This is a genomic window from Arthrobacter sp. TmtSoilC51, assembly GCF_055388015.1.
In genome coordinates this window covers 4,073,105-4,302,657 of sequence record NZ_AP035877.1, presented here as the reverse complement: position 1 = coordinate 4,302,657, position 229,553 = coordinate 4,073,105, and the positions used below count along the sequence as shown (strand labels likewise).

206 protein-coding genes, 1 tRNA gene and 2 pseudogenes (2 of these 209 running past the window's edge) are annotated in these 229,553 nt (G+C 62.2%); 118 read left to right on the top strand and 91 right to left on the bottom strand.

Features of this window, described 5'->3' with window-relative positions; all coding sequences use genetic code 11:
- On the bottom strand, positions 1-1,217 hold the 5' portion of the coding sequence (locus ACZ5G6_RS19590; protein ID WP_223934480.1) for an 8-oxoguanine deaminase. 127 nt of this gene lie to the left of the window's left edge; the window shows 1,217 of its 1,344 coding nt (coding positions 1-1,217); it begins with the start codon at positions 1,215-1,217; its stop codon lies beyond the left edge, outside the window.
- A 401-nt stretch (positions 1,218-1,618) separates the two neighbouring features.
- On the opposite strand from ACZ5G6_RS19590, the gene ACZ5G6_RS19585 reads away from it, so the two are divergent.
- The 5 genes from ACZ5G6_RS19585 (at position 1,619) to ACZ5G6_RS19565 (ending at position 9,057) form a co-directional block, all read left to right on the top strand.
- Complete coding sequence (locus ACZ5G6_RS19585; RefSeq protein ID WP_223934479.1) at positions 1,619-2,113, top strand: nucleoside deaminase; 495 nt, start codon at positions 1,619-1,621, stop codon at positions 2,111-2,113.
- 6 nt (positions 2,114-2,119) lie between these two features.
- Positions 2,120-3,694: an NCS2 family permease gene (locus ACZ5G6_RS19580; protein WP_223934478.1), complete on the top strand. Its 1,575-nt coding sequence runs from the start codon at positions 2,120-2,122 to the stop codon at positions 3,692-3,694.
- A 353-nt stretch (positions 3,695-4,047) separates the two neighbouring features.
- Positions 4,048-5,304, top strand: coding sequence for an XdhC family protein (locus ACZ5G6_RS19575; RefSeq protein WP_498687451.1), 1,257 nt, complete (start codon positions 4,048-4,050; stop codon positions 5,302-5,304).
- On the top strand, positions 5,295-6,230 hold the full coding sequence (locus ACZ5G6_RS19570) for an FAD binding domain-containing protein (RefSeq protein WP_498687449.1): 936 nt from the start codon (positions 5,295-5,297) through the stop codon (positions 6,228-6,230). Before ACZ5G6_RS19575 ends, ACZ5G6_RS19570 begins: the two co-directional genes overlap by 10 nt.
- Positions 6,220-9,057 (top strand): molybdopterin-dependent oxidoreductase, encoded by a 2,838-nt coding sequence (locus ACZ5G6_RS19565; protein WP_498687448.1) that lies wholly within the window; start codon positions 6,220-6,222, stop codon positions 9,055-9,057. The genes ACZ5G6_RS19570 and ACZ5G6_RS19565 overlap by 11 nt, the downstream gene beginning before the upstream one ends.
- Positions 9,058-9,105: 48 nt before the next feature.
- Here the strand turns inward: ACZ5G6_RS19565 and ACZ5G6_RS19560 are convergent, their stop codons facing one another.
- Together ACZ5G6_RS19560 and nboR are read right to left on the bottom strand one after the other, a co-directional pair.
- Positions 9,106-9,573, bottom strand: a complete 468-nt coding sequence (locus tag ACZ5G6_RS19560; RefSeq protein ID WP_223934474.1) for a GNAT family N-acetyltransferase — start codon at positions 9,571-9,573, stop codon at positions 9,106-9,108.
- 28 nt (positions 9,574-9,601) lie between these two features.
- Positions 9,602-10,270: a nicotine blue oxidoreductase gene (nboR, locus tag ACZ5G6_RS19555; protein WP_498687447.1), complete on the bottom strand. Its 669-nt coding sequence runs from the start codon at positions 10,268-10,270 to the stop codon at positions 9,602-9,604.
- A 128-nt stretch (positions 10,271-10,398) separates the two neighbouring features.
- On the opposite strand from nboR, the gene ACZ5G6_RS19550 reads away from it, so the two are divergent.
- Positions 10,399-10,590, top strand: a complete 192-nt coding sequence (locus ACZ5G6_RS19550) for a YegP family protein (protein WP_223934473.1) — start codon at positions 10,399-10,401, stop codon at positions 10,588-10,590.
- 112 nt (positions 10,591-10,702) lie between these two features.
- Here the strand turns inward: ACZ5G6_RS19550 and aceE are convergent, their stop codons facing one another.
- The gene (gene aceE / locus ACZ5G6_RS19545) at positions 10,703-13,474 is read right to left on the bottom strand and encodes a pyruvate dehydrogenase (acetyl-transferring), homodimeric type (RefSeq protein ID WP_498687445.1); all 2,772 of its coding nucleotides are present in this window, start codon (positions 13,472-13,474) and stop codon (positions 10,703-10,705) included.
- Between the two features lie 291 nt (positions 13,475-13,765).
- Between aceE and ACZ5G6_RS19540 the strand changes: the two genes are divergently transcribed.
- The 4 genes from ACZ5G6_RS19540 (at position 13,766) to ACZ5G6_RS19525 (ending at position 18,773) form a co-directional block, all read left to right on the top strand.
- A complete protein-coding gene (locus ACZ5G6_RS19540; protein WP_498691963.1) occupies positions 13,766-15,331 on the top strand; it encodes an NCS1 family nucleobase:cation symporter-1 in 1,566 nt (521 codons plus the stop codon).
- A 76-nt stretch (positions 15,332-15,407) separates the two neighbouring features.
- Positions 15,408-16,214 carry an aspartate/glutamate racemase family protein gene (locus ACZ5G6_RS19535; RefSeq protein WP_498687443.1) on the top strand — a complete coding sequence of 269 codons (807 nt, stop codon included), beginning with the start codon at positions 15,408-15,410 and terminating at the stop codon, positions 16,212-16,214.
- A gap of 49 nt (positions 16,215-16,263) precedes the next feature.
- Positions 16,264-17,031, top strand: coding sequence for an SDR family oxidoreductase (locus ACZ5G6_RS19530; protein WP_498687441.1), 768 nt, complete (start codon positions 16,264-16,266; stop codon positions 17,029-17,031).
- Between the two features lie 254 nt (positions 17,032-17,285).
- The gene (locus ACZ5G6_RS19525; protein ID WP_223934469.1) at positions 17,286-18,773 is read left to right on the top strand and encodes a cation:dicarboxylate symporter family transporter; all 1,488 of its coding nucleotides are present in this window, start codon (positions 17,286-17,288) and stop codon (positions 18,771-18,773) included.
- Positions 18,774-18,843: 70 nt separating this feature from the next.
- Here ACZ5G6_RS19525 and ACZ5G6_RS19520 read toward each other — a convergent pair whose 3' ends face one another.
- Positions 18,844-19,227 carry a sterol carrier family protein gene (locus ACZ5G6_RS19520; RefSeq protein WP_498687438.1) on the bottom strand — a complete coding sequence of 128 codons (384 nt, stop codon included), beginning with the start codon at positions 19,225-19,227 and terminating at the stop codon, positions 18,844-18,846.
- A 44-nt stretch (positions 19,228-19,271) separates the two neighbouring features.
- Entirely contained in the window at positions 19,272-20,288 is a 1,017-nt protein-coding gene (locus tag ACZ5G6_RS19515; RefSeq protein ID WP_223934467.1) for an asparaginase, read from the bottom strand.
- 136 nt (positions 20,289-20,424) lie between these two features.
- Here ACZ5G6_RS19515 and purD point away from each other — a divergent pair, with 136 nt between their 5' ends.
- Positions 20,425-21,735, top strand: a complete 1,311-nt coding sequence (purD, locus tag ACZ5G6_RS19510) for a phosphoribosylamine--glycine ligase (protein WP_223937651.1) — start codon at positions 20,425-20,427, stop codon at positions 21,733-21,735.
- A gap of 2 nt (positions 21,736-21,737) precedes the next feature.
- Positions 21,738-22,676 carry a phosphoribosylaminoimidazolesuccinocarboxamide synthase gene (locus ACZ5G6_RS19505; protein ID WP_223934466.1) on the top strand — a complete coding sequence of 313 codons (939 nt, stop codon included), beginning with the start codon at positions 21,738-21,740 and terminating at the stop codon, positions 22,674-22,676.
- Between the two features lie 66 nt (positions 22,677-22,742).
- On the opposite strand, the gene ACZ5G6_RS19500 is transcribed toward ACZ5G6_RS19505, so the two are convergent.
- From ACZ5G6_RS19500 to ACZ5G6_RS19475, 6 genes are all read right to left on the bottom strand, one after another.
- Positions 22,743-24,029, bottom strand: a complete 1,287-nt coding sequence (locus ACZ5G6_RS19500; RefSeq protein WP_498687433.1) for a helix-turn-helix domain-containing protein — start codon at positions 24,027-24,029, stop codon at positions 22,743-22,745.
- A gap of 590 nt (positions 24,030-24,619) precedes the next feature.
- A tRNA-Pro gene (locus tag ACZ5G6_RS19495) sits at positions 24,620-24,696 on the bottom strand.
- Positions 24,697-24,771: 75 nt separating this feature from the next.
- The gene (locus tag ACZ5G6_RS19490; protein ID WP_498687431.1) at positions 24,772-26,604 is read right to left on the bottom strand and encodes an ABC transporter ATP-binding protein; all 1,833 of its coding nucleotides are present in this window, start codon (positions 26,602-26,604) and stop codon (positions 24,772-24,774) included.
- Positions 26,601-28,400 carry an ABC transporter ATP-binding protein gene (locus ACZ5G6_RS19485; RefSeq protein WP_498687429.1) on the bottom strand — a complete coding sequence of 600 codons (1,800 nt, stop codon included), beginning with the start codon at positions 28,398-28,400 and terminating at the stop codon, positions 26,601-26,603. Before ACZ5G6_RS19485 ends, ACZ5G6_RS19490 begins: the two co-directional genes overlap by 4 nt.
- Before the next feature lie 151 nt (positions 28,401-28,551).
- Positions 28,552-29,499 (bottom strand): metallophosphoesterase, encoded by a 948-nt coding sequence (locus ACZ5G6_RS19480; RefSeq protein WP_223934461.1) that lies wholly within the window; start codon positions 29,497-29,499, stop codon positions 28,552-28,554.
- 2 nt (positions 29,500-29,501) lie between these two features.
- Positions 29,502-31,799: a transglycosylase domain-containing protein gene (locus ACZ5G6_RS19475; protein ID WP_498687427.1), complete on the bottom strand. Its 2,298-nt coding sequence runs from the start codon at positions 31,797-31,799 to the stop codon at positions 29,502-29,504.
- A 37-nt stretch (positions 31,800-31,836) separates the two neighbouring features.
- Here ACZ5G6_RS19475 and sp36 point away from each other — a divergent pair, with 37 nt between their 5' ends.
- Genes sp36 through ACZ5G6_RS19460 form a run of 3 tightly spaced genes read left to right on the top strand, consistent with a single transcriptional unit; the run spans position 31,837 to position 33,460 of the window.
- A complete protein-coding gene (gene sp36 / locus ACZ5G6_RS19470) occupies positions 31,837-31,992 on the top strand; it encodes a Sp36 family protein (RefSeq protein ID WP_011775990.1) in 156 nt (51 codons plus the stop codon).
- Positions 31,993-31,994: 2 nt separating this feature from the next.
- Complete coding sequence (locus ACZ5G6_RS19465) at positions 31,995-32,531, top strand: RidA family protein (RefSeq protein WP_223934459.1); 537 nt, start codon at positions 31,995-31,997, stop codon at positions 32,529-32,531.
- Between the two features lie 17 nt (positions 32,532-32,548).
- Positions 32,549-33,460, top strand: a complete 912-nt coding sequence (locus ACZ5G6_RS19460) for an NUDIX hydrolase (protein WP_223934458.1) — start codon at positions 32,549-32,551, stop codon at positions 33,458-33,460.
- A 238-nt stretch (positions 33,461-33,698) separates the two neighbouring features.
- On the opposite strand, the gene ACZ5G6_RS19455 is transcribed toward ACZ5G6_RS19460, so the two are convergent.
- Complete coding sequence (locus tag ACZ5G6_RS19455; protein ID WP_011775987.1) at positions 33,699-34,376, bottom strand: Crp/Fnr family transcriptional regulator; 678 nt, start codon at positions 34,374-34,376, stop codon at positions 33,699-33,701.
- Positions 34,377-34,611: 235 nt separating this feature from the next.
- Between ACZ5G6_RS19455 and ACZ5G6_RS19450 the strand changes: the two genes are divergently transcribed.
- Positions 34,612-35,796: a MarP family serine protease gene (locus tag ACZ5G6_RS19450; protein WP_223934457.1), complete on the top strand. Its 1,185-nt coding sequence runs from the start codon at positions 34,612-34,614 to the stop codon at positions 35,794-35,796.
- Between the two features lie 50 nt (positions 35,797-35,846).
- Positions 35,847-36,311 (top strand): type II 3-dehydroquinate dehydratase, encoded by a 465-nt coding sequence (aroQ, locus tag ACZ5G6_RS19445; protein WP_223934456.1) that lies wholly within the window; start codon positions 35,847-35,849, stop codon positions 36,309-36,311.
- 85 nt (positions 36,312-36,396) lie between these two features.
- On the opposite strand, the gene ACZ5G6_RS19440 is transcribed toward aroQ, so the two are convergent.
- The 4 genes from ACZ5G6_RS19440 to ACZ5G6_RS19425 all read right to left on the bottom strand — a co-directional run bounded on the left by ACZ5G6_RS19440 (position 36,397) and on the right by ACZ5G6_RS19425 (position 42,060).
- On the bottom strand, positions 36,397-38,613 hold the full coding sequence (locus ACZ5G6_RS19440) for an alpha-galactosidase (protein ID WP_498687424.1): 2,217 nt from the start codon (positions 38,611-38,613) through the stop codon (positions 36,397-36,399).
- Positions 38,614-38,726: 113 nt separating this feature from the next.
- Complete coding sequence (locus ACZ5G6_RS19435) at positions 38,727-40,067, bottom strand: ABC transporter substrate-binding protein (protein WP_498687422.1); 1,341 nt, start codon at positions 40,065-40,067, stop codon at positions 38,727-38,729.
- 43 nt (positions 40,068-40,110) lie between these two features.
- Positions 40,111-41,058 carry a carbohydrate ABC transporter permease gene (locus tag ACZ5G6_RS19430; protein ID WP_498687420.1) on the bottom strand — a complete coding sequence of 316 codons (948 nt, stop codon included), beginning with the start codon at positions 41,056-41,058 and terminating at the stop codon, positions 40,111-40,113.
- 27 nt (positions 41,059-41,085) lie between these two features.
- Positions 41,086-42,060, bottom strand: a complete 975-nt coding sequence (locus tag ACZ5G6_RS19425) for a carbohydrate ABC transporter permease (protein ID WP_498687418.1) — start codon at positions 42,058-42,060, stop codon at positions 41,086-41,088.
- A gap of 202 nt (positions 42,061-42,262) precedes the next feature.
- Between ACZ5G6_RS19425 and ACZ5G6_RS19420 the strand changes: the two genes are divergently transcribed.
- The gene (locus tag ACZ5G6_RS19420; RefSeq protein ID WP_498687416.1) at positions 42,263-43,462 is read left to right on the top strand and encodes a Gfo/Idh/MocA family protein; all 1,200 of its coding nucleotides are present in this window, start codon (positions 42,263-42,265) and stop codon (positions 43,460-43,462) included.
- Between the two features lie 14 nt (positions 43,463-43,476).
- Positions 43,477-44,496, top strand: coding sequence for a LacI family DNA-binding transcriptional regulator (locus ACZ5G6_RS19415; protein WP_498687413.1), 1,020 nt, complete (start codon positions 43,477-43,479; stop codon positions 44,494-44,496).
- Positions 44,497-44,784: 288 nt separating this feature from the next.
- On the opposite strand, the gene ACZ5G6_RS19410 is transcribed toward ACZ5G6_RS19415, so the two are convergent.
- The 4 genes from ACZ5G6_RS19410 to acs form a co-directional block, all read right to left on the bottom strand.
- Positions 44,785-46,164: an FtsX-like permease family protein gene (locus ACZ5G6_RS19410; protein ID WP_498687410.1), complete on the bottom strand. Its 1,380-nt coding sequence runs from the start codon at positions 46,162-46,164 to the stop codon at positions 44,785-44,787.
- The gene (locus ACZ5G6_RS19405) at positions 46,157-46,906 is read right to left on the bottom strand and encodes an ABC transporter ATP-binding protein (RefSeq protein WP_498687408.1); all 750 of its coding nucleotides are present in this window, start codon (positions 46,904-46,906) and stop codon (positions 46,157-46,159) included. The genes ACZ5G6_RS19410 and ACZ5G6_RS19405 overlap by 8 nt, the downstream gene beginning before the upstream one ends.
- Positions 46,907-46,993: 87 nt before the next feature.
- Entirely contained in the window at positions 46,994-47,782 is a 789-nt protein-coding gene (locus tag ACZ5G6_RS19400; RefSeq protein ID WP_498687406.1) for a DeoR/GlpR family DNA-binding transcription regulator, read from the bottom strand.
- A gap of 168 nt (positions 47,783-47,950) precedes the next feature.
- Complete coding sequence (acs, locus tag ACZ5G6_RS19395; protein ID WP_498687403.1) at positions 47,951-49,996, bottom strand: acetate--CoA ligase; 2,046 nt, start codon at positions 49,994-49,996, stop codon at positions 47,951-47,953.
- Positions 49,997-50,454: 458 nt separating this feature from the next.
- On the opposite strand from acs, the gene ACZ5G6_RS19390 reads away from it, so the two are divergent.
- From ACZ5G6_RS19390 to ACZ5G6_RS19380, 3 genes are read left to right on the top strand one after another with little or no spacing between them, the layout of a single operon-like run.
- A complete protein-coding gene (locus tag ACZ5G6_RS19390; protein ID WP_498687401.1) occupies positions 50,455-51,873 on the top strand; it encodes a hypothetical protein in 1,419 nt (472 codons plus the stop codon).
- Between the two features lie 10 nt (positions 51,874-51,883).
- The gene (gene nth, locus ACZ5G6_RS19385; protein WP_223934445.1) at positions 51,884-52,678 is read left to right on the top strand and encodes an endonuclease III; all 795 of its coding nucleotides are present in this window, start codon (positions 51,884-51,886) and stop codon (positions 52,676-52,678) included.
- Positions 52,675-53,352 carry an NUDIX hydrolase gene (locus tag ACZ5G6_RS19380; RefSeq protein ID WP_498687398.1) on the top strand — a complete coding sequence of 226 codons (678 nt, stop codon included), beginning with the start codon at positions 52,675-52,677 and terminating at the stop codon, positions 53,350-53,352. Before nth ends, ACZ5G6_RS19380 begins: the two co-directional genes overlap by 4 nt.
- A 21-nt stretch (positions 53,353-53,373) precedes the next feature.
- On the opposite strand, the gene ACZ5G6_RS19375 is transcribed toward ACZ5G6_RS19380, so the two are convergent.
- From ACZ5G6_RS19375 to ACZ5G6_RS19365, 3 genes are all read right to left on the bottom strand, one after another.
- A complete protein-coding gene (locus tag ACZ5G6_RS19375) occupies positions 53,374-53,574 on the bottom strand; it encodes a YegP family protein (protein ID WP_223934443.1) in 201 nt (66 codons plus the stop codon).
- Between the two features lie 222 nt (positions 53,575-53,796).
- Positions 53,797-54,717, bottom strand: a complete 921-nt coding sequence (locus ACZ5G6_RS19370; RefSeq protein WP_498687396.1) for a CHAD domain-containing protein — start codon at positions 54,715-54,717, stop codon at positions 53,797-53,799.
- A gap of 43 nt (positions 54,718-54,760) precedes the next feature.
- Positions 54,761-56,452: a bifunctional 3'-5' exonuclease/DNA polymerase gene (locus ACZ5G6_RS19365; RefSeq protein WP_498691961.1), complete on the bottom strand. Its 1,692-nt coding sequence runs from the start codon at positions 56,450-56,452 to the stop codon at positions 54,761-54,763.
- A gap of 124 nt (positions 56,453-56,576) precedes the next feature.
- Between ACZ5G6_RS19365 and ssd the strand changes: the two genes are divergently transcribed.
- From ssd to ACZ5G6_RS19330, 7 genes are all read left to right on the top strand, one after another.
- On the top strand, positions 56,577-57,695 hold the full coding sequence (gene ssd / locus ACZ5G6_RS19360) for a septum site-determining protein Ssd (RefSeq protein WP_498687394.1): 1,119 nt from the start codon (positions 56,577-56,579) through the stop codon (positions 57,693-57,695).
- An 89-nt stretch (positions 57,696-57,784) separates the two neighbouring features.
- Entirely contained in the window at positions 57,785-58,990 is a 1,206-nt protein-coding gene (locus ACZ5G6_RS19355; protein WP_498687392.1) for a TadA family conjugal transfer-associated ATPase, read from the top strand.
- The gene (locus ACZ5G6_RS19350) at positions 58,987-59,805 is read left to right on the top strand and encodes a type II secretion system F family protein (protein ID WP_498687388.1); all 819 of its coding nucleotides are present in this window, start codon (positions 58,987-58,989) and stop codon (positions 59,803-59,805) included. Before ACZ5G6_RS19355 ends, ACZ5G6_RS19350 begins: the two co-directional genes overlap by 4 nt.
- Positions 59,805-60,404 (top strand): type II secretion system F family protein, encoded by a 600-nt coding sequence (locus tag ACZ5G6_RS19345; protein ID WP_223937648.1) that lies wholly within the window; start codon positions 59,805-59,807, stop codon positions 60,402-60,404. The genes ACZ5G6_RS19350 and ACZ5G6_RS19345 overlap by 1 nt, the downstream gene beginning before the upstream one ends.
- A gap of 187 nt (positions 60,405-60,591) precedes the next feature.
- Positions 60,592-60,996, top strand: a complete 405-nt coding sequence (locus ACZ5G6_RS19340) for a DUF4244 domain-containing protein (RefSeq protein WP_498687386.1) — start codon at positions 60,592-60,594, stop codon at positions 60,994-60,996.
- A gap of 8 nt (positions 60,997-61,004) precedes the next feature.
- A complete protein-coding gene (locus ACZ5G6_RS19335; RefSeq protein WP_498687384.1) occupies positions 61,005-61,481 on the top strand; it encodes a TadE family type IV pilus minor pilin in 477 nt (158 codons plus the stop codon).
- Between the two features lie 74 nt (positions 61,482-61,555).
- Positions 61,556-61,870 carry an Rv3654c family TadE-like protein gene (locus ACZ5G6_RS19330; RefSeq protein WP_498687381.1) on the top strand — a complete coding sequence of 105 codons (315 nt, stop codon included), beginning with the start codon at positions 61,556-61,558 and terminating at the stop codon, positions 61,868-61,870.
- Positions 61,871-61,913: 43 nt separating this feature from the next.
- Here the strand turns inward: ACZ5G6_RS19330 and ACZ5G6_RS19325 are convergent, their stop codons facing one another.
- Positions 61,914-64,256, bottom strand: coding sequence for a DEAD/DEAH box helicase (locus ACZ5G6_RS19325; RefSeq protein ID WP_498687377.1), 2,343 nt, complete (start codon positions 64,254-64,256; stop codon positions 61,914-61,916).
- 82 nt (positions 64,257-64,338) lie between these two features.
- Positions 64,339-65,034 carry a GNAT family N-acetyltransferase gene (locus ACZ5G6_RS19320; protein ID WP_223934435.1) on the bottom strand — a complete coding sequence of 232 codons (696 nt, stop codon included), beginning with the start codon at positions 65,032-65,034 and terminating at the stop codon, positions 64,339-64,341.
- A 158-nt stretch (positions 65,035-65,192) separates the two neighbouring features.
- Between ACZ5G6_RS19320 and trhO the strand changes: the two genes are divergently transcribed.
- A complete protein-coding gene (gene trhO, locus ACZ5G6_RS19315; protein WP_498687375.1) occupies positions 65,193-66,089 on the top strand; it encodes an oxygen-dependent tRNA uridine(34) hydroxylase TrhO in 897 nt (298 codons plus the stop codon).
- 12 nt (positions 66,090-66,101) lie between these two features.
- Here trhO and ACZ5G6_RS19310 read toward each other — a convergent pair whose 3' ends face one another.
- Positions 66,102-66,635: a DUF6023 family protein gene (locus tag ACZ5G6_RS19310; protein WP_498687373.1), complete on the bottom strand. Its 534-nt coding sequence runs from the start codon at positions 66,633-66,635 to the stop codon at positions 66,102-66,104.
- 51 nt (positions 66,636-66,686) lie between these two features.
- A complete protein-coding gene (locus ACZ5G6_RS19305) occupies positions 66,687-67,130 on the bottom strand; it encodes a DUF6023 family protein (RefSeq protein WP_498687372.1) in 444 nt (147 codons plus the stop codon).
- Between the two features lie 93 nt (positions 67,131-67,223).
- On the opposite strand from ACZ5G6_RS19305, the gene ACZ5G6_RS19300 reads away from it, so the two are divergent.
- From ACZ5G6_RS19300 to proC, 7 genes are all read left to right on the top strand, one after another.
- Positions 67,224-68,873: a DUF7059 domain-containing protein gene (locus ACZ5G6_RS19300; protein ID WP_223934431.1), complete on the top strand. Its 1,650-nt coding sequence runs from the start codon at positions 67,224-67,226 to the stop codon at positions 68,871-68,873.
- Positions 68,870-69,580 carry an ArsR/SmtB family transcription factor gene (locus ACZ5G6_RS19295; protein ID WP_223934430.1) on the top strand — a complete coding sequence of 237 codons (711 nt, stop codon included), beginning with the start codon at positions 68,870-68,872 and terminating at the stop codon, positions 69,578-69,580. Before ACZ5G6_RS19300 ends, ACZ5G6_RS19295 begins: the two co-directional genes overlap by 4 nt.
- A 113-nt stretch (positions 69,581-69,693) precedes the next feature.
- On the top strand, positions 69,694-72,417 hold the full coding sequence (topA, locus tag ACZ5G6_RS19290; protein WP_223934429.1) for a type I DNA topoisomerase: 2,724 nt from the start codon (positions 69,694-69,696) through the stop codon (positions 72,415-72,417).
- Between the two features lie 75 nt (positions 72,418-72,492).
- Positions 72,493-72,927: an SseB family protein gene (locus ACZ5G6_RS19285; RefSeq protein ID WP_223934428.1), complete on the top strand. Its 435-nt coding sequence runs from the start codon at positions 72,493-72,495 to the stop codon at positions 72,925-72,927.
- 89 nt (positions 72,928-73,016) lie between these two features.
- Positions 73,017-74,138, top strand: a complete 1,122-nt coding sequence (locus ACZ5G6_RS19280; protein ID WP_223934427.1) for a Ppx/GppA phosphatase family protein — start codon at positions 73,017-73,019, stop codon at positions 74,136-74,138.
- Position 74,139: 1 nt separating this feature from the next.
- On the top strand, positions 74,140-74,973 hold the full coding sequence (locus ACZ5G6_RS19275) for a sugar phosphate isomerase/epimerase family protein (protein ID WP_223934426.1): 834 nt from the start codon (positions 74,140-74,142) through the stop codon (positions 74,971-74,973).
- A gap of 246 nt (positions 74,974-75,219) precedes the next feature.
- Positions 75,220-76,050: a pyrroline-5-carboxylate reductase gene (proC, locus tag ACZ5G6_RS19270; protein WP_223934425.1), complete on the top strand. Its 831-nt coding sequence runs from the start codon at positions 75,220-75,222 to the stop codon at positions 76,048-76,050.
- A 246-nt stretch (positions 76,051-76,296) separates the two neighbouring features.
- Here proC and ACZ5G6_RS19265 read toward each other — a convergent pair whose 3' ends face one another.
- Genes ACZ5G6_RS19265 through ACZ5G6_RS19255 form a run of 3 tightly spaced genes read right to left on the bottom strand, consistent with a single transcriptional unit; the run spans position 76,297 to position 78,591 of the window.
- A complete protein-coding gene (locus tag ACZ5G6_RS19265) occupies positions 76,297-76,935 on the bottom strand; it encodes a potassium channel family protein (protein WP_377652913.1) in 639 nt (212 codons plus the stop codon).
- Positions 76,936-76,975: 40 nt separating this feature from the next.
- Positions 76,976-78,409, bottom strand: coding sequence for a TrkH family potassium uptake protein (locus tag ACZ5G6_RS19260; RefSeq protein ID WP_223934423.1), 1,434 nt, complete (start codon positions 78,407-78,409; stop codon positions 76,976-76,978).
- A gap of 44 nt (positions 78,410-78,453) precedes the next feature.
- The gene (locus ACZ5G6_RS19255) at positions 78,454-78,591 is read right to left on the bottom strand and encodes a hypothetical protein (RefSeq protein WP_223934422.1); all 138 of its coding nucleotides are present in this window, start codon (positions 78,589-78,591) and stop codon (positions 78,454-78,456) included.
- Here ACZ5G6_RS19255 and ACZ5G6_RS19250 point away from each other — a divergent pair.
- Positions 78,590-79,738 carry an acetoin utilization protein AcuC gene (locus ACZ5G6_RS19250; RefSeq protein ID WP_498687368.1) on the top strand — a complete coding sequence of 383 codons (1,149 nt, stop codon included), beginning with the start codon at positions 78,590-78,592 and terminating at the stop codon, positions 79,736-79,738. The two genes, ACZ5G6_RS19255 and ACZ5G6_RS19250, sit on opposite strands and share 2 nt — an antisense overlap.
- Before the next feature lie 49 nt (positions 79,739-79,787).
- Here the strand turns inward: ACZ5G6_RS19250 and ACZ5G6_RS19245 are convergent, their stop codons facing one another.
- Positions 79,788-80,264 carry a hypothetical protein gene (locus tag ACZ5G6_RS19245; protein WP_223934420.1) on the bottom strand — a complete coding sequence of 159 codons (477 nt, stop codon included), beginning with the start codon at positions 80,262-80,264 and terminating at the stop codon, positions 79,788-79,790.
- 156 nt (positions 80,265-80,420) lie between these two features.
- Between ACZ5G6_RS19245 and ACZ5G6_RS19240 the strand changes: the two genes are divergently transcribed.
- The gene (locus tag ACZ5G6_RS19240; protein ID WP_498687366.1) at positions 80,421-80,999 is read left to right on the top strand and encodes an ArsR/SmtB family transcription factor; all 579 of its coding nucleotides are present in this window, start codon (positions 80,421-80,423) and stop codon (positions 80,997-80,999) included.
- A 222-nt stretch (positions 81,000-81,221) separates the two neighbouring features.
- Positions 81,222-82,559, top strand: a complete 1,338-nt coding sequence (gene gdhA / locus ACZ5G6_RS19235) for an NADP-specific glutamate dehydrogenase (RefSeq protein ID WP_223934418.1) — start codon at positions 81,222-81,224, stop codon at positions 82,557-82,559.
- A 79-nt stretch (positions 82,560-82,638) separates the two neighbouring features.
- Here gdhA and ACZ5G6_RS19230 read toward each other — a convergent pair whose 3' ends face one another.
- On the bottom strand, positions 82,639-83,970 hold the full coding sequence (locus ACZ5G6_RS19230; protein ID WP_498687363.1) for an alpha-hydroxy acid oxidase: 1,332 nt from the start codon (positions 83,968-83,970) through the stop codon (positions 82,639-82,641).
- Positions 83,971-84,060: 90 nt separating this feature from the next.
- On the opposite strand from ACZ5G6_RS19230, the gene ACZ5G6_RS19225 reads away from it, so the two are divergent.
- The gene (locus tag ACZ5G6_RS19225) at positions 84,061-84,759 is read left to right on the top strand and encodes a FadR/GntR family transcriptional regulator (RefSeq protein ID WP_498687361.1); all 699 of its coding nucleotides are present in this window, start codon (positions 84,061-84,063) and stop codon (positions 84,757-84,759) included.
- Positions 84,760-84,800: 41 nt separating this feature from the next.
- Here ACZ5G6_RS19225 and ACZ5G6_RS19220 read toward each other — a convergent pair whose 3' ends face one another.
- Entirely contained in the window at positions 84,801-85,832 is a 1,032-nt protein-coding gene (locus tag ACZ5G6_RS19220) for a LacI family DNA-binding transcriptional regulator (RefSeq protein ID WP_498687360.1), read from the bottom strand.
- A 179-nt stretch (positions 85,833-86,011) separates the two neighbouring features.
- On the opposite strand from ACZ5G6_RS19220, the gene ACZ5G6_RS19215 reads away from it, so the two are divergent.
- Genes ACZ5G6_RS19215 through ACZ5G6_RS19195 form a run of 5 tightly spaced genes read left to right on the top strand, consistent with a single transcriptional unit; the run spans position 86,012 to position 91,927 of the window.
- Positions 86,012-87,433 carry a Gfo/Idh/MocA family protein gene (locus tag ACZ5G6_RS19215; RefSeq protein ID WP_498687358.1) on the top strand — a complete coding sequence of 474 codons (1,422 nt, stop codon included), beginning with the start codon at positions 86,012-86,014 and terminating at the stop codon, positions 87,431-87,433.
- 28 nt (positions 87,434-87,461) lie between these two features.
- Positions 87,462-88,460, top strand: a complete 999-nt coding sequence (locus ACZ5G6_RS19210) for an NAD-dependent epimerase/dehydratase family protein (RefSeq protein WP_223934414.1) — start codon at positions 87,462-87,464, stop codon at positions 88,458-88,460.
- Complete coding sequence (locus ACZ5G6_RS19205; protein WP_498687357.1) at positions 88,457-89,362, top strand: 5-dehydro-4-deoxyglucarate dehydratase; 906 nt, start codon at positions 88,457-88,459, stop codon at positions 89,360-89,362. Before ACZ5G6_RS19210 ends, ACZ5G6_RS19205 begins: the two co-directional genes overlap by 4 nt.
- Positions 89,362-90,495 (top strand): mandelate racemase/muconate lactonizing enzyme family protein, encoded by a 1,134-nt coding sequence (locus ACZ5G6_RS19200; RefSeq protein ID WP_498687355.1) that lies wholly within the window; start codon positions 89,362-89,364, stop codon positions 90,493-90,495. The genes ACZ5G6_RS19205 and ACZ5G6_RS19200 overlap by 1 nt, the downstream gene beginning before the upstream one ends.
- Positions 90,476-91,927, top strand: a complete 1,452-nt coding sequence (locus ACZ5G6_RS19195; RefSeq protein ID WP_498687353.1) for an aldehyde dehydrogenase (NADP(+)) — start codon at positions 90,476-90,478, stop codon at positions 91,925-91,927. The genes ACZ5G6_RS19200 and ACZ5G6_RS19195 overlap by 20 nt, the downstream gene beginning before the upstream one ends.
- A gap of 89 nt (positions 91,928-92,016) precedes the next feature.
- On the opposite strand, the gene ACZ5G6_RS19190 is transcribed toward ACZ5G6_RS19195, so the two are convergent.
- Genes ACZ5G6_RS19190 through ACZ5G6_RS19180 form a run of 3 tightly spaced genes read right to left on the bottom strand, consistent with a single transcriptional unit; the run spans position 92,017 to position 96,181 of the window.
- Positions 92,017-93,129, bottom strand: coding sequence for a M24 family metallopeptidase (locus tag ACZ5G6_RS19190; protein ID WP_498687350.1), 1,113 nt, complete (start codon positions 93,127-93,129; stop codon positions 92,017-92,019).
- Complete coding sequence (locus ACZ5G6_RS19185; protein WP_498687347.1) at positions 93,126-95,198, bottom strand: DUF6807 family protein; 2,073 nt, start codon at positions 95,196-95,198, stop codon at positions 93,126-93,128. Before ACZ5G6_RS19185 ends, ACZ5G6_RS19190 begins: the two co-directional genes overlap by 4 nt.
- Positions 95,195-96,181, bottom strand: coding sequence for a dienelactone hydrolase family protein (locus ACZ5G6_RS19180; protein WP_498687345.1), 987 nt, complete (start codon positions 96,179-96,181; stop codon positions 95,195-95,197). The genes ACZ5G6_RS19185 and ACZ5G6_RS19180 overlap by 4 nt, the downstream gene beginning before the upstream one ends.
- Before the next feature lie 373 nt (positions 96,182-96,554).
- Here ACZ5G6_RS19180 and ACZ5G6_RS19175 point away from each other — a divergent pair, with 373 nt between their 5' ends.
- The 3 genes from ACZ5G6_RS19175 (at position 96,555) to ACZ5G6_RS19165 (ending at position 99,955) form a co-directional block, all read left to right on the top strand.
- Positions 96,555-97,499, top strand: a complete 945-nt coding sequence (locus tag ACZ5G6_RS19175; protein ID WP_223934407.1) for a carbohydrate ABC transporter permease — start codon at positions 96,555-96,557, stop codon at positions 97,497-97,499.
- Complete coding sequence (locus ACZ5G6_RS19170) at positions 97,492-98,424, top strand: carbohydrate ABC transporter permease (protein WP_498687342.1); 933 nt, start codon at positions 97,492-97,494, stop codon at positions 98,422-98,424. Before ACZ5G6_RS19175 ends, ACZ5G6_RS19170 begins: the two co-directional genes overlap by 8 nt.
- A 154-nt stretch (positions 98,425-98,578) precedes the next feature.
- A complete protein-coding gene (locus tag ACZ5G6_RS19165; RefSeq protein ID WP_498687340.1) occupies positions 98,579-99,955 on the top strand; it encodes an ABC transporter substrate-binding protein in 1,377 nt (458 codons plus the stop codon).
- Between the two features lie 141 nt (positions 99,956-100,096).
- Here ACZ5G6_RS19165 and ACZ5G6_RS19160 read toward each other — a convergent pair whose 3' ends face one another.
- On the bottom strand, positions 100,097-102,148 hold the full coding sequence (locus ACZ5G6_RS19160; protein WP_498687338.1) for a beta-galactosidase: 2,052 nt from the start codon (positions 102,146-102,148) through the stop codon (positions 100,097-100,099).
- A 197-nt stretch (positions 102,149-102,345) separates the two neighbouring features.
- On the opposite strand from ACZ5G6_RS19160, the gene ACZ5G6_RS19155 reads away from it, so the two are divergent.
- The 5 genes from ACZ5G6_RS19155 to ACZ5G6_RS19135 are packed head-to-tail and all read left to right on the top strand — an operon-like array spanning position 102,346 to position 107,597.
- Positions 102,346-103,629, top strand: a complete 1,284-nt coding sequence (locus ACZ5G6_RS19155; RefSeq protein WP_498687335.1) for an ABC transporter substrate-binding protein — start codon at positions 102,346-102,348, stop codon at positions 103,627-103,629.
- Positions 103,630-103,642: 13 nt separating this feature from the next.
- Positions 103,643-104,596, top strand: a complete 954-nt coding sequence (locus ACZ5G6_RS19150) for a carbohydrate ABC transporter permease (protein WP_498687333.1) — start codon at positions 103,643-103,645, stop codon at positions 104,594-104,596.
- Entirely contained in the window at positions 104,593-105,519 is a 927-nt protein-coding gene (locus ACZ5G6_RS19145; RefSeq protein WP_498687331.1) for a carbohydrate ABC transporter permease, read from the top strand. Before ACZ5G6_RS19150 ends, ACZ5G6_RS19145 begins: the two co-directional genes overlap by 4 nt.
- Positions 105,520-105,549: 30 nt before the next feature.
- On the top strand, positions 105,550-106,230 hold the full coding sequence (locus ACZ5G6_RS19140; RefSeq protein WP_498687329.1) for a Poxvirus protein I5: 681 nt from the start codon (positions 105,550-105,552) through the stop codon (positions 106,228-106,230).
- A gap of 38 nt (positions 106,231-106,268) precedes the next feature.
- Positions 106,269-107,597: an MFS transporter gene (locus ACZ5G6_RS19135; RefSeq protein WP_498687327.1), complete on the top strand. Its 1,329-nt coding sequence runs from the start codon at positions 106,269-106,271 to the stop codon at positions 107,595-107,597.
- A gap of 305 nt (positions 107,598-107,902) precedes the next feature.
- Here ACZ5G6_RS19135 and ACZ5G6_RS19130 read toward each other — a convergent pair whose 3' ends face one another.
- Together ACZ5G6_RS19130 and ACZ5G6_RS19125 are read right to left on the bottom strand one after the other, a co-directional pair.
- Positions 107,903-109,357: an NCS1 family nucleobase:cation symporter-1 gene (locus ACZ5G6_RS19130; protein ID WP_498687326.1), complete on the bottom strand. Its 1,455-nt coding sequence runs from the start codon at positions 109,355-109,357 to the stop codon at positions 107,903-107,905.
- A 206-nt stretch (positions 109,358-109,563) separates the two neighbouring features.
- Positions 109,564-111,663, bottom strand: a complete 2,100-nt coding sequence (locus ACZ5G6_RS19125) for a DUF6807 family protein (protein WP_498687324.1) — start codon at positions 111,661-111,663, stop codon at positions 109,564-109,566.
- Positions 111,664-111,996: 333 nt separating this feature from the next.
- Here ACZ5G6_RS19125 and ACZ5G6_RS19120 point away from each other — a divergent pair, with 333 nt between their 5' ends.
- The 11 genes from ACZ5G6_RS19120 to ACZ5G6_RS19070 all read left to right on the top strand — a co-directional run bounded on the left by ACZ5G6_RS19120 (position 111,997) and on the right by ACZ5G6_RS19070 (position 120,837).
- The gene (locus ACZ5G6_RS19120; protein ID WP_498687322.1) at positions 111,997-112,686 is read left to right on the top strand and encodes a YesL family protein; all 690 of its coding nucleotides are present in this window, start codon (positions 111,997-111,999) and stop codon (positions 112,684-112,686) included.
- Positions 112,679-112,909, top strand: a complete 231-nt coding sequence (locus ACZ5G6_RS19115; protein ID WP_498687320.1) for a hypothetical protein — start codon at positions 112,679-112,681, stop codon at positions 112,907-112,909. The genes ACZ5G6_RS19120 and ACZ5G6_RS19115 overlap by 8 nt, the downstream gene beginning before the upstream one ends.
- A complete protein-coding gene (locus tag ACZ5G6_RS19110) occupies positions 112,906-114,441 on the top strand; it encodes an extracellular solute-binding protein (protein WP_498687317.1) in 1,536 nt (511 codons plus the stop codon). Before ACZ5G6_RS19115 ends, ACZ5G6_RS19110 begins: the two co-directional genes overlap by 4 nt.
- Positions 114,438-115,412 carry an ABC transporter permease gene (locus tag ACZ5G6_RS19105; RefSeq protein ID WP_223934395.1) on the top strand — a complete coding sequence of 325 codons (975 nt, stop codon included), beginning with the start codon at positions 114,438-114,440 and terminating at the stop codon, positions 115,410-115,412. Before ACZ5G6_RS19110 ends, ACZ5G6_RS19105 begins: the two co-directional genes overlap by 4 nt.
- Before the next feature lie 2 nt (positions 115,413-115,414).
- Positions 115,415-116,287 (top strand): carbohydrate ABC transporter permease, encoded by an 873-nt coding sequence (locus tag ACZ5G6_RS19100; protein WP_498687314.1) that lies wholly within the window; start codon positions 115,415-115,417, stop codon positions 116,285-116,287.
- 47 nt (positions 116,288-116,334) lie between these two features.
- Positions 116,335-117,006, top strand: coding sequence for a rhamnogalacturonan acetylesterase (locus tag ACZ5G6_RS19095; protein ID WP_498687312.1), 672 nt, complete (start codon positions 116,335-116,337; stop codon positions 117,004-117,006).
- On the top strand, positions 117,003-117,692 hold the full coding sequence (locus tag ACZ5G6_RS19090; protein ID WP_498687310.1) for a DUF1961 family protein: 690 nt from the start codon (positions 117,003-117,005) through the stop codon (positions 117,690-117,692). The genes ACZ5G6_RS19095 and ACZ5G6_RS19090 overlap by 4 nt, the downstream gene beginning before the upstream one ends.
- 125 nt (positions 117,693-117,817) lie before the next feature.
- Positions 117,818-118,825: an acetylxylan esterase gene (locus ACZ5G6_RS19085; RefSeq protein ID WP_498691957.1), complete on the top strand. Its 1,008-nt coding sequence runs from the start codon at positions 117,818-117,820 to the stop codon at positions 118,823-118,825.
- Between the two features lie 219 nt (positions 118,826-119,044).
- Positions 119,045-120,202 carry a 3-deoxy-7-phosphoheptulonate synthase gene (locus ACZ5G6_RS19080; RefSeq protein WP_223934391.1) on the top strand — a complete coding sequence of 386 codons (1,158 nt, stop codon included), beginning with the start codon at positions 119,045-119,047 and terminating at the stop codon, positions 120,200-120,202.
- A gap of 152 nt (positions 120,203-120,354) precedes the next feature.
- On the top strand, positions 120,355-120,567 hold the full coding sequence (locus tag ACZ5G6_RS19075; RefSeq protein ID WP_223934390.1) for a helix-turn-helix domain-containing protein: 213 nt from the start codon (positions 120,355-120,357) through the stop codon (positions 120,565-120,567).
- A gap of 171 nt (positions 120,568-120,738) precedes the next feature.
- Positions 120,739-120,837: a 30S ribosomal protein bS22 gene (locus tag ACZ5G6_RS19070; protein ID WP_003792170.1), complete on the top strand. Its 99-nt coding sequence runs from the start codon at positions 120,739-120,741 to the stop codon at positions 120,835-120,837.
- A gap of 220 nt (positions 120,838-121,057) precedes the next feature.
- Here ACZ5G6_RS19070 and ACZ5G6_RS19065 read toward each other — a convergent pair whose 3' ends face one another.
- A complete protein-coding gene (locus tag ACZ5G6_RS19065; RefSeq protein ID WP_498687307.1) occupies positions 121,058-122,023 on the bottom strand; it encodes a DUF559 domain-containing protein in 966 nt (321 codons plus the stop codon).
- Between the two features lie 151 nt (positions 122,024-122,174).
- Complete coding sequence (locus ACZ5G6_RS19060; protein WP_223934387.1) at positions 122,175-122,990, bottom strand: HAD family hydrolase; 816 nt, start codon at positions 122,988-122,990, stop codon at positions 122,175-122,177.
- Positions 122,991-123,185: 195 nt separating this feature from the next.
- Here ACZ5G6_RS19060 and ACZ5G6_RS19055 point away from each other — a divergent pair, with 195 nt between their 5' ends.
- Together ACZ5G6_RS19055 and ACZ5G6_RS19050 are read left to right on the top strand one after the other, a co-directional pair.
- Positions 123,186-123,440, top strand: coding sequence for a glutaredoxin family protein (locus ACZ5G6_RS19055; RefSeq protein ID WP_223934386.1), 255 nt, complete (start codon positions 123,186-123,188; stop codon positions 123,438-123,440).
- Between the two features lie 82 nt (positions 123,441-123,522).
- Entirely contained in the window at positions 123,523-124,230 is a 708-nt protein-coding gene (locus ACZ5G6_RS19050) for a redox-sensing transcriptional repressor Rex (protein ID WP_223934385.1), read from the top strand.
- A 42-nt stretch (positions 124,231-124,272) separates the two neighbouring features.
- On the opposite strand, the gene ACZ5G6_RS19045 is transcribed toward ACZ5G6_RS19050, so the two are convergent.
- The 3 genes from ACZ5G6_RS19045 to ACZ5G6_RS19035 all read right to left on the bottom strand — a co-directional run bounded on the left by ACZ5G6_RS19045 (position 124,273) and on the right by ACZ5G6_RS19035 (position 126,870).
- The gene (locus ACZ5G6_RS19045; protein ID WP_498692019.1) at positions 124,273-125,157 is read right to left on the bottom strand and encodes a hypothetical protein; all 885 of its coding nucleotides are present in this window, start codon (positions 125,155-125,157) and stop codon (positions 124,273-124,275) included.
- A gap of 263 nt (positions 125,158-125,420) precedes the next feature.
- Positions 125,421-126,137 carry a hypothetical protein gene (locus ACZ5G6_RS19040; protein ID WP_498687300.1) on the bottom strand — a complete coding sequence of 239 codons (717 nt, stop codon included), beginning with the start codon at positions 126,135-126,137 and terminating at the stop codon, positions 125,421-125,423.
- A gap of 181 nt (positions 126,138-126,318) precedes the next feature.
- Positions 126,319-126,870: a YceI family protein gene (locus tag ACZ5G6_RS19035; RefSeq protein ID WP_498691954.1), complete on the bottom strand. Its 552-nt coding sequence runs from the start codon at positions 126,868-126,870 to the stop codon at positions 126,319-126,321.
- Positions 126,871-127,085: 215 nt separating this feature from the next.
- Here ACZ5G6_RS19035 and ACZ5G6_RS19030 point away from each other — a divergent pair, with 215 nt between their 5' ends.
- From ACZ5G6_RS19030 to ccsB, 5 genes are read left to right on the top strand one after another with little or no spacing between them, the layout of a single operon-like run.
- Positions 127,086-127,751 (top strand): histidine phosphatase family protein, encoded by a 666-nt coding sequence (locus ACZ5G6_RS19030; RefSeq protein ID WP_223934382.1) that lies wholly within the window; start codon positions 127,086-127,088, stop codon positions 127,749-127,751.
- A 4-nt stretch (positions 127,752-127,755) separates the two neighbouring features.
- Positions 127,756-128,361: a TlpA family protein disulfide reductase gene (locus ACZ5G6_RS19025; RefSeq protein ID WP_223934381.1), complete on the top strand. Its 606-nt coding sequence runs from the start codon at positions 127,756-127,758 to the stop codon at positions 128,359-128,361.
- 5 nt (positions 128,362-128,366) lie between these two features.
- The gene (locus tag ACZ5G6_RS19020) at positions 128,367-129,122 is read left to right on the top strand and encodes a cytochrome c biogenesis CcdA family protein (RefSeq protein ID WP_223934380.1); all 756 of its coding nucleotides are present in this window, start codon (positions 128,367-128,369) and stop codon (positions 129,120-129,122) included.
- Positions 129,122-130,840, top strand: a complete 1,719-nt coding sequence (gene resB / locus ACZ5G6_RS19015) for a cytochrome c biogenesis protein ResB (RefSeq protein ID WP_498687296.1) — start codon at positions 129,122-129,124, stop codon at positions 130,838-130,840. The genes ACZ5G6_RS19020 and resB overlap by 1 nt, the downstream gene beginning before the upstream one ends.
- On the top strand, positions 130,840-131,907 hold the full coding sequence (ccsB, locus tag ACZ5G6_RS19010; RefSeq protein ID WP_223934378.1) for a c-type cytochrome biogenesis protein CcsB: 1,068 nt from the start codon (positions 130,840-130,842) through the stop codon (positions 131,905-131,907). Before resB ends, ccsB begins: the two co-directional genes overlap by 1 nt.
- A 14-nt stretch (positions 131,908-131,921) precedes the next feature.
- Here ccsB and ACZ5G6_RS19005 read toward each other — a convergent pair whose 3' ends face one another.
- Positions 131,922-132,434 (bottom strand): hypothetical protein, encoded by a 513-nt coding sequence (locus ACZ5G6_RS19005; protein WP_498687294.1) that lies wholly within the window; start codon positions 132,432-132,434, stop codon positions 131,922-131,924.
- A 104-nt stretch (positions 132,435-132,538) separates the two neighbouring features.
- Positions 132,539-132,982 (bottom strand): PLD nuclease N-terminal domain-containing protein, encoded by a 444-nt coding sequence (locus ACZ5G6_RS19000; protein ID WP_223934376.1) that lies wholly within the window; start codon positions 132,980-132,982, stop codon positions 132,539-132,541.
- Between the two features lie 87 nt (positions 132,983-133,069).
- Here ACZ5G6_RS19000 and ACZ5G6_RS18995 point away from each other — a divergent pair, with 87 nt between their 5' ends.
- Positions 133,070-133,381 carry a DUF4229 domain-containing protein gene (locus ACZ5G6_RS18995; RefSeq protein WP_223937641.1) on the top strand — a complete coding sequence of 104 codons (312 nt, stop codon included), beginning with the start codon at positions 133,070-133,072 and terminating at the stop codon, positions 133,379-133,381.
- 16 nt (positions 133,382-133,397) lie between these two features.
- Here ACZ5G6_RS18995 and ACZ5G6_RS18990 read toward each other — a convergent pair whose 3' ends face one another.
- The 4 genes from ACZ5G6_RS18990 to ACZ5G6_RS18975 form a co-directional block, all read right to left on the bottom strand.
- Entirely contained in the window at positions 133,398-134,279 is an 882-nt protein-coding gene (locus ACZ5G6_RS18990; protein ID WP_223934375.1) for a 1,4-dihydroxy-2-naphthoate polyprenyltransferase, read from the bottom strand.
- Between the two features lie 60 nt (positions 134,280-134,339).
- Entirely contained in the window at positions 134,340-135,479 is a 1,140-nt protein-coding gene (locus tag ACZ5G6_RS18985; RefSeq protein WP_498687291.1) for an AMP-binding protein, read from the bottom strand.
- A 9-nt stretch (positions 135,480-135,488) separates the two neighbouring features.
- Positions 135,489-136,451 (bottom strand): 1,4-dihydroxy-2-naphthoyl-CoA synthase, encoded by a 963-nt coding sequence (locus ACZ5G6_RS18980; protein ID WP_223934373.1) that lies wholly within the window; start codon positions 136,449-136,451, stop codon positions 135,489-135,491.
- 97 nt (positions 136,452-136,548) lie between these two features.
- Complete coding sequence (locus ACZ5G6_RS18975) at positions 136,549-137,277, bottom strand: CPBP family intramembrane glutamic endopeptidase (RefSeq protein ID WP_223934372.1); 729 nt, start codon at positions 137,275-137,277, stop codon at positions 136,549-136,551.
- A gap of 51 nt (positions 137,278-137,328) precedes the next feature.
- Between ACZ5G6_RS18975 and ACZ5G6_RS18970 the strand changes: the two genes are divergently transcribed.
- The 15 genes from ACZ5G6_RS18970 to ACZ5G6_RS18900 all read left to right on the top strand — a co-directional run bounded on the left by ACZ5G6_RS18970 (position 137,329) and on the right by ACZ5G6_RS18900 (position 152,645).
- On the top strand, positions 137,329-138,273 hold the full coding sequence (locus tag ACZ5G6_RS18970; protein WP_498687287.1) for a metal ABC transporter substrate-binding protein: 945 nt from the start codon (positions 137,329-137,331) through the stop codon (positions 138,271-138,273).
- Complete coding sequence (locus ACZ5G6_RS18965) at positions 138,270-139,004, top strand: metal ABC transporter ATP-binding protein (protein WP_498687286.1); 735 nt, start codon at positions 138,270-138,272, stop codon at positions 139,002-139,004. The genes ACZ5G6_RS18970 and ACZ5G6_RS18965 overlap by 4 nt, the downstream gene beginning before the upstream one ends.
- A 3-nt stretch (positions 139,005-139,007) precedes the next feature.
- A complete protein-coding gene (locus ACZ5G6_RS18960) occupies positions 139,008-139,871 on the top strand; it encodes a metal ABC transporter permease (protein WP_223934370.1) in 864 nt (287 codons plus the stop codon).
- 144 nt (positions 139,872-140,015) lie between these two features.
- Entirely contained in the window at positions 140,016-141,665 is a 1,650-nt protein-coding gene (locus ACZ5G6_RS18955) for an ABC-F family ATP-binding cassette domain-containing protein (RefSeq protein WP_223934369.1), read from the top strand.
- A 131-nt stretch (positions 141,666-141,796) separates the two neighbouring features.
- Positions 141,797-142,144: a molybdopterin oxidoreductase gene (locus ACZ5G6_RS18950; RefSeq protein ID WP_223934368.1), complete on the top strand. Its 348-nt coding sequence runs from the start codon at positions 141,797-141,799 to the stop codon at positions 142,142-142,144.
- Positions 142,144-144,612: a nitrite reductase large subunit NirB gene (gene nirB, locus ACZ5G6_RS18945; RefSeq protein WP_223934367.1), complete on the top strand. Its 2,469-nt coding sequence runs from the start codon at positions 142,144-142,146 to the stop codon at positions 144,610-144,612. The genes ACZ5G6_RS18950 and nirB overlap by 1 nt, the downstream gene beginning before the upstream one ends.
- A complete protein-coding gene (locus ACZ5G6_RS18940; protein WP_498687283.1) occupies positions 144,609-144,917 on the top strand; it encodes a Rieske (2Fe-2S) protein in 309 nt (102 codons plus the stop codon). The genes nirB and ACZ5G6_RS18940 overlap by 4 nt, the downstream gene beginning before the upstream one ends.
- Before the next feature lie 278 nt (positions 144,918-145,195).
- Positions 145,196-146,659, top strand: a complete 1,464-nt coding sequence (locus tag ACZ5G6_RS18935) for an amino acid permease (protein ID WP_498687281.1) — start codon at positions 145,196-145,198, stop codon at positions 146,657-146,659.
- 163 nt (positions 146,660-146,822) lie between these two features.
- Positions 146,823-147,281 (top strand): SRPBCC family protein, encoded by a 459-nt coding sequence (locus tag ACZ5G6_RS18930; RefSeq protein WP_223934359.1) that lies wholly within the window; start codon positions 146,823-146,825, stop codon positions 147,279-147,281.
- Positions 147,281-147,937, top strand: coding sequence for a pentapeptide repeat-containing protein (locus ACZ5G6_RS18925; protein WP_498687279.1), 657 nt, complete (start codon positions 147,281-147,283; stop codon positions 147,935-147,937). Before ACZ5G6_RS18930 ends, ACZ5G6_RS18925 begins: the two co-directional genes overlap by 1 nt.
- Positions 147,938-148,068: 131 nt before the next feature.
- Positions 148,069-149,295 carry a thiolase family protein gene (locus ACZ5G6_RS18920; protein WP_223934357.1) on the top strand — a complete coding sequence of 409 codons (1,227 nt, stop codon included), beginning with the start codon at positions 148,069-148,071 and terminating at the stop codon, positions 149,293-149,295.
- Positions 149,296-150,099: an enoyl-CoA hydratase/isomerase family protein gene (locus tag ACZ5G6_RS18915; protein ID WP_498687275.1), complete on the top strand. Its 804-nt coding sequence runs from the start codon at positions 149,296-149,298 to the stop codon at positions 150,097-150,099.
- Positions 150,096-150,959, top strand: coding sequence for a 3-hydroxyacyl-CoA dehydrogenase family protein (locus ACZ5G6_RS18910; protein ID WP_498687271.1), 864 nt, complete (start codon positions 150,096-150,098; stop codon positions 150,957-150,959). The genes ACZ5G6_RS18915 and ACZ5G6_RS18910 overlap by 4 nt, the downstream gene beginning before the upstream one ends.
- A 27-nt stretch (positions 150,960-150,986) precedes the next feature.
- Entirely contained in the window at positions 150,987-151,583 is a 597-nt protein-coding gene (locus ACZ5G6_RS18905; RefSeq protein ID WP_223934354.1) for a GNAT family N-acetyltransferase, read from the top strand.
- Positions 151,584-151,739: 156 nt separating this feature from the next.
- Positions 151,740-152,645 carry an SGNH/GDSL hydrolase family protein gene (locus ACZ5G6_RS18900; protein WP_498687269.1) on the top strand — a complete coding sequence of 302 codons (906 nt, stop codon included), beginning with the start codon at positions 151,740-151,742 and terminating at the stop codon, positions 152,643-152,645.
- A 68-nt stretch (positions 152,646-152,713) separates the two neighbouring features.
- Here the strand turns inward: ACZ5G6_RS18900 and ACZ5G6_RS18895 are convergent.
- The 7 genes and pseudogenes from ACZ5G6_RS18895 to ACZ5G6_RS18865 all read right to left on the bottom strand — a co-directional run.
- Positions 152,714-152,852 (bottom strand): annotated as a pseudogene (locus tag ACZ5G6_RS18895) (gfo/Idh/MocA family oxidoreductase); the annotation flags it as partial.
- Positions 152,852-153,982, bottom strand: a complete 1,131-nt coding sequence (locus ACZ5G6_RS18890) for a Gfo/Idh/MocA family protein (RefSeq protein WP_498687268.1) — start codon at positions 153,980-153,982, stop codon at positions 152,852-152,854. The gene ACZ5G6_RS18890 and the pseudogene ACZ5G6_RS18895, both read right to left, overlap by 1 nt.
- Positions 153,979-154,755 carry a ThuA domain-containing protein gene (locus ACZ5G6_RS18885; RefSeq protein ID WP_498687266.1) on the bottom strand — a complete coding sequence of 259 codons (777 nt, stop codon included), beginning with the start codon at positions 154,753-154,755 and terminating at the stop codon, positions 153,979-153,981. The genes ACZ5G6_RS18890 and ACZ5G6_RS18885 overlap by 4 nt, the downstream gene beginning before the upstream one ends.
- A gap of 27 nt (positions 154,756-154,782) precedes the next feature.
- Positions 154,783-155,646: a carbohydrate ABC transporter permease gene (locus ACZ5G6_RS18880; protein ID WP_498687264.1), complete on the bottom strand. Its 864-nt coding sequence runs from the start codon at positions 155,644-155,646 to the stop codon at positions 154,783-154,785.
- Between the two features lie 7 nt (positions 155,647-155,653).
- Positions 155,654-156,667, bottom strand: a complete 1,014-nt coding sequence (locus ACZ5G6_RS18875) for a carbohydrate ABC transporter permease (RefSeq protein ID WP_498687262.1) — start codon at positions 156,665-156,667, stop codon at positions 155,654-155,656.
- Positions 156,668-156,677: 10 nt separating this feature from the next.
- Positions 156,678-157,913: a sugar ABC transporter substrate-binding protein gene (locus ACZ5G6_RS18870; protein WP_498687260.1), complete on the bottom strand. Its 1,236-nt coding sequence runs from the start codon at positions 157,911-157,913 to the stop codon at positions 156,678-156,680.
- A 100-nt stretch (positions 157,914-158,013) separates the two neighbouring features.
- A complete protein-coding gene (locus ACZ5G6_RS18865) occupies positions 158,014-159,036 on the bottom strand; it encodes a LacI family DNA-binding transcriptional regulator (RefSeq protein ID WP_223934347.1) in 1,023 nt (340 codons plus the stop codon).
- Between the two features lie 225 nt (positions 159,037-159,261).
- Here ACZ5G6_RS18865 and ACZ5G6_RS18860 point away from each other — a divergent pair, with 225 nt between their 5' ends.
- Positions 159,262-159,966: a tyrosine-protein phosphatase gene (locus ACZ5G6_RS18860; RefSeq protein ID WP_498687259.1), complete on the top strand. Its 705-nt coding sequence runs from the start codon at positions 159,262-159,264 to the stop codon at positions 159,964-159,966.
- A 214-nt stretch (positions 159,967-160,180) separates the two neighbouring features.
- Positions 160,181-162,280: a phenylacetic acid degradation bifunctional protein PaaZ gene (gene paaZ, locus ACZ5G6_RS18855; protein ID WP_498687257.1), complete on the top strand. Its 2,100-nt coding sequence runs from the start codon at positions 160,181-160,183 to the stop codon at positions 162,278-162,280.
- 135 nt (positions 162,281-162,415) lie between these two features.
- Here the strand turns inward: paaZ and ACZ5G6_RS18850 are convergent, their stop codons facing one another.
- Genes ACZ5G6_RS18850 through ACZ5G6_RS18835 form a run of 4 tightly spaced genes read right to left on the bottom strand, consistent with a single transcriptional unit; the run spans position 162,416 to position 168,018 of the window.
- Positions 162,416-163,441 (bottom strand): LacI family DNA-binding transcriptional regulator, encoded by a 1,026-nt coding sequence (locus tag ACZ5G6_RS18850; protein ID WP_223934344.1) that lies wholly within the window; start codon positions 163,439-163,441, stop codon positions 162,416-162,418.
- Entirely contained in the window at positions 163,428-164,399 is a 972-nt protein-coding gene (locus ACZ5G6_RS18845) for a nucleoside hydrolase (protein WP_498687254.1), read from the bottom strand. The genes ACZ5G6_RS18850 and ACZ5G6_RS18845 overlap by 14 nt, the downstream gene beginning before the upstream one ends.
- A gap of 9 nt (positions 164,400-164,408) precedes the next feature.
- Positions 164,409-166,625, bottom strand: a complete 2,217-nt coding sequence (locus ACZ5G6_RS18840; protein WP_498687253.1) for an arylsulfatase — start codon at positions 166,623-166,625, stop codon at positions 164,409-164,411.
- A 37-nt stretch (positions 166,626-166,662) separates the two neighbouring features.
- On the bottom strand, positions 166,663-168,018 hold the full coding sequence (locus ACZ5G6_RS18835) for an MFS transporter (protein ID WP_498687252.1): 1,356 nt from the start codon (positions 168,016-168,018) through the stop codon (positions 166,663-166,665).
- A 163-nt stretch (positions 168,019-168,181) separates the two neighbouring features.
- Here ACZ5G6_RS18835 and ACZ5G6_RS18830 point away from each other — a divergent pair, with 163 nt between their 5' ends.
- The gene (locus tag ACZ5G6_RS18830) at positions 168,182-168,589 is read left to right on the top strand and encodes a VOC family protein (protein ID WP_223934340.1); all 408 of its coding nucleotides are present in this window, start codon (positions 168,182-168,184) and stop codon (positions 168,587-168,589) included.
- A 247-nt stretch (positions 168,590-168,836) separates the two neighbouring features.
- Here the strand turns inward: ACZ5G6_RS18830 and ACZ5G6_RS18825 are convergent, their stop codons facing one another.
- The 3 genes from ACZ5G6_RS18825 to ACZ5G6_RS18815 are packed head-to-tail and all read right to left on the bottom strand — an operon-like array spanning position 168,837 to position 171,328.
- Positions 168,837-169,439, bottom strand: coding sequence for a TetR/AcrR family transcriptional regulator (locus tag ACZ5G6_RS18825; protein ID WP_223934339.1), 603 nt, complete (start codon positions 169,437-169,439; stop codon positions 168,837-168,839).
- Between the two features lie 53 nt (positions 169,440-169,492).
- Complete coding sequence (gene paaK, locus ACZ5G6_RS18820; RefSeq protein WP_223934338.1) at positions 169,493-170,854, bottom strand: phenylacetate--CoA ligase PaaK; 1,362 nt, start codon at positions 170,852-170,854, stop codon at positions 169,493-169,495.
- Positions 170,855-170,863: 9 nt separating this feature from the next.
- The gene (locus ACZ5G6_RS18815; RefSeq protein ID WP_223934337.1) at positions 170,864-171,328 is read right to left on the bottom strand and encodes a hotdog fold thioesterase; all 465 of its coding nucleotides are present in this window, start codon (positions 171,326-171,328) and stop codon (positions 170,864-170,866) included.
- Positions 171,329-171,447: 119 nt separating this feature from the next.
- Between ACZ5G6_RS18815 and ACZ5G6_RS18810 the strand changes: the two genes are divergently transcribed.
- Complete coding sequence (locus ACZ5G6_RS18810) at positions 171,448-172,011, top strand: GNAT family N-acetyltransferase (protein WP_223934336.1); 564 nt, start codon at positions 171,448-171,450, stop codon at positions 172,009-172,011.
- 78 nt (positions 172,012-172,089) lie between these two features.
- Here ACZ5G6_RS18810 and ACZ5G6_RS18805 read toward each other — a convergent pair whose 3' ends face one another.
- Both ACZ5G6_RS18805 and ACZ5G6_RS18800 read right to left on the bottom strand, forming a co-directional pair.
- Positions 172,090-173,646, bottom strand: a complete 1,557-nt coding sequence (locus ACZ5G6_RS18805) for a putative bifunctional diguanylate cyclase/phosphodiesterase (protein WP_223934335.1) — start codon at positions 173,644-173,646, stop codon at positions 172,090-172,092.
- A gap of 2 nt (positions 173,647-173,648) precedes the next feature.
- Entirely contained in the window at positions 173,649-174,701 is a 1,053-nt protein-coding gene (locus ACZ5G6_RS18800; RefSeq protein WP_223934334.1) for a hypothetical protein, read from the bottom strand.
- A 105-nt stretch (positions 174,702-174,806) separates the two neighbouring features.
- Between ACZ5G6_RS18800 and ACZ5G6_RS18795 the strand changes: the two genes are divergently transcribed.
- Positions 174,807-174,980 carry a hypothetical protein gene (locus ACZ5G6_RS18795; RefSeq protein ID WP_216926367.1) on the top strand — a complete coding sequence of 58 codons (174 nt, stop codon included), beginning with the start codon at positions 174,807-174,809 and terminating at the stop codon, positions 174,978-174,980.
- Between the two features lie 286 nt (positions 174,981-175,266).
- Here ACZ5G6_RS18795 and ACZ5G6_RS18790 read toward each other — a convergent pair whose 3' ends face one another.
- Positions 175,267-176,910, bottom strand: a complete 1,644-nt coding sequence (locus ACZ5G6_RS18790; protein WP_223934333.1) for an ATP-binding protein — start codon at positions 176,908-176,910, stop codon at positions 175,267-175,269.
- Between the two features lie 239 nt (positions 176,911-177,149).
- On the opposite strand from ACZ5G6_RS18790, the gene ACZ5G6_RS18785 reads away from it, so the two are divergent.
- Together ACZ5G6_RS18785 and ACZ5G6_RS18780 are read left to right on the top strand one after the other, a co-directional pair.
- On the top strand, positions 177,150-177,533 hold the full coding sequence (locus ACZ5G6_RS18785) for a DUF7793 family protein (protein ID WP_223934332.1): 384 nt from the start codon (positions 177,150-177,152) through the stop codon (positions 177,531-177,533).
- 19 nt (positions 177,534-177,552) lie between these two features.
- Positions 177,553-178,356: a class I SAM-dependent methyltransferase gene (locus tag ACZ5G6_RS18780; RefSeq protein WP_498687244.1), complete on the top strand. Its 804-nt coding sequence runs from the start codon at positions 177,553-177,555 to the stop codon at positions 178,354-178,356.
- 35 nt (positions 178,357-178,391) lie between these two features.
- On the opposite strand, the gene ACZ5G6_RS18775 is transcribed toward ACZ5G6_RS18780, so the two are convergent.
- Positions 178,392-179,264: a nuclear transport factor 2 family protein gene (locus tag ACZ5G6_RS18775; RefSeq protein WP_498687243.1), complete on the bottom strand. Its 873-nt coding sequence runs from the start codon at positions 179,262-179,264 to the stop codon at positions 178,392-178,394.
- 51 nt (positions 179,265-179,315) lie between these two features.
- On the opposite strand from ACZ5G6_RS18775, the gene ACZ5G6_RS18770 reads away from it, so the two are divergent.
- A complete protein-coding gene (locus tag ACZ5G6_RS18770; protein ID WP_498687241.1) occupies positions 179,316-179,954 on the top strand; it encodes a TetR/AcrR family transcriptional regulator in 639 nt (212 codons plus the stop codon).
- Positions 179,955-180,004: 50 nt separating this feature from the next.
- On the opposite strand, the gene ACZ5G6_RS18765 is transcribed toward ACZ5G6_RS18770, so the two are convergent.
- From ACZ5G6_RS18765 to ACZ5G6_RS18745, 5 genes are all read right to left on the bottom strand, one after another.
- Positions 180,005-182,230 carry a S9 family peptidase gene (locus ACZ5G6_RS18765; protein ID WP_498687239.1) on the bottom strand — a complete coding sequence of 742 codons (2,226 nt, stop codon included), beginning with the start codon at positions 182,228-182,230 and terminating at the stop codon, positions 180,005-180,007.
- A 63-nt stretch (positions 182,231-182,293) separates the two neighbouring features.
- Positions 182,294-183,223, bottom strand: coding sequence for a GGDEF domain-containing protein (locus ACZ5G6_RS18760; RefSeq protein WP_498687237.1), 930 nt, complete (start codon positions 183,221-183,223; stop codon positions 182,294-182,296).
- Positions 183,220-186,597 carry a hybrid sensor histidine kinase/response regulator gene (locus ACZ5G6_RS18755; protein ID WP_498687235.1) on the bottom strand — a complete coding sequence of 1,126 codons (3,378 nt, stop codon included), beginning with the start codon at positions 186,595-186,597 and terminating at the stop codon, positions 183,220-183,222. The genes ACZ5G6_RS18760 and ACZ5G6_RS18755 overlap by 4 nt, the downstream gene beginning before the upstream one ends.
- 250 nt (positions 186,598-186,847) lie before the next feature.
- Positions 186,848-188,515, bottom strand: coding sequence for an alkaline phosphatase D family protein (locus tag ACZ5G6_RS18750; protein ID WP_498687232.1), 1,668 nt, complete (start codon positions 188,513-188,515; stop codon positions 186,848-186,850).
- Between the two features lie 219 nt (positions 188,516-188,734).
- A complete protein-coding gene (locus ACZ5G6_RS18745; RefSeq protein ID WP_498687230.1) occupies positions 188,735-189,340 on the bottom strand; it encodes a TasA family protein in 606 nt (201 codons plus the stop codon).
- A 481-nt stretch (positions 189,341-189,821) separates the two neighbouring features.
- On the opposite strand from ACZ5G6_RS18745, the gene ACZ5G6_RS18740 reads away from it, so the two are divergent.
- Complete coding sequence (locus tag ACZ5G6_RS18740; RefSeq protein WP_498687228.1) at positions 189,822-190,766, top strand: LysM peptidoglycan-binding domain-containing protein; 945 nt, start codon at positions 189,822-189,824, stop codon at positions 190,764-190,766.
- Between the two features lie 12 nt (positions 190,767-190,778).
- On the opposite strand, the gene ACZ5G6_RS18735 is transcribed toward ACZ5G6_RS18740, so the two are convergent.
- Entirely contained in the window at positions 190,779-191,375 is a 597-nt protein-coding gene (locus ACZ5G6_RS18735) for an arsenate reductase/protein-tyrosine-phosphatase family protein (RefSeq protein ID WP_223934322.1), read from the bottom strand.
- 200 nt (positions 191,376-191,575) lie between these two features.
- Between ACZ5G6_RS18735 and paaA the strand changes: the two genes are divergently transcribed.
- The 6 genes from paaA to ACZ5G6_RS18705 are packed head-to-tail and all read left to right on the top strand — an operon-like array spanning position 191,576 to position 196,425.
- A complete protein-coding gene (gene paaA, locus ACZ5G6_RS18730) occupies positions 191,576-192,571 on the top strand; it encodes a 1,2-phenylacetyl-CoA epoxidase subunit PaaA (protein WP_223934321.1) in 996 nt (331 codons plus the stop codon).
- Positions 192,571-192,957, top strand: a complete 387-nt coding sequence (gene paaB / locus ACZ5G6_RS18725; RefSeq protein ID WP_223934320.1) for a 1,2-phenylacetyl-CoA epoxidase subunit PaaB — start codon at positions 192,571-192,573, stop codon at positions 192,955-192,957. Before paaA ends, paaB begins: the two co-directional genes overlap by 1 nt.
- Positions 192,957-193,874 carry a 1,2-phenylacetyl-CoA epoxidase subunit PaaC gene (gene paaC / locus ACZ5G6_RS18720; RefSeq protein WP_498687225.1) on the top strand — a complete coding sequence of 306 codons (918 nt, stop codon included), beginning with the start codon at positions 192,957-192,959 and terminating at the stop codon, positions 193,872-193,874. Before paaB ends, paaC begins: the two co-directional genes overlap by 1 nt.
- Before the next feature lie 5 nt (positions 193,875-193,879).
- The gene (gene paaD, locus ACZ5G6_RS18715; RefSeq protein ID WP_498687223.1) at positions 193,880-194,422 is read left to right on the top strand and encodes a 1,2-phenylacetyl-CoA epoxidase subunit PaaD; all 543 of its coding nucleotides are present in this window, start codon (positions 193,880-193,882) and stop codon (positions 194,420-194,422) included.
- Positions 194,423-194,430: 8 nt separating this feature from the next.
- A complete protein-coding gene (gene paaE, locus ACZ5G6_RS18710) occupies positions 194,431-195,636 on the top strand; it encodes a 1,2-phenylacetyl-CoA epoxidase subunit PaaE (protein ID WP_498687221.1) in 1,206 nt (401 codons plus the stop codon).
- A gap of 9 nt (positions 195,637-195,645) precedes the next feature.
- Positions 195,646-196,425, top strand: a complete 780-nt coding sequence (locus tag ACZ5G6_RS18705; protein ID WP_498687219.1) for an enoyl-CoA hydratase/isomerase family protein — start codon at positions 195,646-195,648, stop codon at positions 196,423-196,425.
- 13 nt (positions 196,426-196,438) lie between these two features.
- On the opposite strand, the gene ACZ5G6_RS18700 is transcribed toward ACZ5G6_RS18705, so the two are convergent.
- From ACZ5G6_RS18700 to ACZ5G6_RS18675, 6 genes are all read right to left on the bottom strand, one after another.
- Complete coding sequence (locus tag ACZ5G6_RS18700) at positions 196,439-198,790, bottom strand: thiamine pyrophosphate-binding protein (RefSeq protein ID WP_498687217.1); 2,352 nt, start codon at positions 198,788-198,790, stop codon at positions 196,439-196,441.
- 65 nt (positions 198,791-198,855) lie between these two features.
- Complete coding sequence (locus ACZ5G6_RS18695) at positions 198,856-200,136, bottom strand: amidohydrolase family protein (protein ID WP_498687216.1); 1,281 nt, start codon at positions 200,134-200,136, stop codon at positions 198,856-198,858.
- A gap of 1 nt (position 200,137) precedes the next feature.
- Positions 200,138-201,232 (bottom strand): threonine aldolase family protein, encoded by a 1,095-nt coding sequence (locus ACZ5G6_RS18690; RefSeq protein WP_498687215.1) that lies wholly within the window; start codon positions 201,230-201,232, stop codon positions 200,138-200,140.
- Positions 201,229-202,332, bottom strand: a complete 1,104-nt coding sequence (locus ACZ5G6_RS18685) for an ABC transporter ATP-binding protein (protein ID WP_498687213.1) — start codon at positions 202,330-202,332, stop codon at positions 201,229-201,231. The genes ACZ5G6_RS18690 and ACZ5G6_RS18685 overlap by 4 nt, the downstream gene beginning before the upstream one ends.
- The gene (locus tag ACZ5G6_RS18680) at positions 202,325-204,079 is read right to left on the bottom strand and encodes an ABC transporter permease (protein ID WP_498687211.1); all 1,755 of its coding nucleotides are present in this window, start codon (positions 204,077-204,079) and stop codon (positions 202,325-202,327) included. Before ACZ5G6_RS18680 ends, ACZ5G6_RS18685 begins: the two co-directional genes overlap by 8 nt.
- Positions 204,076-205,182 carry an ABC transporter substrate-binding protein gene (locus ACZ5G6_RS18675; protein ID WP_498687209.1) on the bottom strand — a complete coding sequence of 369 codons (1,107 nt, stop codon included), beginning with the start codon at positions 205,180-205,182 and terminating at the stop codon, positions 204,076-204,078. Before ACZ5G6_RS18675 ends, ACZ5G6_RS18680 begins: the two co-directional genes overlap by 4 nt.
- Positions 205,183-205,541: 359 nt before the next feature.
- On the opposite strand from ACZ5G6_RS18675, the gene ACZ5G6_RS18670 reads away from it, so the two are divergent.
- From ACZ5G6_RS18670 to ACZ5G6_RS18660, 3 genes and pseudogenes are all read left to right on the top strand, one after another.
- On the top strand, positions 205,542-206,717 hold the full coding sequence (locus ACZ5G6_RS18670) for a TetR/AcrR family transcriptional regulator (RefSeq protein ID WP_498687206.1): 1,176 nt from the start codon (positions 205,542-205,544) through the stop codon (positions 206,715-206,717).
- Positions 206,718-207,063: 346 nt separating this feature from the next.
- Complete coding sequence (locus tag ACZ5G6_RS18665; protein ID WP_498687204.1) at positions 207,064-207,861, top strand: aspartate dehydrogenase domain-containing protein; 798 nt, start codon at positions 207,064-207,066, stop codon at positions 207,859-207,861.
- Positions 207,862-207,908: 47 nt separating this feature from the next.
- Positions 207,909-209,371, top strand: a pseudogene (locus tag ACZ5G6_RS18660) (protein adenylyltransferase SelO).
- A gap of 59 nt (positions 209,372-209,430) precedes the next feature.
- Here the strand turns inward: ACZ5G6_RS18660 and ACZ5G6_RS18655 are convergent.
- Entirely contained in the window at positions 209,431-209,742 is a 312-nt protein-coding gene (locus ACZ5G6_RS18655) for a hypothetical protein (protein ID WP_498687201.1), read from the bottom strand.
- 174 nt (positions 209,743-209,916) lie between these two features.
- On the opposite strand from ACZ5G6_RS18655, the gene ACZ5G6_RS18650 reads away from it, so the two are divergent.
- On the top strand, positions 209,917-210,963 hold the full coding sequence (locus ACZ5G6_RS18650) for a LacI family DNA-binding transcriptional regulator (protein ID WP_498687199.1): 1,047 nt from the start codon (positions 209,917-209,919) through the stop codon (positions 210,961-210,963).
- A 30-nt stretch (positions 210,964-210,993) separates the two neighbouring features.
- A complete protein-coding gene (locus tag ACZ5G6_RS18645; RefSeq protein WP_498687197.1) occupies positions 210,994-211,992 on the top strand; it encodes an aldo/keto reductase family protein in 999 nt (332 codons plus the stop codon).
- Here the strand turns inward: ACZ5G6_RS18645 and ACZ5G6_RS18640 are convergent.
- The 8 genes from ACZ5G6_RS18640 to ACZ5G6_RS18605 form a co-directional block, all read right to left on the bottom strand.
- Positions 211,979-212,305, bottom strand: coding sequence for a hypothetical protein (locus ACZ5G6_RS18640; protein ID WP_498687195.1), 327 nt, complete (start codon positions 212,303-212,305; stop codon positions 211,979-211,981). The two genes, ACZ5G6_RS18645 and ACZ5G6_RS18640, sit on opposite strands and share 14 nt — an antisense overlap.
- A 119-nt stretch (positions 212,306-212,424) precedes the next feature.
- On the bottom strand, positions 212,425-213,411 hold the full coding sequence (locus ACZ5G6_RS18635) for an ornithine cyclodeaminase family protein (protein ID WP_498687193.1): 987 nt from the start codon (positions 213,409-213,411) through the stop codon (positions 212,425-212,427).
- Between the two features lie 28 nt (positions 213,412-213,439).
- Positions 213,440-214,147 (bottom strand): GntR family transcriptional regulator, encoded by a 708-nt coding sequence (locus ACZ5G6_RS18630; RefSeq protein ID WP_223934301.1) that lies wholly within the window; start codon positions 214,145-214,147, stop codon positions 213,440-213,442.
- Between the two features lie 57 nt (positions 214,148-214,204).
- Positions 214,205-214,984, bottom strand: a complete 780-nt coding sequence (locus tag ACZ5G6_RS18625; RefSeq protein ID WP_275959792.1) for an amino acid ABC transporter ATP-binding protein — start codon at positions 214,982-214,984, stop codon at positions 214,205-214,207.
- Positions 214,981-215,955 carry an amino acid ABC transporter permease gene (locus ACZ5G6_RS18620; RefSeq protein ID WP_223934300.1) on the bottom strand — a complete coding sequence of 325 codons (975 nt, stop codon included), beginning with the start codon at positions 215,953-215,955 and terminating at the stop codon, positions 214,981-214,983. The genes ACZ5G6_RS18625 and ACZ5G6_RS18620 overlap by 4 nt, the downstream gene beginning before the upstream one ends.
- Positions 215,952-216,875 (bottom strand): ABC transporter substrate-binding protein, encoded by a 924-nt coding sequence (locus tag ACZ5G6_RS18615; RefSeq protein WP_223934299.1) that lies wholly within the window; start codon positions 216,873-216,875, stop codon positions 215,952-215,954. Before ACZ5G6_RS18615 ends, ACZ5G6_RS18620 begins: the two co-directional genes overlap by 4 nt.
- Positions 216,876-216,971: 96 nt before the next feature.
- Positions 216,972-218,657 (bottom strand): amidohydrolase family protein, encoded by a 1,686-nt coding sequence (locus ACZ5G6_RS18610; protein ID WP_498687191.1) that lies wholly within the window; start codon positions 218,655-218,657, stop codon positions 216,972-216,974.
- A 291-nt stretch (positions 218,658-218,948) separates the two neighbouring features.
- Complete coding sequence (locus tag ACZ5G6_RS18605) at positions 218,949-220,553, bottom strand: sensor histidine kinase (RefSeq protein WP_498687189.1); 1,605 nt, start codon at positions 220,551-220,553, stop codon at positions 218,949-218,951.
- Positions 220,554-220,831: 278 nt separating this feature from the next.
- On the opposite strand from ACZ5G6_RS18605, the gene ACZ5G6_RS18600 reads away from it, so the two are divergent.
- The 10 genes from ACZ5G6_RS18600 to ACZ5G6_RS18555 all read left to right on the top strand — a co-directional run bounded on the left by ACZ5G6_RS18600 (position 220,832) and on the right by ACZ5G6_RS18555 (position 229,106).
- Positions 220,832-221,218 (top strand): hypothetical protein, encoded by a 387-nt coding sequence (locus ACZ5G6_RS18600; RefSeq protein WP_223934296.1) that lies wholly within the window; start codon positions 220,832-220,834, stop codon positions 221,216-221,218.
- 222 nt (positions 221,219-221,440) lie between these two features.
- Positions 221,441-221,686: a Flp family type IVb pilin gene (locus tag ACZ5G6_RS18595; protein ID WP_498687187.1), complete on the top strand. Its 246-nt coding sequence runs from the start codon at positions 221,441-221,443 to the stop codon at positions 221,684-221,686.
- A gap of 88 nt (positions 221,687-221,774) precedes the next feature.
- Positions 221,775-222,149, top strand: a complete 375-nt coding sequence (locus ACZ5G6_RS18590) for a TadE/TadG family type IV pilus assembly protein (protein ID WP_498687185.1) — start codon at positions 221,775-221,777, stop codon at positions 222,147-222,149.
- On the top strand, positions 222,137-223,165 hold the full coding sequence (locus tag ACZ5G6_RS18585) for a Tad domain-containing protein (protein ID WP_498687184.1): 1,029 nt from the start codon (positions 222,137-222,139) through the stop codon (positions 223,163-223,165). Before ACZ5G6_RS18590 ends, ACZ5G6_RS18585 begins: the two co-directional genes overlap by 13 nt.
- A gap of 32 nt (positions 223,166-223,197) precedes the next feature.
- Complete coding sequence (gene cpaB, locus ACZ5G6_RS18580) at positions 223,198-223,974, top strand: Flp pilus assembly protein CpaB (RefSeq protein WP_223934292.1); 777 nt, start codon at positions 223,198-223,200, stop codon at positions 223,972-223,974.
- The gene (locus ACZ5G6_RS18575; protein ID WP_498687182.1) at positions 223,971-225,167 is read left to right on the top strand and encodes a CpaE/TadZ family protein; all 1,197 of its coding nucleotides are present in this window, start codon (positions 223,971-223,973) and stop codon (positions 225,165-225,167) included. The genes cpaB and ACZ5G6_RS18575 overlap by 4 nt, the downstream gene beginning before the upstream one ends.
- Positions 225,168-225,340: 173 nt before the next feature.
- Entirely contained in the window at positions 225,341-226,681 is a 1,341-nt protein-coding gene (locus ACZ5G6_RS18570; protein WP_498691950.1) for a TadA family conjugal transfer-associated ATPase, read from the top strand.
- Between the two features lie 7 nt (positions 226,682-226,688).
- Positions 226,689-227,621 (top strand): type II secretion system F family protein, encoded by a 933-nt coding sequence (locus ACZ5G6_RS18565; RefSeq protein ID WP_498687181.1) that lies wholly within the window; start codon positions 226,689-226,691, stop codon positions 227,619-227,621.
- A gap of 8 nt (positions 227,622-227,629) precedes the next feature.
- Entirely contained in the window at positions 227,630-228,514 is an 885-nt protein-coding gene (locus ACZ5G6_RS18560; RefSeq protein WP_223934288.1) for a type II secretion system F family protein, read from the top strand.
- 118 nt (positions 228,515-228,632) lie between these two features.
- Positions 228,633-229,106 (top strand): Hpt domain-containing protein, encoded by a 474-nt coding sequence (locus ACZ5G6_RS18555; protein WP_498687179.1) that lies wholly within the window; start codon positions 228,633-228,635, stop codon positions 229,104-229,106.
- Here ACZ5G6_RS18555 and ACZ5G6_RS18550 read toward each other — a convergent pair.
- Positions 229,103-229,553: the 3' portion of a response regulator transcription factor gene (locus tag ACZ5G6_RS18550; protein WP_498687178.1), read on the bottom strand. Its footprint extends 323 nt past the window's final position; the window shows 451 of its 774 coding nt (coding positions 324-774); its start codon lies beyond the right edge, outside the window; its stop codon occupies positions 229,103-229,105. The genes ACZ5G6_RS18555 and ACZ5G6_RS18550 overlap by 4 nt on opposite strands.

Sequence of the window (229,553 nt, the reverse complement as noted above, 5' to 3'; positions counted from 1 at the left end):
GCCCCGCAGAGCAGCAAGGCGGCGACGGGGTCGTGGCTGCCCGAAAACCGCAGGGAGTCGGGCTTGAACAGGGCAAGGTCGGCTTGAAGGCCAGGAGCCAACTGCCCAATGTCGGAGCGGCCCAGGACGGCAGCGGACCCACGTGTTGCCCAGCCAAGGGCCCGCTCCACAGGAACGGAAGCCCCGTAGCGGAGTCGTTGCAGATACAGTGCCTGGCGGGCTTCGAGGATCATGTTGGAAGCATCGTTCGACGCCGATCCATCCACGCCCAGCCCCACGGGCACACCCGCTGCCTCAAGTTCCAGGACCCGCGCGGTCCCGGATGCCAGCCGCATGTTGGAGGTTGGGCAATGCGCGACGGCGGTGCCCGCGGCTCCCAGGCGAGCGATCTCGTCGTCGTTGAAGTGGATGCCGTGTCCGAGCCAAGTTCGGGATCCCAGCCAGCCCACACTTTCCAGGTAGTCAACGGTCCGCAGCCCAAACATGGAGCGGCAGAAGTCTTCTTCGTCAATCGTTTCGGCCAGGTGGGTGTGTAGCCGGACGTCGTAACGCTCGGCCATGGCGGCGCTCTCGGCCATGATCTCCTTGGTCACGGAGAACGGCGAGCAGGGGGCAAGGGCAATCTGCACGGCAGCCCCATCGCCTGTCTCGTGGTACTCACGAATCAGCCGTTCGCTGTCCGCAAGGATCGTCTCGGGTGACTGGACGGTGGTCCGGGGCGGCAGCCCGCCGTCGTCCTCTCCCAAAGTCATGGATCCGCGGGTCAGCGTGGCCCGCATCCCCATGGACCTCACCGCAGCCACTTCGATGTCAATGGCGTCTTCCATGCCCTCGGGGAACAGATAGTGGTGGTCGGCGGCGGTGGTGCAGCCGGAAAGCAGCAGCTCCGCCAGTGCAACCTGCACTGCAAGCTCAAGGCTCCGTGGCGTCAAACGTGCCCACACCGGGTACAGATTCTGCAGCCACGGGAACAGGGGTGCGTTGGCCACCGGACCCCATGCCCGGGTGAGCGTTTGATAGAAGTGGTGATGCGTGTTGATGAGGCCGGGTAGGACCACGTGCCCCGAAGCGTCAAAAACGGAAGCAGGAGTAGAGGGTTGCCCGCCCGAGGGCACGAGCTCCACAATTTTCCCGTCAGAGATCACCAAGCCGCCGCCGGCGTCGAGGTCGTTTGCGGTGAAGATGCCCAGCGGATTCTTGATCCAAAGAGGGGTCATGACAGGTTCCTTGTCTGGTCGGCATGTATGCGTTCCAGCTCAGTTAGGCCCTGTCTGCTGATCCAGGAGCCAGGCGCCAACGGGAGCGCCTGGTGCAAAAAGCGTAAAATGCTCGACGGCGGCCGTCAACGTCACGGAGCGTCCCACGGTCACATCCCGCTGCCAAGAATGAATTTCGTATGACGAAATTAAATTTTCAAAAAACTATGGCGCGGCTCACAAACCTGGTGCTACGCTCTAACTGCCAAAGGCGGGCACCCGGACCTCGGGAAGCTATCTACCAGGCGCAACTTAACCTTCATCGCACATGCTGAAGCCTGGTAACCAAGCTAACTGGAGCTCCTCTCCATAGCGCCCCCCAACAGGTCACCTGGCTTCCTCAGCACTAAGGAAGTCGCAACATGAGTACAACCGTCACGGCCGAGCAATTCCTGGCCACATCCATTGAGCTGGCAACAGCCAATGTCCTCAACAGTGGTGGCCCCTTCGGCGCCGTCATTGTCACCGCGGACGGACAAGCCTTCGAAGGCGTCAACCGCGTTACCGCCACGAACGATCCCACCGCACACGCAGAAGTCACGGCCATCCGTAACGCCTGCCGCGAACTGGGAACCTTCGATCTGAGCGGAGCAACCCTCTACACCAGCTGCGAGCCATGCCCCATGTGCCTGGCCTCCGCACTCTGGGCACGCATTGACCGCGTGTTCTTTGCCGCAGACCGTCACGACGCCGCATCCGTCGGCTTCGACGACGCCGTCTTCTACGAGTACTTCGAGAACGACAACCGGGACGCGCTGATGCCGGTAGCCAAGCTGGAACTGGGCGACCCCCAGGCACCAGCGGCCCTCCAGCCGTTCAACACATGGAACACGCTTGATTCCAGGATCGACTACTAGGGCCCGGTGGCTGACATGACAATCCTGGATCCCGCAGAAATGCAGACAGCAGCTGAAAAGCAGGCTGCGCTCCTCCCTAACGGGGGAAACAGCGCAAAGCACACGGCAACCGGCCTGGCAGGCGGCAATAGCAACAGCAAGCCCCCGGTGTCGAACTCCTTCCTGGATAAGTTCTTCCAGATCACCAAGCGTGGCTCCACCCTGGCCCGCGAATTCCGCGGCGGCTTGGTCACGTTCTTCACTATGGCGTACATCGTCATCCTCAACCCGCTCATCCTGGGCGGATTCTCGGCAGACAATGCCCCGGTGGATGTGGCCGGCGGCTGGCTCTCGGCAGCACAGGTGGGCGCAGTTACCGGCCTGACCGCAGGGGTCATGACCATCGTCTTCGGACTCGTCGCCAACCTGCCCTTCGGCCTGGCAGCAGGTCTGGGCATCAATTCCTTCCTCGCCGTCGCGGTCATCCAGGAAGTCACATGGCCAGAAGCCATGGGCCTGGTGGTCATCAACGGCATCCTGATCGTACTTTTCGGCGCCACAGGTGCCCGGACAGCGATCTTCAAAGCAGTCCCCAAGGAACTCAAGGCCGCCATCACCGTTGGCATCGGCCTGTTCATCGCCTTCATCGGCTTCGTCGACTCCGGGTTTGTCCGCCCCACCAAGGGCGGCCCTCCGGTCCAGCTCGGCACGGACGGTTCCATCACCTCCATCCCCACCCTCGTCTTCATCATCGGATTGCTCGTCATGGGTATCCTCGTGGCGCGCAAGATCCAGGGCGGCCTGCTGATTGGCATCGTCGCCACCACAGTCCTCGCCGCCGTAGCCGAGGCCGTGTTCCACATTGGCCCGGGCTCCGCCGACAACCCCGGCGGCTGGCACCTCAACGTGCCTATCCTGTCCAGCCAATTGGTGTCCGTCCCGGACCTCAGCCTGGTAGGCCAGTTCGATCTCTTTGGTTCGTTCGCCAGGATCGGCGGATTGGCTGCGACCATGCTGGTCTTCACCTTGGTGTTCACCAACTTCTTCGATGCCATGGGCACCATGACAGGCCTGGCCAAGAGCGCAGGTGTGGCACACAAGGACGGTACGTTCCCCAAGCTGAAGTCTGCCTTCATCGTTGAAGGCATGGGCGCAGTGGTGGGGGGCGCAACGTCCGGTTCCTCCAACACCGTCTACATCGACTCCGCAGCAGGAATCGGCGAAGGCGCCCGCACAGGCTTGGCCTCGGTTGTCACTGGCCTGCTGTTCCTGGGTTCGATGTTCTTCACTCCGCTCACCTCGGTTGTCCCGCTGGAAGTAGCAGCAGCGGCGCTGGTGGTGGTGGGCGCGATGATGATGGCACAGATCCGCGAGATCAAGTTCACCAAGTTCGCCATCGCGTTGCCGGCGTTCCTTACCATCGTGACCATGCCCCTGACATACTCCATTGCCAACGGCATCGGCGTCGGGTTCATCTCCTTCGCGGTAATCAGTGCGGCGTCAGGCAAGGCCAAGAAAGTCCATCCGCTGATGTGGGTGGTCACGGCTGGCTTCATCATCTACTTCGCCCGTGGCCCGATCAACGCCCTGATGGGCGTCTAGCCGGAGCCCACCCCGAGCCGGTGGGTCCCATTCCGGCACTTCGAACGGCGGTCCATCCGCACCCACCGCACGAATAGGCGCCTGCCGTCGTGGTCCCTTGGGAACGGGCACGACGGCGGGCGGCGGGACGGTGCTGTTGCTCCGCTACGGAGCGGACTGCTCCAAAGCGAGCAGACCGCCCAACGGGAGTGGGGCAGGGAGATGAAGCCCTGCCCCACTCCCTACAAATCTGTTGAAACCAATAAGCCGCGACTCCCTCCGCATCCTCCGGAAAATGAGAATATGAGGGCAAGATCGCGCACTGCTCCGGCCGGGCCACCTGGCCGGGACACCTGGAAAAAGGACGTGTTGCCATGCTGGATCTAATGCCTTCACTGGGCAGCTGGCGGCCTGCGGTCTCTGGCCAACTGTGCGCTGTGGCCACGATCGTAGGGACTGGCGGCTCAGTGCCGCGCCCCACGGGGACTTCCATGATGGTCTCCGAAGACGGCGAAATCCTGGGCAGCCTGTCCGGGGGCTGCGTGGAAGGCGCCGTCGTTGAGGCGGCCTTGGAAGCAATGCGCGACGGCGGACCACGCCTAGAGTCTTTTGGCTACAGTGCCGAGGACGCATTCGCCGTCGGACTCACCTGTGGAGGAGAACTGGAAGTCCATATCCAGCCACTCGGGGAGGGATCACCGGAACTCGCTGTGTTTGCAGAAACCCAGCCACCTGCGGCCCTTATCCGCAGGCTCGGCGGCGGCGGGGGAGTAGTGGTGGTTGATGATCCTGTGCGGTTCCGCGCCATGGAATCAACGCAGCTGGCGCACCTGGTGGGGGATCATCCCGCTACTCTTTTCGCCGCCGCGGCACAGGTTGAGCCGTTGCTCCAAGGCGGGCGCGCAGGGTTGGTCCGCCTGGCACCTCCCGAGGGCTGCATTGATGGCTGGGTTACCACCGAAAGGTTGGCGTTGCCCAAGCAGGAGGAACCCCAACCGGAACCCATCACGTTGTTCGTCGAAAGCCGTTTGCCTGCCGCGCGCATGTTGATCTTCGGCGCCAACGACTTCGGAGCCGCGTTGCTCCCCGCCGGACAATTGCTCGGCTACAACGTCACGCTATGCGACGCCCGGCCCGCGTTCGCCACGCAAAGCCGTTTCGCGGGTGCTGACCAAGTGGTCACCGACTGGCCCCACCGGTACCTCGATGCCGAGGCAGCGGCGGGACGCATCGATGCCCGGACCGTGGTGTGCATCCTGACCCACGATCCAAAGTTCGACATTCCCCTGCTTGAAACAGCCCTCCGCTTGAACCTGGCTTACGTTGGCGCAATGGGATCGCGTCGTAGCCACCGGCAACGGATTGACGCCTTGATGGAAGCCGGCACGCCCCCCGAAGCCCTTGAACGGCTTCATTCCCCGATCGGACTAAACCTTGGTGCAGTGACACCAGCAGAAGTCGCGGTCTCCATCACTGCGGAAATCATCGCCGAGCGGGGAGGCATTGCCGGCACGGCCCCCGGCCGAAAAAAGGCCCATCACAACGTAACCGGCTTCCCCTCGCTGAAGGACAGCACCGGGCCGATCCACCCTGCACCTCAACACCTCACCCAGGAGGACCCATGGACATGAACACCATCGAGGCCGTGGTCCCCACCACGGATCCTTCGCAATGGCGCGACGGCGATGCCTGGCTCGCCGGAGGAACCGTCCTTTTCTCCTACGGCAGTACCGAGCTCAAGCGGCTCCTCGATTTGGGCCAGACGGGTTGGCCGGCCATTACAGTAACCGACCAAGGAATTGAACTCGCCGCAACCTGTACTGTTGCCGAGCTCTACGCGTTGCCTCAGGACCCAACGATGAACCACCGCGAATGGCCGGGGCTGGCCTTGATCCGTCCGTGCTGCGACTCTTTCGTGGCATCGTTCAAGATCTGGAACATGTCCACGGTAGGCGGCAACCTCTGCACGTCTTTGCCGGCGGGCCCCATGATTTCGCTGTGCGCAGGGCTCGATGCCGTGGCCACCATCCAGAGCCCTGACGGCAACAGCCGCAGCGTATCTGTGGCCGATTTCGTCACCGGAGACATGGAGAACGTGCTGGCCCCAGGGGAGCTCCTCCGCAGCATCCACCTGCCGGCTGTGGCGCTCTCGGCGCGCGTTGCCTTCCGGCGTTTGTCGCTGAGTAACCTTGGCCGCTCCGGCGTGCTGTTAATCGGACGCCTCGACCCCGACGGCGGTTTGGTCATCACGGTGACAGCCTCCACCAAAAGGCCTGTACAACTGCGGTTCCCCGCCGGGCAGGTTCCGGACGCAGGGATGCTGGCCGACGCCGTCGGGGATTCCATTCCCTGGCCGCTGTACCACGATGACATCCATGGGCTCCCCGCGTGGCGCCGGGACATGACGTTCAAACTGGCCGAGGAAATCCGGGCCGAGCTGCTGGGCGAGTCGATGGGTGTGTCGGGCGACTTCTGGCCGCCGCATGACACCTCGCCGCAACCGTCCACGCAACCCGAAACTCCAGGCGCCCAGAAGGAGGCCTCCCATGGCAATTGAGATCAACGGCTCTGCCTCGCAGGCCGCACCCCGCCCCGGCCAATGCCTGCGCACTTTCCTGCGGGAACAGGGCAACTTCGGCGTTAAGAAAGGCTGCGACGGCGGCGACTGCGGGGCCTGCACCGTTCACGTCGACGGCACCCCCGTGCACAGCTGCATCTACCCGGCCGTCCGTGCCGAGGGCAAAGCGGTCACCACCATCGAGGGCCTCTCCACCGGCGAAGGCCTGCACCCTGTGCAGGAGCAGTTCCTTGAGGCCCAGGGGTTCCAATGCGGTTTCTGTACGGCTGGCATGATGATGACCGCAGCCACTTTCGATGACGAGCAGCGCGCCAACCTCCCTCGCAACCTGAAGGGCAATCTGTGCCGCTGTACCGGTTACCGCTCCATCGCCGACGCGATTTGCGGTCACGGCGGCGAACACAAGAGTGGCGAGCAAAAGCACGACGCCGCAGCTGACGTTTCCGGGGCACAGTCGCCTGCCGCCGGACATCCTGTCGCTTTGGAAGCCACTCCGGGCCAGCTCGGGGACAATGTGCCCGCACCCGCCGGCCAGGCCGTGGTTACCGGAACTGCCCGGTACACCCTGGATGTCCCGGCCGACCAGCTGCCGGGCCTGCTGCACCTCAAGCTGTTGCGTTCCCCGCATCCCCACGCCCGGATCGTATCCATCGACAAGAGCGCGGCACTCGCAGTTCCTGGCGTCGTCGCTGTTTTCACGCACGAAGACGCACCAGCACAGTTGTTCTCAACTGCACAGCATGAGCACTTCACTGACGATCCCGACGACACTCGAGTCCTGGACAACGTGGTGCGGTTCATTGGGCAGCGCGTCGCCGCAGTCGTGGCTGAGTCCGTTGGCGCCGCAGAGGCCGGAACCCGGGCGCTTGCCGTGGAGTACGAGCTTTTGGAGCCGGTGTTCACGCCAGAGGAGGCCATCTTGCCCGGCGCCCCGGCCATCCATGGCGACAAGGACGCGGACTATTCCAGGATTTCCCGGCCCCTTGAAAACGTGGTGGCCGAGGTCCACGCCGAGTTGGGCAGCGTCGCTGAGGGCTTCGCGGCCGCCGACTTCATTCACGAGCACACGTACAAGACGCAACGGGTTCAGCACGTCGCCATGGAAACGCACGCGTCCATTGCCTGGATGGATGAGGATGGCCGGCTTGTGGTCCGTTCCTCCACGCAGGTTCCCTTCCTGGTGAAGCGCACCTTGATGCGTTTGTTTAACCTGCCGGAGGAGACCGTTCGCGTGGTGGCCGGCCGCGTCGGCGGTGGTTTCGGCGGCAAGCAGGAGGTCCTGACCGAGGATCTTGTGGCCTTGGCAGCCCTGACCCTGCGCCGGCCTGTGCAATTGGAGTTCACCAGGACCGAACAGTTCACATCGACCACAACGCGCCACCCCTTCACTATCAAGCTCAAGGCGGGAGCCGACCGGGACGGATACCTGACCGCCCTGCAATTGGACGTCATGACCAACACCGGCGCCTACGGCAACCATGCGCCAGGCGTGATGTTCCACGGTTGCGGCGAATCGCTGGCCGTCTATAAATGCGTCAACAAGAAAGTGGATGCGCAGGCCGTCTACACCAACACCGTTCCCGCCGGGGCTTTCCGAGGTTATGGGCTGAGCCAGATGATTTTCGCGATCGAGTCGGCCATTGATGAGCTTGCCATCGGAATTGGCATGGATCCTTTGGAATTCCGGCTTAAGAACATGGTCCGGCCCGGGGATCACATGTTGTCTACTACACCCGAACCTGAGGAAGACGTCCACTACGGTAGCTACGGTTTGGACCAGTGCGTGGCCTTGGTGCGGGACGCCCTGGACCGTGGCAAGGAGCGTTACCGGGCCGCCGGGCTCGAGGACCTCGGCCCGGACTGGGTCACCGGTGAAGGCGCGGCATTGTCCATGATCGACACCGTTCCGCCGCGCGGCCACTTCGCCCACGCCCGGGTGAGCCTGGAAGCGGACGGAAGGTTCGCCGTCGACGTCGGCACTGCAGAGTTCGGGAACGGCACCACAACCGTTCATGCGCAACTGGCTGCTACCGCGCTGGCGACGGAGGCGTCGAAAATTACCGTCCGCCAGTCCGATACCGACCTCGTGGAGCACGATACCGGGGCGTTCGGTTCGGCCGGAACCGTGGTTGCCGGCAAGGCGACGCTCGGCGCAGCCCTTGAACTCGCCACGAGGATCCAGACCGTCGCCGCTTCGCTGACGGGGGCACCGTTGGCGGAGTGCCGTTTGGTGGGCGGGGCTGTTCAGTGCGGCGACCGTACGGTGCCGCTGACGGACGTTGTCGACGCCGCCCGCCTGCAAGGCGTTCGGCTCGCCACTGATGGCAACTGGGGCGGAACCCCGCGGTCAGTTGCCTTCAACGTGCACGGATTCCGGGTTGCCGTGAACACTGGAACGGGAGAGCTGCGGATCCTGCAGAGCGTGCAGGCCGCAGATGCTGGAGTTGTGGTGAACCCGCGTCAGTGCCGTGGGCAGATCGAAGGCGGCATCGCGCAGGCGCTTGGCGCCGTGCTGTACGAGGAAGTGAAAGTGGACGACGCCGGACGCGTTACCACGGACATCCTGCGGCAGTACCACATTCCGTCCTTCGCGGACGTGCCCCGGAGTGAGGTCTATTTCGCGACAACGAACGACAGCACAGGGCCCCTCGGGGCAAAGTCCATGAGTGAGAGCCCGTTCAACCCAGTGGCAGCTGCCTTGGCCAACGCAATCCGCAACGCCACCGGGGTTCGTTTCGGAGAGCTGCCCATTGCCCGCGACAAGATCTACCTTGCCCTCCGGGACCGCACCCTCATCCCCAACTGAGTCGCAGCTGAGCGCGTTTTGAGCCGTCAAAACGCGCTCAGCTGCTACCTACTTGGGTGAAAGGGTGAGCTCCATGAACACGCTGTTCGGGTCCAGGGTGTAATCCGCGAAGGGCGGGCACTCGGTGAATCCGTGCCGTGCATACAAGCGACGCGCCGGCGCAAAGTACTCTTCGGTTCCCGTTTCCAGGCTGATGCGTTCGTAGCCCCGCTCGGACGCCTGGGCAACGATGTGCTTGAGCACCAGGGTGGCCACTCCGCGCCCACGGGCATTGGTGGTGGTGCGCATCGACTTGATCTCGGCATGCCCGTCGGTAAGCTCCTTCAGTGCGCCGCAACCCAGCAGCACGCCGTCCTCGCGGGCTGTCCAGAACGTGATCGCTTCATGCGACAACGCCGAATGGTCCAACGCATGGACGCTTTCTGCCGGCGACGTGGCGAACATATCGGCCAGATGCTCGCTGAGGAGCTGGTGGACATCAGGACGCGTGGGATCGTCAGGTGCAATCTGGATCATGGATCCAAATTTACCGGCACTTGATTGGTCAGCCCTCCAGCAAATGCAACTGGTCCTTGGTATCCAGGTCCTCGCCCGAGCAGAGGTCGCTGCAATCCACCAGATCCACAAGGCCCGGGTGCGCCTTCAGGAAGGATCGTGCGCCCGTGTCACCGTTGGCGGCCTCCGCCGCCTGGGATCGGAGCTCGACGTCGAAAATCACTGGGTGCCGACGCTTAAGGTGGCCTGACTCGTCAGGGTAGGCGGCTGCCGTGACCCGACCAGGACGGTGGCTGCCCAGCAACCTGCTGACCGCCGTCGGGGTTAATCCAGGCTGGTCCACCAGCGCCACCATGATGCTGTGACCCGGCGAGGCCGCCTCGATTCCTGCGCGGAAAGAGCCAGCCATGCCCTTGGCCCAGTTTTCGTTCTCGACGACGATGTAGGTACCCAGATCGGTGGTGCTTCGAATGAGATCCGCCTCCGCCCCGACCACCACCACAACCTCCCGGCAGCCGCCGTCGAACAGCGTATCGGCGAGCACCTCAACCAGCGTTCGGCCGCGGTAGGGGAGCAGCGCCTTGGGTCCGCGGCCCAAGCGCGTACCGGCCCCCGCAGCAAGCAAGACACCCGTGGTGGGCGCCACGCCGGATTCAGTCATATCCTCACGATACGCGCGGGCATCCGTGAGGTCTGTAGCTCCTTCAGGGCTTTCCATGACATCTACCAAAATCGGTTGCAAACTACTCCTCAGTAGGTCTGTTGGTAGGTTCCGACGGCCATTAGTGTCTGTAGGGAATTGTTCAAATCGCTCTAATGCAATGATGCGTGGAGGAAAAGGGGAAGATGGCGGGCAGTTTCGAAATACTCAAGGCCGGGACGAACACGTTCAGGTTCCGACTCACAGCCGATGACGGCACAGTTGTGGCAGTGTCGCCACAGTTTCCCAATTTGAAGGCCGTAGTGGCCGGTATCAACGCAGTCCGCGAAAACGCGGCAACCGGATTCGTAGTAGACCGGAGGAATCTGGGCACCTAAGCCACCCCGGTAGTACAGCAAAAATACAGTTGGCGGCAGTGTTCTTCATGAACACTGCCGCCAACTGTATTTCCCTACCTTGGCTTGCCCGGGTTCCTGGGCGTCGCCGTTCTTAGGCGTCGCCGCCTGCTCCGCCGGTGGTGCCGGCGTTCACGTCGAGCAGTTTGTAGCGGTCAATGGCGTACGACGGCGCACCCTCCTCGACCTCGCCCCTCGCCGCCAGCAACTGCAGGGTTTTGGCGACGATGGAGTGGGTGTCGTTTTTGAAGTAGCGGCGGGCGGCTTGGCGGGTGTCGGAGAAGCCGAAGCCGTCTGCTCCGAGGGAGGCGAAGTCGTTGGGGATGAATTGGCGGATTTGGTCGGGGACGGCTTTCATGTAGTCGGACACGGCGATGACGGGTCCGGTGGTGCCGGCGAGTTGTTCGGTGATGAACGGGGTGCGGGCGGGTTGGCCGGGGTTGAGGAAGGCGTGTTCCTCGGCGGCGAGGCCGTCGCGGCGTAGTTCGTTCCAGGAGGTCACGGACCATACGTCGGCTGCGACGCCCCAGTCCTCGTTGAGGATGCGGGCCGCTTCGATGGCCCAGGGCACGGACACGCCGGAGGCGAGGATGTTCGCGGTGGGCCGGTTGGTGTCGCCTTCGGGTGCGGGGGCGAGGTGGTAGATGCCCTTGATCAGCCCGGTGGTGTCCAGGTTCTCGGGTTCCGCGGGTTGGGTGATGGGTTCGTTGTAGACGGTGAGGTAGTACATCACGTTTTTATCGGACGCGGTGCCGGTGCCGTCGGTACTGTTTTCGCCGTACATTTCTTCGAGGCCGTGGCGGATGATGTGGCCGATTTCGTAGCCGTAGGCGGGGTCGTAGGTTTTCACGGCGGGGTTGGTGGAGGCCAGGAGGGGGGAGTGCCCGTCGGCGTGTTGGAGTCCTTCGCCGGTGAGGGTGGTCCGTCCTGCGGTGGCGCCGATGATGAAGCCGCGGGTCATTTGGTCCGCTGCTGCCCAGAAGGAATCTCCGGTGCGTTGGAAGCCGAACATGGAGTAGAAGACGTAGATCGGGACCAGGGGTTCGCCGTGGGTGGCGTACGCGGTTCCGGCGGCGGTGAAGGCTGCGACGGCGCCGGCTTCGTTGATGCCGGGGTGGATCAGTTGCCCGGCGGGGGATTCCTTGTAGGCCAGGACGAGGTCCCGGTCCACGGAGAGGTAGTTCTGGCCCTTGGGGTTGTAGATTTTCGCCGTCGGGAAGAACGCGTCCATGCCGAAGGTGCGGGATTCGTCCGGGACGACGGGCACGAACCGGGCGCCGAAGTTTTTGTCCCGCATGAGGTCCTTCAGGAGCCGGACGAAGGCCATGGTGGTCGCGGCTTGTTGTTTGCCGGATCCGCGTTTGGCGACTTCGTAGGATTTGGCCTCGGGCAGGGTGACGGGGGTGTGGGTGCGGCGGCGTTCGGGGACGAACCCGCCCAGTTCGGCCCGGCGTTCCATGAGGTATTTGATTTCCGGGGCGTCCATGCCGGGGTGGTAGTACGGGGGCCGGTAGAGGTCCGCGTCGAGCTGGTCATCGCTGATGGGGATGCGCAGGTGGTCACGGAAGGCCTTGAGGTCTTCCATGGTCAGCTTTTTCATCTGGTGGGTGGCGTTGCGGCCCTCGAAGTGCGGGCCCAGTCCGTAGCCCTTGACGGTTTTGGCCAGGATCACGGTGGGTTTGCCCTTGAACTCGGTCGCTGCCTTGTACGCGGCGTAGACCTTGCGGTAATCGTGCCCGCCGCGTTTGAGGCCCCAGATCTGGTCATCGGTCAGGTCAGCGACCATGTCCTTGGTCTGCGGGGACTTGCCGAAGAAGTGGTCCCGGACGAACCCGCCGGACTCGGCCTTGTAGGTCTGGTAGTCACCATCGGGGGTTTCGTTCATGATTTTCACCAACGCCCCGTCGGCGTCCGCTTCCAGCAGGGAGTCCCATTCCCGGCCCCAGACGACCTTGATCACGTTCCAGCCCGCGCCGCGGAAGAAGGCCTCCAGTTCCTGCATGATCTTGCCGTTGCCGCGCACCGGCCCGTCCAGGCGCTGGAGGTTGCAGTTGATCACGAAGTTCAGGTTGTCCAGGTTCTCGTTCGCCGCGAGCTGGAGCAGGCCGCGGGACTCGGGCTCGTCCATTTCCCCGTCACCCAGGAACGCCCAGACCTGCTGGTCCGAGGTGTCCTTGATCCCGCGGTTGTGCAGGTACCGGTTGGACTGGGCCTGGTAGATCGCGTTCATCGGCCCGATACCCATCGACACGGTCGGGAATTCCCAGAAGTCCGGCATCAGGCGCGGGTGCGGGTACGAGGACAGCGCGTGGCCTTCCCGGGACTTTTCCTGGCGGAACCCGTCCAGGTCCTCCTCGGTCAGCCGGCCTTCCATGAACGCCCTGGCGTACATGCCCGGGGACGCGTGGCCCTGGAAGAACACCTGGTCCCCGCCCGAGGGGTGGTCCTTGCCGCGGAAGAAATGGTTGAACCCGACCTCGTACAGCGTCGCCGCGCCGGCATAGGTGGAAATATGCCCGCCCACCCCGATATCGGACCGCTGCGCACGATGGACCATGACCGCGGCGTTCCAACGCATGTACGCACGGTACCGGCGCTCGAACTCCTCGTTCCCGGGAAACTCTGCTTCCTGGTCCACCGGGATCGTGTTCACATAATCAGTGGTCGTCACCATCGGCACACCCACCGACCGGGCACCGGCACGCTGCAACAACGAACGCATAATGTACTGGGCACGCTCCGTGCCCTGCTCCGCGATCAACGCATCAAGTGACTCAATCCACTCCGCGGTCTCTTCCGGATCACGATCAGGCAGCTGGGCAGTCAACCCGCTGAGGATGTGTGAGGTCTCTTCTCCTGCAGCCACGTCCAACCTCTCTTCATTGAATGTCTGGGCGCTTGCTCTGTGGGGGCGCTCAAGGAATTTCGTATTGTGAGAATAAAATTCTGCAATTCGAGATTACGTCTGCCGATGGGCAGCGTCAACACGGATTACGTAACCGCAACAGTCAACTGGGAAACACCCGGCCAATCAACCGAATGTGACCCTCCATACAGTTGTGACGCCTTGACGTGACGTGACCTAGGTCATAAAGTGTTTTCACTATTCAATAACTTGTTTCCGCAATGTGGAAACAGTACGAAGTGGAGATCCATGATGCAGACGACTTCATCAGTCGGCGTCACTGAGGCTCCGGGAGACATAGCAGCAGGTGGCCCCCACCACCCGGCCGTGGGCAACACGGACCTTTGCGCTATTGCTTCCGAAGCGGCAGGCCGTACCATCAGCCCGAGTCTTTACAACATCGACCTCGCACCCACTAAGGCAGCCGGCCGTAAGTGGACGAGCTACAGCATCTTTACCCTCTGGGCCAATGACGTCCACAGCCTGGGTAACTATGCCTTTGCCATTGGTTTGTTCTCCCTCGGACTGGGTGGCTGGCAGATCCTCGTGGCACTGGGAATCGGGGCAATCCTTCTCTTCGCCCTCTTGAACTTCTCGGGATTCATGGGCCAGAAGACCGGCGTTCCCTTCCCTGTCATGAGCCGCATCAGCTTCGGCATCCGGGGCGCCCAAATCGCCAGCCTGGTCCGCGGCGCGGTGGCTGTCGCCTGGTTCGGCATCCAGACGTACCTGGCATCTGTGGTGCTTCGTGTCATGCTCGTCGCCATGGCCCCTGGCCTCAAGGACCTGGACAGCAACTCCATCCTTGGCCTTTCAACGCTGGGCTGGCTCTCCTTCGTGGCGCTCTGGATTGTCCAGCTCGTCATCGTCAGCTTCGGCATGGAAATGATCCGGAAATACGAGGCCTTCGCGGGTCCCATCATCCTGGTGACCATGGCTGCGATTGCAGTGTGGGTCTTCATCGAGGCTGGCGGAGCAATCCAATGGAGCGGCATCAAGGGACTCGAGGGTGCGGACATGTGGCTCACAATCTTCGCCGGTGGCGCATTGTGGGTTTCCATCTACGGAACGTTCGTCCTGAACTTCTGCGATTTCACCAGGTCCTCTGTCTCCAGGAAGTCCATCGTCAAGGGCAACTTCTGGGGCATCCCCATCAACATGCTGGTATTCGGCGCAATCGTGGTGGTCATGGCAGGCGGGCAGTACAAGATCAATGGAACAGTCATCGAGAGCCCGTCGGACATCGTCCAGAGCATTCCTAATACTCTGTTGCTGGTCCTGGCTTGCCTTGCCCTGCTGATCCTAACCATCGCCGTGAACCTGATGGCCAACTTCGTGGCACCCGTCTACGCGCTGACCAACCTTTTCCCGCGGCATCTGAACTTCCGCAAGGCAGCCTGGGTCAGCGGCACCATCGGCCTCATCATCCTGCCGTGGAACCTCTACAACAACCCGATCGTCATCGTGTATTTCCTCGGTGGCCTGGGCGCTCTTCTCGGTCCGCTGTTCGGTGTGGTCATGGCCGATTACTGGCTGGTCCGTCGAGGCAAGGTCAATGTCCCAGAGCTCTACACCGATGATCCCAAGGGCGCGTACTTCTACAAGCGTGGCGTGAACCCCAAGGCCATCATCGCCATGCTTCCTGCGGCCGCCCTGGCCATTGCCATTGCCTTCATCCCGGGACTGGCTGCCGCGGCACCATTCGCCTGGTTCATCGGAGCCGGCGTCGCCGCGCTCACGTTCTTCGCTGTTGCTGACAAGAAGCACATCCACGAGGACGTCTCCGGCGAGCCGATCGCCGTCGCCAGCACTCACTAGCCCACCCTATGATCAGGCACCACCCGTCCTCCCCGGTCCAAGGGGCAAGGGCGGGCGCTGCCGTTGAGAGGAAACCATGCGCATTCTTGTGGCAAACGTGAACACCACCCAGTCCATGACTGATTCCATTGCCGCCCAGGCCCGGGCTGCTGCAGCTCCCGGCACTGAGATCGTCGGCATCACTCCGCGTTTTGGCGCCGATTCCTGCGAGGGCAACTTCGAGAGCTACCTTGCCGCTATCGCCGTGATGGACGCGGTGGTCAACTATCCCGAACCCTTCGACGCCGTCATCCAGGCCGGCTACGGCGAGCACGGCCGCGAAGGGTTGCAGGAGCTCCTCGATGTCCCGGTCGTGGATATCACCGAGGCTGCTGCAAGCACTGCGATGTTCCTTGGCCACAAGTACTCCGTGGTTACTACATTGGACCGAGCCGTCCCCTTGATTGAGGACCGCCTCAAGCTTGCTGGGCTGGAGGCGCGCTGCGCTTCAGTCCGCGCCAGCGGCATGGCCGTGCTGGAACTCGAGGAACATCCGGACCGTGCCGTCGAGGCAATCGTGGGCCAGGCCGAGCAGGCTGTTCTTCAAGACAAGGCCGAGGTGATTGTCCTTGGCTGCGGTGGCATGGCTGGCCTCGATGAGAAGGTCCGGCAGCGCACTGGCGTCCCGGTGGTCGATGGGGTGGCGGCGGCCGTTACCATCGCTGAGTCCTTGGTCAGGCTTGGCCTCACGACGTCCAAGGTCCGCACCTATGCAACGCCGCGTCCGAAGACTGTCATAGGCTGGCCAATAACTGGAGCCCAGCCCCCTGCAGCCCAGCCCCCTGCAGCCCAGCCCCCTGCAGCCCAGCCGCCTGCACAGCAGTCCGCAGAAGCAGCGCACTGATTCTGCTTGCAGAGGCTGTGTTGAACGCGATTCCCCGAAAGGCGACCACATGACTGACCCACGCCCGCCCGCAGACCAGAAGGTCGCCGTCGTAACCGGTGCCGGTTCCGGCATTGGGAGGGCCGTTGCGCGGCTCATGCTCGCCGAGGGATACCGCGTGGCGTTGGCAGGCCGCCGCGAGGCGCAACTGCTTGAGACGGCTGGTGGCCACACGGACGCGCTGGCGGTGCCATGCGATGTGACGGTGCCCGACGACGTCGCCCGCCTTTTCGCCGCGGTCCGCGAGCGCTGGGGCCGGGTTGATGTGCTGTTCAACAATGCGGGCATCTTCGGGCCTGCCGGCGACGTGGGCGAGATCAACGTCGACGAGTGGGAAGCCACGCTGCGCGTCAATGTCACGGGCTCCATGCTCTGCGCCGCGGAGGCTGTGAGGACCATGAAGGCACAGGAGCCGCAGGGTGGCCGCATCATCAACAACGGCTCCATTTCTGCGCATTCGCCCAGGCCCAGATCCGTGGCGTACACGGTGACGAAGCACGCGATGACCGGTTTGACCAAGAGTATTGAGCTGGATGGTCGCGGGTTTGGCATCACGTGTGGGCAGATCGATATCGGAAACACCCGGACCGAGATCATGGACACCATCGGAGTCGGCTCAGGCGCGCTCCAGGCGGACGGCAGCCGCCGTGTGGAGCCGATGTTCCCCGTGGAGGACGCTGCGCGTGCGGTGCTCATGATGGCCAACATGCCTGCATCGGCCAACGTTGGTTCCCTGGTGGTGACAGCCGCCGGCATGCCGTTCGTAGGCCGCGGCTAGGTTGAGTGGCGCCTGCGTGTGCCGTCCTGACCTTCTTTGCTTCAAGTTCGCCCACGGCACGCCCATATTTTGGGCGTGCCGTGGGTTTTTCCATGTCAAAAGAGGTCAGGAAGCCACTTTCATCCGGCTTCGCAGCAAAATGTGACTTTCCGCAATATGGAAATTCAATTTCCCCTTGCGGAATGATGTGAGCGGGATTACATTGAAAACAACCCCCAAATGTGGGGCTGTTCCCAACTGATTGGTTCAGATCAATGAAGATCCCAGACTCTGCGGCGCTGAAGGCGAGTTCGGCCCCGCTGAAGAAGAAGCCACTGTACAAGTCGCTCTTTTTTCAAATCCTGATCGCCGTCGTCGCAGGTGTGCTTATCGGTCATTTTTGGCCGAACATCGGGTCCACCCTCCGGCCGCTGGGTGATGGATTCATTCAACTCATCAAGATGATCATCGCCCCGCTGATTTTCCTCGTGATCGTCACGGGCATCTCGGCAGTCGGCGACGTCAAGGCGGTCGGAAGGGTCGGAGTCAAAGCACTCCTCTACTTCACCTGCGCCACTCTCTTCGCCCTGGTCTTCGGACTCATTGTGGGCAACATCGTTCAGCCCGGTGCTGGCCTGAACATCGATCCCTCCACGCTCTCCCAGGAAGCCGTTGATGCAAAGACAGGCCACGCGGTTCCCAAGGACGCTGCTGCCTTCCTGCTGGACGTCATCCCAAGCAGTGTGATCGGTGCCTTTGCCAGCAACAGCCTGCTCCAGGTGCTGTTCTTCTCCGTCTTCTTTGGTGCCGCGATCGTGGTCATTGGCCGCCAGCGTTGCCTGCCGGTGATCAGCCTCATGGAGACCGTTCTGGAGCTGATCTTCAAGATCATGTCCTGGATCATGAAGGTCGCTCCCATCGGTGCCTTCGGCGCCATGGCCTTCATCATCGGCCAGTACGGGCTTGGCACGCTTGGCACGTATGCGCTTCTCATCGCATCCTGCTACGGAGCCGCCGTCGTCTTTATCGGCCTGCTGTTCCTGGTGGCCTGGGGCTTCGCCCGCGTTCCGCTGTGGCACTTCCTGAAGTACACCCGCGAGGAATTCCTGCTTGCGCTTGGCACCGCCTCCACTGAAGCGGTCATGCCGCGTATCATGACCAAGCTGACCAATGCCGGCTGCTCCCGGGCAACCACCGGCCTGGTGGTCCCCACGGGCTACTCCTTCAACCTAGACGGTGCAGCGATCTACCTTTCCATATCGCTGCTGTTCCTGGCGCAGGCGTTCGGCCACCACCTCGACCTCGGCCAGCAACTGGCTGCGCTGGGTGTGCTGCTGCTGACCTCCAAGGGCATGGCAGGCGTTCCGGGCTCATCGTTCCTGGCCCTCTCGGCCACGGCTGCGGCCCTCGGCATCTTCCCCGTGGCCGGCGTCGCGCTCCTCCTCGGAGCCGATCGCCTCATGGACTCCATGCGCGTGGTGGTCAACCTGCTGGGTAACTGCGTAGCCACCTTCGTGGTAGCCAAGTGGGAAGGCCAGTTCGATCGCAGCGTCATGGTCCGTGCCTTCAATGGCGAGATTACCAACGAGGATTCGGCCATCATGCTCGGTCAGGAGGAAGTCTTCGAGGAACAGGAACTCGAACGCCTCAGCGAAGGCCATCACCCCTCACCGAAATTCCGTGGCGGTCCAACCGCGGACGAAATTCCGCAATTCGAGATGAGCAAGCCCGGGCAGCCAACCAACCCGGTCTGCCCGGACTAATTACATAGTTTTGTGTATGGCTGATGCCCTTAAGACGCGGTCTTGAGGGCATCAGCCGTACACAAACCCGTTAAAGGGGGAGCAGTTCAGAGAGGTCGGCGCGCAGCCCGGACGCGGCAACCCGCCCGGCGTCGACGGCGTCCGCCCACGAAAGCTGGCCGGTTACCAGCTCAAGCCAGGTTGCGGCGTCGCACTCTATGACGTTCGGGGGCGTGCCACGCGTGTGGCGGGGCCCCTCCACGCACTGGGTGACGCCGTAGGGCGGGACGCGGACCTCCACCGAGTTGCCGGGCGCACGGGCGGTGACTTCCTCGAGTGAGTAGCGGACCGCCGTCGCAATCAAAGAGCGCGACGGCGGGGTCGCGTCTTCAACCGCGGGGCCGACGGCGGATTGCCAGGCTGCCAGCGCTGCGCGGCCCTCGTCGACGTCGATGCGGCGTCGTGCAACTGCCATGGTTTCTTTCCTTATATAACTAGGTGGGTCAGTAACTGGCCGGCTTAGTCGAGCATCGCGGACACGGCGTGGCCCAGACGGATCTTGCCCACTGGCCGGCCGCCGCCCAGCACGGGTTCAACCACGCGTTCCAGGACGTTGGAAACCGCGGGAATGTCCACCGCGCCACTGACGGCAAGAAGGGTCAAGCCAACCAGGGACGTAGCGCGTAGGTTGCCGTCCAGCATCTTGACCGCCACTGTAGCGCCGGTGGAAGTGGCAAGGACCAGGACCCCTTCGGCGCCGATCTTTGCCAGGACGTCCAGCTCTTCCATGACGATCGTGTTTGACTCGCCCTTGCCCTGAACCGCCCACGGGTAGTCCAGCATGGAGGTGGCGATCGTGGCGGCGCGTGCGTTCGAGGAGGAATCGCCGGGTGACTTCGCCAACCGGGAATACGCCCGGGCCAGTCCGGTCAGCGAGATCGCCGCAACTGGTGCCCCGCAGCCATCGATGCCCAGGTGGGAGATCGTTTCGCCGCTGTATTCCTCGATCACGGACCGGACGCGCTGCTGGAGTGGGTGATTCGGCTCAAGGTAGCTGCGAAGGTCCCAGCCGTTTTCCGTGCATGCCCAGAGGAAAGCCGCGTGCTTCCCGGAGCAATTGAAAGCGAGCTTGGTCTGGCCGCGCTCAGAGCGGACCAGCCAATTGCGGGCGGTTTCGTCCTGCGGCCAGGCTGTGGGGCACTGAAGCTGATCCTCGCGCACGCCTGCCGCTTTAAGCATTCCCTCCACGACGTCCATGTGGTCCAGTGAACCGGTGTGGCTTCCGCACGCGACAGCCACCTGCGCGCCCCGGAGCGGGACACCGGACTGCATGGCGGCGAGGGTTTGGAATGGTTTCAGGGTGGACCGGGCCAGGATGGGAGCGTCGATATCACCCAGCCGGGTGACCACGCTTCCGTCACCGGCAAGGACGACGGCAGCACCGATGTGCCGGGACTCGATAAAGCCACTGCGTTCGATGACTGCCAGTTCGACGGCGGACTCAACCTTGAACGTTTCATGCGAACTCATGGGCATGAGCCAAGTCTAGGGCGCGACGACTGTGTTACCCGGTCACATGCGAGGTCCGGGCGCGGTCCCGGATCCGGTCATCCGTTGCCGGGGGACGACACAGCTTAGGCCCCGCGCCCTACACAAAGTACCCTTGAAGACTGTGAAGGTACTCGTCATTGGCCCAGGCGGCCGCGAACACGCCATTGTCCGCTCTCTGCTTGAAGATCCCAACGTTTCCGAGGTCCATGCGGCTCCGGGCAACGCGGGCATCAGCAAACTCGTTCCCACGCACGCAATTGACGGGAACAACCCGGAAGCCGTGTCCGCACTCGCCACCAAGCTGGCCGTGGACCTGGTTGTCGTCGGTCCGGAGGCTCCCTTGGCCGCCGGTGTGTCGGACGCCGTCCGTGCAGCCGGCATCCCGGTCTTTGGACCCAGCAAAGAAGCAGCCCAGCTCGAAGCGTCCAAGGCCTTCGCCAAGCAGATCATGGCTGAAGCCGGTGTTCCCACGGCCATGGCCCGTGTTGCCACCAATGCCGAGGAAGCCGCCGATGCCCTGGCTACGTTCGGCGCCCCGTACGTTGTTAAGGACGACGGCCTCGCCGCGGGCAAGGGCGTTGTAGTCACCAACGACCGCGAGGAAGCACTCGCTCACGCGCAGGCTTGCTTCGACGCCGGTGGAAGCGTGGTCATCGAGGAGTTCCTCGACGGCCCCGAGGTCTCCCTGTTCGTCCTCTGCGACGGCCGCACTACGGTTCCGTTGTCTCCTGCACAGGACTTCAAGCGCATCTTCGACAACGACGAAGGCCCCAACACCGGCGGCATGGGTGCCTACACCCCGCTCGAGTGGGCACCGGCAGGCCTGGTCCAGGAAGTCATCGACCGCGTGGCCCAGCCCACCGTGGATGAGATGGCCCGCCGCGGCACCCCCTTTATCGGTGTGCTCTACTGCGGCCTCGCCCTTACCTCGCGCGGAACGCGCGTCATCGAGTTCAACGTACGCTTTGGCGATCCCGAGACGCAGGCAGTCCTTGCACGCCTCAAGACCCCGCTAGGTGCCCTGCTTCTGGCAGCTGCCAAGGGCGAACTGGACACCGCTGAAGAGCTGCGCTGGTCCAAGGACACGGCAGTCGCCGTCGTCGTGGCCGCCGAAAACTACCCTGACGCTCCCCGCACTGGCGATCGCATCCGCGGACTGAAGAAGGTGGACGAGCTCGATGGCGTCCACGTTGTCCATGCAGGCACCAAGCTGGACGAGGAAGGCAAAGTGGTTTCGGCCGGCGGCCGCGTCCTCGCGGTGGTCGCGCTCGGTTCAGATCTGGTGGAGGCCCGCGAAAAAGCGTACGACGGCGTGGAGCTGGTTCAGCTTGAAGGCGCACAGTTCCGCACGGACATCGGAGGCAAGGCCGCCCGCGGCGAAATCCGCGTGCCCTATGCAGCCACCGGAACCATCCCGAAAGTACAGGCCTGAGCATGACTGATTCCCTGCCCACAGGCGGTTTCAAAACCGAGACCCTGCAGCTTCCCGGCTGGACTCACGTGTATTCCGGCAAGGTTCGCGACCTCTACGTCCCAACCGATGAATCCATCACGGAAAAGGTCGGCCAGGAATGCGTACTGGTGGTTGCCAGCGATCGCATCAGTGCTTATGACCATGTCCTGAGCAGCGAAATCCCGGACAAAGGCCGCATCCTTACACAGCTGAGCCTGTGGTGGTTCGATCAGTTGGATGTTGAGCACCACGTGCTGGCGTCAACCGTTGAGGGTGGCGTTCCCGCGGCCGTCGAGGGCCGCGCCATGATCTGCAAGAAACTGGAGATGTTCCCGGTGGAGTGCATCGCCCGCGGCTACCTCACGGGTTCCGGCCTGGCGGAGTACAAGGAGTCCCGCACGGTCTGCAACATTCCGCTTCCCGAAGGGCTTGTTGACGGTTCCCGCTTGGAGAAGGCCCTGTTTACGCCATCTGCAAAGGCCGACGTGGGCGAGCACGACGTCAACATCACCTATGACGACGTCGTGGCCATGGTCGGCGACGACATCGCGGCCCGTCTCAGCGAACTCACGCTGAAGATCTACACCCGCGCCGAGGAGATCGCCCGTGAACGGGGCATTATCCTGGCCGATACCAAGGTGGAGTTCGGCCTCGATACATACACGGGCATCATCACCTTGGGCGATGAAGTCCTCACCCCGGACTCCTCCCGTTTCTGGGACGCCTCCACCTATGCGCCGGGCAAGTCGCAGCCGTCGTATGACAAGCAGTACGTCCGTGACTGGCTGACCTCCGCCGAGTCCGGTTGGGACAAATCCTCGGACACGCCACCGCCAGCCTTGCCTGCGGAAGTCGTGGAGCGGACCCGTGCCCGCTACGTGGAAGCCTACGAGAAACTGACGGGGCGCACGTTCGCCTAAGCTTCACAACGTTCATAACGCAGGCAGCCCCGGACCGCGAAGGTCCGGGGCTGCCTGCGTTGGACGCTAACTGGCTTCGGAGTGCTCCGTGTGCTCAGGGTACGTGGCTGCGGCGCGGCGTTCCGCGAGGCGGATCTCCAGGACCGCATCCATGGCTTGCTGCACCCGGTCCGATGCGCCGGCTGCACTGAAGTCGTTCTGGGCCTCTTCCAGATAGTGCAGCGCTTCCGTGGTTTCACCGGCGGCCTTCAAGGACTTGCCCAGCAGCAGCGAAACTTCACCAGCCGTGTGGCGGGCCAACACCTTGCGGTCCTTGTAGATCTCGCGAAGCTTGTCCACCGCGGCCGGAATATCGCCCGTCAGGTATAGCCAACGGGCGCGGATGAAGGCCACTTCCAACTGGTCCGTCTTGTTTCCGCCGACGATGGATAGCGCGAGCTCGGCACGTTCAATCGCGGACAGGGTTTCGGGCTCAACAATGCCGGAGGACAACCTGACAGCAGCCGATGCCTTGTTGAAACGGGCCCACAGTTCGATGTCGTTGGCGGGGGAGAGCAGCTTGGCCGCGCGCTCGTGGTGTTTGATGCCCTCCACGTAGTCGTGGCGCATGAAAGCAACGTTGCCCACCACCCACGCGACTTCGCCGGCCAGCTGTGACATGGAGTGCTCGTCCATGTGCTCGATCATCGTAAGGCAGTACTGCCATGCTTCGTCCAGCTTGCCGCTCTCCGCGAGGGCGCCGATCAGCGCGCGGTGCGCACCGATGATCAGCGTGGATCCCTTGGGCAGCTGCTCGCTCAGCTGCACGGCTTTCTTTGCATGCTCGACGGCGGTGGCCAGCTGACCTTGTCCGTGACAGACTGCGGCGAGCATCTGCCAGGCCCGCACGCCAAGGCCCGCGGATTCCGTGGCCATGGGATGTTCCAGCAAGTGCTCAACAATCTGCTGGCATTCCTTGAGCTGGCCTTGCTTCATCACACACTCGGCCTGCATGTAGGTCATATTCCACCAGGCGCTGTTGTTCTTTGCCTCGAGGGCGATCTGTGCGGCGGTGGCTGCATGGCTTGCTGCGAGCTGGTAATCGCGTAGGTCCCAGGCTTGCCGTGCGTACAAGCCGGCCAGCACGTACTCGGCATCGCTAACGGAAACGGGTTGGCTCCAGGCTTCCAGAGCCTTTGGAGCCAGCTCCAGCCTGCGCGCCAGCTCTTCGATGACCTCGGCAGTAGGCTCGCGCCTACCTGTTTCAAGCAGCGAAATGTAGCTCGGGGAATACAGGTTTTTGCCCAGTTCTGCCTGCGTCAACCCGCGTTCGAGCCGTTCGGCACGTAGCTTCTCGCCGAATCCGTTTCCCACGGGGTCCTCCTACAGGTGTCTTTTCACCAAAACCTTGACAGTCTCTGTGGAAAACATTTTACAATGTATGTCAACAGGGACCGTGCAATTTCCGTAACGAATCCGACTCGCATTGGGGAACAATATGTTCAAGAAAATGGCCGCTTCTGTGGCCTTGGCAGGCGCTCTCGCTTTTACGGTTGCGGCTCCCGCAGTCGTCTCGGCTGCTGCGGCGGCAGACTCCAGCACGGTAAGTGCTATTGGTAACTGGCCCGATCCTATGCGGTCCGGCACCACAACGGTACCTACCACGTCTTCCATCGGCAATTGGCCGGATCCTATGTAAATCAGTAGTACTGCTGGAAACCCCGGAGCGTGACGAGCGATGCTCCGGGGTTTTCTTTTGCCCCTTTACAAGGGGGCAGGTTAACAGGCCGGTGGCGGCGACACCCATATTCGCCCAAGCACCAGAAACGGGTTGGCGACACCCGTATGTCGGTGTCGCATGCAGGGATGTGTGGCGGTTGTGAAGTTGCGCGTCATTGGTAGAAGCTCGAATAGATCCGGACAAACGAAAAATGGCGCCGATTCCTCGGCGCCATTTTCGTGTTTGGTCGGGATGACAGGATTTGAACCTGCGACCTCTTCGTCCCGAACGAAGCGCGCTACCAAGCTGCGCTACATCCCGATCCGCTGCGAAAGCAACTGTTCAAGGATAGCTGAATCACTGCGGGATGCGAAATCGAGGAGGGGGTGTCACTCCTCACACGAGCGAGTCCCGCCATGCTCCGTGGAGCCGGGCAAACTGGCCGCCACCAGTGATCAGTTCCGCCGGTGTTCCGTCCTCAACAATCCGTCCATCGTGGACCACCAGTACCCTGTCTGCCGTCTCCACAGTGGAGAGACGGTGGGCAATGATGATGGCGGTGCGGGCAGCGTTCTGGCCAGCGACACCCTCCAGAAGGTGGGCGAGCCCTGCCTGAACCATCCGTTCGGAAGGAATATCCAGGGAGGATGTTGCTTCATCCAGGATCAGGACAGCAGGCGCGGCGAGGAAAGCCCGGGCGAATCCGATCAGTTGGCGCTGGCCCGATGAGACGCGCCCTCCGCGCTTATTGACATCCGTGTCATATCCCTCGGGCAAACTCATGATGAATTCATGCGCGCCCACTGCTTTAGCCGCAGCCTCCACTTCTTCACGCGAAGCTTCGGGCCGGCCCAGCGCAATGTTCTCAGCCACGGAGCCGCTGAAAAGGAAGGCTTCCTGCGTCACCATGACCACTGCCCGGCGAAGGTCGGTAGTAGCAAGGTCGCGGAGGTCAACGCCGTCCAAAGTGATGGCGCCGGACGTGACGTCGTAGAAGCGCGCAACGAGTTTGGCCAAGGTGGATTTACCGGCGCCCGTCTGTCCAACCAAGGCAACAGTTTGGCCAGCCGGAATGTGCAGGTCCAGTTTGGGCACAACCACCTTGCCATCGCTGTACCCGAACTGCACGCCCCTGAAGTCGATCTCGCCGCGCGAACTCTTCAGCGGGACAGGATTCTTTGGCGGCCGGACGGTGGGCACTTCCTCCAGGAGCCCGGATACTTTTTCCAGTGCCGCCTGTGCGCTCTGGAAGGAGTTGTAGAACATGGCCATCTGGTCCACCGGCTGGAAGAAGCGCTTGGTGGACAGGATAAGGGCCAGAAGGACGCCTACGGCGAGGTCACCGCTGAGCACCCTGAACCCGCCGAACAACAGGACCGCCGCCACACACACGTTGCCGATCAGCACCAGTCCAGGCTGGAAGATGCCGTTGAGGTTGATGGAGCGGACGGTGTTCTTGCGGTAGTCCTCAGCCAACGCACCATAGCGGTCAGCGTTCTCGCGCTCCTTGCGGAAGGCCTTCACTGCACGGATGCCGGTCATGGTCTCCACGAAGTGTACGATCAACCGCGCTGAAACAACCCGGGATTCCCGGAACGCGATCTGTGAATGCTTTTGGTACCAGCGCGCGAGCAAGAACATGGGCACACCCGCCGCAAGCATGATCAATCCACTGCGCCAGTCCAAGGCAAACACCGTGAAGGCAGTGAAGAGCATAAACAGCATGCCCGACGCCAGGGAGCTCACACCGGAGTCCAACAATTCCCGGAGCGCCTCAAGATCCGAGGTTTGACGGGCGATGATGCGGCCGGACGTGTACTTCTCATGGAATTCCAGGCTCAACCGCTGGGTGTGCCTGAACACGCGGACCCGGAGGTCCAACAGCATGGCCTGGCTCAGTTGGGCCGTGGACGTTACATACAGGGCTGTCATTGCGGCCGTGGCGACCGCTGCGGCCAAGTACAACGCACCGGCGAGTACAAGCGGGCCGTTGTCACCGGCTTGCAAAGCGGGCAACGCGGCGTCGATGCCAAAGGCGATCAGGGCTGGCCCGGCCACCCGGGTGAGCTGCGAAACCACCACCATCACGATCGTCATCCAGAAACGCAGCCGCACCGGGCGGATCAGCGAGGCAAGCAAGGTCAGCGACCGGCGTCGTACTGCTTTGCTGTCCGCTTTGGTCAGGAGCGTGTTGTCCTCGTTGGCAGTTCCAAAAGTTGTGGCGCTCACCGGCGGGCCTCCTGGGCGTCTTCGAGCTCGTCCAGTTCACTGTCCAGGTCCCTCGGACCCGTATCCAGGCTTGCGATGACGTAACGGTAATGTGGGTTTTCAGCCAACAGTTCCGTGTGGGTCCCGACGGCGGTGATGGTTCCGTTTTCGAGCAAGGCGACCCGGTCCGCCAATGCCACCGTGGAAGGACGGTGCGCGACGATCAGCGTGGTCGTCTTGTGCAGGACCTCACGCAGACGGGCTTCCACGCGCTCTTCGGTGTTCACGTCCAGCGCGGAGAGGGGATCGTCCAGGACCAGGACTTTCGGCTTCGCGGCGATGGCCCGGGCGAGGGCGATGCGCTGCCGCTGGCCACCGGACAGGCTCAAGCCTTCCTCGCCAATCAGCGTGTCTACACCTTCCGGCAAAGAGTACGCGAAGTGGGCCTGGGCTACGTCCAAGGCTTCATCCAGGGCTGCGTCGCTGGGCTCAGGGGCGCCGAGCAGGACGTTGTCCCGTACTGAGCTGGAGAACAGTGTGGTGTCCTCGAAAGCGACCGCCACGATCCGGCGGAGTTCCTCAATGTCGTAATCGCGGACGTCGACGCCATCGATGCTCACGACGCCCTCCGTGACGTCGTATAGACGCGGCACCAGTTGGAGTAAGGCGCTCTTGCCACTGCCGGTAATGCCCACCAGCGCCATTGTTTCGCCCGGCCGAATGTCCAGGGTGACGTCGTGCAGGAGCGTCCCGCCGTCGTCGAATCCGAAGCCCGCATGCTCAAAGCGGAGGGCGCCCTTCACGGTCAACGGCACTACGGGCTGGGCCGGCGAGGTGATGGTGTTCTCGGTATCCATGACTTCGAAGTGTCGGTCCAGCGCAGTCTTGGCAGTGAGCGCCATGGCCAGGAGCATGCCCGAAAATTCCACGGGAGTAGCCACGACGGCAGCAGTCGCGAAGAACGCAACAAGCGAACCGATACTCAGCTGGCCGCTGGCCGCGAGCATGATGCCCACCACCAGGCCGACGCCCAGCGCCAACTCAGGCAGCAACGTGACCACCAGCGTGAAACCGGCTTGCTGCTTGGCCTTGGCGATTTCGGTCTGGCGCAGCTCTTCTGCCTGGCCGTTGAAATTCTCCAGCGCTTCGCGGCTGCGGCCGAAAGCCTTCAAGACGCGGATGCCGTGAACGGACTCTTCCACGGTGGTAGCGAGGTCGCCCGCCTGGTCCTGACTGAGGCGCGTGACCAGGCTGAAGCGGCGGCGGAAGCGGAAGGAGTTGACCATGATCGGCACCGCCGCGCCAAGGAAGATCAGCGCCAACTGCCAACTCATGGAGAACATAACTCCGACGCCAATGATCACCGTCAACGTGGTGACCACCAGCATGATTGCCCCGAACGCCATCCAGCGGCGCAAAAAGCTCAGGTCCGTCATGGCCCGGGACAGCAACTGCCCGGAACCCCAGCGGTCATGGAAAGACACTGTGAGTTTCTGGAGGTGACCATACAGCGATACGCGCATCCTGGTCTCAACCGTGGTGGCCGGGTTGATCACGAACTGCCGCCGCAAGGCCACAAGTCCGGCCTCAGCCACACCAAGCGCAAGAATCACGACGGCGGCAATCCAGACGGCGCCTGGGTCACCGCCGGGTTGCAGCGAGTTGTTGACCAAAACACGCAACACTTGCGGGATGGTCAGCGCGACGATGCTGGCGAGCAGGGCGCAGAGGAGGCCCATGAAAAGCCGGGGGAGGATGGGCCGCACATGAGGGTACAGGCGGCCGACGGATGTGAAGAATGACGTTTGTTTGGACATGCCCGCTTCTCAACAGCTGGATCTTCAGATGGTGCGGAGGTAGTTTCCCGTAGCAACTACCCTATGCCATGCCGTGATTCGTTTCACAGGACCACACTTTGCTATGTGGAAAGTTCCCCAGTTATTGAGGTTCGTAATGGTCCGTGAGGTTTTAGCTGCGGGCCGTGAGGGTGAGCAGTACCGCTTCCGGGCGGCAAGCGATCCGAACGGGGGCGTAGCGCGAGGTGCCAATGCCGCCTGAGACGTTCACCGGCGTCGTGAATCCGTCGCTTTCCCAATCGTGGAGGCCCTTGGCCCGCCAGGTCGGGAGATCGCAATTGGAGACGAGAGCGCCGTAACCAGGGATGCAGATCTGGCCGCCGTGGGTATGACCGGCGAGGATCAGATCGGCCTCGGCTTCGGTGAAGTGGTCCAGCACGCGTTGGTACGGCGCATGGATAACGGCGACCCTGAGGTGCGGACGGGCATCCTGGTTCACGGTGCCACGGGGCCAACCGGCATAACGTTCGCGCTTCAAGTGGGGATCATCGACGCCCGAGAAATCGAAACGCAGGCCATTCAGCACCACCGACTGGGCGCGGTTTGTGAGGTCGATCCAGCCTCCCATGCCGAACGCAGACCGCAACCTGGGCCAGTCGAGCTTGATCGGGTCGGTCCTGAGCTTCGACGGTCCGCGGAAGTAGCCGGCAGGGTTCTTGATTCTGGGCGCGTAGTAGTCGTTGGAGCCCGGGACGAAGACGCCGGGAAATTCCATGAGGGGCCGGAGCGCGGTAATCAGCGGATCGACGGCCTGTGCGTGGCTGAGGTTGTCGCCTGTGTTGACCACAAGATCGGGCTTCAAATCGACTAAAGACTGCAGCCACTGGGTTTTCTTGTCCTGTCCCGGAACGAAATGGATATCGCTCAGGTGCAGTACGCGGAACGGCTCCGAACCTTCGGGGAGGATGGGGAGAGTCTCATGGCGGACTTCGAACTGGTCCTTTTCCCACCAACCGTATGCAGCAGCTGCCGCGCCGGCAGTGGCACCGAGGGCCGTAGTGACGGCGAAACCGCGCCCGATAGTGCGGACGCGGTTTGCCAGGGAATCACCGAAGGTCACGGCTAATCCTTGCCAGGGCCGTTGCCGTTGCCATTCCCGGTATTGCCACCGTTGCCGGTAGGGGCAGGCGAGGGGGCGGGATTGTTCTGCGTGGGTGCTGGCGCCGTACTGCGCTGTGGAGCAGGGGCTCCGAGGAGGTTGGACGGCGGCTGCTGGAACGGGTTGGTTCCATATGCAGGGGCTACGGACAGCATGTAGTTGGTGAACTGCGGACCAGCAATCATGTAACCGTCGATGGACTGGTAGAACTTGCCGTTGACGGTCAGGTTACGACCGGGACGCTTCTGGTCGCCCAGGGGGTCACCGAACCAGGAAGCCGTTGCCAACCCGGTGGTGTAGCCGACGACCCAGGTGGAACCGTTGGTGTCGTTGGTACCGGTCTTGGCGGCTACCGGGAAGTTGTTTCGGGTGGAAAGAGCCGGCCGGATCAGTGAACCCGAACCGGCGTTCAAGACTTCCTGCATGGCATACGCCACGCCCCGGGCAACTTCAGGTTTGACGGCATCCTTGCAGTTGGACGATTGCGCCGGGAGATCGGCACCCGACTGGTCCTTTACCGAGGTGATGGCGATTGGCTGGCAGTACTTGCCATCGGCAGCGAACGTGGCGAAGGCGCTGGCCATGGTGAGGGGCGCAGTCTGGGTGGAACCAATGAGGTTACCCAGAGTGGTCATGGGCACCTTCGGATTGGGATCCGTGATCTTGCCGGCATCATCCCGGGCGGGCAGGCCGCCATGGATGCCCGTGGCATCAACAATGCCCTGGATGCCACACAGGTCCAGCTGGGAAGCCGACGCAAAGGTGGCTGTGTTGATGGAGTTCATGAGGCCGTAGAGGACCGTCATGTTTCTGTAGTAACCCTCGTCGGAGTTCTGCAGGTCGAAAGTGCCGTTGGTGGCGTCATACCAGCCAACAGTGGGGGCAGGACAGGTGTTTCTCCACCGGAAGTTCTGGGGGTACCTACGGACCGAAGCGTTGATGGTCGTATTCATTGACTTGCCCTCGTTCAGCCATTCAGCGAACGTAAACGGCTTCATCGTAGAGCCGGGCTGGAAGCCACCAATGCCGTTGAGGTCGTTGCCCTCGGCATCGAGCACGTCCACATTGAAGTTCTGGGTCTGATCGAACTTGCCCTCTTGAGGGAGCCAAACAGTGTTCTGGGCCATGCTTACGATCTGGCCGGTGCCCGGCTGGACCGAGACGATCGAGGCACCCCACTTGTCCGGATTGGCGCCCGCTGTCCCGTCAACCTGCTGCTGGGCAACGGTCTGCGCGGTGGGATCGAGGGTTGTCCGGATGGTAAGGCCGCCACGCATGACCCGCTTCTCGCGCTCGTCCGAAGTCTCGCCGTACGCAGGGTTGTTCAAGAGCAGGTGCAGCACGTAGTCGCAGAAATACGGAGCCATGGTGGCGTACGCGCAACCCTGGCGTGCGGGGGTGACCTTGGTGGTGACAGGCGTGGCCACCGCTTCGTCGTACTCGGCCTGGGTGATCTTGTGCTGGTTGACCATGGCGGCCAGCACAAGGTCGCGGCGCTTCTTCGAGTTATCCGGGTTGGTGATCGGATCGAAGGCGGACGGGCTGTTCACCAAACCGGCCAGCAAGGCTGCCTGCGGAAGTGTCAGATCCTTGGCAGAAGTGCTGAAGAAGAACTTGGAGGCAGCTTCAATGCCGTAGGCGTCACGGTTGAAGAAGACGATGTTGAGGTAGCCCTCAAGGATCTGCTCCTTGGAGAACTTCTTCTCCAGGGCGATAGCCAACTTCATCTCGCGGAGCTTATCGCCGACACCCTTGTTCAGGCCGTTCAGCTTGACGTCTTCGTCCTTGCCGGACGCGACCAGCGATTCGTTGATGACGTTGTTAACGTATTGCTGCGTAATGGTGGAAGCGCCCTGCTTGTTGCCGCGGGCGGTGCTCACGATGGCTCGCATGATGCCGGTGGTGTCGATGCCGCCGTGTTCATAAAAACGGCTGTCCTCGATAGCGATGACAGCGTCCTTGATGAACGGGCTCATTTGATCCAGCGGAACCTTGGTCCGGTTCTCAGCGTAGATCGATGCAATCGGTGTACCGTCCTTCGCCAGAATCGTTGTGTTCTGGCTCGGCGGGTCCACCTGCAGCTCTGCCGGCAGAGTGTCAAAGAACTGGATTGAACCACTTGCGGCACTGCCCGAAACGGCGGCTGCGGGGACCAAAAGGCCCGCCACCAGGACGCCACAAATCGCGCTCACGCCAAGGAAACCTAAAATCTTTCCGAGGGTGGTGGCAGTGTCGAATATGGGGTTCTTGCGAGTCACCATGTTTTCCACTTTACCGGCAAGGGCTAGGCTTTCTGTCATGACCAAATGGGAGTACGCCACGATTCCGCTCATTATCCACGCCACGAAGCAGATCCTGGACCAGTGGGGCGAGGACGGTTGGGAGCTTGTCCAGGTCGTCGGTGGACCCGATGGCAAAGGCCTTGTTGCATACCTGAAGAGGGAGAAGCAGTAACTATGACAACCCCCGCAGAAACCACGTCTGCCGCGGAATCCGGCGCTCCGACGTCGGCTGTTGAGCAGCGTCTCGCCGAGCTCGGCTTGACCCTTCCAGAGGTCGCCGTACCTGTTGCCGACTACGTGCCGGCCATCGTCTCCGGCAACTACGTTTACACGTCCGGCCAGCTGCCCTTTATTAAGGGCAAACTCGAAGCTACGGGCAAGGTCTCCCTCGGCGAGCTGGGTGCCTCCGACGAGCCCACCGTCGATCCCGAGGACGCCAAGCGTTACGCCGCTATTTGTGCGATCAACGCCCTCGCCGCCGTCAAGAGCGTCATCGGCGACCTCGACCGCATCACCCGCATCGTCAAGGTAGTGGGCTTTGTTGCATCCGAGCCCACTTTTACCGGCCAGCCCGGAGTCATCAATGGTGCCTCCGAACTCCTGGGCCAGGTATTGGGCGACGCCGGCAAGCATGCACGCTCCGCCGTCGGCGTTTCCGTCTTGCCACTCGACTCTCCCGTCGAAGTCGAGCTCATCGCTGAATTCAGCTAAGGAACCGGTTCACACAATTGCCGCAGCTTGCCCGCCGCCTGTTCGCACTCCCTCCGGCACTCGAAGGGGCGGCACGAAACTGGCTTGAGCTCGGCGAGCGGACCCCCAGGGCCGCCCGCTACGCATCATCGGTTGTCCTCTTGCGGGACTCACCCACCGGCCTGGAGACCTGGCTTGGTTACAGGCCAGGCTCCTCGCCGCTGGGTGTCGTTGCGTTCCCCGGTGGGTCCCTGGACCCGTCCGACGACGACCCCGTCGGTTGGTTGGGTCCCTCACCGCAGTATTGGGCCGAGCACTTGGGAACGGACGACGTCGGACTCGCCCGCCGTCACGTGGTGGGCGCCATCCGCGAACTCTTCGAGGAAACCGGCGTCCTCCTTGCCGGCCCCGACGCTTCCTCTACGGTGGAGGCCAACTCCACGGTGGAGTGGATGAAAGCCCGGGAAGCTGTGTCCAGCCAGGAGAAGTCCTTCAGCGAAGTGCTCGCCAAGCGTGGCCTTTCACTGCGCACGGACCTCCTGAAGCCCCTGGTCAACTGGCTTAGCCCCGACTTCGCGCACACCCGTTTCAACACCCGCTATTTCGCCGCTACCGTCCCGGTGAACCAGCAGCCCAGCATCCTGGGCAGCAAGGGGGTCTGGGGTCGCTGGGTGTGCGCCGCGGAAGCCATCGCCCTCCGCGATACCACGGCCCTCGGCGACGAAATAGCCCAGGAAAACACCGTCGGACTCACCCTCGGCCAACTTCTGGTCCCCGGGTCCGAAATCATGCTCGAAAAAATGGCCCATGCCAACGGCTGCATCGCCTACCTGAGCTACAAGCGCAAGGCCCACGTGTACCAACCCAACCTGGTAGACGAAGGCGGAGTGCTGATGCTCGAGGTCGAAGCCGCCAGAACCGTAGCCGGAGAACCGCAGCGGGAGCGCTAGGCCAGTCCGCTGAGCTAGTCAGTCCGTCACCACCCTTTCGGATGTTCTCTCAGATCCTGACGGGTTTTGGACGATGTTCTCTCAGATCCTGACGGGTTTTGGACGATGTTCTCTCACGTCCTGACCGGTTTTGGACGATGTTCTCTCACGTCCTGACCGGTATTGGGCGATGTTCTCTCACGCACGAAGAAAAAAGCCGCCCCAGTTCATCACTGGGGCGGCTTTTCGCTTCGATAAATCAGCGCGAACGCTGACGGAGGCGCTGCATGTCGAGAATGACGACGGCGCGAGCTTCCAGGCGCAGCCAACCGCGCTGGACGAACTCGGCCAGTGCCTTGTTGACGGTTTCGCGGGAAGCGCCAACCAGCTGGGCCAGCTCTTCCTGGGTAAGTTCATGGGCAACCAGGACTCCGTCGGTGGCCGGACGGCCAAAGCGGTCAGCCAGATCCAGGAGTGCCTTGGCAACGCGGCCCGGGACGTCCGAGAAGACGAGGTCGGACAGCGAATCGTTAGTGCGGCGGAGCCGGCGGGCGAGGGCCTGCAGCAGCTGCGCGGAAACCTCGGGACGTGTGCGGAGCAGCGCGTTGAGGCTTTCGTTCTTCAGTCCGGCCAGGCGCGTTTCCGAGACGGCGGTGGCCGTGGCGGTGCGGGGGCTGGGGTCGAACAACGCCATTTCGCCGAAGAGTTCTCCCGGGCCGAGGATGGCCAACAGGGACTCTCGGCCATCGGGGGAGGTGCGGCCGAGCTTTACCTTGCCGGAAACGATGAAGTAAAGCTGGTCACCCTGGTCGCCTTCGCGGAACACCGATGCCCCACGTGAGAGGTCCACCTCGGTGAGTTCGTCCGTCAGCAAGCGGAATGCGTCGTCGTCAAGGGTGGCGAAGAGGGGTGCGCGGCGCAATACCTCGATGTCCATGAAATCTCCTGAATATAAGTTTCGGTCGTGGCGCTCCAGCCATTGTTTCAGAATTTTTAAGCTTCTGTGACGTACTTGGCAGGCGAAACGCTGAAACGGCGCGGTTTTTGTCCTCATTGGCCCCGGTTTGAGGGGCGATTAGACCCGGAGGGCGGACCCATATGGTGACGGGACTAACGGTTTCCTGTCAGGGTGCCCAACTACAATTGGCGCTACCCGGCTACAAGGAGCATTGGTGTTTGGCTTGACCATTTTGGATTTGGCATTGATCTTGATGCTGCTGTCCTACCTGATCTATGGCCTCCGCAATGGCTTCCTGGTGACACTCGGCGGAATTGCCGGTTTTGTGGTTGGTGCGATTGCTGCTTTTGTAGCAGTTCCGCTCGTGAGCGGCTGGGTGAGCGATAGCGGCTGGAGGCTGACCGCCACGGTGGGTGCCGCCGTCGTACTCATTGCTTTAGGCCACGGGCTGGGAACCATGATCGGGCGAAAAGTCCGCCATGCTGTGCGGATCAAGCCGTTGCACGCCGCTGACCGGTTGATTGGTGGCGTTGTCAGCGTGGTGGTTTCGGCGCTGGTGATGTCCATGCTGGCGTTCAGTATCAGTTCGCTGGGCGTGCCGTTCGTCTCGCAGCAGCTGGCTGAATCACGGGTCATTCGATACATCGATTCCTTGACTCCTACGCCGGTCAAAACCACTATGGCCCAGTTGCGATCTACGGTGATCGGCGACGGTATTCCCAAGTTGATTGAAGGCTTCGGCCCAGCGACGCCGGTTCCGGTTCCCAACGAGTCCACTGATACTCCAGCCCTGAACCAGGCTGCCGAGTCCGTACTGAAGATCGCGGGCACGGCCTTTGAATGCGGCCAGAACCAGACGGGTTCCGGATTTGTGGTCTCGCCCGGGCGCGTCGTGACCAATGCGCACGTTGTTGCGGGCGTGTCGCAACCGGTGGTGGAAATTCCCGACGGCGGCGCGTTGCCGGGTCGGGTGGTCTACTTCGACTCCCAGCGGGATATCGCGGTTTTGGCCGTGGACGGACTTTCATCCGCTCCGCTTCCCTTGAGCACCGACCTGGCCGCTGGCAGCCCTGCAGCCTTTGCGGGCTACCCGCACGGTGGTCCGTTCCAGTCCAAACCGGCAACTGTCCAAGGGATTTCGACCATCCTTGTTCCTGATATTTATGGCAGCAATCCTTCCCCGGAATTGGTCTACAAGCTCGCAGGCGACGTCCAACCGGGCAATTCCGGTGGACCACTGCTCACCATGCAAGGGCAGGTAGCCGGTTTGATCTTTGCCAAGACCACCACCGATGCTGCACTTGGCTTTGCACTCACCATGGAGGACATCCAGCCGGTGGCTGCCCAAGCTCCGGGACTTAGCGCTCCGGTTTCGCCCGGGCAGTGCACGCGCAAGTAACTTTGACGGCAATTCCCGGACAATCTCCCAACGCCTATAGATTGGGAGCCATGACTGAAGCCACCCCCGCCACCGAATCTGGTCGCGGCACCATCCTTGTGATCAACGGACCGAACCTTAACCTTTTGGGAACCAGGGAGCCCGAGAAGTACGGGACTTCCACGCTCGCCGACGTCGAGCAGCTTGCCATGTCAGCTGCGGCCGCCCACGGCTTCACGGTGGACTGCGTTCAGTCCAACCACGAAGGGGACCTCCTCGACGCCATCCATGCAGCGCGCGGAACCGCGGCGGGAATCGTCATCAATGCCGGTGCCTTCACACACACGTCAGTGGCACTTCGTGACGCCCTCGCCGCAGTTCAGCTGCCCGCCGTCGAAGTACACATCACCAACGTTCATCAGCGCGAAGAGTTCCGGCACCACTCGTACTTGTCCGGCGTGTGCAACGCGATCATCGTGGGCGCGGGCGTGCTTGGGTACAAGCTGGCCATCGACTACCTGGCTGAAACGGCGTAGTTCGGCGGATGTGATTGAGGATTCCCGGGAACCCGTTGGGATGTGATTGAGGATTCCCGGGAAGCCCTTGGGATGTGAGAGAAGGTTAGAGGGCTGTGAACCGCAGCAAAAGCGCGTGCTCGGGGTTCAACACGGGCATGGGCAGTCCCACCTCACCCAGGAAACGTCCCGTTGCCACAGCACCGTTGGCCAGCCAGGCAACCGGCTGAGCCTCGATGACCGTGTGCCCGTAGTCGGCATCCACCGGGGTCGGGAAGATCGCTTCCACGCGATAGGAACGGGAGGCTTCCAGCCCCGGAATGGCTACACGTCCGGGCTGCTCCGCAAAACCAGTCCTGGTCTTGACCACGGCGAAGAGGGCTGCCGTGGCGCCCACTGCAGTACCGTCGTCGTGCACTCCGGCGTCGGCCACAACACCGTGCAGCATCATCGACTCGTCCGGCACATCTGCCCGCACCATTTTTCCGCTGTGGATCAACCCCCGGTGCTCCTTGTAGAGGGCGATAAAGCGCTTGAGTTCTTCGCGCTCAGCTCCCTGGACTTCGCGGATGTCCCATTCCATGCCGAAGTGCCCGAACAGTGCCGTGATCGCGCGGAACGACAAATCATGCGTGCGGGCCGTGGTGTGCGAGGTGGTGGGTCCAATGTGCCCGCCCACCAACTCCGGGGGTACCACAATGCCGGTCCAGCGCTGGATGGTTTGCCGCTCCAGGGCGTCGTTGCAGTCCGAGGCCCAGATCCGGTCGGTGCGTTCCAGGATCCCGAGGTCCACTCGTGCGCCGCCGGAGGAGCAACTCTCGATCTCGACACCCGGGTGCGCTGCGCGGAGGGCATCGAGGAGCCGGTAGGCGGCAAGGGTTTGTTCATGCACCGACGAACGGCCCGCATGGCCGTGCTCCACGAGGTCCCGGTTTTGGTCCCATTTGAGATAGCTGATGTTGTTTTCCCGCAGCAGGGTGTCCATACGATCAAAAATGTACTGCCAGGCCTCGGGGTTCACGAGGTCGATGATGTGCTGGTGTCGCCATTCAAGCGGCAGCCGGCCTCCGTCCTTGAATGACAGGGCAGATGGCCCAACGATCCACTCGGGATGTGCGCGGGCGATGTCGGAATCGAGGTTCACCATTTCCGGTTCAACCCACAGCCCGAACTCGATCCCGCGGGAGGTCACCGCATCAATCAGGGGTGTCAGGCCTGAAGGCCAGACTGCCTCATCCACGTACCAATCGCCCAGCCCTGCGTGGTCGTCGCGGCGTCCCCGGAACCACCCGTCGTCGAGCACGAACCGCTCAACGCCAAGGTCCGCGGCGGACTCAGCCAGCTCGATCAGGGTCTCCAGGTTGTGGTCGAAGTACACCGCTTCCCAGGTGTTGAGGACAACTGGCCGCGGCTTTCCAGCGACGTCCACGTGATGCGGGCGGGAGCGGAACCAGCTGTAGAAGGCTTCACTGATGCCGTCCAGACCGCGGTCCGAGTAGGCGGCAAACAACGCAGGCGTCGTGTAGCTTTCACCGGGCTGCAGCACTACTTCTGCGGGACCAAGGAGTTCGGACCCGCCGATCATTGTTCGGCCATCGGCCACGTTGTCAGCGAATTGCTCGTGGTTTCCGCTCCACGCCAAGTGTGTGGCCCAGACCTTGCCCTGCCGGTTGCCAAAGCCTGCGGTTCCGGCCGCGAGCAGCAGCGAGGAATCGTGTCCGGTGCGGCCATGCCGGCCAGTGCGGACCCAGGTTCCTTGCTGGATGGCCCTGCGTTGTGGGTGCCGTTCGCGGCACCAGCGGCCAGTGAGGTCCAAAAGCTCGACGGCGTCCGGCGCCACCGGGAGCATCGTTGCCAATTCATCCACTTGGAAGGGCGACGTGGCGTCGTTGGTCACTGTGTGCCGCAGTTCCAACAGCCCGCCCGGGTGCAAGGTGAGGTTGCTCGTGACGGTGATACCGGCGTCGGGATCTGACTGAACGATCACCGCTGACGACCCGTCTTCGGCCGACCCGACGGCGGCGCTGCCGTCCGCCGTCGCACTCACCACGCGCAGCCGTACAGAGAAGTCGTAGCCGGGGACGCCGTCCGTGAAACGGTGTCCGCGCAACCCCGTCCGGCCTTGCCACGAGGAGGAGGCCTGGGGGAGGAGTCCTGCGGGTACGTTGGCATCGATTGCAGAGGGAGGGATGGGCTCATTAAGGATGGAAAGGTCGGGAAGGGCGTCGCCCAGGTCTGCTCCCCAGTGGGATATTTCGGCCTCTCCTCGGTGAGTGCTGATCACCAGGCTGGTACCGGCGGAACGGAGATGGAGCGGGTGCATGGGTTGAGTCGCTTTCAAAGATGGCGGGTGGGGCGCTGGGTGGACTTGTGAGGCCTGCTTTGCGGCCCGAATGGGTATTTATTCGCGCAGGGCAGGCCTCACAACGGGACGTTTTACTTGAAGAGGGCGTTCACCTGGTTGTTGGCTTCCGTCAATGAAGACGCAGGCTTCTTGCCGGAGAGCACTGCATCCATGGCGGGCTTCATGATGCCATCGACCTTTGCAGCCTTGTCCGCGATCGGGAAGAGGAACGTGGTGCCCTCCTTCACGTGTGTGGTGAAGGCGGAAACGTCGGTGCCCTTGTCGGCGAAGGCCTTGGCGGCGATTTCCGAAGAGCTGCTGATGGCAGGGAAGACTACGGCCTTGCTGGCTACAACGTCCTGGCAGGCAGTGGAGCCGAGGTACTCCACCCACTTCACGCTGGCGGCAGGGTTCTTGGTGCCGGCCCAGATGGAGTCAGCCAGGCCATTGAACATGCTGGCACGCTTACCGTTGGGGCCCTTGGGTGTTGGCGCAAAGGCGGTCTCGATGCCCTTGTACGTTTTGTACTGGCCGATCAACCAGTCACCGTTGGTGTTGATCGCGGCCTTTCCTGCGCCGAAGCTGTCCGGCATGCTGGCTCCAACAGTGGTCTCAAGCTTGGGCATGTAACCCTTGTCCACCAAGCCGGCCCACCATGCGATGGTTTCCTGGAAGCGGGGATCGTCGTAGTTGAATTTGCTGCCCCAGGGGTTCTTGTCGGTCGAGCTCCAGCCGGTGGTCGCCGTGAGGAAGCTCCACTCCGTCTGGCCTTGACCGGAGCCGCTACCGGTCAAGCCCAATCCGTACGTGGCTACGTTGTTCTTGTCGAAACCTGCCTCATCCCCGCGCTTGCCGTTCTTGTCCACGGTCAAGTGCGCGATCGTCTTTTCGTAGGTGCCGCCGTCCTTAGGGTTCCAGTCAAGGTTGGCCATCTGCTCCGCGCTGATACCTGCGGCGTCAGTCATCGCCTTGTTGTAGAACAGGCCAACGGTGTCCCAGTCCTTCGGCAGGCCGTAGCGCTTGCCGTCCTGGCCCACCCAGAGCTCCGGAAGGCCCTTGGTGTACGCGTCGAGCTTGATCCCGTCCTTCTCCACGGCCTCGTCCAATGACAGAAGCTGCTTCTTCGCGGCGTATTCAGGATATTTGGAGAGGTGGTCCGTGAAGACGTCCGGCGCTGTTCCAGCAACGAAGCCGTTGGTCAGGGTGGTCCAGTAATCGTCCCAGCCGCGCTGGGTGATCTTGACCTTGATGTCCGGGTTGGCCTTGGTGAAATCGTCCGCGCACTGTTGGTAGGCGGGGAGCTGGTTGGCGTCCCAGAGCCAGTAGTTGATTTCTCCCTTGGCCTCGGAGGAAGCAGGGGCGGAGCCGCCACAGGCGGACATTGTTAGGGCGATGGCGGCGGCAGCAGCGGCGACGCCGAGGGTTTTCTTCATGACGAACCTTTCAGGGTGACTTCAGGACTTTTCAAGGGGGGGACTACTTGATTCCGGAGAATCCGATGGAGTTGACTACCTTCTTGCCGAAGGCAATGAACAGAAGGAAGATGGGCAGCGCTGCAACGAGCGTTCCGGCCATGAGCCCGGACCAGTCGAGGGCGCCCTGTGGGGACTGGGACTTGAAGACGCTGAGCCCCACGGTGAGGACGCGGACGTTCTCGTCCTGGCCCACCAGCAGTGGCCAGAAATATTCGTTCCACTGCCCGATGAAGGTCAGCAGGGCCAGGGTGGCGATGGGTGCGGCGGCGTTGGGGAGCACGATCTGGAAGAAGATCCTGAGGTGCTTGGCGCCATCCAGCATTGCCGCTTCCTCTACCTCACGGGACATGCTCAGGAAGAACTGGCGCAGGAAGAAGATGGCGAACGGGGTCATGAACAGGAATGGCAGGGACATTCCCGCCATGGTGTTGAGCAGGCCAAGGTTCTTGATCATGAGGAAGTTGGGCAGCGCGGTGAAGATCGGCGGGACCATCATGGTGGTCAGGAAGACGGCGAACACCTTGTTTCGTCCCGGCCAGCGCAGCCGGGAGAATGCGTAGGCGGCCATCGCACTGAAGAACACCTGGCCTGCGGTGGTAACCGTGGCGAAGATGATGGAGTTGCGGAGGTAGAGCCAGAAATTGATGGCGGCGCCGGAGCCGCCGTCGGCGATGGCTTCCTCGGTGGTCTGCAACCCCAGTACGCGCTTGAACGCGCCCCAGCTGAAGTCGGCCGGGAGGAGGTTTCCGGCGTTTGATGCGAGCGCACTGTTGCTGGACAGGGCAGTCCGCAGCATCCAAAGGAACGGGGCAATGGTCACGGCGACGGCGACGGCGACCAGCACCCAGGCGCCAACCCGGCGCCAATTGATGGGCTTCTTGGGGGACAAACCGGAGCTCCGGGAATTCTGGCGGGAGGCATTCTTGCGGGGTGCGGTTGAGGTGGTCATGGCGGCTCTCCTTATTCCAAATCCGGCTTAGTCCAGGTCCGATTCGTTGCCCTTGAGGAACTTCATTTGCACGAAGGCCACCAGGGCGAGAATGACGAACAGGATCACGGACAATGCGGAGGCGTAGCCGAAATCGGATTCGCCGAAGGCTTTTTGGTAGATGTACATCTGGATCACGCGGGAGGCGTTGACGGGTCCACCGTTGGTTGTCACGGCAACAGTGTCAAAGACTTGGAAGGAACCGATCACGGTGACCACGAGCACCAGTACCAACACGGGGCGCAGCAGCGGCATGGTGACGCTCCAGAACGTCCGGGCCGGGGACGCGCCGTCGAGGTTTGCTACCTCATACAGGTGGTTCGGGATGGCTTGGAGGCCGGCGAAGATCAGGAGGGCCGTGTACCCCATGTGGCGCCATACGTTCACGAAAGCGATGGTGGGAATCGCCCATTGCTCACTGCCGAAGAAGGCGACGCGGGGGAGGCCCACCCAGCTCATGATCTCGTTGACGATGCCCAGCTGGTAGTCCAGCATCCAGAACCACAGCAGGGCGACGATGACGTTGGCCACCAGGAAGGGCAGCAGGAGTGCGCCTCGGATGAACGTGGATTTGGCCACCCGGTGCATTAGAAGTGCGAGGCCCAGCGCGATCACCGTCTGGAAGCCGATGTTCAGGACAACGTACTGGATTGTCACCCCCATGGCGTTCCAGAACAGTTCGTCGGCGAAGATCGCGGTGTAGTTCTCCAACCCGATCCAGGTGGGTTCGCCCAGGATGCTGTACTCAGTGAAGCTGAGGTAGATGCCGCGAATTGTGGGGATCAGAAAGAACGCCACGAAGCCGATCACGGCGGGGAAGATGAAGAAGAGTGCGATCTTCAGGTCACCGAGGCGGCTTGTCATGCTGCGCTTGGCAGGTTTCAGCTTGCGGGGTTGCCGGCCTAGGAGGTTCCTGGCTGAGCGCCGTGCGGCGTTGCCCGGTTGCTTGGTTAGCGTGGTCATCGTCGACCCTTTCCTGACTGTGATGGGGGTAACAACTGGACTAGAATCTACACGAGTAGATCCGAAGGAATCAAGCTTTTTGGGAATATTTGTTCGTTTATATCCAATTTGTTGACTCGTGTAGATCGTAGTGAAAGACTCAAGCGAGCCCACTGAGGGGCCACTACAACTGCTGCCGAGTCAGCTTCAAGGAAGGCAAACGATGACGTTTTCGATCGGTGTTCTAGGTGTCGGGCAGTTCGGCAGCCAGTTCGCGCACCTCTTCAAGCTCCACCCCGGGGTCAGTGCCGTTTACGCGGTGGATGAACTACCCGAGCGTGCCGCAGCGGCTCAGGAACGCTGGGGCCTTGATGGTGTGTTGGGAAGTTTTGAGGAACTCCTGGAGTCCGACGTCGATGCTGTCGCCATCTTCACGCAACGGTGGACTCACGGACCCCTCGTCGAGCGGGCCCTTCGAGCGGGCAAGCACGTGTATTCAGCCGTCCCGATGGCGATCTCCGAAGAAGAAATCGAACGGATCATACAGGCCGTGCGGGAAACCAAGCTTGTTTATGCCATGGGTGAGACCAGCTACTACAACCCCGCAACGGTCTTCGCCAGGCAACAGCATGCTGCCGGGAAGTTTGGCCGGATCTTCTACACCGAAGGCGACTACGTCCACGACATGGACTTGGGTTTCTACGAGGCCTACCAGTACAGCGGTGGCGAACGATGGAAGGAAACGGCGAGCTATCCGCCCATGCTGTATCCGACGCACGCTATCGGTGGTGTACTCGGCGCAGTGCCAGCCCACGCGGTCAGCGTCAGTTGCATTGGGGTTAAGGACGATCGCGGAGATGGCGTCTTCGATAAAGACGTCAGTATGTTCGCCAACGATTTCTCGAATGCTACTGCCTTGTTCGAAATGAACGACGGCGGTGCGATGCGCACCAATGAGATGCGCCGGGTCGGCTACCCCTCGCACCTGCGTGAATCCCGCTTCCGCTTCTTTGGCACCGAAGCCAGTTTCGAGCAACTGGCAACCACCACGGTGTGGCAGGACAAATCTTCTGTGCAGGACGTGTCTGAGCAAGTGGAGACCAAGCCAACCATGTCCGCAGATGACCCGTCCCTCGCGGACGTCGCACCCGAACTGCGGGACGCCTTCATCTCGGGCCTGGCACCCGTGCACGACCAGTCACGGCTTCCGGAAGAATTCCTCGGGGCACCCAATGGCCATGAAGGCAGCCACCAATTCCTGGTGGACGACTTTGTCACTGCGGTCAACAACCGGACCTTGCCGCCCGTGAACGCTTGGGTTGCGGCCCGGTTCACCTTGCCCGGAATCGTCGCCCATGAATCCGCCCTCCGCGGTGGCGAACGCCTTCCTATCCGCGACTTCGGCGACGCCCCCTCGGAATAGCTAGCATTTACCTCATGACAACTTCGGCAGTACAAACCCCGCGCGGACCGGTAACACGCAAGGACGTGGCCCGGTACGCCGGGGTGAGTACCGCCGTCGTGAGTTACGTAGTGAACGGGGGGCCCAAGAACGTGGCCCCGACGACGGAAGCCAAAGTGCGCGACGCCATCCGTATCCTGGGCTACCGTCCCAACGCTGCGGCCCGGGCGCTGAAGCTCGGCTCAAGCGAAACCGTCGGCGTGATTGTTCCGGACAACACCAATCCCTTCTTCTCGCAGCTCGCCCACGCTGTTGAAGATGCTGCGGCAGAACTTGGGTACGGCATGGTTCTCACCAACTCAGGCGGCAGCCTGGCCAAGGAGCGGCAGAACATCCGCAACCTGGCCGCACGGCAAGTGGACGGAGTGTTCCTGGCAAGCTGCGTGTTCGATCCCGATCTGACAGACCTTGAAGCCTCGGAAATCCCGTCCGTGTTGCTGAACAATGCCGGTTCGCCCCCGGGATTTACCAGCGTTGGCGTGGACCTTGAAGCAGGCGCGCGCGCAGCTGTCGAGCACCTCATAGGCCATGGCCACACAAACATCGGACTGGCCATCGGAACAAATACAGGCAACCAACTCGACGGACGTGAAGTGGGCTGGCTTAGAACTTTGCGTGGCGCAGGACTGCCGGATGGCCCCATGCTCCACGGCGAATTCACCCGGCCGGGCGGCTACGAGGTAGGCAAGCGTTTCCTCGCCATGGCCAATCGGCCCACTGCGATCTTTGCCAGCAACGACATGCAGGCCATCGGAATCCTCCGCGCCCTCCACGAGGCGGGCGTTCGGGTGCCTGATGACATGGCCTTGGTGTCCTTCGACGGTTCCCTTGATTCCGAATACAGTTGGCCGGCGTTGACCACCGTGGCGCAACCCGTGGAGGCCATGGCTGAAGCCGCCGTTCGGGCGCTGGTGGGGGAGGGCCGGGGCGAGGCACTGCAGCACAGCATCCTGCCCACCGAGTTGATCGTGCGCCAGTCCTGCGGCTGCACGTAGGCTTCCAAAGTTCTCTCTCACATCCTGCCGGGTTGGCGCGGATGCTCTCTCACATCCTGCCGGGTTGGCGCGGATGTTCTCTCACATCCTGCCGGGTTGGGCTTGGATGTGAGAGCGCATCGCCTGAAAGGCGTCCGGATGTGAGAGTGCATCGCCTGAAAGGCGTCCGGATGTGAGAGTGCATCGCCTGAAAGGCGTCCGGATGTGAGAGAGCATCGCTCTGAAAGGCGTCCGGATGTGAGAGAGCATCGCCTGAAATGCGTCCGGATGTGAGAGAGCGACCGGGGGCTATGAGTCCATGTTGGCGTAGCGTTCGGGACGGGCAAGTACCTGGCTGATCTGGGCGGTGCCAGCGGCGATGGCCAGCCGGACCAGCAGAAATCCGGCCGCAAAAACTCCCCCGACGGTCAGGAAAACCACGGGCTTGGTCAAGAAGGCAGGGCCCGCCAACGGCAGAACCAGTACACCTGCAGCGGCTGAGGAGATTCCGGCCACCAGGAACAGCGGTGACATCACAGCCTTGACGCGCGCAGCCACCATGACTTTCGGCGGCATCCCCACACGGTCCAGTGCCACAATGCTCGCGGCACGATCGAGCACGGCCGCGGCCTGGTTCACGCCGGCGGAACACGCCACCATCAAGAACGAGCCCAACAGGGTGATCATTACCCCAGTGTTGATATCGCGGACGAGCAGCGTGGTTTCATCCGCCGGGCTCCCGCCCATCGTGTCAGCCACGGCCATGCCGACGCCCACGAGCACTCCCACGAAACTGGTCATCGCGACGCCCCCAACCTGTCGCCACGATTCCTTGGGACTCTCCAGCACGGTCCGTGCTGCCAGCAGTTGTTCGGGCCGCTTGGCCCGCTTGAGCTGCGCGGACGCCCGCAACCGCAGGATCCAAGGACCCATGAGGTTCAGCGCCAGCAGTGCCAGGCCAAAGCAGCCACCCATGACGGCGATGATCACAATGAATGCGCCAAAGCTGCTGAGCATGCCCATGGCCACTACTCCGAAAACCACCACCACAGCCGCGATGAGCCCACGGACCCAGTGCGCGCCGTCGGCCGTTTGCCTGGTCCGGACGCCAAGCGGCGTTACCACCACCTTGCGCAAGCCAAGCGCCGCGCTCGTTGCGGCAAGCAGGCAGACCGCCAGGATGCAGGCCAGGATGGACGGCACTGACAACCACGCGTGACTGCCGATCGCTTGGCCACGGAACTGGAGCAGCCCGAGGAACGGTGCCGCGCAGGCGTACAGCCCCGCGCCCGCCACAGCGCCGACAGCAGCCAGGACGGTCGATTCAATAACGGTCATCCAGACGACCGTTGCGCTATTGGCGCCCAGCAGGCGGAGGGACGCTAAACGGTCATCACGACGCCGGGCGGCAAGTCGCGCCGCTGACGCGCCGAGCGTCAGCAACGGAATGACGAGCAGGACCACGGCGACGACGGCCAAGGCTTGGTAGGTGCCGGCGATATCGTCGGACCAGGACCAGAAAACCTGTGAACCGCCCGCCACGGTGAGCAGCAGCGCGGTGACCGTCCCAAACGCGAGGATCGGCAACCCTGCGTCGCGCAGTCTGGGTTGGTGCAGGCCGGCTTCGCGGATGCTGTTGCTCCGGGCGAGATAGGGCGTGAGCCGCAGGGCCATGCTGAGGCTAGACATTGAAGGCTCCCTTGAAACTGGTGGTCGCGGGAGCCGCCTCGACAGGAGCGGCAACCGCGGTGCCGCTGTCCGCCACGATCCTTCCGTCGCGCAACTCCACTACGCGTTGGCAGCGTGCGGCCACGTTGGGATCGTGCGTCACAACCAGCAGGGTCCGCCCATTGGCTGCAACCGAGCCAAGCAGCACGTCCAGGACTTCGTTGGACGTTGCCGAATCCAGGGCGCCCGTGGGTTCATCCGCAAACACAACCCGGGCACCAGTGACTTGGGCACGGGCGATGGCGACGCGTTGGACTTGCCCGCCGGAGAGCTCGCCCAGCCGGCGCTGTTCCATTCCTGCCAGTCCAAGGGCACCGAGCCACTCTGCGGCGCGGGTTTCGGCCGTAGTGCGGTCGGTGCCGTTCAGCATGAGCGCCAGGGCGACGTTCTCCACGGCAGTCAGTTCCGGCAGCAGCATGCCCTGCTGGAAGACGAAACCGAATTCCTCCCGGCGGAGGCGGGAAAGCGCCCCATCTCCGAGGGAATCCAAGCGGAGGGGCCCGGCGGCCGAGCCCAAGGTGACGGCACCGGCGTCGGGCCTCAAGATCCCGGCGAGGCAGTGAAGAAGGGTGGTCTTACCGGAACCCGATGGCCCGATGATGGCAATGGACTCGCCCGCGTTCGCTGTGAAGTCGACGTGGTCCAGGGCGATGCTGCCGGGGTAGTGCTTGGTGAGTTGCTGAGCGTGGAGGATGGCGTTCATAAATCCAGCATCCCCAAAGGCCCCATCCCCCGGCGTCAGTCCACTGGTTGAACTCCGGGGGCCCGACTCCACCCAAGGTATGAGAGCCTACGCCTCCGCGATCCTCAGCTTCGCAACGTTCTCGGCGAGCACGCGGCGGGCATCTTCACCCAGGTTCGAATCAGTGATGAGCTCGTCGGCTTCTTCCAACTGGGCAATGGAGGCTATGCCAACAACGCCCCACTTGCTGTAGTCGGCCAGGACCACAGTGCTGCGGGCCGATGCCATGAATGCCCGGTCCGTTTCGGCCTCGAGCAGGTTGGGAGTTGTGAAACCGGCCTGTGCGTCCATACCGTGGACACCCAGGAACAGGACATCCAGATGAAGCTGCTTTAGTGAGGACGTGGCGATCGGCCCCACTAGTGCGTCCGATGGCGTGCGCTCGCCACCAATCAGGATCACGGTGGAGCCGAACCGGGCCGGCCCTGATGAAGATCCGTGGTGGAAGAGATCGGCGATCCGTACGGAGTTGGTGACCACGGTGATTCGGGGACCATGGACGAGCTCCTGCGCCAGCGCCCACGTGGTGGTTCCGGCGCTCAGGCCAATCGCCATGCCTTCCTGGACAAGCGAGGCAGCCTCGACCGCAATGGCGTGTTTTTCCGCCGTCAGCTGGGTGGACTTGAGCTCGAAGCCAGGCTCATGAGTGCTGGCATCGCCGGGAAGTTTGGCCCCGCCGTGGATGCGTTCCACCCGGCCGGTTTCCTCGAGGGCTTCGATATCGCGCCTCACCGTCATGGGAGAGACTCCCAACAACTGGGCGAGGTCCGATACCCGGACAACGCGCTCGCGCTGGACGGCATCGATGATGGCGGAGTGGCGTGCTGCCTGAAGCATCAGGGCCTTTCTGGAGAGCCTCATCAAACATGAGGCTGATTCTGGCTCCAGTCTAGGACGCGTTGCTGCTGCCGGGTGGCAAATGCGGTCGCGGCGTCGTCATGCAACACGCTTGAATGCACGACGGCGCCGCTCGCCTCGGAAGGGAGCGGCGCCGTCGTGAACTAATTACTTGCGGAGGGACTCCGCGATCTGGGTCATGATGCCGGGGTCGGCCAGGGTGGTGGCGTCGCCGGTGTCCCGGCCTTCTGCGATGTCTTTCAGGAGGCGCCGGACGATTTTGCCGGAGCGGGTCTTGGGCAGTTCCGGGACGATGAGTAGTTGCTTGGGCTTGGCGATCGGGCCGATTTCCTTGCCCACGTGGTTGCGGAGTTCCAGGATGGTCTCCTCACCGTTGTTCACGGCGTCACCGCGAAGGATGACGAACGCGACGATGGCCTGGCCAGTAGTCTCGTCAGCGGCACCGACCACGGCCGCTTCGGCGACGGAGGGGTGCGAGACGAGGGCGGACTCGATCTCTGTGGTGGAGAGGCGGTGGCCGGAGACGTTCATGACGTCGTCCACGCGGCCCAGGAGCCAGACGTCGCCGTCTTCGTCCTTCTTGGCGCCGTCGCCGGCGAAGTACATGGCTTCGAACCGGGACCAGTAGGTGTCCTTGAAGCGCTCCGGATCCCCCCAGATGCCGCGGAGCATGGATGGCCACGGTTCACGGACCACGAGGTAGCCGCCTTCGCCGTTGGCCACGGACTCCCCGGTTTCGTCCACCACGTCCACGGCGATGCCGGGCAGCGGAACCTGTGCGGAGCCGGGCTTGGTGGCGGTGACGCCGGGCAGCGGGGCGATCATTTGCGCGCCGGTTTCGGTCTGCCACCAGGTGTCCACGATCGGGGCGGGGTGCTCCTTGCGTTCGCCATTCTTGCCGGCGTTGCCGCCGATGACTTCGCGGTACCACATCCACGCTTCGGGGTTGATGGGCTCGCCCACGGAGCCCAGCACACGGATGGAGGAAAGATCGTACTTGCCCGGGATCTCCCGTCCCCACTTCATGAACGTGCGGATGGCCGTGGGGGCGGTGTACAGGATGGAGACTTTGTACTTCTCCACGATTTCCCACCAGCGGCCCTGGTGCGGGGAGTCCGGAGTGCCTTCGTACATGACCTGGGTGGCGCCGTTGATCAGCGGTGCGTAGGCGACGTAGGAGTGGCCGGTGACCCATCCGACGTCGGCGGTGCACCAGTACACGTCCGTTTCCGGGTGGAGGTCGAACACGGCCTTGTGCGTGTACGCGGTCTGGGTGAGGTAGCCGCCGGTGGTGTGCAGGATGCCCTTGGGCTTGCCGGTGGTACCGGAGGTGTAGAGGATGAACAGCGGGTGCTCGGAGTCATGCCCGACGGCGGTGTGCTCGGTGGAGGCTTTATCCACCGTGTCGCTCCACCAGAGGTCGCGGCCTTCTACCCAGTTGACGTCCTCGCCGTTGCGCTTGACCACCACGACGTTGTTCACAGTGTGACCCGCTTTGGACAGGGCTTCGTCTACGGCGGGCTTCAGCGCGCTGGGCTTGCCGCGGCGGTAGGTGCCATCGGCGGTGACAACGAGCTTGGCTTCGGCGTCCTCGATCCGGGAACGCAACGCGTCAGCGGAGAATCCACCGAACACGACCGAGTGCACGGCCCCGATCCTGGCGCAGGCCAGCAGCGTGATGACGGCTTCGGGAATCATGGGCAGGTACACGGCCACGCGGTCACCCTTGGCAACACCGAGCGACTCGAACGCATTGGCGGCCTTCTTGACCTCTTCGGTCAGCTCCGCGTAGGTGTAAGTGCGGGTGTCGCCGGGTTCACCTTCGAAGTAAATGGCGACGCGATCGCCCAAGCCGTTTTCCACGTGCCGGTCCAGCGCGTTGTACGCAGCGTTGACCTCACCGCCCACGAACCACTTGGCGAACGGCGGGTTGGACCAATCAAGGGCCTCGGTGAAGTCTTTGTCCCAGGTCAGCAGTTCACGGGCCCGCTTGGCCCAGAACGCGGGACGGTCCGCTTCGGCCTCTTTGTAAACATCTGCGGTGGCCACGGCATTGGCGGCGAACTCTGCCGACGGCGCGAACTTGCGGTTCTCGTGAAGAAGATTCTCGAGGGCCTCGACGTGTGGGGCGTCACCGTTGTGAGCAGTTGAAGCTGCAGCGGTGGCCGTGGATCCGGGGGTGTCCTGGGACATGGTGAACCTCATTATTCATCGATCTTTGCCGCCGCGGACGCCGCCTGCAGGATGCGCACCCCAGCCGTTAACCGGCCTTGTGCGTCCCGCGCGGAGGATCCGCAGAGTGCTGTCCGCCTTCAACCCTATCGCTTCGGGAGGTCCTACGTGTGCGTGGTCACAAAACGGTCAGCGAGCGGTACGGATTCGGCGACGAATGGCGGGTTGGACCGTCAGGAACCGTTTACATTACGGCAGCTGCCGTTGCTTGGCTGTAAGGCGGCCCGGAACTGTAAGGCACCTTGGAGTTTGCTGTGGACGGAGCAGCTTGGCCGTTTTCAGCTAGAAGACTGTCAGTGGGGTGGCATAGGCTGAATAAGTCTTGGGACGCATCTTCAGGTGTGTCCGGTTTTCCGTGGAAGCACGCGGAGAATACCGGTCCGGATTGTCCAAGGCGCCGCCGTACGAAGGAGAAATAGATGAACCAGCTGAGCCCAGGCCCGCACGACTCACATCCGACGGGACCGGACACTGCGGCTGGAAAGGCGCACGACGCCGGTGCCACCACTGCATCGAATCCCGCGTCAGGCGCGCCCACCAAATACGACGCCGTCGCCGGCCCTTTCACCATCCGGGACCTCACGGTTTTCGGTTCCGCACTCCTGATGTTCATCGCATCGCTCCTGCCAATGTTCGGTGGTCGTTTCAATCTTTGGAACGTGGGCAGCCTTTTCTTCCTGCTCCTGGGGATCATCCTGCCGTTGGTGGTGGTGGCGTTGTTCATCGCCCGTCGGTTGCAGCCGGGGACAATCGTCCGCGTTGGCTCGCTCTCGATTGACCAGTTCGCTTCAGTGACCGCTGCCTTCGCGGTGGCGCTGTTCTTCCTGACAATCGTCGATTCCTTCAACGGCAGTGTCCTGCTGGGGTTGGTAGGTTCCGTGGCCTTGCTGGCGGGCACCGTTTTGGCCCCGCACCTGCCGTGGTTGTCGGCCGATTTCAAGGGTCGCCCGGAAACTCCGGCCCACGTTGTAGCCCGCCAAGCCGCGATTCCCACCCGCAAGCCCGCTGCTCCCAAGCCTCCCAAAGAACCTAAGGCGACCAAGCCGTCCACCGGACCCTCGACGCCGGCGTACCAGGCGCAAGGCCCCCAGGCGCCCGGCTCACAGGCGCGGGGATACCAGGCTCCGGGTGCGCAGGGGTACGAGGCGCCGGGTTATCAGGCACCGGGTGCAGGTCCTTCCAGCGCCAGCCCATATGCTCCGCCAGCCACGTCCGAGCCCGTTGCTCCGGCGCCCACTGGTGGCCCCGCCGTCGTGCACCCCGCCGTCGTGCACCCGGCTGACGGCAAGCCTGCTGCGGAACCCCAGGCTGCCGCCCCCGCACCTGCTGCCCCAGCCTCAGCCCCGGCTGCGCACGCCGAGCCTTCGCCTGCCGAGCCCGACGTTCTCGTGAGTGAACCTGGAGAAAGGCGGTCACCGGCACAGGCACCCGCCACGAGCCAGCACCCGCAGCAGCCAAGTGCCGCGCAGCCTGCCCAGCAGCCCGCAGCCCAGCAGCCAAGTGCCGCGCAGCCCGCTAATGAGCGTGCATGGGCTGCCACTATGGCCACGCCCATCGTGTCTGCGGATACGCGCACGGTCAGCGACTCCATTGGCGCCACCGTTGATCCGTCCAGCCGTTCGGATGATTCCGACTCCTCGCCCGCCTACGAAGCCTTTTGGTTTGCCGTAGCCCAGCCCCGAACCGCATATGACGAACGGACGGGTGCTCCGGCCTTCACCATTGAGCCAGGAGGTTGGGTCCTCGCACTGGAGGACCGTGGCCACGAATTCCTGGTTCAGGATACCGACGGCAAGGTTGGGGTCCTGCGGGAGCTCAGCAACATCGAACGCGGCTGAGAACGACGCTGTGACCATCGCTGAAGCTGGTTCCCCGCTCGCCGTAAAACGCCGGGCACGCAGGATCAACAGGGTCCTGGCTGACAAATACCCTTATGCTCACGCCGAGCTGGATTTCCGGAACCCGTTTGAGCTTGTGGTGGCCACGGTGCTCTCAGCCCAGACCACGGATGTATTGGTCAACCAGGTCACCAAGATCCTGTTTGCCCGCTACCCTGACGCCCGTGCCTTGGCGGAAGCGGACCCTGCGGAGTTGGAATCAATCCTGCAACCCACGGGATTCTTCAGGGCAAAGGCCAGGAACATCCTGGCTCTCAGCACACGATTGGTTGACGAGTACGACGGCGAGGTTCCAGGCCGCCTCGAGGACCTTGTGACACTGCCCGGTGTCGGCCGTAAAACAGCCAACGTGGTCCTCGGGAACGCTTTTGGTGTCCCCGGAATTACCGTGGACACCCACTTCGGCAGGCTGGCTCGCCGTTTTGGGTGGACGGTATCCGACGATCCCGTCAAGATCGAGTTCGACGTCGCAGAGCTCTTCGAACCACGGGACTGGACCATGCTTTCGCACCGCGTGGTCTTTCATGGCCGCAGGATATGCCATGCTAAGAAACCCGCATGTGGCGCGTGTCCTGTCGCGAGTTTGTGTCCCAGCTATGGCGAGGGCGAGACAGACCCTGTTAAGGCCGCAAAGTTGTTGAAATACGAGCTCGCGCCGGGCAATGAGGCACTGTTGGAGAAGTTGCTCGCCGAGACGCACAGGGCTGCGGAGATCCGGATGGAATCGCAGAGGAGGCCCGGGTGACCGCGTTCGAGGACCTCGCCAAATTAGTAGCCCGTTTTGAGGCCGGCGAGCAGCAGCATTCTTCACACTGGGCGCAGTTGCCCGTCACGCCCGAAACCAACCGCGCCGCAGCCGTGCTCATGCTCTTTGGTGTGCTGGACAACGTCCCCGCCGAATCCGGACGCCCTTTTGCCCCGGCTGACCTCGATGTTCTCCTGCTTGAACGGGCTCACACCCTGGACGACCACCCCGGCCAAGTAGCTTTTCCCGGCGGCAGCGTGGATCCGGAGGACGACTCCGTGGTGTCTGCCGCCTTGCGTGAGGCAGTGGAAGAGACCGGGCTGGATGTCAGCGGTGTAAAGGTGCTGGGCGTCATCCCCGAGCTTGGACTCATCCGCAGCAATTTTCGGGTGACACCCGTACTTGCATGGTGGGACTCGCCATCGCCAGTTCGCGTAGTCGATTACGCAGAGTCAGCCCAGGTGTTCCGGGTACCGGTCAGGGATCTCCTGGACCCCGTCAACAGGGTAACCGCCACTATTTCCCGATTCGGCCGCACGTTCTCAAGTCCAGGCTTCACCGTCAACGGACTCGTGGTCTGGGGCTTCACCGGGATGGTCCTCAGCGGGTTGTTCGATGAACTCGGCTGGACGGTCCCCTGGGACCAGGACAAGCTACACGAGATCCAGCTTTAGCAGCTCCGCCGCAGGTGCCCCTCAGGCGGCCCTGCGGTTCGCCGTCGAGCGGTCCACGATCAGCCCCGTTGCGGCGTTTTCACGCACTGCATTGATGCCATCCACCACGCCCTTGAGATGTTTGAACGTTGGTGACTCCGCTACAACCGTTCCGTCCGCCGCGGTAAGGCGGAACCGGTACGAGCCGTCGCTGTCTTTGAGAATTTCGAACCTGCCAGCCATTTTTTTTGCTGTCCCCCTTGGTGCTTCCTTGCAACAGTGCGGGGCCGGTGTGCAGGGCCCACGTAGAGAACGTATCCAGAAGCCAGCGGGAAATAAAGTTACTCGGTGGTACCTGTCATGCAAGGGTCATCCACCATCACACTGCGAGATATGACTGGCTTGAGCGGAGGGTGGCAGCTAATCTGCGGCGCTTGCGGGTTCATGACCAATCGCGCCGGATGATCAACCCAGCAGCACTTGGCGGGGCTCAGGGATGGGGGAGCTAAGTAAGGCTGCCCGGAGACCCACTTCGGCCTCTGCGAGCCGACGCTGTTCCATGCTTTGAAGGGCCTCAATATCCAAAAGCTCGACACCGGGCATTTCTGCAAGGTTCCTTATCCATTCCTGGCCAGTCACGCTGTCGTGCTGTTCACCGAGAAGGCGCTGCAGGACCATGGACGGTTGGATGATGGCCGTGGCACCTGCCCCCAGGACATTGGCCACCGCCTCCACAGAGTACCGCAATACCTTGATGTCCTTTCGCGCGCCATGGAGCAGTTCGTTGTCCTCCGCTTGAACGGCATGCGCGCCCGCCGTGTCCAAGCTTCCCTGCGCAGCCTTCAAACTTCCCTGCGCAGCCTCCAAGCTTTTCTGTACCGTCTCCCAGAGCGGCTGGAGGAGGTTGACCACTTCGAGAAGACTGGGACGGTTCTCATTTTCGGCTACCGCCGAGGGCTCGGTATTGGGAAGGAAGGTCTGACGGGTCGCACGGACGATGCCCTGCCATCGCCTTCCCGTCCCTACACGCGTTGCCATCCCATTACTGCTGGCCAGGAGCTGGTCAACGGCTTCTTGGATGGCGTCCGGCGACAGCCAGTGCTCTGAGGCAGCCAGCCACAACATCAAACGCTGGGACAGAACGTATGCATCACGGGCTTCGCCGAGGGATCGCGCCAGCCATCGGATATCCCGACCGGTGGCCTCCTTGAGGTCGGGTAGAACGGATTTGTAGCATGAAAGGACAGAACGGAGCCGCCGAAGTGCCAGCCGGGCGCCGTGGACGGCTTCCTGGTCAGCGGCGGCAACCAGCGGCAAGCAGCCCTCCAGCTCTGCAAGTTGGAAGGCTATGTACGATTCCAGGGAATCACGCACCTCGGAGCCCACGTGGCCAGTTTCCCCCTGACAGCCGGGGTGGACAAGCAGGTGCCTACTTCGCTTTGTCGTAAGAATCGACGACGGCGACACTCACCGGGAATTCGACCGGAATCCGGCCGAACATGAGCTCTTTCGCTGCGTTTGCGGACTCCTCGATCGCTTGGATGCAGGCATCCACGGCTTCGTTCGGGGCATGGACCATCACTTCGTCGTGGAGGAAGAAGACGAGTTCCCCTGAGGGTGAGCCTTCGGCGCGCAAGGCCCGCAGCCGTCGTCGTAATTCCGCCAACCAGCACGAGGCCCATTCCGCGGCGGAGCCCTGAACTACGAAGTTCCGCGTGAACCGGCCACGGGAGCGCGCCAGGTTGTCGGCTCGCCGCTGTTCCTCGGCAGTGGTGGACTGCTGGCTTCGCAACCAGCCGGTGGACGGTGGTGGGCTGCTTCGTCCCAAACGGGTGGTGACGGTCCGCCCGGCTTCGCCTTCCCTGGCTGCCTGCTCCACAAAGCCCACGGCACGCGGATAAGTACGTGCCAGCTGCGGCATGAGCCTGCCCGATTCACCGGTGGTTGCGCCGTAAATGGCGCCGAGCAGCGCAACCTTCGCCTTGGACCGATCCCCACCGAAGCCTTGGGCCGCGATACCGGCGTAAAGGTCCTTGTCGCGGGCGGCCTCGGCCATTTTTGCGTCCTGGGCAAGCGCTACAAGGACGCGCGGTTCCAGTTGCGAGGCATCGGCGACGATGAGCTTGTGGCCAGGGTCCGCATGGACTGCGGCACGGATATTCCTGGGAATCTGCAGCGCACCGCCACCACGGGAAGCCCACCTGCCGGACACTACGCCCCCCACCACATATTCGGGGTGGAACCGGCCATCGTGGACCCAGGCATCCAGCCAGGCCCAACCATTTGCGGTGTGCAGCCGGGACAGCTTCTTATATGCGAGCAGGGGCTGGATCGCGGGGTGTTTGGACTCTTGAAGCTCCCATTGCCGTGTGCTTTTGACCTCGATTCCGTTCCGATGCAGCGCCCGCATCAGGTCCTGGGGGGAGTCCGGGTTCAGGCCCGGTGAATTGAGGATATTCCGCAGTTCGTTGCACAGCACCTCAAGTGCCCGGGGCCTATGGCCAAGTGGCGGACGGGGCCCGAGTACGTCGGCAAGAATCTGCTCGTGCACCTCCTCCCGCCACGGGACACCGGCGTGTTGCATTTCCACCGCAACGATGGCACAGGCGGACTCGGCCGCAAGCAGCAATTGCAGGCGTTGCTTCCGTTGGTCGTCTGCGGTGACCTGGGCAATCGCGTGCTGTTGCGCTGCAAACTCATCCCGCAGTTCGGCGAGCCCTGGACTTGTGGATGTCGGCCTGAAGTCGTCGAAGAGCGCCCCTTGATCGGAGGGTGGGGGCGGGGGCTGCAGCGCGCGGGGCGGCGTCGTGTCATCGTCCTGCGTGAGCTTTTCAGCGTTCCTTGCGTAGTCTGTGTGTGCCGTGAAAGAGGAGTGCGCCAGGATAGCTCCGCAGAGAGCGAGATCGTGGCAACGCTCCAGCTTCAGGCCGTGCATCAGGAGCTCCGGGTAGCAGTCCTGCGCACGATGCCACACCCAGCGGGGCCGCTGGCTTTCCAGTTCACGGACGACGCCGGGCAGCTCATCCCTGGTGACCACGCGCGCATCCGTCGTGGCCTTCCCTGTGGGAGAGACTCTTTGTATGGCTGCGCCGTCCGGATGGGCGGCGAGCAGCAAATACATGGTGTCCATTCTGCCCTGTGCGAGTGCATCAACTGTTCCTCCACACCCCCTGCTTGGGCTGGATTGTCCACATGGGTTGATTGGGAGCTTATGTCATGGCCATCTACGCCGGGAAAGTGGCTTCATGACCAAGCGACATCTTCGGCACAGACGGTCCAGCAACCAACCTATGCGGCAGGCCACGGAGGACTCATGGACGCCGCGTGAAGCTGCCGGCATCCTCCTCGTCACCGGCGACGCCTACCTTCAGGAGGAGGCGCGACGGATCGTCGCGGCAGCAGGTGGCAGCCTCCAGGTGGCCACCGACGTCGGAGAGGCACTGCACGTTTGGGATGGCGCCGACGTCGTCCTGGTAGGCAGCGACATTCGCGAGCTGCCGCCACGAAGACAGGCGCCCACGGTCTTATTGGGCAGGTCCATTGAAGGCGATGACCTTTGGCGACTGGCCGCTGCGTTGGGCGCAGAGCGCGTAGCTGTCCTTCCAGAGGCGGCGAACTGGTTGGCCGAGTACCTGAGTGTGTCCGGATCGCCGGAACCTGGCGGAATCGTTATGGGGATCGTGGGAGGCTGCGGCGGGGCCGGGGCTTCGACGGCAGCCATTTGGCTTGCCCAGGCAGCGGCGGGCCATGGCATCAGCACCATGCTGGTAGACGGCGACCCGTGGGGCGGGGGCCTGGAATTGGCAATCACTGTCCAAGAGCCGGCTGGCTTGCGCTGGCCGGATTTCGCCGAAACACGGGGAAGTATTGATCCCGTCCAATTCCGCGATTCCCTGCCCGTGGCGGGAGGCTTCGCATTCCTTTCGTGGCCGGGTACACGGGAAGCGTTCACTGCACCGGATGCTGGTTCTGTGGCCGCTGTCATGGATTCCGCGCGACGCAGCTTCGAACTCATCGTGGTGGACATCGGACGAAGCGGGGAGGGCCTGCGGGCATTTGCCTGGGACTGCGAGAAGATCCTGTTGGTGACCCGAGCGCACCTCAAGCCAGCCGTCGCCGCGGCACGCATCCTCAACGAACTGCCACCCGTAGAGGCGGGATTGGTGCTCCGGGCCAGCGGCCCCTCGGCCGTTGACGCACAACTCATTGCCGAGTCACTTGCGCTGCCACTATTGGGGATCGTGCCGGAGATTCGCGGAGTGGCAGCAGGGACGGAACTCGGGCGGCTGCTTGAAATGGGCCGTCGCAAGTCCGTGAACCGTTTTGCCCAGGGCGTCCTCGAATTGAACGGCGCTTTTGAATGAGCAGTCCGGAGAAGGGCGCTCAGGGATGGCCGCGGACGGGCACGCCGCTGAGAGGAGGGCGCCGCAGCCAAAGCCGCCGGTTGGACTCCATGCTTCTCGAAACCGTGCGGGAGTCTGTCCTTGCCGGGAATGGGCCGGTCACACCATCTGCCGTTGCTGCCGCCGTCCAGGCAAGTGGCAAGCTGCTGGGTACTGCCGGAGCATTGGCGGCCGCGGAGTCCATCAATGCGGAATTGAATGGCCTCGGGCCGCTCCAGCAGCTTGCCCATGACCCCTCTGTCACAGACATCTTCGTCAACGGTCCAGACTCTGTATGGATGGACCGCGGGCAAGGCCTGGAACGGTCTTCCGTGCAGTTCGATTCTGAAGGACAGATCAGGGCGCTTGCCGCCAGACTGGTCTCGGCGGGTGGCCGCCGCTTGGACGATGGTTCTCCATGCGTGGATGTCAGGCTCAAAGGTGGCTATCGCGTACATGCAGTGCTGGCGCCGATCTCGACCTCAGGGACTCTGCTGTCCATTCGAATTCGACGCGAAGAAACCTTCACTATGGCTGAGCTGCGCGAAGGTGGCATGTTCAACGAGCACATCGAGGCCCTTCTCCATGCCATCGTGGAGCGACGGCTGAGCTTCCTGATCAGCGGCGCCACTGGATCCGGGAAAACAACGCTCCTGTCCACCATGCTCGGATTGAGTCACCCATCCGAGCGCTTGGTATTGATTGAGGACGCCGCTGAGCTCAACCCGGTCCATCCGCATGTGGTAGCGCTTGAATCCCGCCACGGAAACCTTGAGGGAGGTGGGGCCCTGGACCTTGGCGAACTGGTCCGTCAGGCCTTGCGTATGCGACCGGACCGGCTGATTGTGGGGGAGTGCAGGGGCGCCGAGGTCCGCGAACTGCTCACGGCGCTCAATACGGGACACACAGGCGGTGGAGGAACAATCCACGCCAACACCGCTGAAGCTGTGCCGGCGCGGCTGACAGCCCTCGGCGCGCTCGCAGGATTGAACGCTGAGGCCGTGAAGTTGCAGGTCTCAAGTGCACTGGACGTTGTGATTCACGTGGAACGCACGCCTTTGGGGCGAAAAGTCGGCTCAATCGGGGTACTGACGGAGTCCTTGGATGGCCAAAGGGTTGTTACGGCATTGAGATGGGGGCCCGAAGGTCTGGTGCGTGGACCAGCCTGGCCGGACCTGAATGCGAGGCTCCCTGCCAGTTCACCCCGGGAGGAGGATACGACTGCATGGTGTTTGCCCGTTGGCTTTGATGCACCCACAATGATCGGCTACGAATGATCCCCTCCCTTGTTCTCGCGCTGGCGGTGGCGGCATGGATCGAGCTCAAGCTGCCGCTGGCCGACGCCCGGAGAAAGCGGGCAAGGCTCGCCAAGCCTTCAACCATGGGCGGCACCGGGGTCCGGAGAGGCCATGGTGCCCAAGGAGCCAGCAAAGGGCCGTGGGCCGGGCTTTGGTGGTCGAAACGGGTGGAAACCCTACCCCTTGTGGTGTTGGTACAACAGCTCGCTGCCCTCCTGCGGGGAGGACGCGGACAGTCACGGCTCTGGGAAGAGTTGTGGCTCGTCCATAGCTCCTGGCCCGGCCTGGATGCTACGTCAAGGGTCCCACCCCACCACGCGGCTCCAGTAGTTTCTGCAGAAGCTATCAAGGTGCTGGCCGCGGCGCGGGCAGGCTCAGCCATGGGAAATTCCCCCGCTGAAGCTATTCGCACGACGTCCGCAAAGGTCTATCCAGGCCGAGGCAGCACAGAACGCCGAATCTGGATGGAACTTGCTGCATGCCTGGATGTAGCCGAAACCAGCGGCTGTCCACTTGCAGATCTCCTCACGCGCTTCGCAGCACAACTCGAAGCCGAGGAGGATTCAGAAGCAGCACGTCAAACCGCCCTCGCTGGACCCAAAGCGACTGTCAGGCTGTTGTCCTGGCTCCCGGTCCTTGGCCTGGCCCTCGGGATGGCTTTGGGCGTTGACCCTTTGGGAATCCTGCTGGGTAACTTCCTCGGAGTGGCCACCTTAATCATGGGCCTCTTGCTGACCGTGGCAGGGCGGGTATGGTCCTCCCGGCTCGTCGCCTCCGCTGTAGGGGCCACATGATGATGGGATTTCAGTTGCTTGCGCTGGTAGGTGTACTGGCTCTGGCAGCCCTTGCCGGATTCACCAGGCCAGCGACGCTTCGCGGCCAACTGCAGGCGAGACTGACTGGGGACCGCGACTCCAGGGGTGATCCCCATGAGCAACCGGATACCCTCACCGCTGGGGACGGGCTTAGGGACACGGCTATGATGCTCGAGCTCGTAGCTTCCATGCTGGATGCAGGTGCCGGGATAGGGCGGGCGCTGGAATTGATTTCCTATAGCTCCACACCGAAAATCAGTCAGGATCTCCGACCCGTCGTCGCCGCGCTCGCCATGGGGGCTGATTGGGACACCGCGTGGCGAACCCCTACGCAGCATGAGCCGGAAGTAGCGCGTTTGAAGGATGCGCTTGCTTTCGCCGCCTTGACCGGTGCGCCCTCTGCTTCCATTCTCTATGCACAAGCGGCCAGAGAACGCCGCGAGCAATTCCGTGCCGCGGAGAAGCGGGCCGCCGCCTTGGGAGTAAAGCTTGTGGTTCCCCTTGGACTGTGTTCCTTGCCAGCCTTTATTTGCCTTGGAATCGTGCCCGTACTCATCGCCATGCTGCCGGCTGGATGAGCCGCCAGGGCCAGCGTCTGCAGGATAGCCAGCGCCTGCAGGATAGCCAGCCCTCTTTTCCTCCACAAACCGTCAAAGCAAGGGTTTATCCACTTGGCGGAACCCGTCCCTTCAGAGTTGGTCCCACTCACGGAAGAGTCGTTTTCATCCGGCGGATCTGCCGGGCTTCCCGCGAAAGGAACACACTATGGAAACTCGATCCAACACGCTTCCCGGCCGCCGCAATACCGGACAGAACGGTTCGCTTGCGCTCGCAGCAACTCCTCCCGGAGTGGTATCCCCGGGGCACGGGAGTGGCAAGCCTGGGGGCGCACAACACGAGACCGGTATGTGCGTGCAGTTGGACAACCTGTGGCGTGGGATAACCCGGACCAAAAACGTGCGCAGGCGCGTCCGCAACGGTGTACGGCGGCAGACCAATCTCAGACAGACGCGTCTCATAGGCTCCGAAGGCGGAATGGCAACAGCGGAGTACGCCATAGCGACGCTCGCGGCGGTGGGCCTTGCTGGTTTGCTGGTGGTTATCCTCCGCAGCGAGGAAGTCCGGGGGTTCCTGCTCAACCTTGTTCGCACGGCGTTGTCCTTGCCATGACCTTGTTGGTGCCGGTCACGACAGAAGCGGCCACAGGGGAGAGGGAAGGAGGTGCCGTAACAGCTGAGTTCGCCGTTGCCCTGCCAGCGGTGATTTTGTTGCTGGCCTTCTTGTTGGCGGCCGGTGCAGCAGGGATAACCCAGCTCAGGTTGGAGGAAGCGGCCAGGGCCGGTGCTCGAGGCATGGCGCGGGGCGAGACCACCGTCCAAGTTCAGGGAATCGTCAGGCGCTTGGCCGGTGAAGGTGCCACCACAGGTGTCACAAGCGACGGGCGTTGGGTGACGGTGACAGCCTCCGCAGCCGTAGGAGGCTCGCTGGGGTCATTGATCCCCTGGACACTGACGGCTTCGGCATCGGCTCGCGGTGAAACGCCCGAGGCCTCAGTAGTACGTGGAACGCCGGGAGCAGCGGCGCGCGGTGTTCCGACGGAGGATGCCGCTGTGGGAGCTGTGGGAGCTGTGGGGAGCCGATGGGTTCCGTCGTGACGGGCCGCAGCTTGCGGATATCCACCATGGAGGGTCCTCCTCAAGAGCCACAACCTGAGAAAGGATCCGGCACGGTGCTGGCGCTGGTACTGTCGTTCGCAGTTATGGCCTTGCTTGCCGGGGTGCTCCTCCTGGCCCAGGCGGGGGTCCTTGCGTCGCGGGTTGCCTCTGCAGCAGACCTTGCAGCACTCGCAGCAGCGGATGCAGCGCGCGGAATATCTTCGGGTGAACCCTGTGCTGTGGCGGCCAGCGTGGTGGAACAGCACGGTGCCACGTTGACTGCCTGCGAGGTCGTCGGGGGTGAGGTCGCGGAAGTCGCCACCGAGTTGGAGCGGCCGTTCCTACTCGGCGTGGCTACCGGCAGGGCACGTGCTGGTCCGCCGCCTTAGCCAAGCATGCGTGGGCCGCGGAGTTGGCAGGGATAGCCCAAACCTAGATGGCGTCTTTCAAGAGGACATCAAGGAGTGTGATGGCGGCTGCCTTGTCCAGTGGGTTGTTCTTGTTGCCGCATTTGGGCGACTGCACACAGGACGGGCAGCCGGCTTCGCATTCGCAGGACTTGATGGCCTCCCGGGTCGCCGTAAGCCAGACCTTGGCCTTTTCAAAGCCGCGCTCGGCAAATCCGGCGCCGCCGGGGTGCCCGTCGTAGACGAAGATAGTCGGTACCCCGGTGTCGGCATGCAGGGCAGTGGAGACACCTCCAATGTCCCAACGGTCACTGGACGCCACCAACGGAAGGAGGCCGATTGCCGCGTGTTCCGCGGCATGCAGGGCACCGGGAAACTGCGCTTCCACCAGCCCTGCACCGTGCAGTGACCGGTTGTTCACCACGAACCAGACGGCCTTGGTGAACAGATCCCTGGCCCCGAGATCGAGCGGTTCCTCGCCCAGGATCTCGTTGGAAATCAATGCCTTGCGCTGAAAGGAAACCACTTGGGTTGTGACCTTTACGTCCCCGAAATGCGCAGTGATGTCGCCCCACTGGACCGAGCGCGAGGTCTCCAGGACCTCGATCTGGGTTACATCCCTCGCCGTGGTGTAAAAGTCCGGATTCACGCGCCTCACCATGACGCAGTGGTCGGCCTCGTTGAGTTCCTCCACCAGGTAGCTATCGCCCTGGTGGACATAGATCGCCCCGGTGTGGGCCTGGTAGTGGGTCTGCGGCGAGTCCATCGTCCCCAGAAGGGAACCTGTCTCGGCGTCGACGATGCTCACAGGGCCCCCTCCATCGGCGCGCAGGTTCACCATCCCGGCTGCGCTCTCCGGGTGGGTCCAGAACCAGCCCGCAGGCCGTTTGCGGAGATAGCCCTGAAGAACCAGCCGGTCAAGGAGGCTTTCGGCCGTGGGCCCGAAGAGTTCGAGTTCAGCGGGACCCACTGGCAACTCGGCTGCTGCGGCGCACAGGTGTGGCCCCAGAACGTAAGGGTTTCCCGGATCAAACACAGTGGCTTCGACGGACACATCGAAGATGGCTTCCGGATGGTTCACAAGGTATGTGTCCAAGGGGTCATCGCTTGCCACAAACGCCGCGATGGCGTCCTGGCCTGCTCTTCCAGCTCGTCCAATCTGCTGAAAGAGCGAGGCCCTGGTCCCGGGCCAGCCGGCAACCAAAACCGCGTCAAGCCCGGAGATATCGATGCCGAGTTCCAAGGCAGAGGTACTGGAAACCCCCAACAGCTGTCCGGACCGCAAGGCCTGTTCCAGGGCACGCCGCTCTTCGGGAAGGTAGCCGGAACGGTAGGCGGCCACACGGCTGGGCAGGCTGGGATCCACCTCGTCCAGCAGCCGTTTGGTGATGGACGAAATCGACTCAGCGCCACGCCGGGACTTGATAAAGGCAATGGTCCGTACACGGGAGGAAACAAGGTTTGCCAGGATGTCAGCAGTCTCGGCCACCGCGGTCCGCCGTTGCTTGGCCCCGTTTTCACCCTTGACGTCTGTCAAGGCGGGCTCCCAGAACGCCACGGTCGTAGAGCCATGCGGAGAACAGTCTTCCGAAACTTCCCTGACCGGGGCACCGATGAGCCGTCCGAAGGAGACGCCCGGCTCGGAGGCAGTGGCAGAAGCGGCGATAAATACGGGTTCAGGAAAGGAGGTTCCGGCGCCGTAGTAGGCGCAGATCCGTCGAAGACGCCTCATGAGGTTGGCTACGTGCGAGCCAAACACGCCGCGGTAACTGTGCGCCTCGTCCACGATCACATAGCGCAGCCTTCGGAAGAAGCGTGCCCACCACGTGTGGTTTGGCAGGATCCCAAAGTGCAGCATGTCCGGGTTGGCAAGGATGAAATTGGCGTGATCGCGGATCCAACGGCGCGACGCGACGTCGGTGTCGCCGTCGTACGTTTCTGCGCGGACTGTAGGAAGCTTCAGGGAACGAATTGCTGCCAATTGGTCTGCGGCCAGTGCCTTGGTGGGGGACAAATACAGTGTCACCGCGCCGTCGTCGTGGATCTTCCCGGGCTCGGACAAGACACGGAGCTCGGAGCGGTGGATGGCGTCCAGCGCCGGCAATTGATAGGCGAGCGATTTTCCGGAGGCAGTGCCGGTGGCGATCACCACGTGCTGGCCTGAGTGGGCAAGTCCTGCCGCCTGGATCTGGTGACGGTACGGTTCATGGATACCCAAAGTGCCGTAAGCCTGGACGATATCGGGGTGAACCCAATCGGGCCACGGTTCGTTGACGGCCTTGCGTGCAGGAATGGTGTGGACGTGGCGCAACTGCTCCGGGTCCGGAGTCCGGCCCAGCAGTGAGATCAGCGAATTGGGTGCAGCCACCAAATCATTCTGTCACTGTGCCGGGCAGGCCGACGGCGGCACGTGTTGGCCGCCGTCGTAAACGACCGCCCAACAACGGGTGTCAGGCTACGGAAAGGTCCGAACCCTCACCGGCGCTGACTGACATCATCAGAACGTGGCACACAACGTCCCATCCCAGGTGGGAATAGAGTTTCTGGCCGTCCAAGGAAGCGAGGAGGAGGCCATTTTCGACGTCGTGCTCGAAGGCCTGGGCGGCGAGGGCTTTCATGATGAAGCTTCCCAGACCACGCCGCTGAAATGCAGGCTCAGTAACGATCTTGTCGAAGACTGCCGTGCCGTCCACCACGAACACCCGGCCGCTGGCAGCAACTTGCTCTCCCGAGTGGACCACGGCGTGGTGGACTCCGTTGGATTCTGAAGTGGTAACTTCCAGATCGTCATCCGGGAGCCAAGGATCCTCTGCATCCTGGGTCTCCATGTCCACGATCATCATGGTCTGGGAGGCCGAGTTGACGTTCAGCCCATGCTGTTCGGCCAGGTACTTATAACGCTGGACGTCATTGGTAAGTATCGTCAGAATCCGTGTATCGGCTTCGGCGGTCTTCGCAGCAAGGGCGGCGAACTCTTCATCGGACGGATCATGGGCGAAGTACTCCCAGTCACCGGTTTTATCGGCGCGCAGCGCGGCAGGGAAGCGTCCCTCTTGTCGCGACTCATAGCCCCGGCAGCCGGTCCAACCGGCTACCCAGACTTCCAAGAGGTGCGCGATGTCTTCAACCAAGGCGTCTGGACTCATGTAGAGAGACTATGCCAGCGCTCGTTCTAGCAACAGAGCCCGGTCAGCGGAAGAATCCTTGCTTATGAAATTGTGACTTCGACGACTGGAACGCACCCATGGGCGTTGAACTAGTCGCGGGCGGGCGGCGATTTTAGTACAGCAAGTACCCTTTAACAGTGGCTTTGAACCGAATTGTTCTCTTTTATGGCTTTACCCCGATCGCCGATCCCGACGCCGTGCGTCTGTGGCAGCGTGCCCTCTGCGAGAAATTGGGCCTCAGGGGCCGGATCCTGATCTCGAAGGACGGCATTAACGCCACGGTTGGCGGCGAACTGAACAACATGAAGCAGTACGTGAAAACCACCCGCGAGTACAAGGGCTTCCACGACATCGATTTCAAGTGGTCCGAGGGCGGGGCTGCCGATTTCCCCCGCCTCAGCGTTAAGGTCCGCGACGAAATAGTTTCCTTCGGGGCTCCCGGCGAGCTGAAGGTCGACGAAAACGGTGTGGTGGGCGGAGGCCAACATCTGCAGCCCGAGGAACTTCACTCACTGGTGGACGCGAAGAAAGCGGAGGGCGAAGAGGTGGTGTTCTTCGATGGCCGCAACGCTTTTGAAGCGCAGATCGGCAAATTCAAGGATGCCATCGTCCCGGATGTCGCTACGACCCACGACTTCATCAAGGAACTCGAATCCGGCAAGTATGACGCTCTCAAGGACAAGCCGGTGGTTACTTACTGCACGGGCGGCATCCGTTGCGAGGTGCTCTCAAGCCTGATGGTCACCCGGGGTTTCAAAGAGGTGTACCAGCTCGACGGCGGGATAGTCCGCTACGGCGAAACGTTCAAGGACAAGGGCCTCTGGGAGGGCTCGCTCTACGTTTTCGACAAACGCATGCACGTGGAGTTCAGCGAAGATGCAAAGACCATTGGCGAGTGCGTTCGCTGCGCCGCGCCCACCAACAAGTTCGAGAACTGCTCCAACCTGAGCTGCCGCACACTGACTCTTTACTGTGCAGAGTGTGCCTCGAGTCCTGAAACCCTTCGTTGCCCCGGAGGCTGCGAAGCCGCCTGAGGTGCAGCGCAATCAAAGCCGGCTGACCCGATAGGCGAAGTTCGCGTCGGATCTGGCGCCCACTGTAATGGCCAGGATGGCGTCCTTTTCCAACTGCACCACGCTCACCCGGGCATTCGCGCATCCCAAAGTCAGGTCAACCAAATCGGTCTCACCCACGCTGACGGCGAAGGAAACCCGCCTGGTGCCGCGGCATGCCAGTGTCACCGCGTACGTTCCGCCGGGCAACTGCACGGTTTGTTCAGTTCTGGATTCGCCGGACTTCAGGAAGCCGCTGCTCGAATAGAACGATTGCCCTTGCGATTCCGGCAAGGCGGCTTTGGCCCACTCTTCGAGGGCCTGGCCTGTGACGGTTTGCTCCAAGGCTGGGTCGGGAGGAAGCACCACGTTGTTGCCGGTGCCCTCCGTGGGGCTGGAATCTGCCCGCCCGCCTTCGTCGTAGGTGTACTCGCACGCCGTCAGTGAGCCACACAGCACGAGCAGCAGTCCGACGGCGGCACTTGCCAGCCGTCTGGACATAACCGAGCCAGCCACCTTGCTGCCCATACGTTGACTTTACGCTGGCCTGGAGGCCCGCCAAAGGGGTGCGGGACAGGTCTAATTTGCGGACGGCACCAGCTGATAGGCGAAAATCAACGGGGCGTCCACGCTACTTGTGGAGATGCTGAGGCCAGCCGTGGCGGGGACTTTGATCTTCACCACTTCAAGGCTGCCGTTGCATGCGGCTCCCGCGTCGGCGATTTGCTTTCCACCGGAAGAGACGGCGAAGAAAACCTTTCCTCCGCCGTCACAAGCCATGGTGAGCGTGTAGTTACCGGCGGGAACGCTGGGTGACTCCTTGACCAGCGGGTCCCGGTTCAGGATCTTGCCGGAATCCTCCAATGTCACTGTGCTGGCGGCGGGAAGGACTTTGTCTTTCCATGCCGGTACATCCGCATGTTCGATGCTGACAGGACCCTGGCAAGCTGAGGCGGCCAGCAGCGTCCCCGCAGCAATGACAACAAGGCCTGCGCGACGCCCTGTGGAGGAGAGGTTGAGCATGCTTCAACGCTACCGGGTCCCACACCAAGGTTTTGTCCACATAGTCCCAACGGCGGATGTCTGCCACCAAGTGGCCCCCCATAGACTTGCAATGTGACTCAAACCCCTCAAACATTCACCGCCGGCACTACAGACAACGCCCCGCGGAGCGACCATCCGGAGCTCCTGGTGTCGCTCGCCTCTGACCTTCGCGCCATCTCATACACGGTCGACGGCGTGGCGGAACTTTTGGGGGAATCCGCCTCCGCGGCACTGAGCAGGGACCAGATCATTCCAGCGTTGCTGGTCAGCGAACGGTTATCCAAGGACGGCGGGGAATCCGCCCGTGCGCTGTCCGTCATAGTTCGGCTGTGGTTGCTTGCTGTCCCGCAATCCCCGTCCGATGTTGACTTTGCGTTGCCCACCGTGGGCGCCCAAGGCCTCGCCCGGCTGGGACTCATCACCTTGGAAGCCGGTGTTGCCCGGGCCAAGGTGGACTTGCGTCCTTACGGCTGGGAGGCCAATGAAGACGGCAGCGCGGGAGCTGAGCTCTGGGTGGCCAGCGATCTCGCTGCCCACCAACAAGACGGGGTTTTGAGGCACGATCACGTGCTGGGGATAGGGCGGGCTTCAACAACCCTTGTCCAAACCACCATCAGGCAGCACACACAGCGTGCGCTGGATCTCGGGACAGGGTGCGGCATCCAGACGTTCCACTTGCTGCACCACTGCGAACACGTGACGGCAACAGACATTTCTGACAGGGCGCTGGCCTTCACCCGTTTCAATCTGATGCTCAATGCTCCGGAACTGGACCTGGATCCGGACAACCTGGAAGAGCGCGTCAGCCTGCGCCTGGGCTCGCTGCTGGAACCGGTGGCCGGGGAACGCTTCGGCCTCGTTGTCTCCAACCCGCCCTTTGTCATTACCCCCCGCAGCACTGGCGAATCCTCCGCTGATCAATTCACCTACCGGGACGGCGGTCTCCCGGGCGATGAGATCGTCGCTTCCTTGGTGCGGAACCTGGCTGACATCCTGGAACCTGGCGGCACAGCCCAGATGTTGGGAAATTGGGAGATCGTTAAAGGGACAGAGTGGCATGACCGGCCCTCGTCGTGGCTTCATGGTTCGGGTATGGATGTTTGGTTCATTCAACGCGAGCAGGTGGGCCCGGAGCAGTACGCAGAGACCTGGTTGCAGGACTCCTCGGAGAACCGGGACCGCAGTCACTATCAAGAGTCGTACGCTGCATACATCGACGACTTCGCCTCAAGGGACGTCGAGGGCATCGGCTTTGGCATGATCTGGCTGCGTCGCCCACAAACTTCGAACGGAACACGCCTCAGCCGCTTTGAGGAAATTACCTACCCCATTGAGCAGCCCATCGGACCGCATTTAAACGCGGCCGTGGAGCGCGCTGATTGGCTTGCCGGCAGCAGCTTGCCTGATGCGCACCTTGTGGTGGCCGATGACGTCACAGAAGAGCGCCACCAGCGTCCTGGAGCTGTGCATCCAGGCGTGATCCTCCTGCGGCAGGGGGCTGGCCTTCGCCGAACAAACTTGCTCAGCACCGAGCTGGCGGGCTTTGTTTCTGCTTGTGATGGCCAATTGTCCGTTCGGCAGATAATCGGAGCCTTGGAGGCACTGCTGGGAGGTGCAGACGACTTCGACTCAGTGGCCTTCCGCGAAGGGCTTCTTGCCGAAGTGCGGAATCTCGTCCTGGATGGCTTCCTCCTTCCCGATGCCAAGGAGGCGTCCGCATGAACAGTGCACGGCCCCCGCGCGCACCCCGCACCAAGCCCGCAGTTAGTGACCCTGATTACACTGGTGAAGTGATTGCGAACAACGAGGCACCCCAGGCGTCAGGCGATGCCCCGCGGCGCAAGAGGGCTGAGAAGACGGTTGAGATTACCGATCCCAAGGCTATCCGCGCGTTGGCGCACGCTGCCCGTCTCGAGGTCATTTCCGAGCTCTACGCCACGCAGGTAAGCCACACGGCCACTGAGCTCGCGGCCCGCACGGGGCTAACCCCGAGCGCCATGAGCTACCACCTCCGTGCGCTCCAGAAATGGGGCATCGTTGCCCCTGCGGAAAATGCCGGCGACGCAAGGGAACGCCGCTGGAAAGCCGCCGGAACCGACTTCACGATTTCAGGCGGCAGCGTGGCCAGTCCGGAGATCGCGGTGGTCGATCTTGAGCTGGATGCCTTCCGGCGCAGGGCCTCCGCTTTCGCCAGGGCACGGGGAGAGCGCCGGCAACGTGGCGAAGCGGCGGAAGAGCCGGTGTCGGTGGTGCTGGCGAGCAATCTGCTGTACTTGACCAACCAGCAGCGCAAGGAGCTTTCAGAGCGGATCCGGGAGGTCCTGCGGGAGTATGAACTCGATGACCCAACCCAGATCCCGCAAGGTGCCGAGCGAGTTGCTACTCTTTGGTCGATGATCCCGGATGACCGCCTGGCACCTGGGCATTAGGGGCCTGGCCAGGCCCTCGGATTTCCACGCCAAAACGCAGGATTCTGCAATCTATGGTGAACTAGGCCAATATGGGCACCAGCCCAATTACACATTTTTTCTGTAGGAGCACCGTGCCCAGCAAGGCAAAAACCGGCAAGAAACTCGTGATCGTGGAGTCTCCGGCCAAGAGCAAGACCATCGCCAAGTACCTTGGCGAGGGCTTCATCGTCGAGGCTTCCATCGGCCATATCCGGGACCTCCCGCAGCCATCAGACCTCCCTGCAGAACTCAAGAAGACCTCGCTGGGCAAGTTCGCCGTCGATATCGAGAACGACTTCAAGCCGTACTACGTCGTATCGCCGGACAAGAAGAAGAAGGTCGCCGAGCTCAAGGCCCAGCTGAAAGACGCTGACGCGCTCTATCTCGCAACCGATGGGGACCGCGAGGGCGAGGCCATCGCATGGCACCTCCTTGAGGTGCTCAAACCCAAGGTTCCCGTGTATCGCATGACCTTCGGCGAAATCACCAAGGAAGCGATTCACCGTGCCATGGACAACCTGCGCGACGTCGACACCGCCCTGGTTGATGCCCAGGAGACCCGGCGTATCCTGGACCGGCTCTACGGTTACGAAATCTCGCCGGTTCTGTGGCGGAAGGTTGCCAGAGGACTCTCCGCTGGCCGTGTGCAGTCCGTGGTCACCCGCATGGTGGTCGATCGCGAACGCGAACGTATGGCTTTCCGGGCGGCGTCCTATTGGGACCTGACCGGCCAGTTCGGCGCCGACTCGGGATCGTTCAAAGCGAAGCTCGCCGCGGTGGACGGTTCCAAGGTGGCCAGCGGTCGTGACTTTAACGACAATGGTCAGCTGACATCCTCCAACGTGGTGCACCTCAACGAGGAACTCGCCACGTCTTTGGCTGCTGGGCTGCAGGACGCCGATTTCCGCGTTCGCTCTGTAGACACCAAGCCATACACCCGCCGTCCTGCCGCACCGTTCACCACCTCCACGCTGCAGCAGGAAGCTGGCCGAAAGCTCAGGTTCTCCTCGAAGAGCACCATGCAGGTAGCCCAGCGCCTGTACGAAAACGGCTATATCACCTATATGCGTACGGACTCCTCTGCCTTGAGCGATGAAGCTGTGACAGCAGCCCGCCGGCAGGCCGCGGAGCTCTACGGCCCCGAGTACGTGCCCCAAAGCCCCCGCGTGTACGCCAACAAAGCTGCAAACGCGCAAGAGGCCCACGAAGCCATCCGTCCGGCAGGTGACTCGTTCCGCACTCCTGCCCAAGTGGCCAAGCAGCTCAGCGGAGACGAATTCCGCCTGTACGAGCTCATCTGGAAGCGCACGGTCGCATCGCAGATGGCCGACGCCAAGGGCTCGACGGCCACCATCCGCCTGGGTGCCGTGGCAACTGACGGACGCGACGCCGAATTCTCGGCGTCGGGTACCGTCATCACCTTCCCCGGCTTCCTCGCCGCTTATGAGGAGGGCAAGGACGAGAGCCGCGGAGACGACGACTCCGATGAAGCCCGCCGTCTGCCCAACGTGGCCAAGGATGACTCCCTGAAGGCCTCGGACATCGTGGCTGTGGGCCATGAGACGTCGCCGCCCCCGCGCTACACTGAAGCCTCGTTGACAGCTGAGCTGGAAAAGAAGGGCATCGGCCGTCCGTCCACATACGCCTCCACGATTTCCACCATCCAGGATCGCGGTTATGTTCGGAAGCAAGGTTCCGCGCTGGTTCCCAGCTGGATCGCTTTCTCGGTGATCCGCTTGCTGGAGCAGCACTTCACGGACTACGTGGACTACGAGTTCACGGCAGACATGGAAGGCGACCTTGACAAGATCGCCAATGGACAGGCTGTTGGCGCTGCTTGGCTTAAGCACTTCTACTACGGTGAAGACGCAGACCCAGGCCTGCTGAGCATCGTGAACAACCTCGGCGAAATCGATGCACGCGAGATCAACTCCGTGCCGATCGCGGAAGGCATCACCCTGCGTGTGGGCAAGTTCGGTCCGTACCTGGAAAGCAGCATCCCCACCATTGATGAGAAGACCGGCGAGGTGGTGGAATCCGCACGGGCCAATGTCCCCGAGGAACTGGCTCCTGATGAACTGACGGCCGCCAAGGCCATTGAACTCATGGAAACGGCTGCTCCCGAGGAACGGGTCCTCGGAACGGACCCCCACACAGGACACACGGTGGTGGCCAAGAACGGCCGCTACGGCGCTTACGTCACCGAGATCATCCCCGAGATGACAGAGGAACAGCTGGCAAACCAGCCAGTTGAGTACTACAAGAACGGCAAGCCCAAGCCGCCCAAGAAGCCGGTGAAAGCCAAGCCACGCACAGGCTCGCTGTTCAAGTCCATGACCGTGGACAGCGTCACTTTGGATGAGGCCCTGCAACTCATGAGCTTGCCCCGGGTCCTTGGTGAGGATGCCGAAGGAAACGTCATCACGGTCCAGAACGGCCGGTTCGGACCTTACCTGAAGAAGGGCACGGACTCCCGCTCCATCGGATCCGAAGAAGAGATCTTCACCATCACCCTGGAACAGGCCTTGGAGATCTATTCACAGCCCAAGCAGCGTGGTGCCCGTGCCGCCGTGCCGCCGCTCGCCGAGTTCGGCCCGGACCCCGTCTCGGAGAAAAACATCGTCGTGAAGGAGGGCCGTTTCGGTCCGTACATCACTGATGGCGTCACTAACATCACGGTCCCGCGCTCAACCTCCCTTGAGGAGCTAACACGGGAACGCGCCGTCGAACTTCTTGCCGAGAAGCGGGCCAAGGGTCCCGTCAAGCGGACCACCACCCGCAAGGCGCCAGCCAAGAAGGCCACCGCCAAGAAGTAGGGCAGCAACAAGGCAGGGTGCCGCCCGGGAAGCTAGCGAATTGCGTCCCGGACGGCATCGTGGTCGAGTAGAAGCATGACTGAACAGACGGTTTCACCGGACAACGAACCCTTGAACGACCTCGAAGCCAAGCTTGCCTTGGCCGAACATCCGGACGCCAACCCGGTAGACGTCATCCTTGCTTTCCTGAACAACGAGGTCTACCTGGTCAGTTCAGAAGCGGTGGACGGACCGGATTCTGCCGTAGAGCCATTGGTCCTCTCAAACGCCGATGGCCAGCCAGTCCTAGCGGTTTTCAGCCACCCGAGCCGCGTGGACGCACGTTTCCTGGAAGCTGCCCCGCATGTTCTGGGCACCATGGGCTCGGCGATCCTCGGTAACATCGGCGACGAACTGGGTATGGTCATCAACCCCGGCAGCGAATTTGGCTTCGAAATCGATCCTGAAGGGATCGCCAACATCCGGCGCGACTTCAAACGGGCAGACGAAGCCGGGGAGCCAACAGAATAGCTGGCATCCAGGACGCGAGGCGCGCACGTGTCCGCGAAACGTGGACGCCAAGTTGCTTTCCCGGCTTCGAATCGGTGAATAATGGCAGAATGCGTCTTGGCGTTCTCGACATCGGTTCAAACACCGTCCACCTGCTGCTTGTGGATGCCCATCCCGGCGCACGCCCCGTGGCTTTCGCCTCCCACAAGCGCCCCCTTTCCCTGGTGCAATACCTGGATGGTGATGGCAACATCAATGATGACGGCCAGAACGAGCTGATTGAGTTCGTCCTGGAGGCGTGGGAATTCGCAGCACGCCACAAGGCCGAGGATCTGCTGGCCTTTTGTACGTCGGCAATCCGTGAGGCAACCAACGGCGCCGAGGTCCTGGCACGGGTCAAGCATGAGACCACGGTGACTCTCCAGGAGCTCACGGGCAGCGAAGAAGCCTCCATGACCTTCTTTGCCGTTCGCCGTTGGTATGGGTGGGGTGCCGGTCCCATTCTGGACCTGGACATCGGCGGAGGCTCGTTCGAAATGGCCTACGGTACGGACGAACTCCCGGAGTTTGCTACGTCTGTTCCCCTGGGGGCAAGCCGGCTCACACGGGATTGGCTCCATGACGATCCACCCAGTGCCAAGAGTGTCAAGGAGTTGAGGCGTTACATCCGTTCCACGCTCAAACCGGTTGTCCGTAATTTTCACGAGCTCGGCCGCGCCAACCTGGTGGCCGGGACCTCCAAGACGTTCCGCTCGCTTGCACGGATCGCTGGTGCAGCCCCCAGCGGAGCTGGTCCTTACGTGAAACGGGAACTCCACGCCGCCGATCTTGGTCTGTGGGCCCAGCGCATATCCGCCATGAAAGTTGAGGACCGCTTGTATCTCCCCGGCGTTTCGGACGCGCGGGCCCGCCAATTGCTGGCTGGTGCCTTGGTGGCAGAAGCCGCGCTGGAACTCTTCGAATTCCCTAAAATGGAAATCTGCCCGTGGGCTCTGCGCGAAGGGCTGATCCTTCGCCGACTGGACCAGTTGGTCTTCGAAGAAGCCGTGGATCCCGCGCCGCACGTCGGGAAGCGCAAGAAGGACAAGTCCAAGAAAAAAGCAGGCAAGGAAGGCGACAAGAAGACGGACAGCGACGAGCCCCAGACCACCTTTGAGGAATTCCCTGTGCCGGTAAATAACCCTGCACCCGCACCAATCCCGGCCCCTATGGCAGGCGGGCTGGCTTCCTGAGATGAGCACCGACGTCGAGCCTGTTGAAAATAACCGCCATATCCCGGTGGCGCTGTCCAGCGCGTCCGTGTATCCGTTGAGCGTCCATGACGCTTTCGCTGTGGCCCAGGACCTCGGTTATGAAGGCGTGGAAGTCATGGTCACCAACAACGCCGTGAGCCAGAATCCTGACGCCCTCATCCAGTTGAGCCATCGGTACCACCAACAGATCGTTTCCATTCACGCGCCCACGCTGCTGCTGACCCAGCAAGTGTGGGGAGCGGCATGGAACAAGATCGAGAAATCCTGCCAGATGGCAAGGGAGGTGGGCTGCGACACCGTGGTGGTCCACCCACCGTTCCGCTGGCAATCGAACTACGCCGAGAACTTCGCTGCCGGTGTTCGGGAGATCGCTGCGATGTACCAGGTGCACATCGCAGTAGAGAACATGTACCCCTGGCGCGTCCGTGGACGGGAGGCTGTTGCCTACCTGCCGCACTGGGATCCCTTGGGACAGGATTACGACGACGTCACTTGGGATTTCTCGCACGCGGCCACTGCGGGGGCCAACAGTTTGGAAGCAATCCAGGCGTTGGGGAACAAACTCCGCCACGTTCACCTCACGGATGGTTCAGGTTCCGGCAAGGACGAACACTTGGTTCCGGGCACTGGCACGCAGCAATGTGCAGATGCCCTCCAACACCTTGCATCCAATGGCTTCAACGGTGTTGTGGTGGCGGAGATCTCTACCCGCAAGGCCAAAGTGGCTGGTGAACGCGAGGAAATGTTGGCGGAGACGCTTCGTTTCGCACGGCAGCACCTCAGCATCCCGCTGGTGCGTTCGCACGACAACTAGCTAGTACGCTCCCACAATCATTAAAAGCGAAAGCACCGGCGGCCGAATCGGGAAATGGGGGAAAACCCGCCCGGCCACCGGTGCTGCTGGCGGACATCCCCATGCCCGCCTCATCACTCGCACCCTCAATGAGGTAACTACTAAGTTACGGACCAAGGATGGGTGCTGCCTGCAATAATCTTGGGAACCAGCTGTGAATGTGGATGCCGTTCGACCCCTCCATGGGCAAACTGCCATGATGGTGCAATGAGCAACCGAATCGCATTCCTTGGCTGTGGATCCATGAACGAAGCAATCCTGGCAGGTCTCCTTGCCGCCGGGACTGACCCATCCGACGTCGTCGCCACCGTCCGACGAACCGAGCGCGCAGAAGAACTTGCGCAGCGCCATGGCGTTATGGCGATCGCCGGCGAGGAAGAGCCGGAAAACAATAAGCTTGCCACCAAGGGTTCAGGCATGGTCATCCTTGGCGTCAAGCCAGTTGGCATTGCAGACCTTGCACGGGAAATCAGCCCGGCACTCGCCAAGGACACTGTTGTTGTGAGCGTGGCCGCTGCGGTTTCCATCGCACAGCTTGAAGCCGCCCTCCCGGAAGGGCAGCCGGTGATCCGAGCCATGCCGAACACCCCCGCCAGGCTGGGCCGCGGCGTCGTTTCCGTCTCGCCCGGAACTCACTGCACGCCCGAACAGCTTGAACGGGTGAAGGCTGCGCTGGCAGGTGCCGGCACGGTTGTGGAGGTGCCCGAAGAGCAGGTGGACGCTTTGTCCGCCATCAGCGGTTCCGGCCCCGCATACGCGTTCTATTTGGCTGAGGCCATGGCAGCTGCGGGCGTCGAGCTGGGACTGGACGCCGAATTGTCCCTCATGCTGGCCCGCGAAACGGTGGCAGGCGCCGGGTTCATGCTGGCGGAGCCTGGTGCGGACCCCACTGCGCTGCGCGTCGCCGTGACCAGCCCGAACGGCACCACCGAGCGGGCTATCGCAGCTTTCGACGACGGCGGGATCCCCAGGATCATCGCCGATGGCGCCCGTGCGGCTGCCAACCGCGCAGCAGAGATCACTAAACAGCTGGGCTAATCCCCAACCGCACCCTAGCCTCGCAAGCTCGGCCAGGGAACCCTGCGGTCGTGGGCCCAAAGCAACCGCACCCTAGCCTCGCAAGCTCGGCCAGGGAACCCTGCGGTCGTGGGCCCAAAGCAACCGCACCCTAGCCTCGCAAGCTCGGCCAGGGAACCCTGCGGTCGTGGGCCCAAAGCAACCGCACCCTAGCCTCGCAAGCTCGGCCAGGGAACCCTGCGGTCGTGGGCCCAAAGCAACCGCACCCTAGGGCCGTGCCGCGAAGCGCTCCAGGAGATCGACGTGCCCGGACACGATCAACATGTCGTGCCCGGACACCTTGGTCTCGGGCCGCGCGTAGGTGAAGTCCTCCCCGGGGGTCTTCACGCCTACGATCGTCACGCCGTATTTGGAGCGGACCTTGGACTCTTCCAGCGTGAAGCCCACGGTCTCCTTGGGCGGATACATCTTGACGATTGCGTAATCGTCATCGAACTCGATGAAGTCCAGCATTCGCCCGGATACCAAGTGTGCTGCCCGGACGCCGGCATCGGCCTCCGGGTAGATCACGTGGTTGGCGCCGATCCTGCTGAGGATCTTTCCGTGCGAAGGCGTGATCGCCTTGACCCACAGATGCTGGATCCCCAGGTCCACCAGGTTCACCGTGATGAGCACCGAGGATTCGATCGATGTGCCCACACCCACCACGGCCGAGCTGAACTCCTGCGCCCCCAGTTGGCGCAGGGCATCGATGTTGGTGGCGTCTGCCTCCACCACGTGGGTGAGTACGGGCGCCCATTTCTGGACGAGAGTGCGGTCGCGCTCGATTGCCAGGACTTCCCGGCCTTGCTTGACCAGTTGCTCGGCAGTGGCCGATCCAAACCGGCCAAGGCCAATGACCAGCACTGGTGCGTTGTGGGCGGGGCGGTTCGCCGCCCCTGTGGTACTAGCCAATGATTGGCCTCTCTTCCGGGTAGTGGTAAAGCTGGCTGCGTTGGCGCAGGGCCAGGCCGGCAGCGAGGGTTACGGTGCCGACGCGGCCTGCGAACATCAAGGCGGTCAGGACGTAAACGCCCGACGGCGGCAGCTCGGCGCTGAGGTTCGTGCTCAATCCCACGGTGGCAAAGGCGGAGATGGTTTCAAAGAGCACCCGGTCCAGTGATGCGCCGCTGATGGACAGCAGCAGGAACGCCGCGACCGAGACAAGGGTGGCGCCGGCAACAATCACCGAAATAGCCACCCGCATGGTGCCTTGGGGAATAGTGCGGCCGTATACCTTCACGTCGGCATCGCCACGGGCCTCGGCAACGATGGCGAGGAACATGACCGCAATCGTGGTGACCTTGATGCCGCCCGCCGTGGACGCCGAGCCGCCACCGGCAAACATGAGGGCATCCGTGAGGAGCATCGTGGTGGATTCCATGTGGTTCTGGTCCACCAGATTGAACCCGCCTGAACGCGTCATCACGGAAGCAAAGAGGGAATGAATAAGCTTGTCGCCGAATTCCATGTGCGCGATGGTCCGCACGTTGTCCCATTCCATGAGGGCCCATAGGACCGTGCCGGCGAGCAGCAGGATGAAAGACACCTGGATGGTGAGCTTGGTGTGGAGGTTCCACTTCTTCCAGTTCAGGCCGTTCTGCTGGAGCACCATCACTACCGGGAAACCGAGGCTGCCAAGGAACACGCCGAGCATGAGCGGTACCAGGATCCAGAGATCGGTCTCGTAGGGGACAATTCCGTCCGAGTGCGGCGTAAAGCCGGCATTGTTGAAGGACGAAATCGAGTAGAAGACTCCGTGCCAAACCGATTGCCAGAAGGGCTCCCCAAGGAGCATGAAGCGTGGGACGAGGGCCAGCGCCAAGGCACCCTCGATCACCACGGAGGTCACGATGACGATGCGTAGCAGGGTACCCACTTCACCCAGCCTGCCAGCATTGTTCATGGCCTCCTGGGCGATGAGCTTGCCCCGGACACCAAGCCGCTTGCTGACCATGAGCGCCAGCAGGGACGCCAAGGTCAAGGTGCCGAGGCCGCCCACAAAGATGCCCACCAAAATAATGAGCTGGCCGAGGAAGGACCAGTGGGTTGCGGTGGAAACCACGGTCAGGCCGGTCACGCAGACACTCGAAACGGCCGTGAACATGGACTGGTGCAGAGGGGTAGGTTCGCCGGAAGCCGAGGAAAACGGCAGGGACAACAACCCTGTGAAGAGCAGGATCACCACGGCGAAAGCGACCAGGGCCAAACGGGCCGGGGATGTGTTGGCGATGTTGTCGATGAAGTCGCGCGCACGTGTGAAAATCCACAGACCTTCACGTTCCTGCTGGCCGGGATGCCAGTTGGCCGGGCTCGTGGAGCGCGTCTGGCTTTGAGACATGGGGTTCTTCCTCGGTTGAACATGCTTTCCTGAGTAGTAAACCACTATTCCTGCGGCGTAACCGGGCGGTGGTCCAGTGCGGCCTCAGGTAGCCTGTTCTGGATGAACTCCGGGCTTGGAACAACTGCTTCCAGCATTACGCGATCCGCACTGCCAACGACGGTGGTGTGGGACCCAGCCATGACTGCTTACAACTTTGGTCCCAGCCATCCTATGGCCCCGCAGCGGTTGGAACTGACGGCCAGGCTCGCGGAGTCCCTAGGCCTTTTCGACCACAGCCATGTGGCGGTGGAGGCGCCTGAGTTGGCCACCGACGTCGAACTTTGCTCGGTGCACAGCGCGGAGTACGTCGAGGCGGTGCGCCGCGTCAGCCAGGATCCGTCCATGCCCGAGGAAGACCGGGGCCTCGGAACCGAGGATGATCCCGCATTTGCCGGCATGCACGAGGCCAGCGCCCGACTCGCTGGCGGTTCCCTGTTGGCTGCTGAATCCCTCCTCTCTGGCCAAGCCGTCCGCGCCGTGAATTTCAGCGGTGGATTGCATCATGCCGCGCGGGAGCGGGCCAGCGGCTTCTGCGTCTATAACGACGTCGCGATCGCCATCCAGCGGCTTCTGGACGGCGGTGTGCGGCGCGTCGTGAGTATCGACGTCGACGCCCACCACGGCGATGGGACGCAAAGCATTTTTTGGAATGACCCCCGCGTTATGACCATTTCATTGCATGAATCGGGGCTCACCCTCTTTCCGGGCACGGGTTTCGCCAATGAAACGGGGGGCCCGGATGCGCCCGGGACGGCTGTGAACGTGGCGCTGCCGGCGTTCACCGGGGATGCCGCGTGGCTGCGCGCTTTCCATGCGGTGGTGCCGCAGTTGGTGGGCGCGTTCAAACCGGAGGTGATTGTCAGCCAGCACGGCTGTGACTCGCACCGCCTGGATCCGCTGACGCACCTCAACCTCAGCGTCGACGGCCAGCGGGAGGCGGCCAGCGCCGTCGCCAGCCTTGCCGCCAGGTACTGCGAAAACCGGTGGATAGCCACCGGCGGAGGCGGCTATGACATCACGGGTGTTGTGCCGCGCGCGTGGAGCCATCTGATCGGGATGGTGACGCAGCGGCCGGTCCCGTTGAGCACGCCCGTTCCCGAGGCCTGGCGGACCTATGTCAGGGAGGCTTACGGCGTTTGGGCGCCGGAGTCGATGAGCGATGACGTGGACGTCTGGTGGCGTTCCTGGGAAGTTGGATACGACCCCGCAGACGAGGTGGACCGGACCGTCATTGCTACGCGCAAGGAGATATTCCCCTTGTACGGGCTGGATCCCTGGTTCGACTAGCTGTTCGTGGACCAGGCTGTTCGGGGTCCATTCGTCCGTCCCAACGCTGCTACGGCCCGGTCTTCTCCGTCTGGAACACCACGCCCGCTGCCCCCACCAGCCATCCCAGCAAAGACAAGGCAAACGCGCCGATGAGGTCCGTGGAGGCTTGCCCTTTGAACAGCCACAGCACCAACACCAGCATGCCCATGGTCATGTAGACCATGATCGCGAAGATCACCCGGCCAGAGAGTCGGTTGGCCACCTCGGTGGGGCTGACAAGAGGGCTGGGCTGGCCAGCCTCGGCTTGGTCCCTTTTAACCTCGGAAATCGTAAAGCCCAGTGCGGATGCCGTCAGGGAACTCAAGGACGTGGCGAGGACGCCTGCAGCTGTCACAAGGGCACCATTGAGTTCAGGGGCAACCGCACCGCCGGTGGGCACCCAGGTTCCGACGCGCAACAGGACGGCAGCCCAAACGAACACGAAAAGTGCCAGGAATACCGCGGCGATGATGTTAAACATTTGACGTCGGAAATAGTCAGTCATGGCCTTGCACCCCGAGCGATTGGCGGCCGGGGCCTGGCAGCCCGGACGGACCGTGACTCCGTTGTAGCACCGGCCCCATGTTGGGTCAACGATCCGTCCCCGTCGCGGCACGAAACAGGGATGCCATTTGGCGTATATGTCGCTAGGGTGGGAGGCATGGTGACTGACGACGTATTTGCCGTCATAGCTGAGGCAACCAGGCGAGATATCCTGGTTTCACTCCGCTCTGGGGATAAAGCTGTAGGCGAACTGGTGGAAGAACTGGCTGCAAGCCAGCCCACGATCTCCAAGCATCTGAAGGTGCTCCGCGAGGCTGACCTCGTCAGCATGCGCGCCCAGGGACAGAAGCGCTACTACGCGCTGAACCCCAAGCCGCTTGCCGGCGTCGCCAGTTGGCTGGAAACTTTCGACGTCGGACCCTCGGCTTCCGCCGCCGTCGGACCTTCCGTGGACGCAGCCCAGGAACCGATGGCCGCCCCTGAAGCAGTGGCCGCTGCGTCGGTTGTGAAACCTGCCGACACAATGCCGGATGTCATCCCAACGCGGGCCGACGCCATTGGCCAGGCCGTGAAAGTCCACTCGAGTGGGACGCCACTCTCCGTCGATCCGGCATCGGATGACACCGTCCCGCAGCAGATTGGCCGGACTGTGGGCCGCGCTGCCACCAAAGCCGCAGATCTGCTGGCCAACCTCCCGAACCTTCCCAATCTCCCCAAGTTCGGTCGAAAGCGCTAGGAACCGCCCCACCCAGTAGGGTCGACTAACGTGATCTTCGACACCTTGTGAGGTGTTGTTAAGGTCAAATTTCCCTGCGTTTCCGGGGTTTTTCTACGGTTGTGTTAACTCCGTCCAAGGGTCACATTTTCACCGGATGGAGATCCTACGTCCAATGATGCAACCATGAGCGGGACTGGATCGTCTCGCCGCGGGTCGGCGCATGGATGGATTGGAAGACGCATGGATTCGAGGCTCGAAGCTGTCCGGAACACCGTACTGGCGCGGAATCCCGGTGAGAAGGAGTTCCACCAGGCTGTCACCGAGGTCTTCGAAAGCCTGGGGCCTGTTCACGATCGGCATCCCGAATTCCTTGAGGGAGCCGTGCTGGAGCGCCTATGCGAGCCGGAGCGTCAGATCATCTTCCGCGTGCCGTGGACGGACGACTCGGGCCGCGTGCACGTCAACCGTGGATTCCGCGTGGAATTCAACTCCGCCTTGGGCCCGTACAAAGGCGGACTGCGGTTCCATCCGTCGGTCTACCTGGGCATCGTGAAGTTCCTCGGTTTTGAGCAGATCTTCAAGAACGCCCTCACCGGCATGCCGATCGGGGGCGGCAAAGGCGGCTCCGACTTCGATCCCCGTGGACGTTCGGATGCCGAGATCATGCGGTTCTGCCAGTCGTTCATGACTGAGTTGTATCGCCACATCGGCGAGTACACGGACGTCCCAGCAGGCGATATTGGCGTTGGAGGCCGCGAAATCGGCTACCTCTTTGGCCAGTACAAGCGCATCACCAACCGCTACGAATCCGGGGTCCTCACCGGCAAGGGGATTTCCTGGGGCGGCTCGTTGGTCCGGCCGGAGGCTACCGGCTACGGCACCGTGATCTTCGCCCAGGAGATGCTCAAGACCCGTGGTTCTTCCTTTGATGGCCAGCGCGTTGTGGTGTCCGGTTCGGGAAACGTGGCCATCAATGCGATTGCCAAGGCACAATCCCTCGGTGCAACAGTGGTGGCCTGTTCCGATTCCGCCGGTTACGTCGTGGATGAGGCGGGAATCGACGTCGCGCTTCTCAGCCAGATCAAGGAAGTGGAGCGCGGGCGCCTCACGGAGTACGCCGCGCGCCGTTCCGGAACCAGCCACGTTGCGGGCGGTTCCGTGTGGGATGTCAACGGTACCGTGGCGCTGCCATGCGCCACGCAGAACGAGCTCGACGGCGATGCTGCCGCCAAGTTGGTCAGCAACGGCCTGATTGCTGTGGCTGAAGGCGCCAACATGCCCTCCACGCGCTCAGCCGTTTCGGTGTTCCAGGAGGCCGGCATACTCTTCGGGCCGGGCAAAGCAGCCAACGCTGGTGGCGTTGCGACGTCCGCGCTGGAAATGCAGCAGAACGCCAGCCGGGATTCGTGGTCGTTCGAGCACACGGAACAGCGCCTCACTGAAATCATGGTGGGCATCCACGATCGCTGCGCAGCTACAGCCGATGAATACGGCTCGCCTGGAAACTACGTGGTTGGCGCCAACATCGGCGGCTTCGTCAAGGTTGCCGACGCGATGCTGGCCCAGGGCCTGATCTAACCCCCATACCCAACTAATACGCAGCTAAGCGCGTTTTGAGCCCGCAAAACGCGCTTAGCTGCGACCTGCATGGGCGCCTTTAGCGCTGCAGAAGCCGCACGTGGTCCGGGTTCAGTTCCGAGATCTTTGTGACGCCCAGCAGTGCCATTGTCCGGGTCATGTCCTTCTCCAGGATCTGGATGGTACGGTCCACGCCTTCGCGTCCGCCGGCCATGAGTCCGTAGAGGTATGCGCGGCCGATCAAGGCGAAGTCGGCGCCCAAGGCCAGGGCTGCCACGATATCCGCGCCGCTCATGATGCCCGTATCCAACATGATCGCGGCCTTGCTGTTGTCCGCCTTCAGGGCAGCCGAAACTTCAGGCAGCAAATGGAACGGGATAGGCGCCCGGTCCAGCTGACGGCCGCCGTGGTTGGACAGGACGATGCCATCGGCGCCGTGGTCCACCACCTTGCGGGCGTCCTCCACGGTCTGGATGCCCTTGACCACGAGCTTGCCCTTCCAGGTTTCGCGCAGCCAGTCGAGGTCCTCGTAGGTCAGCGTGGGGTCGAACATCGAGTTGATCAGGTCCGCCACTGTTCCCGTATACCGCGAGAGCGAGGCGAAGGTCAGCGGCTCATGCGTCAGGAAGTTGAACCACCATGCCGGGCGGTACGACGCGTCAAGGACTGTCTTCAGGGTCAATGCCGGCGGGATGGTCATGCCGTTGCGGACATCGCGCAGGCGGGCGCCGGCAACCGCGGTGTCCACGGTGACCATGAGGGTATCGTTGCCTGCTTTGGCGGCGCGCTCAATCAGCTCCAGCGAGCGGTCACGGTCCGTCCACAAATACAGCTGGAACCAGTTCCGGCCATTCGGAGCGGCAGCCGCGACATCTTCGATCGAGGCCGTGCCCATCGTGGACAGCGTGTAGGGGATGCCCGCTGCTTCCGCAGCCTGCGAGCCTGCGTATTCGCCTTCGGACTGCATCATGCGCGTGAATCCGGTGGGTGCGATCCCGAAGGGGAGGCGCGATTCCTTACCCAGGATGTCGGTGCGGAGGTCGATCCTGGAAACGTTGCGAAGGATCCCGGGTCGGAACTCAATGTCCTGGAACGCCTGACGGGCCCTGCGCAGCGTGATCTCGGCTTCAGCGGCGCCGTCGGTGTAGTCGAAGGGGGCCTGCGGAGTGCGGCGCTTGGCGATGTCGCGCAGCTCCCAGATGGTGCTGGCGCGCTTCAGTCGGGCGGCCTTGCTGAATTCGGGCTTCTTGAACTGCATGAGCGGCGCCAGGTCCGACACTTTGGGGATGCGCCGCTTCAGTGCAGGAGGACGCACGACGGCGGGCGTCGGCTGGGGTGGGCGGCTTACGTTTTGGTCGCTGCCGGCATTGGCCGGGGCGGCTGTGAGCTTCGGATCGAGGGTGTCGGTCATGCGGTTCTCCCTTGAATTCTGTGGTCCTACCACTGTGGTCTAACCACACTGTAAGCCATGTGGTTGGACCACATCAACTAGTATTCCGTTATGCGTACCCACGAACTAGTCCTGCAGTGGATAGAAGAGCAGCTATCCGATGGCCACCTCGCCCTCGGAGGACGACTCCCGGGCGAGCGGGCCCTGGCGGAGCAACTGCAGGTTTCGCGGACCTCCGTGCGTGAGGCCGTGAGGATTCTCGAGGCAATGGGTGTTGTCCGTGCGGGCGTTGGTTCGGGAAAGGACGCAGGGACCGTAGTGATTGCTGAGCCCGGCTCAGCGTTGGGCTCCACGCTCCGCCTCCACGTGGCAACGCGCCACCTTCCAGTGGCCGACATCGTGGAGACCCGCGTGCTGCTCGAATCATGGGCAGCGGCGCGGGCCAAGGTTGGCGCCCCGGCCCTCGATGAGGCTGCTGCCCTGCTCGAGCAAATGGACCATAGTCCGGACATCGAAACTTTCCTGGCGCTCGACGCCCGCTTCCACGTCGCCCTGGCACAGGCTGCCGGGAATACCGTGGTCAGCGCCATGATGGCGTCACTGCGTGGGGCAATCGAAAACTACGCCGGGAAGCTCACTGGAAACCTGCCCGACTGGAATGCCACTTCAGGCAGGCTACGAGCGGAACACCACGCGATTCTTGCGGCTGTGAACGCGAACGACGGCGGCCGGGCGGCGGAGCTTGTGGCCGCCCACATCGAAGGCTTCTACAAAGAGGCCGGACTGGGGTCGGAACACGCGCCGAGATGACACTTAATGCCAATGTTCCTCGGGAACATTGGCATTAAGTGTCACCTCGCGGGGTTGAGTGCCGGGGCTGCAGTGCTCTTGCGGATTTCCATCCGCGGGGAAAATTCATCCTGGGCCTGCGTGGTCGACTCGCCTGCTTGCTGGATCTGCTCCCGCATCCTGCGCCACGCCAGGCTCCCGAGCTCGTTGATGGGCACGGCGGCGGTGGTCAGTGGGGGAGTTGTGTACTTGGCGAACGGGATATCGTCGAAGCCCGTCACCGAGATGTCCTGCGGTACCCGCACTCCACGCTCGTGCAGGCCGCTCAGCAAGCCCATGGCGACGAGGTCGTTAAAGGCCAGGATGCCCGTGGCCCCACTGGCGATGATGGCCTCTGTTGATTCATGGCCGGAATCGAAGTTGGATCCGCCGTGGAGCATCTGGAGCTCGATCTCCGGGTGTTCCTTCCGGAATTGCTCCAGGCCAACCAGCCGCTGGCGGTTGGATGCGCTGTGCTCCGGGCCGGAGAGGAAGGCAAGGCGTCGGTGACCCAAGGTCACGAGGTGCTGTGCCAGTTCCTGGATGCCTTGGCCGTAGTCGACGCTGAGGCTTGGAGTGTTGGTGGCCACCGTGGTGCGGTTGATCAGTACCAAGGGGTGCAGGGTAGGTGCCAGTTCTTCAAGTTCGGCATCGCTCATGCGGGGTGCACAGAGCACTACTCCATCACAGCGGCGACGGGCTTCTCCGGCAAGGATTGCTTCCTCGCTGGTTACCTCGGAGGAGTCCGCGATCAGAACGCGGTAGCCGTCCTGGGCTGCTGCAATGCTGAGCCCGCGCAGGATGGCCTGGAAGGTGGGGTTGGCCAGATCCGGGACAACAATGCCGATGGTGTCGGTCTTGCCCAAGGCCAGGCTTCGTCCGACGGGGTTGGGCTGGTATTTGAGTTCGGTTGCTGCGGCCCGGACGCGGGCGGCGATGCCGGGATCCACGGCGGCGTTACCGTTCATGACGCGGGACACTGTGGCGTGCGAGACGCCGGCTTTCTCCGCGACGTCGGCGATGCCAACGCGCCGATTGGTGTTCCTCCGTGCCATGCTGCCCCTTCCGGTTGGCTGTCCGCGTGCTGCCCCTGCGTTGGGGCAATGGTTGACGGAACCGCCAGAGTCTTGATACAAAGCTTATAACGCTCTGAGAAAACGCTTTCTCATGATTCTTCCCAGATCACGCCGGGCCGTCAAGCGGTTCACTTCTGCCTTTTGAAAGGGGCATTCCCATGGTCAACGTCGACACCGCCGAGACCCATTCATCCGCGGCCGAGACTTCCGCCTCGCCCGACGCAGGCACTGTCCGTCATCGGACCCGTATTGCCCTTATCGGCACCGGTGGCCGCTCCGAAATGTACATTCGCGCGATCTATGGGCAGCACGCAGACGTGGCTGACCTCGTGGCGCTCTCAGACGTGAACCAAGGCCGCGTGGAGTTTTACCAGGAACTCATCAAGGAATTGGGCGGCGCCGGGCCAGTAGCATCCTTCGAGCCGGCAAAGCTAACGGAGTTTATCCAAGCCAACGGCATCGAGCGCGTCATTGTCACAACGCCCGACTACACCCACGCGGACTACATCGTCGAAGCGCTCGAGGCGGGTGCCGACGTCGTGGTTGAAAAGCCGTTGACGATCGATGTTGAGGGCTGCCGCCGCATCACCGCCGCCGTGGCAGAAACCGGTCGGAACGTCGTTGTCACGTTCAACTACCGTTACTCGCCCCGTAACACCGCGCTCAAGGAGATCATCCAGAACGGCGTGATCGGCAAGGTCACGTCCATCGATTTCAGCTGGGTGCTGGACACTGTGCACGGCGCGGACTACTTCCGCCGCTGGCACCGTGAGAAGAAGAACTCCGGCGGCCTGCTCATCCACAAAGCCTCCCACCACTTCGACCTCGTCAACTGGTGGATCAACGATGTCCCCGAGCGCGTATTCGCCTCCGGGGGGCTTCGCTTCTATGGCGACAAGAACGCTGCCGAGCGCGGACTGGGTGCCCGCCCGGAGCGCGGCACCGTTGATGGCCTGACGCCGGATCCATTCCGCCTGGACATGCGGGAAGACGAACGCCTGAAGGCCTTGTACTACGACAACGAAAAATTCGACGGCTACCTCCGCGACCAGGACGTCTTCACGGAAGGCATCACCATCGAGGACAACCTGGCCCTCGTGGTGGACTACCAGGGCGGCCCCACGCTGAGCTACTCGCTGAATGCCCACAGCCCGTGGGAGGGCTACCGGGTCAGCGTCAATGGTACGGAGGGCCGGGCCGAACTCGAAGTGGTTGAGCGCGCGGCGGTCCACTTCAGCACCGACAAGAAGACCGTGGTGGACCCCAGCGCGACGCCGATCGAGGAAGACGACGCCGTTCGACGCAACGGTGAGCGCCTCATTGTCCAGCGCCATTGGGAAGCGGCCTATGAAGTCCCGATCGTCAATGGCGAGGGAGGACACGGAGGCGGCGACAACCTGCTGCTCTCGGACCTCTTCAACGGACCGGGCGTAGACCCCCTGGGCCGCCCGTCGGGGTACATCGATGGCCTCCGTTCCGTCTCAGTCGGCATCGCCGGCAACCAGTCCCTGGACACCGGGCTCCCAACCCGCATCAGCGAACTTGGCCTTGGCGTCGACCTTAGCCGCGGCCAGGCTTGACGGCCCACCACCACACAAGGACAACACCATGAGCAGGATTTTCGTCACCGGCGGTTCCGGCCGGCTCGGCCGCAGCGTGGTGGCAGGCCTCACGCAGGCCGGCCACGAGGTGGTCTCGGTTGACCGCGACGCCATCCCGGCGGAGCAGTTGCCGTCCGGCGCCGTGCAGTACGCGGCGGACCTTTTGGCCCCGGGAGAAGCGGAGCGGCTTCTCCGGGAAACAAACCCCGACGCCGTCATCCACCTCGCCGCCATCGCCGTACCTTTCAGCGCGCCAGAGGACGTCATTTTCAGTACCAATACCCGGCTCGCCTACGCGGTCATCAGTGCTGCGACTGACGCCGGTATCCCGAAGATTATTACGGCAAGCAGCCCCACCGCCCTGGGCTATGGCTCACCGGCCGGTTGGTTGCCGCCGTCGTTCCCCTTGGACGAGCAGACGCCGCCCAAGCCGTGGAACGCCTACGCGTTGTCCAAGCTGATCGCCGAGCAAACCGTGCAAATGTTCGCTGCGGCGCAGGGGGATAAGATCCGCTACGCAGCGTTCCGGCCGTGCTACGTCATATCCCCCGAGGAGTGGCAGGGCGCGCCCACGCAGCAGGGGCACACCGTTCGCCAGCGGTTGGAGGACCCCTCCCTGTCGGCGCCGGCTCTGTTCAACTACGTCGATGCCAGGGACGTGGCCGACTTCCTGGACGTGCTGCTGGACAAGATGGACGCCATCCCCAATGGCCAGGTCTTCTTTGTGGGAGCGAAGGATGCCCTGGCCACTTCCCCGCTCGCTGAACTGTTCCCGCGTTTCCTGCCCGGCAGCGCCCCGCTCACCCGGCACCTGACCGGTACCAGCCCCGCGTTCTCCATCGGGAAAGCGCGTGAGCTTCTTGGCTGGGAGCCCAAGCGCAGCTGGCGTACCGAACTTTCGCCGCCCTTCGAAGGCGAAGATTCAGCAGCATCAGACCAAGCACTACTCAACGACGAGAATCACGCCGGCTTGGTTCCGGCGGGAGCAACCAAGGAGACACCATGAACTTCGACGGCGTACTGTTTTTCCCCGTCACCCCCTTTGCCGAAGACGGCTCGGTGGATGTAGCCCTTCTGAAGGAGCACATCACCTCGCGCCTTTCTTACGGCCCCGGCGGAGTGTTCCCGGCGTGCGGCACTGGTGAATTCCATGCGCTGTCCATCGATGAGGTCCGCACCGTGGTGACTGCCGCCGTCGAAGCTGTTGCCGGAGCTGTTCCGGTAGTGGCAGGCGCTGGTGGCCCGCTGGGGCACGCACTTGCTGCCGCCAAGGTTGCCGAGGAGGCCGGAGCCGACGCCTTGCTGGTTCTCCCGCCGTACCTCGTCACTGGGCCCACAGACGGCGTGGTTGCGTACGTCGAAGCCATTGCCGCAGCCAGTAGCCTGCCCGTGATCGTCTATCACCGTGGCACGGCTAAGTTCACCGCCGCGGCCATGACCCGCCTTACGGCCAATCCCAAGGTAATCGGCTTCAAAGACGGTATCGGGGACGTCGGCCTGGCGCAGGAAATCGTATCGGCCATCAACGCCAGCGGCCGCACTGACTTCGCACTCTTCAACGGGCTCCTCACGGCGGAGCTGACACAGGGCGCCTACCGCGGCCTCGGCATCCCGCTCTACTCCTCGGCGGCATTTGCCATGGCTCCCGAGATCGCCAAAGCCTATTACGACGCCTACGTCTCAGGTGACGAGGAACGGCGCAACGCCCTGCTTGAGGGCTTCTACGGCCCACTCGTGCGTCTTCGCGACCAGACGCCCGGCTTTGGCGTCTCGCTGATCAAGGCAGGCCTTCGCCTGGCAGGGCTCCCGGTTGGCTCCGTGCGACCGCCGCTGGTGGACCCCACTGAGGAACAGCTGCTGGAGCTGAAGGCGATCCTGGCCAAGGGCCACGAGCTGGCCGGCAGTTGATGGCTGCCCGCATCACGGGCCTCACAACCCGCCTGATCACGGTTCCGCTGCTGCGCGGCTGGGGTGCTGAAGCCCCCGAGAACCACGTGATCGTCACCGAACTGACCACTGACGACGGCGGCGTGGGCCACGGTTTCTCGTGGACACCCACAATTGGTCCCCAGGCTGTGAAGGCCCTCCTGGATCACGACATCGCACCATTCATCCTCGGTCTGGATGCCAATCCGGAGCTGGTCTGGGACCAGCTGTGGAAACGGCTGCACGAAGCCGGCGGGGGAGGCCTGACCACCATCGCCATGGCCGGCGTCGACCTCGCCCTGTGGGATCTCAAAGCGCGGCAGGCGAGTACATCCGTCACCGGGCTCCTGGGTCAACGCCAGGAATCAGTGGAGGTCTATGGCTCGGGCGTGAACCTGCACTACTCCTTGGAGCAACTCGTGGAGCAGGCACAGCGCTGGGTGGCCGCTGGTCATAGGGCTGTGAAGATCAAGGTGGGAAAGCCTGAGCTACGGGAGGATGCCGAACGTGTTGCAGCCGTCCGGCAAGTCATCGGGCCGGACCGGCTGCTCATGATTGATGCCAACCAACGCTGGGACCTGGCGCACACTTTCCTCGCCTTGGATGTTTTGGGGGAGTACGGACTGGAATGGCTCGAAGAACCAATCCGTGCTGACGACCTCTGGGCTTACCGGCGCCTCCGTAAACAGTCCCCGGTGCCCATCGCGCTGGGCGAGAACGTCCACACCATCTACCGTTTCCGTGACTTCATCGAAGCCGAAGCCGTGGACATCATCCAACCCAACATTGTCCGGGTGGGCGGCATTACGCCGTTCCGCAGGATCGTCGAGTTGGCCCGTGCGCACAGCATCAGGGTGGCGCCCCACCTGCTTCCGGAGCTCTCGGGGCAGTTGGCGCTCACCCTGGCTGAAGCCGTGAGCGTGGAAGACGTTGAAGATGCTTCCTTCGAGCAGCTCGGCATCCTCGCAGAGCCCTCTCCCATACAGATCCGCAACAGCAGGCTCAGCTCCGCGGGCCGTGCCGGCCTTGGCTTCAACTTTGCCGCGAAGCTGACCGCAAGTGAGAGCTCCGCCCCTGAGAGTAAAGGAAACCACATTGAGTACAGCAACTCTTGACCTAACCGCGGTTACAGCCGCTGCCGCCGCAGCGTTCAAGGTAACGGCAGCAGCGTCCGACGCCGAGCGCGCAGCCTGGCTGACCGCCGTCGCCGACGCCTTGGACGCCAACGTGACGGAACTGGTGACCATAGCCGACTCCGAGACCAGCCTTGGCACGGTTCGGCTCACCGGCGAGGTGGCAAGGACCAGCGGCCAATTGCGGTTGTTCGCGAAAGTCATCACCGAGGGCTCATACCTTGAGGCCGTCATCGATCACGCGGATCCTGCTGCCACCCCGCCCAAGCCTGACTTGCGCCGCATCCTGCGTCCGATTGGCCCGGTGGCCGTGTTCTCGGCGTCGAACTTTCCATTCGCGTTCTCGGTGGCCGGTGGCGACACGGCGTCGGCGCTGGCTGTCGGTTGCCCAGTGATTGTCAAAGCCCATTCCGGCCACCTCCGCTTGTCCGAGCGCACTGCCGGGATCGTGACCGAGGCCCTGGCCAAGGCCGGCGCTCCGGACGGAATCTTCGCGCTGGTGAGCGGACGTGAGGCCGGGACCGCATTGGTGCAGGATCCCGCCATCAAGGCCGTGGGCTTCACCGGCTCCATCCCTGGTGGACGCGCGCTGTTCGACCTCGCGACGTCCCGCCCGGACCCGATCCCCTTCTACGGCGAACTCGGCAGCCTGAACCCGGTGGTCATCACCGATGCCGCCCTGGCTGACCGCGGCGAGGAACTTGCTGCTGGCCTTGCTGGTTCCTTCACCCAAGGAGCAGGACAGTTCTGCACCAAGCCGGGGCTCGTCTTCATCCCCGCTGGAACCGACTTCGCTGCCCAGGTGGCTGAGGCGAGCAAGGACAAACCGACGGCAGCCATGCTCACCGAGCGCATTGCTGAGGCCTACCCGTACGGCCTGCGCAGCGTTGCAGAGCAGCCGGGTGTCGCGGTGGTGAGTGGCACAGTGGATCAGGATAGCCTGGCCGATGGTGCCGCCCCGGTGGTGTTCTCTACGAGCGCCGCCAACGTGCTGGAGCGTCCGGATGAGCTGCTGGAAGAGTGCTTCGGCCCCACCACTCTCCTCATTGAGTACGCCAACGACGACGAACTGTCGCAGGCCCTCACCAAGGTTCCGGGCAGCCTCACCGGCACCGTACACGCGCAGCCGGGCGAGGACGTTTCGGCACTCGTGCAGCAGCTGAGTGAGCTTGCTGGCCGCGTCCTGTTCGATGGTTGGCCTACCGGCGTCGCAGTGAACTGGTCCCAGCAGCACGGTGGACCGTACCCTGCCACAACATCGCTGTTCACCTCAGTGGGCGCCACCGCGGTCCGCCGCTTCCAGCGTCCGGTCGCCTACCAGGACGCCCCGGAAAGCATCCTGCACCCGGCCCTGCGCGAGGCGAACCCGTTGGGCATCCCGCGTCGCGTGGACGGCGTGCTGACGCTCAGCTAGCGGGGTAGGCACACAGGAAAGGGCGGTTCACCGTGATGGTGAGCCGCCCTTCGCGTTTGTTATTGCGTTGTGAGGCCCGCTTTGGGGGCTTACGGCCGCAGCGTGATTGGACGAGGACGGCCGTCCACTTCCGTTGTCGGCCAGCGGTCGTCCACGGTCAGCACGCGGAGCCCGGAGTCTGTGAGCAGCACCGTGTCTTCGATCTTCACACCAGGACCCGAGGGGTTCCACGTGAACGGCTGGTTGAGGACGATTCTGTCCGTCACGTCCGCAGTCACCCGGGGATCACGTCCCGCATAGCCCGCGGGCCCGCCTTGGTGGTGAAGCGTCCATTGCGCGGACCCAAATCCGTGGCGCACATACGCAGCCTGGATCTCGGCGAAGACCTCATTGAGCTTGGCACCCGGCACGGTGGCTCGAAAGATGTCCGCTTCAACTGCCGCGATGCGGGCCTCGGCGTCGAGCTCCTGTGCCGTTCCCGCGTCGAATGCTACCCATCGGGTCACGTTTGCCACCAAGCCATGACGGCGCGCGCAAACCACCGCCATGGCCCTGCGGCCGATGGGGGCGTGCGTTGCCAGCGGGTGGCGGAAGCCGCTCCGGGCAGCACCGTTGCATAGCAGGACCAGCGGCTCGGCGCCGACCGCGACGATCCTCGCAGCCAGGTTTGAGACCAGCTCAAATTCCGTTGTCCCGGGCGTAGCTGCCATGAGGGCGTCCGTGATCGCGGTTGCTGCGTCGCGGGACAATTGGGCGTAGCGGGCTGTTTCCGCAGGTAGGAGTTGTTGCCGCGCTGCCCGTAGTTCCCCTGCGACGGCGGCTTCCATCAGCGGGCTTCCATCTGCGGCCAGGCCAGCCGCAGAGGCATGCAATTGGCCATGCCACGGAATACTGTGCAGGTTCACGCCCTCCGGCAGTTCCTCTGCCGCGATCCGCCCGGCTTCATTATTGAACGTCACCAGGTGATCACCCTTTCGATCCACCAGAAGGGCGGCGATGGGGTCGCCTGCCAGGCTGATGTGGACTCGACTGCCATCCAAGTACCAGGTGAGCGCCGTGTTGCTGGTGAGCAGAAGCGAGTCGCGGCCCGAACGGTCCAGAATGTCCATAAGCCGGCGGCGCTTCACGGCACGGTCGGCGGCGTTGCCGGGTGCCAGCGACGTGGTGCCGGATGTTGGTGCGGATTGAGTCGGAGCGGTCATGCTGGGTCCCCCTGGGTTGAAATGAGCTGTTCAATGTCTTCAGTGGCACGGAAGCCGTCAGCGATGAGCACCTTGACCGTGCGATGTACAGGGCGTCCGGGTTCTACCGCCACTGGCGATTCCCATGCCAAGGACAGCCCCACACCCGGATAGCCCGAGTGGCGAACGAACCAGGGGTCCGGTGCTTGGGGGGACGCAAGGAATACGAGTGTGGCCGGGTGGCCCAGGCCCGGACCGCCCGCAGCAAGACTGCCGCCCGTTCCGGCGTCGAAAGTTCCTGACCAAGCCAACCAAGGCGCGACGCTGCCATGGACGGCATCTTCACCACGCAAATCAGGGGTCCAGATGGTCGCATCGCTGACCTTCGGCAGCCGCCAGAAGAAACCACCGTAACCGCCTTGCGGCCTTCCGTTGGAGCCGGGGCTGCCCAGCAGCACGGGACGTCCGGTAGCGGATTCAAGCGCGAAGTCCAGCGTTAACTGCCAGACGGAATTCCCGACGGCGGCCCAACGCCACCCGCGCTGTTCGCGGAGGAGGGGCTTGCCGTCGGGGCCTATCCAGTTCAGCCGTTCGTCCCTTGCCCCTTCAACGTCCTCGGCGGATTCGAGGACGATGCGGCCGTGGTCCTTGCGCCAGACGTAGGCTCCGGCGTCGCGGGTGTAGGTTCGGCCACCCCAGAAGTTGATACCGTCGACGTCCTGGATAGCGACTCCCGCGCCAAGGTGCCACACGTGGTCTTCCGGGATGTGATCGGTCACTACGGTGCCGGCAAGAGTGCGGACGGGATGGAGGTAGGGGCGGGGCGAAGATGTTGACCGGATGCCCGAGCCATCCTGCATGGTGGCAACGGCTGTGCCATTGACTTTCAGCTCTGGCTTGGCTGCTCCGGCAGCATCCCCCGACCTTTCAGCCCACGGAGTCCCGAGTTCCGAGAACGTGGCTTGGCCCAAGGTTGCCCGGCGGATCCACGATTCGATGCCATGCACCACGGCGTGGGCGTCGTCGCCTTCACCCAGCCATGTCACATGGTCCGGATGAATGAGACGGGGTGCGTCCGCGGTTCGGACCGCTTCCAGCACGGACACGTAGGCGCCGGATCCACTGAGTGGGCTGAGCAGATCCTGTTCCGTTCGTGCTGCAAGGAGGTTCTCCAACAGGTCCGTCCGCCCAAACGCCTCGTTCCGGGTTCCGCCAGGAGTGGTGATCTCCAATCTGTCTTCTGTGTATGAGAGCGTGACGTGCCCCAGTGTGCCGTAGATGGTGACTTTGGGCGCCGATTGCAAGGGTGCGCACAACGTCAGGGCACACGTCAGCACTGTGCCCGCCGCGGTGCGGATCCTGATCACGGAGGTGTCATCGCTTTCAGTGTCATTGGCCCGGTAAAGGTCGGTTTCCACCAATTCGACGTCCGCAAGGGTCCTGGCACCAGCGAGTCGCAGCCCAGTAGCCACGGCATGTGCCAATGCATTGGTCGCTACGCCGTCCACCACATCCGTGCCATTCAGGCTTCGCTTGCCAGCCCAGCGGGACCGCTTGAAGTAGCCCTTGGTCCGGAGCCATTGGCCGGAGGCGCTGATGCCGCGGACCTCGCCGATTTCGCCCGATGCCACAATTTTTTCCACGACTGGAAGGGCGTGCGAACCAAGGCTCTGGAAACCGACTTGCACCAGCCGCCCGGCGCTCTCTGCCGCTGCCAGCACGCTTTCGTATTGCGCCTGGGAAGCCACGGGAGGCTTTTCGAGGTAAACGTTGGCGCCAGCGCCCAAGGCGGTGAGGGCGAGCGGGGCGTGTGTCTGGATAGGAGTAGAGATGATGACGACGTCGGGGGCGATTCCCGCAGCCAGAAGCGCATCCAGGGAAGTGTGGACGCCAACCTCGGGCGGCAACTGGCCCTGGGCGGGTGGCCGTGGATCTGCAACAGCTACCAGCTTGAGCATTCCTGCGGACCCAAGGCGATCAAGGTTTTCAAGGTGTCGTTCGCCGAAGCCGTGCACGCCCACGAGCGCTACCCTGGGCAATTGGTTGTGGCTGGCCACCCTGGTGCGGGCGGTGGTTGAGGGCAGAGTCATTGTGCTGTCCTAGCGGGATCAGTTGCGGGGGAACGATGGCGTTTGTTGGCCTGGAGGTTGGAGGCGAGGAAAGCTGCCGCCTGCTCCTGCATGGCGGGGGAGAAAACATGGGGTTCGGACCAAGAGCTGCCTGTGTACCGCCCTGCCCGCACCCGCTGCGAGAGGTGGGCATCGGCGTCGCGCATTCCTGCCTCACGAAACAGTGCGTCGGCAAGGGCGTACTGGACCAGGACCGCCCCGGCAGTGGAACGCACCACAAGATCCGGCCAATCCCCGAGCTTCGACAGGCCGGGGGAGTGGAGCAGCCAGGAATGTGCATCGAGGTAGGCGGGAAGCAAGGAGGCGAAGGTGGTCATCATGCACGTGACCACGTAACTCCGGACCAGGGGACTCAGGGCAGCGAGCACAACGGCCCGGCCGCCTCCGCCTGAAAATCCCGTGCATCCGAGGCGTTCCGCATCCACTCCCGGGAGGGACGCCAAAATACCAAGAGCGGAGAGGTCATCATGCGCGACCGTCCCGGCGATGCTGGTGCCCAGGAGCGTTGCGGCTTTGGCCACGGTTTCTTCATGGCTGGCCGCAGCTGTGTTGTACAGATCAGCCTGGGAAGGCTCGACGCCGGCCTCCCGCCACAGTGCCTGCCTACCGTTGACGGCGTCGGCGGTCCGCCAAGGCGGGGTTTCGAGACCGAAGCGGCGGCTTCCCCACATGAAGGCATCGTGTGCCAGAACGGCGAAACCCTGCTGGGCAAACCACGTAGCCACAAGCCGCCCGCCGTAGAGCCTTTCCCGCAACCCAGCCGGTACGGGACCAAAGCCGGCCGCCATGGTGGCACCGCCGTCGTTCTCTTCGTCTTTTGGAAGCTGCTGGGCGCCCGGAGAGGCTGCCGCGAAGCGATGCCGGACGGCAAAGCCCGGCCAGTCTTCATAGCGGCCAAGAGCGCTGGGGCGGGCGGGCGTCCCTGCCATGTCAGCAGTGGTCATGGCAGTCGCAGTGCTTGGGGAACAATGGTGTCCTGCCTTATCGGTGCGGAAGGTGTGCGAATGCGCACGCCGGGCTTCTTCAGCGTGGGGAAACGGGTATCGGCGGCTTCGCAAGAAAACGCTTTCTCAAAAATTAGCAAAAGGCTGTACATGGGTCAAGAAAACGTTTACTTTGGTACGGAGCCGCTGATCACCAGGATGCATATCCCGGCGGGTCGGAGGGTGCCGCCGGGCGAACGGCGGACTCCTGGACGGCAAGCATCAAGCACACTCGTACTCCGTGGATGGCCACGATGACCAAAGGAGACCACATGGCCGCATATGAACACACGGGGACGCCGGAAGGCGTTCGCGGTCAGGCAGGGAGGAAGCAATGAGCGCCATTGGCGAACTCTCCACAATGACCCGCCGCAAGGGGCCCATGACCAAGGAGGAGAAGAAAGCGAACGGCCGTGACAACAAGGCCGCGTACGTATTCCTCCTGCCATGGCTGATCGGCCTCGTTGTCATCACCGTGGGTCCGATGCTGATGTCGTTGTACTTGTCCTTCACGGACTACAACCTCCTGCAACCTCCGCAATGGGTGGGAATCGACAACTTCGTCCGCATGTTCGGCGATGCCCGTCTCCACAATTCCTTGCGCGTTACTTTCACATATGTGCTGGTGGGCGTGCCGCTCCAGTTGGCTGTAGCGCTAGTGATCGCGCTCGTCCTGGACAAAGGGCTCCGTGGCCTTCCGTTCTATCGCTCCATCTTCTACTTGCCGTCGCTGCTGGGCGGATCTGTCGCTGTTGCCATTCTTTGGAAGCAGATCTTCGGCACCACCGGCCTTGTGAACCAGGTGTTGGCCATGATCGGCATTCAAGGTCCCGGCTGGATCTCGGATCCAAACACTGCCCTTGGCTCCATCATCCTTCTGCATGTCTGGACGTTTGGCAGCCCCATGATCATCTTCCTGGCGGGCCTGCGCCAGATCCCGAACATGTACTACGAGGCCGCCGAGGTTGATGGCGCCACCACTTTGCAGAAGTTCTGGCGGATCACCCTGCCGATGCTTAGCCCCATCATCTTCTTCAACCTGGTGCTGCAAATCATTGGCTCGTTCCAGTCGTTCACGCAGGCGTTCATCGTCTCCGGCGGCAACGGTGGTCCGTCCGACTCCACCATGTTCTTCACGTTGTACCTGTACCAGAAGGGCTTCGGTCAGTTCGATATGGGCTACGCCTCGGCGATGGCCTGGTTCCTGCTGGTCATCATCGGTGTCTTCACTGCCATCAACTTCATCGCTTCAAAGTATTGGGTGTTCTACGATGACTAAAATCCAGACCCTCCCGGCCGCCACGGAGGCCGAAAGCAGCAAGAACAGCAAAAGCCCGCGGCGCCGCGAATCACCGGGCAACCTGGCCTTCAGCCGCAATGCCCGCATCAAGGGACTTATCAAGCATGCCATCCTGATCCTCGTGGGCGGCATCATGATCTACCCACTGCTGTGGATGGTTGTTTCCTCCCTGCGGCCCAACGACCTCATCTTCCGTGAACCCGGCCTTTGGCTGAACAACCTGGAAATAAGCAACTACACCGATGGTTGGTCTGCGCTGACCCACCCCTTCGGGCATTACATGATCAACTCTGCAATCGTCGTACTCGGCTCGATCGTCGGAAACCTGATCTCGTGCTCCATGGCTGCCTATGCCTTCGCCCGGCTCCAATTCAGTGGCAAGAAGCTGTTCTTCGGCATCATGCTGCTGACCATCATGTTGCCGTTCCACGTTGTGATCGTGCCGCAGTACATCCTGTTTTCACAGATCGGTTGGGTGAACACCTTCTGGCCGCTCATCGTCCCGAAGCTCCTGGCCACGGACGCGTTCTTTGTGTTCCTCATGGTCCAGTTCATCCGCGGTATTCCCAAGGAACTCGATGAAGCCGCCCGCATTGACGGCGCCGGGCACCCCAGGATCTTTCTGCGGGTCATCCTGCCCCTCATGGTTCCCGCTCTCGCCACCACTACCATCTTCACTTTCATCTGGACGTGGAATGACTTCTTCGGCGCCCTCATCTACTTGACGGACCCGGACATGTTCACTGTCCCCGTAGCGCTCCGCGCTTTCGTTGACTCGCAGTCCGCCACGAGTTGGGGATCACTCTTCGCGATGTCCATTGTGTCCTTGTTCCCTGTGTTCCTTGTCTTCCTGTTCGGCCAGCGGTTCCTCATTAAGGGCATCGCAACTACCGGCATCAAGTAGGACCTCGGCGTCCTCAAGAGAAGTCCAGGGCTTTCGCCCGACAAGTAATACAAGCAGAGATCTTGTCATACAAGGTTGTGACTTGTAGCATAAAATCCATGCGAGAAAACGCTTTCTCACTTCGCATCAAGATCAAAGAGGATCGGAGACAACAGTGCCGGTATTTCCAAAGGGTGAAGCAGTCGCCCCCGAAGATGCTTCCAAAGCCCGGGCATCGGAACCCAAGGCCAAGCGGTCCAAGCGGCGGCTGCGCGCCTCGGCCATTATCGCTGCCACAGCTGCTGCCGTTCTGGCGCTTAGCGCTTGCGGCGGTGGCGCAGAACAAAAGAGTGCCGACGGCAAAGTGGAGCTCCGCTTTTCCTGGTGGGGTGGCGACAAGCGTGCGCAATTGACGCAGGCAGCCATTGCAGCTTTTGAAGCCGAGAACCCCAACATTAAGATCAAGGCCGAGTACGGCGATTGGAGCGGCTACTGGGACAAGCTGGCCACTCAAGTTGCTGCCAACGACGCTCCAGACATCATCCAGATGGACGAAAAGTACATCACAGAGTACTCCACCCGTGGAGCCCTCCTGGACCTGTCCAAGTACAAGATCGATACGTCCAAACTGGACGAAGCCGCGCTGAATGCCGGCAAGGGGTCCAAGGGGCTCACTGGTATAGCGGCAGGCATCAACGCTGCCACCATCCTGGCCAACCCGGCGGTCTTCAAAGCCGCGGGCGTCCCACTCCCCGACGACAAGACCTGGACATGGGAAGACTTCGAGCGCATCGCGGCTGAAGTCACCAGCAAGTCGCCCAAGGGAACTTATGGGGCTGCCGCATACGGCACGGATGAGGCCTCCCTTGGCGTGTGGCTGCGCCAGAACGGCAAGTCTCTCTACACCCAGGACGGCAAGCTTGGCTTCGAACCTTCAGACATCGCAGGCTACTGGGACTTCCTGAAGGAAATGAGCGAGCAGAAAGCCGTTCCGACAGCGTCCGAGATCGTCGAGGCCGAAGCTGCGCCACTGGATCAGAGTGGCTTGGCAACCGGCAAGAACGGCATGGCCTTCTGGTGGTCCAACCAGCTGCCGGCGCTCGAGAAAGCCGCGGGCGGTGAACTGCAGATCCTCCGTTTCCCGTCCAAGACGGGCAAGGCTGCTGACACGCAGCTCTGGTACAAGGCTTCCCAGTTCTGGTCTGCTTCGTCCAGGACCAAGCACCCTGAAGAGACCGCCAAGTTCATCGACTTCCTAACGAACAATGTCAAGGCGGGCGAAATCCTGCTGGCTGACCGCGGCGTTTACCCCAACTCGGACGTCCGCGAAGCAATCGCTCCCAAGCTGGCGGCGGCGGACACCAAGGTGGTCAACTTCATCAGCGAGATCCAGCCCGAGCTCGGTGAAGCCCCGGCCGCACCGCCTAAGGGTGCAGGTGCCATCCAGGAAATCATCAAGCGCTATTCTTCGGAAGTCCTGTTCAACAGGCTCTCCACGGAAGAAGCGGGCAAGAAGGCCGTGGATGAGATGAAGTCCGCGATCGGAGCCTAGCTTCCGGCAGCCAACTACAAAGAGAACCGCGCTCCGGTCGAATCATTCGTGATCCGACCGGGGCGCGGTTTTGCGTGTCGCGGACCCAACTGGGTCGCAGTAGAGCGCGTTCTGAGCCGTCAAAACGCGCTCTGCTGCTACTTACTTGGGTTGGTCCTCAGCGATAACTGCCACGGCTCCGGCGGGCACCACGCCACTGAAGCGCACTCCGCCCAGGAGCTCGTCGCCGTCGGCCTTCACCATCAAGTCCTCCCGGCTGTGGTTAATGGCGAAGAGGAAGCTGCGGCCGTCCGCAGATCGCCGCCGGGAGAGCTCGACGCCGGCAGAAGCCTCGGTAACCGCTCTCACCCCAGCTTCCTCCAGCAGCCGGGCAGTGAGTGAGTCGATGCCATCGGCGTCGGGGAGTGTGGCAAGGTACCAGGCAGCCCCCGCCCCGGCGGATCGGCGCGTGAGGGCAGCGACGCCGTCCAACGGGTAGTCCGTAAAGGTTGCCAGAACCTCGGCAGGCCCGCCCTCCGACTCAGCCACGTGAACGTGCTCGCTCCACAAGGAACCAACCGTTCCATCGCTGAGGGTGAGTATGCTGCCGGGGAAAAGTGGGTGGAATTCCTCGGTCCTGATGCCCAGCAACTCGCGGAAGGCACCTGGATAGCCCCCCAACCGAACGTGGTCGCGCTCGTCCACAATGCCGCTGAAATAGCTGATGAGGACGGTTGCGCCACCCTTTGCGGCGGCAGCGATGGAGGCGGCGTCAGAGTCCGTCACGGCGTAGAGGGTGCACACCAGGATGAGATCGTAGCCGGAGAGGTCGGCGGAGGGGTGGACAAAGTCTGACGTGACCCCGCGAAGGTACAGGGACCGGTGGAAAGCACGCATGGTTTCCAGGTATTTCAGGGACTGCGAAGGATGCGAATCCAGTTCCGAGGCCCACCACGCTTCGTAGTCAAAGACGATCGCCACCTGCGATTCCACGCGGGAACCTTTCACGGATTCCAGCTTGGATAGGGCATCGCCGAGTTCCACCACATTCCGCCAGACCTGCGTGTCGCGTCCTCCGTGCGGAACCATGGCCGAGTGGAACTTCTCGGACCCGGCCTTGCTCTGGCGCCACTGGAAGAACATGACGGCGTTGGCGCCCCGGGCAACGTGCGCCAGGGAGTTGCGGAGCATTTCCCCGGGCATCTTTGGTTGGTTGTGCGGCTGCCAGTTCACGGCCGACGTGGAGTGCTCCATCAGGATCCACGGTTCGCCGCCCGCCACGCCGCGTGTGAGGTCGGCGCTGAAGGCAAGTTCGATCTCCCGTTCCGGATCTGCCGCCACCAGGTAATGATCGTTCGCGATCACATCCATGTCCTTGGACCAATCGAAGTAGTCCAAGGTCTTGGTGGCGCTGGAAACCATGAAGTTGGTGGTGGCGGGGATATTCGGTGTGACTTCGCGGATCACTGCCAGCAGGGCGCGGTAGTAATCGATGAACGCCCACGAGTTGAAGCGCGCAAAGTCCAGTTGCTGTCCGGGGTTGAGCGTGGTGGGGGCGGCGCCGGGTGGAACGATTTCCTCGAACGAGGCGTAGTGCTGGGACCAGAACGCGGTTCCCCATGCTTCGTTGAGCACATCGATGGTGCCGTAGCGGCGTTCAAGCCAGGCTCGGAAAGCGGCCGCGTCTTCTTCCCCGTAGAACTCGCCCACATGGCAACCGAGCTCGTTGTCAACATGCCACAGTGCCAGGGCCGGGTGGTCCTTGTACCGTTCGGCCAGGACGCGCGTCATGGTGGTGGCGTACCTGCGGTACACCGAGGACGACGGCGTGTAGTGGCGCCGCGAGCCACGTTCCAGCCTGGTTCCTTCCGCCGTTATGGGCAGGATTTCGGGGTATTTTCTCGCCAACCAGGCTGGCGGCGATGCGGTAGCCGTAGCCAACGCCACCTTGATCCCGGCTTGGTGGAGGTTGTCCATGACCTCGTCCAGCCAACCGAAATCGTACTGGCCTTCCACGGGTTCGAGCAGGCCCCAGGAGAAGATGGCGACGCTCAGGAAATTGACCCCGGCCTCCTTCATGAGCTCGATATCTTCACGGCGGACATCCTCGAGCCATTGCTCGGGGTTGTAGTCGCCGCCGTAGGCGATGCCGTGGAGGCTGTTCCAAACGGACGGCCCCTTGGATGGGCCTGCGGAGAGTTCAGGGGAGGACAAAGGGACTCCTAGTCGGGTTCGGCTGTGCGGGGACAGCTCGTGGAGCTTCGTTGCTATCAGGTTAGGCGAGGATCTTGGAAAACGCTTGCCCAGATTCCCGATTGGGGATATTGTATCGATTCAGAACGAGTGTAAGCGAAGTCACTTTCCCTTAAGGGGATCTGAGGCGCTTGCACCAACTGAGCAAGGAGGCTCTCATGATCAACAGAAGAAATTTCCTCACGACGGTGGCTCTCGGTACCGCATCTGCTGCGTTCCTGTCCGCCTGTGGCCAGTCTTCCCCGGCGCAAACAGGCTCCGCACAAAACCCGGTAACCATCAACTACACCTGGTGGGGCAACGATGACCGCGCCGAGCGTACCCGCAAGGCAATTGCCCTCTTCGAGTCCAAGAACCCCGACATCAAGGTCAATGGAAACTTCACGGACTTCGCCGGTTACTGGCAGAAACGCGCCACGGAAGCAGCAGGCGGCGGCTTGCCGGACGTCATGCAGTGGGACCTTTCCTATCTGCGTGATTATGGCCAGCGCAACCAGCTCCTTGACCTGGGCACGGTGAAGATCAACACGGACGCTTTCGACAAATCCCTCCTTCCCTCAGGCCAGATCCGGGGCAAGACCTATGGCATTCCCACCAGCACCAACGCCTTCGCGGTTTACTACGATCCCGCCAAGCTCAAGAGCCTGGGCATCGCCGAGCCGGATGGCTCCTGGAACTACAAGGAGTTCAACGCCTTCCTGGCCGACGTTGGTCAGAAGGGCAACGGCACGCTGTTCGGCGGCACCGACTACACCGGCATCTGGTGGAACTTCAACATCTGGCTGCGACAGAACAACATCAAGGCCTTCACCGATGAGGGCAAGCTTGGATTCTCCAAGGACGATCTGAAGAAGTGGTGGAACCTCACCGCGGACCTGCGCGGTACCGGCGCGATCGTGGGCGAGGACAAGGCCACGCAGTTGCTGCCCAAGTCCCCGTTCGGTTCCAACGTCACCGCCACGGAAGTCACCTGGGATAACTTCATGGCCGGTTACCTTGCGGACAGCGGCGCGAAGGAACTCAAGCTCGTTCCCGTTCCCTCGGATGACCCTGACAACTTGGGCCTGTTCCTCAAGCCGTCCATGCTCATGGTGGCCAGCGCCAAGACCAAGTACAAGGACGCTGCTGCCCGCTTCATCGACTTCATGGTCAACGATCCCGAGGTCGGCCAGATCTTCAAGACCTCCCGTGGTGTCCCGGCGTCCAAGACCCAGCGCGACGGAACCACCTTTGAAGGGACGGACAAGCTCGTGGTGGACTACGAGAAGTCGATCGAGAAGTACCTCAAGGACGCTCCCGAGCCGCCCATCGTCGGGTTCGGCACGCTTGAGTCAACGTTCAAGCGTGTTACCCAGGACCTGAACTACGGCAAGCTGACCGTGGACGGCGCAGTGGATGCGTGGTTCAAGGAAGCCGAAGACCTTATCAAGCAGAACGCCTGAGCGGATTGATCTCGTGACTCAAACCCCAACCCTGAGCAGGCGTTCCCAAACGTCCGCTGTCCCGCAGTCGCGCAAGCCGCGGCGGCGGGGAGCGGATACCCGCGCCGGCTACACCTTCCTGTTGCCCTGGCTTCTGGGATTCATCGCCCTGACCGTGGGCCCGATGATTTCCTCGCTGTACCTGTCCTTCACCAATTACAACCTCTTCGATGCCCCCAAATGGATCGGGTTCGATAACTACGCCACCCTCTTCCAGGACGAACGGTTCCTGCAGTCCGTGGGCGTGACCCTCAGCTACGTGGTCTTCGGTACCCCGCTGAAGCTCGCCGCGGCGTTGCTGGTCGCGATGCTGCTGAACAGCAAACGCCGCGGCCAGGGCTTCTACCGGTCCGCGTTCTACGCCCCGTCCCTGATCGGGGCGTCGGTGTCCATTGCGATCGTGTGGAAAGCGATGTTCGGCGATTCCGGCCCCGTGGACCAGGGCCTGTCCTTCTTGGGGATCAACCTCGGCGGCTGGGTGGGCAACCCGAACATGACCATGGGCATGATGATCCTGCTGACCGTCTGGCAGTTCGGCGCCCCAATGGTGATCTTCCTCGCCGGGCTCAAGCAGATCCCGGCCGACCTCTACGAGGCGGCCTCCATGGACGGGGCCGGACCGGTACGGAAGTTCATCAACATCACCTGGCCCATGCTCTCCCCGGTGATCTTCTTCAACCTGCTGATGGAAACCATCCACGCGTTCCAGATCTTCGCCTCGGCCTACATCATCTCCAACGGTGAAGGCGGCCCCGCAGGCTCCACCCTCTTCTACACCCTCTACCTGTACTTGCGCGGTTTCTCCGATTTCCGGATGGGCTACGCCTCGGCCATGGCCTGGCTGCTGGTGATCGTGGTCGGCGTCATCACGCTGACCTTCTTCAAGACCTCCAAGTCCTGGGTCCACTACAGCGGTGATGCAAAGTGACAACCATGGCAACCCCCACCCAGCCCCAACCTACAAAGCCCGCCACCCCGGCCCCGGCCTACAACCCGAAGTCCGAGTCCACCACCGCCAAGCGCATCAAGAGCACCATCTTCCACCTCGTTGCCCTGGCGCTGGTGGCGATGGTCCTCTACCCGGCCGTGTGGATGATCTCCGCGTCCTTCAAACCCAACTCCGAAATCGGCGGGGCCAACAACTCGCTCTGGTCAAACAACTTCAGCTTCGACAACTTCGCCACCGCCATGGAAGGAATCGGCGGGGTCTCCACCCTGACGTTCTTCACCAACTCCCTGATCCTGGCCATCGGCGCCGTCGTCGGGACCGTTCTGTCGGCATCCATCTCCGCCTACGCCTTCGCCCGGATCAACTTCCCCGGCCGCGGCCTGTTCTTCGGCATGATGATCGCCACCCTCCTGCTGCCCTTCCACGTGGTGATCATCCCGCAGTACATCGTGTTCCAGCAGCTGGGCCTGGTGGACACCTACGTGCCCCTGCTGATCGGCAAATTCCTCGCCGCGGACGCGTTCTTCGTCTTCCTCATGGTCCAGTTCATGCGTGGCCTGCCGGCCGAACTGGACGAGGCCGCCCGCATCGACGGCGCAGGACACGTCCGGATCTTCGGCTCCATCATGCTCCCGCTGATGAAGCCGGCCCTGATCTCCACCTCCATCTTCTCCTTCATCTGGAGCTGGAACGACTTCCTGGGCCCCCTGCTCTACCTGAACACCCCCGAAAAATACCCGCTGCCGCTGGCGCTGCGCCTCTTCGTGGACCAAACCCAATCCTCGGACTACGGCGCCATGATCGCCATGTCCGTCCTCGCCCTCCTCCCAGTACTGGCCTTCTTCCTCATCTTCCAGCGCTACATCGTCGAAGGCGTCTCAACACAAGGCCTCAAGGGCTAACATCCAAACCCGCAAATGGGAACACAGGAAATGAGCGTCATGGACACCACAGGCAAGTCCTCCGCGGCGAAGCCCGGCATTCCGGTCAACCGCTTTGCCCTCTTCGCCGAGACCATCCTGGCGGGAGTCATCGTGCTCCTCTTGTCCGTTCCTTTGGTGACGGCGCCGGCTGCCTACGCGGCCGGCGTCGCCCATCTGGAACGCCACCTCAGCGGCAGGGACGATTCCATCCGAAGCCTTTGGGGCAATTTCCGCCGTGCGCTTCCCGGCAGTTGGAAGATTGGAATCACGACGGCGGTAGCCGCCGTCGTGATTGTCCTGAACCTGCTGCTCGCTCTTGTGGGTCGACTGCCCGGGCGGGCAGTCATACTGCCCGCTACGTTGATTTTGGCCGCCGCCGGCGCTGTCCTGCTGCTGCGGACCGTTTCGAACTGGGGTACCGGTGCAAACTGGAGCGGCGTGAACTGGAGCGGGGACAGCAGCGAGGAACCCGGAGATCGGCCCGGTGCGGAACGATGGTCCTTGGCCTATGCCAGCGCCAAGGTTGATGCCTTGCGGGATTGGAGCGGATCCCTGCTCCTGCTCGCTGCCTTGTTCATGGCGGTGGTCTTCGTCTGGATGTTGCAGGCGCTCTTCGTGATCGTGCCGGGCACGCTCGTCCTTGCCGCCGCTGCCATCAAGATCAGGGCCGCCAGCCGTGCCCAAAACTGAGAGCAACCTACAACCCGCTGAATTGAGCAGACCACCCCGTGTCACCGCGTCCGTTGCCACCGCGCCGCCCCTCTGACCAGACCTCGAACTCCGCCAGCAAAGAAGCCGCCAAACCAAGTCCTCGCTCTATCGAGACGTGGTACTACCCACTCCGCCACCACAATTACCGCATCTTCGTAGCGCTCACGCTCGCTGGCAGCGGGGGCGTGTGGATGCAGCGCTTGGCCCAGGACTGGCTTGTCCTGCAGCTGACGGGCAGCCCGGCGGCGGTCGGTCTGGCCGTCGCGCTCCAGTTCCTGCCCATGCTGGTGGTCGGACCTATCAGCGGCGTGCTGGTGGACCTCTTCCCGAAGCGCCGTATCCTGCTGGTTTGCCAGTCGGTCGCGGCCATACTGGCTGCAGGGCTTGCAGTCTGGAACGCGACGGGCGGCCGTGACGTCTGGATTGTCTATGCGAGCTGCATCGCCCTGGGCGTCACGAGCGCCATCGACGGACCTGCGCGTCAGGTTTTCGTCAATGAGGTAGTGGGCGACGCCGGACTACCCGCGGCCATCGGACTGAACAGTGCCATGGGCCAGTTGGGTGCCATGGCTGGCCCCGCCCTGGCCGGCGTTGTCATCGCCCAAGCTGGCCCGGCCGCTGCCTTCGCTGCCAATGCTGTCATTGGCCTTGCGGTGCTGGTGATGATCGTTGCCATCCGGCCTGGCGAGCTCCACCACTCGTCCGAGCTGCCCGGGCCACCAACAGCCCGCAGGGGACAGGTCTTGGCCGGGTTGCATTTTGTTCGCGCCCGTCCGCCGCTCCTGGTCACCATGTTGCTGGCAGGCTTGCTCGGTGCTTTCGGCATGAACGGTCCGGTGGTGCTCGCGGCCTTCGCTGACCGCGTGTGGCACAGCGGTCCTGCCGGCTTTGGCCTCTTCAACACAGTCAGTGCCTTGGGTGCCTTGGCTGGTGCCTTGTTGGCTACCAGGATCAAGCGGTTTGGACGCAAGGGAATCGTGGCAAGCGCCGGGCTGTTTGGACTGACCCAGCTGCTTGCTGCGCTGATGCCCACACAGGAATCCTTCGTGGTGATGCTGGTCCTGGTGGGCTATATGACGCTCATGTTCCTGACCAGTGCCGCAACCACAGTCCAGCTCGAAGCAGGCGTCAATGTGCGCGGCCGGGTGTTGGCTTTGTACTTTCCGTTGCTTTTGGGAGGGCACGCCCTGGGCGGCCTTCTGGCGGGCTGGCTCACGGAAGGCTTCGGCGTCCGGACCGGTTTGGTGGTCACAGGGGCACTGGGGATGATGTCCGCTGCCGTGATCGGGTTCTTGCTGTGGAAGTACTCACGACGGCGAAACCGCGGTGAGCTCCCAGCAATCTGAGAGTTGTTGCCCTCTTTTTGAGATCCACCGGCCGCCAAGCACGGACGGCAGCGCCGCGGGAGCCGGGCAGTACCACAAGTCGTCCCAGTTCTGGTCGGCCAGTTCCCGGACAAAGCATCCCGCAGAGGTCCAGAAGTTCATCGACTTCCTCGCCAACACCGTGGAGGCAGGAGAGATCGCCTTGGAGGACCGTGGCATCCCGGCAACTCTTAGGTGCGGCCTGCCATCACGGCCAAATTGACGCCGGCAGACGTCGCGAAGAAGGCATTGGACGAGGCCAAGAGGGGTGCACTTTTTTGTCTGCGTCAGCCAGTGACGGCTTCTTCTTTTGTCGCGGCTGCGATCGATTCGGCCAGGCTGGTGTCGTTGCGCGAGATGAAATAGTGCACTGTGCCCGCCACGCCTGCCCCGATAAACCAGGAGAAAGCAGAGACGGCAGCAAACACCGGAAGGAGCGCCAGGATCACAGCCGGGACCGCCGAGACGAAAAACGACAGGAGCGCTTTTTGGTTCCAGCCATGAGTGTAGGTGTAGTACCCCTCCTCCCTGAAGAGGTCACTTACCAGCACGTGCTGCTTGCGGAGCACGTAGTAGTCAACCATGATGATGCCGAACAGTGGCCCGAGCAGCGCCCCGAGCCCGCCAAGGAACAGGTTGATCACCACGGGACTGTTGAATAGGTTCCAGGGCGTAATGACGAGTGCGATCATTGCGGAGATCAGGCCGCCGCGCCTGAAATCTATCCGCGAGGGCCAGGCGTTGGCCAGGTCGTAGGCCGGTGAGACGAAGTTGGCTACGACGTTGATACCCAGCGTTGCGATTGCGAACGTAACGGCGCCGAGCAAAAGGGCCCAGATGTTGTCGATCCGCCCAACGATCTCAACGGGATCGTAGATGTATTCCCCGTACACCTTGAAGGTTCCGGCGGTGACAACCACCGAAACCACGGAAAAGGCGATGAAATTTACCGGCAGCCCCCACAGGTTGGCTGTGCGCACAGCTTTTCGAGAGGGAGCGAACCGGGAGAAATCGCAGAAATTGAGCATCAGGGTGGAGAAGTACGTCACCGTCAGCGCCGTGGCGGCGAAGAACGAGTGGATAACTCCCCATTGTGCATTACCCCCGGGCAGGTCCAGGGAAATATTCCATCCTGCGTTGATCAGGATGTAGACCACCAGTACGCCCATCACAGCCCAGACGGCAGGTCCCGCCCAGTCCTGGAACCTCCGGATGGTCTCCATGCCGTTTCGGAGCAGAAGAAGCTGGAGCGTCCACATCAGAAGGAAGGCCAGCCAGCCGAGGGTTGATTCGCCCAGGAAGTTGTTCTCAGTGAGGCCTCGGAGGTCGGGCCAGATCTCCAGGGCGATGACGATGACGGCCCGGGAAGCCAGCCAGGTCTGGATGCCGTACCAGGCAATCGCAACCAAGGCACGAATCAGGGCAGGCAGGTTGGCGCCGAACGTCCCAAACGAGATTCGGGCGAGCACAGGATACGGAACACCAGTCTTCTGGCCGGCGTATCCGGAGAAGTTCATCAGGACGAAAACGATCACAATCCCCGCGACCAAGGCAAGGAACACCTGCCAAGCGCCCAGCCCCAATGCGAAGAGGCCGGCGGCAAAGGTGTAACCGCCCAGCGAATGAATGTCGGACATCCACATTGCAAACAGCGAATAGAAACCCCATGTGCGGTGCTCCGCCGGCGCGAGGTCCTCGTTGTACAGACGCCGGCTAACCCCCGGCGGAATGACGTGGGACACCTGATCCTCACTTCCCAAACGCCTACATGCAGAACGCCGGTTTGGAGGCCCCAAGCTGCAGGGGAACCGATGGCGCATCCATTGGTGCCAATATACTCAGCGATGCATGCGGGACATAGACCTGCCGCGACTCATACTCCAGGCCTGAGGGGCACGAACCGCCACGTTCCTGGCAAGGCGTTGAAAGCAGGAACCTGGACTGCGGGTCACAGCCCGGCCACCAGACCCTCGATTTCCTCCATGCCCAGCGTTCCGTCGCTGATCCAGACCCTGTTGGTACGGGTGAGCGACGAGCCCGCAGCGAGTTCGACGGCGGCGTCCCAAGCAAGCGCCGAACCGACTGCAGGATATTCGGCGCACCGCACGAACCACGGATCCGGCGACTCGGGCGGTGCGGCGAACACCAAAGTGGCAGGGCCGCCGTCGAACTCTGCTATCCAGGCAAGCCACGGCGCAACAGAACCGTGTACGGCTGGCTCGCCTTCCGCTGTTGGGGAGAAGACGCGCGGCGAGGCGCCCACAGGCAGCCGCCAGAAGAAACCGCCGTAGCCACTGCCAGCGGCCCCATGCGAACCAGGGCTCCCCAACGAGACATCCACGACGGCGGTCAGTTCCGTTCGGATATCCAGCCGCCATGTGCGCGGGTCAAGGACCGTGCGCCGGTACGATCGCCGCTCTTCCAGGACCAGGCCGCCGTCGAAAGCGAGCCAGTTGAGGTCAAGTGTTGTCTGGTCTTGTCCGCGGGTGACGTCAGTCGCCTCGATGCGGCCGTGGTCCTTCAAGTCCACGTACTTTCCGGCCGTGCGCCGGTAGCTCCGGCCTCCCCAGAAGTTGCTGCCGTTGACGTCCTGGAGGGCGAAACCAGCTCCAAGGTGCCAGACGTGGTCCGCAGGCAAGTGATCCGTGACCACGGTGCCGCTGGGAGTCGCAACCGGGTGCAGGTACGGCCGCGGAGAGAGCTCTGGTTCCAGCCCCATTCCGCTGCGCAGGATGGCTCCGCTGGATGCGTTGGCTCTGCTGGATGTGATGGCTCCGCTGGTTGTGATGGCTCCGGGGGAGAAGAGTGCATCCGCGCCCGTAGTGATGGGCCGCGCCCAGGGGAGTCCCAGTTCACTGAAGGTAGCGTGGGCACGGGTGGCCCGCTCCAGGATCTCCTCGATTCCGGGGATCACTGGGTGTGCCTGCTCGCCCTCGCCCACCCACTTCACGCTCGAAGAGGGGATCAGCGCCGGTGCTTCGGCGGTCCGAATGGCTTCCAGTACGCGCATGAACGCGCCGCTGTGGTCGAGAGGGCTCAGAAGAGGCGTGCCGGCAGACAAATGGTCGAGGAGGTTCTCGGTGAGGTCATCCCGGCCGAAGGTGTGGCTCGTCTCGCCCGCACCGTTCCGGACGGTTACGCGATCCTCGGTGTAGTGGAAGTCCGCCGTTCCTTCCGTTCCGTGGAGGGTGACGTACGGTTCCACGGACTCAGCGGCGCACAGAGTGAGGGCGCAAGTGATGGGCAGCCCGCTCACAGTCCGCATCCGGATCACGGACGTATCGTCAGCTTCGATGTCGTTGGCGCGGTACAGGTCGGTGTCCACGGAGGCGAGGTCGTTTGCAGTGCGGGCACCGGCAAGGCGGAGGGCCGTGGCGATTGCGTGGGCCAACGGGTTCGTCGCCACGCCGTCCACCACATCGACGCCGTCGAGGCTGCGCTTTCCGGCCCAGCGTGACCGCTTGTAATAGGCGCGGTCCCGGACCCAGCGGCCCGTTGCCGTAATTCCCTTGAGGGTGCCGATGCTTGGGAGGTCTCCAGATGGCTCTTCACTGATGAGTGTTTCCAGTGCTGGGATGGCGTGCGAGCCCAGGCTTTGGAAGCCGATCTGCACGCTGCGGCCAGCTGCTGTTGCTGCCTCCTGGAGGCGGAGGAAGTCCTTCATTGATGCCACGGGGGGCTTCTCAAGGTAGAGGTCTGCTGAGGACGCCAACACTGCCAGGGCCAAGGGGGCGTGCGTCTGGATGGGCGTTGCCACGATGATGACGTCCGGCCGGTGGTGGCCCGCGAGGAGGCTATCAAGGTCGGTGTAGATGGCGGCGGCTGGCGGCAACGCTCCGGGAGCCGGTGGGTTCGGGTCCGCCACAGCGACGATGTCCACCAGGCCTTGTCCAGTGAGCCGTTCGAGGTTGCGCAAATGGTGCGTGCCGAAGCCGTGCACTCCAGCCAGGGCTATTCTTGCCGGCACCGTTCCTGCCTGCGCCGTTCCTGCCTGCGTTGTCCTGGGGTGGGCGGGGCTGTTCGTGGACTCGGTGGAGGGGGTGTCCATGGGCTCTCCTCTGCTGGCGCGGCAACGAGGGCGATGACGCCGTCGTCAAAGTATTCATGAAGGTTCCCGGCGGGTTCAGGCTATACCCAGCAAGCGCTTTCCCAATTCCGGCTCTTGCCAGTGTAGCGCGGGTTGCTCAGTAATGTAACGATTCAAGACTTGCCTTGACTCGTCGATAAGGTTCGGTCTAGATTTCGTGAAATCGTTTACTCATGTGATGTGGCCCACCCGGGCTGACCCAACTGACTGGCATTTGTGGTTGTTCTGAGGCCTCACAACAACCGCTACTGCCAGTTACTTGGGGCCGTTCTGCAACGATGGAGAGGGGAAGTCATGGCCTCTGGCACTTTCGGCTTTCGGGCATACACGCTCTTCGACACACTCCTATGGATCGCCTGCCTTAATGCGCTGTGGATCGTCTTCACGGTGTTGGGTGGGGTTGTCCTGGGGGTTGGTCCAAGCACAGTGGCGGCGCACGTGCTGGTCCGCGACAAAGTCCGCGGGAATGCCGTCCCACTGATACGGCGCTTTGCCTGTGAGTACTTCAAGAACTTTGCCAAGGGAAACGCGCTTGGCCTGCCAGTGCTGGTGGTGGCTGTAGCGCTCACGCTCAATTGGGGTTACTTCTCGGCGGGCTGGGACCTCGGATCGCAGGTGGCGTCGGCGGCAATCCTGGTCGCGGTCCTGTTTGCCGCAGGTGCCGTTTGCTATTTGTTCCCCATGTTCGCCCGCTACCAGCTTCCGCTCGCGCAGTACTTTGTGATGTCATCCCGGTTCGCCATGCGCCACTTGGCGGGCACCGCGATCCTGCTGTTCGTGACAGCTGCTGCTGTTTTCGCGTGCCGCTCCCTGCCGGGCCTGGTGCCCTTCTTCGGTGTCGGTGCCTGGCTCTATGTCACGGGTTGGCTTTGCGACCGCTTCTTCACGGCTAATGACGAAGCCATGGCCAGTGCGGTAGCTGCTTCCGAAACTGCAGTGGCAACCACGCCGACAACTCCCGTCAAGGAGGGCAGCTTTGTCTGACGCCAGCCGAAAGGTCCCGCCCATTGATGGCAGGCAGGTCCTCCACCGGTCCCTTGATGTCCTTGGCCACGTTGCGCATACCCGCAACGAAATTGGCATCAGTTCCAGTGAAACGTATCAAGACCAGATGGGGCGGCCCTTGTGGAGCCTGAAAAGGTATCCAGCCGAGCCGCCCGCTGCATTAACCAACAACCCCGATGAAGTGGAAAAGGAAAAACCATGACCCGTAGAAAATCAACGCTGGCGGCCGCCGTCGTCGTTTCTGCTGCCCTGGCGCTGACCGCCTGTGGCGGGGGACAGCCCGCAGCCGCTGACCTATCGTCAATCAGCATCATGGCGCCTTACTTCGAAGCGCAGCCACCTGCGGCCGATGGTGCCGCGATGAAGAAGGTCGACGAAATCACCGGCAAAGACCTGAGTGTCACGTGGGTCCCCAATGCCTCCTATGAGGAAAAGACCAATATCACCTTGGCTTCCTCGGAGATCCCCCACGCCATGGTCATCCAGAGCAAGTCGCCGGGATTCGTGAAGAACGCTGAGGCCGGCGCGTTTTGGGACCTGACGGACAAACTTTCCAAGTACCCCAACCTGACCACCACCACGCCCGAGATCCAAAACAATGCCTCCATCAACGGCAAGGTATATGGGGTCTTCCGTGGCCGTTCACCGATGCGCGCAGCAGTCATGTTCCGCCAGGACTGGCTGGACAAGCTGGGCCTGCAGCCGCCGAAAACAACTGAAGACCTCTACAACGTGGCCAAAGCGTTCACCGAACAAGATCCGGACGGCAACGGCCAAAACGACACGTGGGGCATCACCATCCCCAAGTGGGGCGCCCTGGGCACCAACAGCCCGTACGACATCATCGAAGAATGGTTCGGTGCCGGAAACCGCTGGACTGAACGCGACGGAAAGCTCGTGCCCAGCTTCGAGACCGACGAATTCCTCGAAGCCGACCGCTTCATCAAGAAGATGGTGGACGAGAAGCTTATCAACGCAGACTTCGCCACATTTGATGGCACAAAATGGAACGAGCCGTTCCTCAACGGCAAGGGAGGCATCATCGTTGATGTCGATTCCCGCGTCAGCCAGCTGGTGACGCTGTTCAAACAGGCCACTCCGGCCGACTACGCCACCAAGGTTGGTTTCGTTGGAAACCTGAAGGGACCCGATGGCACGTTGCACGCGCACCCGACCGATGGGTACGCCGGATTCATCGCAGTGCCAAAGGCAAAGGTCCGCACAGAAGCAGAGCTTGACCAGGTGCTGGCATTCCTGGACAAGTTGAATTCCAAGGACGCCGCGATCGTCCTCAACAACGGCATCGAGGGCGTCAACTTCACCGTGCAGGATGGCAAGGCCGTGACAATTACGCCGGAAACCTCCGAGGGCAAGGCCGTCAGCGCGGATGTGAAGAGCGGCCTGGCCCAGCTGGGGATGAACGTTGCAGGGAACCAGTTCTACACGCCCAAGCAGGCCACCGATTATGAACAGAAGGTCTACGACGAGCGCCTTGAAGTCATGGCTGCAGACCTGAAGAGCGCTGTGTACAACCCGGCGGCTTCGTTTGTCTCGCCAACCTATGTGGCCAAGGGTGCGCAGTTGGACAACATCGTTGCTGACGCACGGATCAAGTACCTTGCCGGGCAGATCGACGAGCAGGGCCTGAAGGACGCCATCAAGCTGTGGAACACCAGCGGCGGTGACAAGGTCAAGGAAGAGATCAACAAGCTCTGGCAGGAAAGCGGTAAGTGAGCGTCACCCAGCTTGAGAGCCGGGAGCGGGAGGCAGCCAAGGCGTCGCCTCCCGCGCCCCGGCGGCGTGCCGGGTTCGCGGTCCACTTCGCGCACTACAAGTGGCTGTACCTGCTCCTGCTTCCGGGCTTGGCGTACTTCCTGATTTTCCGGTACGGGCCCATGTACGGCGTAAGTATTGCCTTCAAGGACTTCGTACCGTTCCTCGGAATCAATGACAGCCCTTGGGTCGGGTTCCGGCACTTCGAAGACTTCTTCGCGAACCCGGACTTCCCGCGGCTCCTGGGCAACACCCTGATCCTTGCCTTCCTGAACCTCGGCATTGGCTTCCCCTTGACGGTCATTCTGGCGTTGCTGCTCAACGAAGTCAGGCTGAACATCCTCAAGCGCACAGTCCAGACCCTGGTGTACATCCCGCACTTCCTGTCCTGGACAATCGTTGCTTCGCTGAGTTTCCTGCTGTTCGCGTTGGACATCGGTCCGCTGTTCACCTTCCTGAACGGGGTGTTGGGCACCAATATCGATTTCCTGACGGACCCTGCCTGGTTCCGGCCCTTGATCCTGCTTCAGGACATCTGGAAGAACACCGGCTGGGGGACCATCATCTTCCTGGCGGCTCTTGCCACGGTGGACCAGGACCAATATGAGGCAGCCATTATCGACGGCGCCGGAAGGTTTCGCAGGGTCTGGCACATCACCTTGCCCGCCATCCGATCCACCATCATCGTCATGCTGATCCTCGCTGTGGGCCAGGTGCTGAACACCGGGTTCGAGCAGATCTACCTCATGACCAACGCGCTCAACCGCAGCGTGGCCGACGTGTTCGATACCTACGTGTACTTCGTCGGCATCACCCAGGGGGCCTACAGCTACAGCACTGCTGTAGGCCTGTTCAAATCCGTGGTGGGCATCATCCTCATCTTCGGCACTAACTGGTTGTCCAAGAGGTTCAACCAGAGCGGACTGTTCTAGCCATGAAAATCCACAACACCACAGGCGGGCGGGTCTTCGACGCCGCCAACTACGTCTTCCTGGCAGGGATCGGCATCCTGACCCTGCTGCCGTTCGTGTACGTTTTAGCTGGCTCTTTTGCCACGGAAGCGGAAATCACGCGCCGGCCGTTCTTCGTCTGGCCCGAGCAGTTCACGCTGGGGGCGTACGAGTACATCTTCTCCACTCCGGCGTTCCCAAAGGCACTCCTCACCACCGTGCTTGTCACCGTCGTGGGAACGCTCATCCAGTTGGCCCTCACGGTGACCATGGCGTACCCGCTCGCCAAACGCGGCCTGCGCGGACGGCGGCTGATCCTTAACCTCGTGGTCTTCGCCATGGTCTTCTCCGGCGGCATGATCCCCACGTTCCTTCTCGTCAAGGACCTGGGCCTGCTGAACACGTATTGGGCGCTGATCCTGCCCGCGGCGATCAACCCGTTCAGCCTGATCATCATCAAGAACTTCTTCCAGGAGCTCCCTGCCGAGCTCGAAGAATCAGCCAAAATGGATGGCGCAACCGAGGTAGGGATCCTTTGGCGGATCCTGCTGCCCCTGTCCAAACCGGTGCTGGCCACGTTCGCGCTGTTCTATGCCGTCGGGATTTGGAACGACTTCATGTCCCCGCTGCTCTACCTGAGCGACAACAGCATGTGGACCCTGCAGATGTACCTGCGCCAAGTCACCGCGGCTGCCGACCTCTTGGGCACCGGAAACGTTGACCCCAGCTACGTTCCCCCGGAACAAAGCGTGAAGTTTGCCGTGATCGTGGTGGCAACACTGCCCATCCTGCTCTTCTACCCGTTCCTGCAAAAGCACTTTGCCAAGGGCATGCTGATCGGTTCGGTCAAGGGCTAGGTCCAAGGGCGCGGTCCCAGGGTTAAGGCACTAAAGAAAGGAATCCCATGAAAATCCTCCTCGCGGGCGACTCCACCGTGGCCGCCTGCCCCAGCTACGAATATCCGATGAGCGGTTGGGGAGCCCATCTGGCTCCTGAAACCTACTGGTGGGCCGCGGTCCACAACTACGCGAAGGGTGGCGCCACTACGGAGTCGTTCCGCGAGGAAGGCCTCTGGTACCAGTTGCTGCATCAGGCTGTGCAGGGCGACCTCGTGCTGATCCAGTTCGGTCATAACGACCAGAAGCGTGACCACCTCGCGGCAAGCGCAGGCTATGACGCGAATCTTCGTCGGATGGTGGCAGACGTCCGGGCCAAGGGCGGCATTCCTGTCCTCTGTACCTCGGTGGAACGCCGACATTTCAGCGAGGGGCAATTGGACGTCACCCTTGGCGAATACCCCGCCGTGGTGCGCGAGCTCGCGGACGAACTCGGGCTGGATTTCATAGACCTCAACCACTGGACACGCGCACTGTACGAGGAATTGGGGGCCGAGGGATCCAAGGAGCTTTTCTTCCACTTCGCCCCGGGTGAGCACGCCCACTGGGCCGGCGGCTTGGAAGACAACACGCACTTCCACGAGAAGGGCGCCAAGCGGATCGCCGTGTATGTCGCTGAACAGCTCGAGTCGTTGGGCTATGGGCTGGCGGCCACCCTCAAAGTGGGTGCACGGGTTTGAGCCTGGCCACCATCTACCGCAATGCGCTTCGCGGACCGGAGGACGTCGCTTCCTGGGTCGCCGAGGGCCCGGTCCAGCTGGGAACGTACGACGGCGACGGGCGGGGGGCGGTTGCGGACGGCCACGGCGCGCTGGTCCTGGCGGGGTCACTGGACCCCGAGGAATACGGCGACCACGCTCACTGGACCCTGTGGTGTCCGGAGGAACTCCCTGATCACGTCCGGATCTCGTGGGAGTTCCTGCCCTTGGAGGAGCCTGGCCTGGCCATGGTGTTTTTCTCCGCGCGCGGGCATGGCGGGGAGGATCTTTTCTCCGCAGCACTGGCTCCGCGAACGGGCTTCTATCCGGAGTACCACTCGGGAGACATCGACGCGCTCCACGTCTCCTACTTCCGGCACAAGTACGCATCCGAACGGGCTTTCCGGACGTGCAACCTGCGCAAGAGTGCCGGGTTCGAACTGGTGGCACAGGGCGCCGATCCGCTCCCACCTACAGAGGATGCGAATGGTTTCTATCGGATGGAAATCATCAAAGACGGCCCACGCGTGGCTTTCTCGGTCAATGGATTGCCTTTGTTCGATTGGACGGATCCCAGCCAGCACATCCTGGGCGGTGGCTACTTCGGAATCCGACAGATGGCTCCGCTGAAGGCCGCCTACCGGGAGCTCACCGTGGAACCGCTGTAGCCTCGAAGCAATTGTGACGGGGGACACTCAGTATGACGTAGGATGTCCTCTAGGCGCGTCAAGCCCGTCCAGGTTACGTCGTCGTGAATCAGCCCCTCCAAGCCCCACCTGAACCGGAATGGACCATGCCCCTCTTTGACCTTCCCCTCGACCAGCTCCGCGCCTACACTTCCAGCGCCGTCCCGCCCGGAGACTTCGAGGCCTTTTGGGACCGTACTGTTGCAGAGGCGCGGGCCCTGCCGCTGGATGCCGTGTTCGAGCCGGTGGAGAACTATCTGGGCATCATCGATACCTTCGACGTCACGTTTTCGGGCTTCGGCGGGCACCGCATCAAGGGCTGGCTGCATGTACCGTCGCATCTCCAGCCAGGTCAGCAGCTTCCCGTGGTAGTTGAATACATCGGCTATTCCGGCGGCCGTGGACTCGTCAACCAGAACACCCGTTGGGCGCAGGCCGGCTACGCGCACTTCATCATGGACACCCGGGGCCAGGGCTACGGCGGTGTTTCCGGAGACACGCCGGATCCGCACCCTTCGGCAGGTGGCGTGGCCTACGCCGGGCTGATGACCCGCGGTGCCGGACACCAGGACGATTACTACTTCCGACGCGTCTACGTGGACGCCTTCCGTGCGGTAGAAGCGGCACAGCACCATCCCGCCGTCGACCCTTCCAAAGTGGTTCTTGCCGGCGTCAGCCAAGGCGGCGGCATCACAGTGGCGGCTGCCGGACTTACTGCCGGAAGGCTCGACGGCGTCATCGCCGCCCTGCCCGACGTCCCCTTCCTGCAGGACTTCCCTCGGGCGATCGATATCGCGCCGCGCGGCCCGTACCCCGAGATCGCGGGGTTCCTGGGCCGACATCGCGACCGCTACGAGTCCATGCTTGCCGTCCTCAACTATTTCGACGGAGTCCACCTCGGCCGGGCGGCGACTGTGCCGGCGCTGTTCTCGGCGGCGCAGATGGACGATATCTGCCCGCCCTCCACAGTGTTTGCCAGCTTCAACAACTACGGCGTGTCAGGAGGATCGCCGGAGAAGGATATTGAGGTTTACCGCTTCAACAACCACGAGGGCGGGCAAGAGCACCATTGGATCAAACAGTTGCAGTTCCTTCGCAAACTACTGTCATCTTGATGGACCCGATTTGCCCGGTTCGCCGAACCGCGGTTATGGTGTGGCTATGACTAAGCGTTGGTATGCGTATTTTTCGTTGGCTCTGGAGGGGCCCGCGTCTAACTGACACGCATCCAACTTTCCTTCAGAGCCAACAGGGCAGAGATTATTCTCTGCCCTTCGCCATATCCGGCGGGTTCTGAAAAGGGGCCCGCTCCGCATCCGGAACAGGACCCAGAAATGACCAGCATCGCCGCAGAATCCCCCGAAACGCTCGACGCCGAAGCACCTAGTGCCGTTGCAGACGCAGCCCAGCCCGCAACGTCCAACCTGCGCGTCAGCCGCTTCGAGCCGCTTCCGGCACCCCAGGACCTCATCGCTGGGCTGCCGCTGGACGCCCGCTCAGCTGCCGTCGTCGAACGCGGCCGTGACGAAGTCCGCGCCATCATGGACGGCGTCGATGACCGCCTGCTGGTCATCGTCGGTCCCTGCTCAATCCACGACCCCAAGGCCGGCCTCGAATACGCCCGCCGGCTGGTAAGCCAGGCCGAGAAGCACAAGGAAGACCTGCTGATCGTCATGCGGACCTACTTCGAGAAGCCGCGCACCACCGTTGGCTGGAAGGGTCTCATCAACGATCCCCACCTGGACGGCAGCCACGACATCGCTGCCGGCCTCCGCGCCGCCCGCGGCTTCCTCAAGCAGGTCACTGCGCTGGGCCTGCCCACCGCCACTGAATTCCTCGAGCCCATCAGTCCGCAATACATGGCGGACCTCGTGTCTTGGGGCGCGATCGGCGCCCGCACCACCGAAAGCCAGATCCACCGCCAGCTCGCATCCGGGCTGTCCATGCCCATCGGCTTCAAAAACGGCACCGATGGCGACCTCCAGGTGGCGATTGACGCCTGTGGCGCCTCGGCCGCTGAGCAAGCCTTCCTGGGAATCGACGACGACGGCCGCGCGGCTCTCGTGGCGACCTCCGGCAACCCGGATACGCACGTCATCCTGCGCGGAGGCCGCAAGGGACCGAACTACTCGCAGGAAGACGTTGCCGCGGCCTCGTCGAAGCTGGCCGCGAAGGGTCTGAACCCCCGCCTGATCGTGGACGCCAGCCACGCCAACAGCGGCAAGAGCCACCACCGCCAGGCAGAGGTTGCCCTGGAGATCGGTGCCCAGCTCGAGGCAGGGGAGTCCTCGCCGATCGCAGGTGTCATGCTGGAGAGCTTCCTTGTGGGTGGTGCGCAGAATCTGGATGTGGCCAAGCAGCTGGCCGGCGAGCAGGAACTCGTCTACGGCCAGAGCGTGACGGATGCCTGCATGGAGTGGGACGTCACTGCGTCGGTTCTGGAACAGCTCGCATCCTCTGCGCGGAAACGTCGGCTGGCTACGGGGGAGTAGCTGGGGAGTAAAGTCCCACTTCGCCGAAATGCTTTCACATTGGTCACTTCAGCCTCTAGAGTATCTAGCACATGGTTGTTTGATGGCTCAGCATCGGCACACCGTTCTACTGGGGGGTGTCCTGTCCAGCTGAGAGCAAAGGAATATGGGAAATGTCCGCAGAGACTAACTTCTCGAATGCGCGTTTCATGACTGTGGCTGAAGTAGCCGACGTCTTGCGTGTTTCCAAAATGACTGTGTATCGCCTGGTCCACTCAGGGGAAATGCCTGCCGTCAGGTTCGGCCGTTCCTTCCGGGTGCCGGAAGAGGCCGTTGCCCAGTACCTCAAGGGTGCTGTGGTGGACGGGCAATCGGAGTCCGCCTGAGGGCGCCGGGGTCCGTCCCTCGGACCGTGGTCATAGGGTGCCCCTTTGAAGCGGTACTCTGTTAAGGAACGTTTTACGTCAATGTAAGAATCTGTCAGTTGTACTGTCTGCTGCTAGTCCGCGGATCCGTTCCAACAGACAGGACCTTCATCTAGTTTGTAAGGAACTTTCGTGGGTTCAGTTATTAAGAAGCGCCGCAAGCGTATGGCCAAGAAGAAGCACCGCAAGCTGCTTCGCAAGACTCGCCACCAGCGCCGCAATAAGAAGTAGAGATACTTCACCAAGCGTGAATGCCCGTTGCCTTCCAAGGTGGCGGGCATTTTTGCTCTCTCACGTCCTGAGGTGTTTGGCCGGATGTTCTCTCACGTCCTGAGGTGTTTGGCCGGTTGTTCTCTCACGTCCTGAGGTGTTTGGCCGGATGTTCTCTCACGTCCTGAGGTGTTTGGCCTGATGTTCTCTCACGTCCTGAGGTGTTTGGCCGGTTGTTCTCTCACGTCCCACCTTGGACAAAGCCGGATTCCACGGATGGGTCCATCCAAGCAGTTCGTAGTGCCCTTTTGATCTGCCGAATGGCGTTGGCGAAGTTGTCCGCCAGGTCGTCTTTTCCGAATACAAGGACGGTCCAACCGGCTGATCTAAACGCCTTGTCCCTGCGCCGATCGCTATGCCTTTGCTCCTCCTCAAGGTGATGACCGCCGTCGTACTGTATGGCGAGCCTGCGGCTCTTGAAACCGAGGTCCGCTGAGGGTGAGAAGGGGTCGTTCTCGCGGAGCATGACCTGGAGCTGAGGTTCCGGCAGGTTGGCATCAAGCATGGCTAAACGAAGCAAAGTCTCTGGTGCGGAGTCGGCCCCGACGCGCATGAGGTCAAGGGCCTCACGTGCACGGACTACGCCCTGACGATTCTTGTGCCGCTCGACCATGGTCCGGAGCTCCTTGGCGGTCGCGAAGGGTGCATCGCGCCCCTCAAGATGCGGCCGTGGCACGCGTATCAACTGATCTGCCACACATACGAGGTCATGAAGCGGGAGGCGGCGCGCCAAATCCAACCATGTTCTGGCTCGCGTGCTCATCCAGACGCCCTGTTCCTGCTCAATTTCTCCCTCGAAGTGCTTTTCAGTGTGCCCGATGATGCCCTTGCGGCGAACCGATGGCAGGTGTCGGGGTTTGCTCAAATGCAATTCATTTGAATCCGATAGCCATGCCGGCAACACAAATCCATGGAGCCGGGCGGCCGTCGTATGGGAGATCCAGGCGCCGGGGCTGGCGGACGAGAGGGAACGGGCAGCTGACAAGAGGTCAAAATCCCAATCAGCCGGCCGATACAATCCCCGGCTAACCGGAACAATGTTGCTGCTGCGCCAAATGACTGCGGGGTCGATGCCCGCTGCTTTGGCTTCGTTCAAGCTGAAAGGCCCCAAGATCGGGCTGGATGGGTTGAGTAGCGAATTCTGCATACCCGCATTGTTTCTTGGAAGCCGCAAAGCGTGCAGAAGTTATCCACAGGCAGGCCAGTGCTATTGGAGCATGTGAGAGAGGAACGGTGGAAACGCGTTGGGATGTGAGAGAGGAACGGTGGAAACGCGTTGGGATGTGAGAGAGGAACGGTTAGCGGGGCCCGCGGAACTTTGAGAATCCACGCCAGAGTCCGTAGACGGCGCCGCCGACGGTTGCAGCCTTGAGCCCAAGGGTCGCTGCACGGCGACCGGACCGGAAATCGTAGACCGGCCAGTTGTTGTCGCGAGCATGCCGGCGCAGCTTGGAGTCGGGGTTGATCACCACGGGGTGGCCCACCATAGTGAGCAGCGGGATGTCATTGGCGGAATCGCTGTAAGCCCAGCAGTGTTCCAGGTCCAAACCTTCTTGGTCAGCAATGAGTTGGACCGCGATGGCCTTGGCCGGCCCGTGGAGGATGTCACCCACCAGCTTGCCGGTATACATTCCGTCATGGACCTCGCCCACGGTCCCCAGCGCGCCCGTCAGGCCGAGCCTTGTGGAGATGACTGTGGCAACCTCAATGGGTGTGGCTGTCACTAGCCATACACGCCGGCCGACACGAAGGTGTTGCTCCGCGAGCGCCTTGGTTCCGGGCCAGATCCGTGACTCGATCATTTCGTCATAAACTTCTTCGCCGAGGGCTTTGATGTCCTCCACGGTTATCCCGGCAGCCAAGGTCAGGGCCGAATCGCGCACGGCATGGACGTCGTCCATGTTCTCGCCCCGCATCACAAACTTGAACTGCTTCCACGCGAAGCCAGCCGCCTGGGACAGCGTAAAGGCCCTGCGTTCGTACATCTTGCGAGCCACATGGAAGAGGCTGGCGCCCTTCATCAGGGTGTTATCGACGTCGAAGAAGGCGGCTTCGCCGGTGTGCTGTGGCACCTTGGCGTCGGCGACCACAGCGGCGTTCTTCTCGTCGGGCATGCCTTGAGTCTAGTCAATCGCCAGGCCCCCGCGTTGAGGGCGCACGACGAGGGCTGCCGTGTGGACGTGAGAGAGGATCGGGGGTTTGGGGGTGGGATGTGAGAGAGGATCGGGGGTTTGGGGGTGGGATGTGAGAGAGGATCGGGGGTTTGGGGGTGGGATGTGAGAGAGGATCGGGGCGGTTACCGTTGTGTCATGGCTATTCCCGACGTCGTTCTCCTCACCAAAGCTGACTGCCACCTCTGCACGGAGGCGCGTGCCGCCGTCGAACGCGTTACCTCGGCACTGGGCATCCAATGGACAGAGCGGGGGATCGATGATGACGCGGAACTGCAGGAGCGGTACGCGGAGGAAATTCCCGTGGTGTTGGTCGATGGAGTCCAGCGCGACTTTTGGAAGATCGACGAGCAGCGCTTGACCCGTACTTTGAAAAGAGTCATCGAAGGCTGAAGACTACGGACGCTGCAACCCGTAAGTACCGGCTTTTGTTGAGTCCGGCCAAGGGCCATAGAGTGGAACAACAAGCGACGCAATGGAGAAAACCGTGACTGCGCTGGAACCGTCCCCGGGGGCAACAAGCGGGGAAAACGAACCTGCCGCCAAGCAGATCCCGCCCGCGGCCGTGGCCCGGATGACTCTCTATTTGCGCGCGCTCAACTCCCTCCTGGCTGAAGGCGTGGAACGTGTCTCATCAGACGCGTTGGCCGAGGCTTCAGGCGTTAGCTCCTCCACGCTCCGCAAGGACCTCTCCTACGTGGGCTCGTACGGGACCCGCGGTGTGGGCTATGAAGTCCAGTACTTGAGCAGGCACATCGCAGCCGCACTTGGCCTGACGCACGACTGGAAGGTCGCGATCGTCGGTGCCGGTAACCTCGGCAAAGCCTTGGCACGGTATGGCGGCTTCGAGTCCCGGGGATTCGACGTCGTAGCTATCTTCGATGCGGACCCCATGGTGATCGGAAACGAGGTCGGTTGGTTGCGGGTCAGTGATTCGGCCGAACTGGAACGCGTCCTGGAACGCACCCACACCAACATGGTGGTGCTGGCTTTGCCGGCCACCGTGGCCCAGGAAGTCTGCGATCGCGTCATCGCGGCGGGAATCCGGAGCATCCTGAGCTTTGCTCCGGTTCTCCTGCAGGTTCCCCCGCACGTCAACCTTCGGAAGGTGGACATGGCTACCGAACTGCAGATCCTTGCCTACCACGCACAACGGGCGCAGACACCGGGTCAGGCTGTCTAGCCTTTCCGGGTCCGCGCCCGCTGTGGAACGAACTTCCGCGGTTTAGCGGCCGTAAGGGTTCTGGTAAGGGTTACCGAACGGCTGCGGCTTGCGGAAGTACGGAGCCGACGCCGGCAGGTACAGCAGGACGATCGCGGCAACTCCCAGCAGGATCACCAAGAGCTGCAGGATGCCGTACGTGGCGCCGAACTGGAACAATCCGGCGAGGCCCAGAACCGAGATAGCGGCGAAGACGGTGCCGAGGATCCTGGCCCAGTTCTTGCCCTTGCGGACCGGGAACGCAACCAGTGCGTAGAGGCCCAAGGACACGATGGCGCCGATGACTGCGGCAACAACAATGCCGCCGCGCATGCCCTCCAGGGAGCCCTCGGGGAATTCAGTGCCCTGCTGCGCAGCCTGCTGGATCATCGAGTTGATGAAGGCATCTGAGCCCGTGGTGGCCAGGATCAGCGAGCTGATGGCGGACAGGATTCCCGCTGCGATGATCATCCAGAAGGAGATGTTGACCAACTGCGGCACCGTCGCGGGTCCGGGCTGCTGGCTGGGCCAGTTGGTGTCCTGGCCGTACTGCGGAGCCTGCTGACCGTAGGGAGAAGGCTGCCCATATTGCGGTGCCTGCTGGCCGTACTGGGGACTCTGCTGACCGTATTGGGGTGCCGAGGGCTGACCATATTGGGGTGCCGCCGGGGATTGCTGGCCGTACTGCGGAGCGCTCGGCTGCTGGCCATACTGCGGCGTCTGCTGGCCGTACTGGGGACTCTGCTGACCATATTGGGGTGCCTGCTGGCCGTACTGGGGAGCTGAAGGCTGGCCGGGCTGTTCAGGCTTGTTGGCGTCACCGGTGTTGGCCTTGTTGGCATCACCCGAGTTGGCGTCGCCCTTGTTGGCGTCCGCCGGGTTGGAGGGCGGGTATGGAGGGTTGCTCATGGCATTCCTTTGCTTGTTCGACTGCTGGTACGGCTGCCGGGATCAGCAAAAAGACCCTGCCCCCAGCCTGGTTCTGCTTCCACCGTACCTCCGCGGTCTGGTGCTGCGGATGATCACACGCAGGAATTTCCTGCTTCCGATGAAATCATCACGATGGCGTACGCCTTCATGATGAAGGCCGTGGTGGTCCATCGGACCACCACGGCCTTGCGCGCCTGCCGGGTCGTGCTCGATGCGAGGCCGACGGCGGTGCTTATGCCCGGTTAGGCGGCGCCTTTTACTGCCTTGAACCACAGCTGCGAGTTCGGCAACCACATCATGACAACGGCCACTGCGCTGACGAAGAAGCCAAACCAGTTGCTACCCAGGCCTGTACCGGGTCCACCGGCGTTGATGGAGCCAAAGATAGCGAGCAAGAGCGAAACGGCGGCAAGGATGGTGAGGGCCAGCCGTGCCCATTCCTTGCCTTCCTTCATTTTCATGGCGAGTACTATCTGGGCGGCCGCGACAGCCAGGCTGATGATCAAGAGAACCAGGAGGAGTGCGGCGACGCCCGGCATGAAAGCGAACGCCGCGATGATGGCGAAGAGCCCAATGAGGCCAAAGAGGAGCCCAAGGAGCCCCGAGATGACCCAAATAAAGTAGGACACTTTGAGTTCGGTGGGCAGGCCCATGGTCTTGAAGAGACCCGAGAAACCACCTTGCGGTAGGACGTCATTGAAGTTGCGGGGCCCGTCGGTGGGCATTTCGAATCGGAAACCACCCGGTTCTCCGGGTTGCGTCGGCTGGCCTTGCTGACCCGGTCCAGGTTGCGAATACTGGCCGGGTTGCGAATATTGGCCGGGTTGCGACGGCGGCTGGTAGCCCTGGGGTGGTTGGTAGCCCTGCGGCGGTTGGTAACCCGCAGGAGGAACGTTGCCGGGCTGCTGAGGCTGAGCGCCGGGCTGCTGAGGCTCTGGTGCTTCATCTGGGTTACTCATGGCATCACTTTAGACCGCAGGTTGAAGGATGCATAGGAAATTCGGAGCTACTTCGCAGCGAACTACAGGGTGTTTGCCGAATAATCGCAGGGTGACTTCTGAGTATGCGAAACGGCGCCCCCACAGCGGAACTGTGGTGGGGCGCCGTTTGCTCGGGACCGCGGTATTAACTGCCTTGGAGTTAGGCAGCTACCGGTGCGATGAAAGCGAGTTCGAGGTTGATGACAACCTTGTCGCTGACCAGGACGCCACCGGCTTCCAGAACTGCGTTCCAGGTGAGGCCGAAGTCCTTGCGGCTGATGGTGGTTTCGCCGGAGACGCCTGCACGGGTGTTGCCGAAGGGATCCACTGCGACGCCGTTGAACTCGGTTTCGATGGAAACTTCCTTGGTCACTCCCTTGATGGTGAGATCGCCCACAAGATCGAAGCCGTCGCCGTTGGCCTTGACATGGCGGGAGACGAACGTGATCTCCGGGTACTTCTCCACGTCGAAGAAGTCCTCGCCCTTGACGTGGCCATCGCGGTTGACGTCGCCGGAGTCAAAGCTCGCGGTCCGGATGGTTGCGTTGACTTTGGAGTCCGTGAGCGTCTCGCCGACTTCGAGGGTGGCTTCGGCATCCTTGAAGACGCCGCGGACCTTGCTGATACCTGCGTGGCGGACGGTGAAGCCGATCTCGCTGTGGGAGGCGTCGAGGGTCCAGATGCCGGTGGTGACGTTGGCGGGAAGGGTCATCATGATATTGCTCCTGTATGTAGTGGAAGGTACCGCTGGCTTGCCCGGTCGATTGGTTGATGCGTTTACTTGAAGCGTCAACCGAGCTTCGTGTCTAGTATAAACATGCATATGCATCTTTTATTCCAACTCTGCGGAACATTTCGAGAAAACTTTGAGTTCTACTAGCGGTAGAAGATTTCGGATCGCCCCGCTTCTTTGAGAAACTGGTAAACATGCCCCAAGCAACTGTCCATCTGCTTCGCCATGGCGAGGTCCATAATCCCGATGGCGTCCTGTACGGCCGGCTGCCTGAATTCCATCTCTCCGAGCGGGGCCGGGAGATGGCCCGCATGCTGGCCGAGCACTTCGCCGTCCGCGCCAGCGAGGGTGCCAAGATTGTCCACTTGGTCGCCTCGCCGCTCACGCGCGCCCAGGAAACGGCGATGCCAACTGCCGCGGCACTCCATCTCGACATCCATACGGACCCGAGGATCATCGAAGCGGAGAACCACTTCGAAGGACTCCACCCCACGCGTAGCGAATTTTTGAAGCCCAAGCACTGGTTCTATTTCCGGAACCCCATGCGTCCGTCGTGGGGCGAAGCTTACACAGAGCAAGCCGCGCGGGTCCTGGCTGCCGTCGAAGACGCCCGGATCAAGGCGATCGAACTGGGTGGTGACGGCGCTGAGGCCATCCTCGTCAGCCACCAACTGCCCATCTGGGCCACCCGCCTGTCCGCCGAGGGACGCCGGCTGGCGCACGATCCGCGCAAGCGCGAGTGCACCTTGACCTCCTTGACATCCCTGGTCCTCGACGACGACGGCAAAATTGTGCGGGTGGAGTACAGCGAGCCGGCTGCCGTGCTCCTTCCCGGTGCTGCCAGCACTCCGGGGGCTTAGGCAGATGGATAACAACCTTTCACGCCGTGGCGTGCTCACCGCCGGTGGCGTCCTGTTGGCGGGACTTACCATGGGCCTGTCGGCCTGCGCCCAGAAGGATTCCCTCGCCGAGCAAGCCCGCAAAGGCGACAACAAGAACTATGTGGCCGGGGACGGGTCCGTCACCGAGTTCGCCAAAGCGGACCGTGCTGCCCCCGTGGCGCTCAAGGGCACACTCTTTAATGGGACCACCGTCAACCCCGAAGACCTCAAGGGCAAGGTCACCGTCTTGAACTTTTGGTTCGCGGCCTGTGCCCCCTGCCGCGTCGAAGCTCCCCAGCTTGAAGCCCTGCACCAGGACTTCAAGGATCAAGGCGTTCAATTCTTCGGAGTTAACCTCCGTGATGAGAAAGCCACCGCGGATGCCTTCGACAAGACCTTCAACCTCACCTACCCGAGCTTCAACGACAAAGACGGGGCCGTTCTGCTGTCCGTGTCCGGAATTGTGCCTCCGGGTGCAGTGCCCACCACATTGGTCCTGGACAAGGACGGCAAGGTTGCCTCCCGTGTCCTCGGCGAAATTGAGAAGAGCACTTTGAAGGCCCTCATTACCTCCGCAGTAGCTGAGTAGTACCGATGAACAGTCCTTTCGCCGAGACGATCCTGAATGGATCATTGCTGCTTGCCGTGCCGGTTGCGCTGCTGGCCGGACTCGTCTCGTTCCTTTCGCCGTGCGTGCTGCCGCTCGTCCCCGGTTACCTTGGGTACGTGACCGGCCTGACCGGCGTCGACCTCCAGAAGCAGCGGCGGGGCCGCATGCTGGCCGGTATTGGGCTGTTCGTCCTGGGCTTCTCGGTGATCTTCGTCCTCCTGGGTGGTGCGTTCGGCCAACTCGGGACCCTCCTGACAGGTCCGCAGAATGCTTGGATCACCCAACTGCTGGGCATTCTGGTAATCCTCATGGGCATCGTCTTTATGGGTGGCTTTGGTTGGTTACAGCGGGACGCCAAGATCCATGCCAAGCCGCCCGCCGGGCTGTGGGGTGCGCCGCTTCTTGGACTGACGTTCGGGCTGGGCTGGGCCCCGTGCATCGGCCCCACATACTCCGCGGTACAGTTGCTGAGCCTGTCCGGCGGATCCTCGGCGGCCAAGGGTGCGCTTTTGGCCTTCGTCTACAGCCTTGGCCTGGGTATTCCGTTCCTCCTGATTGCCCTTGCCGTCCGGCGGGGAATGGGCGTCATGTCCTTCTTCCGCACGCACCGCCTGGCGATCCAGCGGATAGGCGGAGGCATCCTGATTTTGCTCGGCATCCTGATGGCCACCGGCGTGTGGGGAACCTGGGTGACTGAGTTGCAGTACTGGTTCCAAACCGATGTGAAGTTGCCAATCTGATGAGCGAGTCCGTGAAAGCCAAGAAGAAGTCACCAGCCGCTGAAAGCACGAACACCAACGCAGCGCAAGGAAAGCTCCAGCAGGCCAAGGCCGAGGCCGCGCTGCCCTCCTTGGGCATCCTGGGCATGCTTCGGTGGGCTTGGACCCAGCTGACGAGCATGCGCACGGCGTTGTTCCTGCTGCTCCTGTTGGCTGTTGGTGCCGTACCCGGGTCCCTGTTCCCGCAGCGCGCGGCCAATCCGGCAGTTGTCACCCAGTACATCAAGGACAACCCGTCCTATGGCCAGGTGCTCGACGCATTGCAGCTCTACGACGTCTACTCCTCGGCGTGGTTCTCCGCCATCTACATTCTGCTGTTTATCTCCTTGATCGGCTGCGTCACCCCCCGCGCCATCGCGCATTACAAAGCGATGAAGTCACAGCCGCCGCGCACTCCCAAGCGCCTTTCGCGCCTGCCGGAGTACGGCACCTTGGCGCTGCCCGCCGACGCCGGGATCCCGGCGTCGAAGGCCATCAACGACGCTGCTGCACTGCTCAAGAAGCGCGGCTACCGCGTGGAGGTCAGGGACGTCGACGGCGACCTCCCGTCCTTGGGTGCCGAACGCGGTTTCCTGAAGGAAGTCGGCAACCTGGTCTTCCATACTTCGTTGATCGGCGTGCTGGTTTCCGTGGCGATTGGCGGCCTGTTCGGGTACAGCGGCCAACGGATCCTGGTGGAAGGTGACACGTTCGTCAATACGCTGGTGGGCTACGACCAATTCACGCCGGGGACCAACTTCCAGAGCAGTTCGCTGCAGCCTTACTCCATCCAATTGGACAAATTCGAGGCCACGTTCGATCGCGAATCGCCGAAGAAGTTTGGCCAGCCCATCGACTACACCGCCGAGGTCACCACCAAGGAAACTCCGGATTCGCCGGCCAAGAAGGAAGTTCTCAAGGTCAACGATCCCATCTCGTTGGGTGGCACCAGCCTCTACCTCACCGGAAACGGCTACGCACCCGTGGTGACGGTCCGCGATGGTGAAGGCAACATTGCTTTCCAAGGTCCGGTCACGGCCAAGGTCCAGGGCGATAACTACTACTCATCCGTGGTCATCAAGGTCCCGGACGGCAAGCCGGACCAGCTTGCTTTCCAAGGCTTCTTCCTGCCCACGGCCTTCAAATCCGAGAACGGCATTTCGTTCAGCGGCGATCCAGAACTCATCAACCCACAGTTGAGCCTTGATTCCTATTACGGCGATCTCGGCTTGGACAAGGGCGTGCCCCAGAACGTCTTCGAGCTGGACGTCAGGAACCTCACCCAGCTCAACGGCCGGAAACTCGAAGCCGGCGGAATCACGCTTGCCCCAGGCATGACGAAAACACTGCCGGACGGCAAGGGCAGCATCAGCTTCGACGGAGTCAAGAAGTACATTGGCGTGGACGTCCACCACAACCCGGGCCAGCTGTATGCGTTGATCTTCGGGTTGCTGGCTGTCGCAGGTTTGGTCACGTCCCTTTACGTCAACCGCCGCCGCGTCTGGGTCCGCACTGGAACCCATGAGGACGGCCGCACCATGGTGGAATACGGCCTGCTCGCCCGAGGCGAAGACCACCGGCTGGCCGGCGAAGCAGCAGCCCTCCGCGAACTCTTTGCCCGGGAATGGCAGCTCCCCTCTGGCTCCGGTGACCCAGCAACAACCCCCACAGTCTCTTCCCCAACCTCGAAGGACCAGTAATGCCCGTCATCAACGAAACCCTGGGCCAGTACAGCGAGCTGTTCATGCTGCTGGCCGCCGGCACGTACACCGTGGCGTTTATCGCATTTGCCTGGGACCTGGCCAAGAGCAGCAAGGCACTGCGTGCAATCGACTTGAAGGCTGCTGCCAGCTCTCCTTCGGAGAAGGTGGCCGTAGCGGCTGGTCGCGCCAGCGGAGACTTGGGAGGGGCCGACGCCGGTGGGCCGGCTGGCCGGGCTGAGCGTCCGACGTCGGGCCTCACCGTTGAAGGAGGCACGGCGGCAGGCGACATGAAGTACGCAGCCGAACGCCGCGTGCCCGCCCGTGTGGCAGTGGCGTTGACGGTGCTGGGCGTGCTCATTCACGGCGCGGGCGTTGTGACCCGTGCATTGGGCGCAGGCCGCGTGCCGTGGGGCAACATGTATGAGTTCCTCACCACCGGCGCTTTCGTGGCCGTGGCCGTCTTCCTCATCGTGCTCATCCGCCGGGACCTGCGGTTCCTTGGTACGTTCGTCATCGGCCTGGCCATCATCATGCTCGTTGCCGCCTCCATATCCTTCTGGACTCCGGTGGGCCACCTGGTGCCGGCTTTGCAGAGCTACTGGCTGGTCATTCACGTGTCCATCGCAGTGCTGTCCTCCGCCCTGTTCACCCTGACGTTCGCCATGTCTGCGCTGCAGCTGGTTCAGTCGTACCGGCAGAAGAACCTGGCCGCCGGCCGTGCGGACAATCTTGGCTTCATGCGGGTGGTTCCAAATGCCTTGAGCTTGGAGAACCTTTCCTACCGCATCAATGCGATTGCGTTCATTGGCTGGACGTTTACGCTCATGTTCGGTGCTATCTGGGCCGAAAAGGCATGGGGCAGGTTCTGGGGCTGGGACCCCAAGGAAGTGTGGACGTTCGTTATTTGGGTGGTCTACGCCGGCTACCTCCACGCCCGGGCTACACGTGGTTGGACAGGAACCCGCGCAGCGTGGTTGTCGATCGTCGGTTACGCATGCGTGATCATCAACTTCACACTCGTGAACACGGTCTTTAACGGCCTGCACTCGTACTCCGGGCTCTGAGCCGAGAGGACGCGTTAGATTTCTGTCGCGCGCCGGCGTCCGCTGAGCAGCCAGGCGGTAGTGGAGGGCAAGAACAACAGCACCAGCGCCACGGCTGCCAACACGTACTGCGCAGCGAGCAACACGGTAGACAGGATGCCGTCGCTCCCCGGAGCTACCACGAAGTCGGAGGTGACCACCGTGACCACGGCGTGCAGGAGGATCACGGGCGCCAGCAGCCAGCGCGCCCAGCTCTGCCGCTTGAATGCGACGGCCAGCAGGACCGCCTCCATCGCGACCACCAGCGCCAGCATGGCCAGGCTTCCCAGGAACACGACGGCGGTTGCGCCCTCGATTGCCTGGGTGTCGCCATCAGGGACCATGCCTGCGATGACGCCTTCCAGGTTGTCAATGTGCGAGTCGCGGGAAAGGAAACTGGTGAGGACAACGGCGATCCCGGCGGCGAAGCTCGCTACCCACAACCACCTGGACAGCAGTGCTGGGCCCGGTGGGCGCACGACGCCGTCAATGTGAGGCGGAGTAGACATGGAAACGCCGGGGCGGGGCGGCGGCGTGGACGTTGGTGGCCCGCCAATGGATGACACGGTAGTGAATGACTGCCGCGATCCATCAGCCTGCTGGGCCACGTTCCCTACTTCAGTTCGTCGGTGTCATGGGGATCCGGCTCGCCGCGCTTGGCATCGCCGGAGTTGTATCCGGGGGCTTTGTTGCCGTGGCTGCCCTCCGCACCATCAGTACCGTTGAGCTTCCGCTCCTTGGCTTCGAGCTCTGCTTTGAGCTTCTTGAGACGCTCTTCTTCGGCCGTGTTCCGTCGGCGGGTTTCAAGGTTGCGGAGGAACTCGGGGTCATCGTCCGGTGCGGTGGGGTGGCGGCGGATGGGCTGTGCCGATGGCTTGCCATAGGGCCGGCCGAAGATAAACCAGAGGACCGCACCCAGGAGCGGCAGGACGATCATGACGACGATCCATGCCGGCTTGGAGATGCCGCGCGTCAACCTGCCATCGGTGCGGATAACATCCACGAGGGCGTAGACGAAGATAACAAGGACGACGACGACGCCAACAACCCGGAGCATGCACCAAGTCTAGTCTCCGGAAGGCGTTCACTGGACGCCTGCTTCCGGCTGTGATCAGAGTGCAACCATCCGGGCGGCTAAACTGGGATAGTGGCTTTCCTGAAGTATTCCCTCATCCGTTTGGCGCTGTTTGTGCCGCTGTTCGTCCTGTTCGCCTTTTTGCAGGTGGGCTGGATCCTGGCGGTGATCTTCGCGGGGTTGATCGCGTTCGCCATCAGCTACCTCTTCTTCCAGAAGCAGCGCGACGCTGCCACGGCGGCCATGCGGGAGCGTTTTTCCGGCCGCGCCAAGCCCATCCGCACTGCTGGCGAGGTTGAAGACGCCGAGGCGGAGGATGGCCTGGTGGAGCAGAACCCGGACATCGTCGTCAATAACGACAAACGCCCGGGTTCCAAGTAGGTTTCCGTACAGAAACTCAGAAGCCGCGGCTCAGGATCAGGCCGAGCGAGAACAGCAGGCTGTAACCAAGGTTGATCAGGCCGGTCTGCTTGAGCACGGGGATGAGGCTCTTGCGCTTCTTGCCGTTGACCATCAGCCAAGCAGGCATCAGGCACGCGGGAATGAGCAAGAGGACGATCAACATCCAAGGCTTGGTGGGCGCCAGAACGATCACCAGCAGGATGGCGACTGCCAACATCAGCACATAACTCTCGCGGGCGTGCCTGTCTCCCAGGCGCACAGCCAAAGTGCGTTTTCCGGCCGCGGCATCCGTAGGAATATCCCGGACGTTGTTGGCCATCAGCAGGGCGCAGGCGATGAGTCCTGTGCCGATCGCGCCAATGACTGCTGCGAGGCTGACCTGTCCCGCTTGGGTGTAAGTGGTGCCGAGCGTTGCCACGAGTCCGAAGAACACGAAAACGAAGACGTCGCCCAAGCCAAGGTAGCCGTAGGGGTTTTTGCCACCCGTGTAGCCCCAGGCCGCCAGGACGCAACCGATGCCCACCAGGATCAGCCACCAGGTCTGGGTGATGATGACCAGGATCAGCCCGCACACCATGGCCGCGCCGAAAAGTCCGAAGGCCGCCCATTTCACTTGCTCGGGTTTGGCGAGTCTGGAGCCAACCAGGCGCAGCGGCCCCACACGGTCTTCGTCCGTGCCACGGATGCCGTCCGAGTAGTCATTGGCGTAATTGACGCCCACTTGGAGCAGGAGCGCCACGAGCGCCGCCAGGATCGCGTTCGGCAGCCGGAAAGCATGGAGCTCGAACGCCGCTGCCGAACCGATCAGTACGGGGGCGATCGCCGCGGGCAGTGTGCGGAGCCGGGCTCCTTGAATCCATTGTGCAGCTGTCGCCACGTGTAGTACCTCGTGTATTTCGCGTTGATCTTTAGTCACAGTCATCAGGGCAGAACGTGTCTATTGTCCCTGATGCGCGGTGGAAAGCTGTTCGATCATGGCCAGCCTGTCCGGTTTTCCGTTGGGCAGCATCGGCAATTCCTTGTCGGCAACCACGGTCTTGGGAGCCAAAACCCCCAAAGCTGCTTCCCGGCGGGCCGTAAACCCCTTCAGGCCTTCCGGCGACGGATCGGTCATGGCCACGTAAGCCGCCACGGCCTGGCCCCACTCGCGGGATGGGACACCAGCCACGAAAGCCGCGGTGACGCCGTCGAGCTCTTCCAGCTTGCTTTGGATGTATGCGGCCGAGGCCTTGACGCCGCCGGTGATGATGACGTCGTCGGCACGGCCCAGGACGGTGAGCTTGCCGTCGTCGGCAACTTCGCCGAGGTCCCCGGTTACGTACCAACGCACGCCATCCTCCTCGAAGAAGGCGGATTTTGTGGCGCGCGGGGAGTCAAGGTAGCCCACCGCCACCGTCTCGCCGCCCAGCAGGATGCGGCCTTCCAACTCGCCGTCCCCGATGCGGACCTCGACGCCGTCCAGCGGCTCGCCGTCATAGACGCACCCGCCGTACGTCTCGGCGGAGCCGTACGTGGTGACGACGTTCAGGCCCTCGGCGCGGGCATTTGCCAGCAGCTCAGCCGACGCCGGCGCGCCACCCAGCAGTATGGCGTTGAAGCGGCGCAGGACGGCCAGGGTCTCCGGGGCGGGTGAGTCCAGGAGCCGCTGGAGCTGGGTAGGCACCAGCGACGTGAAGCGGATCTTGTCCGTCAGTTCCCCGGCGGCAGCGGTGAATGCCTCGGGCGTGAAGCCGTTCGACTGGTCCATCACCCAAGGCCGTGTCCCTGCGTAGAGCGAGCGAACGAGGACCTGGACACCGGCCACATACTGCAGGGGGAGGGCGAGCAGCCACTGTCCTTCGCCGCGCAATGCCATGGCCGTGGCCACGGAGGAGGCCGCCAAGGCATCCACAGTGAGGACGGTAGCCTTTGGCGTGCCAGTGGAGCCGGAGGTTCGGACCACAACTGCGGCCTCTTCCACTCCGGTCTCTACGGGAACGGCTTCAGGCTGGCCGTCCTCGTGAACCACAATTTCGACGGCGGGACCCTCGCCATGCAGGGCAGCGGCCAGTGCTTTGAGTACGGGATCGATGTCCACGGGGGAGTCCTAGAAGTAGTAGGGGAAGTTGGACCAGTCGGGGTCGCGCTTTTGGAGGAAGGCTTCCTTGCCCTCCACGGCCTCGTCCGTCATGTAGGCCAGCCGCGTTGCCTCCCCGGCGAAGACTTGCTGGCCGGCCAGGCCGTCGTCGGCCAGGTTGAACGCGAACTTCAGCATGCGGATGGCCTGCGGGGACTGTCGGGCGATATCCGCCGCGTACTCCAGTGCAACCTCCTCAAGGCGCGCGTGGTCCACGGCCTCGTTGACCGCGCCCATGCGGACCATGTCCTCGGCGGAATATTCACGGGCCAGGAAGAAGATCTCCCGCGCGGCTTTCTGCCCGATCTGGCGGGCCAGCAGCGCAGAGCCGTATCCGGCGTCGAAACTTCCTACCGTGGCGTCCGTCTGCTTGAACTTGCCGTGCTCGCGCGAGGCGATGGTGAGGTCGCTGACGACGTGCAGCGAGTGGCCGCCGCCGGCCGCCCAACCGTTGACGACGGCGATGACCACCTTGGGCATGGTGCGCATGAGCCGCTGGACTTCCAGGATGTGGAGGCGGCCGGCACGGGCGGGGTCGATGAATTCAGCGGAATCACCTGCAGCGCCTTCTACTTGGTAGCGGTAGCCGTCGCGGCCCCGGATGCGCTGGTCGCCGCCCGAACAGAACGAGTGCCCGCCGTCCTTCTCCGAGGGTCCGTTGCCCGTGAGCAGGACCGTGGCGACGTCCGGCGTCATGCGGGCGTGGTCCATGGCGCGGTAGAGCTCGTCCACAGTTCCCGGACGGAACGCGTTGCGGACTTCGGGGCGGTTGAAGGCGATGCGTACAGTGGGCAGGTCCTTGACCGTGCCATCCGCAGAACGCTCAACCTGCCGGTGGTACGTCATGTCCTTGAAGTCGTCAAAGCCGGAAACGGTGCGCCAGCGTGAGGGGTCAAAGATGTCGGAAACCTTGGCAGGGAGATGGTTGTTCACAGTCCGAGTCTAGTAATGGCCTTGGCTGATGCCGAACTCGCGGCCTTGGGCGGGCCATTGTGGGTCTTGGCGCTCTTGCTTAATCCCGGGCTGTTGCTTAATTGGGGAGGAAGTCCGGCGGGATCCCATAAATGAGGACCACTGCCAGGAGGTTCTTGGCCGCATGGACAAGGTAGGAGAACATCAGGTTCTTTCCCGTCCACACGTATACCGCCACCAGCACCAGGGCCATGCCGAGATAGGGCGCCAAGGCCGGCAACGCCAGCCCCTCCCGGCCCACCACATGGATCGATGCGAAAGCTCCCACCGAGATGGCACTGCAGATCCAAATATTCACGAACTGGGACAGCTTGCCGATCAGCAGGTGCCGGAACAAGTACTCCTCCACGAACGGCCCCAGGACCACCAACAGCGGAACCATCATCCAGGCCGGTACGCGCTGGAGGAGGTCTTGGATGCCCAACTGGTTTTCGGAAGCCTGCGCGGTGCCGAGGGCCGCAACCAGTAGGGCGGTCACGATCAGCATGACCACCACCGCAAGCGGGACCATGCCTAGAGTGAACCAGGGGCGTGTGCCAAGGATCTTGAGGTCGCGGCCAGCGACGCGCCAAGCGGAGGCCAAGGCGAAAATCCCGACGGCGGCATAAAAGACCGCGTTAACGGCATAGGACGCTGTGGCAGGGTCAGGGAAAAGCTGGAGCATCATTCGCTCTACTGATTCGCCCGCGAAGGTGAAGTAGACCGTGAACCCCAGGTAGGCAGCTATGGCCACGGCGTCCGGGGCGTTAAACCGGTAAAGCCTCGCCCGCGTCGAAATGGTGCCCATATGACCAGCCTATCTTTGCTGCGTGGCCCGGGCTTGGCTACAATTTTCGGTATGCCTAACTTTCCGTTTCGGCGCGCCAAAGTTGTCCGCCGTTTCGCTGCCCTACTGACCGCATCCGCTCTCGTGCTCGGGGTGTCCGCCTGTGGAGGGAATTCCTCTGCCGGGGGTGATGACAAGCCCGTTGTCCTGACCACGTTTACCGTGTTGGCCGACGTCGCCAAAAACGTTGCGGGTGACAAGCTCCGCGTGGAATCCATCACCAAGGCCGGAGCTGAAATCCATGGCTACGAACCCACTCCCGGGGACATTCGCAAGGCTGCCCAAGCCGACCTCATCCTGGATAACGGGCTTAACCTCGAAGCATGGTTTTCCCAATTCGTGGAAGGGCTCGACGTTCCCCACGCAGTGGTCAGTGACGGCGTGAAGGTCATGCCCATCGCAGAAGACTCCTACCAGGGAAAACCGAACCCGCACGCATGGATGTCCCCCAGCAACGTCCAGATCTACGCCAACAACATGGCCAAGGCTTTCGCCAAACTGGACCCGGCCCACGCCAGCGAGTTTGAAGCCAATGCCAAGGCCTACAACGCTCAACTGCAGACCGTCCAGGATGAGATGGTCTCCAAGCTCTCCGTGCTGCCGGAAGCACACCGGGCGCTTGTGACCTGCGAGGGCGCATTCTCCTACCTCGCCCGGGATGCTGGACTCAAGGAGGTCTACATCTGGGCTGTGAACGCTGAGCAGCAAGCCACGCCCCAGCAGATCGCGCGGGCCATCGAATTCGTCAAAGACAACCAGGTCCCGGCAGTGTTCTGCGAATCCACCGTCTCCGACGCGCCCATGCGTCAGGTCGTTGGCGCCACCGGGGCCACATTCGGCGGCGTCCTTTACGTTGACTCGCTATCGGAGGCAGACGGTCCCGTTCCCACATATTTGGAACTTATCCGCCACGATGCGAAGACCATCACCACAGCACTGGCAGGAGGAACGTCATGAGCAGCCCCGCGATCGTCGTCGAGAATGTCACGGTCCACTATGGCGAGGTGCTGGCCCTGGACTCCGCGTCCCTTACCTTGGACCACTCCCGTATCTGTGGATTGGTTGGCATGAACGGCTCCGGCAAGTCCACGCTGTTCAAGACCATCATGGGCATTGTGAAACCAGACTCCGGGCGGGTTCTCATCAACGGTCACCCGCCCATGAAGACCCGCAAGGAAGCCGGCATCGGCTATGTCCCGCAGAGTGAGGACGTGGACTGGGCATTTCCCTTGTCCGTCCGGGATGTGGTGATGATGGGCCGCTATGGGCACCTGGGCTTCACCCGCCGCCCACGGAAGGTGGACCGGGACGCCGTCGAACAAGCCCTGGAACGGGTGGAGCTTGGCGAATTCGCCGACCGCCAAATCGGCCAGCTGTCCGGCGGGCAGAAGAAGCGCGCCTTCGTGGCCCGGGGCATCGCCCAAGGCGCCACCATGATGCTGCTGGATGAACCCTTCGCCGGAGTGGACAAGCGATCGGAAGCCACCATTACAAGGCTCTTGCGTGAACTTGCCGCTGACGGCGCCACGATCCTCATCTCCACCCACGATCTCCACGCCCTCCCGCAGCTCTGCGATGAGGCCGTGCTCCTGATGCGTAAAGTGCTGATGCATGGCAGCCCGGACGTGGTCCTGCAACCTGAAAATCTGGCTATGGCATTCGGCCTCGACGTGATGAACAGGGGCTAAGCCGTGGAATTCCTGCTTGAACCATTGAGCTACGACTTCATGGTCCGCGCCCTCGCCACCACGGCGATTGCCGCCGTGGTTTGCGCTGTCCTCAGCTGCTGGCTGGTCCTGATCGGCTGGTCCCTCATGGGCGACGCCGTTTCGCACGCCGTGCTTCCCGGCGTCGTTCTCGCCTACATCGTGGGTGCGCCGTTTGCGCTCGGTGCGTTGGTGTTCGCGTTGATCGCGGTGACGTTGATCGGTGTTGTGCGGAACACAAGCCGGGTGAAGGAAGACGCCGCGATCGGCATCGTGTTCACCTCGCTCTTCGCGCTGGGCCTGGTGCTGATCTCCGTCACGCCCAGCCAGACCGACCTGAACCACATCATCTTCGGCAACCTGCTGGGCGTCAGCGTCCCTGACCTCATCCAGGTGGTGGTCCTCGGCGTGGTTGCGTTCGCGATCCTGATCCTCAAGCGCCGGGACCTCACGCTCTACGCGTTCGATCCCACGCACGCCCACGCAATCGGCCTGTCGCCGCGCCGCTTGGGAGCCCTGCTGCTCGGCTTGCTGGCCCTGACGTCAGTGGTGGCATTGCAGACCGTAGGTGTGGTGTTGGTGGTGGCCATGCTGATCATTCCGGGAGCCACCGCTTACCTGTTGACGGACCGGTTCTCCAGGATGCTGGTTATTGCACCAGTTGTTTCCGTGGTGTGCTCCGTCTCCGGCATCTACCTGAGCTACTACCTGGATACTGCATCCGGGGCCATGGTGGTGGTCACCCAGGGTGCTGTGTTCGCCGTCGTCTATCTGTTCAGTCCGCGGCAGGGACTGATTGGTACGCGCTTGGCAAAGGCACGGCGGAAGCGGGCGGTAGCTGCAGCCTGAAACTTGACGTGCCCGCGTTCGCCGGGCAGTCTGGACCGATGAAGTCTTGAGCGCAGCCCTTCCATCCGGCTGCATCCCAGTACCCACTACGGCAGTGCCCCAGCGGTTCCCTGCCATTCACTGCGGACTTTGCGAGGACTCCTCTTGACTGACTACCTTCACCTTTCCGGCGTTTCCCACGGCTACGGGGACCGCGAACTTTTCCACGGCGTCGACCTCACCATCGATCACGGCGAGCACGTAGCCATTGTTGGCGAAAACGGGGCAGGAAAATCCACCCTTCTCCGCCTGCTGGCCGGCGTGGAAATGCCCGACGACGGCACGGCAGGGTTGGCAGGGAACGCCGGCTACCGCGTGGGTTACCTCGCCCAGACGCACGGACTTCCTGCCTCCCTTACTGTCGGCGACGCGATCGACGAGTCCCTTACGGCACTCCGTTCGCTTGAGGCCAGCATCGCCGAACTGGAGCAGGACCTGGCTGACGCGGACCCAGAAACTCTGGAGCTCTACGGAAACCTGCAGACCCAGTACCAACTCCGTGAGGGGTACGCCGCGGAGTCCCGGGTGGAGGCAGCGCTGGACCGGCTGGGGCTGGGAGGCCTGGACCGGCGTCGAACGCTTGGATCTTTGTCCGGCGGCGAGCAGGAGCGCGTTGCCCTCGCCTGCCTGCTGGCGGATCCTGCCGAAGCCCTGCTCCTGGACGAGCCCACCAACCACCTGGACGCCAACGGCACAGCCTGGCTTGAGTCGAGGTTGGCTGCGCATCGAGGCACCGTGGTGGTGGTTTCGCACGACCGTGTCCTTTTACGGAAGGTAGCCAGCACAGTCATCGAAGTGGATGCCGAGCGCCGTTCCGTCAACAGGTATGGCAACGGCTACGAAGGCTACCTTCGGGAGAAATCCGCCCAGCGTGCCCGGTGGGTGCAGCAGTACGAGGAATGGCTTGGCGCCATGGCCGCTGAGCGGTTCCAGGCAGCCACGGTTTCGGGCGGCATGGGCTACGGCCGGGTTCGCGATAACGACAAATTTGCCACCGGCTTCAAGAAAGGCACATGGCAGCGCGCAGCCACCAGCAAAGTTCGGAACGCCCAGGAACGCCTGCGGCGGCTCGAAGAGAACCCCGTTGACCGGCCACCCGTGCCGCTGAAGCTCGCCGCGCAGCTTGACGTTCAGCTGGTGGAAGCCGCTGGGCCAGCCATCGAAGCGCGCGGCATTAGTGTTCCCGGACGCCTCAGACCGACCGACCTGCGCGTCGAAACCGGGGAAAAGGTCCTCATCACCGGGCCAAACGGCGCCGGAAAATCAACCCTTGTCTCTGTGCTCGCCGGGACGCTTGAGCCAGCCAGCGGGACCTTGGCCGTTCAGGGCGCGGTGGGCTACTTACAGCAGGAACTCGACGTGCCGCCGCGTCCAGGGCTCCGGCTGCTTCCGGCGTTTGCCGCAGGACTGGGCGGAAACATCGATGAACACGCCGAGGCCCTGCTTCGTCTGGGCTTGTTCCGGCCTGCGGAGTTCCACGTTCCCGTGGGCAGCCTCTCCGCCGGGCAGCAACGCAGGCTGGCCCTTGCCCGGCTGCTTCTGGGCAGCTACGAGACCATGATCGTGGACGAACCCACCAACCACTTGGCGCCAGTGCTCGTGGAGCAGTTGGAAGCTGCCCTCGCCGACTTCTCAGGGACGCTGGTCATCGTAAGCCACGACCGCGCGCTGGGGGAGTGGTTCGATCGCTGTGCCGCCGCCGGTTCGGTGGGCAGCTGGGTCCGGTACGGGATGCGGGACGGGGAGTTGCTGTAGCTCGTTGCTCCCGGGGTGAGTTGTTCGCAAAGGGATCGTTACGCCCTGTCCTGCGTATGGAAACACGGCATCAAGCGTCCTGAAACAACGGCGGAGCACCATGGAAGGAAGCCGGCCGAAAGGATCTTTCCGTGATTTCCAAGAACCTCTTCCTCCAGGGCATTTTTCCGTTTGAAGGCATCGGTGTGGAAAAGCCGGTTCCCCTCCATAGCGAGCTGGCGCACTTTGTCCCGGACGGCGTCGTGAACCAGACGCTCTACTTCCGGGGCGGTAACTCCAGCTCCGAACTCATCACGGTTGTCCTGATGCGCGACGGCGTCCCCATGCGGTATTTCCCCATCGGGGCCAAAGGCGATGTGCACGTTCCGCTGAGGGTCGTGGAAGATATCGACGGTGGCTCGATGATCGAACTGTTTATCGCGGCTCCCGCCGGTGTCCGGGGCTCCGTGGTGGTGGACCTGGGCATGGTGGAGCACTGATGAAAAGGCAGCTCGTGGTCATCGGCAACGGCATGGCTGGTGCCCGCGCGGTGGAAGAGATCCTGGCCCGCGGCGGCGGGGACGCTTTCGACATCACCATCTTCGGCGACGAACCCTACGGAAACTACAACCGCATCATGCTCAGCCACGTGCTTTCAGGGGAGGAAAACGATGCGGACATCTTCCTCAACGCCCTGCCTTGGTACCGGGAAAACAACATCACCCTGCACGCCGGGGTTCGGGTGGAGCGCGTAGACAGGTACAGCAAACACGTCTTTGCGGCCGATGGCAGGGTGGTTCCCTACGATGTGCTGATCATCGCCACCGGGAGCCACTCGTTCCTTCCCCCGATGGATGGCTTGTACACGCCCAGCGGATCGGTGCGCCACGGGGTCTTCACGTTCCGGACCATGGATGACACCCGCAAGATGGTCCAGTTCGCCCAGCACGAGCATCACCGCCGGGCTGTGGTCATTGGCGGCGGATTGCTGGGACTGGAGGCTGCCCGGGGGTTGCAGGCGTACGGCCTTGGCGTGGCGGTGGTCCACTCGGGTGGACATCTCATGAATGCGCAAATAGGGCCCGACGGCGGCGCAATACTGCGGCGGAGCGTCGAGGCGTTGGGCATCGAGGTCCACACGGGAGGCCGGACCACGGCCGTGCTGGGCCAGGACCGGATCACCGGCGTGCGGCTACGTGATGATACTGAGCTGAACTGCGACATGGTGGTTGTGACTGCCGGCATCAGGCCCAACGTGGATGTCGCCGTGGTGAGTGGATTGCCAGTCGAACGGGCCATCGTGGTGGACGACCACCTGCGCGTTATGGACGAAGAGGACATTTATGCCGTGGGGGAATGCGTGCAGCACAGGGGCGAGGTGTACGGGCTCGTGGCACCGTTGTGGGAGCAGGCCGCCGTTCTGGCGGACCAGGTCACCGGCGTCGATCATTCATCGGTGTACTTGGGTTCCCGGACAGCCACCAAGCTGAAGGTGGCCGGCGTCGACGTCGCTTCGATGGGACTGCCGGGCCCGGAACGGGACACGGATGAACACATTGTTTTCTCGGAACCGAGCCGCGGTGTGTTCAAGTCGATCGTGATCCGGGACAACAAGATGGTGGGGGCTACCCTCCTTGGTGACAGCCGCAAGGTTGCCTACTTGACCCAGGCTTTTGACCAGGGCCTTCCGCTCCCGGAAGAGCGGCTCTCGCTGATGTTCGATCTCGGCTCGCCGGGTGAAGAGGAAGGTGTGGCGGAGCTGGCGGATTCGGCACAGGTCTGCAACTGCAATGGGGTTTCCAAAGGAACGCTAGTTGCCGCGGTGCAGGGTGGTTGCCGTTCAGTGCCGGCAGCCATGGATGCGACCCGGGCCGGCAAAGGCTGTGGTTCGTGCAAACTGCTGGTTTCGCAGGTAGTGGAATGGGCTGCCGGTGGAGCTGTGGAGGTGGACCCGGCCGCGAGTTACTACGTCCCGGGTATTCCCCTGGACAAGGCCGCCCTGATGTCCAGGATCCGGGAACTCGGGCTGCGCTCTGTTTCACAGGTTTTCGCGGCCTTGGCTCCTGGGAGCGCGGAGGACGCCAAATCCAAGATGGGCTTGGCTTCGCTCCTAAAGATGATGCTGGCAGGGCAGTACATCGACGAGCGCGACGCCCGGTTCATCAACGACCGCGTGCACGCCAACATCCAGCGCGATGGCACGTTCTCCGTGGTTCCGCAGATGAAGGGTGGCGTGACGTCGGTGCAGCAGCTCCGCACGATTGCCGACGTCGCGGAGAAGCACAACATCCCTATGATCAAGCTGACCGGTGGCCAACGGATCGACCTCCTGGGCGTTCCCAAGGAGGACCTTCCACAGGTTTGGGCCGATCTGGACATGCCCTCCGGCTACGCCTATGGCAAGAGTTTCCGCACTGTGAAGACCTGTGTAGGGAAGGACTACTGCCGCTTTGGCACGGGTGATTCCACTGGGTTGGGCATCTCGCTGGAAACCCGATTCCAGGGCATTGAGTCGCCGGCAAAGCTGAAACTCGCGGTCTCCGGTTGCCCGCGGAACTGTGCGGAGTCCTTGGTCAAGGACGTAGGCGTCGTTGCGGTGGAAGGAGGCCGCTGGGAAATCTATATTGGGGGAGCGGCCGGCGCCCACATCCGCAAGGGCGATCTGCTGGTCACGGTTGATACGCCCGAGGAAGTCACGCTCCTGGCGGGTCGTTTCATGCAGTACTACCGGGAGAACGCCAACTGGCTGGAACGGACGTATGCGTTCGTGCCACGGGTTGGCATCGACAAGATCCGCAGCGTGATCCTGGACGACTCCGAAGGAATCGCGGCCCGCTTGGATGCGGCGATGCAGGCGTCCGTGGACAGCTACGTGGATCCTTGGAGTGAACGCGATGATCCGCTCACGCCCGGCCAGTTCCGGACTTCGCTGCCCTTGACGGTGCTCCCGCAGGTGCCGGTCCGATGAAGATTCCACATGTAGTGGGCCCAGTGGAGCAAATTCCGTTCGGCGAGGGCCGGGCATTCGGAATCGATGGCGAGCAGGTCGCCGTGTTCCGGTTGCGTGACGGCACCTTGCGGGCTCTGTCCGCGGTTTGCCCCCACAAAGGCGGCCCTCTTGCAGATGGAACCATTGATCAGAGCGTGGTGGTGTGCCCACTTCACCAGCATGCGTTTGAGCTGGAAACCGGGTGTTCCACCACGGGCGCGGGGCCACTGCGGACGTACCAAGTCTTCGCAGATGAGGGGCAAAACATCGTCGTTATTCCTTGACGCAACGCGGGGTCACTTATGGCCCCTTTGGGCGGCCAACATGGGCCATAAGTGACCCCGCGTTGGAGTGTTCAGGGCCGGTGCTGTTGCCTTCGTCACGGGCATTCGGGTTAATCCCGTAAGATAGACGGGTTGCGCGAACCTTCGGCGTTCTGCGTTCTTTGTCACACTTCGGGGTCCTCCAACGGGGAAAGCTCGAATTTTGTGTGGCAAAGAAGCCCATGTTCCGGCATAGGCGAAAACACCTACAGCAATACCCCAACCCACAAGGAACAGCTGTGCCGCAAAGTACCCCCACAGATCTCCAGAACCCCACGGCCCCATCCACCGCCGTCGGCTCCACCCTCAGCGCTGAGGGATACCAGAAGACCCTGAGCCGCCGCCACGTCACCATGATCGCCATGGGCGGCGCAATCGGCGTCGGCCTGTTCATGGGCGCCGGTGGCCGCCTGGCTTCCACCGGGCCGGCCCTGATTTTCTCTTACGCCATTGCCGGCGTCATCGCTTACCTGCTGATGCGTGCCCTTGGCGAACTCATCATGTACCGCCAGACGTCCGGCTCCTTCGTGAGCTACGCCGGTGAGATGTTCGGCAAGAAGGGCGCCTTCCTTTCAGGTTGGATGTACTTCATCAACTGGGCCATGACAGGCATTGCCGAGCTCATCGCGATCGGCCTGTACTTCCAGTTCTTCTTCCCCAACGTCCCCGTTGAACTCTCCGCTATCGCAGCGCTGGTGCTGCTGGTGGCGGTGAACTTGTTCAGCGTCAAGGCGTTCGGCGAGTTCGAATTCTGGGCCTCCTGCCTCAAGGTCGCTGCCATCCTGATCTTCCTGGCCGTTGGCACTTTCATGGTTGTCACCAACGCCCAGGTGGGCAGCGGGCATGCTTCGGTGGGCAACCTGTTCCACGATGATGGCGGCATGTTCCCCAAGGGTGGCCTGGTCATGATCCTGGTCCTCAACGCAGTGATCTTCGCCTACAACGCGATCGAACTCGTCGGCATTACCGCTGGTGAGATGGAAAACCCGGAACGTGAAGTTCCCAAGGCGATCCGCGCCGTCGTGGTTCGTATCGTTGTCTTCTACGTCGGTTCCGTGATGCTCCTCGCGATGCTCTTGCCGTCCGACCAGTACAAGGCAGGCACCTCGCCGTTCGTCACCGTGTTCGGCCAAATGGGCCTCGGCTGGATGGGCGACGTCATGAACATGATCGTCATCACCGCCGCATTGTCCTCCTGCAACTCGGGCCTGTACTCGATCGGCCGCATCTTCCGCACCATGGCCAACAACGGCCACGCACCGCAGTGGCTCACCAAGATGTCCTCCCGCCACGTGCCGTACGCGGCCATCCTGGCAATCGGCGGTGTTTACCTGGTCGGTATCCTGCTGAACATCTGGCTGGGTGGCTCGCACGCGTTCGACCTCGCCCTGAACACGGCCTCCATCGGCGTGATCTTTACCTGGGGTTCCATTTTCGCGAGCCAGATTGCCCTGCGGAAGAAGCGCGGCAACCTATCCAGCCTGCCGATGCCCGGTTCGCCGTGGACAAGCTGGTTGGGCCTCATTGCACTGCTGGCCATCACGGTGCTGATCGGCTTCGACACCATGACCGATAAGGCAACCGGCGAGGTCTTCCTGCTGGGTCTCTGGACCTTGGCGACCATCCCGTTCTTCGCCCTGATCCTGTGGCTTGGCTGGCAGAAGGTCAAGAACAACGAGCCCAAGAGCGAGCTGTTCAGCTAACCCTTTTCACAAACGCGCGACGGCGGGTGCCTCCTTTTCGGGGGCGCCCGCCGTTCGCGTTGCAGGGCCCGATGGTCGTGCTATCTGGCGCATATGGGGCGCAAAGCAGGCCCCGCAGTGCCAGTCGGTTGGGAGTGTCAGTGCCCGGGTCTAGGCTCGATGTATGGATCACACCACCACCCTGACGCAGCACATCAACGCCAGCCCGGAGAAGGTTTGGGCGGTGCTCTCGGACATTCCGGGCTCGGCTGGCACCCTTTCGGGCATCAACGCAATCCAGATGCTCAGTGAGGGCCCCTACGGCGAGGGCACCCGCTGGAAGGAAACCCGCACCATGATGGGCAGGCAGGAAACCGTGGAGATGTGGGTGTCGGAGGCGGACCCGCCCCGCAGTACCACGGTCAAAGCACTCCAAGGCGGCGCGGACTACACAACGCGCTTCAATCTGGCAGAGCGCGACGGCGGCACGGACCTCACGCTGACGTTCGGCGCCGAGGTCGTTAAACCTACGCTCCTTAGTAAGGCCGCCATGGCCTTGTTCGGGAAGATCGGCATGAGCATCACTCGAAAAGCCCTCAGCAGGGACCTTGCCGAGATCGCTGCAAAGGCGGAATCCCTCTGATGGCGGCTGCGAAGGTAGCAGCCCCCAAGATCTCACCGGTGCGCTTGGAAGAACTGCGCGACGACGACGCCCCGGACTTCCAGCGCGGCGAACGGTACGACGGCATCAGGTTTACCCGCGTGTCTGCCGATGGGGAGGAACTGAGCGGTGCCGACTTCATTGAGTGTGAGTTCGCCGGCGTCTCGTTCAACGAGGCCCAGTTGCGTGGCGCCACGTTCCGGGAGTGCGTCCTTACGGAGCCGTATGCGCCCGTCTTCACAGCCGCCCGGAGCTCCTGGCAGGACGTCGAGATCAGCAACCCGAGGTGGGGATCAGCCGAGCTCTATGAGGGAACCTGGCGTTCCGTCCGGATTGACGGCGGCAAGCTGGATTACGTAAACCTGCGCGGCTCCAAGCTGATGGACGTCCAGATTTCCGATTGCATCATCAACGAGCTCGATCTTGGAGGCTGCACGGGAACCCGGGTGTCGTTGAAGAACTGCACTATCGGCACCCTGGATGTCACCGGCGCCAAGCTCAAGGACGTGGACCTGCGGAGCTCGGAGTTCCGGGGTATCAACGGGTTGGCCGGGCTTGCCGGAGTTGTTATTGACGACTACCAATTGAGTCTCATGGCCCCCTTGTTGGCCGGTCATTTGGGAATCCGGGTGGTCTGACGCGGTGCCGTGGCCGGGCGGGGACGTGGCTTCATCTGTTGACCCGTACGGCAGGCCGTGTAATCTTTATAGAACGAACGGTCGGTATATTATTCCGGACCGATCCCTTTCACTTCGCGAAGGATGTTCTCATGGTCGAGGCTTTTCTTGTTGGCGGCGCACGGACGCCGGTTGGTCGTTACGGCGGGGCACTGTCCTCCGTCCGTCCTGACGACCTCGCCGCACTGGTGGTCCGCGAAGCTGTGGCGCGTGCCGGCGTCGATCCTGACTCCATTGATGAGGTCATCCTCGGCAACGCCAACGGCGCTGGCGAGGAAAACCGCAACGTCGCCCGCATGGCCACGCTCCTTGCCGGACTTCCCCTCCACATCCCGGGCATCACCGTCAACAGGCTTTGTGCCTCGGGTCTGAGCGCCATCATCATGGCCAGCCAGATGATCAAGTCCGGCGCTGCGGACATCGTGGTGGCCGGCGGAGTCGAATCCATGAGTCGTGCCCCCTGGGTGCAGGAGAAGCCCACCACTGCGTTCGCCAAGCCGGGCCAGATCTTCGATACGTCCATCGGCTGGCGCTTCGCCAACCCGCTCTTCACCAAGGGCGAGCTCTCCCGGGACGGCAAGATGACCTACTCCATGCCTGAAACGGCCGAGGAAGTGGGCCGTGTGGACAACATCTCCCGCGAGGACGCAGACGCTTTCGCTGTCCGCTCGCACGAACTCGCTTTGGCGGCCATTGCAGGCGGCCGGTTCAAGGACGAGATCGTTCCGGTCACGGTCAAAACGCGCAAATCCGAGACCGTGGTGGACACGGATGAAGGTCCCCGCGAAGGCACCACCATGGATGTCCTGGCTGGGCTTCGGCCGGTTGTCCCCGGCGGCTCCGTCGTCACTGCGGGCAACTCCTCCAGCCTCAATGACGGCGCCTCAGCCATCATCGTCGCCTCCGAGGCGGCCATCAAGAGGTTCGGCCTGACGCCTCGCGCCCGCATCATCGATGGCGCTTCGGCGGGCTGTGAGCCGGAGATCATGGGCATCGGACCCGTCCCTGCAACGCAGAAGGTCCTGGCCCGCACCGGCCTCACTGTGGACCAACTCGGTGCAGTGGAGCTCAACGAGGCTTTCGCAACCCAGTCGCTCGCGAGCATGCGTCGCCTGGGATTGGACCCGGAAATCGTCAATAACGACGGCGGTGCCATCAGTCTGGGGCACCCGCTGGGTTCCAGCGGCTCGCGTATCGCCATTACCCTTCTGGGTCGCATGGAACGGGAACTCGCCAGCAACAATGGACCCAGGCTCGGCCTTGCAACGATGTGCATCGGCGTCGGGCAAGGTACCGCAATGCTGCTGGAAGGCGTGTAAATGGCACTGAACCAGGAAGACTTCAGCACCCTCCTCCTTGAGGAACGCGAAGACCGGCTCACCGTTCTTCTCAACCGCCCCGAAGTGCGCAACGCGATCGACCAGAAGATGGTGGACGAGCTGCACCTTGTCTGTGCTGAACTCGAGCGCAGCCCAAAAATGTTGATCATTGCGGGCACGGACGGCGTCTTCGCATCCGGTGCCGACATCGGACAGCTCCGGGAACGGCGCCGCGACGACGCACTGCAGGGGATCAACTCAACCATCTTCGTGCGCATCGCCAAGCTGCCCATGCCCGTTATCGCTGCGTTGGACGGCTATTGCCTGGGCGGCGGCGCGGAGCTCGCCTACGCGGCAGACTTCCGTATTGGAACCCCAAGTGTCCGGATTGGCAATCCCGAAACAGGCTTGGGAATCCTCGCCGCTGCCGGCGCCAGCTGGCGGCTCAAGGAGCTCGTGGGCGAGCCGAAAGCCAAGGAAATCCTCCTGGCCGGCGCCGTGTTGCGGGCCGAGGAAGCGCTGCGAATCAGCTTGATCACTGAGATTCACGAAGCCCCTGAGCTCATGGAGGCCGCGCATAACCTGGCTGACCGGATCGGTCGCCAGGACCCCCTGGCGGTCCGGATTACCAAAGCGGTTTTCCACGCTCCTGCGGAAGCACACCCGTTGATCGACACTCTTGCGCAGGGGATCCTTTTCGAATCCCAGGCCAAGTTCGACAGGATGCAGGCGTTCTTGGACAAGAAATCCGCCGCCAAAGAGCCCGCCGCTCCAACTGCCATCGAAGACAGGACCCAGAAATGACAGCCGTTCCCGCAATTCCACACGTTGTCGGAGTCCTCGGCGGTGGCCGGATGGGTGCAGGCATCGCACACGCGTTCCTGACCAAGGGCGCCACGGTCATCGTGGTGGAGCGGGATCATGACGCAGCGGCCGGAGCCCAAGGCCGTGTGGCAGACGCCGTTGCCAAGTCGGCTGCCCGCGGCACCCTGAGTGAAACCCCTGAAGAAGTTATGGCCCGCTTCAGTACGTCCACGGACTACGAATCCTTCATCCACTGCGGCCTGGTGGTAGAAGCCGTGCCCGAGGATTACGACCTCAAGGTCTCCGCGTTGAAGGCGGTGGAGGACCACCTTTCCGCGGATGCCTTCCTGGCCTCGAACACGTCATCGTTGTCCGTTACGGGCTTGGCGAATGAACTCCGCAGGCCAGCCAACTTCGTCGGCCTGCACTTCTTTAACCCGGTGCCCGCCTCCACCCTCATCGAAGTGGTGCTGGCCAAGGAAACCTCCCCCGAACTCGCCCAAGCGGCAAAGAACTGGACCGAGGCACTTGGCAAGACCGCCGTCGTCGTCAATGATGCGCCCGGCTTTGCCTCTTCCCGGCTGGGCGTCGCTATTGCCCTGGAGGCCATGCGCATGGTTGAGGAGGGCGTGGCATCAGCGGAGGACATCGACGCCGCCATGGTCCTTGGCTACAAGCACCCCACCGGGCCGCTCAAGACCACCGACATCGTGGGTTTGGATGTTCGTCTGGGTATCGCCGAATACCTGCATTCCACGCTGGGTGACCGCTTCGCGCCGCCGCAGATCCTGCGGGACAAAGTTGCCCGCGGGGAACTGGGCCGCAAAACGGGCAAGGGCTTCTTCGACTGGAACGACTGACCATCCCGCACCGGTTAGGCTAACCGGGTGACCTCGATTGAACCCATCATCTTGACCGGCAAATTCGTGACCCTCGAACCCTTGAAACCAGATCACCATGACGGTTTGGTGGAGGCGGCCAAGGACGGCGAACTCTGGAAGCTCTGGTACACATCCGTACCCACGCCGGAGGGCATGGCGGCGGAGATCGAGCGGCGCCTGGGCCTGCAAACGCAAGGTTCCATGGTGCCCTTCGCTACCAGGCTCAACAGCACGGGCAAGCTCATCGGAATGACGACATACATGAACATCGACGCCGCCACGCCGCGTGTCGAAATTGGCTCCACGTGGAATGCTGCGTCCGTGCAGGGCACAGGCACCAACCCCGATTCCAAGCTGTTGCTCCTTCGGCACGCCTTTGAAACACTCGGCTGCCCCGCCGTCGAGTTCCGCACGCACTGGCTCAACCACCAGTCCCGCGACGCGATTGCCCGGCTCGGGGCCAAGCAGGACGGCGTTTTACGGAACCACTCGCGCACCAAGGATGGAGTGCTTCGGGACACCGTGGTGTTCTCCATCCTCGAGCACGAATGGCCGGCTGTGCGGAACGGTTTGGAGTTCAGGCTGGCCAAGTACGGGCTGTAGCCCCGGCGTTGCCGTCAAGGTCTTCTCCCGCTTGCCTGTCCGGCGTAGTCTTGCCAACACATTGCCCCGAACGCGGCCGACGGGTGGGCGAGCCGCGAAGTGATCCCTTTTGGCGGATCATCGGAGCCCCACAGAGCAGCATGAAGGGGAAACATTATGGCAACTCATCGAGCACGACGCCGGCACTTGGCTTTTGCGGGCGGGCTGGCCGCCCTGGCACTCACCTTAGGCTTCACGGCTAGCCCCGCGACCGCCGCGCCGCCGCCACCGGTCACGTATGTCGCACTCGGCGATTCGTACACGGCGGGGACTGGTGCCGGGGATTTGTACCGTCCACCGGTTGCTTGCTGGCAAAGCCCTGGTGGTTACGTCGACCTTGTGGACGCCTCACCAAAAGTCACCCTGGTGGCTAATTTGGCGTGTCACGGTTCTGTCCTGAGCCAGACAAGCCCGTTCTACGACTTTGTGACGCCAACAATCGACCAACAGATCTTCGCCGGGCAGCAGGCCTTGGCTGGCGCCGACCTGGTCAGCATCACAGCTGGTGCCGTGGATGCCGGCAGTTTGCTCGCTTTACAGGCCTGCTCCACGCCCAATACCCAGCTTTGCGCAGCCACCGTTACGGGCATCATTCAAAACCTGCAGCTTGGTACCCTTCAAACCGGGCTGGAGGCCACATATCAGGGCATTCAACTGGCGGCACCGGATGCTGCAATAGCTGTTTTGGGCTATCCGCGCCTGTTTGATCCGTCCCAGGGCGACATTGTTATCAATGGGGTAACAATAGTTCCAGTCCAGAACCAAATACTCGTGAATCAAGCCATTGATGCCCTTAATGCAACCATCGCGGCGGCTGTCGAAGGCAGCGGGACCAACGCAGTGTTCATCGATGTGACCAAGCGGTTCCTCGGGCATGCGGTCAACTCAGCCAATCCATGGATCGTCCTGGATCTCACCCAGCCGCTCCTGGATGCGAACTTCCATCCGAACAGCGCCGGACACCAGGCGTATGCGTCCGCTCTGCTCTCCTCCGTGCAGCTGACGAAACTCGCCAAACGATAAACCACTAACACGTTGCCAACCCGCTGTTTCGTTGTCGGCCAACAACGAAACAGCGGGTCAGCAACGGGGTTCCTGCTCGCCAACGCGGTCAATTCCGGCGCAAGCGGAAGATCGAAGAAGCGCGGGGGCGGTCCTCCATGCGTGCGAGTGGGCGGCTCCCATGAAGGAATAGCCCACCATGCCGACACGGAGCGGACGGGAGCCCATCACCGCGGGACGCTTTCGCCCGCAAGCGTACTCCGGACCGACGTCCACGACTTCAGGACCTCCAGCACGGCCGGGTCCCGCTCGGTCAGGAGGGCCTGTTGGTACGAGTCCTCTAGGAAGGCGTCCACCGATACCCGGGCACCGGTCGAGGCACTGAGGATGGCGGCCTCCACCATGGCCAGGCTCATGATGTTCTGGTGCACCTGGCCCATCGGGATACTTCCGGTGCGGACTGAAGATACGAAGTCTCGCAGGGAGCCAGCAATTTCCTGGCCCGGGTCGCCAGCGCTGGATCCCGGAGGAACAGGCGCAGAGGACACTGGCTCATTGTCCCCGTCCCACAAGACCGTGCCGTGCTCGCCGCTGATCCGCCACGAAGCATTCCAAGAGGTCTCCTGGCCCGGACTGCACCAGCTGCCCGTGAATACAAAGCGCTCGCCGCCGGTCATCTCAAAGATGGCAGTAGCCCCGGCGTCGCCGCGGTACCAGCTCCAGGAGGGGTTGTACTCCTCGCAGAAGACAGAAACAGGATCGGCGTCCAGCAGGAACCGGGCCATGTCGAACTGATGGATGGCCATGTCCAGCAACAGCGGGTGGTCCATGGCATCCCGGAAACCGCCGAAGTGCGGCGCCTTGAAGAATTCCGCTGAAACAATGCCAACCGAACCCAAGGAAGCTGCCTGGCGCTTGGCTTCAAACAGTTGCCGGTTGTAGCGGCGGGATTGGCTGACCATGAAGAGCTGGCCGTGGAGTTCTGCGGCTGCGGCCAAGGACAGGCCTTGGGCCACCGTGGATGCCACGGGCTTTTCTCCGAGTACTGGCAGGCCAGCGGCAAGCGCTTCGGTGGTCACCGGATGGTGGGCGGCAGGGACGGTGACATTGATGACCGCTTGAGCTCCGACGTCGGACGCCAAGTGGGCGGTCCCGGCACCTACGGGGAGCTCGGGACGGCCCAGTGACGCCGCCGCCTCGTTAGCCGTCGCGAGGTCCAGGTCGACGATGCCCGCGAGCTCCACCAGCGGTGACTCCTCAACGGTCCGCAGCCAGGCGCGGCCCATGCCCCCGGCGCCGACCACTACGACGCGAAGGGGAGTGCCGTCGTCGGGGATTGTGGCGAAAGGCGTGCTCACGCGTTTGCTCCTTGGTAGCTCTTGCCGTTGAAGAAGTCGTTGGTTTCGTAGCGAAGCAGCTCAGGGACGGCGCGTTCGGGGCGGTTGGTGACGGCCCATTCCACGGCGTTGGCGATGACCCGGCGGACGTCTTTGTGGTGATAGACCGGGTAGTCCTGGTCGCCGGGGCTGAAGAAGAAGATCTTGCCGTGGCCGCGCCGGAACGTGCAGCCGGAACGGAAGACTTCGCCGCCGCTGAACGAGCTGATGAACACGAGTTCCTCGGGCGTGGGGATATCGAAGAATTCGCCGTACATTTCCTGCTCGGGGATCACGATCGGGTGCGGAACGCCCTTCGCGATGGGGTGGGTGGGGTCCACGGTCCAGACGAGTTCGCGGTCCTGCTCGGAGCGCCAGCGCAGGGTGCAGGTGGTGCCCATGAGCTTGGTGAAGATCTTGGACCAGTGCCCGGAATGCAACACGATCAGGCCCATTCCCGCGAGGACCTGGCGGTGGACGCGTTCCACGATCTCGTCGTCAACGTCTGCGTGGGACATGTGCCCCCACCAGGTCAGAACGTCGGTGTTGGCGAGGACTTCCTCGGTGAGGCCGTGTTCCGGTTCGTCCAGGGTTGCGGTACGGACCACGACGGCGGAACCCAGGTTCTCCTCGATGCCGGCCTTGACAGCGCCGTGCATTCCCTCGGGATAGAGGCGCGCGACCAGTTCATCCCGCTTCTCGTGCCGGTTTTCGCTCCAGACGGTGACGCGGATGGGCTTGCTTGTTTCTGGCATGATTCATTCCTTCTGATGAGTGACGGTCTACTTGACCGCGCCGCCGGTGGTGCCTGCAGCGATGTATTTTTGGGCCGCGACCAGCAGGACGATGGCCGGGATGGAGGCGAGGACCGCCGTCGCCATCACTGAACTCCAGTCGTTCACGTAGGCGCCGATGTACTGGAAGATGCCAAGGGTGACAGGCCGGACCGCTTCTGTGGTGGTCAGGGTCAGGGCGAACAGGAAGTCGCTCCAGGCGAACAGGAATGTAAAGAGGCCCGCGGTGATCAGCGAGTTCCGGCTCAACGGAATCACGATCGACCAGAACGCCCGGACGTGTCCCGCACCGTCCACCCGAGCCGCCTCGATCACGGACGCCGGCATGCCGTTCATGAATGCCCGGATGATGAGGATGGCGAACGGGATTCCATGTGCCGAGTCTGCAAGGATCAGCCCCGGAATGGAGTTGAGCAGCCCGAGGTCGTTGTATGCCGTGTACAGGGCGTTGGCTACCACGATGCCTGGGATCATTTGGCTGATGAGGATGGCAAACAGGACAACTCCCGCGCCGCGGACCTTGAAGTAGGCCAGGGCGTAGGCCGCCGGAGCTGCGATTGCCAGGCTCAATGCCACACTGCCGAGGGAGATGATCAGGCTGGTGCCGAGATTGCCGGCTTGTTCGCTGATGGCTGTGGCATAGCCGGTGAAGTCCGGCTTCAAGGGCAGCCACGAGGTTTCCAACGTAGTGCCGTTGGGCTGCAGGGAGGCGTTCACCATCCAGTACACGGGGAAGAGCATGATGGCCAGGAAGAAGATGGCCAGTGCCGTGTAGCCCCAGTTCTTGCGGTTGTTTGCCGGTGCTTTTACACGTACCGGTGGGCGGACGGATGCTTTCAGAACGGTTGTCATGGTTTCCTCACTCATCCACTGCGCGTCGGCTGGCCCGCAGGTACAGGACCGCGAAGACCAAGGAAATGATCACCAGTACGTTTCCCAGCGCCGCGCCCTCGCCGAACTTGAACTCGTGGAACGAGAGATCGTAGGACTGGGTGGCGATGGTCTGGGTCGAGTTCGCCGGGCCACCATTGGTCAGGCCCAGGATGATGTCCAACACCTTGAGGGTGTAGACGACGCCGAGCACCAGCACCACGCTCACCACCGGTCGGAGCATCGGCCACGTGATGTGCCGGAACGCCCTCCAACCCGTGGCCCCATCCAGGGATCCGGCCTCGTAAAGCTCGTCCGGGATCTCCTGCAAGCCGCCGTAGAGGATGGTCAGGTTGAAGGGAATGCCGATCCAGATGTTCACGCCTACCACCGCGATCAGGGCAAGCGAGGTGCTGGTCAGCCACGGGATGCCGGTATCGATGATGCCGAGGTCGCCAAGGAAGCGGTTCAATGCTCCGCTGTCCTTGTCCAGGATCCAGCGCCACACGGCACTCGAGACGATCAAGGGAAGGAGCCAAGGGAGAAGGAGCAGGGACCGCAGTATTCCGTTGAGCGGGAACTTCCGCTGGAAGAAGATGGCCAGCGCCAGCCCGATCGCGAATTGGCCGATAATGGAACCGATGGTGAACAGAGCAGTGTTCAGCAGTGAGGTTGAGAACAACGACGATGACAAGACAGTCACGTAGTTGGCGAAACCCACCCAGGGGGCCTCTCCGGTGAAGAACGTGGCCGTTGTGTAGTCCTGGAAACTCATGACGACGTTCTTGACCACGGGGTAGCCAAAGAACAGCGCCATGTAGACCACAGCAGGGACCAGGAAGAGCCACTGGAAGATGCGCTCGCGGCGTTGGCGGGTGCGCCGCCTGGGGGTCCGCGCTTCCGTTTGGGGGTTGGCCACGCGGCCGTGCTTCCGGTTGGCCTTTGCATTGGCCTTTCCCGCGGAACGTGGCGCTGTTTGCGATAAATCTGTTGTCAATGACATGGCTGGCTGCTTACTGGCCTTGCGCCTGCTTGAGGGCATCGGCCGGTGAGGCATTACCGGTCAGGGCCGTCTGGATTGCGGTGTAGATCTTGGTTGCCTGGGCCGGCCATCCCTCGCCGAGCTGGCCGGTGCGTGCGCGCGCGGTCTTGATCAGCTCAGTGAATGTTGCGAGCTTGGGGTTTTCCGTGGCGAACTTGTCCGCCAGCGTGGTCTTGGAGGGGATGGTGTTGCGGACCTTGGCCATGGCCATCTGGTTCTCGTCGCTGTTCAGGCAGGCGACCACTTCTGCGGCCTTGGCCTGGCGTGCCTTATTGCCCGTCTGGGGGACCGTCCATACTTCGCCACCGAGCGGTGCGACGGACGTCTGGCCGGCTTCGCGTACGGGGATCTTCACCACACCGTACTGAAGGGTTGGCTGCTTATCCAGGGCCGGGATCTGCCAGGGGCCGTTGACCATCATGGCTGCTTTGCCGGCCATGAACTGGTCCTTGACGTCGGCCTGGGTCCAGTTCAGGGCCGAGGATGAGACGGAGCCACTCTTGACCAGGTCAGTCCAGAGCTGGAGTGCCTGTTCGGTCTCCTTGGTGTCAATCTTCTTCTCATCGCCTCCGTTGGACCACATGACCGGCAGGAACTGCCAGGTGCCTTCATAGGTGGGGTTGGCATTGAATGCGAGCCCGTACTGGTCGCCGGACGTGAGCTTGGCGGCTGCTGCCTTCAGCTCATCCCAGGTGGTGGGCGGGGTTACTCCGGCCTTATCCAGGATGTCCTTGTTGTAGAACAAAGCGATGGTGTTCACAGTGGGGGCCAGGCCGTACACCTTGTCTTTGTACGTGCCTGCGCTGAGGACTCCCTCTGCGAAGTTGTCCGTGCTGATCTTGAAGTCTGCCAGGGGAGCCAAGGCGCCAGTGGCGGCAATCTGCTGCAGGTCCGGGTTGTCCAGCATGAGCACATCCGGCAGCGTCTTGGATGAGGACTGCTGGAGCACCTTGGAGATGAGGGACTTGCCCGGGACGGTCTCCCGCTTGATGGTGACACCTGCCTGGGTCCCGCACTTGGTCAGGGCATCGCCAATGAAGGACTTGTCCGGCTCGTTGTTGTAGTAGTCCATCACGGAGATCTCAGTGACGGCTTCCGACGACGATGCTGCAGTGGACGTCCCACAGGCTGTGAGGGCCAGAGGCAGGCCTACCAATGCAGCGACGGCGAGGGCGAGAGGACGGGTTGTCCTTTGTGCTGACTTCATTGTCTGTTCCTTTTTCTGGGTTCTGATTTGTCGATGCGTATCGACGATGCGTATCGATAGATTCGCAAATGGAGGTGGTGCAGGGTGCTTTGGAGAAGGATTAGCTGCCGTGGGGTGGACGGAGCGTGCTGGCACGGTGCGTAATGACCGTGGGTACCAATTCCAGGGATTCGGTTGGTCCCTGGTTTTCGGCTTCGAGGAGATCGCAGATAATCTTCACCGCGCGGCGTGAGACTTCGGCCGGGCGGAGGTCAATGGTGGAAAGTGGGATGGGCTGAAGCTCGGCAAGCGTGGGGGAGGCGCTGCCGATCACGGAAACGTCCTTGCCCGGAGTCAGTCCGCGGTTGGTAAGAACGCGTCGCAGAACATCTTGAACGGTGCCGTCCGGAGCGATAAACGCAGGCACGCCAGTGGTCTCCGCCAAGGCTTTGTCCACGGAATCCGCGATCGCATCACGGTCAGTTCCGCCGGGCAGGTGCAGCACTTTGACGCCCAGGCTTTGGGCGGCTTTGTCGGTGCCGGACATGAACCGCTCAACATAGTTCACGTGGCGGTCCACCACTTCCGGCTGCCAGTCGAGGACGGAGATGACTTCATGGCCTGCCGCAGCGAGGTCCTGTACGCACTGTTCGCCGGCCATTTCAAAGTCGGCATCAATGCAGACCAGCCCCGAAGGATCGTGGGGGATGCCGATGAGCACCACTGGAACGTGGAGGCTCCGGACTACCGGGAGCCGTTCGTCGTCGCCTTCCACCTGCATGAGGATCAGGCCATCGCAAATCTGCTGGCCAACCACGCGCTGCAGTCCGGGTGCGCCCTCATCCTCAGTGACCAGCAGAATGTCGTGGTCATATTGGCGGGCGGTGTTGGCAATCACGGAGACGAATTCCATGATCGATGCCATGTGCAACTCGGGGATGAAGGGGATGACCAGGCCGATCACGCGGGTCCGCCGGCTGGCCAGTGCGCGGGCCCCGGCATTTGGCTGGTAGGTCAGCTGCTGGATAGCGTCCTCTACCTTTTTCCGCGTTTTCTCGGAGATGGGCCGCTTGCCGCTTAGAACATATGAAACTGTGCTCTGTGCAACGCCGGCGGCCTGGGCAACGTCCTTGCTGGTGGGCATGCCCTGGCCTCCTTGCGCTCTCTGCTGAACGGTTCCTGTAGTCATCGATACGCATCGTCGATGCGTATCGAGTAAGAGTATGACATGAGTCACTTGCCCCCCGCAATACCAATCCGTTCCTCTCTCACATCCAACCGCTTTTGGGCGGTTCCTCTCTCACATCCAACCGCTTTTTGGCGGTTCCTCTCTCACATCGAAGCGGACGAATGTGCTTAGCTGGCTCCTATGGACGGGACAGCACCGCACTTGGGTGTCCACTGGGATGGCGCCGTGAATGCTTGGCGGATCGCGGGGGACGTGTACAGGATGGGTCGCCACGAGTGGCTTACCGAGGCTGGTTGGCACCAGATGTACGACGACGGCGTCCGCACCATCATCGACTTGCGCGCCTCGGGCGAGCGGCGGCAACGCGACACCGATCCCGAGGTGCCGGACGATGTGAAAGCTCGCATCGACGTCGTACATTGCCCCACGGAGGACCCGGACCATAGCGGGTTCGGCCAGCTGTTCGGCCCGTACCTGAAGGACCCCGCGCAGTACGGCGAGTATGTGGGGCTGTTTGCGGAGAAGATCGCGGCCGTCTTCAAGGCAATCGCGGCGTCGCCCGGAAAAGTTGTGATCCACTGCTCGGCAGGCCGGGATCGCAGCGGTGTGATCGCACTTATGTTGCAGCGTTTGGCCGGTGTTGGCGATGACGAAATCCTGCGCGGCTACGAACTGGCGGCGCGGGGGATCAACGAGCGGCACCGCACCCATGGGGCGCCGCACGCCCATGACCCCAACCTTTCAGGCGAGGACTTTGAGGCTTGGTTGGAGCAGAAACGGGCTGGTGTGAGGACGTTTCTGGGTTCGCTGGACGTTGAATCATTCCTGGCGCGGAACGGGGTGACGGAAGGTGAGGTGGCGGCGATCCGGGCGAAGTTGCAGTGATGTGAGAGAGCATCCGCCAAAAAGCGGTTGGATGTGAGAGAGCATCCGCCAAAAAGCGGCTGCATCTGAGAGAGCATCGCAGAAATTCCTGCTGTACTCCTCGGGGCATTCATGTACCCTGTATATATTACCGAACGGCCGGTCAGTAATGTTTGCGCTCCCGCAGACCCAATGACCGTGCCGATTTCACGTGCCTTGGAAGGACCCGTCGACGATGACCACTACCGCAGTCGCCCCGGAAACCACAGCCGTTGCAACCGTTCCCAGCTACGTCCAGGATGCCTGGTGGACGCCGGCCCCTGATGCCAAAAGGGTCCCTGTTCGCGATGCCAGCACCGGAGAGGTCCTGGCCAACGTGAGCACCGACGGACTGGACCTTGCCGCCGTCGTAAATCACGGCCGCACCACAGGCCAGACGGAACTCGGGAAGCTGACCTTCCACCAGCGCGCCCTCAAGCTCAAAGAGCTGGCGCAGTACCTCAACGGCCGGCGAGAAGAGCTCTACGCGTCCTCATCCCAGACCGGCGCCACCAAGATCGACAACATGATCGACATCGACGGCGGCATCGGCGTGCTCTTCACGTTTGGCTCCAAGGGCCGCCGCGAATTGCCGAATTCGCAGGTTGTTGTGGAGGGCCCCATGGAGGTCCTCTCCAAGGATGGCTCGTTCGTCGGTGAGCACATCTACACACGCATTCCCGGCGTCGCCGTGCAGATCAACGCCTTCAACTTCCCGGTGTGGGGAATGCTCGAGAAGTTCGCCCCTGCGTTCCTGGCCGGCGTCCCCACCATCGTCAAGCCAGCAACGCCCACGGGATACGTAGCCGCAGCCGCCGTCAGGGCCATCGTTGAATCCGGCATCCTGCCCGCGGGCTCGCTTCAGCTCATTTCCGGCTCCGCCCGGACCATCCTGGACGAACTCGACTACCGCGACCTCGTCTCCTTCACAGGCTCGGCGTCCACGGCCAACTCCCTCAAGTCGCACCGCAACGTGGTCCAGGGCGGCGTCCGGTTCACCTCCGAGACCGACTCGCTCAACGCCGCCATCCTCGGCCCCGACGCCGTCCCAGGCACGCCGGAGTTCGACGCATTCGTCAAGGCCGTCGTCACCGAAATGACCGTCAAAGCCGGCCAGAAGTGCACCGCCATCCGGCGCATCATCGTGCCCCAGGAACTCACCTCCGAGGTCGCAGCCGCCGTCGGCGCCCGCATCAACGAGCGCGTCGTCGTTGGCGACCCCCGCGCTGAGGGCGTCACGATGGGCGCTTTGGCTTCGCTGGAACAGCTCGCCGACGTCCGCGCGGCTGTTCAATCAATGCTCGACGCCGGTGGTGAGCTTGCGTACGGAACGCTCGATTCGCCGTCGGTCACCTCCGTCGGCGGCAAGGTGGGCGTCGTGGAAGACGGCGCGTTCATGTCTCCCGTGCTCCTCAGCTGGGCCGATGCCGAAGCCGAAGAAGTCCACTCGCTCGAAGCGTTCGGTCCCGTATCCTCAGTGATCGGCTACACGGACCTGGCCGATGCTATTCGTCTCGCCGCCCGCGGTTCCGGCTCGCTGGTGGCATCGGTATGCACCAACGATCCCCACGTTGCCCGCGAACTCGTCACAGGAATCGCAGCCCACCACGGCCGCGTCCACATGCTCAACCGCGAGGACGCACGGTCCTCCACCGGCCACGGCTCACCCGTTCCGCACCTGGTCCATGGAGGCCCCGGCCGCGCTGGTGGTGGCGAGGAACTGGGCGGCATCCGCTCCGTCCTGCACCACATGCAGCGCACCGCCATCCAGGGCTCGCCCAACATGCTCACCGCTGTAACAGGCCAGTGGCACACCGGCGCGGACCGCAACTTCACGGTCGAAACCGAAGGCGAGCACCCGTTCCGCAAGCACCTTTCGACGCTGAGGATCGGCGACGCCGTTCGCTCCGATTTGCGTCAGGTGACCCTTGAGGACATCACGGCCTTCGCCAACTCCACAGGCGATACCTTCTACGCGCACACCAACCAGGAAGCCGCCGAAGCCAACCCGTTCTTCCCCGGCATCGTGGCCCACGGCTACTTGCTCCTGAGCTGGGCTGCCGGTCTGTTCGTGGAGCCCGCACCGGGTCCCGTCCTGGCCAACTACGGCTTGGAGAGCCTGCGCTTCATCACCCCCGTTGCAGCCGGCGACTCCATCCGCGTCACGTTGACCGCCAAGAAGATCACACCGCGCGAGACCGACGAATACGGCGAGGTTGCCTGGGACGCCCTCCTGACCAACCAGAACGACGAGATCGTAGCCACCTACGACGTCCTGACCCTCGTGGAGAAGTAACCTTCTCTCACATAACTGGGCGTTCGGCCGGACGCTCTCTCACATAACTGGGCGTTCGGCCGGACCTTCTCTCACATAACTGGGCGTTCGGCCGGATCCTCTCTCACATAACTGGGCGTTCGGCCGGACGCTCTCTCACTTAGTGCTTGATTCCCGAAGACTGAGCCCGGGCGCGAAGTCGTGTTCCTTCGGGGGCTGGCCCTGAATTGCATCGATCAAGGCGTCAGCCATGGCAGCGCCCTGGAGGTTGAGTTTGGTGCCGACCGTGGTGAGCCTTGGCCGCAATTGCTCGGCCAACTGGACTTCCTCGCAGGCAACAAGACCGATTCGCCCGGGCGCCCCCAATCCAGCGTCCGCCAGTGCGGACATTGCTCCCAAGGCCACGGAAACGCTTGACGCCACGATGCCTTCGGGCTGCACAGATGCCGCGAGTAGCCCCTGCGTGGCGCCGCGGGCCGCGTCGGTGCTGTATTCGGTGCGGACAATGAAGTCCTCTGCGTCTTCATGCCCAGCCTCGGTGCAGGCACGGAGGAAGCCCAGGGTCAGGAACGGCGAAAGCACGGACGATTCGCTGCCGCCGAGCAGCGCCACGGGCCAGCGGCCTTGGTCCAGCAAATGCTTGGTCGCTTGGTAGGCAACGGATTCGTAGTCCGTGGTCAGAACCAGCGCACCTGTCCCTGCAAGCTGCGGCGTGCCAAGCAGAACCTTGGTGCCACGGTCCTCGGCTTCCTCAATGGCGGCACGCACAGCGGCGGTATCGATGTCGTCACCCGTTGCGAGGATGACCCCGTCAACACCCTGCAAAGGCAGGGATTCCAACAATCGCTCCAGGCGCGTGATGCTGTGGTCAAGGTCGCAGAGAAGGACGCTGTAACCGCGGCCTTCGGCGGCGTGGGCCACAGCCTTGGCAAGCTGGCTGTGGAAGGGCTGGGCGATATCGCCCACCAGGAGCGCGATGGTGTTGGAACGTCCGCTGCGCAGGCTGCGGGCCGCGCTGTTGAGCACATAGTTCAGTTGGGCGACGGCGTCCATCACCTTGGTGCGCGTCTCATCCGCAACCGTCGATGGGGCGGTGAAAACACGCGAAACTGTGGCACGGGAGACGCCGGCCGCCCGTGCCACATCGAGCATGGTTGCTGGTGCCGCGCTACCTACCGTCATGGGATCTGATGGTATCGAGAAACAGCGACGCGTAGCGACGTCCGTCGACACCGAGGGCGACGTCGATGCTGTCGCGGCTTAGATATCCGTGCGGCAGCGTGGTCTCGGAGGCCTTTGTCCGGCGGTCGACGACGGTCTGCCCCCGGGTCAAAGGGTTTGCGAGGCTGACTTCAACCCGATGGCGATGGGTCACAAGGCCTTCGGGATCGATCACGGCACATACAGCCCCGGCGTCACCAATACCCGCTGAACCGGGCGACGTCAGCCGGAAATCATCCGCATTCACCTTCGCCAGATGAGTCAGAAGATGGCCGCTGAGCCGGCATCCGGCGTCGTCGGATTCCCGCAGCAGTTCAATGTCAGGTGCCTCGACGGCGGCGCTGTAGAACACGTCCAAGCCGTACATGGTGATCGGCAGGCCGCTGCTGATCACTATCTGGGCTGCCTCGGGATCGTGCCACACGTTGAACTCGGCCACAGGGGACGCGTTGCCCGCCGATGCGGATCCGCCCATGAACACGATCTGTCCGATGTTCTTGGCAACTTCCGGGTAGGTCCGCAGCAAGAGGGCGATGTTCGTCATCGGGGCCAGGGGCACCAAGGTGACCGGCTCGGGACTCGCGAGGATCTCGCGGCGTAAAAGCTCGACGGCGTGAACCGCCTCGGGCTTTCTGGCTGACGGTTCCCAGCCAAGATCGGCCAGCCCGTCCCCGCCATGGACGTGGCCGGCGTCGCGGGGCTCTTCGAGCAGGGGCCTGACAGCACCGGCGGCAACGGGCACGCTGGTGGCGCCCGCTATGTCCAGGACCGTCAGCGTATTGCGGACCACTCCATCCAGGCTGGTGTTGCCCGCCACGCAGGTGACGGCCCGGAGATTGACGTCGGGGTGCCGGGCAGCCAATAGCAGCGCCAGGGCGTCGTCCACCCCTGTATCCACGTCCAGAATCACTTGTTGCATGGTCGGTTCCTACTCTGTGGATGCAATGAGTTCGGCGAGGTCGTCCAAGTCCGGTGCGTCCCTGAACCGCAGCACTACGCGGTCGATTGCCGCAGCAGGGAAGGCAAATGGCGCCTCGTACTCGGTGGAAACGGTGCTGACAGGGTCCGCGCCGATGTCCATGCCCCAGAAGGAGAGGTGACTTGAGGTTCGTGGAACCCCGGTAGAAGCAACTACATCGTCCCCATGAAGCAGTTCCACCAGCCCGGCATTGTCCTCCAACGGCGTGAGACGTACGCCCACAGTGTGTGTTCCGGTCGGCAACACAACGTCCGACTTGAGCACGACACGGACTCCCAGGGCATTGTGTTCGAAGATCAGGACATCGTTGCGGACATAGAGCACATAGCCGCCTGCCACGTTGCCACTGGAAACCAGAACACCTTCCATGCCCGGCTCGAATTCCTGCAGATGGACAGTGAATTGCAGGGCGCGGTCACTGCCGGTGATCGCGCTGGCCAACGGAACATGGCTTTGCCCGGCCCTGAAAACGATCTCCCTGCGGTTCACCAAGCCGACCGGACCGCGGGCGGTCAGAAGTTCCACCAATGTGCGGTCATCGAGCGGGAACGCACCTACCTGCTCCGCTTGTTGCCACCAGAGCTCCTGTAAGGCCCGCAGCTTGTCGGGTTCGCTTCCCGCCAGGTTGTTGGCTTCCGCGAAGTCTTCCTTGGTGTTGTACAGCCGCCAGTCGTCCTGGCTGTAGTCCTGCCCGTGGAGGTGCGCCGTAACGGCCTTCCAGTCGCCCTGCCGTATGGCCCGGTGGCCGAGCATTTCCCAGAACTGGGTGTCCCTTGGCTCGTTCGCATCAGCGGAATCGAACGTGCCTACTGCTGACGCGCCGTCGAACGTCTCTTCTGCCTCGATCCCGGCGGCGTCGAGCAGCGTGGGCATGACGTCGATCGCGTGCAGGAAGTGATCCCGCACTTTGCCTACGTCCCGGATCTTTTCCGGCCATGAGACAACCAGCGGTGAGCGCACTCCGCCAAGGTCAACGAACTGCTTGTATCGGCGGAACGGGGTGTTTCCAGCCATTGCCCAGCCCTCAGGGTAGTGGGCGCCACCTAGAGGCCCACCGAGCCCTGAAAGGATGCTGGTTTGCTCGGCCGCTGGTCTGCGGACGCCCGAGTACGGTGCGTTGCAATCGACGTCGCCGGATGGTCCGCCTTCGCGCGACGCACCGTTGTCCGACATCACCAGGACGATGGTATTCCGGTGCATGTCCATGGCCTTCAGCGACTCCATGACACGGCCTATCTGGGCATCGGCGTGCTCCAGGAAACCCGCGAAGGCGGCCTGAAGGTGTGTGAAGACCTCTTGTTCGGTGCTATTCAGTTCGGACCAGGCACGCACTTCCTCCAGGCGTTCCGTGAGGGCAGTACCATCCGGTACAACGCCCAACTCCACCTGCCGCTTCAATCGTTCGATGCGCGTCTGGTCCCACCCCTTCGTGAACACATCGACGTACTTTTCGATGTACTCCCGTGGTGCCTGGAACGGAGCATGTGTGGCTCCCAGCGCGAGCTGCAGGTAGAAAGGGGCTTGCGGCCTGTAGGTGGCGTGGTCCTTGAGGAAGCGGATTGACTGCTCCGCCAGGTCCTCGCTCAGGTGGTAGCCATCGTGGGCTGGCGGCACGATGCTGTGGTTGTCGGCGACCAATTCGGGGGAGTACTGGTCCGTGCACCCATCCAGGAAGCCGTAGAACCTGTCGAAGCCACGGCTTAGCGGCCAATTGTGGAAGGGCCCCGCTGGCGTGAGTTCACTCAGCGGCGCAAGGTGCCACTTGCCTGCGAGGTATGTTCCATAGCCGTTCCTGCGCAGCACCTCCGGGAGCATGGGCACGTCCGGACGGACGAAGCCGCGGGAGTTGGGGAAGCCAGTGTCCGCATCGGCCAGGAATCGCATGCCCACAGAGTGGTGATTGCGTCCCGTTAGTAGGCTCGCCCTTGTGGGGGAGCAGAGTGGCGTGACATGGAAGTTGGTGTACCTGAGCCCATCGGCGGCGAGGCCGTCGATGGCCGGAGTGTTGATTTCCGAGCCGAAGCATCCGAAATCCGACCATCCGGTGTCATCCAGAATGACCATGAGAATGTTGGGTGCGGAGCTGTCCGCTCCGAGTTGCTCGGGCCACCAAGCCTCGGATTCGGCAACGGTGGTGCCGATGCGGCCGCGAAATTCCTGCTGCATTGCTGCGGTTTCCGTTCTGTTTCGGGAGGTGCTGGCTTTAGAGCTGGGAAGCAGCCACGGACTCAGGCGACGCCGAAGAGGCATGGACAAACTGGGTCTTGCGGGACGTCAGGTACAGCGCACAGCCAAGGGCAACCAACGCCACCAGCATCAGGTATCCGGAAATGCTCCACGTCGCGCCCCCAGCGTTGTTCTGCAGGGCTTGGGCGATCAGCGGGCCGAATCCGCCGCCGATCACCGTGGCAACCTGGAAGCCAATGGACATTCCGGTGTAACGGACCTTCGGGTCCAAGACTGCTGCGAAGAGCGTTGCCTGCTGGCTAAACAGCATTCCCACGATCAGCCCATTTGCGGACATCACTACGAACAATGCCAGGACGCTCTTGGTCTCCATGAGCCAGAACATAGGGAAAGCCCAAAGCGCCAACGCCACGGTGGCGGTAACCAGTACCCGTCGTGGGCCGAATCGGTCAGAGATGATGCCGGAAACGGGCGTGATGATGAGGTTGGTGATGGACGAGGCAATGTTGGCCATCAAGGCCACTGTGGGGCTGATGCCCAACGTGGTTGTAGCAAAACCGATGATGAAGACGCCCTGCATGAAGCCCAGGGTGGTGTCGCTGACGTGCACGCCAATCATCGCGAGGATCTGCTTCGGGTAGCGACGAAGCGCAACGACGAGGGGCAGCTTTTCCTTGGCGGCCGGGGTCGCCACGGTCTTCTCGAAGTCAGGCGTTTCCGTGATTTTCAGACGCAGGATCAATCCAAAGACCACCAGGATTGTGCTCAGTAGGAACGGGATACGCCATCCCCAAGCGAGCAGGTCTGCCCGGGACAGTGTGCCCGTGAGAATGGCTACGACCCCGCTGGAAAGGATGACGCCGATCGGCGCCCCTGCTTGGACCAGGCTGCCGAAGAAGCCACGCTTGGCTTCCGGAGCATGTTCGACGGCGAGCAGTGCAGCTCCGCCCCATTCGCCGCCCAGCCCGATTCCTTGGAGGAAGCGAAGGGAAACGAGCATGACCGGCGCCCAGAGGCCCACCTGCGAATACGTCGGCAAGAGCCCGATCCCGACCGTCACGGTTCCTGTGAGGAAGAAGGTAAAGAGCAGCATCTTCTTGCGGCCAACCCTGTCACCCAGGTGCCCCACCACCACGCCGCCCAGTGGCCGCGCTATGAACCCGACGGCGAAGGTGCTCAGGGAGAGCACCGCTGCCAGGCCGGGATCACCGCTGGGGAAGAAGATGGCGCCGAAGACGAGCGCCGCCATGGGTCCGTAGACAAAGAAGTCGTAGTACTCCAGGACGGAGCCGATGGTGCTGGCAGTGGCGGCCGTCCACGGGGAAGTCTTCCCGGGAGCCACGGGCTTTTGCGTTGAATGTGGGGAGTTCATGTTAGTCCTCGTCGATTAACCATATCTATGGGATCGATCCCATTCGCGTCCCCAATGAATGTCTTGTTGGTGATGAGATCGATCCCATAACGTTAGGCCCGCACTACATCCCTGTCAAGGGTCGATTGCCGAGCGTAAAATCTTCACCGTAGGAGGTGGCCAAATGAACCTAGCCCTCAACCACGCCACTACTGTCCTGCCCGTCGATGACATGAGCCGCGCCCGCATGTTCTATGCGGAAAAACTCGGCCTTCCGCACCGCGGCATGACGTGGGATGGAAATGATTTGTTCGGCAACGAAGGCGGTCCCATGCTGCAGTTGTTGCCCATCAAGGACGGTAAGCACTCCGGTCACACCGCCCTGAGTTTTGAAGTCCAGGACATCGAACGGCTAGTCCCGGAGATGGAAGCCAAAGGCATCACCTTCCAGGACTACGACGAGCCTGACCTCAAAACTGAGAACCACATCTGCACAACAGACGCCGAAAAGTGCGCCTGGTTCATGGACACGGAGAACAACGTCCTCTGCATCCACGAAACTCTTGGCCAGCAGGCTGAATACCAGCTCTGACGGCGGGCCCTTGCCGCACGACCACGAAGCGCTTCCCCAGCTGTGGGGAAGCGCTTCGTCGTGTTCGGGCGGGTCGGGGTGTCGCTTCCTGACCTTCTTTGGCTGGCGAGCAGTGCCGACGCGCCGGTCCGGTAGGCGTGTCGGGGTCGCTGCGGTTTCAAAGTGGGTCAGGAAGGTACAAGGCTCGACGGCGGAACGTGCCCCTGCGCCCCCGGCCTCCTTGGGTGGCGCAGGATGTGAGAGAAGGTCAGGCCGCGGTGTGGAGGCCGTCGAAGGCCATGGTGATGACGTCGTCGGCAAGTTTTTCGGGGGACAGGGAGCCTCCCGGCTTGTACCACTCCACGATCGAGTTGATGGTGCCGAACAAGAGCCGGGTGACCGTGCGGGGATCGATGTCCTGGCGCAGGGAGCCGTCTTCCCGGGCAGCGGCGATCAGGGCAGCCACCTTGTGGTCGAAGGCACGCCGGCGTTCAAGAGCATCGCGTTCAATCTCGGTGTTTCCCCGCAGGCGTAGCAGCAGGGTGACGAACGGCAGTCTGTCCACCAGCACCGCGATGGTCTGCCGGAGCACGAACTCAAGCCTGGCATCGGCCGGCCCGGACGTGGCGGAAGGCTCATCAAGGATGGCCTCCAAACCGCCCAGGGCGTGGTCCAGGGCGAGCTTCAGGAGGTCGCCCTTGGACGGCACGTGGTGGTAGATGGCTGACTTGGAGATCCCGAGGTTCTCAGCCAGGATGCCCATGGACGTTGCGTCGTATCCGTGGCGGTTGAAGACGTCGACGGCGATGCGGAGCACCGACTGCTGGTCGTAACCGGGCCGTCCGCGCTTGGTGGTTGTCTCAGTAGGCATGGTGGCATTTTCTCACGATCTCTAGAGGGGCTGCCGGTCAGCGACGCCGCATGTCAGCCCTTCGGCCGCAGGTCGTAAATCCGGCGGAGCTTGCCGTTGGAACGCTCAAGGGAACCCGGCTCCACGACATCAACTACACAAGAGGACCCGACGTGGATCTTGATCTGCTCGCGCAAGGTGCGTGCCGCCGTCGTGCCTGACTCGGCGGGGACGTTTTCGCGCCGTTCGATCCGCACGGTCAACTCATCCATGCGCTTGCCCTCGGGGCGGGTGATTTCGAGCTGGAAGTGTGGGCTGAGCTCGGGGATCCGCAGGGCGATTTCCTCAATCTGGGACGGGAAGAGGTTCACGCCGCGGAGGATGATCATGTCGTCGCTGCGGCCCGTGATGCGGCCCATGCGGCGGTGGGCCGGGCGCGCGGTGCCTGGGAGCAGCCGGGTGAGGTCCTTGGTGCGGTAGCGGATGATCGGAAGTGCTTCCTTGGTGAGCGATGTGAAGACGAGCTCGCCGGGTTCGCCGTCGCCCAGGACTGCGCTTTCCCCCCGGGAGGGATCGAACGGATCGATGATTTCGGGGCGGAAGTGGTCCTCCCAGATGTGGCAGCCGTCCTGCGTTTCGACAGCTTCACCTGCGACGCCCGGGCCCATGACTTCGGAAAGCCCGTAGATGTCCGAGGCCTTGATGTTCATGGTGGTTTCGAGCTCGTGGCGCATCTCTTCGGTCCACGGCTCGGCGCCTAGTACGGCGTATTTCAGCGACGTGGACGTGGGGTCTATGCCCTGGTGGACCATGGCGTCGGCGATGGTCAGCAGGTAGGTGGGGGTGGCCAGGATGGCGTCCGGCTTGAAGTCCTGGATGAGCTGGATCTGGCGTTCGGTCTGGCCGCCGGACATCGGAATGACCGTGCACCCCAGGGCTTCTGCGCCAGCGTGCGCACCGAGGCCGCCGGTGAAGAGGCCGTAGCCGTAGGCGTTGTGGACCTTCATACCGGGACGGACGCCGGAGGCGCGGAGGGACCGTGCCACCAGGGTGGCCCAGTTGGCGAGGTCATTCTTGGTGTAACCAACCACCGTGGGGCGCCCGGTGGTGCCCGAGCTCGCGTGGATGCGGGCTACCTCGTGCTGCGGGACGGCGAACATGCCGAATGGGTACTCCAGTCGGAGGTCTTCCTTGGTGGTGTAAGGGAACTTGCCCAAGTCAGTTAGCTCGCGCAGGTCCGATGGGTGCACGCCGGCTTCGTCGAATTTGCGCTTGTAAAGCGGCACGCGATCGTAGGCATAGGCCACTGTGTGCTGCAGGCGGCTGAGCTGCAGTGCTTCCAGCTCGTCGCGGGACATGGTTTCTTCGCGGTCCAGGACGGGGGCGGCCGCCTTGGAGGTGTGCGATGCGGGCGCGGCGACGGTGTTCTGGGTCATCTGGAGTTCCTACTTCTTGGAGATGGTGCGGCTGCGGCCTCGGAACTCGGCAATGAGTTCCCCGGGACCGGGGTCGGAGGTTGTATCGGCTGTTGGTGAGGCCGCGTAAATCTGGATGTCGTAGAGACCGCTGCGGCCGGTACTCGCCCGACGGTTTGCGACGGCGGTGATCACCTGGCCTTCGAACGCCGGCTTGATGAAGTTGATATCGACGCCGGACGCCACCGTGATGTTGGCGGCCTGCTTTGGCGTGGGGTTGGCCGGGTTGCAGGCCAGCGCGAAGGCTGTGTCCGCGAAGGCGAAGATCATTCCGCCATGGGCCATACCGAATCCATTGAGCATTTCCTGGCGGAGGTGCATGCGGATGGTGGCGTGGCCGTCGTCGATCTTGAGGACCTCGATGCCCATCCATTCAGACGCGTAGTCGTTCGTCAGGATGTGGTGCGTTGCACCGGAGAGGGTTGTTTCAACCATGCGTCATTGCCTCCAGCTTTATTTACCGAATGTTCATTAGGTAATCCCAGATCGCGCCAACTGTCAAGACTGGACAAGCTTGACGCGAGGATTTGGACGCGCCTAGTAGCCTCGAAGACATGCCCGAAATCGCGCTTCCGATCATGACCGAACGACTCATACTGCGGCGCTTCGAGGCTGAGGACCTTGAGAGGTTCCACGCCTATCAGTCGCTGCCGGAAACTGCCCGGTACCTGCTGCGCAATGAGCTGACCAAGACACAGTCAATGGAGGTCCTGGGCCGTTACGCGAATGCACAGTTCAAACAGGAAGGCGACTGGGCCTGCCTGGCCATCGAGCGCCAGGATCGCCCGGGGCTCATGGGGGAGATCGTCCTGAAATGGCTGGAGGGGACTGGCCAGGCTGAACTCGGCTGGATACTCCACCCCGAGGGCAGGGGACAGGGGATCGCCACGGAGGCAGCCGAGGCCGTCATGAAGCTGGCGTTCGACCAACTGAACTTCCACCGCATCGACGCGAAACTGGATGCGCTAAACACTGGCTCGGCCGGCATTTGCAAGCGCCTAGGCATGCGGCTGGAGGCCACCCTCGTGGACAACTGGCACTACAAAGGCCAGTGGGCCACTGAAAATATCTACGCGATCCTCGATTCCGAATGGCGGGCGCGCCACGTGGAGGCTTGACGCCGCAGCGAGGCGCAGCGGGTGGCTTCGGACGAACGCCAGCCCACCGCCGTCGTACGTTCCGTCCTGAAACGGCGTTCAGTCCTGAATCGGCCAGGTCTTATGGTGCTTCAGCTGTTCGGTGAGCTGGGCCGCCGGCAGCGGACGGCTGAAGTAGTAGCCTTGCCCGCTGGTACACCCAATGCTGAGTAGGTAGTCCGCCTGCTCCGCGGTTTCGATCCCCTCCCACACCGCACCGAGGCCGCATGCGCGGATGAGTTGCAGGACGGCTGCGAGGAGGGCGGGCTGCGCGGGGTCGCTGCCGAGTGCGGTAAGGAGCGTTCGGTCCACCTTGACGGCGTGCACGGGCAAGCGGCGAAGGTAGTCAATGGAGGAGTATCCGGTGCCGAAATCGTCGATCTCCATCTCGACGCCCAGCCGCCTGAGGCTGTTCAGCGTGTATCGGTCAAGGTCGTTGCCATGAATGACCGCGCTTTCGGTCAATTCCAGAACCAACAGCGAGGGGTCCAAGCCGGCCGAGGTCAGGGCTTCACGCACGTCCTCCACGAACTCCAGCCGCTGGAGGTCGGCGGCGGACACGTTTATGCGCATGTTGAAGTCGTGGCGCCCCGTCAGGGGGTCGCTGCGCCACTGCTGCAACTGCTCGACGGCGGTGCGCAGCACCCAGCCGCCCAGATCGGAAATCATCCCCGTTTCCTCGGCGATGGGGATGAACTCGTCAGGCATGATCATGCCGCGGGTGGGGTGGTTCCAACGGACCAGTGCCTCGACGCCTTCGATCCCGCGGGTGTCCAAGCGGATGATGGGCTGGTAGAAGAGCACCAGTTGAGAGCCAGCGATGGCTTCTTTGAGCTCGCCCACAAGTTGGTTCCGCAGTTGCCTCGCCAGAAGCATTTCGGGATCGAAAACCTTTAATTTGCCACGACCATCCGCCTTGGATTCATACATGGCGATGTCCGCTTCCATCATCAATTCCTCGGCGCTCTTGCCGGAGTCCGCCATGCGAAGGCCCATGCTGGCACCGCACCGCACGTGTTGGCCGTCGATCTCCATGGTCCCGTCCAGTGCAGCGAGGATCCGGTTTCCTATGGAAGCCGCCACCGCCGGAGTTACGTCCGGCAACAAAATCGCGAATTCGTCGCCCCCCATGCGGGCCACCATGTCCTGCTCGCGGACGGCGGCGCTGATGCGGCTGGCCACTGTTTCCAGCACTTTGTCTCCGATGGTGTGGCCGAGGGAGTCATTGACGCCCTTAAAGCCGTTCATGTCCATCAGGAGAATTGCCGGCCGCTGGCTGACGTTGGGGTCCCGGTTCTGGGATTCAGCCAGCGCGGCGGAGAACGCTGAGCGGTTGTGGAGGCCTGTGAGGGGATCCGTCATGGCCATGTGTTGCATTTCCCGGTGGGCCTCGTGCAGCTGCCGGGTCCGGGCGGCGACCCGCTGCTCCAGCTCTTCATAAACGATCTGGAGGTCCTCGGCAAGGAGGTTGGTGCCCATGATCACGGCGTCGATCTCGTCGCGCGCGTCGGAGATTTCGATCCTGGTGCTCAGGTCTCCAGCGGCAAGCCTGACGATGCCGTCAAGCAGCCATCCCAAGCGCGGATCAGTTCCGGCATTCGAGTTTTCCTCGGACATGGTCACCCCCTGTGAGGTTCCCCTCGCTGATCAACCATATCCCGGAGGTACTCCCGAACGGCGGAGCTGCGATCAGGCAGCGCCGCCTGATCGAAAAGGTTGGCAGTTTCGCTGAAGGTCGCCACCGCTTCCTCCCGCCGGCCGAGGGCGAGCAAAGTCCGTGCCAGAAGGAAATGGGACTCCGCGGAGGTTTGCGTGGCCAGGATGGATGACCGGGCACACAAGGGCTCAAGGATGGTGAGGGCTTCCTGCATGTCGCCGTTGAGATAATTCCAGTGGGCGCGGACCAGCGACATCTCCAAGTGATCCCGCTCGGAACCTCCCACAATGTCTGTGGCGAGCTCGGCCCTCTCGATGCAACGGAGGGTGGCCGCATCACTTAGCCGGGCCTGAAGCCGCATCTCCGCGGAAGCGCGGTTGAACCGTGCCCACAAATCCACGTCCTTGGACGGAGAGAGCCGTTCGGAGGCAAGATCGTGGTAGCGGCTGCCATCTTCAACCCGGTCTGCGAGGAAGGCAACGTTGCCGATCACCCAATAGCCCTTGCCTGCGGTGTCTTCATCGATGTCCTCGGTCAGCAGGGATTCCAGCTCCAGGCACTCACGCCAGGCATCGTCCAGCATCCGGCTTTCCGCGAGGGACGCAATGAGCGCACGCTGTGCCAGGATCTGCACGTACACGAGGTCGGCATTACGCGCAGCCAGTTTGGCGGCGTCCGAAGCCATGGCAGCGGCCTCGGCTAAACGCCCCAGGCCCTGCAGGGCAACAGCAACCATGGTGCCGGCTTTGGCACCAAGCTCAGGCGAGGACGCGGTGAGCTCGTGGTCGTTCAGTTCGAGAGCCAATGACAGGTATTCATCGATCCGGCCTTGGTCGCGGAGGCATTCGGCCTGCAAGTAACGCATGTTCCACCAAGCCAGCTCATCCCCGGCATCAGTGGCGAGGTGTGCGGCTTCTCCCGCTAAGCGAAAGGCCTCGTCAAAGTCACGTTCCTTCCATTTGGCGCGTGCGTTGAGTCCGGCTACTAGATGGGACGCTAATTGTGGACTCTGCATGTGCCCATTATCCATGTCATTGGAGAAGAAAAGCTCGTATAGTTTGCCTCGTGACTGAATTCAAGTCACACCGGTAATTCGCATCAGTATGAAAGGGCACAGCGGATGAAGAAATTTGCGGCAACACTGCTCATGGCAGCGGTCCTGGCAGTAACGGGGCTCGCTGCTCCGGCTAATGCCGAGCCTTCGCAGGACAGCAACAGCACGGCAATCGGCTGGTGGCCGAACAGCACTACCACCAAGACTGAAACCACCACCATAGGTTGGTGGCCGAACTAAATTGGGGGAGCGCCTCTCAAGGCCACATGACTCAAACTGATGCCTCGGGTTTTTGCCCGGGGCATCTGTTTTGTTGCTGAATGTGTCGCAGATTAGTGACCACAAAGGTCAGGTTTCGAGCGGTCGTTGACTGGCCTGTCACGGATGGGTCCCCGCCGCCGAGGCGCGGTCAATCAGCATCAAGGCACGGTCAATCGGCAAGAAAGCACGGTCAATCAGCAGCAAGAAACCCGTCAAGCCGCAACGGGAGACCGCCAAGGGGCAGTGCGGCACCGCCAACCGGCATCTAGGGACCACCAACCGGCAATTCGACGGACACCGTAGTCCCCGAGCCCAGTGTTGAGTCGAAGACCATCCGTCCCATATGCCGGCTGACGATGTCGTGGGCGATCGCAAGCCCCAAGCCACTTCCTGGAACCGCCGCTGCCGTGGCGTTGGAGGCCCGGTAGAACCGCGTGAAGATGTGGGGAAGATCGTGTTCGGGGATGCCCAAGCCTGTGTCCGCAACCTTCACCAAGGCCGAACGGCCACCATCTGCGGATGCCGACACTGAGCTGGTGATGCCCACACGTCCGCCTTCAGGGGTGAACTTGATGGCGTTGGCCACGATGTTGGTGAAAACCTGTTCCAGCTTGGCTTCATCGGCAGTCACTTCCAGGTCCTCTGTTCCCTCGGTGAAGGACACCGCTATGTGCCGTGACTCTGCCAGTGGCCGTAGGGTTGCCACCACCACCTGGAGGAGCTTGGCGATGTCCACGGGTTTGAGGTCCAGGTTGCTGCCGTCCTGCATGGACACCGTCAGCATGTCTTCGATGAGCCGCCGCAGCCTGTCTGAGTTCCTGGCGATCACTTCCAGCATTTTGCTGATCCCTTCAGGAACCGGGCCGCCGGAACCGTCCCTGATCATGTCCAGGTAGGCCGTGATCGAGGTAAGGGGCGTCCGGAGTTCGTGGTTCACCGTCGCCAGGAAGTCTGTCTTGGCCTTGTCCAACTGCCTGAGCTGGTGCAGTACGCGTTGCTGGGCGCTGATGAGGTGGCCTTGGATGAGCCCGTGCGCCACATTCCCGGCGACGTGCTGCATCAGGGCGATCTCAGGCCGGGTCCAATCGTGCAGTTCCTCCACGGTGCTGAGAAGGATGATGCCCAAGGCTGACCCGCCTTCGCCCACCGGGAGCAGCACGGATGACACAGGGTTGAGCTCGCAAGACCAGTCCTTCAGCGCCTGGGTGATGCTGGATTCGGGCTGGGTCCGGTGGTCTGTCACGGCGAGGACGTCGGCTTCAGCCCATAGTCTGTTGGCGGTCTCTACGATCAGGCCCTCGCTGCCGCCCAACCTGGCAGGAAGCATCGGTGTGCCCGGCCGGTTCCATTGAGCGCGAATCGAGGGGACACGTTCGTCCCGGAAGGTCGCAAACCAGACGTGGTCCATGCCAAGGGCTTCACCAAAGCCACGAACCACGTGGTCGGCAATGAGTTGGGGATCGTTTGTTTCCCGGATGGCGGAGGAGACGTTCCGGAGGCTTTCGCGCAGGGCTTCGACCTCGCCCCGGGACCGTGCACGTTCCAGGGACCTGCCAATCAGGGTTTCCACGCGGTGGACAAGCTCATCGGGACGCACCGGGTTGATCAGGTAGTCCACCACGCGCCACGCTTCAGCTTCTTCAAGGTCCAGGGACTCGCCGGCGTTGAGAAGGAGCAGCACGGGAACACCGGGACTGCGCAGACCATGTGCCAAAGAGTTCTCCAACACCACTACGGTCGGACTATTGGTTTCCAGCCGCGCGGCCATGGATTCTGTATTTGCTGCGGCGAAAACTTCGAACCCTGCGGTGCTGAGCGCAGCGGTCGTCAAGGCCAGACGTTCGGCGTCTGAATCGGCCACGATCGCGGAGCGTGAAACATGCTGCACATCGGCCCCGTTCTTACCCACTGAGCCCCTTCCGTTACAACGTTCGTTCCACGGTAATTCCAGATTTGGCAACACACTATCAGCGCCACCGTGGCCTGCGGCCCTGAAGGGGCATTTGGTGCTTATTTGCGTCGCTGGTGCAAGGCATTGCGTCGGCAGCCAGGTCTTTACATTGCGCGCCGGATTCGTCAGCCTAGAGGGTGAAAGCCCGGGGGAGGCTTCCTCCTCCTGGAATCCGCAAGGAAACGCCAAGGAGACCAGTGAACCAGCCAGCAACACCGCAAGACCACCAAGAGGTGACGTTCGAGCTGGTACTCGAAGACACAGGAATCCTTCGGTTAACGTGGCCTCGCGGATCCAGGATCCAGGCGGCGGACGCGCAAAGGGCAATGGACCGGGTTAATGAGATCTGCGGCGAGTCGCGCCACCCGATGATCGTAGACATGGCAACCACTGCAGACGTCACGCGGGGTGCCCGTTCCGTGTTCGCCAAACCCTGCCAGGCCTCACGGATCGCCCTTTGGGGTTCGTCTCCGGTGGACAGGGTCATTGCCAATTTCTTCATTGGCATCATGCAACCGCCGTGCCCCACCAAGTTCTTTACCTCTGAAACAGAAGCCTTGCGTTGGCTGAAAGAGCATTAGCGCCACTTATATTTGGAGCATGCTCTCAGCGTTCCGGAAATACCTGCTGATTCCCCGCCTGATCAGGCTTTCCTCCGCCGCGCCTAAGGACCCGCTCACGGCATGGGACCGGTACTGGGGCAACGTCCGGTCCACCGGGGCCACCGGCGACGTGTTGTGGGACTCCGGCAGCCCACATGAACTTGAGGGCTACCTGCCCAAACTTGCCCGCCTGGATCCGTCCCTTCCTGTGGTGGACGTTGGCTGTGGCAATGGCAGCTTCACACGCCTGCTGGCCCAGCACTTCCCGCACGCGCTTGGGCTCGATTACTCCCCACACGCCGTAGACCGCGCACGGCAAGAGTCAGGGGACCTCACGACGGCGTCATTCGCCGTGTGCGACATGACGGCACCTGACGCTTCGCAGACCGTGGCGACGGCCCTTGCAGCTGCTGGCTGGACAGGCGATGCCAACGTGTTCATCCGCGGCGTGTTGCACGTTCTGGATTCCAAGGGAAGGGCGGCCCTGGCCGACAACCTGCTGCCGATCGTCGGATCCCGCGGCGGCGTGTTCCTGACCGAAACCAACTTTCCCGGTACTCCGGTGGATTACGTCAGCCACCTTGGCGCCACGCGCCAATCCATTCCCGCCCCTTTGGAGTGGGCCATACGCGGCTTGCCGATGCCAGGCCGCTTTGGTTCCGCCCAACGCGCCAAGGCATTCCCGACGGCGGACTGGGTCCTTCTGGAGGAGGGCGCGTCCAGCATAGAGACACGACCGTTGAGCAATCCGTCGGACCCGGACCTCATTCCGGGATACTACGCCTTGCTGCGCGCTAGCTAACACTGCACCCGCCACCACCAGGAGTGGCACGGAAGTCACCGGGGCTGTTGAACTGGAATAAGGTCCGAGTGCCGGTGAACGATCCGCCATGCGCCGTCCTCCCGGCGGTAGATGTGCGTTGTTCGCATGGTGTAGTCGGCCGGGACACCGTCAACGACGGCCTGGCTGTGCTCCAACCCGACGATGTAGGCGAGGCTTCCGCTGGCACCGGCCGCGACAACCTCGAACTCGAACCCGGTGGCGCCCGTGAACCGGAGGGCCTCCTGGCGAAACTTGGGCTCCAGATCGTTCCATCCCACTCCGGAGATGTGCGCACCGAACAGCGTTGTGGGGTCAGTGTGCGACCACAAAGCGAAGCGTGTTGTCACGTCGCCCTTATGCAGGGCCACCGTCATGTCCCGCTGCTTCGGCAGGATCTCGGCCAGGAAGGCCTCGGTCTCCTTGCCCATGGCAGGTCGCTCACCCGTCATGGGATCAGTCCGGCCAGGGGGCAACGGAACGCTGGCCTCTCCCGTCGGAAAATCCGCGTGACGATGCACGATCCGCCACGCGCCGTCTTCGCGACGGTAGACGTGGGTCACGCGCAAGCTGTATTTCCGGGGAGTGCCCTCAACGGTGGTGGTGGTGTGCTCGTAGCCGACGGTGTAGGCGATATCCCCGCCTACACCGGCCGCGATGATCTCAAGATCGAACGAATCTGCGTGCGAAAACCACGAGGCGACGTTGTGGAACATGGGCTCAAGCTCTGCGCGGCCGCTGCCGCTGAGGCTCGCACCGAAGAGCGTCAGTGGATCGTTTTGCGACCACAGCGCGAGGCGGGGGCCGGCGTCGCCGTCGTGGATTGCACTGTCCGCGGCCTGCTGTCGGGGAACTATGTCGGCGAGGAAAGCATCGGTCTCAGTAGACATGACCAACTCCATTACAGTCTGACTGTTTTGAATACTGTTATACTGCATCCAATGAGTGCGAAAATCAAGAGGCCGTACGACTCCACCCGCCGCCAACAGCAGGCTGCGGAGACACGGCGAAGCATCATCACAGCGGCGAACGAGCTTTTTATCTCGCAGGGATACGGGCAGGCCACGGTGAAACAGGTGGCTGAACGGGCGGGCGTCGCCGTCGAAACCGTATATGCGACGTTCCGCACGAAAGCCGCACTGCTCCGGCACGTTTGGTACGTCGATTTCCGCGGCGACGAGGCCGACGTGGCCCTCTATGACAGGGCGGAGATGCAGGCCATCCTGACCGAACCGGACCTGCCCGCCAGGATCCGACGCCACGCCGAATTCGTGACCGCGAGCAATCGGCGGATTGCCCCTCTCCTTGAAGCGCTCACGGGAGCAGCCGCGAGCGAGCCCGACGCCGTCGCCATGCTCACTGAATGGGCCGACCGCCGCTTGGATGTCGCGACGCGTTACGCACACGCTGCGGCTGCCACCGGGCAGCTTGGCGTTGCGGAAGATGAATGCCGCGATGTGCTGTTCGCGACCATGGACGGCGCACTCTGGACCCGGTTCGTCGAGCAGCGCGGTTGGAGCGACGAAAGGTTCTCGGACTGGCTTGCCGCGATGTGGATCAGCATGCTCGTCCGGCACTAACCCGGGGCGCGCCCTGCCAAACACTAGGAGCTTGTGTACACCTAATGCGACTACTTCAGCCCCGCTCCAGGAAGAAGTTCCGTGGCGCCCAGTGAGTCGGCAACAAAGGCGTAGTCCCAGGCCCGCTCGCGCCACTGCACGTACCGGCCGGACGCCCCGCCGTGGCCGCCATCCATCTCGATCTTCATGACGATCGGCTCCGTGCCGGTGGATACGGAACGCAGTGCCTGCACCCACTTGGCCGGCTCCACGTACAGCACACGGGTGTCGTTGAAGGACGTTACGGCGGCGATCTTGGGATAGGCCACGTCCCGCACATTCTCATAGGGAGTGTAGGACTTCATATACGCGTAGGCTTCGGGATCGGTGATCGGGTTGCCCCATTCCTCCCATTCCAGGGCGGACAGGGGAAGCTCGGGGTCCAAAATGCTGGTCAGCGGATCCACGAAGGGCACCTGCGCCACCACGGCCGCGTACTTTTCCGGGGCCATGTTGGCGATGGCACCCATGAGCAGCCCGCCAGCGGAACCACCCATGGCCGCAATCCGGGACGGGTCCACCCAGCCGGAGCCTGCCAGCCAATCGGTGGCCGCGATGAAGTCCGTGAAGGTGTTCTTCTTGGTGAGTTTCTTCCCATCCTCGTACCAGTGGCGCCCCAGCTCGCCGCCGCCTCGGATGTGGGCAATAACCATGACGATCCCGCGGTCCAGCAGCGATAGTCGCGCAACGCCGAAGCCCGGGTCCATGCTCATCTCGTACGAGCCGTACCCGTAGACCAAGCCAGCGGCGGTGCCGTCCTGCTGTACCGAGGCGTGGTGCAGCACAGACAGCGGAATCCGCGTGCCGTCGTCGGCGGTTGCCCACTCACGGGTGGCTACATAATCCTGCGGGGAGTAGCCGCCCAGGACCGGGCTTTCCTTACGCAGCAACAGCTGGCCCGCTGGTAGCCCGGCAGTGGGCAGAACGAAGTCGTAAACGCGCGAGGGCGTGAAGTAGGAGGTGTAGCCCATACGGATCACGGGAGCCTCATAGTCCGAGCCGGAAACGCCCGCGGTGTAGAGCTCTTCTTCGAAGGCGGGCTCCACCGGCGGTTCCTGCCCTGGCGTGCCCAGGCCTGCGAGCGGCAGCACCTGAACGCGCTCGATGGTGTCCTTCCGGATGGACAGCACCATGTGCGTGGAAGTGACACCCGCGCCGTTGACGCGGACGTCGTCAGAATGCTCGACGACGGTCCGCCAGTCCTGCTCGGCCAGCGGCTTTGTGAGCTCGGAGGGATCAACCAGGCTCACCATCGAGTTGATGGCGTCCTTGTTGTGTGTCAGGAGAAGGGTTTCCCTGCCATCCAGGAGGAAGGGCTCGGCCTCGTAAAGAATGTGTTCTTCACGTGGAATGACCGTGGTGAGCCCGGCGTCGTAATCGTCAAAGCGGAGAAGCCTGGTCTCGCTGAACTCGGAGCAACCGATGCTGAGCACAAGGTGCCGGCGGTCGGAGGCGAGATCGAAGCCCAACCACATGGCGACGTCGTCCTCCTGGTAAAGAACCTCGTCCTCGGCGACCGGCGAGCCTAAAACGTGTGCCTTGACCTGGTAGGGGCGCCAGGAATCATCCACCACGGTGTAGAAAAGACGCGTGCCGTCGGGGGAGAAGGCCACGCCGTAGAAGATGTTCTCGATGACGTCCGGCAGGAGTTCGCCCGTCCGGAGGTCCTTGATGCGCAGCGTGAAGCGTTCATCGCCGGAATTGTCCACGGCGTATGCGTAAAGGTTGCCGTCGATTGTCACGGCAGCGCCACCGATGCTGAAGAACGGCTGGCCCTCGGCTTCCACGTTTCCATCCAGGAGCACCTGCTCGCCCGGGATCTCCACACCCGGCTCAACAGATGGCGGAGTCCAGTCACCTACGGGGTCACCTGTGTTTCCGGCCACGACGCGGCAATGGATGCTGTATTCCTTGCCCTCCACCGAACGGCTGTAATACCACCAGCCATCCTTCCGGCTGGGCACGGACAGGTCAGTTTCCTGGGTGCGGCCCTTGATCTCCTGGAAGATTGCTTCCCGGAGCGGTTCCTGATGGGCGGTCACAGCCTCCTGGTAGGCGTTCTCTGCCTTGAGGTGGTCCACTACCTCCGCGGATTCTTTGTCCCGGAGCCATTCGTAGTTGTCCACGAAGACGTCGCCGTGGTGTTCGCGGCGGCTGGGGACACGTTTGGCAACAGGCGGCTGGGGCGCTGAACCGTTGGCAGGGGCAGCAACAGACGCGGAGGAGGTGTGGCTCATATGGCAACTCTATAGACGGCCTCTGACACGGAACCAGTGATTTCGCTCAGAGCGCCCAGACGCTCAGTCCACGCCCTGCGAAAGCGTGCTGGCCAGCGTCACCCGGTTCCTTCCCGAGGCCTTTGCCGCGTACAGGGCCATGTCGGCTTCCCGCAGCAACTGCTCGGTCCCCGCGCGGTGCCCATCAGCGAACGCTGACACGCCCGCGCTGATGGTGAGTATGCCATCGGGGTCGCCGGAGTGCTCGATCTGGAGCGCATGCACAGCCGCCCGAACCCGCTCCATCACAACTTCCGCGCCAGCCGCCGTCTGCTCCCGAAGGACCAGCAGGAACTCCTCGCCGCCGAACCGGTACACGCCGTCGGACTGGCGGACCTCGGCAGCGAGGGTCGAGGCGATGGCCACCAGGGCGGCGTCTCCTGCCTGGTGGCCGTAAATATCGTTGTAGCGCTTGAAGTTGTCCACATCCACCATCGCCAGACAGTAATCCCGCGAGTAGCGGTCGCTTCTGCTGTGCAGTTGGCCCAGGTCTTCCGTCAGCTTGAGTCTGTTGTGCAGCTTGGTCAGGGGATCCGTGCGGGCCTGTTTTGTCAGCGCCGTACGATACTTGGCGAGGTCTGCGTGCAGCGAAGTGATCCGTTGCGCGGCCAGGAGGCGGATGTGAAGGTTGAAGGGGTCCAGCGGTTTGGTAACGTAATCGTCCGCGCCGGCCTCCATGCCTGCCAGGACATCTTTTCGCGAACCGTGGGACGTCACCAGGATCACGTAGGTGTAGGTGTCCTCCTCGTGGGCTCGGATCGCCCGGCAAAGATCCAGGCCGTTCAGCCCGGGCATCATCAGATCCGTCACCACGGCCGCAGGAGCATGTGCCTGGTAGAGATCCCAGGCCGAGTCGCCATCCACCGCCACGATGCAATCATGACCGGATTGCTCGACGGCGGCCTTGGTGATCATGCGGGAGATCTGGTCGTCGTCGGCGATGAGTACTTTCATGGGGCTCCCAATAATGTGCGCTCAAGTGCCCCATCCACCCGTGCGAGTTCCGAATTTAGTTGTTCGAGTACTTGCGTTCCGTGCGCTGCAACACCAGGACCAGCCTCACGTCCGAGCCGTTCCAAGTCCTTGGCCAGCGCTGCGGCACCTGTCGCGCCGATGTTGGCTGCGGCGCCGGCAAGTTTGTGGGCGGCGGCCTCCACCGCGTTGGGCTGCCCGCTCTCCAAAGCCGAGCGCAGCTTCTCCTGAGCGCGCTGGGCTTCCTCCCTAAACGCCTTGATTGCGTCAGGCAGCAGGCCCAAACCGTCCGCCGGTCCAAGTTCGCGCAGGATCTGCAGCCGGTCCTCATCGAGGACGGTGGCGCCAACGTCGTCGGATTCCGCAGCGTTGGCGTCGTCGGGCCGTGCAGCGTCCACAACAACGTTCGACGGCGGTACTTCCGTCAGCTGCTCCTGAGGCACCCACCTGGCCAGGATGTCCCGGAGCTTGTCCAAATCCACTGGCTTGCTGATGTAATCGTCCATGCCAGCCGCGAAACAGCGCTCGCGGTCCTCGTTCAGGGCCCCGGCCGTCATGGCAATGATCGGGATCCTCACGGTTTTGGAGTCACGGGACCGAATGGTTTTTGTCGCCTCAAAGCCATCCATGACAGGCATGTGGCAGTCCATAAGAACGGCAGCATAGTTTCCGGTGAGTGTCGCCGCAACGGCTTGGGCTCCGTCGTCGACGATGTCTACTTCGTAGCCGAGCCTGTTCGCCATCCCGCGGGCCACCAGCTGGTTGACTTCATTGTCTTCAGCCACCAGAAGCTTGCCCAGCCGGAGTTCCGGGTCCCGGGACGGCAGCTCGGGCTGGGTTCCAAGGGGCGCTACCTTACCCATCGTTGTCGTTGCCACGAGCCGCAGGAGCCGGTTGTAGAACTCGGAGCTCCGCACGGGCTTGGTGAGGTACTCGCGGATTCCTGCGGACGTGAGATCGGCCTTGTCCACCTGCATGGTGGAGGTCAGGAGAATGATCCCCGGGCCGCCCGAGCCGTTGCTCTCTTCCTTGATTTGGCGGGCCAATTCCAGGCCGTCGATATCGGGCATACACATGTCCACCACGGCGATGTCATAGGGGTGGTGGTTCGAAGCGGCCAAACGGTATTCGTCCATGGCAGCCCGCGCATCTGCGACCGCCACCGGCAGCATTCCCCAGCTGGCAAGCTGCGTCTCCAGCACCAAACGGTTTGTGGCGTTGTCGTCCACCACCAGGACTTTCCGGCCCGCGAGCGAGGCAGGCAGGATTCCCGTGTCCGTGGCTGGAGGGCCGACAGGAAGTTCCAGTACAAACCAGAATTTGCTGCCCACGCCCATTTCGCTGTCGAGACCGATTTCGCCGCCCATGACCTGGGTCAGGCGCCGCGAGATGGCCAGGCCGAGGCCTGTGCCGCCGTAACGGCGGGTGGTGGAAGCGTCTGCCTGGGCAAAGGATTCGAACAATCGGTGGTGGTCTTCGGCGCTGATGCCGATTCCAGTGTCGCGGACTTCAAACCGCAGGGAGGCTTTATTCGAATCCTGGCTGACCACTGAAACCTGGATCTCCACCTCGCCGGATGGGGTGAACTTGACCGCGTTGGATGACAGGTTCAGCAGGATCTGCCGAATCCGTCCGGAGTCACCCATGAGCCGTTCTGGAACATTCGGATGGCAGTAGGAGATCAGCTCAAGGTCCTTGCTTTGGGCTTGTTCAGCAACCAGCCCTGCAACCTCTTCCACGAGAACCCGGGGATCGAACGCTGTGATGTCCAGGTCCACCTTCCCGGCTTCCAGCTTGGAGAAATCCAGGATGTCGTTGATCAGCGTCAGGAGAACCTCGCCGGCCCCCTTGACTCCTTGGGCGTATTGCCGTTGGACCTCGTTCAGGCGCGTATCCAGCATGAGCGACGTCAGGCCGATCACGGCGTTCAGAGGGGTCCTGATCTCGTGGCTCATCGTGGCCAGGAACTCCGACTTGAGCCTGCTCGATTCCAGCGCGGCCTCCCGGGCCGCCAGGAGTTCGGCTTCTGCAGCTTTGCGTTCCGTGATGTCGCGGGAAATCGTAGCCACGCCCCAGATACCCGATTCATTGCGAACGGGTGAAAGAGTTACGGAGACCGGAATGGTGGTGCCGTCTCCGCGTCGGCGGAGGCTCTCAAAGTTCTGAACGGCACCGCTATCAGCGGTTGTTTGGAGGGCCTCGTGTTCAGCCTGCCGGAATTCCTCGGGGATAAAGAAGTCACTGTTCCTGCCTATGGCCTCCGCCGCCGTGTAGCCGAAAATCCGCTCCGCCCCCGGGTTCCAACTGAGTATCTCGCCCTCGGGTGTTTTGCCAATGATGGCGTCACCAGAGGAGTTCACGATCGCTCCCAGGCCCTCAAGCTCGGCCGTGCGGGCCGCCACTTTGGACTCGAGGTCCCTCGTGAGCGACACATTCTCGACGACGATCAGCACCTGCCGCACGATGACGAACACCAAGACCAGGAGACCCGTGACCAGCAGGATCGGGTCTCCTAAGTTGATGGCGCGACTGCGGTTGAAAAGGACTGCGGCGAAAACGGGAACATACGGCAGGAGTTCCAATGCCGCCGCGTACGTGCGTCCATCCTTCTTGCTGCTGCTGGCCTCCGGAGCCAGAGGGCTTAGTCCGACCAGTAGAAAAGCTGCTACCCAGCCCAAAGCCAAGGGGGACCCGGTCACACCTGTGACGCCTTCGGTAGTGAGCCGCACGTAGGTAAGGTCCGTCAAAGCGAGCACCAGGAAACCGAGGCCAAGGCACAGCCAGGGCAGGCGCCGCCCACGGGCAGCCCGCATGGTCAGGACGATCAGCAGGGAGACCATCACCACGTCCACGAACGGGTAAGCCAGCGTGGTCAGGAAGGCAAGGGTGTCAGTGTGGCCTGCCGCGATCACCGGCCCCAGGACTGCGCCCCACGCAATGAATAGAACCGCGCTGGCTACCGTTCCGACATCCAAGACAGTCCGGACGACTGACATGCGGGCGCTGCCGTCCCTCGAAAGCAGCATGAGTCCGACGGCCACGGGCAGGGCGTACCCGACGAATCCGATGTCGGAAGCTGATGGGAAAGGGTATGCGTGATCCAGCACCACGCCGTTGAAGGTCCAGAGGGCCTGCCCACAGGTCCAAAGGGCCAACCCGGCCACCACAAACCATCGGGCCTTTGTGTTGCCGTGGCCCCGCAAAGCTGCGCTGGTGTGTGTCACCAGTGCAGTGACTGCGGCGGCGAGGATCGCTAGATCACCTGCGAGCTGTGCTGTGGGTGAGCCGATGCCGCTGCCGAGCCCGGCGGCCAAAAGTACCGCGCACAGTCCCACTGCGAAAAGGAAAAGCGGCATGCCCTGCCGCGACCACGCGCGCACCGGAAAAACCTCGTGCTTCACTCCTGCCACTGAACCCCTGCCTTCGAAAGTGGCCCCACCAAAAGCGAACAACGCATCTTGCCTTTGCGCTGAGGAGAGCATACGCCGAAAGCGCGCTTAAGTGACCGGCAACACACAAAGGTGACGTCCTGTGAAACCCCCCATCTAAGTAGCAGTTAAGCGCGTTTTGAGCGTCCAAAACGGCATTAACTGCGACGCAGTTGGGTCAGCGCTCCGGGGTGAGGGTTTTCGAGAACAGCACAGCACCATTGGTATTGCGGAGGCTTGCCGTGAACGTGCCGTCCGGGGCAATGTCCACATGTCCGAAATATTGGTTCTCGCCGTCCCGCGGTGACTCGCCCGCGAAACGCCCGGCCTTGCTGAACACCACTTCGGGCCCAAACGTTCCATCCATGGCGTTGGGACCAAACGAGCCAGCGTTGATGGGGCCGGCCACGAACTCCCAGAAGGGATCGAAGTCGGTGAACGCTGCACGTTCGGGGGAGTAGTGATGGGCTGCGCAGTAGTGCACATCGGCGGTGAGCCATACAGTGTTCTTGACGCCGTCCCGCTTGAAAGCACTCAGTACCCCAGCGATTTCCAGTTCCCGTCCCAAGGGAGCGCCGTTGTCCCGGTTGGAGAGACTCTCCTGGTTCACCGGCCCATCCGGCACGATGATTCCCAGCGGGAGGTCCGCGGCAATCACCTTCCACGTCGCCTTGGATTGGCGTACTTCCTTGATCAGCCAGTCCACCTGCTCCTGGCCCAGGATGTTCGTGGAGTAGGGTTCTTTGCCGTCCGTGTTGGGGGACTTGAACGTCCTCATGTCCAGGCAGAAGATCTCCAACTGCGGGCCGCGCGAAATTTTCCGGTAGATGCGCGCAGGTTGGTACTGGCCGGCGTCGAACGTTCCTGGGCGCCAAAGCGCCGCGGAGTCCGCGATTGGCATGTTCTCCTGCCAGGCCTGACGGCCGCGGGCGGCGAGGACGTTCACGTTGCGTTCGGTGTAGCGGGCGTCGTCCAGGATCTGGCCGGGGTACCAGTTGTTGTGCGTTTCGTGGTCGTCCCACTGCGCGATCACGGGGACCTCGGCGAACATGGCGCGCATATTGGCGTCCAGGGAGTTGTAACGGTGCCGGCCCCGGTATTCGCCGAGTGTCTCAGCAACCTTGGACACTTCCTCGGTGACGATGTTCCGCCACACCTGGCCGTCCTTTTCGGTGACGGTGGCGGCGATGGGGCCGTCGGCGTAGATGGTGTCCCCGGAGTGGATGAAGAAGTCCGGGCGCGCGGCATGCATTGCGTTGTAGCCGCGCATGCCGCCGATCTCCTCATTGATGCCCCAGCCCTGCCCGGCGGTGTCTCCGGTCCACACGAAACTTTGGTTTGACGACCGCGCGCCGTCTCCGGGCGCGCCTTGGCGATCGTTCCCGGACAAGCCGGGGGCCGTGCTGAACGTCCCGTTGACTGCCTCGCCGAGCCCGTTCTCGTCCTCGAAGTTGAGTTCAAGCGCGAAGCGGGTCCCGGACGGAAGTCCTTTGGCGTGGATCTTGGCGGTGAAGTCACTGGCGTCGGTAGCGAGCGGTCCTTGGATGGTGCGGCTGAACCCGTACCGTCCCCGGAGGATCTCGCCCGCGCTGTCCACTGCTTGCAGGCGGGCCGTGAGGCGTCCCGGGCCCGAGGCGCGTGACCAGAGGACAGCGGAATCGGTGGTGACATCGCCGGTGGCAATGCCAGTGGGGAGAGTTAGGCGCTTGCGGACCAAGGGGATGGCGGCCGGGGCGGCAGATGCGGCCGGGATCCCAACGGTTCCAGCGCCCGCGGTTCCAGCGCCCACGAGGGCCAAGCTGGCGAGGGATGTTTTGACCAGGTTGCGGCGTGAGAGATCAGTCATGGATCCACTGTTTCGGGCCGCCGTGAACGGAGAGTGAGCCTCAGGTGAAGGAAACCGGTCAGTCGCCACAGACCAGTCAGGAAACTCAACGACTTCTCAGCGCGCCGGGCATACCGGCGGGCCTGATCGGGCAGGGGGGCGTCCGACCAGGCCCGGCGGGGCTCTGTTTTGAAGCTGGGTGAGTTGAAGCTGGGTGGTGAGGCTTTTGTGGGGCTGGTGTTACCTGGTGGTTTCGGTGCGTTGGGTGCCGGTGAAGGCGAAGGCGATGGTGCTGGTGGCGCCCTGGAAGATGTCATTCGCCGTGGTGGGGAATGCGGTGGTGACTTTGAGGTAGTCGGTCTTGGCTGCGGTCAGGGCGGTCAGGTTGTTCAGGACTTTGTTCGCGGTGATTACCGGGGCGGCGGCCATGACGGTGGTCTTGGTGCCGGAGCAGGTGTAGGGGGCTGCGGCGCCGGTCCAGGCAACTGAGCAGTTCTCGATGGTCAGCTGCAGGCCGTTGGTTGTGTCGGTGGTGAGCAGTGAGGCGGTGGCGCCGGCGGAGGTGGTGAGGGTGACGTTGTTCAGGTCCGAGTTGCCGGTGTTGGCCAGGGTGACGAGCTTTTCGACCTTGTCTCCGGGCAGGAGTCCTGCCACCGGGACGTTGAGGGTGTTGTTCGCTCCGGTGCCCAATGCGATGGTGACGGTTCCGGCGGTGGTTTGCTGGCTGGCTGAGGTGGAGGAGGTGAACGCGCCGTAGGTTCCCATGCCGGCGACGGCGGCTGCGGTGCCGAGCAATGCGACGGAAGCGAGGACTTTGCCGGAGGTGGTCTTGAGGCTGATGGCCATGGGAATCAATATCCTTTCGGGAGGCCACCGCTACCGGCCGGCCGTTTCGTTTGCCGGCCCTGAGTGGCTGACAAGAAATACTTTGCCGGGCCCGGATCAAGAACCAATCCTGCAATCCATCAACACTTGCTCAGGAAAAGATCAAGAAACGGTCAGGCCCTCCCAGAACTAGCGGAAATGGACTACTCGCATTCCTGATTCCAAAGCAAGTGGTGCGTTCCGGAAAATTTGCGTACTACCTAGTGCTAATCCCGGGCTCCGAAGAAAAAGACGAGTATCTGCTACTCGTGCGGTGCCCATGGCCAATTCCTAGCATTAAGTTCCCTAGGGTTTCTGAATTTCTGTTCCGCCGGCTCAGCGGTGGTTCGCTCCCTCGCACGTGACGAGTGGCGCTCCCCACAACATTTCTGCGCTATCGCATACGCCCCTCCCATAGGGCTTCTGCGTGCTCAGACCGACGCCATGGATTCTGGGATACCCAATGAACATTTACAATGACGAGCTTCAAACTACACTGTCAAAGAGCGCGCCCGGCGGGACCTTGCTGCTTGGGTCGCGCAAAAACAAAGTCCTGATGATCGCAATTGCCATCATCGTTGTTATAGGGCTAATTCTATTGATTTTTGGGGTTTTTTCACAGGCAAACAACCCAGCAGTTGATGTGGGACAGAATGTGTCCAGTGAACAACTGACTGCCCCGCAAGCCCCAGACTCCAGTCCAGCCACGTCCGCTGCGAGTGAAGCAGCAGCGGCACCCGCAACCGAAACCAAGGTTCCCGCCGTCGAACCGGCCGTGGCCGCGGCGCCGCCCGCAGAGCCTGCACCGGCCGAACCCGCACCGCCGGCAGTGGATTCCAACCTCTATACGGTCGTCGCCGGAGACACCGTGGGCTCCATAGCTGCACGGTTCGGGGTGAACATGAACGAGATGTTGGCTGCCAACGGTTTGAGCGGCTACTCCGTCATTGTGCCCGGCCAAGTCCTGAAACTCACTGGACCAGCTGTTCCACTCATCGATCCGGCACCGGCTCCCGCTGCCCCCGCCCAGGCCGCCCCTGCCCAAGCCGCCCCTGCGCAGGCTGCTGCTCCCGTAGCCGCAGGCTGGACAATTTATGTGGCTGGATCCGGAGGCCAAAGCCTGGTGGACGCGTGCATTGGACCCATCCATTTCACTCCCACGGATGGCTACGCACTGTTCATCACCGAGCACGACTTCTGTGGAGGTTGGGCACGTTTCTCCGGCATCGGTGTGGGACAGACGGTTAACATCCCGGGCTACGGCACTTACACCGTGACCGGAAGGGGACAAGTGCCGAACCCCGGAACTACTAACAATGTCGCGGCTGTCTTCGGCGGCTTTCCCGCGGTTGTCCTGCAGACATGCATCCCAGGTACGAGCCAGATGTTGGTGATCGGACTCAATTAGCAGGAGGGCTGACTACGCCGGCGCCGTAAGGCGAGCAAAGCGGAGGATGCCTAAGATGGCCGGGGCCAGCTCATCCTCCATTTGGTGGTAGACCTCTTCCGCTCTTCGGTAGGGGTCTACCACGTCATTGTCTGCAGGATCGGCCGGCAGCGCTAAGTGACGCACGGAAGCCGCCCGGGCCGGAAGAGCCCGCCAGAATTCCACGATGTCGCCCGCAGGAACAACGTCACCACGCGTCTCCAGAACGGCAAGCATCCTCGCAAACTCACGAATGGTGAACGTTCGCTTCAACAAAGAGGCATCCAGCTGGAGGACTTCGCCCCGGTGCCTGGACGTCATAGCAAGTACAAGGTCGGTTTCCCGAAGGATCTTTTGGTTCAGCTGCCTGGCCGCGAAGTTGTCGGGGCTTCCGCGGAAGGTGCTGATCATGTTGGCCGATAGGGGCTGGATCGGCTCTCCGACCATGGCGCGTGTACCAGCGCTGCGAACCTCGAAGGAACCCGGGCTTGCGTGGTTGAGCCCTGCCTGCAGCAGCCGTTCTGCCACAGGGGAGCGGCAAATGTTCCCTGTGCAGACGGTGAGGATTCTAAACGGCTGGGGCGATTCCACGTGCGGCTCTTTTCTTGCGGGGCTTTGAACGGCTCAGGTCCCATCCCAAGTTAACACGGGCAACAGTAACCACCTTGTCAACAGCGCCCGGCCGGACCAATGCCCTTGCATTGAGTCCCTGCTATCTCATCGAACGCTTGACTGAAAACGCCCGCTCCGCATATTCTGAACGAACGGTCGGTAATTTATTAGGAGCAACCATGGCATCGCAGAATCTGCAATCAGTGCCCGCTGAGCTGTCCCCGGAAGAGCAAGAGCGGGAGGCGGCCGGTAAGGCGTACTTTGATCGCATCATCTCGGAAGACTCGCGCATCGAACCGCGCGACTGGATGCCGGAGGCTTACCGCAAGACTTTGCTGCGCCAGATCTCGCAGCACGCGCACTCGGAAATCATCGGTATGCAGCCGGAAGCCAACTGGATCACCAGGGCCCCGAGCCTGAAGCGCAAGTCCATCCTCATGGCCAAGGTGCAGGATGAGGCAGGCCACGGCCTCTACCTGTACTCGGCCGCCGAGACCCTGGGCCAGACGCGGGACAAGATGATGGAAGACCTGATTGCCGGCAAGGCCCGGTACTCGTCCATCTTCAACTACCCCGCAATTTCCTGGGCGGACATGGGAGCCATCGGTTGGCTTGTGGATGGCGCCGCCATTTGCAACCAGGTTCCCCTGTGCCGTGCCTCGTATGGTCCTTACGGCCGCGCAATGGTGCGCATCTGCAAGGAAGAGTCGTTCCACCAGCGCCAGGGTTTCGAGATCCTGCTGGAACTTTCCAACGGCACACCAGCCCAGAAGCAGATGGCCCAGGAAGCCGTGAACCGCTGGTACGCGCCATCGCTGATGATGTTCGGCCCGCCGGATGATGATTCACCCAACTCCAAGCAGTCCATGGCCTGGAACATCAAGCGCTTCAGCAACGATGAACTGCGCAGCCGGTTCGTCGGCATGATGGTGGAGCAGGTCAAGGTCCTCGGACTGACCCTGCCCGATAAGGACATCCGTTTCAACGAAGAAACCAAGAAGTGGGAGCACGGACCCTTGGACTGGAATGAGTTCAAGGAAGTCCTGGCCGGCCGCGGCCCCTGCAACTCGCAGCGCATCGAGCGCCGCCGTGAGGCACACGAAAACGGTGCCTGGGTGCGCGAAGCCGCCGTTGCCTACGCCCGCAAGCAAGCACAGAAAGAGAACGCAGCATAATGGCTCCTCACGGTAACCCGGAAGAACCGGCAAGCGCCGCCAGCGAGATCAAGCGCGAGGCGCCCAACGTTGCGGCCACCACGCCGGCCGAACAGCAGCACCACGAGACTCCATGGTCCCTCTGGGAGGTCTTCGTGCGCTCCAGCCGTGGCCTGTCCCACGTGCACGCCGGATCCCTGCACGCTCCTGATGCCGCCATGGCCCTCAGGAATGCCCGCGATCTCTACACGCGCCGCAATGAAGGCGTGTCCATCTGGGTTGTCCCGGCCGAGGCGATTTCCTCCAGCGATCCCGACTCCAAGGGTGCCTTCTTCGAGTCGCCGCAGGGCAAGGACTACCGCCACGCAACGTACTACACCAAGAGCGAAGGCGTGAAGCACCTGTGATGACTGACAAAGACACTGACTTCGCCATTGAAGGCCACGGCGATATCTCCGTGGGCGTTCATGGAGCCGGAGCTTCCGGTGACGGTTCGGCCAGCGCCACCCGCATCACGCCAGGCAACGCCCTCCGCCCTGAGGACATCGCCCTTGAAGTACGGCGTGGACACGTCAGGCCCAGCGAGGACGTAGCCGAGTTTGCCCTGCGCATTGGCGACGACGGCCTCATCCTGGCACAGCGCCTGGGCCAGTGGATTTCCCGGGCTCCTGAGCTTGAGGAAGACATCGCCTTGGGCAATATCGCCCTGGACCAGCTGGGCCACGCGCGCTCCTTCCTGACGTACGCGGGTGCCGCTTGGGACAAGGCCGAGGACGATCTCGCGTACTTCCGCCGTGAGCACGAGTTCCGTTCCGCGCACCTCTTCGAGCAGCCCAACGGGGACTTCGCGGTGACCATCGCCCGCCAGTTCATCGTGAGCTACTACCAGTACGAGCTCTACACCCGGCTCATGGAGTCCACTGACCCCACCCTCGCGGCCATCTCTGCCAAGGCAGTGAAGGAAGTGGATTACCACCGCGACCACAGCGCCCAGTGGGTACTGCGCCTGGCTGGCGGCACGGATGAGTCCCGCGCGCGCATCATCCAGGGCTTCAAGCTCGTGTGGCCGTACGTCGACGAACTCTTCGAGGACGATGAGCTCACCACCCGCCTGGCCGAGGCTGGCGTGACGGTGCAGCCTTCAAGCCTCCGCGCCGGGTTCGATCGCCTCACTGGCCAGATCATGGCCGAAGCTGAGTTGGAGATCCCGAGCGTCCCGCAAGCCTTGGGCGGCGGCCGCCGTGGCAAGCATTCCGAATTTCTGGGTTACATCCTTGCCGAGATGCAGGTCCTGGCCCGCGAACATCCCGGCGCGAGCTGGTGAACAGCATGGCAACACGGACTCTCACCAAAGCCGAGCAGCAGGCCTGGGACATCGCGTCCACCGTCTGCGATCCGGAGATCCCGGTCCTCACCATTGAGGACCTGGGGATCCTGCGCGGCGTGCGGGTCACAGAAGCAGCAGATACGCACGACGGCGGCCCGGCAAGTACCGCCGTCGAGGTCACCATCACGCCCACGTACTCGGGTTGCCCGGCGATGGACGCCATTGGTGACGACGTGCGGACGGCTTTCGAGAACGCAGGCTACGCGAGTGTGCACGTCAACCTGGTGCTCTCTCCGGCCTGGACCACGGACTGGATGACCGAGTCCGGCAAGGCCAAGCTGCAGGAATACGGTATAGCGCCGCCGACGGGCAGGGCTGCCGCCGGTGGGCACTCCGGTCCTGTTCGTTTGAGCCTGGCCGTTAAATGTCCGCAGTGTTCGTCGTTGAACACCAAGGAACTCACCCGCTTTGGTTCCACGTCCTGCAAGGCGTTGTATGTCTGCCAGGACTGCAAGGAACCGTTCGACTACTTCAAAGTCCTCTAAGGAATTCCATGACCACCGAAACCCAGACGGCCAGCCGCCGTCGTGCGTCTTTCCATACCCTGACCGTCTCGGAAGTCCGGCGCCTTACGGATGATGCCATAGAGGTCACGTTCGAGGTTCCCGCCGAGCTGGCCGGTCAGTACGACTACCTGCCGGGCCAGTACGTGGCATTGCGGACCAGTCTGCCCGACGAGAACGGTGAGCCGCACGAGGTCCGCCGCAGCTACTCGATCTGCGCAGAGCCGCGCAGCTTCGCGGACGGCAGCAGCGAGATCCGGGTGGCCATCAAGAAGGACCTTGGCGGAACCTTCTCCACCTGGGCCAACGCTGAGCTGAAAGCCGGCGACGTCCTGGACGTCATGAGCCCGCAGGGTGCGTTCATCTCGCGGCACGGCAAAGACGGATCCGCTGTCCAGCACAACGTCATGAACTCCATGAACCACCCGGAAGAGTTGGCGGGGGAGCCCGGGAACTTCGTTGCGATCGCTGCAGGTTCCGGCATCACGCCCGTGATCGCGATTGCCCGGACCCTGCTGGCCGCCAACCCGGAGACCACGTTTGACCTGATTTACGCCAACAAAGCGGCCATGGACGTCATGTTCCTGGAGGAGCTGGCGGACCTGAAGGACAAGTACCCATCGCGGCTGGCGCTGCACCACGTGCTGTCCCGCGAGCAGCGCATCGCCCCGCTCATGACCGGCCGCATCGATTCAGAGAAGCTGCAGGCCCTGCTGAGCAGCGCCATCCACGCCGAGGATGTGGACGAGTGGTTCCTCTGCGGGCCTTTCGAGCTTGTCCAGCTGTGCCGCGACACCCTCGCTGCCCGCGGCGTGAAGCCCGAGCACGTGCGTTTCGAGCTTTTCACCACTGGCCGGCCGGACCGCCCTGAGGGTAATGCCGGCCGTCCCGTTGTGGAGGACGAGTCGAAGGAAACCTACAAGATCACGTTCAAACTGGACGGTTTGACCGGCGAGGTCGCCAGCCCCACGCATGCGCGCGAATCCATCCTCAACGCTGCGCTGCGTGTCCGTCCCGATGTTCCGTTCGCCTGTGCCGGCGGCGTCTGTGGAACCTGCCGCGCCAAGCTCGTCACAGGTACGGTGTCCATGGATGAGAACTACGCCCTGGAGCAGGACGAGCTGGACAAGGGCTACGTCCTCACCTGCCAGTCCCACCCCACCAGCGAAGAAGTTACTGTCGACTTCGACGTCTAAGGAGTCCCCATGATCGAGCTCTCCATTGCCAACGGCATCGCCGAAATTGTCCTCAATGCCCCCGAAAAGCTGAACTCGCTTAACGAGGACGCGCTCGCCGAACTCGATAAAGCGTACGACGACGCCGCTGCCGCCGCCTCGCGCGGCGAGGTGCGGGCCCTGCTGCTTCGCGGGGAGGGACGCGCCTTCTGTGCCGGCCGCGACATCGCAGGTGTTACGCCCGAGACCGACGACGCACAGGCTTACCTTGGCGGCCTGGTGGAGCCGCTGTTGAAGAAGATGGCTGCGTTCCCGGCACCCACCTTTGCCGCCGCGCATGGTGCTTGCCTGGGTGTCGGGCTGGGGTTGTTGCTGGCTACGGACGTTGTGTACGTGGCGGAGAATGCCAAGTTCGGTTCGCCCTTTGCCAAGCTGGGTGCCACCCTGGATTCAGGCGGGCACTGGTACTTCACCGAGCGTCTGGGCATGCACCGGACATTGGACCTGATCTATACGGCCGACCTGATTTCCGGTTCGGAGGCCGTGGCGCAGGGTATGTTCAGCCGCGCGATGCCGGACGACGCGTTGCTGGCCATGACCCGGGCGATCGTGGAACGGGTGGCAACAGGTGCCACCGGCGCGTTCGTTGCCTCGAAGGAACTCGTTGCCCACATCCGCGATCAGCGCCTTGGCCTGTGGGCATCCATGGCCGAGGAAAACACCGAGCAGGCACGGCTCTGCAAGACCGACGATTACGCCGAGGGCTTCCGCGCTTTCCAGGAAAAGCGGGCGCCGGTTTTCAAGGGGTGATCCCGAGTCCCTGTCATTGGACCAAATCCAGGACGGCGCGGAGGATGCTGTCGGTGTCGATCCCGTGGTAGCGGTAGACGTCCTCGAGGCCGCCCGCCTGGCCGAAGGTGTCTACGCCGAGGTTGCGGCTTTCGACGTGATGCACGCTGGCGAGGAACGCGAGCGTGTGGGGGTGGCCGTCGAGTACGGTGACCATAGGGACGGCGCGCCCGGAGGGCAGGATTTGATCCAGGATCCAGGACGGTGCGTCCGGGTTCTGTCCATTGCGGCCCTGCAGTGCGTCGTAGAGCAGACCGGGGCTCGTCACGCATATGACGTCCACGGGGATGCCTTGGGCGGCGAGTCGCTCGGAGGCTGCAACCGCTTCCGGGACCATGGCGCCCATGGCGACGATCGTCGCGAACGGTGTCGCGGCCGTGCGCAGCATGTAGCCACCAGCGACCACTTGGCGACGGCGACGCTCACGGGCGGCGGGATCTTCCGGGACGGCGGCCAGTTGCTGATCGACGGGTTTTGTGGACAGCCTCAGGTAGGCGGATTTTCCGTCCGGTCGTCCGAGTTGGGACATGGAGGCGAGCAGCGTCCACTCGACGTCGATGGCGAAGGCCGGTTCGTAGCTGGTGCAGCCGGGTTGTTCAAGGCCGATGGACGGCGTCTTGATGGACTGGTGCGCACCGCCTTCGGGTGCGAGCGTAACACCCGACGGTGTGCCCACCAGGATCGACTGGCCGCCGGCGTAGATGCCGTAGGCCCATGGTTCCAGGGCACGCTCGACGAACGGGTCATAGAGTACTCCGATTGGGAACAGTGGCTGGCCCCAGCGGCTCCATGTTGCGCCGAGTTCCCCCAGAAGGCTGACAAGGTTCACCTCGGCTATGCCGAGTTCGATGTGCTGTCCAGTGGGCTTTTCACGCCAGTGCATGACGGTTTCGGTGTCGTCGCTGAACCAGTTGGGGCGCTCTTCCACAGACCATACGCCCACCTTGTTCAGCCAGCCGGCGAGGTTGGTGCTGGAACTTACGTCCGGACTGACAGTGACCAGTCGGCGGGCGACGGCGGGCGCTGCACGGGTGACGTCCAGCAGGGTGCGGCCCAGGGCTGCCTGCGTGGTCGCCGTGCCTGAGGGCGTCCTGCCGAAATCCGACGGTACTGCGGGCGGGGCAACAGCAGGTTCAGGGGTGCGCCGGAGGGTTTCCGCTATGGTTCGTACCAGCTGCCCCTCGGGGCTCACGGGATCGAACCGCGTCCACGGTGAGTCCGGGTTTTCGCCCATTCTGTCTGCTAGCTGGCGGTACTGATCGATGGTCAGCAGCGAGGAGTGGTTCTGCGGATGGCCCTCGGTGGGCAGTTCGTTGCCCTTGACGGTGTAGGCGATGATGACGGTGGGACGGGTGTCATCGATCTGGGAGTATGCCTCGCGCAACGCGGCAAGGTCGTGCCCGCCCAGGTTCCTGATGGCCTGTGTCAGGGTCTGGTCCTCGACGCCGGCAATAAGTTCCGCGATGGCCGCGCCACCTGCGCCCTCACCGGGGAGCCGGCGGCGCAGTTCCTCAGCGGAGCAGCGCAGGAGCCGCTGGTATTCGGGGTTGGACATGTCAACAATGCGCTGACGGAGCGCTTCGCCTCCCGTCCTGGCCATGAGATTTTCCAAGAGATGCCCGAAGCGCACGGTGATGACCTGCCAGCCAGCCGCCGCGAAGAGACGCTCGATCTTGCCTGCGGCAATGTTTGGCACCACCCGGTCAAGGGACTGCCTGTTCAGGTCTACGATCCAGACGATCTCACCAAGATCCGCAACGTTCGAGTCCAGCACGGCCTCCCAGACGGCCCCCTCGTCCAATTCCGCGTCGCCGACGAGCGAGTACTGGCGCCCACGATTCGGTGTGCCGCTCACGGTTTCGATGTATCGCCGCGAAATGGCACCCCAGATGGGCGCGGTGGCCCCAATCCCCACTGAGCCTGTGGAGTAGTCAACGGGATCCGGGTCCTTGGCACGGCTGGGGTAGCTCTGCAGCCCGCCGAACTCGCGCAGCGTTGTGAGGTACTTTTCATCCAGGCTACCCAGCAGATAGTTGATGCTGTGGAGCACCGGCGAGGCGTGAGGCTTCACAGAGACACGGTCTTCGGCGCGAAGCTGCCCGAACCAGAGCGAGGTCATGATCGTGGCAATGGAGGCACTCGAGGCCTGATGGCCGCCCACCTTGATGCCGGATGCGTTCGGCCGCACCTTGTTTGCGTGGTGGATGATGGATGTCGCAAGCCACAGGACTCGGCGTTCTATCGCAGCAAGTGCGTCCAGTTGGGGGTCGTCGAAGGTCGAGGCGGTCTTCGCCGCCAGGTCATCGCTGACTGGGCTCAGGTTCATTGGTTGCCTTAATGGGTGTGGTGGTCAGGTGGGTGCGAAGTGGCCGTAGGCCGCAGTGAGAGTGGCTACTGTGCGATCAGCCGGCCACGTTTGAGGACCCCAACAGGCATGGCGAGAGTGGTGATGTCCTGAAGGGGGTCCGCCTCCGTGACAATGAGATCGGCCCACAGGCCGGGTCGAATCCGACCCGCTTCCTTCTCCACGCCGAGCATGTCGGCGGCTTCACAGGTTGCAGACTTCAGTGCATGCTGTGCTGCCAGTCCGGCGTCGACATAGCGTTCCAGCTCGCGGGCAATGAGATCAAAGGTGACGTGCGCAGGGCCTGCGTCCGTGCCTGCCACGATCGACACACCGGAATGGAGGAACTCGGTCACGTTGGCAAACCGCGATTCCAATCGCGCCACCACATTGCGATCCTTCGGGTTGGACAGCACTTGGTGGCCCGCCCGCAATTGCCGGGAAACGATGTCTGCAGAAATGACGGTCGGCACAACGGGGATCCCGGCATCTGCCGCCCGGCGCAACAGCTCGCGATCGGGCACGCACTGTTCATCCGGCCCCAGCATGGAGGCGTGTTCCAACGAGTGCACGCCTGCCTCGATGCACGCCGCCATCGAGGAACTGGCATGGGCATGGGCCGCAGTCCTCATCCCATAGGAGCCGGCGATGACCACTGCTTCACGGAGCAGCGTGGGGTCGAATTCAAAGACGCTGGGACTGGTTCCGGGAGTCAAGCCGCCGCCGCTGGCCATGAGCTTGATCCAGGTGGCGCCGGCCGCGTGCTGTTCGGCGATGATTGTCTCGATGTCGTGACGGGTGCGTACCTCGCCGCCCATGTCGTGACCGTGCCCGCCCACGCGGCAGATGGGCGCACCACAATGAACCACTGTGGCGACGTCCGAAACCATACCGAGAGCTGCCCTCATGGGGGCCAGCAGATGCCTGGGTGTCCCGCAGTCCCGCACAGTGGTTGTCCCGGCACGAAGCGCAATCCGCGCATTTGCCACAACCTGCGCAATGATCTCATCATCGCTGCTGCTCTGATAAGTTCCCTTCGGATCGTCACCGCCATCGAAGGCCAGGTGAACATGGGCATCCATCAGTCCGGGAACCACAAAACTGCCCTTGAGATCCAGGACGCTGCCCATGCCCGGCTCACTGCCGGCATGAGTGATACGGGAGATCTGTCCTGCCTGGAGCCACACGTCGCTCAGGGAACCTGACGTACCCGACTCGGGATCAACAACACGCGCATTGAGCAGTACGGTGACGTCGTCACCTGTCCGGGCAGCCCGGCTGACGCTATACGGTAGGGGTCGGTCCCTCACGTCAAAGGTGATGGTCATGTCAGTTGCTCCTTTTGCTTACGTGCATCGAGTAGGTTTCGTCCAGCAATTCCCTGAGCGCGTCAGCGGCGAGGCGTACGTCTCCCGCGTCAACATCGAGATGGGTGACGGCACGAATCGTGGACGGGCCAAAAGCGCCCATGCGGACCCCGCTCTTCTGAAGCAGGCGGTCCACCAGCGCTGCTGCGGTGACGGGGAAATCGACCAGGTCAAAGAGGACAATATTTGTCTGAACCGTTAGCGGGTCGATCGAGATGTGAGGGTTGACGGCAAGCAGCTCCGCCAGCAGGCGGGCATTCGCGTGATCATCTGCCAGCCTGTCCACGTTGTTGCGGAGGGCAAAAGTACCCGCTGCCGCCACAATGCCTGATTGACGCATGGAGCCACCCCACCGTTGCTTGAGCCGCCACGCCTCATTGATGAAATCAGCGTCGCCGGCCAGCACTGCTCCCATTGGAGCGCCCAGGCCCTTGCTGAGGTCCAGCCAGACTGAATCAAACGGGGCACAAAAGTCGTGGGCCGATACGCCGGTGGACACCACCGCATTGAGCAGGCGGGCGCCATCCATGTGGGTTTGGATCCGGTGGGCCCGTGCCACATTCGTCACAGACGTGATGCCCTCCAGCGACCAGCAGGTGCCGCCTCCGAGATTGGACGGCTGCTCAATGGAGAGCACCGCATTACGGGCCGATGACCTGCCCTCAGGGCGGAGTGCCGCTTCAAGCTGGGCAACCGAGAACACGCCACGATCTGCCCTGATTGGCCTGTACATAGCTCCGGCCAAGGCGGGGGCCCCGGTTTCCTCATGGCACAGTGAGTGCGCGCTCTCGTCAACAAGAATCGCATCGCCAGGCCGGCAGTGCAGTGCATAGGCGATCTGGTTGCACATCGTCCCTGATGGCAGGAAGACTGCCTCGTCCTTGCCCAGAAGCTCCCGTGCCAGGGCAACCAGCTCGTTGGTGGAGGGGTCTTCACCCTTTTGTTCATCCCCAACCTCGGCGTTTGCCATGGCCCGCCGCATGGCCTCTGTTGGCCGGGTAATAGTGTCGCTGAACAGATCGATCCTGATGGGGTAGCTTGACCCGACGGGAATCAATGTGCGGCCTTGGGTAGCTTGGCAGTGCGGGGCTGGAACAACTTGTAGCCGTCCCGTGGAATGCCTACACGCACGTGGGAGGAGTCCGTGCGCTCGCGGGTTTCGACCACCAGGGCCTGCTCGCCGACGCCTACCCTGTACCGGAAGTGATGGCCGTGATATGACCTCTCGAGGACGGGTCCATTGACAGTCATTTCGTAGCCGTCAGACGATGCATCGTCAGGCAACAACGCCAGCGCTTCCGGCCGAACGGCAACCACGACGCCGTCGGAACCAATCGAGGATGGTACGTTGATCGCTTGGTCCAGCCCGTCGATCTTGATCGTCACGATCCCCTTTGAGCGGGCGATCACTGTTCCCTCCAGCAGGTTGCTGGTGCCAACGAAATCGGCAACGAAGAGATCGGCTGGATCGTTATAGATCTGCTCCGGCGTACCAACTTGGCGCACGGTTCCGGCTGACATGACCGCAATCTTGTCGCTCATTGCCAGGGCTTCGTCTTGATCGTGCGTCACAAAAACCGTGGTGACGCCAATCTTGCGTTGTAACTGAAGCAACCAATCGCGGGTGCGTTCACGCAGCTTGGCATCAAGATTGGAAAACGGCTCGTCAAGGAGCAGCAAGCGCGGAGGGAATGCCAACGCGCGTGCCAGCGCCACACGCTGTTGCTGGCCGCCGGAGAGCTGATGCGGATAGCGGTCTGCATGATCGGCGAGGTCAACCAGCTCAAGCACTTCCTCGACGCGTCGGCGGAGTGCCTCGGACTTGTAGCGTCGGAGCCGCAGCGGATAGCCGACGTTGTCGCGGACCTTCATGTGCGGCCACACGGCATAAGACTGGAAAACAACGCCGCAATCGCGGCGTTCCGGCGGCAGGAATGCGGAGGAGTCATGGTTGAACAAGGTCTGGTCGCCCACAACAATACTGCCGCCGTCCGGCTTGAGCAGTCCTGCGATGGACCAGAGTGTTGTGGACTTGCCGCAGCCGCTTGGGCCCAGCAACGTCAGGATCTGCCCGTCGGAAGCGGTCACCGACACGTTGTCCAGGACCGTCAGACGGCCAAACTTCTTGGTGAGATTGGTGATAACCAGATCAGACATTAGGGCGAACTCCAAACAGAATGCGTCCTGCGCCCAGGACAGCTGCGGTGATGACGAGTTGGATGACTCCGAGGGCGGCGACGGTGCCGCCGAGGCCATTTGCTGCGATTTGAAGCATGGCCAGTCCCAGAACCTGGGTTTCGGGGGTCACCAGGAAAACTGCGGCGTCGGCTTCGTTGAGCATTGCTACAAACAGCAGGACAAATGAGATGCCCATGGCCGGCCTTAGCAGGCTGAGAATGATGGTGCGCATCGCCGTCCACCAATCCGCCCCGGCCGAGCGTGCGGCGCGGTCCAGGTCCGCACCCAGCGCGGCAAGCGATGGATAGAACGCGGCATAGCCCATGGCGAGCGCGCGGACCCCGAAGGCGATTCCGACCGCCCAAAGCGTGGCTCTGAAGGTCCCGGAGTGGTCCAGGATGGCAAACGTCCAGAAGAAGGCCATGCCGGTGATCAAGCCTGGGACGGCCCGGGGATACAGCACGATGTGCTCCAAGGATCCGCGGAACCGAAAGTTGGAACGGTGGGCAACCAGTGCGATGACGGAAATGCAAGCGGTGGCAATGGCGGCGCCAACTGTGGCAATTAACAAGCTGTTGCCGATCGCTCCGGTGTAGAGCGGGTTGGTCAAAATCGCTGAGAAGTTCTCCAGTGTCAGCACGCTGAACGGGTTGATTGCCGGGGTCAGAAGGGCGGTGACAGAGGCGAGAATGACCCCGCTGAGCGGCACCAGGGTTGCACAGCCCAGAACAACTCCGATGACTGCGGACAGCAGCCAGCCGAAGGGGCCCAACCTAACAACGTTCGCCGGTCTGGATGACTTTCCACCGGTCGTGGTAAAGCGGGCGAGGTCACCGGCCAAGCGGTTGCGCAGCAACAGCAACAGAGTGACGGCGAGCAACAACATGACGGCTCCTGCAGGCAGAACTCCGCCACCGGCGTCGGCGCTTCCGGTCCACTGCCGGTACAGGTAAGTGGACATCATGTTGATGTTCTTTGAAGTACCAAGGATGAGCGGAATACCCAGCGTTTCCAGCGCCAACGCGAAGACCAGCAGTCCGGAGTTCAGCAACGCCGGGCGCAGCAACGGCAGAGTCACCGAGAGCAAGGCGCGGAGGGGACTAGCGCCAGCGCAGCGGGCGGCTTCCTCGAGTGTCGAATCGCCTGAGGACAGTGTCCCCCGGGCAAAGAGATAGACCACCGGCGAGCCAAGGACCGTACCCATGACCACCATTCCTGCAACACTGTAGAGGTCAAAGGGAACAGTGAAGGGTGTGTACTCCTCAAGCAGATGGGTGGCGTATCCGTTCTTCGACCACATCGACTGCCACCCGACGATGAGCACCAGTCCAGGCAGGACCAAAGGCAGGACAATCAGGGCTGAATAGATCCTCCGCAACGGGACGTCGGTGCGGGCTACCAACAAGGCCACGGTGGTTCCAACCACAACTGAGCCGATGGTGGCGAAGACCGCGAACTGCAGGCTGTTGACGACGGCTGACCACCAGAGGGGGTCAGTGGCCAGTTTGCGGAAGTTGTCCAGCGTACCGTTGCCGCCGGACTCATAGAGCGGGGTGGACCAGAGCGAAGACCAGACGATCGGCACGATCGGACCGAGGATCAATAGGAGAGCGAGGACCCAGACGCCGTAGTGGATGGCTCTCTCCGGCAGCCATGCCCGCTTGATATTCCCTATACCGGGCGGCGGTGACGGTGCCTTGGGGCCTGTGAGTGTTGAGCTGCTCATCGCCCGAATGCTTCTTTCCAGCGGTTCTTGAAGGCCGGTGCATCCGTAACCAGGGCCTGGTCCCACTTGGCGATGTTGATGTTCTCCGCACCCAGCTGCGCAGTTACCTTGGCCAAGTTCACTGGGCAGTCCACCCCGTCCAGGTAGGGTGCGAACCCGCCGGCGCAACCGGCCGTTTGGCCGGCCTTGTCAATCAGGAAGTTCACAAACACTTTGGCCGCATTGGGTGACTTTCCCCCGGTGGTCGCTCCGGCTCCACGGGGCATGAAGGGTGTTCCATCTGCGAAGAACTTGTAGTTCAGCACCTTCGCGGCAGCGCCGGTGATGAGTGGCCGGGTTGCGCCGGACTGGAAGTAGGACATGGTGTACTCGCCCTGCAGGAGTTTGTTGTACATCGGCCCTGCACTGGCTTCGACCTTGGTGTTTTGTCCGAGTTGCTCCAAAACCTTCCAACCAGCCTCTCCCGCCTTGGCTATGTATGCGTGATTAACCGTGTAGCCAAACTCCGTAGTGCCGTCATAGGTGACGATCTTGCCTGTGAGTTTGGGGTCGCTGGACATCTTGGCGAGTGCTTCAAGGGAATCGGGTTGTTCGGATTCGGGCAGGAGGGTGGTGTTGATCAGTGCCATGACAGGGTTCAGTTCCATTGCGAAGACCCCGGGGGCGAGTTTCGCGAAGTCGGGCAGCGGCGCGGCAGCAGGTGGTGTGAAGTCCTGGATGTCACCACGTTTGACCAGATCAAGGAAGTTCGCGCCTTGGAGGCTGACAATGACGTCCGCGGTCTTTCCGCCCGTGGCCTTCTCGTTGAGGTACCGCTGGAAGCTCTCGGTTCCACCCAGGCTGATGTAGCTGGTCTTGATATCCGGATATTGGTTCTGGAAAGCAGTCAGGACCGGTTTCATGGACGCCTCATTCGCCTCGCCGTAAACCAGCAGCGAGCCTTCCTTGGAGGCGGCGTCGAGGATTCCCGGATCCATTGCCGCTGCGGTCGGAATGTCCGTCTTGACGGCATAGGCATTGGGGGTGTCACTCCCGGTGCTGCAGCCTGTCAGGCTGGCGAAGCCGCAAAGTGCAGCAACAGCGACTATTGCACGTCGTTTCATGTGGGACTCCTTTGTCACGGGACGGTGCTTTGGGTTGGGACGGTGCTTTGGGTTGGGACGGTGCATTTGGTTTGGGACGGTGCTTTGGGTTGGGACGGTGCTTTGGGTTGCGGCAGGTGTTTCTCTGGGTCTAGCGCGCCGACCTGGCGTCCCGTAAGTGAATACGCATCGGCCGCCGGGATGCTCCGGCCGGTGCTCGCATTGCGGGGAACCTTCGGGTCTCCCGCTACGGTGAGGCACTGCTATCTGGCGACAACTGGCTTATCCGTAAGTGAATTGCAGTGTTTCGCGGGTTGTTCTTAAACTTTGGCACGTGGCGGGCTATTGCGCAATAAGTGAATCTGACTAATATTATGAGCATGAACAAGTCCTCCATCGCCCCGGAGCGTGGCACCAGGCCGCGGAACCGGCGCGCGCTGATACTTGCTGCGGCGGGTGACCTCTTCGCGCAGAAGGGATACGCGCAAGTGAGTATGACCGATGTGGCCAAAGCCATGGCGGTTCAGCCATCCGCCCTTTACCGACATTTCCCGAGCAAGGGCGAGCTGCTTCGCGAGGCAGTTGTGGCAAGCCTCCAGCCCGTTTTGGATAGCGTTACCCAGACCCCGGACGGCGACCTCGAACAGTTGATCACGGCGCTCGGCCGGGCAGTTCTTCAGCACCGGGAAAACGGCGTGCTGTGGGAGCGTGAATCCCGCCACCTCCCGCCTGCCACCCGCTTCGATATTGCCAGCGGCGTCAAGTTCGCCATCAGCAGCAAACTGCAGTCCGGCAGCTATGCGCTGCCCGCTTCCGAGGCTGACCTGCGGGCTTGGGCCATGTTTGCTGTGATGATCAGTGTGTCGTGGAACCCTAACCGGCTCTCGCGGGTGGATGAAGAACTCCAACTGGCCATGCTCGCCCGCACAGTACTCGTCATGCCATTGCCCCCGATTGAAGCGTCGGTGAATCACCGGCGCGCGTCGATTGCCATGCCGCGTAGCCGCCGTGAGGCACTGCTGGCTGCCTCAATCCGACAGTTCGCCGCGTTTGGGTTTGAAGCCGTGAGTCTTGACGATATCGGCGCCGAAGTTGGAGTCGCGGGTCCCAGCATTTACCGCCATTTCGACAGCAAGGCGGAAATGCTTGCCGCAGCACTGCATCGCGCCACAGAGGTGCGGTGGATGGACATGTGGCGGGCTCTCTCTGAAGCCGCTGATGCATCTGAGGCACTCCAGCGCATTCTTTCGTCGTACATTGCTTTCTCGTTGGGCAGCCCGGAATTCCTGCAATTGGCCGTGTCTGAACGTCCGCACCTTCCCGAGCGGGACTTGCAGAGCTTAATGGAGGCGCAGGGCGACTACGTCACCGATCTGGCCTCGCTGGTTGAGGACGTTTACCCGGGTGCCGATCAAGAGGTGGTCAGGACCCGGGTGAAAGCGGCCCTGCACGTGATCAGCAGCGTTGTCCGCACTCCATTCCTGCGGGACATCCGAGGCATCCAGGAAATTCTCGAAAACATCGCCTGGGGTCTCATTGCACCCGCAACCACCTGAGGGCTTGTCATGAGTACACGCCTAAGTAGTTAGCGCGCCGAATCGGATAGGCCACATTCACCGCTGGCCGATCTTCCAGACGCATCACTCTCACCAAAATGAAGTCTTGCCCGGAAATCATCTCAGCAATAAGATAATGACTACTGAAGTAATCTGCCCTGGTGGCATCAGCGCAATATGCTCGCCGGTCTGACCACGAGGAGATCGGCTGGCGGTGCTGGTGACAAATGCTGAGGCCTCGATCATCGCCTATGACCCAAAGGCTTCCCCTGCTGGCGAACCTGGGCTGCACGTCTGGACGATCATTGCACCGATCGTCCATCCACTCCGTCAATAAAGGAATCGAATGAAGCCGGTAACCCGCAGGATCGGAATAATCGGACATGGAGCCATTGGGGCTCGTGTCGCTGCTGACATTGCCGCTGGAAAAGTCAAGGGGGCCACCCTTGAGGCAATCATCAGCCGCACGGCCATACAAAACGCGCCGGCGGCGCAGGTGGAGATAGCAGAGGCGTTGGAGCGCTGCGACCTGCTGGTTGAATGTGCGGGCCAGGAGGCCCTGATCGAGCATGGCGAGGCTGTGCTTTCTGCGGGCGTAGATCTGCTCGCTACATCGCTCGGGGCGCTTGCGGACCCACACCTCTCACAGCGATTGCTCTCCGCAGGCCCTGGCAGGCTTTTCTTGACCTCGGGTTCCATAGGTGGCCTGGATCTGTTGGCGTCGGGCGCCCGCGCAACGGGCTATGACGCCGTCAGGATAACCACAACCAAGCTCCCGGGTTCCCTGATTCAGCCGTGGATGGACGAGGTTGAGGCTGATCGCATTCGGAAGACGGCCGGCCCCATCGAGATCTTTGCTGGGTCCGCCGCCCGAGCCACACAATTGTTTCCAAAGTCGCTCAACGTGGCAGCCGCCGTCGCCCTGGCGGTAGACGACTGGGACTCTGTGGCTGTGTCTGTACGAGCCGACCCGGCGGCCGAGCTTACTACGCACTTGATCGAGGCTTCAGGAAACAGCGGGAATTACCGCTTTGAAATCCGCAACAAAGTATCGCCGCAAAACCCGCGCACCAGCGGCGTTGTCCCGTTCGCTGTGCTCCGGTCCTTGGAACTGATCGTCGGCGCGCGCGGTGGAATGATCTAAGTTCCTCCTTCCCTGCGGCACCCCTTCCCACATCGATATCCTTGGGTATGAGCGAAATTGCGCATGCCACTATCACGTTTGAGGGCTATTTCGCCCGGGACTTGCCCGAGATGGCTATTCCTTGGCGGGCGGAGGAGGCTCCGGACCCGCAGCTTCTCATGCTCAACGAGGCCCTCGCCGTCGAGCTTGGTCTTGATCCGGTTCTTCTCCAGGGACCGGAGGGTATACGGCTGCTGATCGGTAATGCCATCCCGAGGACTCGAGTCCCGTGGCTCAGGCGTACTCGGGACACCAGTTCGGTTGGTACTCACCCCGATTGGGGGACGGGCGTGCCCTCCTGCTGGGTGAGATCGCCGGCGCTGACGGGAGGCTCCGCGACGTCCACCTCAAGGGCTCGGGCCGGACGCCCTTTGCCCGGAACGGTGACGGCCAGGCGGTGGTTGGTCCCATGCTGCGCGAGTACATCGTGAGTGAGTCGATGCATGCTTTGGGCATTCCCACTACGAGGTCCCTTGCCGTCGTCGCGACGGGCCGCCCGGTTCAGCGCGAGACTCTCCTGCCGGGCGCCGTCCTGACGCGGGTTGCCAGCAGCCATCTGCGGGTAGGCAGTTTCCAATACGCCAGGGCCACCAATGACATGGATCTGTTGCGCCGCCTTGCCGACCATGCGATCGAACGCCACCACCCGTCGTCGGAAGCGGAAGCCAACCGGTACCTTGGCCTCCTCCAGGACGTCATATCGGTCCAAGCGAAACTGGTGGCCCAGTGGATGCTCATCGGATTCGTGCACGGTGTCATGAATACCGACAACATGACAATCTCTGGCGAAACCATCGACTACGGTCCATGCGCCTTCATGGAAGGCTTCGACCCCGGAGTGGTATACAGCTCCATCGATGAAACAGGACGTTATGCCTACCGCAACCAACCGCTGGTTGCGGAGTGGAACCTTGCCCGTTTCGCCGAATCAATCGCGCCTCTCATCCACGAGGATGAGGAGCAGGCGGTGACCCTTGCCGTCGAGGCACTCAACGGGTTCCGCGAGCAGTACAGCGCCACATGGTTCAACGGCATGAGGGCCAAGCTTGGGCTACCTGAGGTAATTGACGACGGCGTTGCCTCACCTTTGGTGGATGACCTGCTTGAGCTGGTTCAGGAGTCACGGGCGGACTACACATCGTTCTTCCAAAGCCTCAGTAAGGCAGCCCGCGGGGAGGTTGAACCCGCCCGCCGCATGATCCTTGACCTGGCAGCGTTCGATGCATGGCTGGAACGTTGGCAGGCTGTGACGCCGGATGCTGACGCCATGGACCGGGTCAACCCGATCTATATCCCACGCAACCACTTGGTGGAAGAAGCGCTCACTGCGGCAACAGAGGGGGACATGGGCCCGACGGAACGGTTGATCGAAGCAGTAGCTTCCCCGTACAGCGAGCGCCCGGGCTTGGAAAAGTACGCCGCGCCTGCGCCGGAGAGCTTCGGCCCCTACCGGACCTTCTGCGGCACGTAAAGACCGGATAAAGCGATTGTGGCGAGACCCCTCCCAGTAGGGGTCGCGCTCCTCCTCATCTATTGTCCTACCTGCCCGCACGTGCCGTTGAGCTTGAAGTCAGACCACGCTGGACTTGTGAAATCGGTGAATCCCTTCGTCGTGGCTGACAGGGACGCGAGATCACTGTTGGTGGAGTGGTTGCCATATCCTGGGGTCACGCCCGGAACCTCGGCAACGTCTCCCAACGGATGGTTGTCAAAAGCGGTTTGGCTGGCACAGTCGAACGATTCGACGATGGGGTGGATTGTTGCTGACGCAGCCGGTGCGAGTCCTAGAGTTCCCGCGAATGCGATGCCGATAACTGCGAGTGATTTTGTCGTCAGCTTCATGGTTCTCTCCTCCGAAGACAGGAGCGTCGGGCGGCGCCCCGAGCACCATTAAGCTCTCGCCCAGGAGGCATGGCAATAGGGCGAACATTCCCCCCGGGCCTGGAGGGATCCAAGCGCGCGAATCGTGCTTGCAAGCGCTTGCGTTAACTTCGTCATGGCACTACCGTCGTTCTCATGCCCTCAACAGTGGAAGCGGTCGCCGAACTCGCTAATGTGTCTGTATCCACCGTTTCGCGTGCCTTACGGGATGTCCCTGGTGTTTCACCTGACACGCGCAAGCGCGTGCAAAGAATCGCTAAAGAACTCGGCTATGTTCCATCGCTTGCCGGCTCCCGCCTGGCAACTGGCAGGACGGGAGCCATCGCGATTGTTACCCCTAACCTTTCCAAATGGTTCTTCGGCCAGGTGCTTGCGTCGGCGGGGCGGATTCTTCGCGAGGCCGGCTTTGACGTCTTGTTGTACGAACTCGCAGACGCCCCGGCGCGGCAGCGCTTCTTCGCTGGATCGAGCCTCGCCGGAAGGGCAGACGGCGTGCTGATCTTTGCCTTGCAACCGACTCCGGAGGAGCTTGCCACTCTTGAAGCCCAGAACCTGCCAGTTGCGTTCTTGGGCTCCGGGGTTCCGGGCCGCTCCGGTGTTCGAGTGGACGACCGAGCAGCTGGACGCGCAGCTGTGCGGCATCTGCTCAACCTGGGGCACGATCGGATCGCCTTCGTCGGAATCCGCGAGGCGGCGGACAGCATGCTTGGAGGCATCCCGCCAGCCGAGCGTTTGAAGGGCTACCGTGAAGCCCTGGCTGAGGCAGGGCTGGAGCCCACTCAAGACCTTGAAGTCCACGAGGAAAATACAACGGCCGGCGGATCAAGGGCCATGGCCCGGCTGTTGTGCACGGAAGTGGCTCCTACTGCTGTCTTCGTGGCGTCCGACGAGATGGCTTTCGGCGTGCTGCGCACCCTAAAAGCCGGGGGAATCGACGTTCCGGGTGACATGTCGGTTATTGGGTTCGATAATCACGAGCTCTCCGAGATTCTTGACCTGACCACCATGGACCATGCGGTCGCCATGCAGGGATCTGAAACTGCGCGCCGGCTGCTGGCTTTGATCACGCCCGACGCCGGTGCGGAGCCGGATTTGGTGTTGTCGGCGCAACTGGTTGTTCGCGGTACTACAGCGCCGCCATTTCCCTTGCGTGGCAGGCGAACTGTCACGCCACGCACTTAAGAACCACACCTAGCGAAGAGGATTCAAACCATGGAATATCGCAAGCTTGGCGCCTCCGGCATGTACGTCAGCGAACTGGCCTACGGCAACTGGGTCACCCACGGAGAACAGATCGACCAGGACGCGGCGACATCGTGCGTAAGGCAAGCACTGGATCTTGGGATCACCACCTTCGATACTGCCGACGCTTACGCGGGAACCCGGGCAGAATCGGCCTTGGGCGAGGCCCTCAAGGGAGTCCGACGTGAAGGCTTGGAGATTTTCACCAAGGTCTACTTTCCTACAGGAGAGGGAAAGAACGATCGCGGGCTCTCTCGAAAGCACGTGATGGAGTCAATCAACGGCTCGTTGCGCAGGCTCGGTACGGATTACGTTGACCTCTACCAAGCTCACCGCTACGACTATGAGACGCCGCTTGAGGAGACGATGCAGGCATTTGCGGACATTGTCCGGGCAGGCAAGGCACTCTACATCGGTGTTTCCGAATGGACGCCGGACGAGATCCGGGCTGGCGCCAAACTCGCCAAAGACCTTGGCATCGGCCTGATTTCGAACCAACCCCAGTACTCAATGCTGTGGCGGGTCATCGAGGAGGAAGTCGTTCCCACCAGTGAGGAGCTGGGCTTGGGGCAGATTTGCTGGTCCCCGTTGGCCCAGGGCGTCCTTACAGGAAAGTACATTCCCGGCAACGCTGCGCCCGCCGATTCGCGCTTCACCTCCGAGGACGGCGCCTTGAAAGACGACCACAAGTTCATGCGCCCGGAGGTACTGGAGAAGGTCCAGGCATTGCAGCCGATTGCCAATGAAGCAGGACTATCCATGGCCGCCTTGGCAGTGGCCTGGGTCCTGCAGAACAACAACGTAGCGGCGGCAATCGTTGGGGCGTCCAAGCCCGGTCAACTGGTGGACAACGCCACGGCGTCGGGCATGAAACTTGATGCTGAACTCCTCAGCAGAATTGATCAGGTCCTGGAGCCGGTCATCGAGCGGGACCCGGGGAAAGTCGAATCGTTCCTCACCCGCCCCTGAGCGCATTGCCATTTAGTCGCTCCTCAACCGCCGTTCGGAGCGATTTCAGATCCGGGAGGCTTCCGGCGCCATCGGTCGTTCGATAGATCCGGCAGCTCAGGGCGGGGCCTCCGAGGACGGGAAAGAGGTCCCGTCCGTCGAGCCGGAACGTTGGGGAGCCTCGGAACCCCAGCGAGGCCGCTTCCTCCTCGGAGTCCACCACTATCAGCACTAAGCCTCCGGAACTTCCGGCCAACCTCAGTGCCCGCTCGAAGAGGTCCTTAGCGGCCGCAGCATGGGGACAGTCCGGAATTGTCAGCAGTTCTGCGCCCATACCCGATTATCCAACATGACGAACATAGGTGAGCATCCATCAGCGGTGAGAGTTTGGCGCGCGGGACACGGTTGGCCAGGTCAAGCGCGTCGCCCTCGAACGTGGTTTGTGCTCTTCAATCACCGGGACATATCGATGCTGGTTCCCAATCCGTGAAGGACCGCAGCGTCGTACAGCAGGCGGCCGATGGCCAGGTCCAGCATCCCAATTCCCACCGAATTGAAGAGCGTAATATCGTCCTCGCTTTCGCGTCCCATCAAGCCGCCCGCGATGACTGCGCTGAGCTCACCCTCGACGTCGTCTATCGTTATGACGCCTTCGGCCACGGCCATCATGAGGTCGCCCGACTTCTCGATGGCCGTAGGCATGCTGTCCACGAACACACGTGACCGTCGCATCCCCTCCGAATCGATTTCCCGGTGGGTGGGACGTGGCCGGGCACCGACAGCATTGATGTGGAGTCCGGGACGGAACCACTCGCCACGAACCAAAGGCTCCACGGACGGCGTCAGGGTACAGAGCACGTCGGCTTCCGCCACAACTTGCTGGACACTGGAGGCCATTACCAATTCGATCGGGTGGTGCGCGGTCCTGGCCTCGAATGCCGCCACTGTAGACGCGCTTCGGGACCACACCACTACCTTCCGGATGGGAAGAACAGCCATCAACGCTTCAACGTGGGCAATGGCCAGGGCTCCTGCGCCCACCAGCCCCAGAGTTGAACTGTCAGGGCGGGCAAGGAACCTGCTGGCCACGGCGCTCGCGGCCGCAGTTCGAATTCGGGTGGGCACCCGCCCGTCCAAAAGTGCGAGTGTTTCGCCTGTCCGCCGATCAGCCAACAGGATACTGGAGCGCTGCGTGGGCAGCCCGTCCTCGCGGTTCGCGGGGATATCGGAAAGCAGCTTCACTGCCGCCAGCCCTTGGCTTTCTGCCAGTCCAGCCATGAGGAGGTAGCGCGCCTCCGACGACGGCAGGTGCAGGGATAGCGGACCGGGCTGAAGGGCAGTGCCGCGGGCGATGTCACCAAAACCGCGTTCGACGGCGGTAATGGTGTCGGTCATGCTGGCGAGGGATTCGAGTGTGGATGCTGTCAGGACAAGTGTCATGAGTGCCTCTGTGTCGGAATGGAAGGAGCTATGGGGTTGGGGCCGTTTGGGGACGGCGGGATGGAAGTCTTCCTTCCAACTGGGCAATGGCAGGAGCCCTGCTGTGCTCGATGTGGGCAACGGCCAAGGCAGAGGCCAGTTCTGCTTGCCCCATGCATATCGCCTGGCACAGTGCCCGGTGTTCCTGACAGAGCACCCCGGCGTCCTGTTGGACCACATTGCCGAAAAGCCAGCGCATGCGGTTGGCGACTGGCCTTATGACGGAGGTGAGCAGCTCATTGCCCGTCAGCCGGAAGATTTCGTCGTGAATGGCAATATTTGTCCGCGCCCGCAGTTCGGCGTCCTTGCTGTCGGTGAGCGACTCTGCAAGGGCCATGACCTTCAGCAACTGATCAGGGTCGGCGCCATCGGCTACCTGCCTGGCAGCAATGCTGGCTGCTGAGACTTCGATACTGAGCCTGATATCGAATACTTCATTGACGTCCTGAATGGTCATTTGTCGAACAACGGCACCGTGACGTGGCCCTGTGGTCGTGAAACCGTCGGCTTCGAGCTGAAGCAGGGCTTCCCGCACCGGCACACGGGAAACGTTGAGCTCGGAAGATAGCTCCCGCTCCCGGAGCCATGTCCCGGGCGTCAGGTCCCCGCTGATGATCCGGTCCCTGATGTGTAAATAGGCCAGAGTTGTACGTGACGCTGAAACTGGAACCTCGTCCACGGCTTCACGGTCTGTCATAGGGTGGTGTTCCTGTTCTGGTGGCGTGGGGTCCGGGCGCTGCCGGACCCCACGCTTTCACTTGACGTGGCGAAGGAAATTGGCTGTCCGCTCATTGGACGGATTGTCGAGTACCTGCGCCGCCGGTCCTGATTCCACAATCCGGCCTTCATCCATGAACACCACTCTGTCCGCGACCTCCCGGGCGAATCCGATTTCGTGGGTGACGATGATCATCGTCATCCCTTCCTCGGCAACCCGCTTCATGACCGCCAGGACGTCCCCCACCAATTCAGGGTCCAAGGCGCTGGTGGGTTCGTCGAACAACATCAGTTGCGGCTTCATGGCGAGGGCGCGGGCGATTGCCACGCGTTGCTGCTGTCCCCCTGATAGTTGGGCAGGGTAGGAGTCCCGTTTCAAGGCCAAGCCAACCTTGTCCAGGGCGTCGAGTCCCTGCTTGGTTGCCTCTGCCCTGGGCAGTCCCAGGACGCGTCGCGGACCATAGGTGACGTTTTGCAGGGCCGTCATGTGGTTGAAAAGATTGAAATGCTGGAAAACCATTCCAATCCTCTGGCGCATTTTCGCGGCCTCTTGTTCGGTATGTTCGTACAGCTGTCCCTTGTGCGTCTTGAAGCCCACGCGGTCGCCACCTACGTTGATGGTGCCGGACTCGATTGCTTCGAGCCCGTTGATGCACCTCAGCAGCGTGCTCTTGCCGGAGCCTGAGGGGCCGAGGACACAGACAATTTCACCGGGCTCCACCGTCATGTCCACTCCGCGAAGAATGTGGTTACGTCCAAGCCACTTGTTGATTTCCTGAGCCACCAACAACGGTGACTGGGTTTGAAGTACCGTCACGACGTTCCTGCCTTTTGGATGAGTGGGGTTTGCTGTTGGGCCACCGCTGCGCGGCCTGTGAAGAGTTGCCGAAAAGACATCCCCGACGCTCCGTCCGGGTTGAACTTCCGCTCCAGGAAGTATTGGCCCACGCTGGCGATGCTGACCAGGATGAGATACCAAGCTGTGGCGACGATGAGCAGGGGAACGATCTTGAAGTTTTGTCCGTAGATCAGCTGGGTTTGCGTGAGCAGATCGCTGCCGCCGATAGCCGAAACCAACGAGCTTGCCTTGAGCAGTCCGATGAATTGGTTGCCGGTGGGCGGAATGATCACCCGGATGGTCTGGGGCAACACGATGCGTCGAAGTGCCTGTCCCCGGGTGAGGCCAATGCTCAGTCCGGCCTCGGTTTGGCCTTTGTTGACGGAGATAATGCCGCCTCGGATGATCTCGGCCATGTAGCCGGATTCGGCCAGTGAGAGCGCACAAAGGCCTGCGGTGAAGCCTGATATCAATTGGTTCGTGTCCGTGCCCAGGATGGTGGGATAGAGCACGGCCAGGTTGAACCAGATGAGGATCTGCACAAGCAGGGGGACGCCTCTGAAGAACCAGACATAAAGCTTGCCCACTGCAGACGCCACACGATTTCTGCTCTGGCACATGAGGGCTACGCCGAAGGCGAGAACCACCGAGATCAGCATGCTGAAAACGGCGAGTTCCAACGTGACCGCTATGCCTTTGAGGATGGCTGGATGGAACATGAACTGGCCCACGCTGGCCCAGTCGAGCTTTTCATTGCCGGCCTGCGTCCAGCAGAACGCGCCAATGGTTGCGAGGATCAGGGCTGCAGTGGCCCATTGACCATACGGCTTTCGCCTTTTCGCCTTTTCTTTGAAGGCCACCACGGGTTGATCGGGATTGTGCCGGGGAATTGTTATGGGGGTTTTGGCTGCCGAACCCATTTTCGTCAGCGCTCCATTCTCAGTGGTCATTTGGCCAGGTTGATTCCGGGCTTCGGCAGGTCAATGACGGCAACGTCCCATTTCTTCAGGATCGCGTCATAGGTGCCGTCGGCGTGGATGGCTTCTGTTGCCTTCAGGAAGGCATCGCGCAGCTGCGGGGCCTGCTTGTTGAAGATCATGCCGAGGAAGACTTTTGCCTCGAAGTTCACTGGCACGGACTCCAGCTTTCCGCCGGTCTCCCTCTGCACCACAGACACGGCCATGTCGGGCCAGAACATCGCATCCACACGTCCGGAGGTAAGAGCCAGGTTTTTATCGCTTCCAGTGGGGAAGGTCACCAGTTCCGGGGCGGGCTTACCTTCGGCGGTGCACGCCTCAGCCATCAGTTTGACCAAGCGTTCATCGTCGTTGCCCTTGACCCCGCCAATCTTGATTCCGCAGCCGCCGTTTACCTCGCTGGTGATCTTCTTGGGGTTGCCTTTGGCCACCATGAAGACGGTTCCTGCCACCTGGTAATCCACGAAATCAACTTTTTCCTGGCGCCCGGGACGGTCCGTCATTCCAGCAATGGAGGCGTCAAACTTGCCGTTCTGCACGCCCACCAGAAGCTGGTCGAAGGGGACTTTCTGGTACGTGACCTTTAGGCCCAGCTTGGCAGCCATGGCATCCATCAGGTCAATATTGAAGCCTTTGACGCCGTCTTCGCCGATGGGTGTGTAGTTGGCGGGCTCAAAGTCCGGCTGGGTGCCGACGGTGATCGAGCCCTTTGCTTTGACGTCTGCGGGAAGCAGGTCACTTAGGGAGGCATTACCGCTTGCTGCCGGTTCCACCTTCGTAGCCGGCTGTGCGGCGCCACCACAGGCGGCGGTGCTTGCAAGTATGCCGACGAGAACTGTCGTTACAGCGACCTTTTTCCAGCATTCAGATACCTGGGGAGCAAAGTTCTTCATTGATCTATCTCCTAATAATTTGAAGGGAACTACATGGTCAAAAATGGGCAGCACGGAATAACCCGGGACGTGGGCCGCGGGTGGTGTGGGGAGCGTTTAGCGGATGGAAGCGGCCGGGATCAGGTCGCTGCGGGGCTCGTCGACAAACACGCCGTCAGCTGCCATGTGGTCCCAGATTCTTTGGACGACCTTGCCGGCTTTATGGACCAGGGCGGCCTCGTCAACGATAGTCAGGGCGCCGTCGCGGACCTGCCACTGGCCATCTGTCATGACATTCCTGACAGAGAGCCCGTTGGCGTACATGAGGTGGTTCAGCGGTTCGCGCGGCACGGTCCCGACGCCGACGAACATGCCACTGACGTCGATGCTCGTCAGGTCTGCTTTCGCTCCCACGGCGATGCGGCCGAGATCTTCACGGCCAAGTCCCCTCGCTCCGCCAAGCGTGGCTGCCTCGACGGCGGTCCAAATGGATGGGCGGACCATGGGCACAGGCGTGGAATCGCCGAGGAAATCGGCGCGGATGCGACCGTAGATGACGGCCATCTTCAGGTTCTCGATGTAGTCGTTGGAGTGGGTGTCCAAACCGATACCGGAATTGACGCCCGCTCCCAGTACTTCCGGCCACGGCCACTGCGCCGGCGTTACTCCCGCTCCCGTGCCGGAAGGGCAGTTGGCAAACGTGAAGCTGGAGTTCGCCAGAAGGGGGAGGTCACGCTCAAAGTCGATACCCAGCAGATGGGCGCCGAAGACGCGCACGGAACCATCGAAGATGCCCATGCTATGCAGCCACGGTATTTCATCCTGTCCCCACAGCCTGTTCATTGCTACCTTGTCGGGCTGAGGCGCCCGGCCATATCCGGCTTGAAGGTGAATGTGCAGTCCGTGCAGCTCTTGTGCTGCCGACTTCATTGCGGCAAAGGTTTCCGGTGTGTGCACTGCGTTGGTTGCCGGCGCCATCATCGGAAGGATTCGACCATCGTCAACTCCGTTGATGGTGCGGGCGTAGTCCAGGTTCTCTTGGATTTCCGCCAGGGTTTCGGGTACGGAATCGAACAACGCTTGATCGTCCGTCCCGCGTTTCCATATGGGCAGGATTCGCTTCATTCCCGGGACGGCGCCCGAGGGGTAGCCGCGGATCCCAAACTCGCGTGCAACCCGGACGTATGACTGCATTGAGCGGAGGCCCTTGGACATTTCCACTTGCGTGGTGCAGCCGCCGCGAAGAATTTCAGCCAGGTTCAATGCGGTCATAGTGTCCAGATCTTCGTCCGGAAGGTCTTCAAGGAGCACCATGGCTTTGAGGAATTGGCGCCCCTGCCGCAGCGGCGCTCCCTTGCTCATAGGGGTCAGGTTGCCTTCAACATAGCCTCGAGTGGCTGCTCCTCCAGCCACATGGCTGTGCATGGAGATCAGCCCGGGAAGGAGTAGCTGTCCCGGCATATCCACGCGCTCGTCAGTGCTGCCCGTGCGGGGCCTGACTGCCTCGATGCGACCGTTTTTGACCACTACCTCGTGGTCGGCCAGGAGGACCATCTCGTCATTGATGTGCGCCAAAAGCCAACTCGGGGCGAGGATCAGTGGGCGGCTTTGGTCGCGGAAGCCATCAGCTCCGAATCCTCTCATCGTCGCCAGCGCAGACTCGCGCTGGACTTTGCCCTCCAACAGCTCTGTTTGAGCCGCCTGGTTCCTGACTGTGCGGCTCTCTCCCTCGAGCCCCGCATCGCTTCCGCAGTTGGCACAGCCAGCTCCGGCCTGGTTCGAAACGACTTCTACTTCTGCCATTCGTCTTCCCTCATCGTCGAGGCATCCAGTCAAGTGGATGCCGAATAGCGCTGACGGTATACCAAACTCGAACGGAGCGTCAATAGGTTCAAGAAAAATCCACTGATTACCGCAATCAGTCCCAACTGTTGGGAGTCTTGGCATACCAACGAGGATCTTGCGCTCGCCTCACGACTCGTCTATCGTGGCTAGATAGTGAAATTATGACGATCGTCACAAAACTGATGGAGGAGGGTGGCTGCTGCCTGGCGGACAGGCTCGATCTGCAGCTAATGGAGACTCGATCTGCACCTAACGGGGGAGAGTGACCGTCACAGTGGTGCCAGAACCCGGCTGGCTGTTCAAACCGATCGTTCCCCCGTGGGCTTCGATGATGGCCTTGCTAAGTGGCAGCCCCAGGCCTGCCCCGGGTATTGCAGATTCCAGGGCCCGATCGGCTCTGAAGAACTTGGTGAAAGCTTCGTCTTGTTCTTGTTCGGTCATGCCGATTCCGTGATCACGGACGGAGAGCTCTACTTCGCCGTTGTTTCCCCGGAGACCGATGACCACACGGGTGCCCTCGGGGGAGAACTTGATCGCATTGGATAGCAACTGGTCAATGGCTTTGGAGAATTGACCGGGGTCCACGTCTGCAGCGACGTCGCCGTGGATCTGCACCGCAATCGCGATGCCTCTTGCGGCGGCCGAAGGCCGGGCGCTCCTAACCGACTCCTGAAGCAGCTCGGAGACGTTGGTCGGCCGGCGACGCAGTTCCAGGTCTTCGGATGCGACAAGGAGCAAATCATTGACAAGGGTCAGCAGGCGTTCCGCGTTCCGTTCGATGATGCCCATGAACGCGGGATTTGGCTGGCCGTCCAGTATTTCCAAGTAACCGAGGATGGACGTTAGCGGAGTCCGAAGTTCGTGGGAGATGGTGGCGACGAACTTGTCACGGGCTGTTTGTGCCTTCACCAGGGCTGTGACGTCGGTGAAAGCAATGATGGAACCCTTCAGCTTGCCCGCTTCGTCCAGGATCGGACGTGCGGCCGCCGAAAAGGTCCGTTGTTTCTCCCCATCGCCTACCCGGACCAGTCTGTTGGTGAAGCTTGCGCCCCGGACCGCAAGATCCGCGGGATTTCCGGGTTCTCCATCGGATTGACGAGGCCCAACAGTGAACGGGTTGATCGCCTCCGTCGACTCCTGAACCCACGTACGGTCGGCCCGAAGACGACGGTTGGTGAGAATGTCGGCCCCGTTTGTGTCCATTGCCCAGACGCCAACGTTGACCGTTTCAAGGACTGTATCCAATAGTTGGGCGTGCTCTTTGGTTGCACCATGGAGCCGCACTAATTCCCGGTCCTTGCGCTCCAACCTGTCGCTGTACCTGATCAGCCCGTGGGCAACAACATGTCCGGTGATGGCCAAACCAGCCATGATGGCAGGAAAGACAATCATGCGGATCAGCTCCGACCGTTCAACCTCGTGCCCCAACACGAACGGCGAAGCAACCGTGGCGCAGAGGGGCGCCAGAAGAGCCAGGGCCACGCGGACTTTGCTGGTGCTGACCGACAGCCAGATCACCGGGAAAGCCATGACTAGTCCCACAACGCTGAGAACCGGTCCGCCCACCTCACGCAGGAGTCCCAGAACGAGGCAATCCGATACGGGGATGAAGACGAAACTCCAACGGGGAAGACGGTTCCATGGAAGAACGAGGCATGCAGCCAGGATCACGACGTGCAGGAAAAGGACAAGGAAGAAGGCCGGGTGCAAGAGGGTGGTGGGGTTAAAGAGAACCGCCAGGAAAACTATCAGCGTTACGGTGACCATCAAGGGCAGCTGACACAACACAATCGCCTTGCGGGTTCCGATTCTGCTGAAGTAATCCTCCAACGGCAAGAAAACGCTATCCCCCATAGCCAAGCACCTTTCCGTCCGCCCACATTGGAAACCAGTCCTCTGCTGCCAAGCATAGTGATTGACGGAGCAGCAAAGGGAAGGCGCGGTGGCCGGGAAACACACAATCTTGTGGTCAGTTACGCCATGCCAGGACCAAGTACAAGGCAAGCAAGCAAGTAGTCGGGCCCGCCGGAAACGAGTACCGACTACTCGTGACGGCCCCTCCTGCAGACGATTCAATGGAGCACAGTGGATCTGAAATGACGTTTGTTGGAGGGGTTACGTTGAATACAGGAATGGAATCGGCAGCAATGTTCGCGGGCTCGCTGCCCGGGCTTCTCCTAATGTCCGTGGGACAAATAATGGTAGTTGTGTGCCTGTGCTTCGATATGGTGCGTGCGCTATCCGTGCCCAGTTCACGCCCCCGGTACGTGGCGAATACGATTTTCAGGACCTTGGCAGTGCCGTCCATCCTCGTGATGGGGATCAGCGCGCTCGCTGAAGCGGTCAACTGGTCGTGGATTCACGTGGCCATGAGCATGGCCGTGCTGGTGATGATCATCTTCCGCTGGCACTACGACAAGGATGAAGACAACTGGTGGAAGGGCAAGGGCAAGAAGTTGGCCCGGTGGGCGCGTAAGCAGCTCTCGCCACCACCCGTAGTTGCGCCCGCAATGGGCTGAGTAACCTGAAAAATAAGGCCTTGCCCCTGATGGGCACGGCCTTATTTTTGTGTGGGTAAAGCGAGGGAATTCCTAGGTTTAGCGCAGGAAATCCGCAGGTTCCAGAGGCTTTCCACAAGAAGTCCCAAGGACTCCGAAATGGGGTTCACTCCGTTGCTACGTTGTGAGGGAGCTGGTATCGGGCCAGCCCACATCTCCCCAACTCGCTCAGGAGTTTTCAAAATGTTTGCTACCTTCCGCACCATCGCATCCCGTGCCCGTCGTGAAGAGAACGGCGCTACCGCCGTCGAATACGGCATCATGGTTGCGCTCATCGCTGTGGTCATCATCGTGGCCGTAACCCTGCTCGGCGGAAACCTCGTCGAGACCTTCAACAGCTCAGCCTGTGCCGTCAAGGGCGGCACCTGGACCGCTACGACAGCCACCGTGGGCAATGTGCAGGGCGTCGCTGGCAGCTGCTCAAAGTAGTCCTGCTCACGGCGCGTACCCGGGTGGGTGGGTCGGTGGCCCCACCCACCCGTTCCTCTTTCCACTTTCGATAAGAAGGCAGATCCACATGCACAGGGCTTCAGAACGGGGTGCCGTAGCGGTCGAGTTCGCGTTGCTGGCACCGGTCCTGATCCTTTTGGTTCTGGGGATCATGGAATTCGGACGGGCCTACAACGCGCAGGTCTCGCTCACGAACGCTGCCCGCGAGGGCGTGCGCGTGATGTCGATCGCGAATGATCAATCGGCAGCCAGGACCGCGGCGAAAAACGCCGCTGTAACGCTGAATCCAAAGCTCGCAGATGCGAACTTCACCTTCAGTGCCACCAGTTGCACGTCCGGCGCGCAGATGTCCGTCACCGTCAAGTACACACTCAGCACCCTCACGGGAATCGCAGGACCGTTCCCGATGCAAGGCGTAGGGGTGATGGTATGTGGCGGATAAAGGGCAATGACGACGGCGAACGCGGGGCCGTTGCGGTCCTCATAGCTCTGATTCTGGTGGCGCTGCTTGGCTTTGCCGCTCTCGCTGTGGATGCTGGAATGCTCTACTCGGAAAAGGCGCAAGCGCAGAATGGATCCGATGCCGCGGCCCTGGCCGTGGCGGAGAAGTGCGCCGCCAGTACCAGTGACCCGAATTGCTCGACTACGTCCCAGATCGCCAAGGACATGGCCAACAAGAATGCTGTGGACGGCCTTGGAAACATCAACTCGGTTAACCTTGATCTGACTAACCGGAAGGTAACCGTGTCCGCCGGCTCCCAGCAAGCCGGTGGCGCTCCAAATGCCGTTTCGCTTGTGTTTGGCCGTGTCCTAGGCATGAATTCCGCGGACGTTGTGGCTTCCTCGACCGTTCAGTGGGGCAGTCCTCGTGCTGGAACAACTCCATTTCCCCTCGCGTTTTCGATCTGCCAGGTGCAAGGGTACGTTGGCGGTGTCCAGCAGCTTTTGCAGGCTCACGGTACCGGCGCCAACCCCAGCTGCAACTACGGGCCTTCAGGCGCGGCAGTAGAGGGCGGATTCGGATGGACTGTCCAGGATCCTGGGGTGTGCGGTGGCACCATTGACCTGGCGCTGAGCGAAGGCGGCAGCGCTCCCGGGAACAGTGTCCCGCCAAACTGTGCAAACACACTCAACAAGTGGGCCGCCAGCATCAATGCCGGAAAAGACATCATTGTGCTGCTTCCGGTCTTCAATTCCGTTACCGGCACAGGCAGCGGAGCCATTTACCACTTGGTCTCGTTTGCAGCCTTCAAGGTGACGGGATGGAAGTTCAGCGGCGGCAGCAGCCTACCGGACACCTTCCATAACGAGAGTCCCTATGTTTCCTCCTCGCTGTCCTGTACGGGAAATTGCCGGGGGATTGTGGGGAGATTCGTCAAATATGTATCGCTTGCGGATGGCTATTCATTGGGACCTGTGGATGCCAATGGAGTCACCGTAGTGCGCCTGACCAACTAGCCTTTCCATTTTTTTCAGCACAGGAGTGTTAAGTGAAATCACGCTTATTGGCAGGATCGGCAGCAGCGCTGCTGGCGGTCATAGGGGTGATCCTCGTGTTCGTCTACGCGCAGGGCGCGGATCAACGCGCTGTCCAGAATCTTGCGCCTGTTGAAGTCTTGATGGTCAAGGCTCCGATTCCCGCCGGCACACCGGTAGAGGCCATGAAAGCTTCCCTGGCCGCCCAACAGCTTCCGGAGTCTTCTGTCCCCGCCTCGGCACTGAAGACGCTGGGCGATTCGGCGGGCAAGGTGGCCGCTGTGGACCTCGTTCCGGGCGAACCATTGGTGGCCGAGCGCTTGGTTGCCCCTGAGGCACTGAAGACTCCGGGGAAGGTTGCTGTGCCAGCCGGAATGCAGGAGGTCTCGTTTCAGCTGGACCCCGTGCGCGTGGTGGGGGGTCGGGTGGTTCCCGGCGACCACATCGGGATCTTCATTTCCATGGAAAGCGGTGGAATTGAATCCAAGCCGGATAAGGAAACAACCCAATTGTCCATTCACAAGGTGCTTGTGACCGCAGTGCAGCGGGCCCCCGAGCCAGCAGCCACGGCGCAGCCCAGCCCCAGCCCAAGTCCCGGTGCCGTGGCAGCTGATCCAAAGGACAGTGCACTTCCCACCGGTTCCCTGCTCCTGACTGTGGCGGTGGGCGATTCGGACGCAGCCAAGATCGTTTTCGCCTCCGAGTTCGCCAAAATCTGGCTGAGTAAGGAGCCCGTGGACGCACAGGAGAGCGGACCCAGAATCATCCAACGGAGCGAGGTGTACAAGTGAGCCGGTTTGTCCTGATTACCCCCAGCGCGGAATTTGATCAGCGGTTGCGTCAAGCCGTTGCCGGCGGCCTCCCGGGATCTGTGCAGACGTTCTTCACCAACGTCCTGCCGGTAGACCCGGCCGAGCTCTTCGGCGCGCTCAACCAGGAACCACTTGAGGTGCTGATTCTGGGCCCGGAGGTGCCCGCGGAGGATGCGATGCGCTTGGCCACGGTCCTTAATGTTCAAGTGCCGGAGCTCAGCGTGCTTCTTGTCTCCGAGCCGCAGCCAGACTTTATTCTCCAAGCGATGCGATCCGGCATCCGGGACATCATGAGCCCAGCCGCGGACATGGCCGAGATCAGGGTGACATTGGAGCGCGCGTGCCAGTCGTTCGCCACCCGCCAGCGGACCTCGGAACCTAAGCCATCCGGTGCACCCAAGGGCCTGGTAATCGGCGTCTTTTCTCCCAAGGGGGGTGTGGGTAAGACCACCATCGCCACGAACATCGCTGTTGGGCTAGGCAAGATCGCTCCAATGAGCGTTGTGATCGTGGATCTGGATTTGCAGTTCGGGGACGTCGCCTCGGGGCTCTACCTCAATCCGGAACACACGGTTACTGACGCGGTCACGCCCTCGGCCAGCCAGGATTCCCTGGTGCTCAAGGCCTTCCTCACCGTGCATCCGGCGAGCATCTATGCGCTGTGCGCGCCAAAAAACCCTGTTGAGGCGGATGAGATCACTCCAGAACAGGTTGCCCGGTTGCTTGGGCAACTTGCTGAAGAGTTCCAGTACGTGGTGGTTGATACAGCCCCAGGGTTGCCTGAAATCGGCCTCGCGGCGCTGGAGCAGTGCACCGACGCCGTGTGGGTGTCAGCCATGGATGTGCCAAGTGTCCGGGGCCTACGTTCCGGGTTGGACATCCTTCGCAAGCTGAACCTCCTCCCGGAAACCCGCCATGTAGTGCTCAACATGGCCGATTCCAAGTCCGGGCTGTCCGTCCAGGACGTCGAATCAACGGTCGGCGCCCCTGTTGATGTCAGCATTCCCCGCTCGAAGGCAGTGGCGCTCTCCACAAACCGGGGGATTCCTGTGCTTCAAGAGGCGGCGAAGGACCCAGCCGTCAAAGGGTTGAACCATCTCGTTGAACGCTTCAACCCCGCGTGGCGGACCTCGTCCCAGCGAAAACTGCACAGAAGGGTGGTAGTCCAGTGAAGCTGTCTGAACGCTTGCACGACGCCGAGGAAAAATCCGCGGGTTCAGCGGCTGCCCTTGGACAAGGACCAAAGCCACTCACGACGACGAAACCCACCTTCGCGCAGGCCGCACAGCAGGCTAAGCCAAACCTCCAGGCGAAGGCCACGGTCGCGGTAAAACCTCACTCTTCGGTGAAACTGACAGATCATCCGGACGCTCCGAGGCCAAAGGCCCAGCAGCCCGTAGACGCCTTCGCTGCCCTGAAGCGAAGGGCAGCAACCGCATTGTTCGAGCGCCTGGGTGCGCGGTTCAACGACTCAACGTTGAGTGAGCAGGAGCTGCGGACGGCTGCCCGGGAAGAGCTGACCAGGATCATCGACTCTGAGAAGGTGCCGCTCTCTCCTGAGGAGCGCAGTCGGCTTGTGGCCGATGTGGCCGACGACGTCCTGGGCTACGGGCCACTGCAACGCCTGTTGGATGATCCGGAGGTCACGGAGATCATGGTCAACAGGATGGACCAGATTTACGTGGAACGGCGAGGCAAGCTGACGCTCACTGATTCCGGCTTTAGCTCGGAAGATCATCTGAGAAGAGTTATCGAACGAATCGTCTCCAAAGTGGGGCGCCGGATCGACGAGTCATCCCCACTGGTCGATGCGCGGTTGGAGGACGGCTCACGCGTCAACGCCGTGATTCCGCCGCTTGCCGTTGGCGGTTCATCCCTGACAATCCGGAAATTCAGCAAAGTGCCCTTGACCATCAGGAATCTGATCGATTTTGGCACGCTTACCCCTGAAATTGCCGAACTCCTGAACGCCTGTGTCAAAGCGAAACTGAACATTATTGTTTCCGGCGGTACGGGAACCGGTAAAACCACGCTGTTGAATGTCCTGTCTTCCTTTATTCCTGAGGACAACCGGATTGTCACCATTGAGGATGCAGTGGAACTGCAGATCCAACAGCAGCACGTGGTCAGGCTCGAGAGCCGGCCACCGAACACAGAGGGCAAGGGCGAGGTTACTATCCGGGAACTGCTCCGGAACTCCCTCCGTATGCGGCCGGACAGGATCGTAGTGGGCGAGGTCCGCGGGGGAGAGTCGCTGGACATGCTGCAAGCCATGAACACCGGGCACGACGGGTCCCTTTCAACTGTGCACTCGAATTCTCCCCGGGACGCCGTGGCCAGGCTTGAAACACTGGTTCTTATGGCTGGTATGGACCTGCCATTGCGCGCAATCCGTGAACAGATCGCGTCCGCCGTGAATCTCATCATCCAAATTTCGCGTCTCCGCGACGGAACGCGACGCATCACCCATGTGACTGAGGTTCAAGGCATGGAGGGCGATATCGTCACCCTCCAGGACGCCTTTGTTTTCGACTATTCGGCCGGGGTCGATGCCCACGGGATGTTCCTTGGCAGGCCGGTATCTACGGGTATCCGTCCACGGTTCATCGATCGCTTCACTGATCTGGGCATTCATGTATCTCCCGAGCTTTTTGCCGCTCCGCTGACGTCGACGCCAAGGACGTGAGTGCACCATGATGCTTTTCACCGGACTGGCCCTTATGCTCTCAGCTATCGTGCTCTTCGGGGTAGCCGTTATTCTGCCGAAGGCTCCGGAGGTCCCCTTGGACCGGAGGAGGCCCTTTCAGTTGGGTCCCGGTTCGCACTTGACTCGATTTACCGGGTCCACAACGGACGCGCTTCATCGTGTGCTGACACAGCGAAACGTGCGGCTTTTCAACCGCGAGGAGCTGGACAACGCCGGCGTGCGAATGAGCCAAGCGGACTTCATCGTCCTGGTGATTGCAGGCGCGGTGGTAGGCGCGTTGATTGGGCTGGTTGTCGGCGGCATCATCGGTGCCATTCTCCTCAGTGTTTTGGCGCCGTTCGTGGCCCGGCTGGTCCTGAAGTTCCGGGCGGGCAAACGGCGTGACAAGTTCGATGATCAGCTTGGCGACACACTTCAGTTGCTTTCCGGTGGCCTACGGGCTGGCCACAGCATCCTGCGCGCCATCGATGCCGCTGCTACGGAATCGGTAAGCCCCACATCGGAAGAAATGCGCAGGGTCATCACGGAGACAAGTCTGGGAAGGGACTTGCAAGCCTCCCTGAACGATACTGCGGAGAGAATGCGGAACGAGGATTTCGTGTGGATAGCCCAGGCGATCCAGATCAACCGCGAGGTGGGCGGGAACCTTGCTGACGTGCTGGACCAGGTGAACGACACCATTCGAGAACGCAGCGAGATCAAAGGACACATCAAGTCCCTCGCTGCAGAGGGAAAGTTTTCCGCCTACATTCTGATGGCTCTTCCGGTGGGAATCGTCATCATGCTCATGATCGTCAACCCCGGCTATATGAATGTGATGTTCACGAATCCGCTCGGTTGGGGCATGATAGCCGCTTCCCTCATCTTTATGACCATTGGTGGTCTGTGGATGCGCAAAATCATCGACTTGAAGTTTTGAGGTGAACCTTGCACCCTTTCCTGCTTTTGTCCTTATTGCTCGTTCCCCTGCCGAGTGCGTATTTCGCGTGGTCCCTTCTTTCAGCTGATCGTAGAACGCCGCGTGCAGTCCGCGAGCTGCTCTCGCGGGGTCAAATTGCCATTGAGGTGGAGCAGCAAAGCAAGAGCGGGGCTTTGGAGCGACTGGGCTACAGGCTTACCCCTGGAAGTTACGTCCAGAAACTGGACAGACTACTGTCGTTGGCCGGGCGCCCCGCCTCGCTCCCGCTTGGCCGAGTCCTCGCAGCCAAGCCGGCGCTTGGCCTTCTCGGCGCAATTTTCGGTTTATTCATCACTACCAGCAGCCAGAGTGGACTCATCAAGCTTGTGGGAATCTTTGTTGTGCTGCTGGGATATTTCATTCCGGACCTGATGCTTTACAGCAAAGGTCAGGAACGGCAGAAGAAGATACAGCTGGAACTCGCAAACACCATGGATCAAATGCTCATTTCCGTCGAGGCCGGCTTGGGCTTCGAAGGAGCCATGGCTCGCGCGGGAGAAAACGGCAAGGGACCGCTGGCGGAGGAGCTTGTACGGACACTCCAGGACATGCAGGTTGGTCGGAGCCGGCGCGAGTCCTATCTTGCCTTGGCACAACGGACCAATATTCCTGAACTCCGAAGCTTTGTGCAGGCGGTTATCCAGGCAGACACCTACGGGATTGCCATCAGCCGCGTCCTGAAGGTTCAAGCGAAGGTCATGAGGGTTAAGCGCCGGCAGCGGGCGGAAGAGAAGGCAATGAAGCTTCCGGTAACAATTCTCTTTCCCTTGCTGTTCTTCATCTTTCCGGTCCTGTTTATTGCCATCTTGGGACCGGCAGTCATCAACACCATAACAACGCTCAGTGGTGGATGAAGCAGCATGCTCAATTTGTGTATTGGAAAGAAACTCAAGAAATCAGGAGGCGCTGAGGATTTGCTCAAGATCAGCACAAGATCGGTCTAGATCTGAGTTCAGGAAGTAGCATCGAGTTATGTTCAGTTCAGATTTCAGCGAGGTCGACGAGCGTGGGGACTCCGACCGTACCGGCGAGGCGAAGGGCTCCACATGGATGCCCATCGCCCCCGGACGGCCGATACTGGACCTCGCGGAATTCCAACTCCTTGAAGATCAGGTGGGCGATCCGCGCACAGCGCGCAATTTTGCAAGCGACTTTGCCAGGCTCTGGCGAGTACGGTACGAAGCCCTCGCTGCCGCCGTCGAGCGTGGTGACGAAGCGGCAGCCCTGGACACGATCCTGAGTCTCAGGACCTCTTCCGCCATGGTGGGCGGCGTTCGCCTTTCGGTTCTCGCAGCCCAACTTGAGGAACATATTCTGAACGGCGAATTACGCGATGCCCAGCCTCTCCTGGATGAGATTGCCGAGTGTGGTCAGCGCACTGTCACGGAGCTCAGGGAAAGCTACGTTCTGAGGAATGAAAGCGCGGAACCGGATCCCATCTCCTAATCGGGTCTTTTCGGGGCGAGGCGATAGCCGACTCCCCGGATCGTCTGCAGAAACCGGGGAGACTGTGAGTCTTCGTGCAGCTTTCGGCGAAGATTTCCAATGTGGGTTTCAACAGCCCGTTCGTCGGCCTCGCTGATATAAGCGTCGTCGTCGTAATAGTCGCCACGGGCAGCTCGAACCAAGTCAGCCCGTGTCCGCACTTCCTCCGGGTTGCGAAGCAAATCCAGCAGCAGATCGAATTCGCTTCTGGTCAAGGTCAGGGGAGAACCATCAAGGGCAACTGCCCGGGATTTGTAATTCAACGACAAACCATTGTGTTCAATGACCGCATCATTGCGTCCATTCGAACGGACCAAGCCAGTGTCGCCGGCATCCTCAGGCAACGACAACCCAATGCCCACGCGGGGGCGTCGCATCATCGCAGTGACCCTGGCCCTTAGCTCGCGG

Bases quoted from the DNA above. Each gene is read 5' to 3' on its own strand.
- ACZ5G6_RS19340 (WP_498687386.1), top strand. From the start codon at position 60,592: ATGGAAACTCGATCCAACACGCTTCCCGGCCGCCGCAATACCGGACAG.
- ACZ5G6_RS18800 (WP_223934334.1), bottom strand. From the start codon at position 174,701: ATGCAGAGTCCACAATTAGCGTCCCATCTAGTAGCCGGACTCAACGCA.
- paaD (WP_498687223.1), top strand. From the start codon at position 193,880: ATGGCAACACGGACTCTCACCAAAGCCGAGCAGCAGGCCTGGGACATC.
- ACZ5G6_RS19190 (WP_498687350.1), bottom strand. From the start codon at position 93,129: ATGACCGCTCCGACTCAATCCGCACCAACATCCGGCACCACGTCGCTG.
- ACZ5G6_RS18695 (WP_498687216.1), bottom strand. From the start codon at position 200,136: ATGACCATCACCTTTGACGTGAGGGACCGACCCCTACCGTATAGCGTC.
- ACZ5G6_RS18875 (WP_498687262.1), bottom strand. From the start codon at position 156,667: ATGTCATTGACAACAGATTTATCGCAAACAGCGCCACGTTCCGCGGGA.
- ACZ5G6_RS19020 (WP_223934380.1), top strand. From the start codon at position 128,367: ATGAACAGTCCTTTCGCCGAGACGATCCTGAATGGATCATTGCTGCTT.
- ACZ5G6_RS19350 (WP_498687388.1), top strand. From the start codon at position 58,987: ATGATCCCCTCCCTTGTTCTCGCGCTGGCGGTGGCGGCATGGATCGAG.
- ACZ5G6_RS18940 (WP_498687283.1), top strand. From the start codon at position 144,609: ATGAAGATTCCACATGTAGTGGGCCCAGTGGAGCAAATTCCGTTCGGC.
- paaZ (WP_498687257.1), top strand. From the start codon at position 160,181: ATGACCACTACCGCAGTCGCCCCGGAAACCACAGCCGTTGCAACCGTT.
- ssd (WP_498687394.1), top strand. From the start codon at position 56,577: ATGACCAAGCGACATCTTCGGCACAGACGGTCCAGCAACCAACCTATG.
- ACZ5G6_RS19575 (WP_498687451.1), top strand. From the start codon at position 4,048: ATGCTGGATCTAATGCCTTCACTGGGCAGCTGGCGGCCTGCGGTCTCT.
- ACZ5G6_RS19040 (WP_498687300.1), bottom strand. From the start codon at position 126,137: ATGAGTAACCCAGATGAAGCACCAGAGCCTCAGCAGCCCGGCGCTCAG.
- ACZ5G6_RS18755 (WP_498687235.1), bottom strand. From the start codon at position 186,597: ATGCCGCTTTTCCTTTTCGCAGTGGGACTGTGCGCGGTACTTTTGGCC.
- ACZ5G6_RS19285 (WP_223934428.1), top strand. From the start codon at position 72,493: ATGACTGAACAGACGGTTTCACCGGACAACGAACCCTTGAACGACCTC.
- ACZ5G6_RS19440 (WP_498687424.1), bottom strand. From the start codon at position 38,613: ATGCACCCGCTCCATCTCCGTTCCGCCGGTACCAGCCTGGTGATCAGC.
- ACZ5G6_RS18830 (WP_223934340.1), top strand. From the start codon at position 168,182: ATGAACCTAGCCCTCAACCACGCCACTACTGTCCTGCCCGTCGATGAC.
- ACZ5G6_RS19085 (WP_498691957.1), top strand. From the start codon at position 117,818: ATGCCCCTCTTTGACCTTCCCCTCGACCAGCTCCGCGCCTACACTTCC.
- ACZ5G6_RS19530 (WP_498687441.1), top strand. From the start codon at position 16,264: ATGACTGACCCACGCCCGCCCGCAGACCAGAAGGTCGCCGTCGTAACC.
- ACZ5G6_RS18815 (WP_223934337.1), bottom strand. From the start codon at position 171,328: ATGGTTGAAACAACCCTCTCCGGTGCAACGCACCACATCCTGACGAAC.
- paaK (WP_223934338.1), bottom strand. From the start codon at position 170,854: ATGACCCAGAACACCGTCGCCGCGCCCGCATCGCACACCTCCAAGGCG.
- ACZ5G6_RS19375 (WP_223934443.1), bottom strand. From the start codon at position 53,574: ATGGCTGGCAGGTTCGAAATTCTCAAAGACAGCGACGGCTCGTACCGG.
- ACZ5G6_RS19175 (WP_223934407.1), top strand. From the start codon at position 96,555: ATGAGCGCCATTGGCGAACTCTCCACAATGACCCGCCGCAAGGGGCCC.
- ACZ5G6_RS19455 (WP_011775987.1), bottom strand. From the start codon at position 34,376: ATGGACATCGAGGTATTGCGCCGCGCACCCCTCTTCGCCACCCTTGAC.
- ACZ5G6_RS18595 (WP_498687187.1), top strand. From the start codon at position 221,441: ATGTTTGCTACCTTCCGCACCATCGCATCCCGTGCCCGTCGTGAAGAG.
- ACZ5G6_RS19110 (WP_498687317.1), top strand. From the start codon at position 112,906: ATGACCCGTAGAAAATCAACGCTGGCGGCCGCCGTCGTCGTTTCTGCT.
- ACZ5G6_RS19120 (WP_498687322.1), top strand. From the start codon at position 111,997: ATGGCCTCTGGCACTTTCGGCTTTCGGGCATACACGCTCTTCGACACA.
- ACZ5G6_RS18975 (WP_223934372.1), bottom strand. From the start codon at position 137,277: ATGGGCACCATTTCGACGCGGGCGAGGCTTTACCGGTTTAACGCCCCG.
- ACZ5G6_RS19245 (WP_223934420.1), bottom strand. From the start codon at position 80,264: ATGACTGACTATTTCCGACGTCAAATGTTTAACATCATCGCCGCGGTA.
- ACZ5G6_RS19320 (WP_223934435.1), bottom strand. From the start codon at position 65,034: ATGAGTCCAGACGCCTTGGTTGAAGACATCGCGCACCTCTTGGAAGTC.
- ACZ5G6_RS18925 (WP_498687279.1), top strand. From the start codon at position 147,281: ATGGCGGCTGCGAAGGTAGCAGCCCCCAAGATCTCACCGGTGCGCTTG.
- ACZ5G6_RS19550 (WP_223934473.1), top strand. From the start codon at position 10,399: ATGGCGGGCAGTTTCGAAATACTCAAGGCCGGGACGAACACGTTCAGG.
- ACZ5G6_RS18825 (WP_223934339.1), bottom strand. From the start codon at position 169,439: ATGCCTACTGAGACAACCACCAAGCGCGGACGGCCCGGTTACGACCAG.
- ACZ5G6_RS18610 (WP_498687191.1), bottom strand. From the start codon at position 218,657: ATGGCAGAAGTAGAAGTCGTTTCGAACCAGGCCGGAGCTGGCTGTGCC.
- ACZ5G6_RS19210 (WP_223934414.1), top strand. From the start codon at position 87,462: ATGAGCAGGATTTTCGTCACCGGCGGTTCCGGCCGGCTCGGCCGCAGC.
- ACZ5G6_RS19275 (WP_223934426.1), top strand. From the start codon at position 74,140: ATGAGCACCGACGTCGAGCCTGTTGAAAATAACCGCCATATCCCGGTG.
- ACZ5G6_RS18930 (WP_223934359.1), top strand. From the start codon at position 146,823: ATGGATCACACCACCACCCTGACGCAGCACATCAACGCCAGCCCGGAG.
- ACZ5G6_RS19180 (WP_498687345.1), bottom strand. From the start codon at position 96,181: ATGACCACTGCTGACATGGCAGGGACGCCCGCCCGCCCCAGCGCTCTT.
- ACZ5G6_RS19310 (WP_498687373.1), bottom strand. From the start codon at position 66,635: ATGGGCAGCAAGGTGGCTGGCTCGGTTATGTCCAGACGGCTGGCAAGT.
- nboR (WP_498687447.1), bottom strand. From the start codon at position 10,270: ATGGAAAGCCCTGAAGGAGCTACAGACCTCACGGATGCCCGCGCGTAT.
- ACZ5G6_RS18680 (WP_498687211.1), bottom strand. From the start codon at position 204,079: ATGAGCAGCTCAACACTCACAGGCCCCAAGGCACCGTCACCGCCGCCC.
- ACZ5G6_RS19405 (WP_498687408.1), bottom strand. From the start codon at position 46,906: ATGAACGCCATCCTCCACGCTCAGCAACTCACCAAGCACTACCCCGGC.
- ACZ5G6_RS18750 (WP_498687232.1), bottom strand. From the start codon at position 188,515: ATGACTGATCTCTCACGCCGCAACCTGGTCAAAACATCCCTCGCCAGC.
- ACZ5G6_RS18675 (WP_498687209.1), bottom strand. From the start codon at position 205,182: ATGAAACGACGTGCAATAGTCGCTGTTGCTGCACTTTGCGGCTTCGCC.
- ACZ5G6_RS19465 (WP_223934459.1), top strand. From the start codon at position 31,995: ATGACAACCCCCGCAGAAACCACGTCTGCCGCGGAATCCGGCGCTCCG.
- ACZ5G6_RS18880 (WP_498687264.1), bottom strand. From the start codon at position 155,646: ATGACAACCGTTCTGAAAGCATCCGTCCGCCCACCGGTACGTGTAAAA.
- ACZ5G6_RS19205 (WP_498687357.1), top strand. From the start codon at position 88,457: ATGAACTTCGACGGCGTACTGTTTTTCCCCGTCACCCCCTTTGCCGAA.
- ACZ5G6_RS19250 (WP_498687368.1), top strand. From the start codon at position 78,590: ATGACTGCTTACAACTTTGGTCCCAGCCATCCTATGGCCCCGCAGCGG.
- ACZ5G6_RS18700 (WP_498687217.1), bottom strand. From the start codon at position 198,790: ATGAACCTGAGCCCAGTCAGCGATGACCTGGCGGCGAAGACCGCCTCG.
- ACZ5G6_RS19570 (WP_498687449.1), top strand. From the start codon at position 5,295: ATGGACATGAACACCATCGAGGCCGTGGTCCCCACCACGGATCCTTCG.
- paaA (WP_223934321.1), top strand. From the start codon at position 191,576: ATGGCATCGCAGAATCTGCAATCAGTGCCCGCTGAGCTGTCCCCGGAA.
- ACZ5G6_RS19185 (WP_498687347.1), bottom strand. From the start codon at position 95,198: ATGACTCTGCCCTCAACCACCGCCCGCACCAGGGTGGCCAGCCACAAC.
- ACZ5G6_RS18845 (WP_498687254.1), bottom strand. From the start codon at position 164,399: ATGCAACAAGTGATTCTGGACGTGGATACAGGGGTGGACGACGCCCTG.
- ACZ5G6_RS19565 (WP_498687448.1), top strand. From the start codon at position 6,220: ATGGCAATTGAGATCAACGGCTCTGCCTCGCAGGCCGCACCCCGCCCC.
- ACZ5G6_RS18600 (WP_223934296.1), top strand. From the start codon at position 220,832: ATGGAATCGGCAGCAATGTTCGCGGGCTCGCTGCCCGGGCTTCTCCTA.
- ACZ5G6_RS18795 (WP_216926367.1), top strand. From the start codon at position 174,807: ATGAAGAAATTTGCGGCAACACTGCTCATGGCAGCGGTCCTGGCAGTA.
- paaE (WP_498687221.1), top strand. From the start codon at position 194,431: ATGACCACCGAAACCCAGACGGCCAGCCGCCGTCGTGCGTCTTTCCAT.
- ACZ5G6_RS18920 (WP_223934357.1), top strand. From the start codon at position 148,069: ATGGTCGAGGCTTTTCTTGTTGGCGGCGCACGGACGCCGGTTGGTCGT.
- ACZ5G6_RS19220 (WP_498687360.1), bottom strand. From the start codon at position 85,832: ATGGCACGGAGGAACACCAATCGGCGCGTTGGCATCGCCGACGTCGCG.
- aroQ (WP_223934456.1), top strand. From the start codon at position 35,847: ATGACTGAAGCCACCCCCGCCACCGAATCTGGTCGCGGCACCATCCTT.
- ACZ5G6_RS19505 (WP_223934466.1), top strand. From the start codon at position 21,738: ATGACTGATTCCCTGCCCACAGGCGGTTTCAAAACCGAGACCCTGCAG.
- ACZ5G6_RS19295 (WP_223934430.1), top strand. From the start codon at position 68,870: ATGAACAGTGCACGGCCCCCGCGCGCACCCCGCACCAAGCCCGCAGTT.
- ACZ5G6_RS18885 (WP_498687266.1), bottom strand. From the start codon at position 154,755: ATGCCAGAAACAAGCAAGCCCATCCGCGTCACCGTCTGGAGCGAAAAC.
- ACZ5G6_RS19170 (WP_498687342.1), top strand. From the start codon at position 97,492: ATGACTAAAATCCAGACCCTCCCGGCCGCCACGGAGGCCGAAAGCAGC.
- ACZ5G6_RS19435 (WP_498687422.1), bottom strand. From the start codon at position 40,067: ATGAAGAAAACCCTCGGCGTCGCCGCTGCTGCCGCCGCCATCGCCCTA.
- ACZ5G6_RS19045 (WP_498692019.1), bottom strand. From the start codon at position 125,157: ATGAGCAACCCTCCATACCCGCCCTCCAACCCGGCGGACGCCAACAAG.
- ACZ5G6_RS18630 (WP_223934301.1), bottom strand. From the start codon at position 214,147: ATGACAGACCGTGAAGCCGTGGACGAGGTTCCAGTTTCAGCGTCACGT.
- acs (WP_498687403.1), bottom strand. From the start codon at position 49,996: ATGTCCCAGGACACCCCCGGATCCACGGCCACCGCTGCAGCTTCAACT.
- ACZ5G6_RS18665 (WP_498687204.1), top strand. From the start codon at position 207,064: ATGAAGCCGGTAACCCGCAGGATCGGAATAATCGGACATGGAGCCATT.
- ACZ5G6_RS18745 (WP_498687230.1), bottom strand. From the start codon at position 189,340: ATGGCCATCAGCCTCAAGACCACCTCCGGCAAAGTCCTCGCTTCCGTC.
- ACZ5G6_RS19050 (WP_223934385.1), top strand. From the start codon at position 123,523: ATGGAGAAAACCGTGACTGCGCTGGAACCGTCCCCGGGGGCAACAAGC.
- ACZ5G6_RS18640 (WP_498687195.1), bottom strand. From the start codon at position 212,305: ATGGGCGCAGAACTGCTGACAATTCCGGACTGTCCCCATGCTGCGGCC.
- resB (WP_498687296.1), top strand. From the start codon at position 129,122: ATGAGCGAGTCCGTGAAAGCCAAGAAGAAGTCACCAGCCGCTGAAAGC.
- ACZ5G6_RS19390 (WP_498687401.1), top strand. From the start codon at position 50,455: ATGAACCAGCTGAGCCCAGGCCCGCACGACTCACATCCGACGGGACCG.
- ACZ5G6_RS18805 (WP_223934335.1), bottom strand. From the start codon at position 173,646: ATGTCCGAGGAAAACTCGAATGCCGGAACTGATCCGCGCTTGGGATGG.
- ACZ5G6_RS19215 (WP_498687358.1), top strand. From the start codon at position 86,012: ATGGTCAACGTCGACACCGCCGAGACCCATTCATCCGCGGCCGAGACT.
- ACZ5G6_RS19410 (WP_498687410.1), bottom strand. From the start codon at position 46,164: ATGTCTAGCCTCAGCATGGCCCTGCGGCTCACGCCCTATCTCGCCCGG.
- ACZ5G6_RS19140 (WP_498687329.1), top strand. From the start codon at position 105,550: ATGAGCGTCATGGACACCACAGGCAAGTCCTCCGCGGCGAAGCCCGGC.
- ACZ5G6_RS19420 (WP_498687416.1), top strand. From the start codon at position 42,263: ATGACGTTTTCGATCGGTGTTCTAGGTGTCGGGCAGTTCGGCAGCCAG.
- ACZ5G6_RS19255 (WP_223934422.1), bottom strand. From the start codon at position 78,591: ATGGCTGGGTCCCACACCACCGTCGTTGGCAGTGCGGATCGCGTAATG.
- ccsB (WP_223934378.1), top strand. From the start codon at position 130,840: ATGCCCGTCATCAACGAAACCCTGGGCCAGTACAGCGAGCTGTTCATG.
- ACZ5G6_RS18685 (WP_498687213.1), bottom strand. From the start codon at position 202,332: ATGTCTGATCTGGTTATCACCAATCTCACCAAGAAGTTTGGCCGTCTG.
- proC (WP_223934425.1), top strand. From the start codon at position 75,220: ATGAGCAACCGAATCGCATTCCTTGGCTGTGGATCCATGAACGAAGCA.
- ACZ5G6_RS19355 (WP_498687392.1), top strand. From the start codon at position 57,785: ATGCTTCTCGAAACCGTGCGGGAGTCTGTCCTTGCCGGGAATGGGCCG.
- ACZ5G6_RS19080 (WP_223934391.1), top strand. From the start codon at position 119,045: ATGACCAGCATCGCCGCAGAATCCCCCGAAACGCTCGACGCCGAAGCA.
- ACZ5G6_RS18775 (WP_498687243.1), bottom strand. From the start codon at position 179,264: ATGTCTACTGAGACCGATGCTTTCCTCGCCGACATAGTTCCCCGACAG.
- ACZ5G6_RS19075 (WP_223934390.1), top strand. From the start codon at position 120,355: ATGTCCGCAGAGACTAACTTCTCGAATGCGCGTTTCATGACTGTGGCT.
- ACZ5G6_RS18780 (WP_498687244.1), top strand. From the start codon at position 177,553: ATGCTCTCAGCGTTCCGGAAATACCTGCTGATTCCCCGCCTGATCAGG.
- ACZ5G6_RS18670 (WP_498687206.1), top strand. From the start codon at position 205,542: ATGAACAAGTCCTCCATCGCCCCGGAGCGTGGCACCAGGCCGCGGAAC.
- ACZ5G6_RS19200 (WP_498687355.1), top strand. From the start codon at position 89,362: ATGGCTGCCCGCATCACGGGCCTCACAACCCGCCTGATCACGGTTCCG.
- ACZ5G6_RS18860 (WP_498687259.1), top strand. From the start codon at position 159,262: ATGGACGGGACAGCACCGCACTTGGGTGTCCACTGGGATGGCGCCGTG.
- ACZ5G6_RS18740 (WP_498687228.1), top strand. From the start codon at position 189,822: ATGAACATTTACAATGACGAGCTTCAAACTACACTGTCAAAGAGCGCG.
- ACZ5G6_RS19060 (WP_223934387.1), bottom strand. From the start codon at position 122,990: ATGCCCGACGAGAAGAACGCCGCTGTGGTCGCCGACGCCAAGGTGCCA.
- paaC (WP_498687225.1), top strand. From the start codon at position 192,957: ATGACTGACAAAGACACTGACTTCGCCATTGAAGGCCACGGCGATATC.
- ACZ5G6_RS18865 (WP_223934347.1), bottom strand. From the start codon at position 159,036: ATGCCCACCAGCAAGGACGTTGCCCAGGCCGCCGGCGTTGCACAGAGC.
- ACZ5G6_RS18835 (WP_498687252.1), bottom strand. From the start codon at position 168,018: ATGAACTCCCCACATTCAACGCAAAAGCCCGTGGCTCCCGGGAAGACT.
- ACZ5G6_RS19535 (WP_498687443.1), top strand. From the start codon at position 15,408: ATGCGCATTCTTGTGGCAAACGTGAACACCACCCAGTCCATGACTGAT.
- ACZ5G6_RS19305 (WP_498687372.1), bottom strand. From the start codon at position 67,130: ATGCTCAACCTCTCCTCCACAGGGCGTCGCGCAGGCCTTGTTGTCATT.
- ACZ5G6_RS19225 (WP_498687361.1), top strand. From the start codon at position 84,061: ATGCGTACCCACGAACTAGTCCTGCAGTGGATAGAAGAGCAGCTATCC.
- ACZ5G6_RS18870 (WP_498687260.1), bottom strand. From the start codon at position 157,913: ATGAAGTCAGCACAAAGGACAACCCGTCCTCTCGCCCTCGCCGTCGCT.
- ACZ5G6_RS18650 (WP_498687199.1), top strand. From the start codon at position 209,917: ATGCCCTCAACAGTGGAAGCGGTCGCCGAACTCGCTAATGTGTCTGTA.
- ACZ5G6_RS19345 (WP_223937648.1), top strand. From the start codon at position 59,805: ATGATGGGATTTCAGTTGCTTGCGCTGGTAGGTGTACTGGCTCTGGCA.
- ACZ5G6_RS18900 (WP_498687269.1), top strand. From the start codon at position 151,740: ATGGCAACTCATCGAGCACGACGCCGGCACTTGGCTTTTGCGGGCGGG.
- ACZ5G6_RS19430 (WP_498687420.1), bottom strand. From the start codon at position 41,058: ATGACCACCTCAACCGCACCCCGCAAGAATGCCTCCCGCCAGAATTCC.
- nirB (WP_223934367.1), top strand. From the start codon at position 142,144: ATGAAAAGGCAGCTCGTGGTCATCGGCAACGGCATGGCTGGTGCCCGC.
- ACZ5G6_RS19415 (WP_498687413.1), top strand. From the start codon at position 43,477: ATGACAACTTCGGCAGTACAAACCCCGCGCGGACCGGTAACACGCAAG.
- ACZ5G6_RS19100 (WP_498687314.1), top strand. From the start codon at position 115,415: ATGAAAATCCACAACACCACAGGCGGGCGGGTCTTCGACGCCGCCAAC.
- ACZ5G6_RS19125 (WP_498687324.1), bottom strand. From the start codon at position 111,663: ATGGACACCCCCTCCACCGAGTCCACGAACAGCCCCGCCCACCCCAGG.
- ACZ5G6_RS19365 (WP_498691961.1), bottom strand. From the start codon at position 56,452: ATGTATTTGCTGCTCGCCGCCCATCCGGACGGCGCAGCCATACAAAGA.
- ACZ5G6_RS19540 (WP_498691963.1), top strand. From the start codon at position 13,766: ATGCAGACGACTTCATCAGTCGGCGTCACTGAGGCTCCGGGAGACATA.
- ACZ5G6_RS19475 (WP_498687427.1), bottom strand. From the start codon at position 31,799: ATGGTGACTCGCAAGAACCCCATATTCGACACTGCCACCACCCTCGGA.
- ACZ5G6_RS19055 (WP_223934386.1), top strand. From the start codon at position 123,186: ATGGCTATTCCCGACGTCGTTCTCCTCACCAAAGCTGACTGCCACCTC.
- ACZ5G6_RS19485 (WP_498687429.1), bottom strand. From the start codon at position 28,400: ATGTCCAAACAAACGTCATTCTTCACATCCGTCGGCCGCCTGTACCCT.
- ACZ5G6_RS19240 (WP_498687366.1), top strand. From the start codon at position 80,421: ATGGTGACTGACGACGTATTTGCCGTCATAGCTGAGGCAACCAGGCGA.
- ACZ5G6_RS18965 (WP_498687286.1), top strand. From the start codon at position 138,270: ATGAGCAGCCCCGCGATCGTCGTCGAGAATGTCACGGTCCACTATGGC.
- ACZ5G6_RS19585 (WP_223934479.1), top strand. From the start codon at position 1,619: ATGAGTACAACCGTCACGGCCGAGCAATTCCTGGCCACATCCATTGAG.
- ACZ5G6_RS18615 (WP_223934299.1), bottom strand. From the start codon at position 216,875: ATGAAGAACTTTGCTCCCCAGGTATCTGAATGCTGGAAAAAGGTCGCT.
- ACZ5G6_RS18840 (WP_498687253.1), bottom strand. From the start codon at position 166,625: ATGCAGCAGGAATTTCGCGGCCGCATCGGCACCACCGTTGCCGAATCC.
- ACZ5G6_RS18635 (WP_498687193.1), bottom strand. From the start codon at position 213,411: ATGACACTTGTCCTGACAGCATCCACACTCGAATCCCTCGCCAGCATG.
- ACZ5G6_RS19005 (WP_498687294.1), bottom strand. From the start codon at position 132,434: ATGTCTACTCCGCCTCACATTGACGGCGTCGTGCGCCCACCGGGCCCA.
- ACZ5G6_RS19515 (WP_223934467.1), bottom strand. From the start codon at position 20,288: ATGCCCATGAGTTCGCATGAAACGTTCAAGGTTGAGTCCGCCGTCGAA.
- ACZ5G6_RS18705 (WP_498687219.1), top strand. From the start codon at position 195,646: ATGATCGAGCTCTCCATTGCCAACGGCATCGCCGAAATTGTCCTCAAT.
- ACZ5G6_RS19000 (WP_223934376.1), bottom strand. From the start codon at position 132,982: ATGCTCCGGGTTGTTGGCGTCGTCGTCGTCCTTGTTATCTTCGTCTAC.
- ACZ5G6_RS18655 (WP_498687201.1), bottom strand. From the start codon at position 209,742: ATGAAGCTGACGACAAAATCACTCGCAGTTATCGGCATCGCATTCGCG.
- ACZ5G6_RS19155 (WP_498687335.1), top strand. From the start codon at position 102,346: ATGATCAACAGAAGAAATTTCCTCACGACGGTGGCTCTCGGTACCGCA.
- ACZ5G6_RS19520 (WP_498687438.1), bottom strand. From the start codon at position 19,227: ATGGCAGTTGCACGACGCCGCATCGACGTCGACGAGGGCCGCGCAGCG.
- ACZ5G6_RS18910 (WP_498687271.1), top strand. From the start codon at position 150,096: ATGACAGCCGTTCCCGCAATTCCACACGTTGTCGGAGTCCTCGGCGGT.
- ACZ5G6_RS19260 (WP_223934423.1), bottom strand. From the start codon at position 78,409: ATGTCTCAAAGCCAGACGCGCTCCACGAGCCCGGCCAACTGGCATCCC.
- ACZ5G6_RS19095 (WP_498687312.1), top strand. From the start codon at position 116,335: ATGAAAATCCTCCTCGCGGGCGACTCCACCGTGGCCGCCTGCCCCAGC.
- ACZ5G6_RS19035 (WP_498691954.1), bottom strand. From the start codon at position 126,870: ATGACCCTTCCCGCCAACGTCACCACCGGCATCTGGACCCTCGACGCC.
- ACZ5G6_RS18770 (WP_498687241.1), top strand. From the start codon at position 179,316: ATGAGTGCGAAAATCAAGAGGCCGTACGACTCCACCCGCCGCCAACAG.
- ACZ5G6_RS18620 (WP_223934300.1), bottom strand. From the start codon at position 215,955: ATGACCACTGAGAATGGAGCGCTGACGAAAATGGGTTCGGCAGCCAAA.
- ACZ5G6_RS18915 (WP_498687275.1), top strand. From the start codon at position 149,296: ATGGCACTGAACCAGGAAGACTTCAGCACCCTCCTCCTTGAGGAACGC.
- ACZ5G6_RS19400 (WP_498687406.1), bottom strand. From the start codon at position 47,782: ATGCTTCAGGCAGCACGCCACTCCGCCATCATCGATGCCGTCCAGCGC.
- ACZ5G6_RS18850 (WP_223934344.1), bottom strand. From the start codon at position 163,441: ATGACGGTAGGTAGCGCGGCACCAGCAACCATGCTCGATGTGGCACGG.
- ACZ5G6_RS19280 (WP_223934427.1), top strand. From the start codon at position 73,017: ATGCGTCTTGGCGTTCTCGACATCGGTTCAAACACCGTCCACCTGCTG.
- ACZ5G6_RS19560 (WP_223934474.1), bottom strand. From the start codon at position 9,573: ATGATCCAGATTGCACCTGACGATCCCACGCGTCCTGATGTCCACCAG.
- ACZ5G6_RS19230 (WP_498687363.1), bottom strand. From the start codon at position 83,970: ATGACCGACACCCTCGATCCGAAGCTCACAGCCGCCCCGGCCAATGCC.
- ACZ5G6_RS18585 (WP_498687184.1), top strand. From the start codon at position 222,137: ATGTGGCGGATAAAGGGCAATGACGACGGCGAACGCGGGGCCGTTGCG.
- ACZ5G6_RS18605 (WP_498687189.1), bottom strand. From the start codon at position 220,553: ATGGGGGATAGCGTTTTCTTGCCGTTGGAGGATTACTTCAGCAGAATC.
- ACZ5G6_RS19025 (WP_223934381.1), top strand. From the start codon at position 127,756: ATGGATAACAACCTTTCACGCCGTGGCGTGCTCACCGCCGGTGGCGTC.
- ACZ5G6_RS19425 (WP_498687418.1), bottom strand. From the start codon at position 42,060: ATGACCACGCTAACCAAGCAACCGGGCAACGCCGCACGGCGCTCAGCC.
- sp36 (WP_011775990.1), top strand. From the start codon at position 31,837: ATGACCAAATGGGAGTACGCCACGATTCCGCTCATTATCCACGCCACG.
- ACZ5G6_RS18810 (WP_223934336.1), top strand. From the start codon at position 171,448: ATGCCCGAAATCGCGCTTCCGATCATGACCGAACGACTCATACTGCGG.
- ACZ5G6_RS18590 (WP_498687185.1), top strand. From the start codon at position 221,775: ATGCACAGGGCTTCAGAACGGGGTGCCGTAGCGGTCGAGTTCGCGTTG.
- ACZ5G6_RS19525 (WP_223934469.1), top strand. From the start codon at position 17,286: ATGAAGATCCCAGACTCTGCGGCGCTGAAGGCGAGTTCGGCCCCGCTG.
- ACZ5G6_RS19030 (WP_223934382.1), top strand. From the start codon at position 127,086: ATGCCCCAAGCAACTGTCCATCTGCTTCGCCATGGCGAGGTCCATAAT.
- ACZ5G6_RS18565 (WP_498687181.1), top strand. From the start codon at position 226,689: ATGATGCTTTTCACCGGACTGGCCCTTATGCTCTCAGCTATCGTGCTC.
- gdhA (WP_223934418.1), top strand. From the start codon at position 81,222: ATGGATTCGAGGCTCGAAGCTGTCCGGAACACCGTACTGGCGCGGAAT.
- paaB (WP_223934320.1), top strand. From the start codon at position 192,571: ATGGCTCCTCACGGTAACCCGGAAGAACCGGCAAGCGCCGCCAGCGAG.
- ACZ5G6_RS18760 (WP_498687237.1), bottom strand. From the start codon at position 183,223: ATGAAAGTACTCATCGCCGACGACGACCAGATCTCCCGCATGATCACC.
- ACZ5G6_RS18970 (WP_498687287.1), top strand. From the start codon at position 137,329: ATGCCTAACTTTCCGTTTCGGCGCGCCAAAGTTGTCCGCCGTTTCGCT.
- ACZ5G6_RS18645 (WP_498687197.1), top strand. From the start codon at position 210,994: ATGGAATATCGCAAGCTTGGCGCCTCCGGCATGTACGTCAGCGAACTG.
- ACZ5G6_RS18765 (WP_498687239.1), bottom strand. From the start codon at position 182,230: ATGAGCCACACCTCCTCCGCGTCTGTTGCTGCCCCTGCCAACGGTTCA.
- ACZ5G6_RS18555 (WP_498687179.1), top strand. From the start codon at position 228,633: ATGTTCAGTTCAGATTTCAGCGAGGTCGACGAGCGTGGGGACTCCGAC.
- ACZ5G6_RS19065 (WP_498687307.1), bottom strand. From the start codon at position 122,023: ATGCAGAATTCGCTACTCAACCCATCCAGCCCGATCTTGGGGCCTTTC.